A 230,686-nucleotide genomic window follows, 5' to 3' on the forward strand; every position below is an offset into this window, starting at 1 on the left:
AAGCCGCTGATACCGGCCGCAGCCTGGGTGTGCCCGAGATTATGTTTGACCGCAGACAGGAACAGGCGATGATCAGGGCCGTTACGAAAAACCTGCTCCAGCGCCCGCGCTTCGATCGGATCACCCAGTCGGGTACCGGTGCCATGTGCTTCGATGAGATCAATGGCCTCGGGGTTCAGGTTGGCATCATCCAGCGCAGCACGGATGACCTGCACCTGAGCCGGACCATTGGGCGCTGTAACACCCTGGCTACGACCATCATGGTTACTGCTGCATCCTGCGATCACACTCAGTATCGTGTCCCCATCCTCGATAGCATCATCCAGTCGTTTAAGCACTGCCACCCCACAGCCTTCTCCCCAGCCAACACCGTCCGCAGAGGCACTGAAGGGTTTACATCGACCATCCGGTGCCATGCCTTCCAAGCTGCTGAATTCCACATACATCACCGGGCTCAGGTTCAGGCTGACACCTCCTGCAAGAGCAAGGTCACACTGACCTGCCCGCAGTTTCTGGCAGGCCAGTTCAAGAGCGACCAGAGAGGAGGAACAGGCAGTATCAACCGTCAGGCTTGGTCCCTGTAGATCAAAGAAGTACGACAGTCGTCCGGAAATCAGACTCGGGGAGTTACCGCTGGCAATAGAGCCGTCCAGAGTTTCCGCACCCTGCCGGAGCAGCAAACCGTAGTCACTGGACATCAAGCCCATAAAGACTCCTGTTCGGCTGCCCCGCAAACGGGTAAGCGGGTATCCGGCTCGCTCAAATGCTTCCCAACTGGTTTCCAGCAATATTCGTTGCTGGGGATCCATCAGATCGGCTTCGTGATCAGTGAGGCCAAAGAAATCGGCATCAAATAAATCGACCTGATCAATAAACCCACCATTGCGGGTCATGGTTTTTCCGGGCGTGCCGGGGACCGGGTCATAGTAGGCATTGATATCCCAGCGGCTGGGCGGTACTTCCCGGGCGACACTTTCATCCTGCTGCAGAAATGCCCATAAGCCTTCCGGGTTCTGAATACCGCTGGGATAACGGCAACCCAAACCGATCACCGCAATTTTTCCGGATTCCTTTGGCCTTAAAGCGTTGCGGGTGGCCTGTGACTGAACCGACTTGGTCTTCGCTTCCGTATGCATCCTAGCCCTTCGGGAAGACATCCGGTCCGCAAGATGCGCGACCAGTTTATGGAGAGTGGGATAGTCAAAGGCCAGAGTCGCTGGCAGCCCACCATCCAGTACTGACGACAACTGCGTCATAAGGGTGTTACGCAATTCCACCGCCAGCAGGGAATCCAGCCCAAGAGACTGCAGGGGTTGATGCACATCGATAAAGGACTGGTCATCCGGTAATGCAAGCAAAGGCATCAGGGCCTTCTTGACCATCGTCGTCAGACTGGCAAGAAACTCGTCATCAGGCAGACTGAGCAGGTGGACAGCGTCACCGGTTGTTCCCGACACTGGTTGTTTATTATCCACAATTGGCCGCTGAAGCATTGAAGATTGCCGGAGCGTTTGCGGCTGGTAATCCATAGCAATAACCGGATCACGGTCATCAGCAGCCAATACCTGTTTCAGTAATACCAATGCCTGCTCAGAGGCCAATGGGGTAATGCCCATACTATGAAGGCGCTGGAGATCCTGCTGGCTTAACCCACCGGCCATACCGGTCGACTGCCATGGCCCCCAATGAATCACCTGACAGGCCAGCCCCTGTTGTCGGCGATAAACACCGATGGCATCGAGAAATCCGTTGGCAGCACTGTAGGCCGTTTGCCCGGGTGAACCCAGCACAGCAGCCGCTGATGAAAACAGCACAAAATACTTTAACGGCTTTGGACCGGACAGGCTGGCGATGTGCAGCCACCAGGCTCCATTAGCTTTGCCCGATAGCGCCTTCTCAAGCTGTTCAGGTTGAGTGTCGGTCAGCAATGCATCCTGTAACTCACCCGCCAGATGAAAGATTGCGGTCAGCGGATATTCCACCGGTATCGCAGCAATCTGTGCCGAGATGGCCTGCTCGTCACTGATGTCACACTGCTTGCAAATAACGGTGGCGCCCCGGCTCTCCACCCCTGCGATAACAGTTTTGGCTTCGACATTTGGTGGATGGCGCCCCAACAAGACAACACAGCTCGGTCGCAACCACTCCATCAGCTCGGGCAGTATATGTTGCGCGAGACTGCCGAAAGCACCGGTCACAAGAAGGGTTTCGCCTTCCAAAGAGACCGGAGTAGAGTTGGCCGACTCCGGTTTGACACGCAGTTCAGGTACCGCCACCCGAGCAATATCACCCTCTATCGTTATCAGGCATTCGCGAGGCAGGGTTTGCCCGGTTAACCAATGAACCTGACTGAGTAGATGCTGCCTTGCTTCCACGGTCGCCGATAAAAGCAGACAGGTTAACGGGAGCTGAGGGTGCTCCCGTTGTGCGCTCCGCGCCATGGCAAGAACGGGTGCAGATACCGGATAACAGCTTGAACTGTTGTTTTGGACGGGAAAAATCCACACATGACGCGCTGTCGTTTGCTCATCCGCTAACACTTTCAACCAGACCAGAGCCTTCTGCGTCAGCTGTTCTAACTCTTCAGGAACAAAATCCCTCTCTTCGGTTGATTCTTGCCCAGGCCAAAATACGACAGTGACGCTCTCGTTCGCATCCACTTCATCAGTGCAATCAGCCAACGCATTGCGAGTGTCAGACTTATCCAGCACCACAATCTGAATAGCGTTGTTATCACGACTTGGAGAATTCTCGGATAGAGAGTGCTCTCCGGCAGGCTGCCAGCCAACTGTCCAGAGTGCGGGGCCTGCCCCAGACGCTTTTGCTTCAGCTTCCGAATGCTGTCGCAGCAAGGTGTCACGATCGGTCTGTTTGCAGGCAAAGCCTTCTACCTCAACGACACAGTGTCCCTGTTTATCCCTCAGCGAGAAATTGGCTCTGCGGGTAGACAGGTCAGAATCGCCTTTGACAGTGTCGTTATCGGAAAGCAGCTGATAGTCGCTGAGTGCCCTGACCGGCGCAGCCCCATAAAGTGTCAGCCGTTCAATGGAAAGAGGGATATAACGGCTTGCGGCGTCCTCCTGCTCGGCCATCAGGATGGCTCCTGACGCTATCGCATTATCCAGAAGCACAGGATGAAGAGGTGCTATTCCTGCAGCGGCATCAGGCCCCTGAATCCGGTTGAGGACACGGCTCCCGGTAGCCTGCAAACCCTGCCCCCAGCACCAGAGCGGATCAAAATGGATACCGAAATATTGGTCGAGACAACGCAGCCACTCCACGACGGAGAAGTTGGGTGCGTTCTCCAATGTCGGCATCAGTACACCCGACTCGGTCTGGGACGATACTTGTGTGAATAAGGGCTCAACATATCCCTGAGCATGCTCTCTGAGCCCCCCCTGATGCTCACTGTATACACGACAGTGCATCCTGCTATCGCCAACTCCAACAGGGGTAAGCCGACAATAGAGAGTATCCCGGGAAGCCGGCAGCATCGGCTCAGTAAAGCTGATCGAGGTCAGCAGTAACTGATCCGTAGCCAGCATGTCTGAGGCAGCTGCCAACATAAAACTGATATGCACGGCGCCTGCTAAAGCCACCTCGCCATAGACCTTGTGATGATAAAGAAACGGGGTTTCGCTCTCACTGATAGTCAGCTGGTAAAGAGAATCTCCCGATTGAGAAAGGGGAATGCGCTGACCACTGAACGGATAACGCCCCGTTGCCGGTATAACCTCATCATTGGGCTGAGAGCTGCTGAAGTGAGAACGCAGACGATCACTCTGAATCCAGAAGTGTTCGCCCTGAAAGGGGTAACCGGGAAGATTCACCAACCGTGCCTGAATTCCTAAGGCGCGATATATCTCCGCCCAGTCCAACGCCCTGCCCTGGCAAAAATACTCGGCCATAAGTGGCAGGCTTTCTGTAGCCAGAGGTTGCTCTGGCAAAGGCTGAGTAGAAGGCGTGCCATTAACGTTTACAGCCTCAGAAAGGAAGCACCCCTCTCCTGCACGCCCCTCAGACAATGCCTCCAGACCGGCCTGCAGTTGCTCCACCGAAGAGCAGATAATCGCGGCTCGCCATGGGTAATGTGCACGCCCTACCGCAAGGGTATAGGCAAGACCCTGAAGACTGTCGGTCACAGAGTCTGCCTGTCGCAACTGTGCTGCCAACTGCTGAATCCTGCGCTGTAACGCCGCTTTATTTTTACCCGATAACAACACCAAAACAGGCTGTTCTTCATCATTAGCTGCTGTCGATGCCGGGGGAGCCTGTTCCATTATCAGGTGTACATTGGTGCCACTGATACCAAATGAACTTAGGCCACACCGTAAGGATTGTCTGGAATCGTTATTCAACAGAGGCCGCAGTTCACTGTTCACAACCACGGAAATATCCGACCAGTTGATACGCGTGTTCAACGGACCATCAAGGGGATGTGGCGGCAAGGCTCGCCGGTTCAGTATTGCAACCAGTTTCAGAAGTCCGGCAACCCCGGCTGCTGACTCCAGATGGCCAATATTGGCTTTAATGCTGCCTATTCGCAGAGGCTGAATCCGCCCCGGGGCCTGACCATAAACAGCCTGCAAGGCATCAACTTCAATGGGATCGCCCAGCGGTGTACCGGTGCCATGGGTTTCGACAAAATCGACACTGTCTGCCGGTACGCCGGCATTATCCAGCGCCTGACGAAGCACCTTTTGCTGGGCCAGACCATTGGGAACCGTCATACCGCTGCTGCTACCATCATGATTAACAGCACTGCCACGAATGACCGCAAGCACCGGCTCCCCACGGCGCTGAGCCTCATCCAGACGACGCAAGGCAACCATCCCGCAACCTTCCCCCCGACCATAACCATCAGCCTGATCCGAAAAGGTTTTACAGCGACCATCCGGAGCAATAGCCCGGGTCCGGGAGAGGGCAACAAAACCGGCCGGTGAAAGAAGTAACTGCACACCGCCAGCCAGCGCCAGATCACACTCTCCATTTCTTAAAGCCTGAATGGCAAGATGGATAGCTACCAAAGAAGAAGAACAGGCGGTATCGACTGCCAGACTTGGCCCCTGTAGACCCAGCCAATAGGACAGGCGGCCAGCGGCAAAGCTGGTGTGGGTTCCGGTCACATCCAAAGCATTCAGATTATCCAGACCACGGTCTTGCAGCTGTTCATACTCACTGGGGCCGATACCGACATATAGCCCAGTTTCACTGTCATGTAACTGTTCAGGGTTCAGCCCGGCATTCTCCAGTGCGGTCCAGGCCGATTCCAGCAACAACCTATGCTGGGGATCCATGCTTTCCGCTTCACGGGGGGGAATGCCAAAGAAACCGGCATCAAAGCGACCCGGTTCCTCTATAAACGCACCGCGTCGGGTATAGCTTTTACCCGTGGCATTGGGATCGGTATCAAACAGCGGATTGATATCAAAACGATCTTCAGGAATATCACACGTGGTATCACTTCCCTGTTCCAGCATCTCCCAGAGACTGGACAAATCATGGACGCCCCCAGGCAGACGACAGCCCACACCGATGATGGCAATTGGTTGCTCACTGTCGTTCACTGCCATTTTCGGAAGAGCCGCAGCTTCTGGTACAGACTCGCTGCCTACAACCTTGACCAGCTCTGCAAGAATACGATCCGCCAGCGCCTGAAGATTGGGAACCGTAACCGCCAGGGTTGCTGGCAACTCAAGACCCAGTTGTTTCTCCATCCGTTGGCCAAACGCAACCGCTTTCAACGAGTCGAGCCCCATCTCGAACAGCCCGGTAAGACTGTCACGCGCCAGAGCTTCGTGAGAGTCGGGGGCCACGCCCAGCAAATCCAGCACCTGCAGATAGAGCCAGTCCAGCAGGTGTTCCCGTCGAGCCGCTTCCTCCATACTCAGGAGCTGAGCGGTATACGCAGTCTGTTTGGCTGGCTTAACAGCCTCTGGTAATGGTTGTTCTGAAACAAGATTCTGCTGGGACAACATATGATGAAGGAAGGGCGGAACCGGCTTGCCCGTAAATCGCTGCGCCATGCCTGACCAGTTGATGGCGGCAATCACATGCACAGGTGATGGGGTTACATTCTGCTCCAGAGTTGCCAGCGCCTTCTCCATGGTGTGAAGCGCTCTTTTGGGGTTCAGCAGAGTAACGACACTCGACTCCTGACTTTCTATAGAACCAATCCGGGCACTCATACCTTCGCCTTCCCAGCCACCCCAGGCCAGACTCAGGGTGGGCAGACCGTGACTGGTTCGGTATTGAGCCAAAGCATCCAGGTAACAGTTCCCGGTCATGTAATTGGCCTGACCGATATTTCCGAAAACCGATGAAATGGAAGAGAACATTACCAGCCGGGTCTCAGGCCACTCCCGGGTCAGGCAGTGCAGATTCCATGCTCCATCTATTTTGGGGCGCAGTACCGTTTGCCATTGCTGGTCAGTCAGATTCGTTAACAGGCCATCATCCAGTACACCGGCACAATGAATAATCAGGTCCGGTAACTGCCCCTGCTGGCCAAGCTGCAGAAAAAGGCCCGATAGCTGCTCTTGATCCGCTACATCTGCCTGATAGTAATGAACATCACAGCCCGCCTGACCAATGGCATCCAGCCGCTGTTGGGCAACCTCGTCCGGCCCTGCACGACGACTGACTAATATAAGACAACCCTGTTTCTGCTGTTCAGCCAGACGCTTTCCCAGATACTCGGCCACAGCAAGACCAAGAGCCCCCAGCCCACCCGTGATCAGTATGGTTTCAGGAAGATCGATGGATAAAGGTGTGCGCTCAACCGGACAAAGAACCTGTTGCCACCACTGAACGAGCCCTGCCGGGCCGGGTCGTAATGCCTGGCACTCGAAGAGTCTCTGACTCGACAGCGGCGTACATAAGCAGTCCAACGCTTGCTGCCAAAGTTCGTCATCGGTATCAGCAGGAATATCCAGCCATCTTGAGCTAATTTCCGGATACTCAGCCTGCAGTGCCAGATGCACACCACGAAAACGGCTATTGTCTGGTATTACCGACTCGCCTTTGTGCACCTGACAGGCCTGCACGGTCAGCAACCAGACCGGCAGTTCCTTACGACCAGCTCCAAGCTGTTCCTGAACACAGTGTTGCAGTGGTTTGATCACACCCGCCAGATCCGGCCATTGGGGCGAGGCTTCCAGTGGATTATCGATATTACCCGTCAGGGATACCACCAGAATACAGTCCGGTGACCGGCCCGAATCTTCATCAGGATTAATTACCAGGGTCACATCACGATTTTTAGCCAGACGCTCAAGATTGCGGAACAGCGGTGACTGCAAGCTTTCAGCATCCCCAAAGACCTGCCAGTTCTGCGGGATTCCTTCCCGAACCGATGGCCATTCAGGCTCCAGTGGTTCCCATTCCAGTGTGTAGTGATCGTTCGATGACGTCTGTTTTGCAGGCTGTGAATCCGCAGGTTCATCGGCAAAGACTTTCCAATAGCGCTGTCTTTGGAAGGAGATAGTCGGTAGGCGAACACAGGGCGTATGTGCTTGGAATACGGGCTGCCAGTCAACCGATTCACCCTGTAGATAACGTTCAACCAGTGGCCGGATCGGCTCTGGAAAATCCTGTGCCGGAAGAGAGTTCTCATTGTTGAGGTTCAATAACCCATCACGACTCTGAACCAGCCATGCCCTACGGACCGGCAGTGGTGTTTTTGCCAGAGCCAAAGTACGGGCAATGGCCATCAGGGAAATAGCAGGGTTTTGTCGCACAAACTGTTGCAGATGCACCAATGCTAAATCCAATGCCGCTTGGGTATGAGCGGAAAGCACCAGAGGCAGGCCATGCCCGTTATCAGCCTCTTTTACCGGCTCTGGCAAAGGTGGCTCTTCAACAAGAATATGGGCATTAGTGCCACTGATACTGAAAGAACTGATACCGGCCCGGGCAGGTCGGTTTCCGATTTCCGGCCAGAATGTTGGCGTGGTAACGACTCTGAGCGGCTGGGCCTGCCAATCAAAGGCAGATGTCTTTTGATCGCAATGCAGGGACGATGGCAGGGTTTTATGCTTTATAGCCAGCAGGGTTTTTATTAAACCGGCCAGCCCAGCTGCAGCCTGAGTATGTCCGAAATTACTTTTTACCGAACCGATCATCAACGGCCGATCAGCTGTACGGCGGGTACATACCTGACCAAGTGCCTGTAACTCAATCGGATCCCCCATGGGTGTTCCGGTGCCATGGGCCTCTATATAATCAATATCATCAATAGTCAGTCCGGCACTTTCCAGGCAGGTCTCGATCACTTTTCTCTGCGCCCTGGTGTTCGGAGCCGTCAATCCCTGGCTGTGTCCATCCTGGTTCACTGCACTGGCGCGAATAACGCCATCGATAGGGTCTCCATCCCGAAGGGCATCGGATAGTCGTTTCAGAAGTACCAACCCACACCCTTCTGACCAGCTAACTCCATCCGCCTGATCACTGAACGTCTTGCAGCGTCCGTCCGGGGCCAGACCATCCAGCCGGCTGAACTCTATAAAGGAAGCCGGTGACAGATTCAGGCTAACACCACCTGCCAGAACCATATCACTCTGGCCGCTGTGCAATTGCTTAAGTGCCAGATCAATGGCCACCAGAGAGGATGAGCAGGCGGTATCAATAGTCAGGCTTGGGCCTTCCAGACCGTAGAAATACGACAGACGCCCTGAAGCCACACTGTCGGCATTGCCGGAACCAAAAAAACCATCAATGGCTTCATAATGATTGCCGTAGCGGTGCAGGTACTCATTAAACATCAGCCCAACAATCACGCCGGTCCGACTGCCCGCCAGTTTGGCCAGGGTATACCCGGCATTTTCAAAGGCCTCCCAGCTGGTCTCCAGCAGTAATCGGTGCTGGGGATCCATGGCTTCTGCTTCTTCAGCCGGAATATCAAAAAGCCCCGCATCAAACTGGTCGATGTCTTTTAAGAAGCCACCGCAACGGGTTCGCATCTTGCCGATGGCACTGGGGTCGGGATCATAGAACGCATCAATATCCCACCGCTCTGGCGGCACTTCCCGAATCGCATCACGCCCCTCACTGAGCAGCTCCCAGAATGACTGTTCATCGTTGACATCTCCCGGGAACCGAAAGCCCATACCGATCACCGCGACCGGTTCATCAAAGTTCTTCGGATGGCTGACCTCGCTTAGTCTCTGGGGCGCAGGCCGCTGTTCTGCAGGGGCGGGCTTAACACCAGCCAGCTGTTCCTGCAGCCGTTCCTGAAGATAACCAACCAACGTATTGATCGTTGGGTATTCAAACAGCAGGGTTGATGGCAAAGCTCCGGGGATAGACTTCTGCAGCCGGTTACGAATATCCAGCGCCAGCAGGGAATCCAGACCGTAACGCTGAAAACTGCGATGATTCTCCAGCTGGCTGGCATCGGGTATTTTCAGGGCATCAATAACTGCGCCCCGTACCAGCTCCATCAATACAGATGCTGATGTCGTATGATCAAGGGCTGGCTGTTTTTCTGGTGCCTGAGACGTTCCAACATCCACCTGTCTATCGTCGGACAGATATTCAACCAGATGTTTTTCCAGCCGTGATAGCCCCTCACTACCGGAGACTGACGTAAATGCCGCAGCCAGATAACAGCCCGATGGTTGAGCAAGAATGGTTTCCAGCTGCATCAGGCCGATGCCGGCCGGCATCTCCTCAAGGCCTCGATCCCGCATACGCTGGCGCATAACCGCACCCGTGCTCGCTGCCATGCCCTCATCAGCCCATGGCCCCCAGTTAATGGTATGCACCGGCAGACCATCCTTCTCACGCAGCCGGGCCAGACCATCCAGAAAACCATTCGCCGCCGCATAGGAGGCCTGACCATCAGCCCCAAACACGGAAGCCAGGGATGAGAACAGCATAAACCACTGCAGGTTTTTATCTTGGGTCAGTTGGTGGAGATGCCAGGCTCCTATGGCTTTTCCGGAGAAAACCCGAGCAAGGGACGCGTCATCCAGTTCGGCAAAGGTTTTGTCCTCATTGATACCGGCAGTATGGAAAACCGCTTTCAGTGGCCACTCCGATGGCAGGTTATCCAGCACGGCTTTCAAGGAAGAGTGGTCACTGATATCACAACAAAGATGGGTGATCTGACAGCCCTTCCCACAGGCTTCAACCAGCTGAGTGAGTTGATCCTCATCTATTGGGTGACGGGATAACAAGGTGATATGTCTGGCCCCTGTCGTATGGGCTAGCCAAGGAATCAGGGAACGCGCGATACCACCCGTGCCGCCGGTGACCAGAACACTGCTGTTCTCTGGCAGAAGAGGTGTTTGCACATCATTATCGGGACGATCAGACATGACTTCGGGGATCTTCTGGCAGTCCGGTATCCGCAGCTGCTTCTTATCCAGCCAGAGCATATGCTCACTGCCGAGTTCCTGCTCCCAGTTAATGAGACTGTGCCGAATAACAGGCCATTCCACAGAAATATCACCCACCAGAACCTTCACACAACAGCGCGGATGCTCCCGATTAAAAACCCGCACCAGAGAAAGAACCGCGACAACCAAAGGAAGATCAAGCGGGGCATGACTCATTCCAAGATACAAGAACAAAGGAGCTTCCGCAGAACGATTGGCCTTGTCGCTAATAATCAAACGCTTAAGCCAATCTCCCACCCGTTGAAGAACAACGTGGCAAATGTCCGGATCGTCCGACTCTGGCAGCTGTGTAATGATGAGTTGAATGTGATCTGTCGTGCCCTCCTGTCCTGACTCCAACTGAACAGGCTGGATAACAGGACTATCGCCATCAGCCTTGGCCTGCTCCGCAATCTGCTGACAAAACAGTTCATCACTCTCTGCGAGAGGCGAGAACTGAACATCACAACAGGTTGCTGGTGATGTGTCTTCTTCAATCGCAAGAACAGCATCAACCACCCGGAAGACCGGCCGGGAGAACAGAGTGTAAAGCTGGGAGTGAGGTATATGTCGAGAGGTAAATCCAGATATTTCCGCCAGACACTCTCCCTGCAGATCCCAGAGAGTAATATCGGCAACAACTGGTTCACCCGGGGCTGACGAATCAGAGGAACGAAGCCTGAATTCACTCCAAACCGGCCCCTGGGCAGGCTGATAGATGACAATGCTTTCTATATGAACAGGTAACAGCGGCGACTTGCTATCGTGGGTATTATTGATCAAAAGGCCGCTGGCAAAGGCATTATCAAGCAATACCGGATGCAGGGGGGCCTGCTGGTAATCTTCACTGGAGGGAGCTGCTATACGACAAACGACAGCTTCATTATAGAGATAACACTGTTGCAACCATTCCCAGTTCGTTCCCCATTGAATGGACAGCTGTCTTAATCGCTCGTAAACCGTGCTGGATTGTAGTGTCTCCGCCTGATCAGGAATACCAGAAAGGAACGGAAAAAGACGACTGTCTGATGAGCTATTCCCTTTTGAAAGAGGCTGCATCCGCAGCCGCGCCAGAATATCCCCCTGCTTGTCAGCCTTGACCGAGCACTCTTTAGCCAATTCGTTCTCAGTACAGTCTGATAATGAGAGGGTGAATGTGTTGTCAGAATAAAGAGCCTGAAGCTTGAGCAGATCAATAGCGCTCAGGCGTAATCCCAGTGTCTGCCAAAACATCGCCCCCAAAGCAGAAAGGGATGACAGCCAAACGGTCGCAGGAACCACAGGGACCTTCAAAACCCTGTGTTCACGTATATAACTATACTGGCTCTCTGAAAGATCCAGCGTACTGGTTATTGGTTTCTCCCTTGGCATCAGCACTCATTCAATAACGTTGTGAATAAGAATGTCGTTTGATCCAAAGTAGTCCGTTAAAAAACATTTGTTATTGTTTCTCTGGAAAGAAAATGAAACCACCACTGCCAGACATTCCCCATGCCTATATTCACGCGGTGGAATTTTCTTATACGGAAAATGATCGTCAATTCCTGCGATCCTGTTTACCGGCAAGTTGTCTCCCGCCAAAAGGGTGCGTGCTGAAACGGGAAATTGAATTCTATGCAGGCCGCGTCTGCGTTCAGAATTGTTATGCCGCTTTTGGGCTCTATCATGTTCTGCCAATACCAGATATCTGCACCATAAGCCGGGCACCTCAATGGCCAGAGGGTTTTACCGGTTCTATCAGCCACTGCTCCGGGCTGGCCGTTGCTATCGTGAGCCATAACACGTCCTATAGCAGTCTCGGAATTGATATTGAACAGGTGCCAACACAGGAACGTGCTGTCGATCTGGCAGATATGGTTCTCACCAACAGGGAACACACCTATCGTCCATTGGAGCTTAACTTCAGCGAATGGTTTGCTCTGGTTTTCAGCGCCAAAGAGTCGCTGTACAAAATGCTTTACCCGATAACTCGATGCCAGTTTGACTTCCTTGATGCCTCTCTTCAGAACGTCTTTATAAAAAACGACAAAAGACGTTTTTCTATAACAGTTAAAACCCGAAAAATTTTAACACCCTGTGAATTTAACGGTGTTTTTGCAATAACGGATGGATTTATCTGGACGATGATCCCATTAGAATCCAATTTGAAAATTGGCTGATCAAAAAGCTTGAAATCGGAATCATTAGTCTAGACTTGTCGTGATTTTTAAATGAGCGCAGTCACGATGCAGGAAAAATCAATATACCGGGCAATATACTTGGCGATAGATTATTTCCTTAATTTTAAACATAAGACTCTAGTACTCATTTTAATTTTCAGTGTTCCTCCAGCCATTGCAGTTATCACACCGTTTGGTGAGCTTCCTGATTCCATCTACCTCCGCGTGTATAGCAAAACCCGAGTTTCACCCTCAGCACACTTTGCGCTTTCTCAAGAAGTCGATAATGGTGATATTCAGTGGGAAATGACGATGCTTAGTCGTTACGAACAACATTTATTAAGGAAAGGCACTATCTCCTCTGAGCAGCTTTATGCTCTCCACGATGAATACAATACACAGCCGCCAATGCATATCACCCCAGAGTTGCTACCTATGGCTTTGCTAGTGCCTTACATACCAAGCCATGAAAAAACCTTTGAGAAGATCAAACCTAAAGAAATAAGTCAGGAAGAACAGGAAGAAAGAGGGCCTGCAGTTGTTCAGCTTATGGCTGGCTTTACCACGGCGTCCTCCCGTACTTGGGAAAACATTTTACTGAAGCCTGTCGACCCACAAACCTCAGAAGACTTTCGACCAGCTGAAAAGTTAATGTTTCAGGATCTTACTTCAATCCCCTTGAAACTGGCAGGCTACAGGGTAAATGAGCACAGTACAGAGCCACCTTCCAGCCAGATAACGGTCAAACTAAGACCTGAATCCGATAACGAAGAGATAAGTCTCGAAGGTGTCAATGATATTCAGGTAACCCTGTACAACGGGAAGTTCCCATTCGAGCTGAGTGCCACCGTCTGTTTTAGCGGAAGCTGTACCAACAGCTATATGATGATGTTTCCTGAGCGGGACGATATTGCTCCTCTTACGCTACCTCTGTCCGCTGCAGCCTCCGAGCCCATAACACCTATGACTTCCACTTATGTCTACCCACCACCGTCTCCACCCAGACCGCAAAGAAACAGTATCGTGCCGGCTTGTTTTTCTTGCTGTTGTGGTCGTTCAGGGCAAGCAGAGATAACGTACGGGGCCAGCGTATCGGCCAGTTCCAAAAATTAGCATGGGCTGAACACATGAAAACAACTCATGGTATGCGGAACTTTATCAAAGGCGTTGTTGTAATTTCTGCGCTGTATATCTCTCCCTCTTTTGCGATGAATGGCGGAGGTAAGTCTGGCGGCCCACCACCAGTGAAAGTCCCTCCTTTTTCACCACCAACATTCGATTCAGTACCTATAAGTTTTGCTAATCTGGCTATCAGCCCTGCTGGCTCCGAAGGCTCCCCCAGTGCCCCTTCTCCCCTTCTACGGCATAGAGAAGATGATCAACATTGGGCAGGCCTATACAAAAAAGGAGATAGAACCAGACAACACCTGTTATCAACAGGGTTTATGAAGGTAGACGAGTCTTATACTGCACCGGATCGCTCCACATGGGGTGTGGCAAAAGGCATGGCACAAACGTTATGGAAAACATTCAAACTTGTACCAACAGCCATAAAGTACAAAACCTCACAAGAGCCTGACATCACCGAGATACGTGCCAAGATTGAAGAGATCGGCATTATGGCAATAAAACTGATGCAGACTCTGTCCATGACTGGTCATATTCCAAGGGATATGCAGGACGAAATCTCTAAACTCAGCGATAGTGTCACCCCTCTACCCTTTTCTGTTATGAGACCGTCAATTGATGAGGCTCTGTCCCGACAGCATCTCACTTTTGATGAGGTCTTTAGCAGTTTTGAACAGGATCCTCTGGCTTGCGGCAGTGTTGCCCAGGTCTACAGGGCAACCCTTGCACGGAACGGAGCCTCTGTCGTAGTCAAGATTGTCAAACCTGGCGCCTATAAACAGCTCGATACAGATCTCAACGCTTTAAGGTCGCTCATTACCCTGATATCTTCCGGTGATTCCCCGATGATCGGTATAGAAGATGCGCTGTCTGAATTCTTCTACATGTACTTGAAAGAGTGCGACTTGAGTATTGAATCGGCCAATATGCAACTGGCAAGTACCCTTATCAGAGAACTCAACCTGAACTGTTATGTACCTGCTGTTTACGACGACTACAGCGACAGCAATATGTTGGTGACAGAGTATATTCCCGGCCCGAATGCAAGACAGATCTACGAGGATGGCTCCTATATAGAAGCTATGGAACTTATAAACCAGGCAGAGCTGGCATGGAATCAACTTATGCAGGCCGCAGGCTTCATGCACGGGGATACCCACCCTGGAAATATCATGAAACTTGACGACGGAAGGCCTGTCTTTGTGGATTGGGGCAATGCTATTACCCTAAGCGATTCGCAAGCAGACGCGCTTCGCAAATCGCGAATAGCCATGCGTTTACAGAATCCAGACCTATCCGAAAAACAAAAATTCATAGAACTCTGGAAAGACATCCGCTGGTTCCTGGACTACAAATCACCACCGGAAGATCAAGTTATTGATGAGCTCATCAGCGATGTTGTGACCAAGGCTAAACCCGATGCGAACAAAGATCAGCTCACTGCTGAATTGTTGAAGGAACTGAAAACAAAGTGTGATTCAAGGGTTCCCGGTGCTTTCTTTTGTGTGGCGAGGAATGAGCTGTTTTTCCAACATTCCCAAAAAAGGAGTCGCCTCAAAGAACATGACCTAAGAGAGGCACAACCATCCTACGCTGGACGACTCACTGCGGAACAGAGGACATTAGAAGGTTTAGAGGGCGAATTGCAACAACAGGAAAAACTTCATACTGCCCGCTTACGTCAGAAAACAAAATCAGAGAGAGACAGGCAAGCTAACCAACGAGAGATTGAAAGTCTTCAAGCGCTTATCGATGAAAGCAACAGAAAAATTGAGCAATCAAAAAAAGTAATCAGTGATATTCATGAAGAAATTGATAGAACAATTGACACAGATATTAATCGTAGAAAATTTGCACGCCTACAGCATACAACACTGTAAAGCGCATGCTGGACAAGACTCTTAAGCTGCACTTTACTGCAGTGTTATTTTTGCAGCAAAGTTACCCATATCAGTCTGATTTATGGACTGGGGAGACTCACCATGTTCTTGCACGAAAGTGTTAATAGCATCAGTTCCTACAATGATATTGTGGAAAAATACTCTTTTGTGATTTCTGATCAACTTCGTGATTCGCACGATGGTCTTCTATGCCCTACAACATGGCAGGAGTGTGTGCCCTATATAACAGAAGATATATACAGGCACCTATGCGACTCTGAACTTTCAGATGCGAACTCCATGCAAAAACTAAGTTTTCTTTGTATGGATATATCGGAACATATCAACAACCGTCTGGATGACCAGAAAGAAGTTGTTTATTGCACCCCAAATGACGGCGAATGGTCGAATTTTGAATACAGTCAGCTTTGCCATCTTCCGGTAAAGCAGGTTTTCAGGAAGCCACTGACTGAAATTTACTATATCAGCGAACAATGTTCCCAATGGTTTCAGGAAAGCTATCAAGACTTTCATAGCGACAGCCTTTTAACAAGAATTCAGTTTTTAATAAATAATCCTTCACTCGAAAAAAACAATAAAGAGAATAAAAAAAGCTATTCACATAAAACAATAAATCTAACCATCTCCCAAGAGACAGATGTCATTTTTGAAACAGCATTTGATTACAATGATAAAACCAACCTTCAGAATTTATTCCAAACAGAGGTCGATACACTGGCAAACCCACCCAAAATATTTAAAAACCACAAGATTCCAGAAGTTATGCTCAGGCCTATTTACTATGGGATTAATATATTACTTTCAAAACGCCAAAGCTGCTAATCAACCAGCACACTGATCACATCAGCGTACTTACACCACCCATTCCATTTGACACTTTTAATGGGTCTATAGGCAATGTTCAATCCACCTGAAGCGACACCGCCGGATGAAGGGTCAAACCCGCCATCCGCCATCGTACAACCTGTTGAAGAAGAATACCGTACAGCTCCTGACGTCGTATTACGTAGGCCACATCCAGGATCAAACTCGCCTCTGGACTCTACCGATTATGAACCCTTGACGGATCAACCAGCCTTAGGGTCATCCCGAAGAATAACAACTCGCGAAGATTCTCCTCAACAACCTCAACAATCAATGTCGCAGCGTTTCTTTACCAGCTGTGTGCATAATATAACGGGCTGCTTACAATTTTGCGTAAATCTTCCAACAAGGTTCGCTGTTGCGAACAACCCGGAACTTGTTGATGATTTTTTTCAGGAGGATCCATATGCAGATCTAGTGTTCCAGACACCAAGAGCGTCAGTATATGGTACTCCTGTTGGTAGCGTTCTAGAATTTGTCCCAGGCGATGAACCTGGCCAAGGCGAATCCCCCGGTACACTCCAAAAATTTTATTCACTCCCAAAAGATACACTTGCCAGAAACCGATCTCTTGCAAGAGATCAATCCTTTGGACAAAGAACTCTTAGAAGTATACAGGGGAATCCCCATGAACTATTTCAGCTAATGGGTTATATCGCCTATATCAGGGAACCTAAAGGATGGGATATTCCAAAACATCCATCATTACAAATGGATATCCGACTAATATCCTATTTAAAAAAATTCGATAACATTCGAGCTTTTATAGAACGATATGAGCAAGAAAAAGGTGAGCGAGATCTTACATACGCTGCAGTTTTTGCCAGAGTTCAATACAATTACTACTCCAAAGTATTGAGTGATCTTATTGATCAAAGCACAGATCTTCCATCTTTAGCAAACCCCGGCGAACTGGCAGGAAAAGAAGAGCTTTCACTAGTTTTTCTAAACACAGGATTGATGATGCCATACATAGATCTAGCTGGAAAAGTTAGTGAGGTCCATGATTTCAATCTTGACAACATAGCCCATTTAAAAATAAATTTTGCAAGCATCGAGTCCGACTTCCCAAAAAACATCTCCTTGAATTTAATGGACGATGTGAAATCTCAGAGTTGGATAGATAATTTACCGACTGATAAGTATTTCATATGCGTTATCGATAAACTGTTATCTTTTTACACTCCTGAAGAGGGCAGAGTGATACTTAATCGTCTAGCTGAAAACCCTTTATGTCTTTTTATTGTGATAGAAACTGTTAGTCCAGCACTGACTGCGAGTTATCAACCTTCGTGGTACACTATACCAGGACAAGTTATAAAGGGAGTTCGATCCAAGCTCGTCGATGAGGGTTTTCCTTTGCACACCTATTTAAGTAGCGATCAGGCTATTTCAACTTATCAGCAAATTCCAGCACAATTTAATAAGAAAAGATCTGTTCGCTATCTAGAAGGTGTAAGTACCGCCTTAAATCTCGCGATATCAAGTGGTGCATTGCCGGTTCATGCTGTTCATACATTGCAACCTTTAAGTAAACAATAAACCAATCCTCTATCCACAATTATGAAGAGACTCGCATGAAGTTTACTAGTCTCGCGGGAAACATCCCTTTTTTCCCGCGTGGGCATTTTATACGAGCACAGAAATTACGGTTCAAAACGCTCTATGCGTTCTTCCATCATCGGGTGGGTAGAGAGAAATCCAGGCATACCGTCTTCATCATCCTGACCATGGGATGCGGCCAACAGTCTCATAATATTGGCAAAGTGAACCGGCTCAAGGCCAACCTTCTGCATATGCTGCAGGGCATAATCATCAGCCTCGGTTTCCATCTCTCGAGAATAATGGCTTTCCAGCAGGAAGGCTGGAATGGCTGCAGCCAGATTGGTGGCAGAAACGATATCACCCGTCACCAGAATGAGCATGACCGACAGGCCGGAACGCTGCAGAGCCTGACGTAAGCCATGCCGATGTACAACGTGCCCGATCTCGTGGGACATCACCGCCATGATTTGCTGATCATTCTCTGCCAACTCTTCGAGCCCATCCATCAGCACCAACGTGCCGTCAGGCAGAGCAAAGGCATTGGCGCCGATCTCAGGGCTGCTGCGAAATTCCAGCCGGTATGTAAACTCTGAACCAGATGCTGCAGCCAGCTCCTGTAGCTGCTGCCTCAGTTCAGCCTTACGTTCTGCAGATAAACGACTGGGATCGAATGCAAAATCATCCAGCAGATCCAGTGTGCCCTCCCCAACGGAGACAGCAACACTGGGCGGCAGTGACATGGCAACTCTACGGGAGGCATCAGGTACGACATACACCATAAACAGATAAATAAACCCGAAGATCACCGCAGCAGAAATCAATACATGCCGTGCCTTGGATTCCAGCTTATGAATAACGCCCTCAAACCAACCGGAACCTCCGGGTGGCAGAACCTGATCAACAGCATCATTGTCTTCCGTTTCAAACAGACTGCCATCTGGAAAACGTAGTTGCCTTGGCGTTGAGCCGACCCGAGTCGAGATTTTCATCTCGGTCATGCCACAGCGGGGGATACCCAGATGTTTACTGCTAACAGCCGGGTGAATCAAACCATAGGTATCCACCATGATCTCAGCAGGTTCAGCACGGCTGCTGCCTGCGGGATAATAAATCCCCTTCAGAACCGCTGACGCCTGAGTAGTCATCAGAGCCCCGCAGCGACATCAAAGACATCACCCATCTCTTCACCCAGAGCGGACTGCTGCTCCTGCTGATGATCGGTAAAGCTGTCCAGAGAATCATCGGCGATCATAATCAGACAATCGGCACGGTGTTTGGCCATACGCACCATAGCCCAGGGTGCTCCCAGCCCCAGAGTCAGAGCAATCACCAGCAGGTTGGTGAAGTAGATCCACATAAACGGCAGTGTTTCCATGGAAGCCTCGAACTGCACACCTGCCAGCTTGCTCTTGCCATAGATCAGGTTGAACTGGCCCACAGAAATCAGAGCAATGGCACTGAGGTATAACAGCGGAGCAATCAGCACTCCGGCAACAGGAATCAGAAAGCTAAGGCCAGCCAGAATCATCAGGCCAAAAGCCTTGAGATAGAGGCTGTAGAAATCGCCGGTGGTAAATGTCGGCTCGAAAGTTTCATTACCAAACTCGTAATTTTTCACCAGATACTTTTTCTGCTCCTGGACCACCCAGGGAGCAGCAAGACCCATGGTAAAAGGTACGACAAGTGGCAGAACCATAAAGTGAAGAAATACACCGCCCATGGTCACCTTGCTGTTGAAGCGTACATTACGCCAGGCACTCATACGGGCATTAAAGGAAATACCGCGGGCAATAATCCAGGGTGTCGCAACCAGCAGAACCAGAATAAGAATGCCATACAACGCAGGGCTGAATTCAATAGAGAGAGACAACGCAATCAGAAAGGCCATGGCAATCAGACGCCCTTTCAGGATCTGAATCGGGTCTGCCAAGTAACTGAATGCAGAGCCTGCCACTTTTGTAGAACCATAAAAATAGCGATTGGTACGCACCTTGGCCCAGGCGGAATAAATGCCCAGTGTGACAATGGTCAGCAGAATATTAACAATCCAGATTTTGAAAAACTCACCGGCCTTACCAGTAAATTCAAACTGATGGTGATGCACCTGTGCCTGCGGAGCAGTCGGTTGAGAGGTTGCAGCTTCCATGACTTATTACGTCTCTTTTATATGTGTTGTTAAACCAGAACTGCACAATCTGATTATTAAGCCGTTATTATTTTTATAGAAGGCACGAGCATTCTACCGACCTAACAGGCCGGGGTTCAAATACATAACACAACTATTCAGAGAAGATATGAACGAAAAGTGTTGCTTATTATTTATCGTACCCTGCTGCCCTTCATTCCCAAAGGGCAACAGAGTCCGAAATTCTGTTAGTGCTTCACAATCAGGTTGATGTTCTTTCTGGCCTCTTCCAGATCTTCAGCCAGACTGATACTGAACTGCTTACCGGCTTCCGGATCAATGGCTTCCAACTGCTCAAAAGCCTCCAGCGCTTCCCAGTTCCGCTGCATTTGCTTGAGAGACATAAAACGTACAACCAGAGTTTCGGCATTTACTTCGCCCAACTCTTCGAGTCTTTCGATATCCGTCAGAGCACCAGCGAAATCATGCATCATCATTTTACTCTTGGCCCGATAGAGCAGACACACAGTGCTCTCTTCCAGCTCCAGCGCCCGGTTGAAATCCTCCAGAGCTTCCGCCATACGGCCACAGCTGTGCAGTGCAATACCTTTGGCCGGCAGCACCTGACCTTCAGGCATATCGCCCTTCAGGGAACGCTCAAAGTAGATGACAGCCTCTTCATGGCTGCCCATCAAAAAGGCGGTTTTGCCCGCATTGAAGTAAGCCACGGTTAACTCAGGCTCCAGCTCAATGGTTTTCTCAAAAAACTCAAGCGCCGCCTGGTACATGCCTTTACGCACATAGCAGATCGCCAGGTTAAACGGCGTACCACTGTTAGACGGGTTGAGTTTATAAGAGGACTCCAGTGCGACCTGGGCTTCATCCAGCAGGTTCTGGCTTAATTTTTCAACGCCCTGGTAAAAGAGCTGTTCCGCATTGCCGGAAGTTTCGGTTTCCGGAGAGGTAGGAGTTACTGAGGTCATAGCTACAACGGGAGAAAAGGGGATAGAGAAAGCTGACAAACCGGCAGCCAGTTCCATGATAACTGACTGCCGGCTTAGGGCACGCTGACACCAGACAATAGTGTCAGAGATTAACCATCAGAGAGTTACTTCCAGGCCAGTCGCCCGCCCAGAGTCGCCAGTACCAAACCTGGCAGCATGATGACCATCATGCTCATGGAGGCCGACTGTGGCTCTTTCTCAAGAATAGAGCTAATCGCCCAGGCTGCTGCAAACAGCATGGTTCCCATACCTGCCGCCAATACCACCAGAGAAATCCAGCTGGACTGCAGTTTCCAACGCAGCCAGACCAGCCCCTGCACACAAGCCAGACTCAGAACGCCCAGCCAGTAGAACATCACTTCAACACCGGTAAAAATCGCTAAACCTGACATATCAATAATCCTTCATCAAGCCGTTGTAGGAACGCCCTTTTGGATCCCAGAAAACTGCCGGTGCTTTCTCATCAAACATATTGCCGTAGCCATGCCACAAGTCCATTTCCGCCATCAGCTTGTGCAGCGGACCAGGCAGTACCGTGTTGACCCGGTCAATCAAACGGTGATGCCAGAAATTTGGCTTGTTATACGGACAGGTTGCCAGGCAGGTGCCGCAGGATGTACCGGACTCAATCCAATAGGCATGGCACTTCTCGCCATCAAGGTGCCACTTCCGCACCCCCGGATTAATATATGGCTTGTCCTTAACATCTTCCGCGGTATACATCGATGGACGATCATCACGGGAGATAGACTTGGATGGACAGTTATCAGCACAGTGCAGGCAGTTGGCACAGAAGCTTTCAATACCAAACGTTACCGGCTTATCGTAATACTCATCCAGTTCCAGATCGGTATAAACACGGGCCACACGCAGACGAGTACCGTAATGGTAGTTTTGCAGCATCCCCATCCGGTTGCTTTCCCCCAAACCGGCGGCCATCGCGTAAGGGACGTTCAGCCCCGTGCCATTAACAGCGGGAACAGCTTTATAACCCATATAGTTAAAGTAACGGGCCAGGTGCATGGTCACGTAAGTCAGCCCGGAGTAAGCGTTAAAGGCTGTAGCATCGGCAATCTGGCTGGGGGCTGTCGCCAGTGCTTCGTACTCCATTTCCCACCCAAGAACAACAACCGTTTTTGGTTTGAAATCCGGGTAGGCTTCATCCCATGGCAAGGTTTCGGATACGCTGTTGGGCTTAAGCACATGAGAGTAATCCCAGCGTTCATCCCGGCGGGTAATACCGACGACATTGGCACCGAAGTGGCGAGCCACACGCTTGATCTGGGCATGGGCTGTTGCCGCATCCGGAAACTTGTAAGGCGTGGGCAAACTGAGTTCATTGGGAACATAAACCGTGTCCATGCTGTAATCCGGAATACCTTGCTTCCTATGGTACAGCGTGGCAGAAGCCTTGTTCATGGCATAGTCGGAGCCGGAAAAGCCCGGGCGGCTGTCATCCCAGATGGCTTTATAGTAAGGAACACCTTCCCGGGCATGTCTATTAAACATGGTTTGGCTCTGGTCAAAGCGCTTGTAGTCCGGGCTGATGTCCTGCGGGAAATCATCATGAAATACGACACCAAAACCATCATCACGCACATTGGCAGAAGCAGACGCAGGAACAGGTACAGCACTGGCCAGAGCCGCTGCGGTACCCGCCATACCCAGTTTTAACAGACTGCGACGCCCAAGCATTGGCTCTGTCGCCGACGTGTTTTCCTCAAAGCCTTTCAAGCCGTCATCCTCGGTAAAATTCTGACCGGAGCACAAAGCCCGCTGTCGTTTTTCCGAATATTATCTGGGCGTTTGAGGAAGACTCGGCTAGTAAAATTACCAGTGAAAGCGACGACTTTCTTCCGCTTTCTGTAATGTTTTGTCTATTAGGGTCTGTTGACGTTTGCTGATCGCACTCAGCTTTTCCGAGGGCTTTCAGGGCTAGACGCAGTGATGCAGGAATAGTGGTTCTCTTTCAAATCACTGCAACGACGCCATGGAAACTCTCGGAAAAGCCCTTCGGGTGAGGCTGTAAACGGCTTCTCGCTGCGTCAGGCTTGTTTAATGTAGGGCAACTACGATTTTCACAAGCCTTCCTAACGATAAGTCGTTTACAGTTTCACTGAGTCGTATCATCAAACGTCAACAGACCCTAGACAATAACACCTTTTCTGATCAACTCCGCCATCAGGTGTCCGCGGTTTCGTGTCATCATTTTTTTACCAACATTATCGATATGATAACGAACACCAGATTCACTTAGGAAAAGCTTTTGTGCCGTCTCTTTGGTGCTGAAGCCATCGGCCAGTGACTGCGCGACTTCAATCGCGCGGCCACAAAACACTGCTCGACTGTGGAAAATATTGAAGCTCTGGCCATTTTGCTGCTGCCACTGCATAAATAGGCTATTGGCAACATACTGAACCTTGTCTCTACAGCTGAACAGTAATTCCTCCAGAATGATTTTTGAGGGTTCCGTGCAATAGAACATCACCACAAATTTATGGTTTGGATAATCCTCGTAGGTCACCGGAACGGCCATGGCAAATGTAAGGTTCAGCATTCTGGAGACAGAGCCATCGATCACGCTTCGGCAGGTATGATCATAAATAAACGGCTCACAGGTATTCAGCATCCGATGCAGGTTAGCGTCGCGACGGTTGATATACTGCCCACTCTGCTCCATAGGAAGGATCGTGGGCATATTGGTAGACAACACATCCAGCTTCATTCCATCCTGTCGGGTGAACAGACCATTCTCTATCCCTGACTGTTTAACACCGGCATAAATCGTATAATAAGCGCCCAACAACCGTGTAATTTCATCCACTGTTGCAGTGCAATGCGATCCGATAATCATCACCACTACCCTTCAATGTCTTGCTGAGAGATGCAAAACACCAACATTCTCAAATACACCTAAAACCTTTTTAGGTTAAGTTGCTGCACATCAGAAATTCCATAGATACAAATCATAGAATCTGTTGATTGACAGAAAATAACCTTGGAAGGCGTTCTGATGGAGGTAATGCGAGGGAGGCAGTATGAGCGGGCAGATAGCCATTTGTTGAAAAGCCCCTCAGTGCCAGCCGGCACTGAGGGGCGCAGATATTGGATGAAGGCTTCCCCTGCCTTATTGAGATGTTATTTCCAGGCCAGTCGTCCTCCCAGTGTCGTTAGTACTAAACCAGGGAGCATAATGACAATCATACTCATGGAAGCCGACTGTGGTTCCTTCTCCAGAATGGAGCTGATGGCCCATGCCGCTGCGAAGAGCATGGTTCCCATACCAGCAGCGAGTACCGCCAGAGACACCCAGCTGGACTGCATCTTCCAACGCAGCCAGACCAGTCCCTGCACACAAGCCAGACTCAGGACGCCCAGCCAGTAGAACATCACTTCAACACCGGTAAAAATCGCTAAACCTGACATATTAATAATCCTTCAGCAGACCGTTGTAAGAGCGTCCTTTCGGATCCCAGAACACCGCCGGTGCCTTTTCATCGAACATATTGCCGTAGCCGTGCCAGAGATCCATTTCTGCCATCACTTTATGCAGCGGACCTGGAATCATGGTATTCACCCGGTCAATCAGGCGGTGATGCCAGAAGCTCGGCTTGTTATAAGGGCAGGTTGCCAGACAGGTGCCGCAGGTGGAGCCGGACTCAATCCAATAGTCATGACACTTCTGCCCATTGAGATGCCACTTTCTTACGCCCGGATTAATAAACGGCATATCCTTTACATCTTCCGCAGTAAAGATGCTTGGACGGTCATCCCGGGAGATAGACTTGGATGGGCAGTTATCAGCACAGTGCAGACAGTTGGCACAAAAGCTCTCGATACCAAACGTCACTGGCTTGTCGTAGTACTCATCCAGTTCCAGCTCAATATGCACTTTCGCGATACGCAGACGGGTACCGTAGTGGTAGTTCTGCAGCATACCCATCCGGTTACTTTCCCCCAGACCGGCAGCAATCGCGTAAGGGACGTTCATGGCGACATCGTTAACAGAAGGAATCGCACGGTAACCCATATAAGAGAAGTAACGGGCCAGGTGCATAACGATGTAGGTCAGCTCAGAGTAAGCATTGAGCATGGTTGCGTCGGCAGTCTGGCTGGGTGCTGCGGCCAGCGCCTCGTAATCCATCTCAGTACCGACAACAATAACGGTTTTCGGGTTAAAGCCTTTGTAATGCTCTTCCCATGGCGTGACCTTTTTCTCATTGAGCGGATCCACAACATGGGAGTAATCCCAACGCTCATCGCGACGAGTAATACCCACAACATTGGCACCAAACATACGGGCTACACGTTTGATCTGTGCGTGAGCCGTCGCAGCATCCGGGAACTTGTGTGGCGTTGGCAGGCTGAACTTGCCAGGCTCGTAGATGGCGTTCATGCTCTGAGGCCCCATCCGCTTGCCCGTCTGCCACAACGTGCTGGCCGCAAGACTCATCGCATAGTCAGACCCGGTAAAGCCTGGACGATCGTTGTCCCAGATCGGTTTCATGGCCGGAATACCGCGGCGACGGTCACTCTTGAAGATGGTGTTGTACTGGTTAAAGCGCTTGTAGTCCGGGCTGACTTCCTGAGGGAAGGAATCATGGAAAACAACACCAAACCCGTCATCACGGATGATACTGGCAGAGGCTGGAACAGGTACTGCGCTGGCTAAAGCCGCTGCAGTGCCAGCCACGCCAAGCTTCAACAGGTTACGACGGTCTAGTCTGGGTTCGTCTACAGAAACCCCATCATCCAAACGTTTCAAGCGGCAATCCCCAATGGATCTCAGGATAAGATGAAGAACACATGGTTCTCTTTCTTGTCATTATCCGGCTGAGGTCGCCTTGTTCTGATGTCAAAAACGCTAGTCAAAAAGCTCAGGATGCCGTCAAAACCCAACGCTTTGTCATCAAACTTTACAAACGTCAGTGAATGACGCCTTTTCTCATCAGCTCAATCAACATATGGCTGCGATTAGTTGCAGAGAGCTTTCTGCCCAGCTGATCAAGATGGTAACGAACACCGGACTCAGTGATGCAGAGGTTGGAAGCTGTCTCTCGGGTTGAGTTGCCGTCGGCCAGAGATTGCGCAACCTGCAAGGCACGCTGGCAGAATACAGAACGGGAATGGAAGATATTAAAATCATGACCATGAGCCTGTTGCCAGTTCTGAAACAGCCCGTTGGCCAGACACTGCAAGCGGTGCCGATAGCTGACAATAAGCTCTTCCAGAATCATCCGGGTCACGCCTTTACAATAAAAGATAACCGCGTAGGTGTAGTTTGGATTGGTATCACAGGTTACAGGAATGGCCAGAGCAAACTTCAGCTGCAGCATACGGGCAGTGTTTCTGTCTTCTGAGCGTCGGCAGGAGTGGTCATAAACAAACGGCACATCGCCATTAAGCAGCCGGTTAAGGTTTCTGTCGCGTTTATTAAAATATTGACCACTGACTTCCAGCGGTAAGGCAACAGGCATACTGGTCTGCAGCACATCCAGAGTCATACCGTCTTTATGGGAAAACAGACCACTACTGACACCCTGCTGCCTCACCCCGGCATAAATGGTGTAGTAATTGCCGATGATCTGAAGAATCTCACCATGAATCGCTGTGCAATAGTTGTTCACTGCCACTATTACCTATCCAGAAACTTGATACCCTGACACCAAACAACCGGTGCCTGGCGAGCAGAATTGAGAGAGTTCTTTTTAGAGTAATGGGTTTTATTTCTGTTCTGGAATAGCGGGAAGCCGCATGAAGATGACTAGAAGTGGAATAGACATATTCAAAAAAGCCCGCAAACAAATGCGGGCTATTGATCCATTAAAGGTGAGACATCAAAAGAACCCAAGCGGATTCACATCGTAGCTGACCAGCAGGTTCTTGGTTTGCTGGTAATGTTCCAACGCCATCTTATGTGTCTCACGACCAACGCCAGACTTCTTATAACCGCCAAAGGCTGCATGCGCAGGATAAGCGTGATAACAGTTGGTCCATACCCGACCGGCTTCAATATTACGCCCCATCCGGTAGGCCAGATTGATATCCCGCGTCCAGACACCAGCTCCCAGGCCAAACTCGGTAGCATTGGCAATCTGCAGTGCTTCGGATTCATCCTTAAAGGTGGTTACACCGACAACCGGCCCGAAGATCTCCTCCTGGAACACCCGCATATCATTGGTGCCCTTCATCAGAGTCGGCTGAATATAGAAGCCATTATCAAAGTCACTGCCCAGCTTCTCAGCGCTGCCGCCGGTCAGGAACTGCACACCTTCCTTACGACCGATTTCCAGATAGCTCATGATCTTGTCGAACTGTTCACGGGACGCCTGAGCACCGACCTGTACATCAGTATCCAGAGGATTACCCCGTGTGATCTGCTGAGCACGATCGACCACCAGCGAGATAAACTCGTCGTATATGGATTCCTGAATCAAGGCTCGTGAAGGACAGGTACACACCTCCCCCTGATTAAAGAAGGCCAGAACAGTACCTTCGACGCACTTGCTCAGGTAAGCATCTTCCTGACGCATAACATCTTCAAAATAGATATTGGGAGACTTACCACCCAACTCAACAGTGGACGGAATAATATTATCCGCAGCACACTTGAGGATATGAGAGCCCACAGGCGTTGAGCCGGTAAAGGCGATCTTGGCAATACGTTTACTGGTTGCCAGCGCCTCACCAGCTTCAGGCCCATAACCATTCACAATATTAACGACACCCGGCGGCAACAGGTCAGCCACCAGTTCCATCATCACCAGAATAGAAGCCGGTGTTTGCTCCGCAGGCTTAAGCACGACACAGTTACCGGCAGCAAGAGCGGGTGCCAGTTTCCAGGCCGCCATCAGCATCGGGAAATTCCAGGGAATAATCTGACCGACGACGCCTAACGGTTCATGGAAGTGATACGACACTGTATTCGCATCAATATCTGCTGCGCCGCCATCCTGCGCCCGAATACAGCCGGCAAAGTAGCGGAAGTGATCAACCGCCAGAGGAATATCGGCCGCCAGAGTTTCCCGAACGGCTTTGCCGTTATCCCAGGTTTCCGCCACGGCCAGCTGTTCGAGGTTCTGCTCAATACGATCGGCAATGCGTAACAGGGCGTTGGAACGTTCAGCAACAGAGGTCTTGCCCCATGCAGACTTGGCGGCATGGGCAGCATCGAGCGCAAGATCAATATCTTCTACTGTGGAACGAGGGACTTCACAAATCACTTCACCGGTAACCGGTGTCGTGTTTTTAAAGTATTGCCCTTTTACCGGCGGCACCCACTCGCCACCAATAAAGTTCTCATAACGGGATTTGAAGGAAACAACGGAGCCGGACTGGCCGGGGTTGGCATAGATCATCGGATTTTCCCTTTCTTATTCTCAGGACAACAAGCCGGAAAACCTCGTGAGTCTCGCTGACGCCAGTTGTCAGGTTGTGGAAACTGCGACCTCCCCTGAAGCTATCGGTTTTCATAACAGGGTACAAGGCAGGAAAAATCAGAAAGGAATGAGAGGGATTTATTAGTTAAAAGCCGGGCGTGTACCCGGCTAAAATATCTCTATGCAAAAAGAGTGCGTTTATGACTCTCTGCCATCAGGCCCCAGCAGGATCGCAGCATCATGCCAGCGCTCAGAGGATTCCATCATAATCTTGATAAACATGGTTAACGGAACCGCCAGCAGCATACCAACCGGGCCCAGCAGCCAGCCCCAGAAGATTAACGACAGCAATACCACTAGTGGTGAAAGCCCCAAACCATGACCCATCACATTGGGTTCAATCACATTACCGATGGTGACGTTAATCGCCAGATAACCCGTCATAATCAGCATGGCATCGCCGAAGCCAAACTGCAGCAAGGCCATCAGAACACCGGGAATTGCAGCAACAATAGAACCTACGCTGGGAATAAAGTTCAGCAGGAAGGCCACCAGCCCCCACAGTACATAGAAGTTCACACCCTTTGCCCACAGCATGGTGCCAACCAGCAAACCCGTGACCAGACTGATCAGGGTTTTCAGCGCCACATAGCGGTTAAATGAACGCAGGAAGCGACGAATACTCTGCAGCTCATGATCTGGTGAAGACAGTGCCGTACGCAGCTTGCCCGGCAGCAGCGGTGTTTCCAGCAGCATAAAAACGGTGGCAATCAAAATCAGCAGAGTGAAACTCATGGTGGTACCCACCGTACCAATCATATCTGTCAGCGGACCGATCATAGCGGTCGTATCAAACGACTCTGTAGCAGAGTGCAAATCAACAGGAATGCCTTTGCTGGCCAGGTAAGCCTGGGTTTCGGCCAGGGTTCCCATCAATTGCTCAAGATAACCCGGCAGTGCCGCTGTGAACTCTTTTACGGTGCTGACAACATTCCCCAAAAAGAACATGGCGAACACTAAAAACCCGACCAGTGTGATCACAATGCCGATAATCCGGGGAACACGGAACCGGTGCAGAAAGCTGACAACAGGATTGGCCAGCAGGGTCAACAATGCCGACAGCAGCAGAGGGATAATCAGGGTACTGCCCAGTTTTATCCCGGTCATAATAATTATCAGTGCCGCAAACCCTTGTAGAGCCTGTCGCACCCCTGTCGTTTCTATGCCCGGCATCGGGTCAACCTCAGAAAGGAGAGTGAGGGGAGTGATTTCATCATAGCCGACACATATTAACTATCGACATAACTACAGATATAAGTCACACGACCACCTTTGCCTCCAAACCTCAGCCACGACCTACCTCGCACTTAAAGAGCAAATTCACAGCAAACTACAAATAAGAATGATTTGCATTTGATCTCAATCAATAATCATTCCCATTTGCGTCTGTATATTGCGAACCATTCTCACAAACACCACTCATAACCACCGTCGTATACAGGAATACCCACACATGTCTCTTCCCAAGCCTCGGAGCCTTTCTTTACTCGCTCTGGCCGTTATGTCGGCTTCAACAGCCTGGGCGGAGCAGCCTGTCCAGAACACCTCTGCGACCATGCTGAATCAGGTAACTGTTTCCGCAACCCGTACTGAAAAGCAGCTGAAAGATGTTGCTGGCGCTGTCTCTGTCATCGACAGCGCACAGATGGAAGATCAGATGGTACAGAACATTCGTGATCTGGTGCGCTATGAGCCGGGTGTTCAGGTTGGTGAAGGTTTTCGTGGTGGCATGAGTGGCTTCACTATCCGTGGTATGTCCGGCAATAACGTCAAGGTCGCTGTCGATGGCATGGATCTGCCACAAAGCTTCAGCATGGAAGGTGCCGGTAATGAATTTATCAGCGCAACCCGTAACTTTGTTGACCCGGAAGCTCTGAAAGCCGTTGAGATTGTTAAAGGCCCTGCATCCAGCCTCTACGGCAGCGATGCTATTGCCGGTATGGTCGCCTTTGAAACCAAAGATCCGGCTGACCTGCTGAAATCATCAGGTGATGACAGTCATGCCTCTGTAAAAGCCGGTTATGCCAGTGTTAACGAAGGCTTTACCGAAACCATCAGTCTGGCTAACCGTTCCGGCAAGCTGGAAACCATGATGATTCACACCCGTCGGGATAACAAAGAGACCGACACCAATGGTGGTCGCAATGTGAAAGGCAGCGATCGCGGCCAGGCCAATCCATCCGAAAGCAGCCTCAACAGCCTGTTGACCAAAGCCCAATACCAGATTAACGACGACCATCGCATTGGTTTCACCGGTGAAGTCTTTGATGCTGTCACCGATGTGGAATTCAAGACCGGCGGCATCATGGACATGATTTCCATTGATCCAACCGGTAAAGATACTGCCAAACGTTACCGTGTAGGCTTCGAGCACCAGTGGGAAGCTGATCTGGCTCTGTTTGATTCTCTGGACTGGCAGGTTGATCTGCAGCAGAGTGAAACCGAAATGGTGACCCATCAGCCACGCAGCAACGGGCACTACCGTGAGAAAGTCTACAGCTACGAAGAGAAAGGTATTCAGCTGGGTGCTCAGTTCAACAAAGCCGTGACGTTTGCAGGCCTTGAGCACAATCTGGTTTATGGTCTGAACGCCAGCCATTCCAAAGTTGATAACGACAGCTGGGAGTATCGCCCTACTGAAGGCAGCGATCCGATTGATAAGCGTTACGTGCCGGAAACAACCGCGAAAAAGCTTGGTCTGTTCCTGCAGGATGATGTGCAGCTGACTGATCGCCTGAACATTACCGCCGGTATTCGTTACGACGAGTTCTCTTTTGACCCGGATGGCACAATGTTTGACAGCTCAGCTCCGGGGCAGAAAACAGACGCAACAAAAAGTGAAGGTGACAAGGTTACCGGCCGTATTGGCACGGTCTATAAAATGACCGATACCCTGTCCGCATTTGCTCAGTTCAGCCAGGGCTTCAAGGCTCCTGATTACATGGACATGTATTACGGAACCAGCAAATCCGGCGCAGATATTAAAGCCAACCCGGACCTGAAGCCTGAAGAGAGTAACTCTTTCGAGGTTGGTCTGCGTGGAAACTACCAGATGGGTAGCTTTGAAGTCGCCACCTTCATCAACAAGTACAAAAACTTCATTCAGGAAGAAATCGTCGGTACCAACTCTGCCAACGGTAACGACATTGTCCAGAACATGAACGTCAGCAAGGTTGATATCAAAGGTATCGAACTGCGTGGTGATCTCTGGCTGGATGATGCCATCAATGCTCCGGAAGGCACCACACTGCGAGGCTCCCTGGCCTGGGCAGAAGGTGAAAACAAAGACACTGGTGAAAACCTGAATTCCGTAGCACCACTGACTGCCGTTATTGGCCTCGGCTACGACGCTCCTTCTGATATCTGGGGTGGCGAAATGGCCTGGACACTGGTGAAAGGTAAAAGCGATTCCGATGTTGAAGGTATTACCGAAGATAACCAATTCAACCCGGCCGGTTACGGTACTGTTGATATGACCGCCTATTACAACGTCAGCGAAGATCTGACCCTGCGCGCCGGTCTGTTCAATATCACCGACAAGCAGTACTGGAACCTGAACGATGTTGATGGCCTGTCCGCTACTAACAGTGGTCTGGATCGTTACGCAGAACCAGGCCGCAATGTTTCCGTCAGCATGAGTTACACCTTCTAAAATCCTTTTTTCTGAAATGTCCGGGCTTGTGTGTGAGCCTGGGCATTTCTGTTTGAGACGATGACCACTATGATTCTTGATACCGACCTGACCGGACTTCACTGCCCCGATCCTCTGCGTCATGCCTTTGCCGCCAAGACCAGCGCCCACGCCGGACGCTCCGCACTTGGCCACTTCGAGCCAGAGGATGCCCAGCGCCAGTGGAACAGCATTATGGAACAAGAGGCCAGCCCGCAAATGCGTCTGGCCTATTTTCATATTCCGTTCTGCCGTACTCACTGCTCTTACTGCGGCTTTTTCCAGAACGCCTCCAAGGTTGACGCAATCGAGAAGTATGTTGGCTATCTGGAACGTGAAATCGAGTTAACCGGCAAAGGCACTTATGTCCAGAGTCAGCCGATCAATGCCGTTTATTTTGGTGGTGGTACACCAACCGACCTGACCGCCGATCAGATTCGTCGTCTGGGCAAAGCCATCAAGGCCCATTTGAACGTGGCTGACGATGTCGAGATGACTTTCGAGAGCCGCTTTAACGGTCTGGATGATGACAAGATCGCTGCCGCTATTGAAGTTGGCTTTAACCGTGTGTCTTTGGGTCTGCAGACCTTCGATACCTTTATTCGTCGCAAGATGAGCCGGATTGATACCAAAGAGTTTCTGCTCGAACGTCTGGATCACCTGTGCGCACAGGGCAATGTATCCACTGTCGTCGATCTGATCTATGGCCTGCCTTACCAGACCGTTGACCACTGGTTGGAAGATATCAATCTGATCAGCAACCAGACTGCCTCTCACGGCGTCGATCTGTATCAGCTGGTGATGATGGGCTTTACCCGTATGGCTCAGCAGGTGGAAAAAGGTTCTATGCCTGCTCCTGGAGACACCGCTTTCAAAGCCACCCTGTTCAAGCTGGGCGTTGAGAATATGATCGCTAATGGCTGGGATCGCCTGAGCATCAGCCACTGGGGCCGTAAGAGCGCAGACGGCCGCATCCTGGAACGCAACATCTACAATCACCAGACCAAAGCGGGCAGCGAGATTATTCCGTTCGGCTGCGGTGGCGGCGGCAAGGTCAACGGCCACAGCGTTATGCTGCACCGCAACCTTGAGCCTTACTACGCCATGATCGACGCAGGCAAAAAGCCAATGATGGCTATGATGCATGTGGATCCGGAGCTTGCCACAAACCGTGCACTGGGTGCGGCATTCGATCTGGGTCGTCTGAACTTCAATACCTTTGATACTGCCGCTGGCGCAGATATCTCCCGTCACTGTATGCCGCTGTTTGAAGCCTGGCAGAAGAACGGTCTGGCGGAACTGGATGAGCACAACCTCAACCTGACTCTGGCCGGACAGTTCTGGAACGTCACTATGAACCAGGCTCTGAATAACTATCTTGACCGTTACCCTTTTGAGGATGTTGCTGCATGAATAAAGACCTGAGAGAAAAAGTCCGCGAGCTGTTTGCTGCTGCGCCAGCCCGTACTCCAGCCGATGTTGCCAATGAGCTGCTGGCCAATGAAGCGGATATTATCCGTGCCATGCCGGAAGAGATGGTCACCATTCTGGATAATGTTGATCTGGTGGATGTTTACACTCACCTGCGCGAATGGGGCGATGTCCTGATCGTTATGGATGTGGAAGGTTCCATTTTTGAAATGGTTACCCCATTCCCGAAAGGTGGCTTCAAGTTTGGCTACTACAACATGAGCGACAGCCGCACCATTCTGAAGGGCCACCTGAAGATGGACGGTATCGGTACTATTGCTCTGGTTTCCAAGCCCTTCCACGGTGTGGAAACCAAGTCTGTGCAGTTCTTCAGCCCGGCAGGCCGTCCGGTGTTTAAGGTTTACCTGCGCCGCAACAAGGACAAGAGCTTCCTGGCTGATCAGCTGGCCAAGTTTGAAGATCTCAAGCAGCTGGCACTGGCAAACGAAGAATGAGCAAAGGCAAAGTCAGCATACTCGGCTGTGGCCGCGTAGGTGTGACTCTTGGCAGGGAGCTGGCGCAAGCCGGCTTCTCTGTTATGGGCTCCACTACCAGCCAGAAACGCTTTGCCGAACTCGAAGAGGCCGGTATTACTCCGGTTGAACTATCACTATCGCCTGCATTCACCGGCAACCCGGACGACATTCGTCGCTTCCTGAACGTCGATGTTCTGGTAGTGGCCATGGCTCCAACCGGTACAGAAGTCTTTACCTATGAAGATCAGCTAAGGGCTGCCTCAGAAGCTGCCGCTGAAGCCGGCATCAAACAGGTGATCTTCACCGGTGCCACCTTTATCTACCCGTCCAACAACTGCGAAGTGCGGGAAGATGATGTTGATCCGGATAACTGTTCCTTTATGGGAACAGACTGGTTGAAGATCGAACAGGCCATTGCCTCTGGTGCACCGGAACGCACGACCATTCTGCGTCTGGCAGGGTTGATGGGTGAAGGTCACAATCCAGCCCATTACTTCTCTGGTCGGCCGATGGCTGGTGCCAATGACCCAGTCAATATGATCCATCAGGATGATGTTGCGGGTGTGATTCATGCCGTGATTGATCAAGGTATTGTCGGTGAAGTGTTTAATGTTGCGGCACCGGAACATCCGAGCCGTCGTGACTTTTACATGATGGCCAGTGAAAAAGCCGGCGTTGCGCCACCGCTTTTTGAAGAGGACGCCAGACCTTACCGCCTGGTGAACTGCGATAAGCTGAATACACGTCTGGGTTACACCTTCCGTTACCCAGATCCGCTGACAGCAGTTTAATCCCTGCGAACCAACAAGACGCCCAGCTGCTGGTGATTACGCGCGATCGACCTGCAGACTTTCCAGCAGCTGGTACGCCTTGTCGCCCCGCCCACTGGCCAGATGTTCAAGATAGATTCGGGTGAGTTTCACATACGCATCACGGTTAGTCTGGCTGGCAAAGGTTTTCACCAGCTGGTAGGCAAACCCGGTGTAGGTGTGTTGATTATTCAGTGATGCATTCGATGACGAAGTGGCGGTACGGGAACTCTGTTCAAGATTCCACAGCATACGCTTGGCCAGCCACTTCAGTTTCTCAATATTGTCGGCAAGAAAATCAAGGGATGGATCAAACATCCCCTCCAGCATCTCTTTCTCATTACACCATCCACTAGAGGCGCCTTTGCGCTTTACCAGAATCTGATTCACTGGACGAGCTACGACCGCCCCACTGATAGCCTCCCGAATAGCATCAATAGCGGAGAGTAATGCAAAAGAATCTTTGCGACTGATAGCTTCCACCAGCTTGTTCACCAGATCCCTGACCAGCTTTTCATTGTTCGCCACTGGATCAACAGGAAACAGCACTCCGGGCAGTGCCGGATGCTCCACAAAACTCCAGGCTTCCAGCGGTGCAGGAGCAATAGTCTTGCGGGCCTGATCTGGTATGCGACAGAGAAGTAATATATTTAAAGGCACATCACGTATTGTGGGATTGGGGTGATCCCACAAGTTTGCAAAGGCTTCGGCATCCTCATGAGTGCAGACCGTGGTATCGGCCGCGATGCTGGCCAGATCATCAGCCGTCAGCTCATCCATCTTTACCAGCTGATCTCCTGTAGCTGCGTCTTTTGCTCTTTTGCTGGCGCACTCTTCATGATCATCTCTTATCTCTGGTGCCGGACGTTTACGTTTTGCCCGATCATCCAGATTGCCGGAAGGCATTCCGCCGACCATTTCGTAAGCATCCGTCATATGATATTGCAGCTTGCTGAATGCATGGGAGAGCACTGTCGTTACATTGGTACGCCGGAATACTTCCGCCATGCCCGGTGGAATATCCATACCGCAGACAAACTCAATCAGTTCACTCTTCAGACGTGTGGCTTCACTGGGGCGCTGGGAAGCCTTGAGGCTGCTGTTTTTTTTGCTTATGGCGACCTGACGGTCTTGAAGCGGTTTATCTTGAGCCGCACGGGGGAAGGCTCCCGCCGTTAAAGGCAAAGTGGACAGCACAGGATGTTCGTTATGGATGCATTTATCCAGCCCGAGCCCACACCGGTCACACGTCTGAGAAGGTAAGGGTAAAGAGGGCCAGGAGTAGTTACCGGTGTTGGCAGGTCGTTGAGCGGCCATAGACATCATCCCTAATATGCTGTTCGTCCCCGATTCTGAGTCGCATTAGCGCAGGTCGTTCACCATCGCAGCTCCATTAGAAAGGATCGCCAACCTGAATGTTGACCTCTCTGACGCCCGCCTGTCCGTGGTACACTCCCGCTGACCGGGGATAAGTTGCGGCAAGATGCGCAATGCAAGACAAACAATATTTAAAACGAATTCTTTATCTGGCAGCAGGGATTCTTAGCCTGGTCGCCGGCATTATTGGCATTGTGTTGCCATTGGTGCCGACAACACCTTTTACTCTGCTGTCTGCCTGGTGCTTTGCCCGCTCCAGCAAGAGCTTCCATACCTGGCTGATTACCCATCCCCGGTTTGGCAAAATTATTTCCGATTGGGAAACCCATCGCGGTATGACGGCGGCCAATAAAAAGCGTGCCTACTTTCTGATTGTGCTGACCTTTTCCATCAGCATTGCCGTTGTTGGCCCAATCTGGCTGAAAGTCATGCTGGCAGTGATGTGTTGTGGGCTACTCTGGAACATCCATCGCATGAACACCACGCAGGAATAACCGCATTTATGGGCAATCGTGTGCAAGCCGTACTGCTGGATATGGACGGTACCCTGTTCGACTCCGAAGCCTTCTATAAACGGCTTTGGCAGGATACTGCCCGGGATTTTGGTATAGACCTGAATGATCGGGTTTATAAGCAGTTTCTGGGAGCGCCCTACTCCGTCTGCAAACAACTGATTAAAGATCTGGGCGGAGAAAGCTTTAGTCTTGATGACTTCCTGCAAGCTATGAGCAAACAGGAAAGTGGGCATATTCCTGCCCTGAAGCCCGGTGCTGAAGAACTGCTGATCTGGCTGAAACAGTTAAATATACCGCTGGCTCTGGTCACCTCCGCCGAACATATCAAAATCCATAAGAACTTTGCGCCCCACCCTCAGCTTCAGGTTTTTGATGTAATTGTGGCCTTTGAAGATGTTGATCAGGCCAAACCCCACCCCGAGCCCTATTTGCTCGCCTGTAAAAAATTGGGTGTCTCGCCGGAAAATGCGCTCGCCGTAGAAGACTCCAATGCCGGAGCTCTGTCTGCTCTGGAGGCCGGTTGCCAGACCCTGATGGTTCCCGATGTTCTGGCTGTTGATGGGCAGATTCAAAGCCAGCTGGCGGCAGTACTCGACTCTCTGCATGCCCTGCCTAACTGGCTTAGGGATCGGCTCTGAGAGCTTAGCCAGACTGACATATCTGTCAGGCACTGCTTTTCGTCCCTGTAGTCCAATGGCTTTGACCATTGCGCGGGGCGAAAGCCATGGATACCACATACTCTCCTTATCAATCTTCAAGAAGCTTTGGATCTTCAGGCTCTCGCGCAACCAGCTTTCGCGCAACAAACCAGCCGGATCGTCGTCACCGGCAGACACTGAGAAAAGACTTCTCTCAACCTCGTCATATGCCTTATGGGCGACCAGAACAGGCCTCAAGTCATCAAGAAAGGCCAAGTCACAGAGAACGAGACGTTTCATCATTAGCAGAGCAGCTGGAACAGTTCACCCTGCCAGCCACAAGTCACCAACAGAAACAGTTGCTGACGGCCATTCAGTCACCGGATACCTTTGCCCGCCTGCCTACCAACCTTCGGCTGCGAACACTGTGCACCATCTATCTGCACGCCACTGAACAGAAAGACCGGGATATGCTCGGTGCGTTTATTGACCACATTACTCCGGATGATCTGCAACGTATTTTTACCAGCCGTGGCGATGATCTTCCTTTGCAGTGCTGGGCGCTTTGGTTGAATGCCTCCATGGTACTGTTCCAGCATTCGGCACGGGATTTAATGGCGCTGCACACTGGCTACAGAGAGGTTTATAAATTGTCCGCAGCCCCCGGTGAAGAGTTGGTTCAAACTGACCATCGCTCTCGCTGCCGCACCATTAGCCTTTATCGTTCCTGCCGTCAGTTTCCGGAAGGGATAAAAGAAGTCGAATTACTTATCCAATGGATTATTGCCGCCGAGTGCTCCGATGATTATCGAAACAGTCTGATGCTGGAGTTAAAGCAGGAAGAAGCTCATCTTTATCTGGAGCTCGGTAACCCTCACCTTGCCATGCAGGCTATCCAGGCGGCAGAGCGACTGGAGAAAACCTTGAAGGTTTGCTCGGGAGTCTTGCCGGTTTTACGCTCTGAGGTGTTACGACGGGAGAGCCAAAACCCGGAGCTTTCGGATGATGAAAAACGCCAAAAGCTGCAACAAGCTCTGGAGCAGGTGCAACCGGACATCGAAACTTATGAAGGTTCCCGCACACAGGCCGCCCGTATTCTTAAAGCCCTGGGGCAGTTCAATGATGCCCTGGTCGTACTGGAGGGTGGCGGTGATAACAATGAGTTCCGGCAGCGCCTGCAAGCCATGTGTCTGGTCAAGGTGGGCCGCTATCAGGAAGCCTTTGATATTCTTGATGGGTTAATAAGAAGCAATGAAAACTTCTGCAAACTCTGGCATGAAATCGCCATCTGCTGCGAAGACTGGAGCAAGGAGAGCAGCGGAGAGTTTTCCGCTCAGAAAATGCAGAATGCGCTGACCTACTGTATTCATTCGATACGGCTCGACTCGAACTACGCCTCAACCTGGAGCACCTTAGGTCATATTCTCAAAGACCTGAAAGATTATCGGATTAACTGGCACCAGATTCGGCGCACACTTCCCGATGAGTTAAAAGACTGCCAGTCTCTGGATACAGCCGCAGAGCAGGCGTTCCGGCAGGCAGACAAACGCAAGCCTGAACGGGTGAGCAATAGCATGGGGGATTCATTGGCCAATTCCATTCACGGTTCGCTCCACGCTTCACTTAACACTTCATTCCGACGTATGAGGGATCAACAGCAATAAGTGATCCACTCTCTGTCATTTCTCAGTAAACATTGCTAAAAATGGAGCCTTGAGTACTATTTATCCTGATTCAAAAAATCATAAGTACATAGTACACGACAGGCGCTCTGTAAAAACTGCTGAACTTTTTACAGTTCTTGTTGTCGTTAGCGTAGCTAGAGATGAATTGTTTCACTGCGCCCTAGAGGGATTGAAAAGAACCATTATGACAAAAACAACGCGCTCACCTTTGACCGTCAGCCGCCCAAAACTTTTGGCTGTCGCCCTGGCAGGTATCCTGACCGTAGGCTGTTCCGCTCTTCCTTCCGCCACAACTGCAACGAATTCTGCAGTGGCCCAACAGGCTTTGCCGGAAGTACAGATTCCTTTTGAAAAATTCACTCTCGATAACGGCCTGACCGTTATCGTGAACGAAGACCGCAAGGCACCGGTTGTTGCCGTTAACGTCTGGTACAAGGTTGGCTCCAAAGACGAGAAACTTGGCCTGCGCGGTTTTGCTCACCTGTTTGAACACCTGATGTTCCAGGGTTCTGAAAACTACCAGGGTGAGTTCTTTGTGCCGTTCAAGCAGGCCGGTGCCACCGACCAGAACGGTACCACCAGCACCGATCGCACCAACTATTTCCAGACAGTTCCAAAGCCGGCACTGGATATGGCGCTGTGGATGGAATCCGACCGTATGGGTCACTTCAAAGGTGCCATCAGCCAGGAGACTCTGGACGAGCAGCGTGAAGTTGTTAAAAACGAAAAGCGTCAGGGCGAAAACCGTCCTTACGGTAAAGTCTGGTCCCGCGTGGCAGAACAAACCTTCCCGAATGGTCACCCTTATTCCTGGTCCACCATCGGTTACATGGAAGACCTGAACGCGGCCAGCCTGGATATGGTGAAAGACTGGTTTGCCAAGTACTACGGACCATCCAATGCCGTACTGGTACTGTCCGGTGATATCGATGTCGCCACCGCCAAAGAAAAAGTACAAAAGTACTTCGGCGATATTCCAGCCGGTGAACCACTGAGCAAGATGGGCTCCTGGATTGCCAAGCGCACCGAAGACAAGCGTGACTTTATGCAGGACCGTGTACCTCAGTCCCGTCTGATGAAAGTCTGGAACACCCCGGAAAGCGGCACTGTTGATGCCTCCAACCTGTCCCTGATCAGTGATGTGCTGGGCGGTGGTCGCAACAGCCGTCTGTACAAGCGTCTGGTTCTTGAAGATCAGCTGGCGACCGATGTCAGCGCCTTCTTCTACGACCGCCAGATGGCCGGTCAGCTGTTTGTTTCTGCCGATGCCAAGCCGGGCGTAACTCTCGAGCAGATCGAGAAGGCCATGGATGATGAAATGGCCATCTTCCTTGCAGAAGGTCCTACTCAAGAAGAACTGGACCGTATCCGCTTTAGTCAGGCTGCGTCGTTTGTTCGCGGCACCGAGCGTGTCGGTGGCTTCGGTGGTAAGTCCGATATCCTCGCCTGGGGTGAAGTAAACCACGATGATCCGGCTTTCTACCAGAAGAGCGGTGAAATGGTGAAAGCCGCAACGCCAGCCAGCATCCGTGAAACCGCCGACGAGTGGCTGAATAGCGGTGCCTACATTCTGGAAGTAACGCCGTTCCCTCAGTACTCCAACGCTAAAGAAGGCGCAGATCGCAGCAAGGTGCCAACCGCTGGTGATACCGTAAAGGTTGCCCTGCCCGAACTGGAGCGTGCTCAGCTGGATAACGGCTTGAAGGTTGTTCTGGCTAACCGCCCACAGACACCTATCGTAGGTATGGAGTTCCTGTTTGATGCCGGTCTGTCCGCCCGTGGTAATCAGCCTGCCCTGCCGGGTCTGACCATGGCCATGCTGGACGAAGGCACCACCAACCGCGACAATCTGCAGATTGCCGCCGAACTGGAAACCATCGGTTCCAGCATCAGCACCGGTAACGGTCTGGACTCTTCCAGCATTACTCTGGATTCCCTCACTGTCAGCCTGGATCAGTCTCTGGATATCGTTTCAGATCTGATCATGAACCCGACCTTTGAACAAGATGATCTGGAGCGTGTACGCACCAATCTGGTTGAAGGTATCCGTCAGGAGAAGTCTTCTCCGAACAAGATCATCGCCCGGGTTCTGCCTGAGTTGGTTTACGGCAAAGGCCACGCCTACGCGACCCCTTGGAGCGGCAGCGGTACTGTCGATTCTCTGGAAAAGCTGAATCAGGATGATCTACGCAGCTTCTGGAAAACCTGGCTGCGCCCGGACAACGCCACTCTGGTTGTGACCGGTGATATCACCATGGACGAGCTGCTGCCGAAGCTGAACAAGGCTCTGGCGAACTGGCAGGCTCCTGCCGAAGCTCTGCCAAAGAAAGAGATCACCGAAGGCAAGGCGGCTGAGAAGTCCAAAGTCTATCTGGTCGATTACCCGGCTTCCGGTCAGTCCATGATCATCGCCAGCCAGCTGGTTACCCCAAGCAACGATAAGGACACTCTGGCCTTCAATGCCATGAATGACATTATCGGTGGTCAATTCACCGCCCGTGTGAATATGAACCTGCGGGAAGACAAGGGCTGGACTTACGGTGCCTGGAGTTATGCCAAGAGCGCCAAAGGGCAGCGTCCTTTCCTGGTGAACACCTCGGTTCAGGCCGACAAGACCGGTGCATCCATGGCTGAAATCGCCAAGGAGTTCGATCAGTTCCTGGCCAAGAAGCCAGCTACGGCTGACGAACTGGATCTGGTAAAACAGAACCGTATCCGCAAGTTGCCTGGCAGCTACGAAACCAACAGCGCCCTGCTGGGTTCCATCAGCAACCTCGTGGAGTACAACCTGCCGGAAGAAGACCTGTACAAGTATGGTGAGAAGGTGGAGGCTCTGAACCTGAAAGAGATCCGCTCCATTGCCAACAAATACCTGACGCCGGATAACTTTGTCTGGCTGGTTGCCGGTGACATCAACGTCATCCGTCCACAGATCGAGAAGCTGGGTCTGGGTGAGATTGTTGTTCTGGACAAGGAAGGCAATCCTGTTGCCAAGTAAGCTCTAGCTTAAAAGCAACCTGCTTGAAACCAAAAGGCCGCACCGGTTAACCGATGCGGCCTTTGTTCTATTAGAGCGCCAATTTCAACGCTGGTAGTTCACATAAGGATGCAGCCGGGGATCGGCAATCTGCCCGGTTAACATTTTTTCCAGAAAATCTTTTTCCTGTTGTCCCATCGCGACACCATTATCCTTGTACATTTCCTGGATTGCCGGTATCAGTTTGCCCTCATAGTGCAGATCACTCAGTTTCTGAGCCCTGTCTTGAATCTTGGTATCACGCCATTCCTCGGCACTCACCTTTCTGTCGTATAACCCATACTCATCAGGATCAAAGGGCAGCAATACGGTATCCAGCATGCTTTTACCTATTCTCAGCTGAATAAGCGATGTCGCAATTTCTGCGTTATGCATGGAGCGGGCTTTTCCCTTCCCGGTTTCGCTCAGTTCACTGGATGTTTTCGGACTAAATATATTCTGGGGCCCCATCAATGTAACCGGCGCCTCATCCGGGTCGGCATCCGCAGGCAAATCCTTCATCAGGCTGAAATCAGTCAGTACCACATGTTGCCCATCCTGGGACAAAAGCAGATTGGCTGGCCGGATATCCTTATGCACCATCCCCATCTGTAACAGCTCTTCCGAACAATCCACCAGCTGTCTGGCAACTTCCCGGGAGGCGGCACCACCCAGACGCCGGCCAGGCATTTTATCCAGAGCAGAATCGAGGGATTGGGGGTAATACTCCATAAAGGTGGTAATGCCACCATTACCATCAGCCTCGTAATCATAAACTCTGGTCAGGTTCGGGTGTTGCGTTTCCTGCAACTTGGCCAGGCAGGCCTGAATATCCTTGTCCAGCTTGATATTGTTCTGATCCGGTACTGGCTCCAGGACATTGTCCTGAGTCTTGCTGCGTACATAATCAACCAGACTGCGCTCCTCCGTCTTGATCACAACCCAGGTTGGCTTACCGTCCTTGTCTAATCGATTGGGGTCAACCGCCAGATAGACTTCTCCCTGTGCGCCGGCGCCAAGCCTTTGCTGGATAAGGCACCCTTTGAGGTTAACGCCATAATCCGCTAATAAATCGTGATAATGGTCATTCTGACCAATACCATGAGCAAATTGCTTTCTGGGCGTAGGTACCGGAGGTGCCAGACGCTGCCCCCCTGCCAGCTGTTCATCCTGCGAGAGGGTTTCATCGATCTCGACCTGAACACCCTCCTCACCCAACCTCTCAGGTTCCCCGCCATCAAAGGCAATTCGCTGGTCTTTGGTATCTGAGTAATCTCTATAGGGAAGAGAGGCATTCGATTCAAGATTCGATTCAAGGCTCCACTCCAGCCCTTCGTCATGATCTGCGGCGGGGTCGGGGGAATCATTATCACTGGGGTAGAGGGTGTCGACCAAAAGACCGGCGGTAACAGGCACTTCTGTCCGGCAAACGGAACGGGTCAGAATGGATTTTCCGTTCCCCTCCATCCACTGACGCAGGTTTTTCGTACAGTCCAGAAAGGTTTCCCCCGGGGTAACATGCTGGATGCCGCGACGATTAAACTCATCTTCACTGACAATGTTCCCCTTAGCATCCAATCCCAGTTTTTCTGTTGGATCATACTGCGCGCAGTGCAATCGGCTCTGGACATCATGGACCGAGATATGTATGCCGCCGTTATTCATGAACTTGCCCCGGTTAAAAACTTTACAGGGCTATCGGCCAGCGCAAGTCATAAATAAATCACCTCAGTAGCTCTGCCAGTAACACCGGCGTACACTCTCAGCAAAACTACCAATAGTTGGGAAACCATTGAGCATGCAGGCACTGCGCGGCGTTATTCTGGATCGTATGACCCTGGGAGATGATCTGGATCTGTCTCCTATCCTCAACTTGGATATTGACTGGACCGTTTACGACCACACCGAGGCACAGGATGTGGTTGAGCGAATCCAGGGAGCAAATATTGTACTCTGCAATAAGTGCAACTTCTCCCGGGACGTTATCGAAGCCGCTACAAGCCTGAAGTTTATGGGCCTGTTTGCCACCGGTTACAACAATATCGATATCGAGGCTGCACGGGATAATAATATTGCCGTAACCAATATCCGCGCCTACTGCACGCCCAGCGTAACCCAGCATACCCTGTCACTGATGCTGGCCCTCTCGACCCATCTGCCCCGCTACAGCCGGATCAGCACCGATGGTACCTGGACCAACAGTCAGTTCTTCAGCATTTATGATTCACCCATCATGGAGCTGGCCGGTAAAACCCTGCTGATTGTTGGTTATGGTGAGCTGGGCCGCTCCGTTGCCCGGGTTGCCGAAAGCCTGGGGATGAATATCCTGGTGGCCCGCACACCCGGCTCATCCAACCATTCAGATGATCGTGTTGAACTGGAAGATGGCCTGAAGCAGGCGGATGTGGTTTCCCTCCACTGCCCTCTGACCGATCAAACCCGCAATATGATTGCCGCACCACAGCTGGCACTGATGAAACCCCACGCATTGCTGATCAACACAGCCCGTGGCGGCATGATCAATGAGCAGGATCTGGCGGATGCCCTGAAGCAGGGTATTGTCGGCGGTGCCGGTATTGATGTGCTGACGGAAGAACCGCCGGTGAACGGCAATCCACTGCTTGATCCGGAGATTCCAAACCTGATCCTGACTCCTCACAGCGCCTGGGCGGCTAAAGAAGCCAGAGAACGGGCAGTGCAGCAGGTGGCCAATAACCTGACCGCCTTTATGAAAGGTGAACAATTAAATCGCGTTGATCTGGGTTTATAAAACTAAACGACTGTTCCCGACTCCCATTCCGGGAGTTGGCTGCTGTAACTGCTCAGGCTGGTCTGGCTACGTTGGCTTATCAGACTGCCCTGGAATGACTGATAGGCAACACCCTGGTTCAAGGTGCACCAATTCTGGTAAGCCGTCTCGAACAGTGATCTGTTCTGGCAATACTGCAACAGTTGCTTCTCACTTCTGCTCAGCAGGAATTTGTACATCAGAGGCGTCAGGCGATTCACCACATGCTGCTGATAGAGCTCAGAGGCAATCACAGGGCCGTTTATCTGCAGGCAAGCCAGCAGTGGGGCAGTGCACTCCACTTTTAATTGCCCCATAAAGGATGTGACCAGATTCGCCTGATGACAAAAGCAATTGAATAAATCTGCCAGATTCGCCGGATAGAGGCACCCAAGAGGGGGCGCTCCATTCTGGCGACTCTCACTCACCACCCGCCAGGCAATGTTTTTGTGTTGCAGGAGATAAAGACACCAGGGGTTCTTATCACACTGCTTCCAGTAATGGCGTCCTTCTTCAATCGTCATTCGTCCATTGTTGACTGCTGCGTAAATCCAATGAAGCAACTGTGCGCCACCATTATTTTCCCTTCCCTGGTTTGGTTGCAGTAACTCCCTCAACTCAGATAAATGCCACCCCAAAAAAGACATAACCATTCTCAGAGCCTGCGGAGTGTTTTGTTTGTGGTAGGTGCTAAATCCGGGAGCCTGCTCAGAAACAAGCCTCAAAGCGCCTTGAAGAACCAGTTCCGTATCAACAGTGTTTTTACGCCTGGCTGCTGGTGTACCGGCTCGCTTCAATCTGGAATCTGACCTGACGGGCTCTTCTTGTGATTGCTCTTTTGGCTGTTCTTTTGACTCTGGCGTCTTCCCAGCCAACTGAATCGATTGCAGGGGAGTATCCAATACCAACCTTTCCCAAAAATTTTGCCCCAAAGCCTCTTGAAGAGCTTCTGTGAAAAACTGTTTCTTGACCGCTGGCGAAGGTGAGTTATTGCCCTGGCTGTGCTGCTGGTACATTTGAGACTGCAAATCTTCCAGCGTATCCCATTGAAGAATACCGCCCCTCAGAGCCGCTTCAATTCTTCTGTGCTGAGAATCTGCGGGGAAACCAATCCGCCGGTAAAACAAACTACGGTCATGACGCTCAGGCACAAATTGTCCGGAAGTGGAACGAGACAGATTGGTTTGGGCATTTTCAACAACACTGGCTCGGGCAGTACCCTTCCCATCCTTGTTAGAAGCATTACGAGTGGTCATCTCGCTAGCGGGTAAAGATTCCCCTTCCGATATCTGATACCGGCCAGAACGCCCAATGCAACAGCACAGCTTCCTGAACATGCCCAATCACTCTTTATTAGTCCGTCAGAATAGCCTTAGTGCATCGCAGAAAACTTCGGTTCATGACAGCCGCGTTATTACTAACGAATACGTCACCATTCACAAACCAAGACAAACAACCAACAACTCAGAACAAACCACACACCAACCACGCAACCATCCTTATTGTTAGCCAATAGAAACCCTGTAGCGTGTGAACTTTCCACACAAAAAAATGAAGAGAGTGAGTTATGCGCGCAATCTGGAAGGCACTTCCTCTTGCTCTGGCTGCCGGTCTGTCCGCCTCAGCGATGGCTGCTGACAGTGAATACAATGCGGCCGTCGGTATTGGTCTCGGTTATGAAGACAGCGCCTACAAGGGTATGGATAGCGAAACCAAAGTTATCCCGTTCTTCCTGTATGAGCGTGGCAACTTCTTCGTAAAAGGCTTTGAAGCCGGTTACAAGGTGATCAACAACACCTCTTTTGATATCAGCGTTCGCGCCCGTCTGGCCCAGGAAGGCTACGACGCCAGCGACAGCGATTTCCTGGAAGGCATGGAAGATCGTGATCCAGCGGCTGAGCTGGGTCTGGCTGCGACTTATGCAACCGATATGGGTAAGTGGACTGTGGCTGGCTGGGCGGATATGTCCGACAAGCACAATGGTTACGCCCTGGATATGGACTGGGAGAAATCCTTCCGTATCAACCAGAACTGGAGCATTGCGCCACAGGCCGGTATCAGCCTGCGTAACGGCCAGCTGAACGATTACTACTACGGTGTTGAAAAGCACGAAGCTAAAGGCACACGTACTGAGTACAATGCTGGCAGCGGTGCCATCTTCAAGGCGGGCCTGAGCGCAACCTACGTGATGGATCCAAACCAGATGATCCGCATCGGCACCACCTTCAAGAGCTACAGCGATGAAATCGCCGACAGCTCCATCGTAGAAGATGACACCAGCCTGCAGGCCAACCTCATCTACGTTTACGCGTTCTGATCTCATCTTGCTGCAAAATCACTGCCATGGGCATTTTCCCGCTCATGGCAGTTTGATACCGCTCCCAGCCGGCTTATAATCCGCCTTTACCCTTTCAATTAGACGATTGCTGCCAATGAGCCATACCCCTATTGTCGATCTGTTGGCCGGCCACAAGCCGAAAGACAGCGAAGTTGAACTGTGCGGCTGGATCCGTACCCGTCGTGACTCCACCGGTCTCTCCTTCCTGGCTGTTCACGATGGCAGCTGCTTTGACCCTATGCAGGTTATCGCAGAAAACACCCTCGAGAATTACACCAGCGAAGTTCTGCACCTGACCGCCGGCTGCAGCGTTCGCGTCAAGGGTATTATTGTTGAGTCTCCGGCCAAGGGGCAGGACTGGGAAGTAAAGGCGACTTCTGTTGAGGTGATCGGCTGGGTTGCCGACCCGGAAACATACCCGATGCAGCCTAAGCGCCACTCCATGGAGCACCTGCGTGAGTTCGCTCACCTGCGTCACCGTACCAACATTATCGGTGCCATCAACCGTGTGCGTCACACTGCGGCTAACAGCATCCACAACTTCTTCGACCGTGAAGGCTACTTCTGGGCCAACACCCCGATCATCACAGCTTCCGACTGTGAAGGCGCCGGTGAACTGTTCCAGGTTTCCACTCTGGATTACAACAACCTGCCACGTAACGACAAGGGCGAGGTTGATTTCTCCCAGGACTTCTTCGGCAAAGAAGCCTACCTGACCGTATCCGGCCAGCTGAATGCCGAAACCATGGCCTGTGCCATGAGCAAGGTTTACACCTTCGGCCCGACCTTCCGTGCCGAAAACTCCAACACCAGCCGTCATCTGGCTGAATTCTGGATGGTTGAGCCGGAAGTGGCTTTCGCCAACCTGAGCGACGTAGCCGACCTGGCCGAGCGGCTGCTGAAAGCTGTGTGCTCCGATATTCTGGAGAAGCGTGCCGACGATATGGCCTTCTTCAACCAGCACGTTGATAAAGGCTGCATAGAGCGTATCAAGAAGCTGTCCGAATCCAGCTTCACCCGCATGACCTACACCGAGTGCATCGACGTGCTGCTGAAGTGCGGCAAGAAGTTCGAGTACCCGGTTGAGTGGGGCATCGATATGCAGTCCGAGCACGAACGCTACCTGGCGGAAGAATACGTGAAGGGTCCGGTTGTCGTAACTGACTACCCGAAGGACATCAAAGCCTTCTACATGCGCATGAACGAAGACGGCAAGACTGTTGCCGCCATGGACGTTCTGGCTCCTGGCATTGGTGAAATCATCGGCGGCAGCCAGCGTGAAGAGCGTCTGGATGTTCTGGATGCCCGTATCATCGAAACTGGCATGAACCCTGAAGACTACAGCTGGTACCGTGACCTGCGTCGCTACGGCACCGTGCCACACGCTGGCTTCGGTCTGGGCTTCGAGCGTCTGCTGGGCTACCTGACCGGTATTCCAAATATTCGTGAACTGATCCCATTCCCGCGTACTCCGCGTAACGCTAGTTTCTAGACATCCATAAAAGTCTCAAAGCCCGCTAGAGCCTTTGTTTTAGCGGGCTTTTGTTTAGGGATTTTAACCAGACTATTCAGGTTATAATGTTCTAACTACACTTCTTGCCTCCGCAACAGCAGAGTATTTGGTCATGATCTCCCACATCATGCTTCCTGTCAGTAATTACCAAAAGTCAAAAGAGTTCTATAGCAAAGCACTGGCGCCCGTCGGTTATTCCAGCGATACGGATTATGGTGACTCCTGTGGTTTTAATGATGGCACCAGTGTTGATTTCTGGATTGCGCAGAAAGAAACCGTCGTGCCAATGCATGTGGCTTTCAAGGCTGGCAGTAAGCAAGCGGTTGAAGGCTTCTATGAAGCAGCAGTGAATGCAGGAGGAACGGATAATGGCAAACCGGGATACCGTGATTATGGCCCAGGTTATTATGCGGCGTTTGCCTTTGATCCCGACGGCCATAATATTGAGGCAAACTGGATAGATACCAGCAAGGCTGAATAAAACAGCGGCATACCATTTTTAGACTGGCATGATAACCTGCCGAAATCTCATGCCAGCCATTTGCCTTTTATCGGAACCGATCAAACCATCTCTTCCCACATTCGTTTCTGGTAATCCTTGCACCAGTCCACAATATCCGGTGGCAGCATATTACGGAATGGGTGTGGTTCATCGGAAGGAATGACATCTACCATCATATCAATCATGGACTGGGGTGGAATCTGCAGATCTGGCCCGGCCAGCAGCTTCTGGATATCCCTGATTGGACCTTCTTTCGTGAAATTTACCTTAGGATCGTACCATTCATCGACCTGCTCATAGATTCGATCGTTAAAACCTGTTCGATAGGCACCGGGATTGAATGTTGCCACACGGATGCCAAAGTCTTTCAGCTCATCCTTCATACATTGGACGATAGCTTCCATAGCATGTTTGGAGGCGTTATAAGGTGCGAGAAACGGATAGGTGGTCAAACCGGCCATGGACGACACAAAGAAAATTTTACCGCTCCCCCGCTTCACCATTGCCGGAACAAAACCCTGGGTCAGCTCCAATGGTCCAAAGATATTGGTTTCCATTACCTCTCGGCAATAATCAACAGGGATCTCTGCAATCGGCCCGGTGGCGCCAGTACCAGCCACATTAACCAGAATATCAATATCGTATTCCCAAGCCCGCTGGTGATCATATCTATCATTGACATCCAGTTTCATAACTGTGATGTCCAGCCCTTCGTCTTGAAACAATTGTTTAACAACTGTGACCTGCTGATAAATGTAGACACCGGCAATCACCTTATGGCCTTTCTTTGCAAGTCCGATCGCAGCTCCCAGACCAAAGCCTGAGCCGGCACCGGTTATCAGAATGGTTTTGGACATGATGCACTACTCCTCGATATGGGTGGTCGCATTTCTCCACATGATGCCATCGCGATCCTTGTGAGCCAGCTCTCGATATGGGGTTTCAGTGGGCGCTTATGCTCGGCCAGTGTTCACAGGAGGTAAACAGATCGGAGTCATCCCGGCTTTGCAGAAAACTGTCCGCAATGCAGCTGGTCTCAGAAAAATCTATCAGCCCGTTAAAAGTTGGCTGTTCCACCCCTGACAGACACGGTGTACGACCCAAAAACGGCTCGAAACCAGGGATTGTTTGTTTATCTGATTAATTTCCGCTATTGCTATCGGATTTGAAAATACAACTCTTGGCGTAATTGCCTGCCTCATCCGCCGTCCAGTCACCTTTTGCTTTCTTGTCCATCTCCTTGCACCAGGCTTCACTGCCCACCTTCGGGGCGCAGCCGGCCAAGCCAATTAAAACGACAGTAACCAGTGCGATACAGCCCATATAGGCTGTACGGATGACGTGTTTCATATCCGGAACCGCTCAGTACAAAGGAAGCTGAGCAGTATAGGTGATACTCAGGACTTCACTTCCCGGTAATACTTGTAGACCGAGTGCTTGGTGATATTAAGCTTGTCGGCAATGTACTTGGCTGCACCCTTGATCTGGAAGATATTGCGGTGGAACAGCTCATGTACAATCTGGCGATTCTTCTGCTTGAGCGGAATATTCATATCCGTCGCTACTTCATTGATCACCTGTTCGGTCACCGTCTCCAGCATTTCGTCCATATCATGGTTGAACTGCTCGTCCAGCACCTGAGTGCCGCTGTCCAGGCCCGGCATCATGGTGCGGATGATTTCCGGGAACGGAACATCGAGATTCATATTAATGCAGAGAAAGCCAATCAGGTTGCCTTCCGGGTTGGTGATACCACAGGAGATCGATTTGAACAGGGCGCCTTCACGGCTGGTCGGCTTGGCACTCTGGGTGAAGTAATTGCCGGTGATCAGATTACCGGTACGGCGCATCTCAACCACCTGCTTCAACCCGAGGTCAGTCATCGGGGCACCGAGCTTCCGGCGGGTGATATGGCCATTCACGATATAAACGACAGAACTTTGCACATTCTCCAGAGAATGCAGCACGACTTCACAGTGGGGACCGACAAACTCCGCGATAAAGTCCGCTATGATGCAGTAAGGTTTTAACTCGGGATCGATGACTTTCAGGGAAAGCCCGGTCTGGGAAAGTGACTCCATAATTGCCTGTCGCTCTCTAATCGTTCTTATACCACGAGCATGACGGTGGACTGTCTGACTTTGGCATGCTCCACTCATGGATGCTTATTAATTCAGCTTAACTTAAAGCGGACAGGAATCCTAACCCGTGATGGTATTCCTCGCCCCTGTTCCAGCAACGGCAGGAACTGCCAGCCGGAAACCGCCTTCAACGCCGCCCTGTCCAGTGAGGCATGACCGGAGCTTTCCAGCACCTCCAGGCTGTCTATCCGCCCCTCTCTATTCAGTCTGATCTCCAGCATCACCGTTCCTTCATGGCCCATTTTTCTGGCTCGATACGGATAGGCAGGCGGTGTCTGGCGCCCGGCAAAGCGGGGCGATTCCATAAGCCGGTATTCGCTGGACGCACCTTGAGCCTCTTCCTCAGCCTGACTGTCCACTGACGATTCAGCCTCAACCTTCGCCGCAACCATTGGTTCTGGCGGCTTGCTGACTGGAGGCTCTGCAGGTTTTTGGATTTTGGGAGGTGGTTTAGCAGGGGCAGGGCGAGGCTTGGGAGGTTCGGGTTGTTTTGGACTCTCTATAACAGGCAGGGGTGGACTGATCTTTAACTCACTCTCAGCCTGCTTGGTAATAATTTTATTATCTTTCTTTAGTGCTGGTTCAGGTGCCTTTGAAACCTCCACCTTTGGGGAATTAACCAGCCGTACAGAAACCCGTTGAGCAGCCTCTACGGATAAGGTCAGGGTTCTTTGCCAGAAATCCGGCACCAGTAAACTGGCCAGCAAATGAAAAGCCACTGACAAAACAACAGCAATAATCAGCGCCCTGTTCATAGAATCCTGTTTTTAACGATCCAGCCAGCGTTATTTATGCGGTTAGAGACATTTTGCTACATAAAAGCCTGCGGCCTGTGAAACACCTGCCACAACTTACTGATATTCTCGCCAGACTGGCCACAGCCACCTGAAAAAAGTAAATATCCGGCATAAACGCGGACTGTTTTCTCCACAGGTTCCGGTGATAATGCCTCACCTTCCCCAACACTGCTTTTCCAGAGTACCGGTAAGCATGGTAGTAATGAATAGACATACAAAAGCAGGACTTCCAGTCCTGGCTGCCTTGGTGGTGGCCTTGTTACAGTGGCCACTGATGGCCAATGCTGAGTCCGCTGGCAAACAGTCCGGAAAAAGTGCTAACCGCCCTGGAATTGCCGTTACCAGTGCAACCGTTCAGGAAAGTGTGATCCAGCAGGAACTGATTGCCCTCGGTGCTCTGAAAGCCAGCCAGTCCGTCAATATTGCTCCACGAATCAGCGGTCAGATCAGCCGCGTGAATATTCCCGATGGGCAAAACGTCCGTCAAGGCGATGTTTTAGTCGAGCTCGACAGCCGTGAACAGCAGGCCAAGGTCAAAGATGCCCAGGTGGCTCTGGCCGATGCCCGCCGTCAGCTGAAATCTATGGAAACCCTTTTTGCCCGCAATGCAGTTTCCAAGGACGAGCTGGATGCCCAACAAGCCCAGGTTGACCGTATGGCCGCGACTCTGGAAAGCCAGACCGTTAACCTCAGCTACCACACCCTGACCGCACCGTTTACCGGCACTCTGGGATTCACCGATCACAGCACCGGTGCGCTGGTATCCGGCAATGAAGTGATTACCACGCTGGATGACCTCAGCACTCTGGAATTGACCTTTGAATTGCCGGAACAGGCCCTGCGCACACTGGCTCCTAATGCCGAGGTGATTGCCTCAACGACAGTCTGGCCCGATGAGGAGTTTGTCGGCACGATCAGCGCTATCAATCCGCGTATCAGCAGCACCAATCTGACCATCACCTCCAAAGCCGTGATTGCCAACAGCGATGGTCGCCTTCGCCCAGGCATGCTGGTGCAGGTACGGGTTCTGCAGGCTCCGGAGAAAACCCTGTCTATCCCAGCCCGCAGCGTATTGTTTGATGGCAACCAGCAATATGTCTACGTGATAGACAAGGACAGCATCACCCACAAACGCCTGATCACTCCGGGTTTAATAAACGAATCTACCATCACCGTTAAAGCGGGTCTGGCCGCCGGTGAGCAGATTGTTGAACAGGGCGTTGTGAAAGTCAGTGACGGCACCAAAGTCAGCGCAACCCAGAGAGCTCTGGCCGGCAAGCCAACTCAGGCTGGAGATGCACGTTCATGATCCTGTCAGAACTGGCGGTCAAACGACCGGTGTTCGCTACGGTGATCAGCCTGCTGCTGATCACCTTTGGTATTGTTGCCTTTCAGTTTCTTCCCATTCGTGAGCTGCCTGATGTTACGGCTCCGGAAGTGAATATCCGTACAACTTACGACGGCGCTTCACCTGAAATTATTGAAACCAAGATCACTGATCCGATTGAGGACAGCCTTGGTGGTATCAACGGTATTCAGTCCATTGAGAGTACCAGCTCCAATGGTTCTTCCAGCGTAACGGTGACCTTCTCGCCGGGTACTGATATTGAAGTCGGTGCCAACGATGTCCGTGAAGCGATCTCACGGGTTTCACGACGACTGCCCGATGAAGCGGATGCCCCGATTGTCTTCAAGGACAGTGGTCGGGGAGACGCCATTCTGCGTCTCTATCTAAGCAGTGAGACTATGTCGCCTGTTGCCCTGAAAGACTACGCTGAACGGGTGCTGGAGGATCGTCTGTCCCTGGTGAAAGGTGTCAGCTCGATTGATATCTACGGTTCCAACGACTACGTCATGCGTGTCGATCTGGATCCTGCCGCCATGACGGTGCGCGGCATCACCGCCCTGGATGTGGAAAGCGCCCTGCGCCGGGAGAATATCGAAATGCCCGGCGGCAAGATTGATGGCGCCCAGCGCTCTATTCCTGTCCGGATTATGCGTGACTACGACACCGAGCAAAGCTTCCGCAAACTGGTTGTTCGCCAGAGCGGAACATCCACGGTTTATCTGGAAGATGTCGCCCATGTGTCCACCGGCCCGAAGGTAGACGACAGTCTTTCCAAAGCAGATGGTCGCAACGTTATCTCCCTGGCTGTGGTGCCCATCTCCAATGCCAACCCTCTGGAAGTGGTGCGGGATGTAAAAGCCGAAATCGCAGCCTTCCGCCCATTCCTGCCGGAAGGTGTCACTCTGGACGACAGTTACGATGCCTCGGTGTTTATCGACAGCGCCATTAACGAGGTGGAAACCACCTTGTTTATGACCATTGGCCTGGTAGTTATCGTTCTGTATATCTTCCTTGGCAATATGCGGGCCACGCTGATTCCGGCACTGACGGTTCCGGTCTCACTGATCTCGGCCTTTATCGTGATTTACGGTATGGGTTATTCGATCAATATGCTGACCCTGCTGGCACTGGTCCTGGCTATTGGTCTGGTGGTCGATGATGCCATCGTAGTTCTGGAGAATATTTACCGTCATCTGGAAATGGGCAAAACCCCACTGGTTGCTGCCTGGCACGGTTCCCGGGAAGTGGGCTTTGCCGTTGTTGCGACCACTGTCGTACTGGTCATGACGTTTGTTCCCATTGTCTTCCTTGAGGGAACAATCGGACAGCTGTTCTCGGAATACGCTTTGACTCTTGCCGGCGCGGTGATTTTTTCCAGTCTGCTGGCTCTCACGCTGTCTCCGATGATGAGTTCCAAGCTGCTCAAGCTGAACGTAAAACCATCCCGCTTTAACCGCTGGACCGAAGCCTGGCTGACCAAAATGGAAGCAGGCTATCGCAAGGTTCTGACCGGCTTTGTGAAGAGACGCTGGCTGGGTGCCTCTGTGCTGGCAGCTTCTCTTGGGGCAACAGCCATTCTCTACCCCATGATTCCACAGACCTTTGCGCCATCCGAAGACCGTGGTGTGCTGTTTATTATGGTGAGCGGTCCCGAAGGTGCGAGTTTCGATACCATGGCGGAAAGCATGGAAGAGATTGAAGCTCTTCTGCTGCCACGGGTTGGTCAGGGCGTGATTGATTCCATGTTCCTGCAGACACCTGGTTGGGGCGCGCGCGGAGCCAGCTCCGGGGTGATGATTCTCAACCTGGAGCTGTGGGAGAACCGGGATATCACTGTCGCTCAACTGGCTGGCCAGCTGCGTAAAGAACTGTCCGCTATTCCTAACGTACGAGCCTTCCCGATTATGTTCTCCAGTATCGGTGGTCGTTCTCAGGAGCCTGTGCAGTATGTGCTGAGTGGCGGTTCCTGGGAGCAGCTCAATGGTTGGGCTGAGCAGCTGGAAGAACTGGCGGAACAGAATCCGGGGCTGACAGATATCTCGCTGGACTATAACGAACGCCAGCCGCAGATGGAGATCCGCATCAACAAGGAGCGGGCTCAGCTGTTGGGAGTTTCAACCCAGTCCATTGGTTCAACACTGGAGATTATGCTGGGTGGGGTGAATGCAACGACCTTTATTGAACGTGGTCAGGAGTACGATCTGTTCCTGAAAGCAGAAGACGACACCGTGCTTTCAGCCAATGATCTGAGCAAGCTGTATGTACGTTCCCACACCACCAACGAACTGATCCGGCTGGATAACCTGGTCACCGTTGAAGAGGTGGGCAAGTCCTCGCAGCTGCGTCACTACAACCGGAACCGGGCTATTACCCTAAGCGCCAGTTTGAACGAAGGCTACTCGCTTGGCGAAGCACTGGACTATCTGGATGAGCAAGTGGTTGAAAACCTGCCAACCGAAGTCTCGGTTAATTACAAAGGTGAGTCCTACGACTATCGCTACAACCAGAGCTCGATTATGGGTGTCTTTATTCTGGCGATGGTGATTGTATTTCTGGTACTGGCGGCACAGTTCGAGAGCTTTATTCACCCTCTAGTGGTGATGCTCACCGTACCTCTGGGCCTGTCCGGCGCTCTGGGCGGACTGCTGATCAGCGGTGTCAGCCTGAATATCTACAGCCAGCTGGCGATGATTATGATGATTGGTCTGGCGACCAAGAACGGCATTCTGATCGTAGAGTTTATTAACCAGCTGCGCGATCAGGGTAAAGAGTTCAGTGAGGCTATTATCGATGCTTCGGTTATGCGTCTGCGTCCGATTCTGATGACGGCTCTGACCACTGTCGTAAGTGCCCTGCCGTTGATCTTTGCCACCGGTGCCGGTTCTGAATCCCGTATCGCCATCGGTATCGTAGTGTTCTTCGGCGTACTGGTTTCCAGTCTGCTGACCATACTGGTTATCCCATCCATGTATGGCCTTCTGGCGCGCCGGACAACCTCACCAGATGCGGTAAGCCATCAGCTGGAAGCCGAGCTGAAACTGTCAGTCTGATTTAGGGTCAGTCCTAGCCTCTAAGCGAGAACACTCCAGTATAATGCGTGCTGGAGTGTTCTCGTTTTGCACCAGCGAGGTGCATTTTCTCCTCAAAAACATGACCTGTGCCCTTGCCCGACCCGCTTCGGAAAGGCACACTGCGCGCAAAGCTATCTGTAAACTGTGACAGACCGGCATTTTATTCTGGTCATTGACAACAACGACAGATTCAGTCTTTTACAAATAAACAGCCACAAGCGGAAAATGCCCACCCCTAAGTATGAAAATATGGGCGCATTTTCATCATAAAAAAATACCAGAGACTGCTGTATGAAACCCCTGTTATTCGCGATGTTTGGTGTGCTGGCAACAGGCTTGTCTTTTTCCACCCCATCATCGGCCCAGCTAAGCGATACCCTCTCTCCCGTCGGGGCCATTCTGGCCGGCAACAAAGAAGGCACAATTCCAGCCTGGACGGGCGGCATCAAACAACCACCGGCCGGCTACAAAGTGGGGCAACAACACCCCGACCCTTACGCCGCAGACCCGATTCTTTCAACCATCACCACCGCCAACCTGGATGCTTACCGCAGCCAGCTGAGTGATGGCATTATCAAATTGATGGAGAAACATCCCTCCTTCAAGGTCAATGTCTACCCTTCACACCGCTCTGCCGCCCTGCCTGAACGTATTTATCAGAGCAGCATCCGCAATGCCCAGTCTGCAGAGCTGGCCTTCCGTGGACATGGTGTAACCGGTGCGGTCGCAGGTATTCCCTTCCCGGTACCGGAGAACGGTCAGCAGGCCATCTGGAACCATACCATGCGTTACCGCGGCGATGCGGTCGAGTACACCGCCAGCCGTACCGCAGTTCAGCCCGATGGCAGCTACGATCTCGCCAAGCTTAAGCGCCAGGTGTTTTTCAATTACGGCCGCGCCGGACTGGAAGAAAGTGACCTGAAGAACACCCTGTTCTTTTACAAACACAAAATTATCGAACCACCCCGTAGCGCCGGCACCTCACTGCTGTTGAAAGAGACCATCGACCAGGTTGTGGCGCCTCGCAAAGGCTGGCAATACTATCCGGATCAGCGCAAAGTGCGTCGCCTGCCAGGCCTGGCGTATTCCGACATCATGCCGGATACCAGTGGCATGCTGACCGCCGATACTGCGGATATGTATAACGGTGCACTGGACAAGTACGACTGGGAGCTGAAAGGCCGTCAGGAATTTATCGTGCCTTACAACAGCTACAAGCTGCATGGCAGTGATGTTCAGTACGAAGATATTATCAAGCCAGGCACCATGAACCCTGACCTGCTCCGCTATGAGCTGCATCGGGTCTGGGTGGTTGAAGCGACTCTGCGTACCGGCATCAAGCACCCTTATGCCAAGCGTCGCTTCTACATCGATGAAGACAGCTGGCAAATCCTGATGGTGGATATCTATAACGCTGAAGGTGAACTGATCCACTACCAGGAAGCTCACCCCATCAACTACTACGAAGTTCCGCTGGTACTGAGCACCGCAGAAGTGATTTACGACCTGACCGATGGCCGCTACTTTGTTGATGGCCTGAGCAATCAGGAAGATGAATACGACTTCTCCGTCCAGCTTAAGAAGCGTGATTTCACCTCTGCTGGCCTGCGCCGTGAGGGTGGGCGCTAGAGAGACAGCCAAACTTATGTCAGAAGATGAAGTCCGCTACACTAGGCGGGCTTCATCAAGAAGCTGAAATTTAATAATAAAGACGTTAGAACAATGAAAATAATTAAACTCTCAGCCTTACTGACTACGTTTCTCTTGTTAACCGGGTGTATCGCGCCCAAATCCTACGTAGATACAAAACATTCCGATATTACCTATTCCGACATCAACCCTGTCGAGAAAAAGCACGATATCAATATTGAAGTTGAGTTCCAGAGAAACGGTGAAATCTTTAGCCGGGTCAATAAAGAAGTGATGGAGCATGTCACTCATACATTCAAATCAACCGGCATTGCCGAGATTGTTTCGCAGGATTTCAACAGTACGGTAAAAGTGACTGTCAACAACGTTGCGGACCTTTCTGATGCAGCCTCTAAAGGCTTTGCAACCGGGCTGACCCTTGGCCTGGCAGGAACCACTGTCACTGACTTCTACGAAGTGACAATTGACTATATATCCAAGTCTGGATCCCAGGTATCCAAGAGCTACCAGCACGCCATCCATACGTCTATTGGTAATGCATCAGCTCCACCAATTCAGGGTGCAGAGTCGACAACACCAGCGGTGGCATTTGGCCGAGTGGTTGAGCAGGTTGTTCTTAAATTTATTAAAGAGATGCAAAGCCAGAATATTCTCTCAATGAAAGAGCAGCAAGGCACTGTTTTGGCAATCTAAAAGAATACTCCAAGGCATCTGCATAAGCAGGCAGATGCCTTATTTAAACCATAACAACAATAAGAAATTCTAAAAATGACGAGCAAATAGAAAAGATAATCCGCACGATAAGCGGATAATAATTATGACCATATATTCCAATACAATAAAAGAAATACAAGAGCTGACAAAGTCAGAAGCGTTTCTCACGGAACAGGATGTCACCATCTTCCTGAATCGCTGCTCGGAGTTTGAATCCATCGCTGCAGGGATTTATGCCGAGGTTTACAACCTGCCGGATGAGCCCGACAGAGTTGTGAAGGTCTGCACTGACAATCAGGATGGCTACTACCTCTTTGCCCGCTGGTGCATGCTGCCGGAGAACATCAGCAATCCTCATCTTCCGATTGTGCACCGGGAAGATATTATCGAGCTGCCAGAGGGTAGAGTCGTCCGTATCTATGTACTGGAGCGTCTGACCGATATCACCGATGAGGACGTTACCGCGACCTGCCCGACTCACTTCCACGATATTGATTTTGGTGCTTTGTGGGTGTCCCTGAGAAATGTGACCCTGCCTTTCTATATCCAGCAGAAGCGCTTCGCGGATGAGATCAAAAGCCTGACCGAGTTTATCGAAACGATTAAGCAACCGGTCGAACATCTCCCGACAGAGGAAGACAATTCAACCACGACAACCGTTGTGGACAGCAGCGTCATCAGCGAACACGAAGCCTTTATCCGAACTCTCTTTGATGTACTGACCTTTATCTCCCCGATTGGCATGATGGATCTCAATGGCAGCAACTGCATGTTGCGCGGAGATACTGTAGTTATCACCGATCCCATTGGTCACAAATATGCCGCTTAGCGGTATACTGCCTAAAAAAACAACATAACTACCAGAACAACAAAGAGAACAGCAATGGAACTGGAATTTTTCACCGCCTCATTTATTAATCTTGCCATCAACCTCGGCTACTCCATTGCTGCAATCATTATCAGTGTTTATGCACTGTTATGGGTTGATAAAAAGCTGCTGACCGAGATTGATATCGAGCAAGAAATCAAGAACGGCAATATCGCAGCATCCATCTTTGCTTCAGCCATTCTGGTGTTCGTGGCCATTGTTATCGCGTTCGGCTTTAAGGGATGAGCAAGCTGTTTAGTGCAGTTAAACATCTCGCAATTCTGCTGGTAATAGGGGTAGGCATTTCGTGGTTGAGCAGCCTGAAAAAGGAGAAGCCCAATCAAGAAGTGATCAATGGTATAAATTTCGCTGTTGCCACTCTCACCCAGCAGAACGTGGATCTTGAGTACGAGGAGCAGTCGCTGGAGATTCTGCGAAGCGGTCATATTCTCTCGAACCAGGATATTAACCACCTGCTGGCTGATTCCTACGGAAAGAGTGGCGCCTATATTTATGCACGCAAGGATACCGGCCCGTACACCATGTCAGCACAGGGTATCGATAAGGCCCATTACCTTGTGAACTCGTATCTGGAAGGTTATCTCCCCTTTCATGTGAATAATGTGATGATGCCACTTTACGTACTGTCAAAGCGTAAGCGTTATGTATTGGATGCCAATCAATACCAGGGACGTTCTGAAGTCTGGCAATCCAGCCGGCAGGCCTTCCTCTATCCCCGTGGAGACTGTGAGGACCATGCCATCGCGCTGGCTGACTGGTTGATTGAAATGAACCATGATGCCCGGGTTGTTGTGGGGGATATGGACGGCGGCGGCCATGCCTGGGTGATTCTCTTCAAAAACGGCAAAGAGTATCTGCTGGAAGCCACCCTGAAATCCGGCGTTAATCCTAATAAGTCCTATCCACTGGCTTCATTGCATAAGCTTTACCATCCGGAATATATGTTTAACCGTGACAACTTCTGGGTGAATACCGGAACAAAATTTACGACGGACTACTCCGGTGATCACTGGGAAAAAGCCAGCATTTATAAAGGTGTTAAGGCTCTAAATTGAAAAGCTCCTAATTGAAATTAGGAGCTTCCTTGATTCATAAACGCCAGCATCCAGCGGGTAATCTCATCGCTGTCTGCCTGCTCTGACAGAGAAGCAAGGCCTGCCTCAACTCTCTCTTCAGGAATTGCGCCTTTGCGAATCAGCATCAGATCTCTGGAATAGGGGTTGGAGAACTCCGGGTGTCCCTGAATAGTCAGAAAGCTATTCCCATACTGCAGCATATAGTTAGGGCAGAAATCACTGGCAGCCACCACTTCTGCTGAATCAGGTAGCTGAACCACCTGATCCTGATGGCTGACCAATAGATCAAAGGCTTCCCTGTCAGGCTGCATCCAGGGCTTATGAACCTGCACTGCGTTATGGGACATCCCCACACCCCAGCCTTTATCCGACAGCTCGACCTTGCCGCCCATGGCTTCGGCGATAAGCTGATGCCCAAAGCAGATACCAATCAGCTTTCGATGCTCAGAAAATAGCTGCCGGACAAATGCTTTCAGAGGTTCAATCCAGGGATGATCTTCATAAACACCATACTTGCTGCCAGTCATCAGCCAGGCATCACACTCATCAGAACTCTCGGGAAAAACACCATCCAATACCCGGTAATTCTGGAAGATCAAACGTTCATCCTGCTTATGAAACAATGCGGCAAACATTTCCGGGTAGTTGCCATGTTCTGGCAGCAACTGCTCCCGCACATCATCACACTGCAGAATGCCTATTTTCATTGCCGACACACAAATTCTCCCACTTACAGATTTCCGTACACCGCACTCTGAAAAATCTCAGCATACTGTTCCGCACTAAAAGCAATCGGATTACCTCCTGCCGAAGGATCTTCTGTTGCCATAATCCCCACCTTCTCCCGCTCACTGTCATCAATCCCGATCTCGGCCAGAGTATGGGGAATGCCAATCTCCGAGCGCAGTTCAAGAATCCAGCCAAGGAAACCTTCAAAACTGTAATCTTCCAGTTCAAGGTAATAAGCCAGACGTACAATGGAGTCCTCTATTGCCGACCGGTTGGCCAACAAAACATACGGCATAAGAATGGCATTCAGCTGCCCGTGGTGGGCGTCGTATAAAGCACCCAACGGGTGAGCAAGTGCATGCATACCGCCCAAGCCTTTCTGGAAAGCCGTTGCCCCCATACTGGATGCCACCAGCAACTGGCTGCGGGCTTCCATATCCTCACCATTGTGAACGGCACGGGTCAGGTAATCCTTCACCAATCGAATCCCTTCCAGAGCAATCCCTTGTGCCATGGGATGATAGAAAGGAGAGCAATAAGCTTCCAGATTATGGGACAGAGCATCCATCCCGGTTGCGGCCGTAAGCTTTGGCGGCAAGCCTGTCGTTAGCGCCGGATCAAGCACTACAACAGCTGGCAGCATTTTGGGATGAAAGATAATTTTCTTAACAAACAGCTCTTCATTGGTAATCACAGAAGCCCTGCCAACTTCGGACCCGGTCCCTGCTGTTGTGGGCACAGCAATTACTGGTGCCATGCCTTCCGCATTCACCCGTTCCCAGTTATCGCCCACATCTTCAAAGTCCCAGAGCGGGCGACTCTGACCCACCATCAGGGCAATGGCCTTGCCGGCATCCAGCGCAGAACCGCCACCCAGAGCAATCACTCCATCATGGTCGCCTTCCTTAAAGGCTCGAACGCCACTGGTAATATTGCTGCCATTAGGGTTGCCTTTGATGCTGGAGAAAATCTGGCAGCGTAAACCACCTTCCCGACAGGCCATCATGGCCTGCTGTACCGGTGGCAATTCCACCAGCCCGGGATCAGTGACCAACAGCGGCGCAGCCATACCCAGTTCACGACAAGTATCTGGTAATTCCCGAATACGTCCGACACCAAAGCGCACTGCGGTCGGATAATTCCAGTTCATTGAAGCCTGATCTGCTCGCATGGCACCACCTAATTCTTTTTAATATGGAAGGACTTGGGACGGGTCAGGGATTCATACCCGAGTTTCGAGAGAGTGCAGCCTCGGCCGGAGTTTTTAACACCCGTCCAGGCCAAAGCCGGGTCCAGATAATCACAGCGATTCAAAAAGAAGGTACCGGTCTCCACCTGCTGCCCTATCGCGATACCGGCTTCGATATCCTGAGTAAACACTGAAGCGGTGAGTCCGTACTCACTGTCGTTCATCAGGGCAATCGCTTCTTCATCAGACGACACTTTCTGGATGCCCACCACCGGACCAAAAGACTCTTCCGTCATAATCCTCATAGTATGATTCACATTTGTCAGAACCTGAGGTGCCAGATAGGTCGTTCCGGGTTTATCCAAAGGAAAATCTCCCAGATTAATATGTGCTACAGCGCCCTGCTCTACGGCTTCTCGAATCTGCTCCCGCACAAACTCTGCAGCCGAGGCTTTAACCACCGGTCCCAACGTGACCTCGTCATCATCCGAGCGACCAAGTTTGTAAGTTCCCACTAACGCCACAGCCTTTTCCACAAAGGCTTCATAAAGATCCTCATGGACATAGATGCGTTCAATGCCGCAGCAGGATTGCCCGGAATTAAAGAACGCACCATCGATGGTGGTTTCCACGGCATGATGAATATCCGCATCCGCTCGCACATAGGCCGGGTCTTTCCCCCCGAGTTCCAGACCTGCTCCGATAAACCGACCGGCAATCGCCTGCTCAACCATACGACCACCCGCCACAGAGCCGGTAAAAGCGACATAATCCACAACCGGACTCTGCATAACCTGTTCAGTGGCTTCATGGGAAAGATGCAGATACTGGAACACGCCTTCTGGTAAACCTGCCGCCGCAAAGGCTTCGGCAATCCGTTCGGCACACAGCGGAGTTTGTGCAGAGTGTTTCAGCACCACAGTATTGCCCGCCATAATCGCAGGCATAATGGCGTTTACGGCGGTGAGGTAGGGATAGTTCCAGGGCGCAACAACAAACACAGTACCCAGCGGTTCTCTTTGGATCCAGCGTTCAAAGTCCTGTTTCTCAGGCAGGGAAACCGGAGCCAGAGCCTCTTCGGCAATGGCGATCATATGCAAAGCCCGCTCTTCAAAACCGGCCACTTCTCCGGCGGCATAGCGAATAGGCCGCCCCATCTGCCAGCAGATCTCTTTGCCTATCTCATCACGCTTCGCCACAAAAGCTTCAACAGCCTTACGACAATAGGCCGCTCGCTCCTCTATGGAAGTGGCCTGCCATTGTTTTTGTGCTGTCTTTGCCCTTTCTAGGGTTTGTTGAATTTCGCTGCCGGAGGCAAACGCACGCTCCACATACACGGAGCCATCAATCGGTGAAATGGTTTTCAAACCGGACATAACTTTACTGACCCTGCTTAAATAATTTCAAAGTAACGATCCATTTCCCAATCGGTAATGTGTTTGCGGAACTCCCGTTCTTCCCACTCTCGGGATGCGGCATAGTGATCAACAAAATCCGAACCCAACATCTCTCGTGCAGCCTCCGAAGCTTTAAACCGCTGGGAGGCTTCCCACAACGTGCGAGGCAGAGCCAGTTCAGCAGGATGCTCCTGCTCATAAGCATTGCCCTTCACCTGAGGCAGCGGCTCCCACTTGTTCATAATCCCGTACACACCGGAAGCGAGGGCAGCGGCCAGAGCCAGGTAAGGGTTGGCATCCGCAGAACCCAGTCGGTATTCCACCCGCTGTGATTTCTCAGAGCCGGGAATCACCCGCAACGCTGTCGTGCGATTTTCCACGCCCCAGGTTGCATCAGTAGGCGCCCAGAAACCTGGAATCAGTCGTGTGTAGCTGTTCACGGTGGGGGCAAGCATGGCCAGAAACTCCGGCATCAGCCTTTGCTGACCGGCAATAAAGTGTTTTTGAATGGCGCTGATATTGTGATGCTGTGAACCATCAAAGAATGCAGATTTACCCTGCTTATCTTTGAGTGAGATATGAATATGGCCACTCTGCCCTGGATAGTCTGCCGACCACTTGGCCATAAAAGTAGCCATCATCTCATTCTTCTGGGCCAGAACTTTGATAAAGGTTTTAAACAGTGCAGCCTTGTCAGCAGCACTGGCGGCATCATCCACACTGATCGCAGCTTCAATCACACCGGGGCCGGTTTCGGTGTGAATGCCTTCGATGGGGAAGTCCATAGTCTCCGCCATTTCCAGAATCTGATGGTAAAGATCAGAATGCACGGAATTGCGGAGTATGGAATAACCAAACCAGTCCGGAGTGATCGGTTCCAGATTTTTAAAGCCTTTTTCACGAACAGATTGCGGAGTTTCATTAAACAGAAAGAATTCATACTCAAGGGCAGCATAAGGATCAAAGCCCAGGGATTGGCATTTCTCTATCACCCGTCGCAGGGTTCCCCGCGGGCAGACGGCTTCCGCCTGCTGATCAAACTCGGCCATAAACAACAGCATGCCCGGTTCGGTATGAATCTCACGACAGGATTCCGGAAGAATACGCACAGGAGCATCCGGGTAACCGGTATGCCAGCCTGTGTATTTCACATTGTCGTAAAGCTGGTCCTTAGAGTCCCAGCCCAGAATGACATCACAAAAAGCAAAGCCATTTTCCAGCGACGAATAGAACTTGGCCCGGCTCATATACTTGCCAAGCATGACTCCATCATTATCAAACAGGCCCACCTTCACATGGGTGAGGCCGCGCTCTTCAATAATCTTTTTTGCATCATCAACAGTCCGGACTTCTCTGGGGTTCATTCCTGGCTTCCATGTAGTTTTTGTTGTTCTTTATGTAGACCAATTTGCAGAACATGGATGGAGACGGCTGTCCGTTATCAGCAACAGCCGTTACCTATCCATTAAACCTGCATTGCTTTAGTTCTTTAGCTCCGCTTCGGCTTTGGCGATAGCCTCAAACTCTTCTTCCGGTGCCTGCGCCACCAGATGATGACGACTGAAGAACACAAAGTAGGCAACCATCACGCCATAGAAGACGGCGGACCAGAGTGCCGCTTCCTGACTCACCAGGAAGGTGGAAACAAACGCGATCACGGCCAGCACCAGAGCAACACCAGACGTCAGAGTACCGCCCGGAGTTTTATAAGGGCGTTCCAGATCCGGCTCTTTCACCCGCAGAATAATGTGCGACAGCATCATCAGAGCGTAAGAGATGGTTGCACCGAACACCGCCATGGTAATCATCAGATCACCTTCACCGGTCAGCGATAGCAGAAAGCCAATCACCCCGGGGATGATCAATGCCATAGCCGGCACCTTGCGTTTGTTGGTCACCGACAGGAACCGTGGCAGATACCCTGCGCGGGACAGTGCAAAGACTTGCCGGGAGTAGGCAAAGATAATCGAGAAGAAAGAAGCGATCAGACCTGCCAACCCAACAGCATTCACAAAGGTGGCCATCATGGAATCTTCACCATAGATCGCCTGCAACGCACCAACCAGAGGCGCACCATGATCCTTCATGGCATCAGCACCTGCTGCACCTGGTGCAAGAAACAGCACAACCGCACCAAAGATCAGCAGAATCACCATGGCAGTAATAATACCCTTTGGCATATCACGAGCTGGATCACTGGACTCTTCTGCCGCCAGCGGTACACCTTCCACCGCAAGGAACAGCCACATGGCAAAAGGCAGTGCGGCCCAGATGCCCATATAGCCTTCCGGCAGGAAGCTGGATGCTCCGGCAACCTCGCTATTCACCGCGATATTAAACAGATTCTCCATGGAGAAGTGCGGGATCAGCCCGACGGCAAAGACGACAATGGCCAGCGCCGCAATAATGGTAATGCCCATCATAATCTTCAGGGCTTCACCTGCGCCCCAAAGATGCAACCCCACAAACACCGCATAAAACACGGTATAAACCAGCGGCCCATCCAGCCCGACCAGAGAGTTCACATAACCGCCAATAAATACGGCAATGGCAGCCGGTGCTATCGCATACTCCAGCAGTATCGCTGTGCCGGTCAGATAGCCACCCCAGGGGCCAAGGGCACGCCGGGCATAGGAGTAACCACCACCAGCTGTAGGCAGGGAAGCCGACATCTCCGCCAGCGAGAGCACCATAAACAGGTACATAATGCCCATCGCAACAGTGGCCAGCAGCATGCCGCCAAACCCGCCCTGTTGCAGGCCAAAGTTCCAGCCGGCAAAGTCACCGGAGATCACATAAGAGACGCCAAGACTGGCAAGAAGGATCCAGCCGGCCGCTCCTTTTTTGAGCTGACGCTGGTTGAGGTAGTCTTGAGAAACGGATTCGTATTCAACGCCGCTGGGACCGGCACTGTTACGCGCCGAATCACCGGGTTCCATACTTGTATTGAGCATTATTCACTCCCGTTCGGGGAGCCGCTACTGCCTGAAAGGTCACTGGTTAATTGTGTTAACGCAACGATCGTTCCGAAACGGCACCATTATTGTTATTGGTGTTTTACGAATGTCGTACCGCTTCGGCATACAGCAAACATCATGCCTGATCTCTTGATCCTACCGTTATGCACCAAGATAAGGCAAACATTGAATCACTTGTTCACTAAGGGCTGAAGGGAGTACCAGAGCGAGACATCCTTGATGTCCTGATCGGAGAGGTTGATCACCAGACTGCGCATCACCGCGTTATCTCTTTTCCCGGATTTATACTCCAGCAGCTGCTTTTCCAGATAGTTGGCTTTCTGCCCATTCAGACTGGGGTAATTTTGCACACGCTTATAGCGCCTGTGACCACCATGACAAACCGCACAACGGGTTTCAGCCAGCTTGCGCCCTCGTTGAACAGAAGGGTCATCCGTTGTTGTTCCACCACCATAGGCCAGTACCGGGAGCAGGCCCATCCATAACAGCTGTGGTTTCATATTCATGGTGCTATCACATCTCGCGAAGGTGGTCTCTTGTCGGGTGGCAAGGGGAGGCGGCGGAAATGGTGTAAATCAATCCGCTGCTCACCATAGTAGGTAGAAAGATAATCCAGAATTGGATTCCAGGTATCAGAAAGATCCCATAAACCCTGAGTATCGATCATCCACTGGATGGTACTGCGCCAGGTTTCCCGGCTGCCGGGATTCTGGATGATCAGGCTGTTGTTATGGCAAACACCGCATTGCGCCTTAACCAGCTCCCAGCCAGGAGCCATGATCAAACCGGACTCCGGGTCCGTTGCATAGACCTCCTGCTGTGCACAGGCAAAAGGCATAATGCAGTAAAGAAGCAACAGGGAGTGGCAACGCGTCATCAAACCACCCGCACGGCAATACGGTGGCAGCCGTTAAACATATAACCTTTGGGATTCCACTGCGGCTGAACCACCGGCTGGCTGACGCCTTGATCATCGGTAGCCCGCGCCCAAATTTCGTAATAGCCCGGCAGAGGTAACTGAAGCCCTGCCTGCCAATGTTGCCAGGCGGTTTTATTCTCTGGTCGCGTTAGTTTGGCCGGGTGCCAGGTTGCCCCGTAGTCGTAACTGATATCGACCTGTGTAACATCACGCATGCCAGCCCAGGCATGACCTCGCACCGTTAATGGCTCCCCTTTTTTGTACTGCGTTCCGGTAGGAGGATAGGTGATCAGGGACTTCACAATCATCTCTTCGATAATCGCATAGTCCTCCTTGTTGACCTTTTCTCCGGGGGCTATGGGATATTTCGGCAGGTGATAAGCCGGTGCTTCCATCTTCGCGCCATCATGGATTTGATTGCGGATGCTGATCCCGGTCGCAGCTTTGGAAGAGACAGAACCAGGGCGCCCGCCAAACACAATCCGCAGCGGATAACCATGCATATAGGGAATAGGTTGACCATTCATGGTCCAGGCAATCAGGGCATCATCATTCAGCGCAGCAGCAATAGGAACACCACGGGAAAGTGCCTCGCCCTCACCACTTAAATGCTTATCTGCACTGTGGTGCCCGGTGTACACCGCATCCTCTTTAATACCACAGTGGTTGAGCACATCTTTGACCTTTACACCGGTCCACTCTGCACAAAATACCGCAGCCTGCGTCCACTGATTACCCTTGGTGCCGGGGTGAAATTCACTACGTCCGTTGCCTCCACACTCGATCGTCAGTTGCCGGGTGTGGCTGGGAAAGGTTTTCTTCAGCTCATCAATGGTAAAGGTTTGCGGCTTTTTGCAGGATTCCCCATCCACCGTAAAGGTCCAGCTCTTTGGATCAATCGCTTCAAAATCCGGCAGCTGACCATTCCAGCGTATAAATGCGATTTCGGCAGGAGTCACTAAAGGATCAAGCAGATGCTCTGCGGGCTGAGCATTAATTGGCTGGCTGCCCAGTACCTGAATATGGTTGGGCAATTCCTCTACACTCTTCCAGGTGAGGGCCGAGATATCCAAAGCCTCCAGCTCTTTGGGTTTATTGGCAGCAAACACCCAATGCGCTGGCAATAGCGAAACTGAGGATACTGCCAGAAGCCCCTGCATTAGCGAACGGCGTTTGCTATCCATCAGTTCTCACCACCGCTGGCAAAGTAGTGAGACATCCGTCGAATATCTTCTGGAGATAACAGCCGAGCGACTTTACTCATGGTTTTATCCTGACGCTCTCCTGAACGAAAAGCTTCAAGCTGCAGCACCATATACTCCGGGTTTTGCCATTTCAGGTTGGGGATATTGGGATAGGGGCTAGTGCCGTCTTGACCATGACATGCCACACACATGGCCAGAAGCTTCTGGTATCGCTTGTTTTGCTGGATAGATGCTGCATAGTTTGTTGGTTCATCTGCCAGTACAGACACACTGGCAACAAACAAAGATAGAAACCATGCAGAACTGCGTTCGCAGAGCATAAGCCGCCCCCTGTCGGAGGCGGCAAGTGTAATCGTTCCGGGGAATTCTGCCTGTGGGAATTATTTGCTGATTACTGCCCCGGCTCCTTGCGCTGCACAAACACACTGATCAGCGCCAACAGTCCAGACACCACCATTAACAGTACCGACACCGCATTGAGTACCGGTGTCGCGCCCTGACGCAACCGGTCAAACATGGTAATCGTCAACGGAGCATCACTGCCCACCAAAATCAGTGTTGTATTGAAGTTCTCGAACGACATCAGAAACGCCACAATCGCCGAGCCAACAATTGCTGGCCGCAGCCATGGCAGAGTAATAGTGCGGAACACATCAAAGCGGCTGGCTCCAAGATTTAACGCAGCCTCTTCCAATTGAATATCAAATTTTCTTAACCGCGCTGAGATCACCAGCGTGCAGATAGTGCTGATAAAGGCGAACTGCCCCAGAATCACCATCACCAGACCGGGCCGCAGGAAATCCAGATAAATACCCCAGTTATCTTCCACGTTATTGGCAATATTGCTGCCGAAAGCCAACACAGAAATACCCAGAATCACTCCGGGAATAACCAGCGGTACCAACATCAGGCTGTAAAGGAAGGACTTACCTTTAAAATCATGGCGTTCAAACAGGAAGGCATTAGAAAGCGCCAGCAAGACGGAAAGCACTGTTACACCGGTGGCCACCAGCAGGCTGGTTACCATACTTTCGAGAATGGCATCGTCATGGAACAGCCCCTGACGTTCCGGCGTATCACTAAAATACCAGTCCAGAGTGCCACCCATCCATGGCAAAGACGGGAACAAACTGTCGTTAAAAGAGAACACTGCCACTACCAGCAAAGGAGCGATCAGAAACAGAAAAAACAGCGCGATATAAGCGTTATAGGTGCCACGGAAAGCACGGCTCTGGGGAATAGAAGAAATCATACGTCAGCGCCCCATAGTTTCGGAAAACGATTGCCGGCTAAGTTTCAGTCCGAGCCAGACGATCAGGGAAGACAGTATCAACAACAGCACACCAAAGGCTGCGCCCTGCTCCCAGTTAAACCGGGTTATAAACTGGGTAAATATCTGGTCGGTAAACCAGAGGCTGTCCTTACCACCTAAGAGAATGGGCGTCAGATAATTCCCGAGGCTCAACATAAACACCACGATACAGCCGGAAACGATGCCCGGCATCGCATAAGGAATCACCACTTCCCGCAAAGCATTCCAGCCATTACCGCCAAGGTCATAAGCCGCTTCCACCAAACTGTCGTCCATGCCATCCAACGTGCTGACCAGCGGCACCACCATAAACAGCATTGACGTATACACCAGCCCCAGCATGACCGTGGCATCGTTGTAGAGCATCTCCACCGGCCCGACAGCAAGACCGGCCCACTGCAGAAGGTTGCTGATCACGCCAGTCTCCCTCAGCAGAATCATCCAGCCATAGGTACGCACCAGCTCGCTGACCCAGAATGGAATCAGGCAGGCTAAAAACAGCAAACCCTTAGTTCGCCCACGAACCACCTTAGCGATATACCAGGCCACAGGGAAAGCAACAATCAAAGTAATGGCAGTCGTCAGAATCGACATCACCGCCGTACGCAAAAAGGTTCGCCAGTAAAGCGGTTCAGTAAAAAAGGCCTCATAGTTCATCAGACTGAACTTGTAGATGCCATAGCTGACTCGCTCCCGCAGAGAGATATTCAGAATTTCCAGATGAGGTAACAGAATCAGGAAAAACAGATGCAGGGCAAAAGGTGTCAACAACAGGAAAAGCGCCAGCTTTTTCCCGGACGCCTTGGAACTGGAGAAAGCATTCATAACTTACTCCTCGACGGTCTGCATCAGGGCCGGGGTCTGACTTTGCCCACGGGCGCGGAAGATATGACTTTGGCTCGCTGCCCAGCTCAGATAAAGACGATCACCAGCTTTCACATCCCGGAACTGTGTCGTTTGGGGTTGCACAACCTGCAGCTCGGCACCGGTGGTGGCTTCACGAATTAACAGACGACTGTTACCGCCATCAAACAGGATATTGGCGACCTCACCTTCCAATGCATTTTCCGGTTTATTTTCAGGTTCAAACGAGAGATGAATCATCTCCGGACGCACAAACAGTTCAACCTCATCGCCTGCTGCAAGGTTGGTATCAATGCGTTCAATGCTATGAAAGACCTGACCGCTGGCCGTTTTCACTTCCACCACATCACCGTTGCGACCAACAACCTGACCGGAGAAGTGATTACTCTCTCCAACAAAACCGGCCACAAAAGGTGTATCAGGCTGATAGTAGAGTTCCTGCGGCGTTCCCACCTGCTCGAACCGGCCATTGTTCATCACCGCGACCTGGTCAGACATCACCATGGCTTCGGATTGATCGTGGGTGATATAAATAAAGGTGGTGCCAAAAGCCTGCTGTAGCTTCTTGAGCTCGACCTTCATATGTTCACGGAGCTTTAAATCCAGCGCGCCTAAAGGCTCATCAAGCAGAAGTACATCAGGTTCCAATACCAGACAACGGGCAATAGCGATACGTTGCTTCTGACCACCAGACAGCTGACTGATAGCACGGTCACCAACGTCTGGCAGGCCTACCCGCTCCAAAGCGTCAGCAACCTTCTTCTTAATCTCTGATGCTTTCATCTTCCGGCGACGCAGGCCGTAACCAATATTGTCTGCCACACTCATCATCGGAAACAGTGCCAGATGCTGGAACACCATATTCACCGGCCGCTTGTTGGGAGGAATACCCAGCATGGAATCACCTTTAATGGTGATACCACCGCTCTCCGGTTCAAGGAACCCTGCAATCATGCGCAGCAAGGTGGTTTTGCCACAGCCGGACGGACCGAGGATGGAGAAGAATGATCCGCGGGGAATCTGAAAACTGACATTATCGACAGCCTGATAGCTGCCAAAATTTTTATTAAGGTCTGTGCAGCTGAGATCTATATCACTGGTCATGCCGACTTCCTGAATCTGGATGCAGCTAATAGGCGAAGGACTTAAGACATTAAACAGCTACCACTGCCGCCCAACTGAACGACAGCGGTAGCAAAGAACACATTACTGAGCCGCTTTGATGCGATCCAGTACACGTCCTTCGATGGCTTCCAGACCAGCTGGAACCGGTGGGTACCACTTGATGTTATCCAGAGCGGCCTGATCAAAGCTGGCCTGATACTTCTTGCTCAGCTTCTCATCAACGAACTTCGCAGCTTCGGCAGAAGCCGTAAACTGACCGGCGGATGCAGTGATCTTGGCAGCAATCTCTGGCTGATTAACGAAGTTAATCCACTTGTAGGCGGCTTCATCATTCTGGCCACGGGCCGGCAGAACAAAGGTATCAATCCAACCCAGCGCACCGCTCTCTGGTGCTACGTAGCGAATGTTTTCCTGCTCATCACCCAGCTTCCAGCCACCGGCATCCCAGCCCATGGCCAGGGTCACTTCACCACTGCGCAGCAGGTTCAACAGGTTATCGCTGCCGCTCCAGTAGGTTTTGACATTGGATTTACAGGCGATCAGCTTTTCTTCGACCTTGCCCATAATCTGCGTGTACTTCTCAACATCGTTATAGGCAGCAAACGGGTCTTCACCCAGATCGAAGGCAAAAGCGATTAGGGTTGGACGCTTCAGACGATAAGAGACACTGCCCGCATAATCACTGCTGCACAGATCGGTGTAGCGGTAGCTGTCCTGACCTTCCGGCAGATTGGCAATAATACCGCTGGTACCCCAGACATGAGGCACGCCAAAGGCTTTGCCATTAACGGTGGTGCTGGATTGAGTCGACTTGAGCATGGACTGGATATAAGGCTTGGAATCAATTTTGCTCATATCCATGGGCTTGTAGATACGGAACTCCTGCTGGGCACTGGCTACACGGTCCTGACTGGGCTGAGCCAGATCAAAGCCGGCACCACGGGTCGCCCGCAGCTTGGAGATCATATCTTCATTATTAGACAGGGTAACTTTAACTTCGATACCGGTCTCTTTCTCGAACTGGTCGATTACTTCCTGCGGCGCGTAGCCGCCCCAGGTCAGAAGACGCAGCTCTTCGGCATTGGCAGATACGCTGAGTGCAAGACCAGCGGTCAAGGTTACGGCAGTGGTAACTTTTTTAAGCACTTCAATCCCTCCCCGGGTTGAAAGGCCCGTAATCATTACGGACATGGATAACAAGGTGTGTTTTATTTCAGCTGACTAACACCTTGTAGTTTTTTATTGTTGCGAATTTATTACAGTCAGTACTTTAAAGGGATTTCAGGGAAAAAAGGAAGCTGCCATGCATAATTTCCTTGTCATTTGTCAGGTTACTCGAGCAAAGTTGCCAATACACCTGCATGAAGTATCGCTATGAAAATTGTTATCGCCCCTGATTCATTTAAAGAATGTCTCACTGCGGCTCAGGTAGCCCAGTGTATTGAAGATGGTTTGCGTCAGACTCTTCCACCCGATTGCGAGTATATTCAGGTACCCGTCGCCGATGGTGGTGAAGGAACACTGCAGGCACTGGTGGATGCCACATCCGGCCATATTAAACAGACCGTTGTTACAGGCCCTTTGGACACTCAGGTTCATGCCCAATTTGGTTTGCTTGGCGACGGAGAAACAGCCGTTATTGAAATGGCTCAGGCTTCCGGTCTGGAACTTGTACCTGTTGATCAGCGCAACCCTTTAACCGCCACATCCTACGGCACGGGTGAATTAATTAAGGCGGCTATGGATCTTGGCATTTCCCGCTTTATCGTGGCGATTGGCGGCAGTGCTACCAATGATGGCGGCGCCGGTATGATGATGGCCCTGGGTGTTCGCTTTCTTGACCACCTTGGCAACGATCTTCCCTTTGGTGGTGAAAGTCTTTCCCGGCTCGACCGCATTGATCTATCCGGCCTTGATACACGACTGAAGCACAGTTCATTTGTTGTCGCCTGCGATGTTAATAATCCGCTGACCGGTGCGCTTGGAGCTTCCTCCGTATTCGGGCCTCAGAAGGGTGCAACACCAGATATGGTGGAAACACTGGATGCCGCTTTAAGCCAGTACGCAAACATCATCACTCGAGACATTGGCAAAAGCGTTGAGCAACTTCCGGGGGCAGGAGCTGCTGGAGGTATGGGCGCAGCACTGTTGGCGTTTATGGGTGCTGAACTCAAGCCGGGAATAGAATTGGTGATGGAAGCCACAGCTCTGGCAGAAAAGATCAAAGGCGCCAGTCTGGTGATTACCGGCGAAGGACGTATTGATGGCCAGACAGCCCAAGGCAAAACACCGGTGGGTGTAGCAAGAATCGCCAAGCAGGAAAATATACCGGTTATCGCTTTGGCCGGTGCGGTTGGTGATGGTGTTGAAGCTGTTTATGAACAGGGGATTGATGCCCTGTTCCCGGTTGTTCATGGTGCCGTTCCACTGGAACAGGCCTTGGCAAAAGGTGGCGAAAACCTGACCCGAACAGCACGTAATCTGGCAGTTACGCTTCAACTCTCATTACGTTGAGCCAGTAAGGTTAATGTGCACGGTCTGATTTGAACCACCGTTTGCCAAGCATCAACATAAAGAGGACAAGATAAATCGGCGTCATCACATTAAAGGCACTTGAGTTCAGCTGCTGACTCTTTGGCTTAGCGGTATTAAGACCATAGCTTTGGGTCTGGGTGAACTCTTTTGTACTCAGCCTGCTCATTTTACTCGTTATAGTGCTCAGGGATTTTAAACTCTCTTTCTTATGAGCGCCTTTAATCAGTTGGGAGAGTTTCTCTCCCTCTTTTAGCTTTTTATTCCAAGAGGCAACATCCCCCAGGGCATCAAAATAATTATGCTCGGGTGCCTTTTTTCCTGTTTTGCTAGTCTCGGCTATGCCTTCTTCTATAAGACTTCCTCCTGCAAGATCTGGCATAGATTCCACAAACACTTGTTCTAATTTCGATGAAATTTTCAACGCTTTATCAGTGAGATCAGCCATTGCTGCAGTCACATCATTTTCAGACTGACGCCCTCGGTAGGTATTGCCATTCACCCTACGCTGATAGGAAGCACCATTTAGCCGCTGGTTAATCGTCGCCAACACCAATTCCAGCTGTTTGATATGTCGCTCAAGTTCCTCCAGTGAACCTACAGGTTTAAAACCCTTATGCGCCTGCAACCCTGTAGCGTACTGATCAATCCTGTTCAGACATTGCTTGATAGCGTGATTATTCATTGACGATCCCTGTTCGTATGTCTTGTTTGTTCTGATGGAGGCGACTCTGCTCAAGAGTAAATGCGTTTTATGAAGCCTCGATGAAAACAGATGAAGATCACATTTAGTTCCCGATGCCCCCTTTAACACCTCCCTACCTCACGTAGAATACCAATCAGAGCAAAAGCAATAATGAAACGGATTTGACTATGTTCGCACTGCGTGTGGATCAGGATATTGAGCTTGTTCTGGCAACACCTGATTTAGCCCCTCAATACACGTCTCTGGTTGAGGCCAACAGAGATTACCTGAACGAATGGCTGCACTGGCCTCGCCTGTGTCTGACAGAAGAACACTTCACACACTTCCTCCGTGATGCTCTGCATCAGTATGCCGATGGCAAAGCGATGGTCTGCGCAATTTATTATCGTGGGGAGCTGGCCGGGAACTGCAGTTTCAACGCCATAAACCACACACTCAAACGTGCCAATATTGGCTACTGGCTGGCAGAAAACTTTCAGGGCAAAGGCATTATGACCCGCGTTTGCAGATTCCTGATTGATTACGCCTTTACCAAGCTGGATATAGAAAAAGTGGAAATTGTCGCTGCGGAAGGAAATCGGTCCAGCCGTGCAGTGGCTGAGCGTCTGGGTATGACTTTAGAGGGCACTCTCAGCCACAGAGAAAAGGTGGGCGATAGGATTCTTAGCCACGCCTATTACGCAGCGTACCAAAAGAACAACCATTAACCAGAAAAGGCAGGCCGCTGCACGGTTACAGCGTCCTGCCTTTTCTGGTGAAGCCTGAAAAAGAGAAACATTGTTCCCCTGTGTCCACCCCCCCTAATCAAAAACCTTAGAACGTCGGCTTGTAAGGCAACGTCTCAAAACGGGGAACCACCATTTTGGTTTTGTCTGGATCATCACGAATCATCGGCACGCCAATAGCCTGAAACAGTACGTTGCAGCCTTTGTCCTTCTGGAAATAGGCATTGGCTTCACGCCCGCAACGGCAGATATGGAGCCCGCCTTTACGGATAATTTGAAGATAATAATTATCCTCCGAGGGCGAGTAGCGCAGTGCCATCCGGGTATCGGATGTATGCTGAACCCGCCCCAATATCCCGGCATCATCGGGGCATCGATTGCTGCGAACGGCTTCACCGTTCAATACGCTGAAAATAAACGACACCGTCTTCTCTGAAAACATCTCGCAAAGCAGTCGTCTTCGAACATTATCCTTAAAATCCTGAATACGGAAATAGGTTTCAAAGCTGCAGAATGGAAACCCGATCAGCCCTTCATAAACATCCTGCGTGGTAATCCGAAAATCTTCCCCAAGACTGCCGGCATCCATACGATCTCTGCCGCCTTCATAGTAACGGAAAGGATAATGGCGATTAGCAAGGAAGTTCTCGATAACCGGCAGATTTTTGAGAGCCACCTGGCGATTCTTTTCACTGCAGGTTTGAGTCAGTCGTTTAACATGGGGTCTTAACTCTTCCTGCGACAATTTCCTTACCTGTTCCGGCATAATAATCTTCCGCTTGTCCCGGTAGCAGACCAGTGGTTCTTCCAGAAGAGCGATCAGCGTTCGGTACACACGGCTTGGTTCCCATGGCTGTTTCTCGTTGGCTTTCATAACCTCACGCGGTTGAAGATCAGGAGGAACAACAACCTCTGTCAGGGCGCGTAACCCCGCCCGGGTACCCATTCTGCGGAAGATTTTCCCTTTGGTTGTTTTACGGTCGGCAATATCCCGGGTGTCCTCCACAATACGCCGGTCACTGACCTCCACCAGTTTATTGATATGGGATGTCAGCTCCTTCTGCTTACCGGTATCCTCTCCGGCTTCGTTAACCTTGTTCCTGATCGTATCCAGTATTTCCTGCTGCTTATTAGGCTTCACCGGTTTGGTTTTCACCATCGCCCTGGCAGGAGCAGGCCAGGGCAGAGATTGAGGTTCAGGTTGAGTGACAGGTTTTGTCTGCGGACGTTTTTTCTGTTCCGTATCCTTCGGCAATACTGGAGCCGGTAACGGTGCTGGCTGCGGGGCCGGCTTTACAATGTCCGGCTGTACCGGCTTGAACTCATCAAGAAAATACCTGGGTTTCAAATTGCGATCTGGAACCTGCGGTCCCCTGGCAGGCTTCGGTTTCATCAATCCTTCAAGACTTGGATAAAGACTCTCCCCTGATGATGTCGGGGGGTTGGAAACCGTCGTAGGCTGAAGAGAAACCGATGGTTTGGCTTCTGGCGGTTGCGGCTGGGAAGCCGGTGGTACATGGGGCTTCAGACTGGTTGAGCTTACGGGAAGCGGGGCCGGCTGACTCCAGTTTAAAAAGAAATCCTGTGGCAGGCTGTTATTAACCGGTTCCTTTTTGTTTTCAACCTGCTCCGTTGAATCCTCAAACTGTATGCCTGACGAAGGGTTTACCGGAGTCGTATTGCCATCATCAATATTCTGCCCAATATCGGGATAAGTGATTAAGCCGACATCGGTATCATGATGAGAAGAATCGCCAACGGGTTCCACTTCACTCTCGCCGTCATCATCACTGTCCGGCGTGGATGAACCGGCCGCATCCATCAGCATATCCATATCAAGCAGAAACTCTTTATAAGCCTGGGCAGCATGAAAGGCATCCAGCAACTGCACAACTTCGCCCTCCGGACACTTCAGCTTTTGCCACTGTTTGTCCTGGCCCAGATACGCATGATTGATACAGACTTTTCTTCGTTCGGAAGGTATCTCACCAAGGGTGCTGGACAGATTCCTGACCAGGCCTCCTATGGCTGACGCGCTGATCGTTGACTCCTTTATCGACCCTGCCAGTTCATGCAACATGGTAATGTAGCCGGCAAAAAGGTCGGCGGTTTTACTCTCGTCACCTTTTAGCGAGGAGCGAATAGCGTCAGACATCCCTTTACCAAAGGCCTGCAGGTCGGCTGCGATTTTTTCCAGCTGGTTTGCTTTTCCTGCGGCTTCTTTAAACCGGAATGCCAGAAGTTCTTTATCAATTCCATGTTTACGCATTAAAGCGTGGTATCGCGTTATAGCGAGGGAGGAGAATTCAGCACTTAATAATTTTTCAAACTCCTTTTCTATACTCTGGTCAAGAAGCTCCTCCTCCAGCGCGGCTAGCTCCTCATCAAGTTCATCTTCATCAACATCTTCCGGAAGATGATACTGGTTGCCCATCATTTTGGTGCGAGCTTCACTCCACAGGGTGGTTTTTCTCTCTCCAACCCGCGTCTTTTCTATACCCTCATCTTCTTTACGCTTGGGAATCTGAGAACGAATCGACTGTTCGGCACGATTCTGGTCAGGGTCCTGATCGCGATCTCTCTGACGATGCTGCTGTGAAGTCTTTGGTTTCTTTAGAACCACCATGGCGAGCTCCTGCCGGGCTTATCTGAGCGGCTAACAGATATCAGACAGACAGTTGGCAGGATAAGATGAAAGGCTCGGTTGGTATGACTGACAAGGCGGTTATAAAAGGCAGGATATATTCAGAAAAAACGAAGGGTTTTACCGAGTCGTCTGTTTAAGGTTAAGAGTCAATGCAGAAAGTGATAAAAAGGCATACAACTTACTGGTCATTCCTGCAGAACAGAGCAAGCACAACTTGTCAGAGATTTAGATGGATACCAGCAGTGATGAAGAAGACAAAACTTACATGCACCGGCTTGCAGCCGGTGACGACAGCGCGCTTACCTTACTTATCCGTAAACACGGCTCATCCATCATGAGGTTTGCGACAAATCTGCTGGATGATGCAGATACGGCGGAAGATGTTGTCCAGCATGTATTTACTCAGGCATGGCAAAACGCTCACCGGTGGAAACCGAGAGCTCAGGTCAAAACCTGGCTCTACACCATCGCCCATAACTATTGCCTGAACATTTTGAAAAGCACCAAAAGATATATCCAGGACAGCAGCCTGTTGGATGGCATCGATGAGAGTGATCTCGCGGAAGAAAGTGCCACCCGCAGCCAAAGCAGAAAAGTGATCGACCTTGCTATGAACAGCCTGCCCAAACGGCAGAAAACAGTCTTACTACTGCGGTACGCTGAAGGTTTTTCGCAAAGTGAAGCTGCGGAAATTATGGGCGTTTCAGAGAAAGCACTGGAGTCTCTGGCCAGTAGAGGAAAGTCTGAAATGGCCAAAAAGCTCCGCCCTATCAAGGAGGCGTTGTTATGAATGATTCCGAACTGGAGAGTTTACTCGCCGAAACCTACGGACAAGACTTTCCACTTGATGATGTTCTGGTACAGAGAATAGCGTCCCGGGCAACAACACCTGTGCTGGCCTTCACCCGAAAATCCAGTTTCAAATGGCTGGCGCTCGCAGCCAGCCTGACCTGTGTAACTATTGGTGTCGGAAGTGGCATGTACGCTGCCACAACCGAAATACAAATTGTAGAAACAACAACTCAGGACCTTGAACAGATTTTCACCAATCAATACGACAGGGAGTTTTTATGAGATCCGTTCAACGCCTGCAGTGGGCGCTACTCGGATTGCTGACCATCTCTCTGGCTATCAATCTCATTATTGGCGGTTATCTTCTCGGCGAACGCTATGTTCTGGCCAACTATATTCAGGAAACCGAGACTCAGGATGAACAAAATAGAAAGCCCGCCAGAGAAGCTCACGCCTTTCGCAAAATAGCTTTTTCTCTGTCTCCTGACGGAAGAAAAATCCTTGCCGATCTGTTTCAACCGGCAAGGGAAACGCTCCAAAGTCAGCGCCGAAGAAGCTGGGAAACCAGACGCCATGCTCAGGATTTAATGCAGGCAGAAAGTTTTGATTCCGATGCCTATCTGGTCGCTGTGGCAGAAGCCGATGTTGCCCAGCGGGAATACCGTTCGCATATCAGAGGGTTGTTTTATCAAGCGCTGGTGCAGATGGAAACCCAAGATCGGCAAGTATTAGCAAGGCATGTCAAAAATATTGGTCTTAATGCCGCATCCGCGAACAGGGATCGGTAACCCATGGCATCAAGCCAACATTTTATCGCCTGGAATCGATTCGGATACGGTCCAGATCCAAGTGGACTGAATACCCTGGGCGAAGACCCTATACAGTTTTTGAGAAACCAGCTTGAGAACCCTCGCCCTCCAAGCCTGCTTGCGAGCAAGACAGGCATAAAGAAAGCAGAGAATTATCTTAATCATATAAAAGAATTCGGTGCGGGTAGCGATGAGGTCGGCAAACGCCGACTTAAGCTCGAATACGGTCGCTTCGTCAGAGATCTTAGCGAGGCCAGAATAAAGTCTGACCAGCCTCTGATTGAAAGACTCATCGCCTTTTGGAGCAACCACTTTACGGTCAGTGTCACAAATAAAACCTATCTGCTTGGCTTACTCCGTGACTATCAATACACGGCCATACGCTCTCATGTAACCGGCAATTTTGTGGATATGCTCATTGCTGTAGCCCAGCACCCGGCCATGCTGTCTTACCTTGATAACATTAACTCTTTCGGCCCTAATTCAAGAGCAGGGAAACTGACAGGCAGAGGGCTAAATGAGAATCTGGCCCGGGAGATTCTGGAGTTACACACCATGAGCGTGGATGGTGGATACAGCCAAAATGATGTTCTGGAGTTCGCTAAAATCATTACTGGCTGGTCTTTAACAACAAGACAGAAGCAGCAGATTATGGAATTTGATTTTCATAATTTTCGCCATGAACCTGGCCCAAAAAAGTTTCTTGGTAGAACAATTCAGGAAGGCGGAATTAACGAAGGCCTGACAGCGTTACGGATGCTGGCCGAACATCCGGCAACAGCACGTCATCTCGCCACGAAAATGGCAATCCACTTTGTTAGTGATGATCCTCCTGAGAGCTTGATCCGAAAACTGGAAGACGCTTACCTGCAATCTGGCGGCAACCTGAAAGCCATGACACTGGCTCTGATTGAAGCGGAAGAAAGCTGGGAAGAGCCCCTTGCCAAAGTAAAGTCCACGCCAGAGTTTGTCTTGTCGGCCTACCGGGCTACGGGATACAAACCTTCCCAAAGAGAAATCCTGTCAGCGTTCAAGGCTCTGGATTACCGCCCTTTTCGTGCGGGCTCGCCAAAAGGCTTTCCTGATCAAAGCGAGAACTGGGCAACGCCTACAACCATCATGAAACGTATGGAATGGGCTATGGAATTATCCGGTCGGCTCTCGATCACAACCAATCCCTACAATCAGGCCAAAGAACTGTTGGGTTCAACGATGGAAGATGCGACCAAATTTGTTATTCGAGGTGCTGAGAGTGGCTCACAGGGAATTGCCCTGATGCTGATGAGCCCGGAGTTTCAAAAGCGATAGGAAAAGATCAATGACAAGACCAAAAACGGGCTTATCCAGACGTCACTTTTGTCAAAACGGGCTCCAGATGGGGCTGATACTTCCCTTGGCATTCAGCGGCCTTCCCCAAATCGCATTCGCAAACGCCCCCGTCAACAAACGTCTGGTCGTCGTCTTTTTGCGGGGAGGGTTAGACGGCCTCTCGACCGTCGTCCCCTATGGCGATCCCCACTACCGCAGCATGCGCGGCAATCTGGCTCTAAAAGAAAATGATGAATCGTTAATAGCAGTATCAGACTTCTTTGCCTTCAACAGTCAACTGCGAGGACTCGCGGGCCTTTATAATCAAGGGGAAGTCGCCGTCATCCATGCAGCGGCATCACCGTTTAATACCCGCTCCCATTTTTATGCCCAGGATTTACTGGAGAACGGTACAGACAAACCCAACAGTCTGAAAACGGGATGGCTGAACCGTACGATAGGGATTCTCGGGGGCAATAACGACAATACACTTGGCATCTCTTTAGGCCCTTCCCAGCAGTTATCCATGCGCGGTGAGGCGAAAGTGACCTCCTGGTCCCCTTCCCGACTTAATCCTGTCGGTGACAACTTCCTGAATCGTGTTGCAATGATGTATAAGAACGAGCCGCTACTGGATAGCGCACTGGAAGCCGCGATTGGGAATCGGGCTATGACCGAAGGCATGAAAAGCCAGATATCCAATAACGCCGGACAATCCTTTATTGAGATGATGAAAGCCACAGCTGGCTTCCTCAAACAACCCAACGGGCCCCGAATCGCCGCAATCGACTTTCATGGCTTTGATACCCATATCCGCCAGCAGAATGGAGCATATCCAACACTCCCACGCTTACTGAAAAGTCTGGATGAAGGCATTGTCCAATATCGCCAGCAAACGCCCATTGATATATGGGAGCAAACTGTTGTCTATGTCGTGACTGAGTTTGGCCGTACGGTTAAACCCAATGGAACAGGTGGGACAGATCACGGCACAGCCAGCATGGCCATGGTGATTGGTGGAAAGATACAGGGCGGCCAGGTTGTAACCCAGTGGCCAGGGCTGGCACATAACCGCCTTTTTGAAGGACGAGATCTGGCGGCAACAACAGACCTCAGAAGCGTGTCATCCAGCCTGCTTCACAGCCACTTCGATATTCCCCGGCAGGATATTGACCAGATTATTCTTCCAGGCTCCTTCAACCTTAACTCTGTAGAAATATTTTAAATCGACCGAAGGATAATGCCTGCTACTGTGTTTAAGGGTTAGATTACCATCAGGAACAAGCACATGAAAAAGTTAGTCACCATGGCCCTGTGCGTGGCTTTTGCCGCTCCCTTTACCCTTCCCGCAGCTTATGCAGAGGAAGAAGTGGATCTTTCAGCCGCTAAAGAGAAGTTTTCTGAAGTTCGCCAGAAGCGTTATGAAAAAGCCGATGATGATCAGAAAGCCAAAATGGATGAGCGCAAAGCTAAGTGGCAAACGCTGAGCGACGAAGATAAAGAAAAAACCATCAAGAAGTTTAGAGAGAAAAGACAGGCCCGGAAGGAGAGCTAACAGCGGAAACTATCCGATACACACAGACTCCTGCACTGACACAACAGCCATTTCTGCAATGGCTGTTGTGTAGGCAAGCTCAAATTATAAAATGAGTCATGACAATGAAACCAAAGGCCATTATCTCTTCACTGCTTTTAGTACTTTGTACTGTCTTCACCGCACAAGCAGCATACTCCGCACCGGAGAGACGATTCACCTACCACGAGAGTGATGGCGTCTACATCTACTACGAAACTCAGAATAAAGACGCGTACAGGAAGCTACTGCCAAAAGAGTTTGATATGCCGGACAGACTGTATGTCTATTCCTTCATCTCTGACTTTTACAAAATGGATGCTCGTACGGATCCATACAAAGAAGCCTCTATTTTCCTGCTGGCAAAGCATAACGGCCGTGAGGTTTGGCACTGCATCTTTATGCCGGTAACCAGTGAGATTTCTCGCATAATGGGTGTAAGAAGACTAGGGCTGCCTAAGACCATGGGCGATATATCCCTGTCACGAAACGACACCAAGTATCTAGGTACAGCAACTCCTAAAGAAGGCGGCACCATGTCTCTTTCTGTCAACACTCAGGATTACAAGATGAGTTCTGACGAAGAGAACCTGATCAAAAGCCTGTCCACACTGCCGAAAGTCAATCTACTGAACGGTAAAGCGATTGAAATGAGTGGTGGCCGCACAAAGAACCTGCTTGATATCGCCAAGCGCTTTCCTAAGAAGCTGCAGCTGATACCTGGCAAAGCTGATATTACTTTCCAGGCAGCGTCTGGCAACAGTAGTAGTGCATCAGCTCATGCGTTTGATCTGACACCCTCTAAAATTCTGGGGGGGTATTACCTGCTGAATAAATTTACTTTCCAGCTTGGGAAAAAGTAATAGCCTGAACAGGGATTTAATCCATAAGCCATAAAGACTCCGGGGCGCTAATAGCGCCCCGGAATGTTTTCACTCTTACTCAGCGTATGCATCCATCGGCACACAGGCGCAGAACAGGTTCCGGTCACCGTATACGTTGTCAATACGGTTAACGGTTGGCCAGAACTTCTCACCGGCGGTAAAGGCAAACGGATAAACCGCTTCTTTACGAGTGTAAGGACGTTCCCAATCACCGAGAATATCATTCTGGGTATGAGGCGCCTGCACCAGCGGGTTGTTGTCGGCCGGCCACTCACCTTTCTCGACCTTATCAATCTCCTTGCGGATAGCGATCATCGCATCAGCAAAGCGATCCAGTTCGGCCAGCGCCTCACTTTCGGTCGGTTCAACCATCAGGGTACCGGCAACCGGGAAGCTCATGGTTGGAGCATGAAAGCCGTAGTCCATCAGACGCTTGGCAATATCTTCTTCACTGATACCGGAGGTCGCCTTGATAGGACGAATATCAATGATGCACTCATGGGCTACACGGCCATTACGACCGGTATAAAGAATCGGGTAGTGATCCTTCAGACGGTCAGCCAGGTAGTTAGCCCCCAGAATAGCGACAGCGGTTGCCTTTCTCAGACCTTCGCCGCCCATATTGCGGATGTAGGTCCAGGAGATTGGCAGGATGGATACAGAACCCCAAGGCGCTGCACTGACGGCAGAGTTCTCGGCATTCGGACCTTCCAGCTTAATCACTGCGTGGTTGGCAACGAACGGTGCCAGATGGCTCTTCACACCAATCGGGCCCATGCCTGGACCACCGCCGCCGTGAGGAATGCTGAAGGTCTTGTGCAGGTTCAGGTGACAAACATCAGCGCCGATCTCACCCGGCTGGCTGATACCGACCTGAGCGTTCATATTGGCGCCATCCATATAAACCTGACCACCCTGATTGTGGATGATGTTGCAGATCTCACGGATCTCTTCTTCATACACACCGTGGGTGGATGGGTAGGTAATCATCAGACAGGACAGCTGATCGCCAATCTCGGCGACACGCTGACGCAGCTCCTCCACGTCCACGTTACCCTTGTCATCACAACCGGTCACAACAATCTTCATACCCGCCAACATAGCGGACGCCGGGTTGGTACCGTGAGCAGAGGATGGAATCAGGCAGACATTACGGTCATGATCACCGCGGCTCTCGTGGTACTTGCGGATAGCCAGCAGGCCGGCGTATTCGCCTTGAGCACCAGAGTTTGGCTGGCTGCAGATGGCATCGAAACCGGTAATCACCTTCAGGTAATTTTCCAGCTCGGTAATCATCTCGCGAATACCTGCAGTACGCTCAACTGGGGTGAACGGGTGCAGGTTACCGATTTCCGGCCAGGAGACAGGCATCATTTCAGAGGCGGCATTCAGCTTCATGGTGCAAGAGCCCAGCGGAATCATTGCCTGGTTCAGAGCCAGATCACGATTCTCCAGACGCTTCAGGTAACGCATCATCTCGGTTTCTGAGTGATAGCTGTTAAAGACCGGATGCTCCAGTACCTTGCCTTCACGCAGCAGAGCTTCCGGCAGTGCGGAAACACCCTGCTTGTGCAGTTCGGCATCAATGGTTTCTACATTCAGGTCGTGACCTTCACCCAGAACCACATCCCACAGCAGAACAATATCTTCACGGGTGGTGGCTTCATCCAGAGAGATACCGATCAGATCAGAACCGGTTTCACGCAGACAGATACCGGCCGCCTGAGAACGCTCAATAATGGCATTCACATCCTGCGTTTTCAGGGTGATGGTATCAAACCAAGTGTCGTTCACCAGTTCCACGCCGGCACTCTTGAGGCCCTGAGCCAGAACAGAGGTAAAGCGGTGGATACGAGTGGCCATCTGCTTCAGGCCTTCTGGGCCATGATAAACAGCAAAGAAGCTGGCCATATTGGCGAGCAGAACCTGAGCAGTACAGATATTACTGTTGGCCTTTTCCCGGCGGATATGCTGTTCACGGGTCTGCATCGCCATACGCAGGGCCTGCTTGCCGCGTACATCAACAGAGACACCAATAATCCGGCCAGGGACGGAACGCTTGTAGGCATCACGGGTGGCAAAGAAAGCCGCGTGAGGACCGCCATAGCCCATAGGCACACCGAAACGTTGTGCACTGCCGAGAACCACATCAGCGCCCAGCTTGCCCGGCGCTTCCAGCAGCAACAGGCTCATAATATCGGCAACAACGGAAACAACTGCTTTCTTTTCGTGCAGGTTTTCAATCAGGGCACGAACGTCGTTTACGTCACCCCAGGTACCGGTGTATGCCAGCAGAGCACCAAACACATCGTGATTGACGACGTCTGCCGCCGGTGCCACCAGGATATCAATATCAAAGCCTTCGGCGCGGGTCTTAACTACGTCGATGGTTTGCGGGTGACAGGTTTCGTCGATAAAGAACAGGTTGGACTTCTTGTTCTTGGAGACACGACGAGCCAAAGACATAGCTTCACCGGCCGCTGTTGCTTCATCCAACAGGGAGGCACTGGCCAGATCCAGACCGGTCAGATCCAGAGTCAGCTGTTGGAAGTTCAGCAAAGCTTCCAGACGACCCTGGGCAATCTCTGGCTGATAAGGTGTGTAAGCGGTGTACCAGCCCGGATTCTCAAACACGTTGCGCTGGATAACCGGCGGTACGATGGTGTTGTGATAACCCATACCGATAAAGCTGCGGGCCGGCTTGTTCTTGGCCAGCAAGCCTTTCAGGTAAGCCAGGGTGTCGGTTTCGGTATGGCTGGGCCAGAGCAAAGGCGTCTGGTCCTGCAGAATACTGCCGGGCACGGTGCTGGCCAGCAGTGATTCCAGTGTCTGTTCTCCCAGGACATCCAGCATGGTGCGGATTTCACTCTCACCCGGGCCGATATGACGGCGGATGAAGTCGTCCCTGTTCTCAAGTTGCGTGAGCGATGCGATCTCTGACATGTTGTTCTGCCCCAGGAACTCGTTTATCCGCCAAGATCACCCTGACGGTTACTTGTCCATGGTTATTTATTGATATTCTGGGTGATAAAAGGAAGCCCCATACGGGGCTTCTCAGTGTTTCTTATTATTCGTCGTCGCAGATGGCAGCGTAAGCGTCTGCGTCCAGCAGCTCATCCAGCTGACCGGCTTCGGATGGCTTCATACGGAAGAACCAGCCTTCGTTATATGGGTCGCTGTTCACCAGCTCAGGCGCTTCTTCCAGAGCTTCGTTGATAGCAACAATCTCACCCGCGATTGGCGCGTAGATATCGGAAGCGGCCTTCACAGACTCAACCACACCGGCTTCATCTTCAGAACCCAGGTTGGAGCCTACTTCTGGCAGTTCAACAAATACCACGTCACCCAGAGCTTCCTGGGCGTGGTCGGTAACACCGATGGTCACCGTGCCATCTTCTTCAAGGCGAATCCATTCGTGGGATTTCACATAACGCAGTTCTGCCGGGATATTGCTCATTGCCAGTTCCTCACAGGCTTAATGTGTATAACTCTTTATCATGAAAATGCCCCCGCAGTTTATACAAAGGGCACTTTCTATTCATAACTGTTTAAAGCTTGAATAATCACGCAGCGTGATTATTCAAAAACTTTCTTGCCGTTGCGAACAAAAGACGGCTTGATCACGCGAACATCGACGAGTTTGCCACGCATTTCAACTTTTGCATTGTCTCCGGTACCCGCCGGAACACGCGCCATGGCAATGGAGTGGCCCAGTGTTGGCGAGAAGGTGCCACTGGTAATAACACCTTCACCAATACCATCCACAACCACTTTCTGACCATGACGAAGTACACCACGTCCTTCGAGCACCAGGCCGACCAGGCGATCCCAGCCCTTGCGCTCACGGATTTCAGACAGAGCCTTGCGGCCAATAAAGTCACGATCCGCAGGTTCCCAGGCAACACACCAGCCCATATTGGCGGACAGTGGAGTGATGGTGTCGTCCATATCCTGACCGTAAAGGTTCATACCGGCTTCAAGGCGCAGGGTATCGCGGCAGCCAAGACCGCAAGGCTGAACACCGGCTTCCGCCAGGGCGTTCCACAGAGCTTCGGCTTCATTGTTCGGGAGGGTAATTTCCAGACCATCTTCACCGGTATAACCGGTACGGGCGATCAGCCAGCCTTCGCACTCCTGACCTTCAAAGATTTTCAGATCACGAATAACGGCAGCTTTGGCAGACGACAAGGCATTGGCAGCCAGCTCACGGGCTGCCGGGCCCTGTACGGCCACCATGGCCACATCCGGTTGTTCTTCCAGAGTGACATCAAAGCCTTCGACCTGCTGATTCATCCAGGCCAGATCTTTTTCGCGGGTGGCACAGTTCACCACAACCCGGTAACCCCAGGCCATGCGATAAACAATCAGATCATCAATAACACCACCGTCGTGATTGAGCATGCCGCTGTACAGCGCCTTGCCATCAAAACCGAGGCGGTCAACATCATTTGCGAGGAGGTAACGAAGATAGTCGCGGGCCTGAGGGCCTTTGACATCGAGAGCTGTCATATGGGAAACATCAAACATACCGGCCTTCTGGCGTACGGCATGGTGTTCTTCAAGCTGGGAACCATAATGCAGTGGCATATCCCAACCACCAAAGTCCACCAACTTGCCGCCCGATGTTTCATGAACATTGAACAGAGAGGTACGGTTACCCATTCACAGCCCCCAAAAATATTTCCTAAGCGTCCTGATTATGAACGACATTAGCTTGTTGTTATTGGCGTACTCTCATTTCCCGATCTTGATCAGGAATGTACTGCTGTACGGTTAGAAATTTAGGGCCATTCTAAAGGTACACATTGGTTAACTCAAAGCACATTTCAATATTGTTTTGATATGTGCCTTGTTAACTGCTCTGAAATGAGGAATTTCAGGTCTCAATTCTGGAACGGCGGATTAACAAAATAACGGGAATCAGTCCGGCAACAATCAAACTAATTGCTGGCAGTGCCGCACGTTCCCACTCGCCTTCGGCGGTCATTTCATGGATACGCACCGCAAAGGTGTCCCACCCAAACGGTCGCATCAACAAAGTGGCCGGCATCTCTTTCAACACATCAACAAACACCAGCAGCATGGCTGTCAGCAAACCGGGCATAACCAGAGGTAGATAAACACGACGGGCGACTGAAGCAGGTTTGTGACCGAGAATACGCGCGGCTTCATGCATGGCCGGTCGTACCCGCTCAAAGGCTGCAGAAACAGGTTTCAGGGCAACAGCCAGAAAGCGAATCATATAAGCCAGCAGCAACGCAAAAAGGCTGCCCAGTAAAAGCTGCTCCGCCGGCAAACCCAGCCACTCTTTCACAGGAATGATGAGTTCATTATCCAGAAAGCCAAACAACATCATCACCGAGACTGCCAACAAAGAGCCCGGCAGGGCATAACCAATATTGCCGGCCTTTTCGACAAAGCTGGTAAACCATCCCGGCTGGAAACGTTTGCCCAGAATGATCATACAGGCCACAGCAACCGTAATCAGGGCGGCACTGCTGGACAGAGCAAGGGTATGAAACAACAACTGCCAGTAGCGAGTATCAAAGTCCTGCAGGGCATCGGTGATGACCCAGTACAACAACTGAATAACCGGCAGAACAAAAGCCAGGGCAAATATCAGACAGGAAAAGCCTGTTGCCAGCCACGCTTTCGAGCCAGACAACCTGTGCCGCTTATTAAGTCGCTGCCGTTCACTCTGGCTCAGGCCTACCTGCCCTTTGAAAGACTTTTCAAACATCAGAATCAGCACAATAAAGGCCAGCAACAATGTGGCCAGCTGCGCTGCCGCCTGCAGGTTAAAGAAACCAAACCAGGCTTTGTAGATCGCAGTGGTGAAGGTGTTGTAATTAAACACGGAAACCGTACCGAAATCGGCCAGTGTTTCCATAACTGCCAGTATCACACCACCGGCAATAGCAGGACGTGCTACTGGCAAGGTGACTCGAAAGAAGGTTCGCCAAGGGCTCATGCCCAGAAGCCGGGAGGCTTCAAACAGTGAACGACTCTGCCCCTGAAAGGCGCCACGGGCGAGCATATAAACATAGGGGTAGAAGACCAATACCAGAATAGCGATCACGCCAAAGGGCGTGCGGATATCCAGCCAGGTAAAACCTTCGATATTGTTCCGCATCCAGCCCTGCAAAGGGCTGCTGAAATCAAACAGACCAAGATAGACAAATGCCAGCACATACGCGGGCACGGCAAAAGGCAACATCAGAGCCCATTCCAGCCAACGTCGTCCGGGGAAATCACAAAGGGAAATCAGTGCCGCCAGCGAGGTGCCCAATACGGTAACGCCAACGGCTACACCGGCAACAAGAATCAGAGTGTTGCCAATCAATTCAGGCAGCTGGGTAGACAGCATATGCTGCCAGATCTCCACCTGCACATCGCGCCAGCTGAACAGCAGGCTGCCAACGGGAAAAAGTATCAGCGCAGTTATCAACAGGCCAAACAAGGTCACAGGCCAGGAATAGTTGCCCTGACCGGACAGCATCCGTCGCGGAAAAGACTGCGTTGATGGGGAACTGGGCTGCGCGTTCATCGGGTCTGGCTTACATACTGGTTATTATTTAGACGACAAAGCCGGACCATTTCTGATCCGGCTCTGCAGATAACCACGATGGTAATTACTTATAGCTGACCTTGTCCATCAGCTGAATCGCACGTGCCTGTTTGGCACCGGCAGCCGCTACGTTCAGATCGTCAGCCCGGAACTCACCCCAGCTGCCAACAACATCAGAAGGCTGGCTATCGGCTTTGGCCGGATATTCCATGTTCATATCAGCGATAATGCGCTGAGCTTCTTCGGTGCTCATCCACTCCAGGAAGGCCTGGGCACCAGCCGGGTTGCCGGCATGGCGAGTAACGCCAGCACCAGAAATGTTTACGTGAACACCGCTGCTGTTCTCACCTTCTGCAGACTGGTTGGCCCAGAAGACTTTCAGGTTGGTGTCCGGGTTCTTCTTCTGCAGACGACCGAAGTAGTAAGTATTTACAACGGTGACATCACATACGCCAGCGGCAACGGCCTGCATGGCTTTAGTGTCATTGCTGAATACTGGCGCGGCAAGGTTATTTACCCAGCCCTGTACAACCTGTTCGGTCTTCTCTTCACCCAGACGCTCGATCATGGTGGCAACCAGAGACTGGTTGTAAACCTTCTTGGAAGTACGCAGGCACAGGCGACCTTTCCAACGGCTGTCAGCCAGATCTTCATAACCTACCAGATCGCTCTCTTTCAAACGGTCAGAAGCGTATACCAGAGTACGGGCACGTACAGACAGACCGTACCAGTCTTTCTGTTCGGAACGCAGGTGAGCAGGAATATTGTTCTCCAGAACGGTGGATTCAACCGGCTGCAGCAGGTTCTTGCTGCTGGCCTGCCACAGGTTGCCGGCATCAACAGTGATCAGCATATCCGCAGGTGTGTTCTGGCCTTCGGTTTCCAGGCGGGCAATCAGAGGGCCAGCCTTATCGGTGATGTAACGGATCTGGGTACCGGTTTTGGCGGTGTACTGCTCAAACAGAGGCTTGACCAGATGTTCCTTACGAGAGGTGTAGATAACCAGTTCATCCTGCTCGCCTGACTTAACAGCCTTGCCTTCATGCTCAGAGTGAGCAGAAACATTGACTGAAAATGCAGCGACAGCAGCTGCCAGCATACCCGTTGTCCACAGAGCCAGTTTGGCTTTCATAGTGCCCCCCACAGATGCATAACTAATAAAGACCATTTATTTTGTGCAAATGCTAACTATTCTCATTAGTCTTTGCAATCAGGTAGATAGTGATTTTTTATTAGCACCAATAAAGAACCTACTTTATAGACGACACTTTTTAACTGTTTTGATTTAAAACACACAAGGATGGCAAAGGCCGCCGCATAATAACCAGATCCAAACCGACACTCTCTTCCTGATGAATAACCTTATCCTCAGCGGTCGTATTACCATCCGTATGTTGAAGTACTTTCTGGCCGTTGCGGACAATCAACATTTTGGTAAAGCGGCAGAGCAACTGAACGTCTCAAAGCCACCGCTGAGCACCAAAATCCGTGAACTGGAAGAGGTATTGGGAACAACTTTGTTTCTGCGAGATTCCCGTAACGTTCAATTAACAGCAACAGGCAAGCTGCTAAAGGAAGAGTGTGACCGCATCTTTGCGTTAATGGATTCATCCATAAACACCATTATCAAAGCGGAACGCAGCCAGAAAAATATTATTAATATCGGTTTGGTCAGCTCAGCTTTCTGGACCAACTTTCTAACCGATATTTATGACTTCCAGAAAAGTTACCCATCCTATGAATTTAACTTTATTGAGATGTCACCAATGGAACAGAAAGAGAATCTCTTAAACAATACGATCGATATAGGCATCGCCCGTCATGCGGATTGCTGGAACATTCACCCTTTGTCTTATTCTTCGATCACCAGCGAATCCATGATGGCAGCTCTCCCTGACAATCATCGTCTGAAAAGCCGCAAGCGCTTAAGCCTTGTTGAGCTGAAAGATGAAAAGATGGTGGTAATGTCGCGCAGTCAGTCCAGTCAGACACAACTGGTTATCGAATCCTGTCAGGCTGCAGGTTTTCACCCGATGATCCACCATGAAGTCAAGGAACCCCACACCATGTTGGCCTTTGTGACAGCCGGGCGTGCCATTGCCATCGTTCCGGCCTCCTTCAAATACCACAAATGGAAGCATGTTCGATTTATTCCGATAAATGAGCAGATTCCTGCCGGGCTGGTTGCGCTTTATAACAAAAGTGGCAGCTCACCGGTAACCGAACACTTTCTTGATTTCATAACCAGCCGGCAGGAATAAAATTTAGCTCGGGAAGTGATGCCCCATAAAGGCTTTAATCAGATTGATCATTTTTGGCTGGGCCAGCTTTGCACATTCCAGTGTCTGCTCATGGGACAACACAGTATCACCCAGTCCTTCTGCCATATTGGTAATGGCGCAGAAGGCCATGGCCGGCAGACCACAATGAGCGGCTGAAATAATTTCCGGCACCACCGACATGCCCACCACATCACCGCCGATAATCTGCATCATGCGTATCTCGGCAGCAGTCTCAAAGTTAGGGCCGGTGTAGGAAACAAAGACACCCGGCTCAACATCAATACCCGCTTCGCGAGCGACACCAAACGCTTCTTCACGCAGCTGTTTATCATAGGCATTGGCGAGGCTAAAGAATCGCGGGCCATATTCCTCATCATTTTTGCCGCACATTGGCGACTCTGGCATGGTGTTGATATGGTCGTGGAATATAACCACCGAGCCCACACCAATACGCTCAGGGCGCAGAGAACCTGCCGCATTGGTGGACAACATAAATTCACAACCTAACAGCTTGAAGGTTCGTACAGGCGTGGTCATGACTTTCATGGAGCGATGCTCGTAATAGTGGCCCCGCCCTTTCATGCACATCACTTCCACACCATTCATCGTGCCAAGAACCAGTGTTCCGGAGTGACCTTCAACGGTGCTGACCGGGAAGCCATCCAGTTCCTCATATGGAATCTCAACTTTATCGTCCAGCTCATCGGCCAGTACGCCAAGACCGGAGCCCAGAATAAACGCCGCTTTCGGCTGAAAGCCTGCCTTGTATTTCAGAATGGTCGCGACAGCATTTTTCGGAGCATCATTTTTGATAGCAGAGCTGCTCATAAGCGGATTACACCAAAGCGTGAGGGGGATGATTCCGGCAATCTAACCAAACATTGAAGAGAGCAGAATTTCTATTGTGGAATGGATTGTTCTGAAAAAGAGAACAGTTCAGCCAGCACTCTAATTTCTTGACTTCCAAACGCAAAAAAGGCGACTTGCGCCGCCTTTCCTGAACACTCTATGCCGTTGCGCCTTACTGACCCGGCATTGGTGGAGCCATAGGATCCATCATTCCCGGCGGCGGCATCATCCCATCCATTCCAGGCATTCCTTCCATACCTGGAGGCATGCCATCCATACCCGGCATACCCTGCATCTGTTCCATAACCTGATTGACCGATTCACGTACTGTATCAATCATGGCCTGGAAGCCATCGTTAAAGCCCCGGTAGAACACCTGAATAGATTTCGGCGTATCGGAATCCGGCTCATCAATGGCCTTCTTGGCACCTTCCTGCGGAGTCGATTCACCGCCGAACAGTGACTCCATGGAAGTTGGCAGAGTCAGTGCGATCGCACGACCGGACATATAGCCATTGATATAGGTGCCCCGCAGAACCGCATTGGCCGGAGAACCCAAGCGTGAAGAGTTGTAAGCGTTGGCAGCTTCACACCAGCGATCACGGTATTCGTTATCGGTCTCTTCGCCTTCACTGCACTCGTATTCCACGATGCCAATTGCATCCAGCACACTGACATAGCCGCTTTCGTAACCTGCGGCAGCCAGCGGTCGGGTCTGAAGGTTTTCAATCGCCGGATCACGGGCCTGCTGGGCATCAAGGGCACCCAGCTTCCAGGCATTGATAAATTCATCACGGGCAGAGGAGCCCTCATCGAAGTGTTCGCTCTGGCTCCAGGCTTTCAGGCCCAGACACCAGAAACGTTTGTCGGCGGTCATACCGGAAGAGTCATCACAGTTATAACTGGTGGTGGCGGATTCCGGCAGAATATCTTCAATCGTAACCTGCTCAACAACATCACCCTGCTGCTCTGCCGCTTTCTGGCTGGCAACAGTCTTACTTTTTTTATCCTGTTCGCTGCAACCCTGCAGCATCGTGATCGTCAGTGCTGTTGTCAGAATTGTTATAACAACGGCCTTCACCGTTTTCATCCCTGAGGCTGTATTCCTGAATAAACTCATATCAGTACCTCATATCTCTGAACTCCAGAGCGTTACGCAACCCGGCGACTCTTTAGCCATTCGCTCTGATTAGCAATTAGCTCTGAGATGGCAGGCACTGGCGCTCTCCCCCACCGCAAGCAGCCAGTTGGCGGCTGAAAGGGTATCTTGGCACCCAGTTTGGACGCGCGGGGGGAAATATAGTTCAAAGCCCGGAGGGAGCCCGGGAATCGCCAGTTGCAGTGGAAATTCCCGGATAATGAGTAGGGATATAGAGTCGATTACAAAGCGCGGCGAGAGCGGGCCAGCTCAGGGAGATCGCCCTGCATCCCCATGGCTCGGGTCACAATCTCTTCTTTCAGGAAGGGCAGTTTATCGACCAGATTCAGACCACTGTTCCGTAGCCAGCGTACCATTAAATTATCGCTATGGAACAATCGCTCCAGCCCCTCCATAACACCTGCCATGGCCAGGTTATTGCCTTCACGGCTGCGCTGGTAACGATCCAGCACACGATCAGAGGCAAAGTCTTCACTACGCTCACAGGCATGATCGATTTCATAAGCCAGAGCGGCTACATCCAACAGCCCCAGGTTAGCGCCCTGACCGGCCAGCGGATGGATAGTGTGGGCAGCATCACCCACCAGCACCACATTGTTACGGTGATACTGACGGGCATGGCGCTGCCGAAGCGGATGACAATAACGTTTGTCCGTACCGACAATAGCGCCAAATTTATATTCCATCCCGATCGCCAGCTCCCTGCAGAAAGCTTCGTCATCCAGTTCCATCACCCGCTGGGCTTCATCGGGAACCAGTGACCAGACAATGGAACAGAAGTGACGGCCATCACTGGAAGACGGTAAAGGCAGGAACGCCAGAGGGCCAGTATCGAGGAAGTTCTGCCAGGCCGTCTCCTGATGAGGCTTCTCCAGCTCCACCGTGGTCACAATGGCGTGATGCAGATAATCCCACTCACGCATAGGAATACCGGCCCAACTACGAGCTCGGGAGTTAGCGCCATCAGCAGCAATCACCAGCTTTGCCGTTAAGGCCGTTTTATCGCCCAGCAGCAGACGTACCGGTGCCCCTTGTTCTTGTCCGCTGTCGATTTCCAGCTTCTGCACATCCACGCCACTTAAACGATGGACAGATGTCTTTTTCAGCTCACTTAACAGTGCGCCACGAATAATACTGTTCTCAACAATATGCCCCAGCCAGGGCTGACCATACTCACCGGCCGAGAAGGCAATATTGCCTGTGCCATTGGCATCCCAGACTTCCATCCCCTGATAAGGGCTGGCACGCAGCTGTTCAATCAACGGCCAGGCACCCAGATTATTCAGTAAATGCCGAGAGGCTTCTGTCAGCGCGCAAACCCGCGGATCAAAGACAGTGTCCTGCACATCGGGAAGTTCCGGTTCAAGGCTGCCGCCATCCACCAGCGCAATATTTAATGTATTGCTACCGGCATTCTTTGCCAGCGCCAGAGCCATGGCCGAACCGGCGATGCCGCCACCAAGAATGACAATATCGAAATCACGCATCATTGTGCCTGCTCTCCCTGTCGGGCATGACTGCTGACGTTCTGCTGAAAGCCTGTATTCATCCCCTGACTCAAACCCATGGCCTGCCGGGCAAACCGGTTTTTAATCGGATACAACAGATCCATAGCCACCAGACCAAAATTACGGGCACCAGCCAGTGCCACATTGTTGTTTGAGAACAGTCGTACAACCTGATCACTGAAACCAATGGTCTGCTGCTGATCTTTTTCCCGCTGCTGCTGATAGCTTTTCAGTACCTCAAGACTGCCGGGATTCTTTTGTTGCTCGATAGCCTCAGCCAGTGTGCTGATCAGCGTCTGCACATCCCGCAAGGAAAGGTTAAAGCCCTGTCCGGCTACCGGATGCAGACTATGGGCCGCATTCCCGAGTACCACCAGTCCCGGGCGAACCTGTTCCCGAGCCGTTTTCAGAGCCAGCGGATACGCAAAGCGTTCACCGACCTTTTTAAAGCGCCCTACACGGTAGCCAAACCGATCCTGCAGCTCAGCCAGAAAGTCTTCATCCACCAGCTCTAAACGCTCATCGGCCAGTTGTTCCGGCATCGTCCAGACCAGTGCACAGTCACCGCCCGGACGTGGCAGAAGCGCCATAGGACCTTCATCGGTGAAACGCTCATACGCGACACCATTGTGATGCTTAGCGGGAGTAATATTGGCGACAATCGCCTTCTGGCCATATTCAGCCACATCGCTCTCGATACCCAGCTTCCTGGAGAGGCCTGAACGGCCACCATCCGCAAGGATCACCAGAGAGGCATTGAGAATTTGCTCACCACCTGGAGCATCAAGAGTAAGAGTGCTGTCGTCCACTTCGGGGAGAATCTGCTTCACACTCACCGGACACAGCAAATCAATTCCTTGAGTCGCTTTCACATCAGACAAGAGCACCTGCCCCAGCCAGCTGTTATCAGCGACATAGCCCAAAGCAGGAACACCATGCTCATGGGCATGCATACGCGCCACACCAAAGTGACCACGGTCAGAGACATGAATATCAAGAATCGGCTCAGCGGCCTGACTGATTGCATCCCACAACCCAAGGGAAGCAAAGATATCTTTGGCGCCAGCAGAGAGAGCCGAAGACCGGGCATCATAGCTAGGCTGCCAGGTTCCGGAGGATTCTTCCGGCAGATCAACCGCTTCTATAACAGCAATACTTCGGGATTCCGGCAGAGCACGGCGTAACCCCAACGCCAGCGTCGCTCCAACCATACCTCCGCCCACAATCACAATATCGTATCTGGCCTGCATACCCAGCCCGCACCCTGTGGATATTCTTTTGTTGGGCACAGTTTACTCCTGACAGTTCCACTGACCAAACCCTTAGCGCATCTGACTGTTACCCAAAGCTGACGGGGTGCTGGTGTCTATAAAGCACAACCACATGTCTGGAGCCACCATTTGGAAGCATCATGGCCAGCCGCATTTCTATTCCACAGGGCGTTAAACGCACTTTCCGCGAGCGAGAGAAGGCTATTCCTGATCAGCAAGACTGCCTGAAGAAAGCCCGGGTTCTGCCGGTTTATCCAGACTCCGGCATTCGTCACTGGAACCTGTGGCCATTGTTCAAAAAACCAGAGTTCAGCCGTCAGCTGACGGAGGCCATTGTGGAACGACTCGATGCCTCCAGGGTGCATGCCTACTTCAATAATGGTGGCGAGATTGATCATCGGGATGCTGCCGGTAACACCCCCGTGCATCTATTGGCGATACATCACGGCCATTGGCAACAAGACAAAGCACAGCTGCAAAACCTTGAAACCGTTGCCAGTGAGATGATGAGTTTTTACAACCCGCTTGAAGCTTTGGAAATCTGCCAACAAAGAAATAACCAGCAGAACACACCTTGGCATGAGCTGATGAAGTTTGGTGATCCGGGCAAACGACGCTCCCAACAGAATGAACTGTCACCAGCTGCGAAAATACTTATTAAAGTCTTTCTGCATGCTGCGGCTTCCCCTCTCTATGCTGGGAAAGCCAAAGAGCGTGATCAATGTCCGGCGATTGCACTGCTCCCAAAACTGACCGATGAGTTGGAACTGATCTCCCTGATCGTGAAATATGATCAGGATCTGAATCTCCGTTTCCAGCCCGGTGCCAATCCGGCGGTGCAGCTGCGCTATCCGAACCTGATCGTGGCCTGTATACGACTGCATTATCCTGCCGTGCTGCAGCAGCTATTGATATCCGGAGCCAGCTGGACTGAGACAGAGAATCACCCAGCTCATATTGCCATGGAAGATATCCGTTACTGGCCCCAACTGCATGACCCGCGCCAATGCGCCAGGGTTCTCTGCGACTGGGCCATTACCCTGAAAGGCTCGGAGTTATGCTTTGATCTGATCAGTGTGCTGAATTACTGGGAAAAGCAGAGACTCTCCGCAGGCCCAGAAAAGATACAGGCGCTGAGAGAGTGCATGGAACTGTTGCTGAATATGATTGAACGACATAACACCGCGATCACCTGTCGCAGTGAAGATATTCAGGATGGGGCGTACACAATCAGCGAAGGGTTGCAGCTGCTGCTCCAGAGGCGGTACACCCACCTCTGGAGCCTGTACCGAAAAACTTAACGGCTTGCGGCCATCAAAGCTTCAATCTCGGCAACTGTCTTGGGTGCTGCGCTGGTCAGATTCTCGTAGCCGTTTTCCGTGACCACAAGATTATCCTCAATACGGATACCAATACCACGCCAGCGGGCTTCAACCTTGTCGTTATCCGGAGCTATATAAAGCCCAGGCTCAACGGTCAGTGCCATACCCGGCTGGAAGGCAATCGGGTTGCCGTCAGTCTTATGCAGACCAACGTCGTGCACATCCATACCCAGCCAGTGACCAGTGCCGTGCATGTAGAAGTCTCTGAGGGCACCATCCTTAATCAGCTGCTCTGGTTCACCTTCGAGAAGTCCCAGCTCAATCAAACCTTCAACCAGCACATTACAGGCCGCTTTATGGAAACCGTCCCAAGGCTTGCCGGGGGCGATCTCGGCAAACGAGGCTTCCTGCGCTTTCAGTACCAGCTCATAGAGAGCTTTCTGCTCTGGTGAGAAACGACCACTTACCGGGAAGGTGCGGGTGATATCCGCAGCATAGTGATCCAGCTCACAGCCAGCGTCGATCAGTACCAGATCTCCGTCTTTCAGTTCACAGTCATTCTCGGTGTAGTGAAGAATGCAGGCGTTTTCACCACTACCCACAATGGTGGTATAAGCCGGGGAGCGGGCACCACTCATGGCAAACTCATGCTGGATCGAAGCTTCCAGCTGATATTCCATACCGCCTGCACGACACTCTTTCATCGCACGGGTATGAGCACGGGCGCTGATCTCACCGGCGGCACGCATCACGGCAATCTCTTCATCGGATTTGATCAGACGACGCTCATGAATCAGCGCATCACGATCCTGCATCTTTGGCGGTACAACCTTGCCCATACGTTCCGCACGACGCAGGTTGTTCATCCAGCCCCACAGGCGCTCATCAAACTCTTTGTCCTGCCCGGCTGTGTACAACACGGTTTCACGACCATCGAGCAGATCCGGCATATGCTTGTCGAGTTCATCAATCGGGAAGGCTTCATCAAAACCAAAGTTATTAACAGCGCCTTCCTGACCGGCTCTGCGACCGTGCCAGGTTTCCATCAGCGGATCACGACGACGGCAGAATAATATTGCTTCGCCTTCTTTCCGGCCGGGAACCAGAACCAGAACAGACTCAGGCTCGCCAAAACCAGTCAGATACCAGAAATCACTGCTTTGCCGGAAAGGGTATTCACAGTCACTGTTGCGCACCTTCTCGGTAGCAGACGGCAGTATCAGTACACTGCCCTCCCCCATGTTTTTTACAAGTTCATCACGTCGGGCTTTGAATGTTGTTTTCGCTATTTTCATTAATGAACCGAATGTTGTTCCTGTTGTTCTTTTTTATCCTGGCTGTCCTGAAACTCGTTAAACAGCATCAGGGCCGCCATACGCACATATTCACAGACTTCAAAGAAGTCCTTTTCAGATTCTTCACTCTCTTCCAGCTCATCAGTGGAGACCAGGGAAATCTGGGCCAGATCGGTAATCACACCGGAGGCTTCTTCCGAGAGTTTGTCACGGGCAATACCGGCCATGCCGAAACCGGAGATAAAGCCTGAACACCACTGCCCCAGAGCCTCGGCCCGCTGACCAACGGTCGTATCCGCTTCCGGCAGCATGGGCTTGAAGGAAAGATCTTCTGAGTCCAGATCAGCCAATACCACATCATAAAGATCAACCAGGCCGGAGCGCACATTCACCGGCAACTCTTCCGCACAGGACATCTGGCTGGCCGCAGCATCAAGCCAGCTCTTCTGGCTTGGGCGCAACCCGGCACACAGCTGGCCACACAGAAGACCATGAAGCTGGGAAGGGGAGGTAAAGGAGCGGGCCTCAACAAAAAGGTCGCCCAGCCGGTCAAAGCTGAAACCCACGCCCTGTGAGCTGTCCGTAGAGTCGGTGTCCTTCATAATGGGAATCTCTGCAATGTATGCCGGCAGTTTACCGCAGAATACGCAAAAATGATCGGGAGAGTGTCTGCCATCGAGTGATCTGATAGCATCCATCTGCCCGATAACAAAAACAAAGACTGCTGAACGCATCCAACACTATGCCCAACCGTAAGCTTCTTCCCTGCCTGTTCTCTCTGTTTCTTGTGATGTCTGTTGGTCTTGTACAGGCTGCCAGCAATGAACGGCCAAAGCCTCGTAACGTCATTCTTATTATTGGCGATGGTATGGACGATCATCAGATCACCCTGGCCCGCAATTATCTGGCCGGTGCACAGGGCAAGGTGACTCTGGATGAAATGGCAGTACGGGGCAGCGTGCAGGTGCTGACGGTGTCGGATAGAGACCCGAACAAAGCCGTCTATGTTGGAGATTCAGCCAATACCGCAACAGCCATCTCAACCGGTACCGCCACCAGCCGTATGCGTATCGCCACTTCTGCTCAAGCAGACAAAGACCTGACCACCATTGTTGAGCTGGCTACACAACAGGGCTTTAAAACCGGCATCGTCACTACGGATAGTGTCACCGGCGCTACCCCAGCGGCTTTTGCCAGCCATGTCAGCCTGCGGTTCTGCAAGGATCCCACCCAGATGACTGGAGCCAAGGTCTATGACCGGATTCCATTCCACTGCGAGCCGGATATGAAACGCAATGGCGGGGCAGGTTCCATCGCAGAACAGCTGGCGGCCAGTGATCTTGATGTACTGCTAGGCGGCGGACAGAAATACTTTCAGCATAAAGGCGAAGATTCCAGCCTTACGATTTTGGAACAGGCCAAAGCCAATAACTTCCATCTACTGACTAATTCCAGCGAACTGAGCAAGCCTCAGCCTGACCATAAAAAGCTGCTGGGACTGTTTCACGAGAAGGTATTCCCGGTACAGATGATGGCCGAGCATGAGCGTGCCGCTGAACAGCCTGACCCGAGCTTTCTGAATTACTTCCATCGCTATCTGGGCAGTGTTGAGTTTCCTGAGCCAGCAACCTGTGTTTCTAACCCTGCAGCCCAAGCAGTCCCGACGCTTAAGCAGATGACGACAGCGGCTCTGGACAAACTCTCCCACAACAATGACAAAGGCTTCTTTTTGATGGTGGAATCCGCTTCCATCGACAAAGAGTCCCATATCCGTAAACCCTGCGGACAGATTGGCGAACTTGAACAGTTGCTGGAAACGGTAGAGCTGGCGCGCACCTTTGCTGATACCAATCCGGAAACCCTGATACTGGTGACAGCCGACCATGGTCAGGCAGCACAGCTGGTACCCGATGGTTCCATGTACAGTGCGTTGAATGTGCCGGTCTATTCCCCCGGGCATATCGCCAGGGTTATCACGCCAGAAGGCAGTGTGATGGCAGTTAACTACGCCACCAATACCTTTGTCAGCGAAGAACACACCGGTGTAAACGTTCCTTACTTTGCCAACCGGCAATTACCGGAACCTTTGCCTACCATGCTCCGCCAAACCGAATTATTCAATGTTATGACCGGGTTTATGGGCATTCATACGCCGCAATAACACATGCCTGAATTATGCAGGTTATAAAATTTATTCCAGCTATCAGTAAAAGTCTGTCGCTTGTACATGACTGTCTGTGCAAGTGACGATATATTTACTGTTAAAGGATCAAAGACTGCCACGATTCATGGAACCCAGCGAACTTAACGAACTCAGTTGCAAGATCGAGGATCTTATAACTCTCTGTGAAAGGCTCCGCAGGGAAAACCAGCGACTACGCTCCAGCGAACAGCAATGGAAGCAGGAACGTGCCCAGCTCATCGACAAGAACGATGCGGCACGTATTCGGGTAGAGGCAATGATTGGTCGCCTTAAGGCTCTGGAGCATGAAGCATGAGTACCGACAAACTAACGACGACAGTCAACATTCTGGACAAGGATTACCTGATCAATTGTCCATCAGAAGAAGAAGCGGCCCTGCTGGAGGCTGCCCGCCATCTGGATAACCGTATGCGGGAGATTCGCAGCTCCGGCAAGGTGATTGGCATTGAGCGTATTGCTGTGATGGCCGCACTGAATATCGCCCATGAAATGCTCACCAGAGGCAGAAGGAATATTGCCCAGAACTCCGAAACCCAGGAGCAGATCAATTCCATGCTGGAACGGCTGGATGGCGCCCTCGGTGAGAACCATGAGCTGAAGTTCTGACAACACCCGTCAAGACGCTCAGATTCGGAAATCCCTTAGCCCTCATAACGATTAGTCATAAAAATGGGGTGGCTGACACCCCATTCCTGCCGATATAATCACTCGTAGTTCCCTGGCCTGTACGCCAGCTCAGTAACGTCCCTGAGGCTTTGATTACATACCCAGGTGGCTCCTAGTGGATGTCAGGCGTGCATGCCCGCCTCGAGCGGGAAGCCCAAGGCATCTCAGCAGCCACCACCTTGAAAGCAACGCTTTCAAGGGCCACGCCGGGCAGCGGCAGGGTGGGGGACTACTTCTTTTCTTTCCCGTTTTTTCTTATTTCACGACCATCGTCAGTGGTCAGTGTTTCACCAGAATTTCAGCAAAAGCCTTACGGTATTCCCGCTTACTTCTTCTGGCCTTTATAAGAAACGGCGCCAGCAGCATGTCGTCATCCAGAACATGGCGGATGAAAGCATTCTTCATATAGAACATATCACCACGGACACACTCTCCGGATTCGAGCTTCACCTGCAACTTTTGGCAAAGCCTGAAGAAATCGACGTGCTCGGCCATATGATGTTCGCTGTCTGGAAAATCCAGGATCCGCATTAAAGCATCTTCCACCAGTGCATGCTTATCAGCTTCAATCATAAACTTGTCGAAGTGTTTGAGGATCTCTTCCTGGCAGGCACTGCCGCACTCACACAAACGGTGCAGATGGTTAATTTGCATAATCAACTCTTCATGCTGCTCATCCAGAACATCAATTCCGAGTCTCATGTCTTCTGATAGGTGAAGAAGTTCTCTGACTTCCTGAACACCCGCCTCCATGGCTGGATCTTCACTCATAGCGCTTCAACTTCCCAGATGCTACAGAGGTACGCTCTCTGTCGTGCGGTGGTTAACCGGCTGAGTATCACTCCATTCGGTAAAATTACCTATGACGCCAATCAAAACTCCCATCCAACAAAAGCTAATCAATTTCTCCCTTACAAAAAAGGTGAACCAGATCACATATTAAGGTGGGTTCTCAATGAACAGTGTCAGCGCAGCTGACATCAGAGTCAGGAACCATAACGGCGCTGGAGAATCAAAAGGAGAAGCCACTCTCAGAGCCAGCAAAGGATTGCAGCATGATGGTTCAGCGTCACAGCACCGGTGAGACCAGCCCCACAACAGGGCAAAAAACCTGTTCAAACTCCTTCAAGACACCGAAAAAAGGCGCTCTTGAGCTGGTTGTTGAAGGTTATTTTAAAGATCACCCAGTTACTCTTCTGGCTCAACCTCAACAATGGCTTATTTTACGGGATGCCGGTAAAGAGATTGGCCTGTCGCAATCCCAGCGCCGTGACACCATTCACTATGCCTGCCACGAAGCACCGGTTTTAAGAAATTTGGGCAGAGGCAGCTTTGCCAACGTTCAGCAGATTCCATCACGGCAGGTATCCGGCACCACGCTCGCACTGAAAACCTCACAACGAGACGACAGCAGGCCTGTTATTTTTTGGGGATCGCTGAAAGAGGCTCGTTTGGGTATTCGTCTTGACCACCTTAACTTAGTTAAAGTTTTCGGCTATGAAGCCAATAACTCGTCGGTCAAACTGGTGATGGCCTTTTATCCACAGAGTCTGGATACCTTATTAAAAACCGGACGACTAGATGCAGATACTCGACAATCCATCGCCAGTGATACGATGGAAGGACTGCTCTTTCTTCATAGCATGAATATTCTTCATAACGACCTGAAGCCTGCCAATATTCTTATTGATCGTAATGGTGTTGCCTGTCTGGCAGATCTTGGTATGTGCTGCGCAGTGGATAAACCCGATTCCATTGCTCAGGCAATACACTATATGGCGCCGGAGCTTTCTTTTCCGAAGACAGGATCACAACAGCCCGGCGAAACCCCAGGTGCCCACAACCCGCATTCGATCACTTCTGATATCTTCGGTCTGGGCTTTGTTCTGGCCTGTGTGTACGGAAACTTCAGCTATCTGAAGGCCTGGGCAATCAATCCCTACTCAGGCGAACTGGTTATCCTTCTCCCCTTGCCGGAAGCTCTGCCAAGATCTGATCGTCAGGGGCAAGCTGTCGCCCAAAACCTGATAATTCCGGCACTGCACCCGGCCCCAAAAGCCAGACCGCAATCTGTGCTCATCATGAAGGCTGTTTTTGGGTATATCTATCCGCCTGAATCGGCAAAGAAGCAGCAGTAAACGAGGGTTTTATCCACTTACCCACAAAATCTGTGCATAACCCTGTGGAATTGTTTTACAGGCCTTGGCATTTCTGAGAGGAAGTAAAGTCAACTGCATTTTTCAAAAATCAGGACAATTCCCAACGGGTCGGTTCACAGCGAAAAGTCTCACAAACATTTACGCTGAAAACCGACAAATCATCACGACTATTTCTGACAATCAGTTCTGCAAAAGCCAGTGCATGGCGTTTTCCAGGAAGGTCTGATAGAGCGGATCATCATAAGCTTCAGCCTGATGCCCCAAGGCTGTGTAAAACACCTTGCCGCCTCCAACAGTATGGTGCCAGACCAACGGGTGATCTGCTCCCATCTTCAGCGCTTCAGGTACGTCATATTCTTCTTCATCCACACGGATCAGAATATTCGCGCCGTTGTTACGCGGGTTATCCTCAAAGCTGTACCACTCTTCATTCCAGGCAACACGCTCAGGCATATGACGGGTGGCAGGGTGCTTGCGATCTTCAACAATCAGGTGAGCATCACGAAACTGCGGGAACATCGGATGTGCCGTAAAGCGTGCCTTGATCATCTGCTCCGGGAACCAGCCCCACTTATACTCTGGATTCCCGCCAGTACCGTGAAGTCCCAGGAACTTACCACCTGCCTCCATATAACTGCGCAGCGCTTTGCGCTGATCGTCCAGCAGCACATCGCCGGTGACATTGTTCCAGACGACAATATCAAACTGCTTTAGCTGCTCAGGGTTATGCACAGCCCCGTTTTCCGTAATGAAAATATCCCACTCATTCTTCTCGGCGAAGGACTGCAGCAACTTTTCCGCAGCGGGGATAGCTTCCAGATGGCGGAAGTTATTGGTTTTGGAAAACACCAAAACCTTAACTGTGTCTTTTAACTCTGGCAGCTCCGGTGCAGCAGTTTCATAGACCGGCGTTTTAAACACCTCATAGCGCCAGAGTTCGTAAAGAACATACCCACCAACAAGCACTGCCAGCAGTGCCAGAACACCAAGACTCCATTTGATCGTTTTCATTATCATTGTTTGGTACGTCTTATTCTTAAGTTAAATAACACCAGCTTTGATTTGCTTCACCGCATAATCACAGGCTCTTGCAGTAAGAGCCATGTAAGTCAGCGAAGGATTTACACACGACGATGACGCCATACAGGCACCATCTGTCACAAACAGGTTGGGAACATCATGGGACTGGTTCCAGCCATTAAGTACCGAGGTATTCGGGTCTTTCCCCATCCGGGCCGTTCCCATTTCATGAATCGTATGTCCGGGAACACTGAGCTCTGTGTTGGTCATCATATACACGGCACCAGCCGCCCGAAAGATATCCACAGCGCTTTGCTCAATATCCCGGGCCATCCGGTGTTCGTTGTCGCCATAGGCCATATCTATATGAAGCTGGGGAATGCCAAAACGGTCAACCTTGCTTTCATGCAGGGTGACCTTGTTACGGTGATCCGGAAGAGTTTCCCCAAAGATTCCGAGATTCCAGACCCAATAAGGCGACGGCTTACGCAGACTGTCTTTCAGGCCAGCGCCAAAGCCTTTCTGGTTAAACTGGAAACGCCAGTCAGGACGCACAGCATCGGCCTGAATACCAAACCCACGCAGGTAAGACTCGCCCTTGGCACCCGGAAGATTTTTATAACGGGGAATATAAGTGCCGGTTGGCCTGAATCCTTCATAGTAGTGATCAAGACGGTCAGCAAAGATACCCACATGCTGGATCTTAATATGATCCATCAGATAATGGCCGAGTGTGCCACTGGAATTACCCAGCCCATCAGGGAAATAAGCCGATTGAGAGTTCAGCAGAATCTGGGTTGAACCTAACGTGGAAGCACAGAGAAAAACGACTCTGGCCTGAAAAGTAATAACCTCTCTGGTTTCGGCATCAATAACCCGCACCCCGGATACACGGTTGGACTTTGGATCATACTCCAGTCGTTCCACAACACTGTTGGGCCGCAAGGTCATATTTCCCGTGGCACGGGCAGCGGGGAGTGTCGAACTCTGGGAGCTGAAATAGCTCCCGGTTGAACAACCCCGGGGACAAGGCCCGCAATAATGACAGGCAGCGCGGCCATTCAGATGCTCTGTCAGAATGGCCGTCCGTCCCATAGTCATGGTCAGCTCCGGCATATTCTCCTTCAACCGGGCCTTGATCGTCTTTTCCAGCGCATACATGGGCATAGGCTTCTGGAATTCACTATCCGGCAACTCATCCAGGCCTTCCGCCTGCCCGCTGATTCCGGCAAACAGCTCCACATAGCTATACCAATCTTTCAGGTCGTCATAACGGATTGGCCAATCGGCACCATGGCCGTCTTCAGCATTAGCTTCAAAATCCTGGGCACTGAAGCGATAGCTCTGCCGTCCCCAAATTAACGACCGTCCACCAACACCATCCGCCCGAATCCAGCTGAAAGGCTTATCTTCCGGATACTGATAGGGATTCTTGTGGTCATTATTGAAAAAATGTTTGGTCGTCGCATCGAAGGCATAACATTTGCTCTGCACCGGGTATTCGGATTGATCAGAGCTACGGTCTGCCTTATCACCAAACGGCACCTTCCAGGGAGGTGTATGCTCGCCCACATAATCCAGACCATGCTGAATATCCCGGCCACGCTCCAACACCAGAACCTTAAGACCTTTTTCCGTCAGCTCTTTCGCAGCCCAACCACCGGTGATTCCGGAGCCCACGACAATGGCATCGTATTTCTTGTTTTGATCAGCAATCATCAATGGGCATCCTTACATCAGACGGATAGTGGACCAGCTGCTTTCATCCGTTCCCAAAGCCAGCTCACCATCAAAGCGGCCAGGCATTGGGTTATGCCGCAGCACATCTTTGGCCCCGGCTTCAGATGAGAAAAAGCCGAAGATAGTCAGCTCCTTGATCTGGCAGATAAACGGCGCCTGCGGCACAAAGTCCCGCACGACATTACCAAATGCATACCAGTCCGAATCCGAGGCATCACTCTCAAGCTGCTCCAGCAGATCTTCCCGTTCGCCTTGTGTTAAATCCACAAAGGATGTCTTGTGGGTTGCCTGACTCAATATCTCCAGCTGATCCAGGCCTTGAAAAAACACCGCTCGTTCATCGTCAGTCAGCCACTCTGCCACCATGTTTTCAAGAAAGGCGGGGACACCGGCATCAATAGCGCCCGGGGTATCGGTACGTGGAAGAATGGTTTCAGCTATAACGGAAACCAGCTTCCGCTGCTCAACGGTAAACGCCTCGCTCTTGAGTTCCGTGATGGCAGGACCGGACATTAAAGGAGAGGAGTCTTCAGCAAGTAAGCGGGTGACTACAGAGGTTGCAGCAACGCCACCAGAGAGAGTCAGAGCATTGATAAGAAAACGACGTCTATCCATCAGACACCTGCCGTGTTGAGTTGTTTTTTCAGAAGTCGCTGACGCCTGGAAAAGATCAATATGCCAGGCGCAATGCTGAGAGCCAGAGAAACTGGCGTGAAGTATTCCCACCGGGGCAGATACACAGCAGCCGCCTTAAATGCGGAATAGCCCCAATAAAGGAAATCAAACTTAAGCAGATGGTACAGCTCGAAGAACAGCGTACTTATTGGTGTCAGCAGAAGTTGCAGAAAGATAAAGACCCCACAACTCCAGATGAGTGCCGCCGGCAGAGGCGCTATTTTTTTCATTATTATTTTTACATCTGAGTTACGCAGGATAATGCTATCAGCTTATCCTGCGCAGTGGGAGTTACTCAGATGGAGCTACTCAGATAAAATCAGGCAACAAGCCTTAAACGTGCAGTGAAATGACGTAGGACCGGAGGCTCATAGTCGAAGGTTAATCCCTTGATCTGATCACGGCGCTGGTAAACAGCAATCAAGGCATCAGCGATATAATCCATATGGTCATTGGTATAGACCCGACGCGGGATGGTCAGGCGCAACAACTCCAGTTCAGAGGGTTTCTGCTCCCCCGTCACAGGATCACGCCCCAGCAACAATGAACCAATCTCTACCCCGCGGACACCGGCTTCCAGGTACAACTCATTAGCCAGCGCATGAGCCGGGAACTGATCACCCGGAATATGAGGCAGCATCAAGCGTGCATCCACAAACACCGCATGACCGCCGGTCGGATACTGGATCGGCACACCAGCTTCCCGCAGACGCTCGCCAAGATAAGCCACCTGACCAATCCGGTAATTCAGAAAATCTTCATCAGTTCCCTCTTCCAGACCGATAGCCAGAGCTTCCATATCACGACCAGCCAGACCGCCATAAGTCACAAATCCTTCCAGTGGAACACAGCGGGTACGGGCCTCCTGAAACAGTTCCTGATCATCCTTAAAGCACAGCAGACCTCCGATATTCACCATCGGATCTTTTTTGGCAGACATGGTCAGCATGTCGCCATAGCTGTACATTTCAAAGATGATTTCCTTGATCGATTTATCGGCATAACCGGCTTCACGCTGTTTGATAAAAAAGGCGTTTTCACAGAAACGGGCAGAATCAATAACCACAGGAATCCCATGCTGACGGGCAATGCCGCTGACAGTACGGATGTTTTCCATGGAGATAGGCTGGCCGCCAGAACTGTTGCAGGTGACCGTGATAATAATCGCGGCCACATTCTCTGCACCGTTTTCAGCAATCGTTTGTTCCAAAGCCGGAATATTAAAATTACCTTTCCAGTCATGGTAAGCCATGGTGTCCAGAGCTGCTGGAGTGAGTACATTAATAGCCTTGGCACCATTTAACTCGACATGGGCGGCGGTGGTATCAAAGTGATAGTTGGAAATAAACACCGGCTTGTCACTGCCACAGCGCTGAATCAGGCAGGGGAAAAGTACCTGTTCCGCTCCTCGCCCCTGATGCACCGGAATAGTGTGTTCATAGCCAAACAACTCCTTCACCTTATTCTCTACGTTATAGAAGTTGCGGCTACCGGCGTAGGATTCATCCCCCATCATCAAACCAGCCCACTGGCGGTCACTCATTGCGCCGGTACCGGAGTCGGTCAGCAAATCGATATAGACATCTTCACTGCGCAGAAGGAACGGATTATAGCCGGCGTCCTGCAAGGCTTTCTGTCGATCCTCAAGGGTAGTCATGCGGATCGGTTCAACCATTTTTATACGGAAAGGTTCCGGGATACGTTTCATAGCTCTCACCTGAAAATAATCAGTCAGTTAAATCAACAAATTGGTCAGGCAGTGATCACTGCCAGGCAGATCAGCATTGATTCAATGGGCAAATCAATTGCGTTCTGATTGATTCAGGAGGGCGTTAGAAATGAAGCTGAAAGGCGGAGCGGGACTCGTCAATGACAAACCAGCGCACGCTTCTGTTTTGATCAATTAATAGAGTGCACATAATCATTCCTGATTAAATTCCGATGCTGCCAGTCTTTGGCTCAACAGCAAACAGATTCTGACACAAGTAAACAGATCAACCAACGGATAACCCGGAATTATCCAGATTTCAGTGTAGAATGAGGATAATCCTTCATAACCAAGAATCGCAGGCTCATGCTATGCCCGCCTCGAAAACCAGCAAACAACAACTGAGGAAGCAGCTCAGGCACAAACGAAACAGCCTGACATCGGGCCAGCAGCACCAAGCTGCATTAGGTCTGCAAAGGATTATATCGGCACAGCCGGCATGGATACGAAGCCAGCATATCGCGGTTTATATCGCCAATGATGGAGAGATTGATCCCATGCCGCTGGTGAAGCAGGCCTGGAAAGAAGGGAAAACAGTCTACCTGCCGGTGCTGGAACCGTTGCAGTCGGGGAAGTTGCTGTTTCTGCCCTGGAGGCCGGATACGGTACTGGTCAATAACCGTTATGGAATTCCGGAGCCCACGCTGAGAAGGCCCTATCGATTCCGTTATCGCCCACGTCCGGCCTGGGCTCTTGATCTTGTTTTACTCCCACTCACCGGCTTTGACAGCTCCGGCAAACGGATGGGAATGGGAGGTGGCTTCTATGATCGCACCTTCGCTTTTATGAAAAACGCAAATGCCATCAACAAGCCATTCCTTGCCGGCCTGGCACATGAATGCCAACGGGTCAGCAGGATTCCTACCGACAGCTGGGATATCCCGCTCTCGGCGATTTATTCTGATCTCAACGTCTATCCATGACTCCCGAAAAAGACAACTCTATTTGTGGATATTCCTTATCCACCAGGCTCTACGTCATCCCAATATTTGGGCGGTCGCCGTAGTCACAACACCCAAGGCAAACACAATCATAATCAAGCTGGCGGGGTCGACTCGTAACATCTATTTCTCCAGGTTTACGTCTTCGCCTGGCTCCGTGCCTTGCTTTTTGTTCTTCCCTGTATTGAATGATCAGGAAGCGGATCTGTGCTTCCAACCTACTTACGACAGTTTACTCATACACACAAAAATAAACTGTCGTACATCAATCTCTTACTCATTCTATGCGAAACAGAGTGACATTTTTGTGATCTCCCACAAAAAACGCTCACATACTGATCAAATAAAGCACAATTCGAGTACTACTCCCCTCGATAAAAGGCATTAGCCAAGAAACAGTTTGTAAGCACTGTTTCCGCTCTCTTCCCAATAGTGATAACCGATCTCTTCCAGATACTCAGGTATCTTACCCCGCTCGTTTACCGGCACCTGAATACCCACAATTACCCGCCCATAAGCTGCACCATGGTTACGGTAATGGAACATGGAGATATTCCAGTGGGCACCGACCTTATTCAAAAAGTTCAGTAGAGCCCCCGGACGCTCAGGGAACTCAAAACGATAAACAACTTCGTCGTCCACTTCCGGCGCATGGCCGCCAACCATATAGCGAACATGCAGCTTGGCCACTTCGTTCTCGGTAAGATCTTCCACCGGGTAACCAGCTGAGCGCAGATCATCAATCAGCTGTGTCCGTGTATCTGTTTCCGGATTCACCTGAACACCAACAAAGATGCTGGCATCCCTGTTATCGAAGTAGCGATAGTTAAATTCGGTGATATTGCGCTTGCCGATCTTTTCACAGAAGTGGCGGAAACTGCCGGGGCGCTCAGGAATGGTCACAGCAAGAATGGCTTCCCGTCCCTCACCAAGCTCAGCGCGCTCGGAGACATAACGCAGACGATCAAAATTAATATTGGCCCCACTGGCAATGGTCACCAGATTCTGCCCGGAGATCTTTTCCCGCTCGACATACTTTTTCAGACCAGCCGTTGCCAGGGCGCCGGAGGTTTCTGTGACCGAGCGGGTATCATCAAACAGATCCTTCACCGCTGCACAGATTTCATCTGCTGTGACAGTGATGACTTCATCAACACAGTCCCGACAGACTTCAAAGGTCTTTTCACCAATTTGAGCAACTGCGACACCATCAGCAAACAGCCCGACCTGAGGCAGAGTCACCCGTTCACCGGCATCCATAGCCGCCTTCAGACAGGCTGACTCTTCATATTCAACACCGATTACCAGCGTATCCGGACGCAGGTACTTAATATAAGCCGCAACACCGGCGATCAAGCCACCGCCACCAACGGGAACAAAAACCGCATGAAGATCGCCGGAGTGCTGGCGCAGTATCTCCATGCCAATCGTGCCCTGCCCGGCAATGGTGTCAGGATCATCGTAGGGATGGATAAACGTCAGCCCTTCCTGGTCTACCAGACTCAGGGCATAGGCCAAAGACTCAGGGAAGCTGTCACCATGCAGAACCACTTCACCACCGTGTGAACGCACCCCTTTAACTTTGATATCCGGCGTCGTCTTGGGCATAACGATAACAGCCCGAATGCCAAGCTTTTTGGCAGAGAGCGCAACACCCTGGGCGTGATTGCCGGCGGACGCACACACCACACCTTTCTGAAGATCTTCAGGTGAAAGCTGGGCAATCTTGTTATAGGCACCACGAATTTTGAAGGAGAAGACTGGCTGCAGGTCTTCCCGTTTGACCAGTACGGTATTCTTCAGACGTTCACTGAGGAAGGGGGCGGCATGCAATGGGCTCTCAACGGCTACATCATAAACACGCGACTCGAGGATTTTCCTGATGTACTGAGTAGGCATAATCATCTGCAGTTGTTCTTATTACTGTCCGGCTGCTGTGCAATGCTTCCGATGTCTGACTTCCATTGTACGCAAGTCAGACGATCAAACCAGACAAATCTCCAACTTTATAGACCAAAACATTAAAATTTATCGCACAAAAACCAAAAGGCAGAAAAAGAATAAACAGCCTCAGTAGAAAACGCATTCCTACGAAGAATTCCGTATAATAGCTGCACGCTTTCTCACCTCCATCCTGAAAAACACCAGGACATCATAATGACCCAGGACGAACTCAAGCAGGCAGTCGCCAACGCAGCGCTGGAATACATCCTTCCGCACCTTGAACAGAATATGATCATTGGTATTGGAACGGGTTCTACCGCCAACTTCTTTATTGATGCCCTGGCCAAAGTGAAAGATCGTTTTGATGGTGCCGTGGCCAGTTCAGAAGCCAGCGCCGAGCGTCTGAAGAAGCACGGCATTCCGGTTTACGACCTGAACAGCATCAGTGAAATGCGCTTCTATATAGATGGCGCTGACGAAAGCAACGAGCACCTGCACCTGATCAAGGGCGGCGGTGCAGCCCTGACCCGCGAGAAGATTGTTGCTGCCGTAGCCCAAGAGTTCGTCTGCATTGCCGATGAGTCCAAGCTGGTTGATGTACTGGGTCAGTTCCCACTGCCGGTTGAAGTTATCCCTATGGCCCGCAGCCATGTTGCCCGCGAAATTGTGAAACTGGGCGGTGATCCGGCTTACCGTGAAGGTGTGGTGACCGATAATGGCAACGTGATTCTGGATGTCTGGAATATGTCCATCGTTGATCCAAAAGGTCTAGAAACGGCTCTGAATCAAATCACCGGTGTGGTCACCAACGGCCTGTTCGCCCTGCGTCCTGCCGATGTTTTGCTGCTGGGCACCAGTGAAGGCGTGAAAACCATCAAGGGCTGATAGCCCGCCCGGTTAAGGGCAGCGCCGGCTGCCCTTACTCTGATTTCCTCTCCCCACCTTTCTTCTTCAGCATTTCAGCTACTTTATGCTCTCTTCCGACATGGCTAATGAAGCGAGCACCCGTTGGCGCCTTCCAGAACAGGCTTTCTTATTACTGCGGCTTTTATCGGGCCCGGCACAATCACCACCGCCTCACTTGCGGGTGCAGACTGGAGTTTCGGACTGCTGTGGGCTGTTGTCGTGGCAACTCTGCTGGCTTTTGTGATGCAGGATATGTCGGCTCGGCTGGGACTTCTGACTCACACCGGCATAGCAGGCAATCTGCGAAAAGGCCTGGCAGGGACCAGCCTGAAACATATTTTGATGCCGGCTATCGCTTTGCTGATGCTGGTGAGCAGCAGTCTGTATCAGGCAGGAAATATTACCGGCGCCCAGCAGGGTTATCTGCTTCTAGCACCACAATTTACTCCTCCGGAATATAGCCTGCTTATTCCGGCCGCCATCACCCTAATCGCAGCCCAGCTTCCCCTGACAGGACATTTCTCTCGCTTCGAGAACCTTCTGACCTTTATTGTTATTGCGATGGTTCTGCTGTTTGGAGCCACGCTTGTTTATGTCGTACTCACACCAACACCCGAAGTCATCACCCCCACCTCTGCAGATCACCGCCACTCAACTCTACTGCTGGTCTCAGCTCTGATTGGTACAACCATTATTCCCTATAACCTCTTTTACCATTCCACCCTGCAGGCGGGAGCCAAGCCGGAGAATATCAGTGCCTATATCAGCCGGCTCCGGAAAGACTATCTGCTCTCCATAGGTCTCGGTGGCGCTATTACTGCAATATTACTGGCAACAGCCGCTCTGACTCTGCATGGTCGTAATGAAGCAATAGAGTTTGCAGACTTACCCAGACAGCTTTATTTGCTGATGGGCGATTTTGGCCATACCTGCTTTGCCATTGGTATTCTGGCCGCCGGCTTTTCCAGTGCCCTGATTGCACCGTTGGCAACAGCTACAGCAATTTCTGAACTGATGGGCTGGCCTGCGGGTTGTCACCAACTCACAACTCGTCTGCTGGTTCCGTTGATTTGCCTGATGGGCCTGATTATCGGCACCCTGCCGGTAAAACCCATCCTGCTGATTGTTTTTGTCCAGGCCGGCAATGCTCTGCTGCTGCCACTGATCACCCTGTTCCTGCTTTACATTATTTTCCGAAACAAGATAAACACCCACTGGCTTGAGTCCTGCTTCGGGCTCGCCACTCTGCTGTTCACACTGTTCTGGGGAGTCCAGCAATGGGTGAAAATCATCAACAACTAAAGCCACAGTTCTGGAGAGAAAAATTCAGAGCTGGCGAAACCATCAATACTACAGCCGCCCTTTGCCCTGGTTACCTACAGGCCAACCTGACAGTTCTGCCGGCTATTCTTGCCGGTGCCTTTGAAAGCTTTTGCCAGCAAAACCCCAAGGCCTGCCCTGTGCTGGAAAAACTTCCAACGGGAAGCTGGAGCCCTTCCGTTATGACTCACAATGCAGACCTGCGTTATGACTTACCCAGATACAGAGTTTATCTGCCCAGTAATGAACAAAGATGGATCGAGGAAAGATCCGTTGAGGCCTACTGGCAAAAGGATGCCGTCGCCTTTCTAACCGGTTGCAGCTTTTCCTTCGATGCTCTTCTGGCTCAGGCCGGGCTAGTACCCAGACATGTGGAGATGGGCTGCAATGTTCCGATGTTTAAAACCCAACTTTCCACGACACCGGCCGGAGATTTCAGCAGCCCTTTGGTTGTCAGTATGCGCCCTGTTTCCAACACCAAAATCCAGTTTGTCAGTGAACTGACCAGACAATATCCCCAGGCTCATGGTGAACCGTTAACAATTCAGTCACTGCAAAACCTTGGCATAAAAAACATTCACAAACCGGATTGGGGGGATCCAGTTGAAATCAAAGCCAATGAAACTCCCTTGTTCTGGCCCTGCGGTGTCACAACCCAGCTTGCAGTTCAAAGTGCTCTTCAGAAACATCCCGACCACTGGGCAATAACACATTCCCCTGGATGCATGTTTTTGTGTGATAAAAAAATCACACTTTGAGCAACACCTACCAGATAAAACACCAGACAAAAGCGACTAGCCATAAATATTCACGCTTTAGCAGAATATAAACGCCCTGTAACTGTCAGAAAAAATCCTGTATAACGTCAACAAAGCAGGGATTTTGCTTTTCAAAACCATAAAAACACAAAAATAAACCCAAGAGAGCAGAATAATGAAAATGACAATGCGTGCAGCCGTTGCCAGTGCTGCAGTTGCACTGACAGTTCTCACCGGCTGTTCCCAGCAGGAAGAACCAAAGACTGAAACAGCGGCAGCGCCTGAAGTCATTAAAATTGGCCTGGCTGGTCCGGTTACTGGCCCTGTTGCCCAGTATGGTGATATGCAGTTCACCGGCGCCAAAGCCGCAATCGAACTGATCAACAAGGAAGGCGGTGTCAACGGTCAGACTCTCGAAGCTGTCGTCTATGATGACGCCTGTGATCCGAAGCAGGCTGTGGCAGTTGCTAACAAAATTGTGAACGACGGCGTGAAGTTCGTTGTTGGCCACCTGTGCTCCTCCAGCACCCAGCCAGCGTCTGACATCTATGAAGATGAAGGCATCCTGATGATCACCGCGGCTTCCACCAGCCCGGAAATCACCACCCGCGGCCACCAGCTGATCTTCCGCACCATTGGTCTGGACAGCATGCAGGGCCCAACCGCCGCCAAATACATTCTCGGCACTATCAAGCCTGAGCGTGTTGCCATCATCCATGACAAACAGCAGTACGGTGAAGGTCTGGCGACGTCCGTACGTGATGAACTGGCCAAGGCCGGTACCGATGTTGCCCTGTTTGAAGGTGTGACTGCCGGCGACAAAGACTTCTCTGCTCTGGTTGCCAAACTGCAGCAGGAAAATGTCGACTTCGTTTACTACGGCGGCTACCACCCGGAGCTGGGCCTGATTCTGCGTCAAAGTGCTGAAAAAGGACTGGAAGCCAAGTTTATGGGTCCAGAAGGTGTAGGTAACAAGGATATCTCCGCCATCGCCGGCGCAGCGTCCGAAGGCCTGCTGGTGACTCTGCCAAAGAGCTTCGATCAGGATCCTGCCAACCAGAAGATTGTTGAATACATCTCCGGCAAAGGCGAAGACGCCACCGGCCCATTTGTATTCCCGGCTTACTCAGCCGTACAGGTTATGGTTGAAGGCATGAAGATGAACGGCACCCAGCCGGCCGACGTTGCCAAGGCTCTGCGCGCCAACTCCTTCAAGACTCCAACTGGTGATCTGGGCTTTGATACCAAAGGTGATCTGAAAGACTTCAGCTTTGTGGTCTACGAATGGCACCAGGACGGTACCAAGACTCCGCTGAACTAAAAGCTTAAAAAGCATCTGCCGGGTCAATGCAGTTACCTCTGCGTTGCCCGGCATCCCTGGCCTTGCACGAAAAGCCACAAGCTACAGATAAGAAAGCAGTATTATGCCAGACGCCGTTTACTACTTTATCCAGCAATTGCTGAACGGCCTTACGCTGGGCAGCACCTACGCGCTGATCGCCATCGGTTACACCATGGTGTACGGCATTATCGGAATGATCAATTTCGCCCACGGTGAGGTCTACATGATCGGCAGCTATGTGTCGTTCATTGTCCTGGCCGGGCTCGCCATGATGGGTATCGACAGTGTCACTTTGATGCTGGCCGCCGCCTTTATCATCAGCATTATTATTACCAGTACCTATGGCTATTCGATAGAGCGTGTCGCCTATCGACCGCTGCGGGGCAAGAACCGCCTGATCCCGCTGATCTCCGCCATCGGTATGTCTATCTTCCTGCAAAACTACGTTCGCCTCGCCCAGGGTTCCCGGGATATCGCCATGCCCAGCATGATCGAAGGCGGCTTTACCTTTGGTGCAGAGAGTGGGTTTCAGGCATCACTGTCGTATATGCAGATTATGATTTTTGCGGTCACCTTTATCAGCATGACCGTACTCACCCTGTTTATCTCCCGTTCCCGTCTGGGCCGGGCCTGTCGGGCCTGCGCGGAAGATATGGGCATGACTCGCCTGCTGGGTATCAACACCAACAATGTTATCGCTGTGACCTTTGTGATCGGTGCCGCTCTGGCTGCCGTTGCCGGTGTTCTGCTGAGCCTGCATTACGGTGTCATCAATCCATACATTGGTTTTCTGGCTGGTCTGAAAGCCTTTACCGCTGCGGTTCTCGGCGGCATTGGCAGCATTCCAGGCGCTGTACTGGGAGGCCTTCTCCTTGGTCTTGCTGAATCACTGACTTCCGGTTACTTCAGTGCGGAATATAAAGATGTTGTCGCCTTCAGCCTGTTGATTCTGGTTCTGTTGTTCCGTCCGTCTGGCATCCTTGGCAAGCCGGAGGTAGAGAAAGTATGAATGCTGTCGCCTTTCAAAACGGCTTTAAGAATGCCGCCATTACCTCAGTTGTGTTCGTTATCCTCGCCGGGATGATGATGGGTATCCAACTGATACCTTCCGGTACCGGGCTGTCTATTGAACTGGCAGAACCGGTACGTCTGGAAACTCTGGCTGGTGCAGTTTTGGCTCTGTTCCTGTTTCAACTGTTCCGCGAGCCACTGTCCGGCCTGTGGCATAACGCCAAATCAGCCCTGCCGTTACCAGAACAGGGGCTGGCAGAAGCCTTGCAGACTCAAGGAGAAAAGCACCCTCGTCTGAAGCAACTGGCTATCGCCTTTTTGCTGGCGGGTCTGATAATCTGGCCTTTCTATGCCTCCCGGGGTTCTGTGGACCTTGCCACTCTGGCACTGATCTATGTGATGCTCGGTCTTGGCCTCAATATTGTTGTGGGCCTGGCCGGTCTGCTGGATCTGGGCTATGTCGGCTTTTATGCAGTCGGAGCTTACAGCTATGCCTTGCTCAATCAGTATCTGGGGCTGGATTTCTGGAGTTGCCTGCTGATTGGTGGCCTGGTTGCAGCCTTCTTCGGGTTTATCCTGGGCTTTCCGGTACTGCGGCTGCGGGGTGATTATCTCGCTATCGTGACGCTGGGTTTTGGTGAAATCATCCGGATTCTGCTGCTGAACTGGACCTCCATCACCGGCGGCCCTAACGGTATCAGCCAGATTCCCAAGCCAACTCTGTTTGGTCTTGAGTTTTCTCGCACCGCCAAGGAAGAAGGCAATGTGCCCTTCCATGAGTTCTTCGGGATTGATTACTCCAGCGGCTATAAGGTGATCTTCCTTTACCTGCTGGCACTGCTGCTGGTTGTGGCCACTATCTGGGTGATCAATCGTCTGCTGCGTATGCCGATCGGCCGCGCCTGGGAAGCCCTGCGGGAAGACGACATTGCCTGTCAGTCTCTGGGGATGAATAAAACCGCTATCAAGCTGTCCGCCTTTACCATTGGTGCAGCCTTTGCCGGTTTTGCCGGAACCTTCTTCGCGGCACGCCAGGGCTTTATAAGCCCTGAGTCGTTTACCTTTATTGAATCCGCCATCATCCTCGCCATCGTGGTGTTGGGTGGCATGGGTTCACAGCTTGGTGTGGTACTGGCCGCCATTATCATGACCATCCTACCGGAGCTGGCCCGGGAGTTTAACGAGTACCGGATGCTGATGTTCGGCCTGCTGATGGTGCTGATGATGATCTGGCGACCATCCGGTCTGCTGCCAATGAAGCGTCCTCATATCGCTCTGAAAGAGAGCGGTAACAAGCAAACCTCCCCTGTCACGCAGCCTGCCAAGGCCGCCTGATAGAGATGTTGAAAATAAGGGGAGAATAAAACTATGAGCACAAATAACGCATACACCCTGCTGGACGTTGAAGACCTCACCATGCGCTTTGGCGGTCTGGTGGCGGTGAATAAAGTGAAGCTGGATATCCAGAGTGGGCAGATTGTTTCCATTATCGGCCCGAACGGTGCTGGTAAAACGACAGTCTTCAACTGTCTGACCGGTTTCTACAAGCCGTCCGATGGTCGCATCAGCTACAAAGGCGACAATATTACCGGCAGCAAGAACCACCAGATTTCCCGTATGGGGATTGTCCGGACCTTCCAGCATGTTCGCCTGTTTAAAAACATGACCGTGCTGGAAAACCTGCTGGTTGCCCAGCATCGCCATCTGAATACCGGGCTGCTGTCCGGTCTGTTTAAAACGCCATCCTATAAACGCAGTGAGCAGGAAGCCCTTGATCGGGCGTCCCGCTGGCTGGAACGGGTTGACCTCAAGGATATGGCCAATCGGGATGCCGGTAACCTGGCTTATGGTCAGCAACGCCGATTGGAAATCGCCCGCTGTATGGTCACCCAACCTGAGCTGCTGATGCTGGATGAACCCGCCGCAGGTTTGAACCCAAGAGAAACCGAAGAACTGGATGAGCTGATCTGCGAACTTCGAGACCATCATAATGTTTCTGTGCTGTTGATTGAGCACGATATGAAGCTGGTAATGGGTATCTCTGATCATATCTACGTGATCAACCAGGGCACGCCTCTGGCCAATGGCAAGCCGGACGAGATCAAAAACAACCCTGATGTAATCAAAGCCTATCTGGGAGAAGCGTAATGCTGTCGATTGAAAACGTTTCTGCTCACTACGGAAAGATTCAGGCGCTGGACGATATCTCGGTCGAGGTGAATCAAGGCGAGATTGTTACCCTGATCGGCGCTAACGGAGCTGGCAAAAGCACCCTGCTGATGACCCTATGTGGCGATCCTCACCCGACCACCGGCCGGATTGTGTTTGAAGGCCAGGACATTACCGGCTGGCAAACTCCGGAGATTATGAAATCCGGTATTGCCATTGTCCCGGAAGGACGCCGGGTGTTCTCCCGGCTGACCGTGGAAGAAAACCTGGATATGGGCGGCTTTTTTGAGAGCAATGAGCGCAAAGCAGAAATGCTTGAGCATGTGCTGGAGCTGTTCCCCCGCCTGAAGGAACGCTTTGATCAGCGCAGTGGCACCATGTCCGGCGGTGAGCAACAGATGCTGGCTATTGGCCGTGCCCTGATGGCCCGTCCGAAGCTGCTGCTGCTTGATGAACCATCACTGGGTCTGGCGCCTATTATTATCCAGCAGATTTTCGAGATTATTGAAAAACTGCGGGATGAGGGGATGACGATATTTCTGGTCGAGCAGAATGCCAATCAGGCCCTGCGTCTGGCGGACCGTGGCTATGTTCTGGAAAACGGTCGTATCGTTATGGCTGACACCGGTCAGAGCCTGCTGGTGAATGACGATGTCCGCAAGGCCTACCTTGGGGCCTGATTATCTGCCAAACTAACAGCCGCCAAACTGACAGCCTGCACAGCCGCCCACCTTCAGGGTTGCCCGGAAACACTGTGCAGGCTGGACTATTTCCCATCTCCGTATAGGCTTGCCGCCACTTCAGCCTCTGACAAACGGAAACCTGCCTGCTTGCCCGGAAAACCCATACAGTCTCTGCTGACCTCTGTAACGGCCTGCTTTATGGTTTTGGTCAGCCCAGCCTATGGTGCAATTACCCTTGAAAAGCTGAAAGTGAATACCCTGCGCAGCCTCACCAAAGAAACAAGCTACCTGATTCCGGCAGATATTCCCTTAAAACTCCTGACTCAGCTCTCTCCCGAATCCAGGGCACTCAATATGTTCGGCAACTATATGCGCCTGTGCAATCGCCGTCTGGGAGATTTGAAACTGTGGATTACTCCTCTTTCTGAACCTAATGGCTTCCGAATCAAATTCAAGACTGCTTCTGTAGCATTCCTGTCACCGCTCTCCGTTGGCTTCCTGCGGCAATTGGAAGATCTGCAGTTAACTCATATTGATATTTACCCGATAAAAGTCAGCCCTAAAACAATCCGCCCCGTGATTGCTTTACGCACCAGGCAAAAAAATTACTTTATTAAAATTGACCGGGATTTTCTGTTCGATTCACAACCCAATGATGAACATATCCTCCTATCATCCGTGCTCTACTCATGGGTTGATCATGAAGCTATGATGTTTATTTTTATGGCTATCAAGGAGCTCAACAGCCAGATATTGACCGATACACCAGAGTCATCATCTGAACTGGATGATAAGACTCTAATTCTCAAATGCCGCAGCAGAAAAAACTCCTTTTACCAGTACGTGCCTTACCAACGCCAATATATGGATCGCTTGTTTACCAGCCAGCCTGCCCATTATTTCGCGCTCTACACCTCAAGGAGTGAGCTTCCCGGCGCGGACAAAGGACTGTTTAGCCTGGATAATATTCCTGCCGGAAAGACAGTTGCCCTGGTATCAGGGCAGATCACCTCATCAAAACGCAAGCACCGGCTTCTGGGCAGGCACTCGGTATTTATCACTTCAACCAATGAGTCCGGCAAGAGCAGCATTACCACTATCACACCTCCCGAGGAGCTTGCCTGCCGTTGGATTAACAAGGCCTGCAATATTGAAGATGAGGCTCTTTCGCCAGAGCCCAACATAACCATGCGGACATTGGGGACTCTGGATGGAAAGATCCCGGTCACCCAGCTGGTATCACTCAAACCGATTCCCGCGCATCAGGAACTACTGTTCAGCTACGACAGTCTGCTGGACCCGAAACCACCCATTCCTGTTGAATCCACTTCAACAGTAGGCATAACGCCAAAAGCCCCTATACTCCCTCCTCTTCAATCCGTACCTGTCATCAGTAAATAGGGTTCACGTGACCATATGCCAGTACAGATATTGTCTTATTGGTTTGATGCTGAGCACGGCTGTACTGTTTGCACACCCTCTATCTGCCGGGCTCTTTGCCTATGACACCCCGATAACGTTTCAGGGCACACTGCAGGAGTGGGTCAACTTCTCTGGACTCAGTGTATTTATTAAAAACCCTGAGTCCACCCATCCCTATGGCCGGTTGATTATTACCAGAGATACCGAAAAAACAGCGCAACTGAAAAAGGGAGTCGATAAGTACGGCGAGGACTTCACCCGGTTTCGCTGGCAATCGCTCTTTCACCTGCTGGCGCTGGCTTATCAAATGCAGTTTGAAGCGTTTGATAGCCTGGAAATATCTTTCCACCCTTTGACCAATCAACATCAAGCCTACTTTCAATTTCGGCTCTCTAATGCGAGCCAATCCACAGAGATAAAAACATGGACTGTCTACCTGCCGGGACTGACTGTGGAATCCCCGCCAGAAAGCACGCTCTGGAACCGGGTACAGGTTCTGCTCAACCCAAGAACTCTGCTTGCAGCCAACCTTGCATTGCATGAAGCATTGATCACCCATAAAGAAGAGGAAACACAGCAGAGGCATATCAGCCTGCAGGCACCGTGGGTATCGCCCTATGCATTGGTTCCTTACCCACCAACATGGGACAGCGGATTCCATGTCGGCAACGTCCTCCACCCCTATGGGTTCAGACAATTCAAAAGCCAGCAACAGAGTTATTTTTTCGGTTATCACCCTTATCCCTGGCTCAAGCTGTCATATACACACAGAGGCCATACACAACAGAAAAAAACACTCATAACTGAGATCATGGCTCTACCCGATATGCTGCCAGCAGCGATCGAACCAATTGAACGTGATGAAGATGGTCTGGTTTATCAAATCAGCTACTCGGAACACTGCTTTTATGACCCGGCCAATCATCTTTTGATCTGGCATGATCGCCATGCCCCAGTCCAAAAGCCTGTTCAGCAGAAAGAGGAAGAGAAGAACGATATTGCTGAAGAGAGCGCAACTGAATCTGAACCCGATGAGCAGGCAGACCAGATCAGTGACATACTCACCGCCATGCGCAAAGGGGAGACACTGCCTGAACGTATCCAGAGTCTTTATCAGCACATTCAAACTGTCGAGCCTGATCAGCCCCATGTCTATCTAGGGTTTGCTGACTCGGAAGTGGGCCAGGAACCAACAATCAAGCAAGAGCACAAACAAAAGCGGTCATCAAGACGAACAGGCCAGACATCAACACCCCATGATTGGAAGCAGCTTGGCTGCTATGCCAAACAAAAGCTAAAGCCTAACCAGACGATTTCCATCCCGGCTCTGCTGATGCCTCAATCATCTCGGCAGAACAGAAGTAAAGTCCCCAAAGGCATGACTCCGTTTGTGACCACATTCGGAACAGAGAATTATTTATTGCCCAGTCGATTTATTTTTCTCAGACACGCTTCAGAAAAAGAACAAGCCAATGTGGCTTTGAAAGCTATCGAGTCGGCAGACGCATCAACACCACGCATAACCCTGAAACCCACCCGGACTATCACCCCCGGCAATCAGCTGATGATGAATTATCTGGAGAAGAGCCCCTGACAGGCCTGTTAGCCCACAGCACTAAGCCCGTAAAAATCAGGTCAAAAGTCTTTTCCGACTTTTCCATCGGTGCAACGCAGTGCAAAGATTCGATATCCAGGAACTCAAGGCTTTCTGCCACCCCAGCAAAACCCATGCAGATAACGCTGTGGGAATAAATCCAAACGGAACCTATAAAAGCCAGAGTGTGATCGCCTGGTATCAGAGTGGGCAACAAATTCAACAGTGCGAGCAGCTGCGACTCACATTTAATGCTTATATCTCCCGTCGTGGACAACTCACCCAGGCCACACCAATCGGTCAGGCACGGGTTGCTTCCCTGAAGCCGGATATTCTCCCCACTGCCAGTACCCTGGCGACTACGATTGAACAGCTGGAAAGTGTGGCTGCGTTACACAAACTTCATAATCTGGAGCGGGCAATGGTTAATATCATTGCCTCCCAACAAATAAACGATGAACAACGATTAACCGACCTTGGCAAGACACTGCACGAACTGTGCACTTACCTGCAAACAGCCATGGCAGGAAAGAATTTTGCACCGGCTCAGATAGAAACCTCACTGTCGATTTACCTGAACAATCTTTCCACCTACATCCAGTCACTGCCAAAAGTTAGCGGTCCTGCACAAATCGCACAGCCACAAAAGCAGTGCAAAGAACATCTGATAAAGCTGATTGAAAAACAACTTGCGGCCTCATCTGAACGATTGATCACCGCCACTTCGGAACCAACACGCAACACAGAAGGGATGAAACCAAAAGTCTGGGGAGGATCGGTTCCCACATCCATCAAGAGCCATCAACAAATTTCTCTGGATACCACTCCGGGAGCTGTGAAGACTTTTACGGTATCACCTTTACCTTCAAAGGGTGCCAGTATCACGACTCCCATCCACCAACCTGAAACCGCAGCTTTCTCTCCTACAACCAAAGAAAGCCATGGGCTCTCAGAACAAACCCGCACCGGTCGGAAGAAGCGCCGCAAACATAAAGGCCATACCGCTGAGGGTAAAGTTCACACTGGTGAGGACAAAGCTGTCTCAGGTACTGCCAGCCTGCTAAAGACCATCACTCTGGAAGATACCCGGGCACGTATTTATCAGGAAGGTGAACCCCTCAGAGCATACATTCAAAGCCTGACACCGCCATACAACCTGCCTGATGAGGTACTCAGAACATTAGGTGATGCTCGAATGGCCGAGCTGCTCTCGCTGATGGCAGAAGATCAGGTCAAAGATCCCATGCTATTGAAATGGCAGCTGATGGCCGCAGCGGCCTATATGGGCGTATTCCCTACCGGCGGCGAACGCCACTTTACGGCCATGGAAATACACACTCTGATAAGACGCGGTGTATTTGCCGGGGAGTATCTCGTGTCAGTGGAGCTGGGGCTGCACCCTACCCCAGATCATCTGGCCTATTACGCCCATCTTCTGCGGCAGTTTTTGACAACCCAGCCTCCGGCCTGAATTCAAACGGGTACAAAACCGTTAATAATCTGGCTCGGTGTCCGGATTACTGCCGAGAAGCGGAAGCATTTTCAGGGTTTTAGGCAGGGAGTGTGGTGAAACCCGATCATTCCGGAGCGTTGGCGGCTCGATTCTGAACCGCCCCTATAATTTCAGGTACGTGAGAAGTTTGTTGTACACGGAGCAGTACCCATGAATGATCCCAAGGATAGACTCACCAAGCCTGAGCTGGCTCTGCTGTTTACCTCGCTGGCTCTTCTGTTTGTCTCGATCTTCGCGCTGGTCAGCGAGGTCCAGGCATAGAGACAGCCGGCGTTACCCGCAGAACCTCTTCCACAGTGGTCATCCCGGAAGCAACCTTCTGGGCCCCACTGAGGCGCAGGGTACGCATACCTGAGCGAATAGCGGCTGCCCGCAGCTTGTCAGCATCACAGCCCGGCGCCAGAAGATCCCTCACCTCGCCTTCCAGCGGCATGATCTCATACACCCCGGCCCGTCCCCGGTAACCGGTATTCCGACAGTTCAGACACCCAACAGGCTTGGCCCCGGTGGTTGGCGTTTCCGCCACCCATGGCCGAGTCAGATTCTTCCAGTCATCAGCCTCAATTTCGGCCGGCTGTTTACAGTCCGGGCAGAGAGTCCGCACCAAACGCTGGGCCATAACTCCAAGCACTGTGGCCCGGATCAGATAATCCGGCACACCCAGCTCCAGCAAACGGGTAATGGCTGTTGGCGCATCATTGGTATGCAGGGTGGAAAGCACAAGGTGACCGGTCAGCGCGGCCTGAATCGCCATCTCTGCGGTTTCCAGATCACGAATCTCGCCCACCATAATAATGTCCGGATCCTGTCGCAGCAGGGCCCGGACTCCACTGGCAAAGGTCAGATCAATATTGTGCTGCACCTGCATTTGGTTGAAGGACGGTTCCACCATCTCGATAGGGTCTTCGATGGTGCAGACGTTTACCTCTGAGGTCGCCAGCTCTTTCAGGGTGGAGTAGAGGGTGGTGGTCTTACCGGAACCGGTCGGCCCAGTGACCAGAACTATCCCGTTGGGCTGCCCCACCATGCCATGCCAGCGGCGATCATCCTCTTTGGAGAAACCCAGATCCCGGAAACTTCTCAACAGAACATCCGGGTCAAAGATACGCATCACCATCTTTTCACCGAAAGCTGTTGGCAGAGTAGAGAGTCGCAGCTCCACTTCATTACCTTCGGTGGAACGGGTTTTCAGACGGCCATCCTGGGGCTTGCGCTTTTCGGCCACATTCATCCGGCCAAGAATCTTGATTCGGCTGTTGACCGCCGCCAGAACCTGGGCCGGCATTTCATAAACCGTGTGCAACACACCATCAATCCGGAAGCGGATATTGCCCTTATCACGCCGTGGCTCGATATGAATATCACTGGCGCGCTGGTCAAAGGCGTATTGCAGCAGCCAGTCCACGATATTAACGATATGCTCGTCGTTGGCGTCTGGTGTCTGGGCATTGCCGAGGTGCAGAAGCTGTTCGAGATTGCTGGTGTTGATGGTCTGAATACCATCTTCCCGGGTTGCCCCGGTAATAGAACGGGCCAGCTTGTAGAACTCAGCGGTATAACGGCGAAGGTCTGCGGGGTTGCAGACCACCCGTCGTACTTCCCGGCGGTTGGTATGACGCAGGTTCTCTTCCCAGCCGGTATGCCAGGGCTGGGCACTGGCGATCACAACCTCTTCCTCGTTCACCTCAACAGCCAGAATCTGGTGCCGTTCGGCATAGGCCAGCGACATAACCGGTGTGACCGCAGATACATCAATTTTCAGGGGATCGATATGAAAATAAGGCTGATCTGCCCGTTTGGCCAGCCAGTGGCTTAACGTTTCGAGATCAAGCAGCTTACCGCGGGTGGTATCGCTGATCAGTTCCAGCTCAGCCAGATATTCCAGAGGGTGCAGCTTCGCCTGGCTGGCATTACGCCGGCGAGACAGAACATCCTGCTCCTGGGCACGGCTAAGCAGACCATCAACCGCCAGACCATGCACCATCTGGGCGAGTTCGACAAAATAACCGGGGACATTGCGCCCGGCACCGCCTTTGCCGCTCGGCTCTTTAGACTTCGCTGTCGTTTCTTTTGTTATATCCACTGATGACTATTTCCACTGAGCCTTCTAAACCACGCGATCACACTGCCCGCAAACAGCTTACCATGGTCAATCAATCTAAGAGCAGGTTACTTGTCACAGTTTTCATCGGCAAGACGGTAACCCTGTTCAGCTTTGCTGATATCACAGGGCGTCAGTGGTGCCAGCGTGCCCAGTTCTTTGGCGAGGCTGAACAGTGCTTCTTCATCACCCTTTTTCAGCTCCAGTTCCAGCTCGGAGATAAATGAGGTTTTGTCTCCGGCAATCACATCCCCCAGATCCAGGGCGACTTCGATTTCCGCCCCTTCCCAGATGATATCCACCATCTGCCGACGGAAGTCGGTACGGAATACCGGCTGCAGCAGGGTTTTATCAAGATTGGCAAGGGATTCGGGCCAGACATCATTGAGCTTCTGCAGGTCCAGCTGCGGTTCGTCCAGATACCACTCCCACTCGCCCCGACGGCTTAACCCGCCAACGCTCTCACCCTTGGTTTTCAGGGTCTGAATATAATTGCCATTCTTTTCACGAATACGCAGAGCAACCCGGGCATTATTCAGGTCATGGTCTGGCGTGTCGTAGTAGGTATTGGTCAGCTGAAGGGTGACCCTGGGATGGCAGCTCAGGCAGGGAGCCGCAATAATCCGGTCATGATCATCCGGGGACAGCCGTAACTTCAGCTCAGTTTCATGACTCATGATATCCGTCCTAACTCATCGGGCTCTTGAAGCCTCAATTATTACCCGCACCAACACATTTGTAACCTGAACAATCGATTACATATTTTTCCCCACCAGCCAGCAAACGCTTTCCTATACTCACCGCTCAAAAATTCATGACTTTATGCGATGCCTCCACAGCACCTGCTTTCCAATGTTTTTGGACGCTCTCCCATTGGACCAATAAAAAAACATATTGCCAGTGCCCATGGTGCTGCCGCTCTTCTCGAACCTTTCTTTGCGGCGGTTTTGAACTGTGACTGGAACAAGGCCGAGGCCTTTCAGCATCAGATTATCGACCTAGAGGAAGAAGCGGATCAGATTAAAAAACAGGTGCGGCTCTCCCTCCCCAAAAGCCTGTTCCTGCCGGTACCCCGTACCGACCTGCTGGAGCTTGTTACCGTACAGGACAAGGTTGCCAACCGTGCCAAGGATATTGCCGGTATTGTTATTGGTCGAAAGATGGAGTTCCCGGAAGAGATCAAAACCATGCTCCGCCGCTACCTGGGCTGCTCGATAGCGACCTCCGCCCAGGCTCTGAAGGCTATCAATGAGCTGGATGACCTTCTGGAAACAGGTTTCCGCGGTCGGGAAGCGGACCATGTTGAACAGATGATCGAGGAACTGAATGCCCTCGAAAGCAATTCCGACGATCTGCAGATCCAGGTTCGGCGCATTCTGTTTACCAAGGAAAAATCGCTGCCACCGGTTGATGTGATGTTTATGTACCAGGTGATCGAATGGATCGGTGATCTGGCTGACAGGGCCTCCCGCGTTGGGGGTTACCTGCATATGTTACTGGCACGTTAACAGCTGACTTTTCAGGCGGATTCAGAACCTATGTCGATCATCGCGCAGTACGGCACAGTCTTTCTGTTCATGGCATGTATATTCGGCTTTTTTATGGCCTGGGGTGTTGGGGCCAATGATGTTGCCAATGCCATGGGCACCTCGGTGGGCTCCAAAGCCCTGACCATCAAACAGGCCATCGTGGTGGCGATTCTGCTGGAGTTCTCCGGCGCTTTTCTGGCCGGAGGGTCAGTGACTGCCACTATCCGTAAAGGAATTATTGATCCGGAAGTTTCAATACTGGTTCAGCATCCTGAGCTGCTGGTGTACGGCATGCTGGCCGCCCTGCTTTCCGCTGCGACCTGGCTGATGATTGCCACAAACTACGGCTGGCCGGTCTCGACCACCCACTCCATTGTCGGGGCGATTGTTGGCTTTGCCGTGGTCGGTGTCGGTTCCGATTCCGTCAGCTGGAGCAGTGTGATGTCGATTGTCGGCTGCTGGGTTATCTCGCCCCTGTTTTCCGGCATGTTGTCACTGCTGGTGTTTACTTCGATTCAGCGACTGATACTGAACTCGCCCTGCCCGTTTGAAAGTGCCAAACGCTTTATCCCCATATACACCTTTCTGGTCGGCTTTATGATCTCCATGGTCACCCTGATCAAAGGTTTGGATCATCTCGGCCTGAATCTCACCAGTGTGCAGGCGCTGGGCCTTGCCACCATGCTCGGTCTGTTAATGACCGGCGTTGCGACTCTGGCTTTGCGAAGAATCAAGAAAGATGAAAAAGCCGACCGGCAGTTCCACTTCACCAGCGTGGAGCGCATCTTCGGCACCATGATGATTTTTACCGCCTGCGCCATGGCTTTCGCCCATGGCTCCAATGATGTGGCCAACGCTATCGGGCCATTGGCGGCTGTGGCTCAGGTTGTCCAGTCCGGTGGTGAGATATCCAGCCGCTCTCCACTGCCCATGTGGATTCTTTTATTAGGAGCAGCAGGCATTGTTTTTGGACTGAGCACTTACGGCTACAAGGTGATGGCTACCATCGGCAACCATATCACCGAGCTGACACCCAGCCGAGGTTTTGCTGCGGAGCTGTCTGCGGCTTCAACGGTGGTGCTTGCCTCGGGAACTGGCTTTCCGGTTTCCACCACCCATGTGCTGGTCGGTGCGGTGTTTGGTGTAGGTCTGGCCCGGGGCATTGGCGCTCTTAACCTGCAGGTGATTGGCACCATATTTCTGTCCTGGCTGGTGACCCTTCCAGCAGGGGCTCTTCTGGCGATAGGTTTCTTCTACATTTTCAGGACAATTTTCGGCTAACGGGCAATTGCTTCTCCCCATTAAAGTCGGGATTATTAAGGCCATAACTATTAATCATGAAATCATGGCCGCCTGATAAAAAATGATAACGCTGACCGTCAATGGGCAAACACGCTCACTGGATATCGATGCCGATACTCCCCTGCTCTGGGTAATTCGTGATGAACTGCAACTGACCGGAACCAAGTTTGGTTGCGGTGCCGGTCTCTGTGGTGCCTGTACCGTGCACCTCAACGGCAGTCCGATTCGCTCCTGCATAACTCCGGTATCCGCTGTTGCCGGTACAGAAATCACCACCATTGAAGGACTGGGCACACCTGATAATCCTCATCCTTTGCAGGAGAGCTGGGTAGAGAACAGCGTGCCTCAGTGTGGTTACTGCCAGTCCGGCCAGTTGATGAGCGCCGCAGCTCTGCTCGCCACCAATCCCCAACCCAGTGATGACGATATCAGCATGGCGATGAGCGGTAATATCTGCCGCTGCGGAACCTATCCGCGCATCAAGGCTGCCATCCACCTTGCCGCCGATGCCATGGCAAACGACAAAGACGATAACCAGGAAAAGACCGGGGAGGCGTCTCATGTCTGAACCAACTGTTTCCAGTTCACTCTCCCGCCGGGGCTTCCTGAAAGCCTCCATGACTGCCGGTGGTGCACTCACTCTGGGCTTTACCATCCCTTCCATCAGCTCCGCTCAGGACCAGCAGGAAAGCTGGCAGGCGAATGCCTGGCTGGAGGTGGATAAAGATAACCAGCTGACTCTGATTATTGATCGGGTAGAAATGGGCCAAGGCACCATGACCGGTTTAACGACACTGGTCGCTGAAGAACTGAGCACTTCTCCAGACGCTATCCTGACCCGCTTTGCGCCAGCCGCCAAAGAGTACCGCAACCCGCTGTTTAATATGCAGATGACCGGTGGCAGCACCAGTCTGGCTGTGGCCTGGACACATCTTCGGGAAGCGGCTGCCGCTATGGGCTGGCTGCTGACCTCTTCTGCCGCCGATATCTGGCAGGTTCCCCATCGAGAGTGTGCATTGAGCCAGGGTCATGTCGTCCATCCCGCCCATGGCAAACTGCCGTGGAGCCAACTGATCGGCGTTGCCCAGCATAAAAAACTGCCCAGTGATATACCGCTCAAACCTGCCGGTGAGTTCCGCTACATCGGCAAGCGTAACCAGCGCACAGATGCCGCACCGAAATCCTTTGGACAGGCTGACTACGGCATAGACACCAAACTGCCGGGTATGGTGCATGCCGTGGTGATTCATTCCACCTATATTGGCGGCACACTGAAGTCATACTCGGCAGACAAAGCCAAAAACAGCGCCGGCGTTATCGATGTTTTCCCTATCGCTCAGGGCATTGCCGTAGTGGCAGAAAAATACTGGCAGGCCCGAAAAGCCGCCTTACTGGTAGAGGCTCAGTGGGAGCCGGGAGAGACCGGTGAAACCTCCTCTGAAGATATCTTCAACCACTACCGTCAGTTGCTGGATGAAGACGACGCCAAGGTGATTCAACGGGAAGGTTACCCAAATCGGGTTCGCAAGAATGCCTCCCAACTGATTACTGCGGAGTATCAGGTGCCCTTCTTGGCTCACGCGACTCTGGAGCCCCAGAACTGTGTCGCCCATGTCACCGATAAGGGTGTGGAAATCTGGGCCCCAACCCAGGCTCCGGATCTGGCGCAGGTTGCCGCATCCCGGGTCACCGACTTTTCACCATCAGACGTCACCGTTCATACAACCTTTCTCGGTGGAGGCTTTGGTCGCCGCCTGATTCAGGATTTTGTTGAAGAAGCAGCGGCGATTGCCCATCGCGTAAAACGGCCGGTCAAGCTGCTCTGGTCCCGTGAAGACGATACCCGCAATGATCATTTCCGTCCTGCGGCCATGCACCGGATGACCGGTTCGATTGATGGCAACGGCTACCCGGAACTCTGGCATCACAGCATTGCCTGCCCAACCCTGATGGACTGGATTGTGAAGGATGCCGCTCCTGCCATGTTCGCCGGCATGCCCAAGTGGACCTTTGGCACTCTCGCTAATGTTGGCCTTGCCGCCCAGGGAACATTAGCTCCCGATGATCATTCGCCCTGGGAAGGTGCGGACACGATCTCCTATGCACTTCCCAACCTGATGCTGGACTATACCAAGGCGGAGAACACGATACCGGTTACCTATTGGCGTTCGGTCGGTAACTCTCATACCTCCTTTGCCGTAGAAAGCTTTATCGATGAGCTGGCTCATGCCGCCAACACCTCTCCGCTGACGTTCCGCCAGAACCTTCTGACTGATGCACCGCGTGCCAAGAAGGTGTTGAACATAGCCGCAGAAAAAGCCGGATGGGGCAAGGCTCCTGCCGGACGTTACCAAGGCATCGCTTTCTTCTTCAGCTTTAACACCTGGGTGGCTCAGGTTGCCGAAGTGTCCGTATCCGGCACCACCATTAAGGTCGAAAAGGTTACCTGTGTCGTTGATTGCGGAACTGTTGTGAATCCAGAAATTGTTAAAGCCCAAATGGAAGGCGGTATTATTTTTGGGCTGACGGCCGCGCTTTATGGTGAGATCACAGTCAACAATGGTCAGGTTCAGCAAAGCAACTTCCATGACTATCCATTGCTGCGTATGAATGAAATACCAGATATTGATGTGCATATCATCGACAGCGAAGAGCCCCCAACAGGCGTTGGTGAACCGGGTCTGCCACCGATCGCGCCGGCTGTTGCCAATGCTGTCTTTGCCGCAACCGGACAGCGTCTGCGCACTCTGCCGCTAAAGCTTTCGGCCTAAGGTCAGGAATCAGAACATGCATAGCAGTAATGTTCGGGTTATTGATCAGATACACCAGTGGCTGTCAGCCGGACACCCGGTCTGGCTGGCCACGGTTCTGGAAACCTGGGGATCATCACCTCGCCCGGAGGGTTCCCTGCTTGCCTACGTTCCCGGCCTGGGAACAGTTGGTTCGCTGTCGGGTGGTTGCATTGAAGAGGATCTACTGACCAAACTGGCCAGTGAAGATAATATTCCTACCCCATCCATTCACGGTTATGGCCAAACTGATAGTCAAAACGCCCGGCTGGCCCTACCCTGTGGCGGCCAGCTGCGTATCCTGCTGGAAAGGCTGGAGCCGGAACAGGCAGGCCTCTTTCTGGAACTCTTTACCGCCCTTGAACAAGGGCAGTGTGTTAGCCGAACCGTTCATCTACGCAGCGGTGATTTGGGCTTAGCGGCTTTGGCCGGTTTGGCAAAGCCAAATAAACCCGGTCTCTATGAACAGCCAGACACTATCACTCATACCTTAGGCCCTGCTTTTCAGCTGTTACTGACCGGTGCCGGAGAGACAACCCGTTGTGTCGCGGAACTGGCCCGGGCTGTGGATTTTTCAGTCACTGTCTGCGATTTCCGGGAAGAGTTTCTGGAAGGCTGGAACATGCCGGGAGTTGAGCTGGTAAAGACGTTCCCTGATGATCTGATTCGGGAGCGCTTTAATACTCCAACATCCGCAATTATCGCGTTGGCCCATGATCCTCGCCTTGATGATATGGCTCTGCTGGAAGCACTGACCAGCAAGGCCTTTTATATTGCCGCCATGGGTTCACAAAGAACCTCTGCCAGGCGGCGAGAGCGATTGCAGGAACTGGGTTTAACAGCCGAGCAACTTGAACGGCTTTATGCTCCAGCGGGTATTCCAACCGGCAGCAAAACACCGTGGGAGATAGCGATATCTATTGTTGCCCAATTGATTGCGGTGAGAAACAAGCTGTTCAGTGATTGATATACACTGACAGAGAAAACGGTTCCTAGAAACGTGGCGGATGTTTATCATCCGAAAAACTCTTATAAAAAGGCAGTACAGGTTCTTATGTCCCAGTTACTGGTTCCAGCACTTCGGCAGCTTATTGCAGCATCATCCATCAGCAGCACCCGCCCTGAGTATGATCAGGGCAACCGTGCCGTTATCGATCTGCTGGCAAACTGGCTGAACGATATGGGCTTTGCCTGCGAAATCATTCCGCTGCCGGATGCACCTCACAAAGCCAACTTGATTGCCACGCTGGGCAAAGGCTCCGGCGGACTGGTGCTCTCCGGCCATACCGATACCGTTCCCTGTGATGACACCCTGTGGAGTCAGGATCCCTGGACACTGACGGAACGGGACAACCGTTTCTATGGCCTCGGCACCTGCGATATGAAAAGCTTTCTGGCGCTGGCGATTGAAGCTGCCCGCGGTCTGAAAGCGGAAGAGATGAAGCAGCCGCTGATTATTCTGGCGACTGCCGATGAAGAATCCACCATGGCCGGCGCCCGGGAACTCACCCGTATTCAACAGCCCAAAGCACGCTATGCCGTTGTCGGTGAGCCGACTGGCCTGACGCCTCTGAGCATGCATAAAGGCATTATGATGGAGCGCATCACCCTGACTGGTCAGTCCGGGCACTCCAGCAACCCGGCTCTGGGTCGTAATGCCATGGATGCCATGCACAAGGTGATCTCGGAGCTGATGGTGCTGCGGGAAGAGTGGAAAGAGCAGTACCAGAATCCGGGCTTCACCGTACCAACACCAACACTCAATCTCGGCTGTATCCATGGCGGCGATAATCCCAACCGCATTTGCGAAACCTGCGCGCTGGAATTTGATGTTCGTATGCTGCCGGGGATGGATTCGGAAACCATCCGGGCAGCTGTTCGCCAACGGGTAAAACCGATCACCGATGCCAACGGTATTATCTTTGAGTTCGCGCCCATCACTCCAGAAGTGGAACCCTTCGCCAGCCATGAAGGCAGCGAGCTGGTAAATGCCTGTGAGCGTTTGACCGGCCACACCAGCACCAGCGCAGCCTTTGCGACAGAGGCACCATTTTTGAATCAGCTGGGGATTGATACGATTGTGCTGGGCCCGGGAGATATCGCCCAGGCCCATCAGCCGGATGAATTCCTGGCACTGGATACCATTCAGCCAACGGTTGATCTGCTGAAGGGGCTGATTCAATCATTCTGCCTGCAGGACGCACCAGAGACCAAAGGAAATGGAGCATCCAATGGAAATGGATAAGTTTGGCGAAAATTATATTCGCTTCTTCCGCCAGTCTTCCCCCTACATCCATGCACACCGTGGGCGTACTTTCGTGATTATGCTCCCCGGCGAAGGTCTGGCCAGCGAGCACTTCTCCAATATCATCAGCGATATCGCCCTGCTCAGCAGCCTCGGCGTGCGGCTGGTTCTTGTTCATGGTGCTCGTACCCAGATCAACGAACGCCTCAAGACCCGTGAGATCTCCACCAGCTTTCACCAGGGTTACCGGATTACTGATAAAGACAGCCTGACTGCGGTGATTGATGCGGTTGCCAGCCAACGGGTCAAACTGGAAGGCCAGCTCTCCATGGGGTTGGTGAACTCCCCTATGCACGGTGCCCGCATCCGGGTGATCAGCGGCAACTTTGTCACAGCCCGTCCTTTTGGCGTAGTGGATGGAATCGACTTTCAAAATACCGGTGAAGTCCGTCGTATAGATCGCAAGGCGATTAATAATTTATTGGACGACGGCTACCTTGTGTTGCTTTCCTGCATGGGTTACTCCCCCACCGGTCAGGTTTTCAATCTGCTGGCTGAAGATGTCGCTACCCAATCTGCGATTGCGCTGGGGGCAGAAAAGCTGATTATGTTCTCGTCAGAAGTGGGTCTGAAGAACAGTGATGGCGAACTGATTCGCACCATGCGTCCTTCAGAGGTGCTGGAACATCTGCGTCAACCGCACTCGTCTGAAGAGATGCGGCTGATGAACGCCTCTCTCACCGCCTGTAATGGCGGCATACTCCGTACCCATATTGTCAGCCATCGGGAAGATGGGGCATTGCTGGCGGAACTGTTTACCCGTAAAGGTCACGGCACTCTGATAACCCAGGATGTGACTGCTTACGAGCAGATGCGCTCGGCAACCATCGAAGATGTCGGCGGCATCCTCAAGCTGATCTCGCCACTGGAAGAGAAAGGTGTATTGGTGCGTCGCTCCCGCAAGCAGCTTGAGAGGGATATCCACCTGTTTACGGTTATTGTTCGGGACGGAATGATCATTGGCTGCGCCTCACTTTATCCTTATCCGGATGAACAGTGTGCCGAGCTGGCCTGTCTGGTTGTGCACCCGGATTATCGCAGCGGGAACCGCGGAGATCGCCTGCTGGATGATATTGAAAGCCAGGCTCGCAGGCAGAAGCTGGATTCTCTGTTTGTGCTCACAACCCGAACAGCGCACTGGTTTGTTGAGCGGGGCTTTTCGGAAAGCAAAATCCGTGAGCTGCCTGCCGAGAAACAGCAGGCCTATAACCGCCCCCGCAATGCCAAGGTATTCCGCAAGTCCCTGTAACAGTTCACATCTATCCTTACCCGCATTTCGGGTAAGGGGTGAGCCTGTTGCACGCTGTCATTTCCACCTCAAAAGTTCTGCTGTTGTCGTTGAGCTGTCTATTCATCCTGAACGCTTCCGCAGAACCACCGGCTCGCCCAAAAGGTAACGGGGTGGTTCTCTTTAAATTTAACAAAACACACTGGCTTGAAATTGTTATCTCCGGCCCTCGTCACCCAACAAACGCTATAGAGATTCAGGACCAGGCCAATCAGGAAAAAAGAGAACTGGAGAATGAGAAAGACGGATCACAGCCCTTTCCCGAAGAGCTCGATTTCATCAAAGAAATTAAATTGAAGTATGTTGTGCGGTTTAAATAGAAAGTATCGGGTGTATCAGCTTTAGGCCAGGCCAAGATCCTTATCATGCACCATTTCCCGATGCAGCCACTCTCCCCGAAGTGTTTCCTGGTAGTAGGTGCCGACTGCACCGCTTAGCAGCTCCTGCACCTGATGCTCCAGATACTTTCTGCGCAAGATCAGCTCAGCCCGCTGAATCAGACGTTCATCATCAATACGATCTCGGGCAGAAGGCTTTAGCTTTTTCAAAGCCATATTCAGCTCATCATGCTCAGTACGCAACTTATGCATGATATCAGCCAGCTTCTTAACCCCTTCTACCGCTTCCCGGCGCATGGCCCGCCAATCTTCCTTGTCGAGCTTCACCAAATTACTGTCGTAGGCCTTCTCGCGCTCGTCACTATCCTGCCGGCTTTGGATAATTTTTTTGAGGCGCACCCGGTTCAAATAGTTATTGAACCGCTCCAGGGTCTGCCCGCCGATAAAGGAGACTATCCAGTAGGCACAGGCTGCCGCTGTCGGAACAGGTATCAAATCTACCTTGTTGGGCAGGATACCTTTCAGTACAAACATGGCACCGGCCTTCACAACCTTGCCGGCATTCCAGGTCAGGTTGGTGAAGACAAAGTGACCGATAACCTTCACCGAATGGAAAGCGGCAAGCTTGCTGCCTTTCATCAGCTGATTGAAAGCACTGGCCACGGCATGGCGGCGCAACTCCTTTCTTTCCAACGCCTTGAAGTTGCCAAAGGCTTCCCGCATCTGAATATCAGAAACCCGGCTACTGTCCTTTTTGCTGGTCACCAGTATCTTCAGCCACTCACGCTGATCTTCTTTTACGACTTTGTTCTTGTAACGGAACAGCACCCGGTTGGAAGCTTCATTAAAAATTTTAAAACGACGTTCCTCTGAGATAGCTGCCTTCTTTCCTCCCGAAAAAGGTCGCCAAAGCTCCTCAAACTGCTGATCAAACTCCTCTTCAAACCGGGAGATATCGGTTACGGCTTCGGTCATTAACCGACCAAAGTCGTTAAACTTGTCACCCAGTTGTGAGGAACGCAGCTGCTGCAGGACCTGCATACGACGGAACTTGATCTGATCCGCAGCAGATGTCCTGGCATTGCCTTCCAGTTTGGAAAGCCCGGACAGTTCATTCTTAAGATTAAAAAAGGCATTAAAGCCATCGGTAATGGTGCGTTCAGCTACCAGATGGCCCAGACTTTCGTATAAACATTTCCGTTTGTCCGCTGCGGAAGGCTCTCCGGACTTGTCATACTTTTTCACCTTGCGGGAATACCACCACTCCTTGGCCAACCCAAAGCCGGTATCTACGCCAATCAGCAAGGGGGCCGAGAGCAAGGCTGAGCCCAGATAAACAATTCCCCCAATGCCTCCTGTCACCGCTCCCGTGGCAGCAGCAGCTGCCAGCTTCGAGGCAATGGTGACCGAGATTTTTGTTTTGCTGCGCATGGCCTTGCGGAGGATGCTATTGGCCATATCCCGGGTCATACGCAACACCCAGCTGCGCTCCACCTGTTCATTGATCAGCCATAAATCATCATCATTGCAGGTGTAACTCACTTCCTCGGAGGGAGGCTCAAGATTGGGGCGCTGTATCACGATCAAGGGCTTTTTGCCGGAACCCTCAACCTCAAACACCTCATTACCGTTCAGCCCGGCTTCCTGCGCTGCGTTTAAGGCGGATTCCGAAGGCGGCCTATGAGTCGCCTTTAACTGGCTGACCAGCCCCAGATAATCGGTAATCAACTGGCGGGAAGAGTGGTCATGGTGCAAAGACAACAGTTCACAGATATCGCGGAACTGGCTCAGTGACAGCATCGAGCCAGGCTTGATGCCCCGGGACTCCAACGCCGCAACCACTTCTTCCCGGGATTTCTCTCGACTCTCGCCTTTACGTCGCAGTTCGCTGATCAGGTAATCCCGAATCTCCTGCCGGGGCGCCATTCCTTCCGACAGCACCTGAACGACAGTGACTTTACCTACACTGCCGGCTTTAACTGCACTGGACGGTATGCCTTTGGGGATATGAGAAACACCCTGTGTGGAGCTGACCTGACGATGATGCTGCCGATTCAGATGCTCCACACAGTTGCGCAGCTCCATCAATGCTTCAAAGGTGAGATCCTTTTCCGTCTCAAGGTGCTTTTCTTTCAGCAGGATTTGTAAGGCAGCGCTTGCGCCACGCTCTGAATAACGCCCTTCCAGCGTGAGGACATCCATATAGTGGGGAATAAGCACCCGCTGCAGATAGCCGGTTGGCAGTGACTTTTTGGCTGCAATAAATTCATAGGCCAGCCGCTGAGGCGTAAGGTTCACCAGATAATCCATCTGGCTGATCACCTGTTCATCCACCAGCGAGTTCTTGTGCTTCATGCCCGGCTGAGATTTCTGGCGGCGCTCCATCTCACAGATGCCGGCCAGATCCATGGCGGCTGCTACCCGAAAGCCCAAAGGTGTGGAAAGTTCACAGGCCTGCTCGGAAGAGTCGGTATCGTCTTTCACAGGTGAGACGGTACGATGGCTAAGGGCTTTGCCATGTTCATTCAGAAAGGTGCTGGTGTAAGCCGTATGCAGTTTACTGTCGAGATCTGCGACATGGTCGTGATGCAGAAGGGAAGCCAGCTTTCTGGCCATGCGCTTGAGGAAGTTAACCTTGTGTCCGGCCCATCGGGAAGCCGGCGAAGGCGCGACCTCAGCCTTCCAGACACCATCGGAATGGCTGATATCACGTAACTGACTGGCTCCGCCCCTTAACGGATTCTTGCCTTCGCCACTGAAGATACGGGCGAACTCAACCGGGGCGGGCTTTTGATAAAAGCGGGTTTGTGAGCCATTCCCTGGCACGCCGATAAGCTCCCTGAGCCAAACCGATAGAAAAGTTATTCCATCAGTTTAGGAGAGCTTATCGGTTTATGGTCTTATGAAAGGGAAACGCGATCGAGAACCAGATAGCTGTATTTCAAACCATCTTCAGACTCATTGTCTTCACGGGCAAACTCGGTCCACTCACTCTCGACAATCTCCGGGAAGAAGGCATCGCCCTCAAAGGCCTGCCCGACTTTGGTGAGATAGAGACGATCCGCCTTGGGCAGAGCCTGACGGTAGATCTGCTCTCCGCCAATCACCATAACCTCAGAGATACCATTGATAGTGGCGATACTCTCCGCCAGTGCCAGTGCTTCATCCAGGTTCGCTACAACCCGTACCCCTTCATGATTCCACTCAGGATCACGGGTAAGGACGATGTTGGTGCGGCCCGGCAGAGGCTTACGCAGCGACTCAAACGTCTTGCGCCCCATAATAATCGGCTTGCCCATGGTGACTGCCTTGAAATAGCGCAGATCACCCGGCAGGTACCAGGGCAGCTTGTTATCGATTCCGATGGCATTGTTCTCCGCCACCGCAGCAATCATCGCAACTTTCATTTGTATTTGTTTTTCCTGTTGTCGATTTCGTCCGGCTGATAAACACCCACATTGCTATGGCCTTCATCACGCAGATGCATGGCGTGAAGCTGGCTCATTACGCCCTTATCGCAATAGAGCAGGTAATGGCGGCTCTTATCCAGTTCCGGGAACTTGGTACGCAGTTGGTAGAACGGCATAACCACAATCTCACGGCCATCCAGCTTCAGCGGCTTGATCTCTTCTTCGGTCGGGTGACGGATATCGATGATGATATCGTCCTGCGCCAACTCGTTGGTCACTTCCACCTGCTCACGGGACAGATCATCGGCGATGATATCGGCCACAGAGACATTGCGGCGGTTCTCAATAGCAGCTTCCAGAACGGAGAAATCAAAGAAGCCCTCTTCCTTTTCCACCTTCTCAGGCTTGGCACGGGTGGTCGGATTCTTGGAGATGACCGCGCAGTATTCCGGAATGCTCTTGGCAAACTCTTCGGTACCGATCTGACGGGCAACAGAAATAATTTCCTGCTTATCCATAGTCGCCAGCGGACGGAACACCAGCCTGTCGGTCACCTTGTCGATCACCGCCAGATTCGGCAGTGTCTGGCTGGATACCTGAGCAATGGATTCACCAGTCACTATCGCGTCAATATGCATCAACTCAGCGGTCTTGCTGGCGGCGCGCAGCATCATCCGCTTGAGGATAACGCCCATATAGCTGTTATCAATCTTGGTCAGGATCTCTTCCACCACGCCTTCAAAAGGAATGGTCACAAAGCGAACCCGGTGGGATGCACCATAACGGTCCCACAGATAGTAAGCCACTTCCTTCACCGCCAACTCGTGGGCATGACCACCCAGATTGAAGAAGCAGAAGTGGGTGTTCAGGCCACGCTTCATCATCAGGAAGCTGGATACGGTAGAGTCAAAACCACCGGAAATCAGAGACAGCACCGGCTCCTGGGTGCCCATCGGGTAACCACCCAAACCAGGATGACGACGAGTGATCAGGAACCAGCGATTGTTCTTAACCTCGATCTCAACCTTCACATCCGGGTTCTTCAGACTTACGCCCGCCGCACCGGTGGTCTGGTTCAGCTCACCACCGATATAACGCTCCAGATCAGTGGAAGTGAAGTTATGGTGGCCGCCGCGCTTGGCACGCACACAGAAGGTCTTGCCTTCCAGCTGCTCGGCAAAGATAGGACGAACAATCTCCAGCATCTCATCCATGGTTCCCAGCGGATATTCCGCTACTTCCAAAATCTGGTGGATACCGGGAATGCAGCTCAGACGATCAGCAATCGCAGCTACGTCAGAAGGCTCGTCGCTGGAAGTCTGTACATCGAGCATATCCCACTTGCCGGTCACTTCGATGGACTCATCAAGAGGGCGGCAGACTGTACGGATATTGCGGCGGAGCTGTTTGACAAGTTGCTTTCTCACCGGAGAACTCTTGATCGTAATCTCCGGGAACAGCTTGATAATAAATTTCATGGACAACGAATGGGTCAAAAACTGTGAATCCGGTAATTATACAGAACCGCAGCCGCAGCGGGTACGATCCCCCCATAAAGAAGCAGGCATTGGTATAGGGAAGGTGTAAACTGTAGGCGCCGGAGGGGGCAGAAAACCTTAACGCACCACAATGGGGCACACTCAAGCCGAGAGCAACCAGGGTGACCCGTTTTGGTGCGGGAGGTTTTTGAAAAGTGCTCATTTGTTGCACCAAAACCAGGATACGCCTTCAACGGAAGTACACACTTCAGGGAAAGACAGTGTTTTGGCACACGGATTGCTATTAGAGAAACCGAGTAGAGTTGCAAGACGTGCATAAGCACAGAACCGGGCTGGTCAACTGCTCGCCATTGACCAAATCTGCCGAAGGACGCACACCCAGCACCCACTGAGAGCGGACACAATGGTGGCAGGCCCGACAGAATTGAGAAACATCAAGCCTGAGGAATGACAAGAATGTCTAACAAGACTCTTTCCCTGATCAAGGAACACGACGCCAAGTGGGTTGACCTGCGCTTCACCGACACCCGCGGCAAAGAGCAGCACGTTTCCCTGCCTATCGGCGAAATCGACAGCGAGTTCTTTGAAATCGGCAAAATGTTCGATGGCTCCTCCATCGCTGGCTGGAAAGGTATCAACGAATCCGACATGATCCTGATGCCGGACGACAGCACCGCCATTCTCGACCCGTTCACCGAAGCAACCACCGTTAACCTGCGCTGCGACATCATCGAGCCTGCCACCATGCAGGGCTACGAGCGTGACCCACGTTCTGTTGCCAAGCGCGCTGAAGAATACCTGAAGTCCACCGGTATCGGTGATACTGCCTTCTTTGGCCCAGAGCCAGAGTTCTTCGTATTTGACGACGTGAAGTGGAAGGTTGACATCTCCGGCGCGTCCTACGAAGTGAACTCCGAAGAAGCGGCCTGGGCTTCCAACGAAATGTTTGAAGGCGGCAACATCGGTCACCGTCCTGGCGTTAAAGGCGGTTACTTCCCGGTTCCTCCAGTCGATTCCCTGCACGATCTGCGTGCCGCCATGTGTGCCGCTACCGAAGCCATGGGCGTTCCTGTAGAAGTGCATCACCACGAAGTAGGCACAGCCGGTCAGTGTGAAATCGGTACCCGTTTCAACACTCTGGTACGCAAGGCTGACGAAACCCAGATCCTGAAGTATGCCGTGCACAACGTTGCTCACGCCTACGGCAAGACTGCCACCTTTATGCCTAAGCCACTGGTTGGTGATAACGGCAGCGGCATGCACGTTCACATGTCCATCAGCAAGGACGGCAACAACCTGTTCGCAGGCGACGGCTATGCCGGTCTGAGCGAAACCGCTCTGTACTACATCGGTGGTGTGATCAAACACGCTAAAGCGATCAACGCTTTCACCAACGCTTCCACCAACGCCTACAAGCGTCTGGTTCCAGGTTTTGAAGCTCCTGTTATGCTGGCTTACTCCGCCCGTAACCGTTCCGCTTCCATCCGTATTCCTTACGTGAACAGCCCTAAGGCCCGTCGTATCGAAGTACGTTTCCCTGACCCGACTGCCAACCCATACCTGGCTTTCGCAGCCCTGATGATGGCTGGTCTGGACGGCATCAAGAACCAGATTCACCCTGGCGATGCGGCTGACAAGGATCTGTACGATCTGCCACCGGAAGAAGCTTCTGAGATCCCAACTGTTGCAGCCAGCTTTGAAGAAGCTCTGTCTGCACTGGACGCAGACCGTGCCTTCCTGACCGAAGGTGGCGTATTCACCGACGACATGATCGACGGCTACCTCGAGCTGAAGCGCGAAGAGTGCATCAAAGTAAGCCAGACCACTCACCCTGTTGAGTTTGATCTGTATTACTCTTGCTAAGAGATGGTTCTGCTAAACGCGGGTCTTGCTAAGAGATGTCTGGCTCCCACGCTGAGCGTGGGAGCCAACGACTGCTTTAGCAAACACTGATATCCATCCCGGAAGGCTGCCAACAGGCAGCCTTCTTTTTTTGCCTCCAGAAAATGATATTCAGATATTCAGCAAGCGCTTGATATCCGCACGGGAAGGGATAACACCAGAAGGCAGCTTGTGTGTTTCCAGCAGATGCAGCAGCCGCTCAGCTCTTGGTCGATCAAAGTCGGCCGGCAGGCGGCAATCCGTCCAATAACCGGACATACCTGCCATCACACACAGGTAAGAAGCCACATGTTCATAAACCCGGGTTGTGGGATGAATACTGTCCCAGAAAAAATACTGTTCCGGGTGATCACAGACTTTAAATGGCTCGCCCAGATAGCTGGATTCCAGCAGCCCCCCTTGAATGGAAGGACCGCCGTCTCCACTCGGACAACCATTCACATTCACATTGGTGCAGGCTTTGCTCTTTTCGGTAAAGCCAAAACTGTCCGCATTATCGAAGAACAACCGGAACGCTGAATAGCCGTCAGCAAAGATCAGCTGGATATCCGGATTCTCCTGCTGCAGCCTGATTCTTTCGTTGTTCGCCATACGATTGTGTCGTTCAATCTGAACCTTGAACGGGTAAGTGTTTGCGCCAATAAAACAGGGTGTAATAGTGATGTCAGGCAACGTGCCCCAGGCAATATGTTTGGCGCCATGGTCAATCAACTGCTCAAGAATATCGACCTGCGCAGACACAACGGCTTCCGGTTGCCAGTAGCCATTCTGGTAATCATTGGAGCCGGAGAACAACACATACATGGTGTCCGGCTCAAGCACAGGATGCTCATCCAAATACCAGCGCACTACTTCCTGAGCGCTGGGGATAAACCATTTGCTGAACCCTTTGCTGAGATGTTCCAGCACGCCCGACACATCCCATGCCTCGTCATCCTGCAACTGATACAGGGACGACAGAAAATTCTTCCCGGACAGCGACCAGCTACCACCAAAGGCCAGATTCACAAACTGACCACCGTCTTCCGGATCCAGTCCCAGCATGGGAGCCACCAGCTCACTGGACACCGGACCATTACTGAACCGTCCCTGGTAATAATGTTTGGGCGGAATCTCACCCACAAACAACTTTAGCGGCAACCGGTTCCAACCGAAATGAAAGAGATGGTCAAAGAAGTCCGGGCGGGGAACGCCGCCTTGGAAATAACGGGTCAGGGTTCGCGTGTTTCCGGTATCCGCCAGACTGTCGCCAAAAATAACCAGCTTCTTCAACCGTATGGGCGCTTCGGCTTCTGCAGACTCCTGCCCGGCCTTTAACACAGGGTTGAATAAAAGCGTCAGGGCAAAGACAAATGAAATTAATTGCCATGGAGCTGTCATCATTGGCACGCCTCATCCGCAAGCATTATCATGGGGAGAAAGAGAATAGGAAAAACAGGGATACCATGACGGCAATTCTTCGCCAGCTCGCAATGATCGCGCTATTTATGTCTGTTATCTCCGTTCCGGTTCAGGCCGAGATTTACCGAACGGTTGATGCGGAAGGTAATGTTATCTTTACCGACCAGAAGCCGAAGAGCGGCCCTTCTGAAACGGTTGAGGTCGGCCCTGTTTTAACTGTGCCTTCGACCAAGGTTAAGCCCCTGCCGCCCAAACCGAAACAAGAGCAGCAGGCAAACCGCTACAAATCTTTGAACATCGTCTCACCTGAAAATGAACAGTCTTTCCAGAACCCTGAAAGAATCACCATCACCGCCCAGGCTCGGCCTTCAGCCCGGTCAGGGGATCGTTTTCGCCTGATATGGGATGGTTCCTCACTTCTGGAAAGTGATTCGCCAAACTTTACCGTGGAAATGCCTGATCGCGGCGCCCATTCGATCCAGATCGAGATTATGGATAAGAACGGCAAAACACTTATCAGCAGCCAGCCGCGCACTATCTATGTGCACCGTGCCAGTGTGTTCAACAACCCGCAACACAAGCCGGATGACGATATGGATGATGTCGGTGGACCAGCCGTTGCTCTCCTTAATGCTGTGACTTCCCTGTTAGTCGATAAGGCCACTGATAACTAATCAAGCTTCTTCCCATGGCAGTGCCCACAGCACTGTCATGGAACACTCTCCCCTCATACAAACCTGTGGCGCACCAATATGGTGCAATATACAATAACCTCTAAAATGTCCCTTTGCAGCTCTGCCCGCTCTTCTGGCTGGCAGCCGCACATCAAGCCCCGAATACACAGGTTTTCTGGATTGGAAACCTGCAAAAACAAAGCTGGTTTACTTCTTGCAATAACAACAGGAAGAATCACAACAGCAACAATGAAGACTATCAGGCAGAACGATTCCATGATTACGGGTACCCGGCTTACCAATACTCTGCAGCACCAGCCTGGCGATGACCTTCCGGCTTCAATGCAGAAAAGCCTGCTGGATAACCTGACCACCGCTGTACTGGTTTTTGATAGTGAGCTGAACCTTCGTTATATGAATGCTGCGGCTGAAGATGTACTCGAAGTCAGCGACCGTCGTGTGCACGGTATCAACATCCGTGAACTGTTTATTGAAGATCAATCCTCCCTGAGCAGCATGGAAAAAGCCTTGTATAACGAAGAAGGCTACAACAAGCGGGAAGCCAAACTGCAACTGCTGACCGGGCAAAGTCTGACTGCTGATTACGCCATCACTCCACTGCAGGATGCTGGAGAGGCGAACCTGTTGATGGAGCTGCAACCCCGCGATCGCCTGCTTCGTATTCGCCGGGAAGAAACCCTCAAGGCTAAACAGGAAACTGCCCGTATCCTTGTTCGCGGCTTGGCCCATGAAATTAAAAACCCGCTGGGCGGCGTACGCGGTGCAGCACAGCTACTGGAACGGGAACTGCCTAATGCCGAGCTGAAAGAGTACACCAGCGTCATTATTGAAGAAGCCGACCGGCTGCGGAATCTGGTTGACCGGATGCTTGGGCCGATCAAACCGCCCCGCTTTGATGAAACCAATATCCACGAAGTGCTGGAACGGGTCTGCAGCCTGATCAATGCCGAGACCGGCCACTCGCTGCGTATCATCCGCGATTACGACCCCAGCATTCCGGAAATGAGTATTGATGCGGAACAGATGATTCAGGCCACCCTGAATATTGTTCGCAATGCCATGCAGGCCATCACCCAGAGCATGCCCCAAAGCGATGGCTGCATCACCCTGCGCACCCGCATTCTCAGACAGTTCACCATCAGCAATGTCCGCCACCGGATTATCTGCCGGGTCGACATCGAAGATAACGGCCCGGGTATTCCCAAAGATATGCTGGAGAATATTTTTTACCCGATGATCAGTGGCCGCGCCGATGGCACCGGCCTGGGACTCTCCATCGCCCAATCCATCCTGAGCCAGCACGACGGCATTATTAATTGTGAGTCGGAGCCCGGACAAACCCGTTTTAGCCTTTTTATTCCCTTTGTCAGTCACAAGACTGAACAACAGACTCACGCAGGAGCCGGGAGAACGCCATGAGCATAGATTCAGCCATCAACAAGGAAGTGAACGGACACGTCTGGATCATTGATGATGATCGTTCTATCCGCTGGGTTCTGGAACGGGCTTTGTCTCAGGCCGGTATCAAGGTTTCCAGTTTTGAAAGTGCCGATACTGCGCTGAACAAGATTGCCAGCCAGCGGCCGGATGCCATTATCAGTGATGTGCGCATGCCTGGTACCGACGGTCTGGCCATGCTGAAAACATTGCAGACCGATTACCCGGAACTGCCGGTGATTATCATGACCGCCCACTCGGATTTGGACAGTGCTGTTGCTTCCTATCAGGGCGGTGCGTTCGAGTACCTGCCCAAGCCTTTCGATCTGGATGAAGCGGTTAATCTGGTTAAGCGTGCGCTTAGTCATGCGCAGGAACTGGCACAGGAGAAACAGGCTCAGCAACTGGAACAGCACGCCGAACCAACGCCGGAAATTATTGGCGAAGCTCCGGCTATGCAGGAAGTCTTCCGTGCCATTGGACGACTGTCACAATCTAATATCACTGTGCTGATTAACGGCGAATCCGGAACCGGTAAAGAGCTGGTTGCCCATGCCCTGCATCGTCACAGCCCACGAGCGGCAGCACCCTTTATTCCTTTGAATATGGCAGCTATCCCCAAGGACCTGATCGAATCCGAACTGTTCGGGCATGAGAAAGGCGCCTTTACCGGTGCCAATGCCACCCGCCGGGGCCGTTTTGAACAGGCCGACGGCGGTACCCTGTTTCTCGATGAAATTGGGGATATGCCGGCAGATACCCAGACCCGTCTGCTCAGGGTTCTGGCCGATGGCGAATTTTATCGTGTTGGCGGCCATACGCCGGTATCGGTCAATGTTCGTATTATTGCTGCGACCCACCAGGATCTCGAAAACCTGGTTCTGGAAGGCAAGTTCCGGGAAGACCTGTTCCACCGACTCAATGTTATCCGTGTGCATCTGCCACGACTGGCAGACCGCCGGGAAGACATTCCATTGCTGGCCCGGCACTTTCTCGACCGGGCCGCTAAAGAGCTGGATGTGGAACCCAAGATTCTACATGCCGACACCGTCGAGTTTATGTCCTGCCTGGACTGGCCCGGCAATGTACGACAGCTTGAAAATACCTGCCGCTGGCTGACGGTTATGGCATCCGGCCGGGAAGTGCTGGTCGCCGATATGCCGCCTGAGCTGATGCAGCAACAGGCTATACCGACAGCCGGAGATAACTGGGAACAGGCTCTGCGCAACTGGGCGGATCAACAGCTGACCCGTGGCGAAACCGAGCTACTAAACCATGCGGTTCCTGCTTTTGAACGCATCATGATCGAAACCGCACTCAAACATACCTTCGGCAGACGCCGGGATGCTGCTGCCTTGCTGGGCTGGGGGCGAAATACCCTGACTCGCAAGATCAAGGAGCTGGGTATGAATGATAACAAGGCTGACGAAGAAGAATCCCTGGAAGAAGCGGTTTAGAGTCGCTTAACGTCTACACTCCTTTCTGCTTTCAACAGGCAGGGGGAGTGAGCTTTGCAAAGTCTGAGAATAACAACGTCCTTTCTTTTTCTGCTTCTGGCCACTCCAATAATGGCCAGCATGAATGTCTCCCCCATCGTTATCTACTTTCGCTCCGATCAACCACCCAGACAGGATGTCACGGTCAGCAATCCGGATGCAGAAGTGCTCTATCTGGAAACTGAAATCTATCGGGTCGAGAATCCGGGTACAGAACAGGAAGAAAATGTTCGTATCACCACCCCTGCTGAGATGAAGCTGCTGGCTACGCCGAACAAGGCGGTAATTCCCTCGGGCAATCTGAAATCGATTCGCCTTCTAAGTCTGGAAACACCCTCAGTGGAAAAGGTTTACCGGGTTACCTTCAGGCCGGTTATCGGAGATATCAAAGCCAACCGCACCGCCGTAAAAATTTTGATCGCCTATCAGGCTCTGGTGTTTGTGCAACCAGAAAAGCCTTTCTGGCAGGTCAGTGCCTCTATCCAAAACCGGCAACTGCAACTCACCAACACTGGCAATATTAATGTCATTATACGCAAGCCACGATATTGCCCAGGCACCAACGATAATGACTGTATTGATCTGGAGAAAGGACGACGAATTTACAGCGGCCAGAGTTGGTCAACTCCGCTGCCAGCAGATATCCCCGTCGACAAAGGCACTATCAAATATGGTGTTTATGAAGGGAATCAGGAAACCACCAAAACCCTGAAGTTAGGCTAGAAAAATTAATTCACACTCACGGTAATAGTCAGCGTATCGCTATAGGTATCCACAGGAACCTTATAAACATCCTGACCGTAAATTTCGACCCGTAATATCGCATTGTTTTGCCCATTACAGTCCAGAGAGCGGCTTCCCTGAAACCATCTAGGCATCATGCCTGCCGCATTCAGCAACTGCCAATTACTACCTGGTGTCTGATAGCTGACTCGATAATGAAGCTGCCGCCCTGCAGCACTCTTTAGCTCGAAGCTGCCTCCTGGATTATTCGCACCATTAAAAGAAATACGATACCAGCCCCCCAGACTATCAAACACACAGAAAGTCGTTTGCTTCCAGATCCAGCTGCCTGACCACTCGGCATAAAACAGGTTTACATCTTCCAGATTGCTGATTTTTACAGTGCTTGGAATATTAATAAGAATGGATACCAATCGCTTATCAATATGAGTTGTGTTTTCAGTATCCTCACCAACCAGCATAAACGTGAATTGGTGACTGCCCTGCTGCAAACCTCCAAGAACATCACGATCAAACGTCAGTGTTAATGTTCCAGTCACCTGGCCATTTGTGTGTGTCGTCAACGCAGCGGTACTCCACTCCCCCGGGTTAAACGATGCACTTTGACCGCCCTGACTCCACTTTACCGGCCCATTAAGATACTTATTTAATACAGGTTGAGGTCCCAGGACCGGTGTTCCGTACTGATAATCGTCAAAAATAGCCAGTCGATATTCCTGTCCTATACACCCACTGGAGCACCAGCTACTGAAACCGACCGTTATCGCCACCTGTAGACTGTTATTGTTTTCAGGATTCCAGTTCAATTGACCGGTCGTCACATAATTAAAGTCAAAAAATGCTTGAGCCTCCGTATTAAACAGAGTGATAAATACCATCAGCCATAGTTTTATTATTATTGCTGGCTTGAACAGCGAATCCCTGCGCATTTCCAAAATGTTTTCCCGGGGAAAAGGGAGTATGTCACCGCAGGGTGATGAGCACATACATACAGCTCCAATGGTCGAATTGAGTGGCACTTCTGATCTTTTGGAGTTTTTTCAGACGTCTTACGATTATCAGGAACAGGTAGCTGTGACTCTTCAACTAATGTCCCTAATGAAACACCTTCATTTTTATTGATACTTCTCACAGCATTCAACTGGGTAGAACCAAGATTGACAATCGGTCTCAGAATCTCGTTTTTGTTTGTTTCTACCACATAATCAAGGTTCACAATCCCAACCACTTGCTTTCCCTGTTTGAAGGAAAGCTGTTCTTTATTGGCCGGAATTTCCAGCTGATAAATTCCAAAGTCATCAGTGACAACACAGTTATCCCCCCCACACACAGAGACTCCCGCCCATGGCTGCTCGCTTTTATCTAACAGCTGACCAAATACCAGTTTAACGGGATGAGCACTAAAGCTTTGCAGGACGACATTACCTGGATACAAAGTCACTTCTCGTTCATTGTCGTCATAATTAAATAAGCCTGTTCCAACCGCCTGCAGTCGTATCCGATAACTCTGAAAAGGTGCCAGAGGTATTATCGAAGCCAGACCTCCTCTTGCGCGACCTCGTACCTGATCATTGACAAGAACCTGAAACTCACTGCTTTTAGGGGCATCATTAACCTGTACAACCAACATACTGTTGGCAGCAAAGTCTCCTCCAAAGATAATGTGCCCATCTTTATAGCTAAGGTTGGTTACTGCTCCAACAGCCCATGATTTTGCTGCATATTCATTTGAACTTCTGGTGCTTTTTGAATAAGAAACACTGCCATTGATGCTGCCTTGCATCGACATATAGTTGAGTGTCCCACCTGTGCCCCACTGCTCTTTTTCTACACTTCCCCACCCATGCCCACTCAGCCGCCCGTCACCTGTTTTGATTTCATTAAATGAAATATCATAACTACCCTTCGCCGAGGTTTCCCGATCACTCCCTCCGGAGTCCTGACGAGAAACCTGAGCAATAAAAGCCTGCTGAAATCGATCATTACGTAAACGAAAGTTCAGCCCACCAAAAAGCCTGCGATCATCTGCAACAATCATAGCTTCTATTCGGCCTTCAAGTTGAAAGGATCGATCTTGAAGCAGTGTACGTGAATAGCTCACAGTGTGCTGTTCCGGTTGATGTTCCAGCTTTCCCGAAAGGCTGGTATTTCCTATCCGAAGATAGCGATACTGGAGCACACCATTCCATAATCTCGTATTAGCACTGGTAGAAAAGCTTTCCGTATTGCTGCCGAACAAAACTGGCTCGGGTTTGTGATGAATCGTGAGCTTTCGATAATTGGCATTAATAAAAAAGTTGGTGCCGGTAAGTTGCCCATCAATCCGGTATCCCTTATCTCCTCGGTTACTTAACAGAAATGACGGGGACAAGTTGAGGTACTGACTAACCCAGAGAATCCCTGTTTCTACCAATCCAGCTTGCTGTGTAGCAGCTGCAGCAAGAACACTGCCCCACCGATTCCCCAACCTCTGGGTATATCCTCCCCGCAATAACCAAAAATCGCTTAACTCCGGTTTAATACCTCGCTGACTCTCTTTGGTAACCCGCCCACCCTCAACAAACCAGAGCGGAAAACCAGAGGGTGGGAGACGAGCCTGATTAACAAAAAAACGCGTTTCTTCGCTAATCAGCTGATTACCTTCTCCCAAAATTTTTATCGTGATCTCATACGCGCCGGATGGGAAACGGGAGGTATTTAACGGGTGACTACCGGCATCAAGCATCCAGGCTTGCAGAAGCAAACCGTCCTTAAATATTTCCACCCGCCCACGGGACGGGAGAAAGACATCCAAAGGGGTTGAACGCATTTGTATCAAATCAAGATAAGTGTTTTCTGATGTTCCCAAATGCACGCCGATAATTGGTTGATCCGGGGTAAACGAGTAACCAAAACCGGCTGTACGTTGATAGCCACCGCGAAGATCAATCCCTTCATATTCCCGATCTATATAAAGACTGGAGAGATGAACCCCATACCCTTCAGCAACATCCCAGCTGGCCTCAATATCATCAGCACCTTTGGATAGATAAGTTTGTCCGTAAAGTACTGTATGACTACCTTCCGACCAGACACCGGACGATGACAAGCTGAGACGTTGTATAAAACCGGGCTCCATAGAAGTAGGTGGTGAAAGATAGCGCTGACGGTTAAGGGCACTCTGCTCAAGATATTCCGGAGCAACGAAGACCGTTGCCCGAAATCGTTGCTCATCAAAAATCACACCGGCAATAACAGGGTGAATCCAGCCACAGGACTGCTCTCCTGCCATCGCCGGCTGGCCATTCTGGCACACCTGCCCCGTATGAGAGTTAATACGACCGGTCAATGCAGCCGCAACAGCGACCGGATTTAATACATGGGGAACAGCTTTGGCGATGGCTGCCGGATCACTAAATTCTATTGCATCCGGGTAAATCGTTGCGTGTGCCGCAACCAGATAGCGACTGCCGTAATAAACATCCACCATCGTCTGCCAGGGTTCGGTCAGTAGCTCAAAGCCTTTTGGAGGTGATGCGGATGCTACAAATAACTCCGCACAGGCAATCACAGGCGCCAGAAGGCTCCATAAAACAATAAAAAACAGCGAGTGCTGGGAAAACAGCAACCTATGGTGAGTCTGGCATATCATTCCCTATGGGTATCAGCCATCCCCGCCCGCTGAAGTGGTACTTGTTCCCACTGTCAGTATAATAGTGTCGGAATAAATACCTGAAATTGCTGTTGCAAGAGAGCTGGAAATCGAAGCCGTAAGTTCCAGATTACCCGTTGTGCATTCCGTACTGAGTCCATTCCCGGATGCTCCACCATTTGTAAAGGTCGCAGATTGTCCGTAGGTTGTTATCGTTGTGCCAGCTCCAGTTGAACCGACAGCCTTAAAGTTCAGAGAATAATTGATTGGATCAGTTGTGACAGTGACACCTGATGCTGGTTTGTAGGATAAGATCAACTTACTGTTTGGAGTGGAACTCCCACTGACAACATCAACGGTCAGGTTATAACTACCATCGTGCTGATTGGAAAATACGCAAAAGGTTTGCACAACATTAGCGGGGGCGGTATTACCCGTTGGCGACACCGGAAATTCAATATTATTCAGCCCCCATATCCGCACACCATTCTCAATTTCCAGTCCTACACACACAGTCGCAGATGATGTAGACGCCAGTTGGCAACTATTACTTGAGCTGCTGACTTCAGAGCACGGCTCGGGAAAACCCGCACAGGCCGTCCCAGTAGACTGGGCATGTGACAACATACTGGAGAACAGCAGAACTCCCAGTAAAAGATAGCGGCTTTGAACAAGCATTATCATCACACCTAGAGAACCACAAAGCACAAAAGCGTAGCCGAGAAAATCCGTTTGAAAAGACCATACACATCATAACGGTGTCAGTAGCACGGTCAGAATGTCGGTATAAAACCCATTTGATAATCCACGAAAATTTTGAACATTCGTCATGGCTTTCAGCTTGATATTGCTTTGCCCTTCACAAGGCTCGCCCGGCTGCAGCACCTCGAAATTAAAGGCTACTGCATCCCCATTATTCAGAAACATCCAGTCCGAAGCTCCGATATGGGCAATCCATAACTGATAAGAACCACGTCCCCCGGTAGGCCCAATCAAACTCATACTGTGTTGGCTATTGACTGTGATCTGCCCTCGTCCTGTCGAACTGAAGGCACAAAACGAAATGATTGCCTGATAGACATTACCCTTCGGATGATACCCCAAATTCAGATGACTCAGTCCCCAGAGACGAGCCTCCTCATTAGGGTGTAGGGTAACAGCTATGCTTCCTGAGGATGTTGTTCCCTGCTGGCAGGTTGTAGACGTACAAATTGCAGTTGCCGCCAGACCAAACATCAGACCTGATAATAGAAGACAGACTTGCAGGATGCGCAAATGGAACATTCTGGGTATGCTCTTAACCGACCAATCGATCCACTGGCAGGAAGTTATAGCCTTTCATGTTTCATATCGCCCTTTATGAACCTCGCATTGCAGCCAATACCGGCAACCTGATCCGCCTCGTCGCCAATAACGGTTGCCATCTGCACCTGATAGAGCCTTTGGGTTTCGATCTGGAGGAGAAGAAGCTGCGCCGCGCCGGGCTGGATTACCATGACCTTGCCAGAGTGACCGTTCACCCCAATTACAATGCATTTGCCGAAGCCATGGCAGGGCGACGCATTCTGGCCTGTACCACCAAAGGCAGCCGTCCCCATGATCAGCTGGAGTATCAGGAAGGTGACGTTTTACTGTTTGGCTCTGAGACCAGTGGTCTGCCTGATGATCTTCGCAATAGCTTCCCGGAAGAACACCGTCTGCGGATTCCGATGATTCCTTCCAGTCGCAGTCTTAACCTTTCCAATGCAGTAGCCATTGTCAGTTATGAGGCCTGGCGACAACTGGGCTTTACTGGCGGTATTTGATTCCGCCTCTCCTACTCCGGCCCAATGGTTATCTGCATAATATCGCTGTAAGACCCGGCATCCAGCGGCTTCAGGTTCCGCATGGGAATCGCTGCCCGGAATCGGGCATTCGTTCCACCGTTGCAGGTTTGGCTTCTACTGGAGATAAAACTGCAGTTAATTTTACCAGGCTGGGAAGGTGTCACATCACAATACCCGTAAGGGCTTGTATCCCTGACACTGGGAAGATACTGAATGCTTTCACCCCGGCTGTTCATCAGTACAAACTTCCCTCCCGAATTGGAAGAATCCAGCGTCATGGAGTAGCGCGCTCCGCCAGTGCCGTAAACACAGAAATACATATCTTCCCAAAGCCAATTCCCCGGCTGAATATCATGTCGGTTCAAAACAATATTTCGGGTTTTTGAAATTTTATAAACCGGGATAATGCTCAGATCCAGATAAAGATGAACCTGATCATAGTAAAGCCGCCCGTGCCCCTGAGCGGTTATTTTGAAGCTGAGCCAACCCTGCCGCCTCCCTCCTAATCCGTATTCATCTATCAGGTCACTGGTCGCTACGGCCTGTAAGGTAAAGCTGTAAGCCGAACAGCTCTGATTATTATGTCCACGGGTTAACAATCTGGCAGACGAAGTGCTGTTCGGAACAAGCTCAATCTGTTTATTGCCAACAGCACTGCCCGTGCCTTTAAAAACAACATGGTCAATAAACCGCACATCATTGTGATACCCATAAACACCAGAACGCACATTGGAGAACTGCAGATCTTTCAGCACAGCCGGGTCACGGGCCAGCAGACAAAAGTCAGCCTCAAAAACCACCTCTCGCTCACCATTCCAGTATTTGTGAAACGAGCTGCCATCCAGCATATGGATACCGAAGGGAGGCTCTCGGGTCGTTGAAACCTCAGCGACTGAAGGCGTTGCTTCCAGACTGCTCTCGGCAGGACTACTTAGATCAACCCCTGACTTAAGTACACCAGCCTTGTCAGAATCATAAACACTGAAACTCAGTCCAGAGACCAACAAGAGTGCCATAGCAGCAAAACAACGCATCATATTACGACCTGAAGCAGAACAAAGGCGAACCCAGGCAGGCCACCGAATACTTAATTTACTCATGAATCACCTCCGGGTTCTGATGCTGCACACAATCGGAGGCCTTCAGGCGCAAGGTTCCCAACCGAAGAACATCCCGGGTTGATTTTCCAGTCAAAGGAATACTGCAGGTCAACCCTTCCGGAGTTTCCAGCCGTAAAGCTTTTGTATCGACAGGAATATTTATCTGAAACATGCCATTACTGGAAACGGCTGCACTGTGATCACCAGCCTCAATACGCCAGCCTGACCCGGATTTTTTATCCAGAAGCACACGCCCGAAAGCCAGCCGGACAGGTGTGGCCACCACGGTAATGGTTTCAACATTACCAGGGTAAAGAGTGACAACTTCGGTCTTCTCGTCGAATTCGTAAAGTGAGGTGCCCGCAGGGACGACTGTAATCCGGTATTCATGGTATGAGGTCAGTGGTACGACTGTCGGCTCACCAACCACGGCATAAGTCACCCGGCGCCCGTCCACCAGCACATCAAATCGATCCCCGTCACGCCCCTGAATATCAATCACCACCGCACTGTTGGCGTACTCACTCCCACCGACAGAAACAATGTTGCCGTCCGAAATCAAACTGGTGCCGTAGTTCAGGGCATAGTTGGTCACGGAATCATCCGACGTGCGAACATGGTTAACGGCGAGGCTGCCCCGCCCACGATGATCGGAATACTCGACCAGACCATTCAGACGCTTTTCATTGTTCTGACCAGCAACTGTGCCATGAACAATCAAATCACCATCCAGCTTACGACCATCTTCCCACCGTGCATCCAACGACAGGGATTCATAGGTTGTGCTGTCCCCTTCCGACTTGTTGCGGGAGGCAGATGGGCTTAACCCAAAGTCCCACTGTCCTTTCGAGTAGCGGAAATTCAAAGTCAACTGGATAACATAATCAGAACCGGATTTACTGAGCCCGATATCGGCATCAATATCCTGACCGCCGCCGCGCCACAAAACCGAACGCCAGTAAAGGTTATGAATAGTGAGAGCCTGAGCGTCTTTACGAGCACTGTAGCTGTACTTGTAGCCAACACTGCCGTTGTCTACCGGGACAATAATATAGCCGGCTATCTGCTCGAAACTTTCATTCAGCAGCTCATTACCGGAGTTAGCCTGATTCCCCGAGCCCGGTATTGGAATACCGTTGCTCCACAAACGCCGATAGTTCCCTCCCAGAGAGCGACCTGACCACTGGGAACGAAAATCAAAGCCAAGCCCCTTGTCTCCACTTCCGGATAACATGAAGAAGGGAGAAGCACTCCAGCTATTCCCGACCTTCAGAATTTCCAGTTCGACCAGCTGCTCATCATTATCCACCGCTGCACTCAGGTTCGCCGCCCAGGTTTCTCCCAAACGACGACCGACACCCCCTCGCCCCATATAGAGATGAGTCGCTCGTGGTAATGTCGTATTCGCTTCCTGATTGACGATATCGCCAGCTTCAAGAAACCAGACCCACTCATCGGGAGGAGGCATACCATACTGTTTAGCGAAGAAGCGGGTCTCGGAACGAATCAGCTGACCGGTATCATCCAGCACCCGAATGTCCAGGTTATAGGCACCATCCGGTAGGGTGGAAGTATCCACCGTGTTATTACCCGCCTCATAAAAGCCGGTATAAAGCAGACGATTATCACGACGCAGCTCAACCCGGCCTCGGGTAGGAAAGAACACATCCAGCGGCGTTGCTGAAGAGTAACGCTGATCTGTTCGGGTATTCAGAGAAGTGGCAATCCGGGCTCCCAACATACTCTGGGTATTCATAAAGCTCTGTCCGAAACCCGTATTGGATACCATACCTGCCTGCCAGGTGGTTCCCTGAAAATCCCGCTCAGCGTACAAATTGGTAAACGACAGGGCGTCGTTACTACTGTAATCCCAATTCGCCTGAATACTGTTCTCTTCCCAGGCAAACAGACTCTGGCCACTCAGGTTCCAGTCATGAATGGAGGCTACACCTTCAGAAGCAGTATTCCCGCTGGCCGCCACATAAAGGTTCTGCATAAACGAGGGGCCACTTTCTGAGGGGGGCAGGTATTTTTTTACACTTGCAGGTTTGGTCTGCAAGAATCGTGGATTGATAAACAGGTCGGCACGAAACCGGTTCTCATCAAAGATCGCACCGGCAATAGCCGGCTGAATGGTATCGCAGGGCTGGGATGCCTCAACGGAGCTTACGGAAGAACAAATAGCCCCAACATGGCTGTCGATCGCACCGGTCAGGCTTTCCGTGACCAGTGCCGGATTTTTTATATCCTCGATTTTGGCAACCAGTTCACCCGGATTTCTGAACTCGATAGTTTCTGGAGTAAATGTCACTATCTGGGAACCGAGGTAGCGTCCTCCGTAGTAAATATCGATGGAGGAACGCTGAGGGCCGCTCAAAGCCTCAAACCCAACCGGCACCTTCTCCTTAACAACAAAGCCATCCTCCGCGCCATAAGCGGCACCGCTGCTCATCAAAGCAATGGCAGCTGTATTCAACAGGGAAATAAACACCACTGCTGCGGATGACGAAGCTGAGCTCAATGTCATAGAGGCTCTATGGAGGTCTGGTCAGAAGGGGGTAAGCATGGAGCAGAATTCTCAGTCCTGCGATGTGGATTCGATCGACAGGTTGAGAGTAAACAATCGGGCTGCATCACTTCGGAAGCAACCCGATTAGCGCATCAGGTGATGTATTAGTTCGGTGTAACAACCATGGTCACGGTATCGGTATATTTACCAGCAGCAACATAAGCAGGATCTGTATTGATGGAAACCTGAATATTGCCGTTACCGCAATCCATATCAGGCGTTACTGAGGTATTGATCAGCCGAATATCCTGAGGGGCTTTGGAATCCTTGTTAAACTCAACCGATTGGCTATCGCCGTTACCTGTCGGGGTTACAGTGATTCTGTAATCAATCTTGGTACCTTTTACAGAGTTGACCAGTTCAAAGTTGGTATCCTGCAGAGTCAACTGTACAGAATCTGATACATTACTGTAGATACAGGCATTATCAGTTGCAGGCTCGCCAAGTTTGGTGATCGTGACATTATCCAAGCCCCAGATTTTGGCCTGTTCCGCCTGCTCGTAAGTGATTTTAAAGGTAGCGGAGTTATCTCCAGGCTGAGAATCTGTGGCTGCAAACGCACCGCCAGTGACACCCATGGACATAATCAGTGCCAATACTTTCAAACGCATGCTTTCATTTACTCCAAGTCTTGTAGAGCTGATTTCACAGGCAAACAAAGTGTTCACCAAATCATCAGTGACTTGTCATTTTCATGAACCAAATCCTTACGTGAAATACGCACATGACATTGCAAACTACGAGATCATCTGGTCATTTATCGAACAACACTGACTCTCATGAAAAATTATCCCGACAGGAGGTGGAGAGGTAGGTGTTTGTACCCATCATCGACTTTGGGATGATTTTTACGACTACAAAAAGATGCACTTCTTTTGATCTAAAACAAATTTAAAAAAAGCGTTTTGCAACCCGCTTCTCATTTTGAAAAGCGCGACAAACGCATACAAAAAAAGTCTTTTTATATCAGAAAGTTAGAAAATATATTCATTACCTGTCGGTGCTCAGTTTCATCTTCCAGCTCCCTGACTTCTGTTCTTCAGCACTTCCCCATACCGCCGATAGCTGCTGATAGGAACAAGAGGATTGAGTCCATGAAAAGTCTGCTGGCTGGATTACTTTTGGTCACCCTATCCCCCTTCAGCCTTGGCGCTGTTCAGGGTGCATTGGGTGCAACATCCACCGGTTCATTCTCCATCACGCTGGTTATTCCACCGAAAGTTGCTTTTACCCGAACATCTATGGAGCTGAATAGGCTTCCAAAAGACTTTTGTCTGAACGGCACCGGAATCAGTCACTACTCCACCTCAGTGATGCCCGACCGTATAACCCGTGAACTGCCGGATGTCTCCCCCGTTCTTATTAATGAAGCCGGCCAAAAGATCGCTTTGAATGATGAGCCGGTTATCGCCAACACCCGTCACTGTAACCGGCAGCTACTTATGCCAGCTGACCGTAATACTTCCAGTGACTCAGTTCAGACCCTGCTGATCGCCCCAGAGTAGTTCTCAGGTTGTGACATGCGGAAAATCCGGTTATAAAACACCGGTACTTATAAAAAGCCCCATTGTCGTCATGAAAGCATTACTACCTTCCCTCCGCCGTCTGTTCTGTGCTGCAGGGCTGGCATGCTTCTCCGCAACTGCTTTTGCCGGTGTTCAGCTTGACCGTATGATTGTCTACTTTGATGCCGATAAGCTGCCACGGCAGGATATCCTGGTCACCAATCCGGACAACGAAACCCTCTATCTGGAAACCGAAATATTCAAAGTTGAAAACCCGGGTTCAGATAAAGAGCAGCGCATCCAGATTACCGATCCGGACAAGATGCAGCTGCTGGCTACCCCAGATAAGAGCATTGTTGCTCCTGGCGGCCGCAAGACTGTCCGCCTGCTGAACCTGAATGAACCGCCAAAAGTCGAAGAGGTTTACCGTATTACCTTCCGTCCGGTTGTCGGCGAGCTGGAAGCCACCCAGACTGCGGTCAAGATCCTGATCGCTTATCAGGTGCTGGCATTTATCCGGCCGGAAAACCCGTTCTATGATGTAGCTGCCAAGGTCAATAAAGATCAAATGACTTTTACCAACAGCGGCAATATGAATGTGGTGCTGCGTAATGGCCGTTACTGCCCTAAGAGTGTTTCCAAGCTGGCCTCCCAAAGCAGTAAGAAAGAGCAGTGTACTGAGCTGACCGAAGGTAGCCGTATCTATGCCGGACAGAGCTGGAGCCTGCCTCTGACCAAAGAACAGAAAGCTCAGGGCGGGTTTATTGAATTCGGCTTGTTTGATGGTGATAAGGAAGAAGCCAAACAGTTCCCTATCTAGCCGATGATATTCTCGTTCCTACGGTTCTCCGTGGGAACGCATACCTGTCGATATCAAGTCGTTGGCGACATGAGTTACCACGCAGAGCATGGTAACCAGAGGCTAATCACTCCACCGAGACGGTGATCGTCATCTGGTCAGAATAGGTATCCTCAGTCGCCTGAGATACCCAATTCCTGTAGATAAACAATCCAAAGTCCAGTTGATTCTGCTCGCCACAGCCACTCGCACCAGAGGCATTAAGCCGAAGGCTTCTCTCGCCATTAAATCCATAACCATTAATCGTCATGTAATAGCGCACGGTATCACCCGCTCCGGAGCGGAGAAACAGCTGCTCGCCTCCCACAACATTGCGAGAGTCTGCCGTGAGTGTGTAAGTACCACGGTAGTTACTTTCCACACAGGCGGTGAAACGATCTTCGATATAACTATTAGGCGTGTTCTCAAACTGGGATTGTGAGAAATGAACATCCCTCAGCCCGCTTAGCCTGATAGCCTTTTCAAATTTGGGGTACTCCACTCTCAGACGAATATGTCGATCCGATAGATTAGCATCCCGGGAACGAATATAGAGATCAATCCAGCTGCGGGCATCGCTGTAAGAGGCAATCACGCTCTTATCAATCTCAATAATCAGATACAGAGAACAGACATCCGAAATCGTACGACACCGCCCCGTTCCCTGCAGAGAGAAATTCACAAACTGACCCGTTCGTAATGGCAGGTCATTAATATTCTGCGAGCTGTCTTTTGATGACAGCAGTACACGACTTTGCACCGGCTCCGTGCCCAACCAATAGAAATAGGCCGCCAGGTTTCTGATGTTATTGGGGTTATTAGAAGTGATGGCAATCTCTGCTCTGAGACGTACGGTTGTCTCCGTTTCTTCATAAAATCGAATCGGTTCGTCGACTGCGATCAGAGAAAAGCCGTAACTGAGCGAACTGAGACTGAGACACAAGACAGTCAAAAGAGTGTAAACAACTCCTCTCAATCTATCCCTTCTGTCAGGCTTGGCTAAAGCCACACTTCCCCCAGTCTCCATTTCTTGCTGCAGCTATTATCCACATGACCGCATAAACAAAGGGAGGGCATTCTCGTAATATTTTGTCAGCGGACATATCCAAATGCACCATCGGTCTAATCCGGAATAATGGTGACAACAACCGTATCGGTGTAGCTGCCTGGTGCGGAAGCGGAGGTATCTGCAGCCTGTACTTCCACTCTCATTAAGGCACTGGTTCCCTGGAAGCAGTCAGAGGATGGACTGGCAAAGTAAGGATGCTCACTATCGCCGGAGGCCGAGAAAATACTCCATTGGGAGTCATAATCACCCTTCAGGCTGATACGGTAGGGAATAATGGAGCCGGGAGCCCCCTCCAGATGGAAGTCATTATTAGTATTGGAGGATTGAAGGTTAACCTTGTAGGAGCCGCCACCCAGGGCAAAAACACAGAAAGGCATATCTTCGTAATACCAGCTACCGCTCAGATCCTGCTGATCCAGAATGACATCCTGCAGTTTGCTGACCTGATAAACCTTTTTCACATCAACCGAAACCTCAAAGTCTTCAGAAACGGACAGCAAACCGGAGTCTGCATGAACCGTAAAGCGTCCAGTAAACACCGCCTCATCACCAAAGGCGAGGATATCGTCTCTATCGACAGAAGCTTCAAGATTAAACTCCATCTGCCGGCAGTTAATATTGAACGCCCCAGGGTTCACATCAATGGAGCGCCCCTCCTCAATAGTCTTCTGCTCCGGATCAATAGCGTTATAGGCGGTTCGCCCTGAAATTTTCAGAGACACCGGAATCTCTTTTCTCCCCGGCCCTACCAGCATTGGCTGGCCGTCTTTGAACCGCCCTGAAAACGTCAGGGTATAAGGTTGCGCATACCTGAACGGTGATTGTGCATAAGCCAATATACAAAAGCGTCGTCCATCATTGGCGGCAGGCACTTCCGTTTCCACCACAGGTTCACCCTGCCAGACAACATCAGGCATATCATCAAGCCGTTTAAGCTTCAGCCAGTTCGTACCATCGTCAGCACAACTGGCAATATTGGACAGGCGGCAATCATTATCAGCCTGAGCCTGCCAGCTTAAACAGATCATCAATAAGGTCAGTGTACGAAGCGTTATTTTTATTATCACATCACCCTCTCGATTCCCTGTGTTACAGGAGGATGTCTACTATTCGGGAATAACCGTCACTGTCATGGTATCGCTGTAAACACCCGGCAAAGCTGTGCTGGTTGCACTATTGAGTCTGGCGGCAATAGTCAAATTTCCACAATCCCTGTTATCGATATCATCAGTGCCCTGCCAAATGGCGTCTGTATCTTTATCCTGATATTCGCTGTAAGTTTTGGATCGGCCTCCCTGACTCACATCAACGGTGTAGTTCAGACAGTTCTCAGAATCAGAACAGTTCTTGCCACTTAGCCCCAACCGGAATTCCTGCCCGGGGTTTGAAGCACTATCAAACTCAAGCCGAACCTGGCCATTGGGCCGGCTGTTATAGATACAGGCATTCATTTGATCGACTGGAGCCGTATCGGATAGAGTTAAATCCTTCAAACCAGAAATACGAGCCTGAAGCGGCATACTGATAGGTAAAGTAATCTGAACAGCATCAGCGTCTCTCGTTGTGTTTTCTATCTCTCGTCCGACAAGGTAGAAAGAAACAGATGTTGCACCATTTTCAATCTGATTGATCAATTCGCTTTTTCGTAATCTCATCGTAATGGAGCCCGTCAGATTTTCTCCATCACTTCCTTGGGTTGCTTTTCCTGACCATGCTCCTGGAAAAAACCTCCCTTGCCCACCTTGATCATCGCTGAAGTTAATCGCACCTGACATTAAAGCGGTCGTAAAATCGGCAAACCATGACTCTATGTTAGGATCAGTAATGGAATTATCAGCAAACCCCAGACTATAAGACTGCCGAGCACAGAAAATCCAAATACACCCAAAGGACTCATATTTCACTGAAAACTGGTAGTTAATGACATCCGGAGATGTGGCGGTGATCTCCAACTCATCCAGACGGATACTGCTTTGGTCAAAGTTAAACAAAGACCAGGCACTCGAACTAAACGCGGACATCAGCAAAAATAGTGTTAACCCTCTCAACATCCGAGCCCCCTACTCCGCCTTGGTTAATACCAGCTTGCCATCCAGCGCAGGCTGACAGTCGGCTTCTGATAATTTAATCGTGCCCAGACGCAAAATATCCTTTTGGGTGTCCTGTGGCAGTTCTATTCGGCAGGCCCAGCCATTATCCATCTCCAGCCGCAGCTCAGGTGTATCTGCACGCACCTCGATCTGGAACATGCCAATATCCGAAATCTGTACAGGCAAAAGCCCACCCATCAGTCGGGCGTTAAACTCGTCCTGCTCGCCCAGTGAACCATCAAACACAATACGGCCAAAGGCCAGCTGCATGGGGATGGCTTCCATATCCATACGGACGACATTGCCGGGATATAAAGTGACCCGCTCAACCTTTTCTTCAAACTGATAAATCGCCGTTCCTGCCGGCAGGACGCTAACCAGATATTCATCATAAGGCGACAGAGGAATAATGCTCGGTTGACCAACCACAGCATAGCCTCGACGCTGGCCGTTTACATTTACATGGAACCGGTCTCCGTCCCGCCCGGTAATATTAATCACCACTGCACTCTGGGCCCGCTCTTCGCCCCCGACAGAAACAATATCTCCATCGGTAATAAAGCTGGTGCCAGCATTGAGACTGTAACTGGTCGAGTGGGTATTACCGGCCCGTAGATGGGATACTGCCAGACTGCCGGAGCCCCGGTGATCGCTATAGTTCAGGTTGCCATTCAGAGTCTTCTGATCGCCTTCCAGCGCCAGACCACCATTAAAGCGCATCTCACCATCCAGCAGATCTCCATCGTTCCAACCGGCGGAGAGCTGAGTTCTTTCGGTGCGGGTGCGGTTATCAGATGATTTATCCCACTGCATGGATGGGGAAACACCGAAGTCCCAACGATCATCACTGTATTGAAGGCTTAGGGTGGCCAAAATCACTTCATTATCACCGGACTTACTCAGCCCCAGATCGAAATCCAGATCATAGTCACTGGTTCGCCACAGCTGAGCACGCCAGTTCAGACTATGGGTCTTGCTGGCCGTATTATCCCCACGCTGGTTATAGCTGTAGCGGTAGTTCAGGCTACCCAAAACAAAGGGCACACTGGCCGAGCCGGAAAACTGCTCAAAGCCATCACCAATCAGACGGTTCTCATCTCCGGGAAGCGTCGCGATATCGTTAATATCATCTTCACTCCACAACCGGCGGTAGCTGCCACTGAGCGACAGATCATATAACCGTGTTCGGCCATTTACGCCAAAACCATGGTCGCCATCCGCCGACAGCATGACCGAGGGTGAGATATCCCAGCCATTCCCGATATGAAAAAGCCCCATCTCGGTCAGGCTTTCATTATTATCTGCAGCCACCGCCAATGTACCGGACCAGTCATCTGCCAACCGATAGCCCATCCCGGCGCGAGCCAGATACTGGCCTGTTGTACGTGGTAAGGTGTTATCCGCTGTTCTATTAAGAACATCGCCCGCTTCCACAAACCATTCCCACTCACCCGGAGCCGGCATATTGCCCTGCTTGGCGAAGAAGCGGGTCTCTTCACTCACAGTATTGCCACGCTCATCAACCACCCTGATGTTCAGATCGTAAGCACCATCAGGTAGGGAAGATGTGTTCAGCTGTTGGTTGCCCGCTTCATAAAAGGCAGAGAACAGTAATCGCTCATCTCTGCGCAGCTCGACCCGGCCACGGGTTGGCAGGAAAACATCCAGAGGGATACCACCGGAATAGTCACTGTCCAGGCGGGTATTATCAGAGGTGGCGACACGAGCCCCCAGCACAGTCTGACCCGAGGTAAAGTTCAAACCAAAGCCACCACCATTCACCATACCGCCCTGCCAGGCAATACCTTTAAATTCCCTTTGGGCATAGAGTGTATCTATGGTTAGGTTGCGCTCTCTGGTGTAATCCCAGCCAGCCAGAAGACTGTTTTCACGCCAGGACAACAAACTCTGGCCGGTCAGGGTGTAATCATTATTACTGTTGCCACCTTCCGAAGCGTCATTGCCCGTGGCATTGGCAGAGAAGTTCTGCATAAAGGCCCAGCCACTTTGGGACGGTGGCAGGTATTTACGGATATCCGCCGGGCGCGCCCGCAGATAATCCCGATTAATAAACAGGTCCAGACGAAAACGACCTTCATCAAATATCACCCCGGCTACAGCCGGATTTAAACGACCGCACCCCTGTATCTGACGGGGCAGACAAATCTCATCGGCATTACTGGGCAGTTCGCCGGTTAACAGCTCGGCCACCAACACCGGACGGGTAATATCGGGAATACGTTGCACGACACTTTCCGGGTCAGACAGCTCAATGGTCTGCGCAGTAAAGGTCGCGATCTGGGAGGCTATATAGCGGTTGCCATAATAGATATCGATCAGCGAACGCTGAGGGCGGCTTAAGGCTTCAAAACCAGCTGGCACTTCTGCTTTGGCAATAAACACCGGCTCTGCCCCGAGGGCGGGGCAGAGTGCAAGGATCATTATGATCAGAGCACTTAGCCGGAGTTTGTTGGTCATTGCCTTCTAACACAATATCTTTATTGTTTTGCGTTGGGTTGACGAGTCATTACCAAACACTCTATTCACATTAGTATCAGGGACTCATTCCGGCGCAACGGTCAAGAGTACGGAATCTGTGTAAGTTCCATTACTAGCGCCAGCTTTTTGCTTGGCACTGACTGTCATTGTAATATTTCCCGAACAAGTATTGCCTAACTCACTATCCCCACCTTTAAGAGCTATAGCTGGAATTGCGGTTGCTTTATATCCATCTGAATTATTGCCAGATTCCAGCCCCCAAGTTCCCAAATCGTTACTAGCCGCACCTTTTTCTTGGAAATTAAGAGTGTAAGTTGCCCCTTCGCTGGAGGCTGAGTCCTGCAAAGAAAAGTTATTCGTAGAATCAACAACCAAACTAAAATTTGTTTGATTTGTAAAAATACAAATATCATCTTTTGCAGTGATTGGGGAGGTACTATCAGATGAGGTCAGAGTAATATCATCAAGCCCAAACACTCTGGCTTTTGCAGAATTGCTATATGTGATTTTGAAGTCACCGTAAGATGTCGCCCCAAGCTGTTCATGGTCAGGGTTTAAATCTCCAGCATCGGCAAATACCCCACCAGAAGCCCCAACCGCAATTGCCAGCGCCAGAGCCTTATACGTCATATTTTTCATAATTATTACCTGTTCTTCTTTTGCACTTTTCTTCCGGTGTCAGCACCCACTCCGACAGCCAGAAAGTGTTTTATCTTAAGAGCCCCTTAATACAACAAATGCCGTATTTCCCTCTGACTCCCATACCTTGCTTTATGTCGTTTACTTCTTGTATGTAAGGTTTTGCAAGGTTTATGCCTACTAAAACTATCACACTACAAAACTCTAAACGACAACTGATTCACAGTTTTAAAAATCTAAAAACCACCTGCCATTGACTTTTCTTGTAGCCGAATGGTGACAACCTTTGACACTCAGCGTCACACCAACTGTTACCATTTCTGAGCTTGCCGGAATCCTGGGCTATGCTGAGAGTTAACAATTTCTGATCAACTCTTGATGAAGACAAAAGCAATATGGGCATCGGACGCTTAAATTTTCTTTTTCTCGTGCCAAGTTTTCTGATTCTGCTGTCCTGGCAGGCGTGGGCAGGTATAGAAGTCGATCAATCCATTATCGAGTTCGAGCCGGATGGGGAGTACTACACAGATATAACCGTCTCCAACCGGGATGAGAAAAAGGCCTATGTCTCTGTCTCGGTCTTTGAGATCAGTAACCCTGGGCAGCCCAATGAAAAAAGAGAGCCTTTAACCGATCCAGACAAGGCCATGCTGATTGCTACCCCAACCCGTCTGGCACTGGAGCCGAACCAGTCCATTCCTGTCAGACTGTTAAATCTGGATGAAGAACAGAAGGAAGAGCGTATCTATCGGGTTCTGGTGGAGCCGGCCAGCAAGCGCATGCAAAACGAGGCTTCCGGCGTACGGTTATTGGTGGGTTATGAAATGCTGGTCATCATCCGCCCACAGAATCCACAGGTGAAAGTTCTGGCCAGCCGCTCAGGCAAAACCATGACCTTTTATAATGCCGGGAATACCAATGTCTTTATGGAAGGTGGTAAAAACTGTAACCCGGCCAAACCCTCAGAGTGCCAGGAGGTCAGCAGTCAACGCCTCTACCCTAAAGCCCGCTGGAGCACAGAGCTGCCATTTGCCGCTCCGGTCGAGTTCAGCATGAATGCCGGAGAGGAAAACACCAGCAAGCAGCGCTTTGACGGCAACGATAAGCTGCCTTAATAATCCCTTTTGCAGTGATCCCCCTGAAAGCTAAATCTACGTAGTTACAAAACCTTCATATTCGCTGAGAATGCCGGCGTACTTCTGCCTTACATCGACTCTGCCAATGCTCTTCAGGCTCCGCCTGATCTGACGTTTGCCGCTACTGCAAGACACCACCCATGCAGACTTATCTTAAAACGCTTTTGACACTGCTGATCAGTGCGTCCTTTGCCTGCACGGCGACTGCAAAGATTACCGATAACGCCGCCATGGATATCTCCTTTGTTCAGGAATCCACTGCCGCTATCTGGGGCTTGCACGATCTGACCATCACCCGCAGTGAACCGACAAATCAGATGGATATCTGTATTGCCTCCAGCAATCCCTACTTTGATGTGTCTCTTTCATCATCCAATGACTTTTTCCTGATGCCGGCCAGTCCAACAGCCTCCGGTCGGGTGATGTATACCGCCTCCGTGATTCAGAAATCCGGCGGCTACAAAGGTGACTGGGCGAATAAAGATTACGGCTATCATGCCTATGACAGCGGACAGTTTAAGGCTTTTGCCGATGTCGATGCCTGGCACTTCACCCCGGCAGAAGTGAATGGCAAGAAGTGTTCCGCTGATATGAGCAACTTCCGGATAGCCGTGGGCACCAATATTGGCTGGTACCCTATCGCCAGCGGCACCTACAGAGATGTGATTACAATTACCGTTGTTCCTCAATAAGAAGCAACGCCTTAACCGTTTATTGGTACACCATTTATCTGCAAACTATTTATTTGCAGATCCCTTATTTGCAAATCAAGGTCCCCAGCATCAGTACGCCTCGACGCTTTCGAGGCTGTTCTGGTCTGGGAACAGTGCAGGTCTGACCATTCGCTCTTTTAATCTCTAACTGTTTCACTGCCAGCTTGAGCCGAGCCTGAAAGACGCCATGGCTGTCGGTGATGGCCTGATCGTGGCTGTTTTCGATCACAGCATCGGCAAGAGCTTCTCCCTGTTTGTCCACCAGGCGTCCCAATACCGGCTCCAGAGCCGTAATCGTGAAGCCAAGTTTGGCGACATTACCCGGGTAAAGGGTTACCTCTTTTTCCCGCTCATCAAAATCCGCAAAACTATCGCCTGCCGGTTTAATGCCAATACGGTAGCTTCGATAAGGTGCCAGAATAACCGGTACAGTCTCACCCGCCTGACCTTGGGCCACACTCCGTCCATTAACAAGAATGGAGAAGGTACCAGACGAAGCCTCTGTTGCTCCCAGTTCGACCAGAATCGCACTGACACTTAACTGCCGTCCTCCCAAAGCCCACTCATCGGGATTGGCCAGTACACTGGTACTGAGATTGGCAACATAGGTGGTCACATTCTCACTATTGTCAGGCATGCTGCGGTTAACCGCAGCCCGACCCGCAGCCCAACGGCTGGCAAAACTGACATCCGCGCCAAGAGAAGCCTGCTCACGCTCTTTTTCTACAAAGCCTCCCGCAGAAAGATCCTGACCAGCCCACTGCAGATCCTGCCAGCGCGCACCGGCACGGGTCGCCAGCTCTATTTCACTCTGATTACCCTGCCGGTTTTCCTGACGATTCTGTTGCAGCGTCCATTCCCGGTTGCTGCTGCGACGGGTTAACGTGAGATTGACCAGAACCTGACTGGAACGTTCGCCATTACCAAAACTGCGGGAGGTTTCCAGGCCAAAGCGCAAGTCCAGCCAGGCATCTCGTATCAGCGACCAATCCATACGAAAATGGTCTGTTATCCGACTATTGGCGGCATTCTCATCCTTTTGCCAGTCTCGCCCAAGATCTACGGTCACTTGCCCCAGAACTGTCGCTGCGCTGACCTGACCATTGCGAAACCCGGTGCCGAGTATCTGCCCGTCAGTGCTATCTTCGCCTTGTGCAGAAAGCTCCCGATACAGTCCCTGCCATTGCACTGAGTGTTCAAACCACTCACTGCTGCCAAGCACATTGCCAAAAACACCCGATCGGTTATGTCGCGCCAGCATAACGCCAGCTGACCATTCAAACTCATCCCGGAGCTGAAGCACTTCAACCTCACCCAGAGCATCACTGTTCTCTACCGTGGCTGACACAGTTAAACCGGTAATATCATCAAGCAACCGACTGTAGCCACCACGAACGATCCAGCCTTTGCCGGTTCTCGGCCACCACTTCCCGGCAACATTATCCATAGGCCGCCCGACTTCCAGAAAATAGAGAGGGTCATCACTGCCCGGCAGGTTGTTACTTTTTACAAACAGCTGCTTCTTCTCTTCGAGCAGGCGAGCACCGTCGTAAATTTTAATGGTGAGGTTGTAGGCGCCCTGCGGAAAACCTCGGGTATCCAGCTGCTGTCGTCCGGCACTCAGAATACGGGCATCAATCAGTTTGTTGTCTTTGTAAATTTCTACCCGCCCCCGTGTTGGCAGATACACGGTAATCGGCGTGGTATTCAGGGCAAATTCGTTATTCATGGAATCCTGAGAATGGGCAATCCGAATACCTAAAAGCTGTGGGTCCGCAGAGAAGCTAAGACCAAAGCTGCTGCCATTAAATAAACCACCCACCAGTTCCTGCCCCTCCCAGTCACGCTCCACGAACAGGGACGTCACATTAAAGTGCTCGGATTTGTCATAACTCCAGTCTGAGAACAGATGACTTTCCCCCAGCGCCGCTACAGAACGTCCATACCAGGAGTAATGATCAGAAGAGTCTTTGGCCCGGGCACCGGAGAGGCTAAGGCTAAGCCCTTGAATCACAGAAACCCGATCGCTGGTCGGTTCACTGAGAAACCGTGCCTGCTCAAACGCTTTGAGCTTCAGCTGGGAAGGTGAAACAAACAGTGAGGCCCGGAAGTGCGTTGCATCGAAAATGGTGCCAATGGTCGAGGGTTCAAGAAAACCACAATCGAGACGTTCCAGCTTCTGCTTTTCGCTATGACAGATTTTCTCTTTATTGGCTGGCAACTGCTGGCTCAGAGCTTCAATAATGGCAGGCTCATCCACCAGCCCCGGAATCATCTTTGCAACCCGGGCAGGCTGTCGGAAGCGAATCCATTGAGAAGTAAACTCGGCAAGAGCCTGCCCACGCTGTCGCCCCCCATACCAGATATTGACCTGAGTGGTGCGTGGCGCATCGATATCCTCAAAGCCTTCCGGAATGTCATCATCTCCAGACGCAAGTGCACACACTACCAGCAGCAACGCGCTGATCAGCCAACTAAACACCTGAGGGTAATTATTGATTCGGCCTGACGTATCCATACGTGTTACTTGGTCTTATATTATTTTTATCGAGCCTGCACTGTGATTCTCAAACTGTCCTGATAGTGCCCACTCATGGCTTTTTGCGCCTCTTCTGCCGGCACAGTAATTTGCAGAGAAGCATTACTGCCTCCCCGGCAATCCCGGAATGATGAACCTGAATACAATCGGCTGGCCTGCCCTGGCTGCAGCGATTCTCCAATCTGACCACCTGACCGCCAGTGCACGTTATAGGGCAGCGTCTCATTATTTCCCCGGCTGCGTTTTAGAGCAAAAGAGCTGCCTTCCCCCTCGCCCTGCAGCCGTACCACATACTGCCCACCACCATTACGAAACAGGCAAAGGTCAGCCACGGCTACCGGAGATTGCTGGCCATCAAAACGAGGCAGGGTTAATTCGGAGTGGCTCAGGGAAGCTGCCACCTGATGAGCCACCCGCAACGTCACGGGAATCTCCGTCAGTACCGGGTCTAACCCCTGCACGTTCAGCTTCAGCTTGAGATTCTGTCGATAGGTTCCGCCGGGTATCAGCTCAAAAGATTTCGTCGGCAGCACACGAATCAGAAAGGCTCCCGTTTCGTTGCGGCAATGGCTGGTCAGGGCACTGCCTTCGGCCACAAGACTCTCCGGTCGCACCTCAGAGATCGGGCCACCGGTCTGTTGCTGCACCTGGAACTCAAAAGGCACATCGGTACTGCCGTGGCCGGAAGGTTTAAGCACCATTCCGCCATCAGGCATCTGCAGCTTTACACTCCACTCTCTCTCCAACTGCTCTGCCTGCTCCAGCCAGACACAGTAACGCTCAAAAACCGGGTTATCATTTTCAGCAGAAGAGAGATTGAGGGTAATGTGCTCTTCCCCGGATAACCGGATACGCGTTTCTGCCGCTGCGGTATAGGCAACGAAGAAAGACATGAACATCAAAATGAAGGTACGCAATCCTTTGCGCATAAGAACTTACAGTCCGATAAATGGAAACCTGACTGTAAGTGTAGGAGGACTGCTTGAATGCGCAGATCAGTGCGCGAAGAAAATCACCGACAGCAGAGTTTCATACTGACCACCCTTCGCTGTGGCCGTTTTCATATTGGTTGAAAACTCCAGCGAGGTGGTAGCGCTGCCCGCCGCGCACACATAACTGGGGTCTTTGGTGCTGATGGTGTAATCCTTGTCAGGCTTGACGTGTTTGGCCTTTTCCTTGCTGATTTCATCAACCATCTTCACGGTCAGTTCAAGCTTGGAGCCATCCTTATGTTTCAGGGCAAAGTGATTGGCATTGCCCTCAGCCTTAACCCGTAAGCCTGCCGTACCGGCATAGTTGGATTTCACGCAATAGCCTTTCACCTCACGGGCCTCACCATCGGCACTGTGGGCTTTCAGGATGACATCGCCCTGATCGACCTCCACAACAGAGATCTTTCTCTGCAGATCAAGAATGACCCGGACATTTTTATTAACAGAAAGCTCACCTTTATCTTCTGGGCCGAACTCAGTATATCCAGCCATAACCAGCGCACCTACGCTCAGCCCTGCCGTCAGTAGCACGACCAGCAGCCAGTTAAGAAGCTTGAAAGGGGAAGATACTCTGGAACTCATGTGAACAGCTCTCCAAGTTAGAACAGCCAGAGCCATGCAGGGCAAAGCACCAGACCTGAGATTTCTGTCCCTTGGATGCCCTTAGGGCGGTATTGTTCCCTGACGGTCAACAAAAATAACGCAGCTGTTACGACCGGTTAAACAAGATAGCAGTAGTTTCTTGAAGGCATAAAAAAACCGCCCGAAAAGGCGGTTCTTTGTTAACGCAGGGTAAGCGAAGGTAATGCTTACTGCTGAGTCTGCTGCTCAGCGGCACGCTGCAGAGCCTGAGCGTACAGGGCGTCGAAGTTAACCGGCGCCAGCATCAGGGCAGGGAAGCTGCCACGGGTTACCAGGCTGTCGATTGCTTCACGAGCGTAAGGGAACAGCAGGTTCGGGCAGAAAGCGCCCAGAGTGCGGTGCAGGTCTTCGGCTGGCAGGTTGCGAGCCAGGAAGATACCGGCCTGCTGAACTTCAGCAACGAAGGCAGTCTCTTCGCCGTGCATTACGGTCGCAGTCAGAGACAGAACCACTTCAAACATACCGTCTTCTTCCAGAGCGGTGTTAGTGGTGTTCAGGTCCAGCTTAACTTCAGGCTGCCACTGAGTCTTGAAGATCGCTGGCGCCTTTGGAGATTCAAAAGAGATATCCTTAACGTAGATACGCTGCAGTGCAAACTGTGGCTGTTGTTCCTGGGTTTGAGCTTCAGACATACTCGATTCCTTAACTAATTATTTTTTGCAGGTTACCCCTGCCGGATTTTGGAGGCTCAGAGCTGCAAGGCTCAGTGCTGTCCGGAAAGCAGCGCATCCAGCTTACCCTGGCTTTCCAGGGCATACAGGTCGTCGCAACCGCCAACGTGGGTCTTACCGATCCAGATCTGGGGTACAGAGGTTTTGCCGGCCTTTTCGGCCATCACCTTGCGTACATCAGGCTTGCCATCGACAGAAATGACCTTGGCCGGTACTTTCTTCTTGGCAAGGAGAGCGAGAGCCCGCTGACAGAAAGGGCAGTAGCTGGAGCTATAGACTACGACGTCCTGCATAACTGAATCCGTTTACTTGTTTTAATACAAATCAGCTTTTCACCAGAGGGAGGTTCTCTCCCTGCCAGGTGCTGATACCGCCACTCAACCGCACAACATTCTCAAAACCGGCATCTTTCAGTTGCTTACCGGCGGTGCCAGAGTGCTGGCCCATGGCATCCACAAGGATAATGGGGGCAGTCTTGTGCTTTTCCAACTCCCCAATGCGGCTTTGCAGACTCGCCAGTGGAATATTCAGGGAACCGGTAATGCTGCCTCGGCTGAAATCCTTCTTCTCACGCAGGTCAACTACCACGCCGTCTTCCTGGTTCATCAGACGTGTCAGCTCCTGGGTCGTTACACTCTGACCGCCTTTACGCATCTCGGTAAAGATCAGAGCCCCCAGAAGAACAGCGAAAGCGCCGGTCAGCAGCGGGTTGTTAACAATAAACTCTAAAAACTGTTCCATGTGGTTGTTCCGTATCAAACGTCAGGTCAGGCAACCGAACTGAAAATAAACTGCACGCAAGTATACAGACTGAAAAAACTATTTCATCCACCACCGTCAACAGCCCGCGACCATAAAATGATCTGCCTATTGCCATAGATCAAGGGTGAGCACAAAAATTAATCCGCTCTATTTCTGCTATAGCCCGCGTCGATGGTGTTAAAAACACTTACCCGCTAAAATTGCGCACTATGCTCCCTTACTCCCCTAGGAAATACCTCGACTCATGAGCAAGCGTAATACGACTGCCCTGATCATTCTTGATGGCTGGGGTCACCGTGAAGAAGCGGATTCTAACGCCATCCTCGCCGCCAAAACCCCTAACATGGATCGTATGTGGGCCAGCTACCCTCATGCTCTGATTTCCGGTTCCGGTGAAGATGTTGGTCTGCCTCACGGCCAGATGGGCAACAGTGAAGTCGGTCATATGAACCTCGGCGCCGGCCGTGTGGTTTACCAGGACCTGACCCGTATCGCCAAAGCGATTCGCGATGGCGAATTCCAGCAGAATCCTGAGCTGGTGAAATCTATTGATGCTGCCGTTGCCAATGGCAAGGCCGTACACCTGCTGGGCCTGCTCTCTCCGGGCGGTGTTCACTCCCACGAAGACCATATCAATGCCATGGTGGAAATGGCTGCAGCCCGCGGTGCCAAGGAAGTGTACGTTCACGCCTTCCTGGATGGCCGTGATATGCCTCCACGCAGCGCCCGTCCTTCTCTGGAAAAGACCGATGCTGTTCTGCACGATCTGGGTGTTGGCCGCATTGCTTCCATCATTGGCCGTTACTACGCCATGGACCGCGACAAGCGCTGGGACCGTGTGGAACTGGCCTGGGACCTGCTGACCGCCGGCAAGGGTGAATATGCTGCCCAGACCGCTGCCGAAGGTCTGGATGCTGCTTATGCCCGCGATGAAAACGATGAGTTCGTTAAGCCAACTATCATCGTTCCTCATGGTGGAGAGCCTGCCTACATCCGTGACGGCGACTCCGTCATCTTTATGAACTTCCGTGCTGACCGTGCTCGCCAGCTGGCAGGCGTGATCGCCAATAAAGATTTTGATGGCTTCGCCCTTAAGCAGCGGCCTGAGCTGGCTTCTTTCGTGATGCTGACCCGCTACGCGGACGATATTCCTGCGCCTAGCGCCTTCCCTCCTGCCGAGCTGGTAAACACCCTTGGCGAATATATGGAGAAGATGCAGAAGACCCAGCTGCGTATCGCCGAAACCGAGAAGTATGCGCACGTCACCTTTTTCTTCAGTGGCGGCCGTGAAGAGCCATGGACCGGTGAGCACCGTATTCTGGTGAACTCTCCAAAGGTGGCCACTTACGATCTGCAGCCAGAGATGAGCGCACCGGAAGTGACTGACAAGCTGATCTGCGCGATCGAAAGCGGCCAGTACGATCTGATCATCTGTAACTATGCCAACGGCGATATGGTTGGCCATACCGGTGATTTCGCCGCAGCCGTTCAGGCAGCAGAGTGTGTCGACACCTGCGTTGGTCGTGTGGTTGAAGCACTGCAGGCCGCTGGCGGCCAGTGCCTGATCACGGCTGACCACGGTAACGCCGAGCAGATGATGGACAACTCAACTGGTCAGGCTCATACCGCCCACACCTGTGAGCTGGTGCCTCTGATTTATGCAGGCCCACGCGACCTCAAACTGAACGATGGTGTTCTGTCTGATATCGCACCAACCCTGCTGACCCTGATGGATCTGCCACAACCTGAAGAGATGACGGGCAAGAGCCTGATTGGCTAATCCTTCTCATCCCACACTGTCTGGCTTATTTGATGAGCCAGACAGTCTTTTTCTGTCATTCTCACAACCCTGCTTTCGTCGTATAGTTCCCATTGTGAAATAAGCCGACTGACACATGCTCCAAAAGTGTCCAAACTGTTTATTTACGCATTTATTTATGGATGCCATCACGACTAACAGGGATATCATTGCCTCATATCTGCTCCACCAACCGTGTGGATGAAGAGATACAGGGCACTATGAACGCTATGCAGCAGACATTTCTCTCCCATAAACTCCGACGAACGGTGTTATCCGTCAGCACGGTCTTTGTGCTGGCACTGTCGGCAGGTTTACCGAATGCAGCCTGGTCCCAGGACGATTCGGAACGCCTGCAGAAAGTGACTAAGGATATTGAGCAACTGCAGTCTCTGTTGAATAAAATTCGCAAAGAACGCAGTGCCATTGAAACCCGGCTGGAACAGACTGAAAAAGAGATCAGTCAGGTACAGAGCAACCTCAGGAAGACGGAATCCGACCTGAAGGAGGCCAAAGCTGAAGAAAAAAAGCAGCAAGCCAGGCGCAGGGAAATAGCGCAGGAACTGGCGAACAGGCAACAGGAAGTTGCCCGGGTACTGAAAGCTGCTTATCTCGTCGGACAAAGCCCACGTCTGAAACTGGCTCTTAACCAGCAGGATCCGGCCAAAGCCAGCCGGATGATGGCTTATTACGATCACTTCTCCGATGCACAGGCGGAAAGCCTGCGTGAGCTGAATGAAGCGGATCGTAAGATGGCGCATGTCGAACAACAGCTGGCCATTATCAGTGAGCGCATCCGCGACAAACATGAGCGCTTATCCAGCCAGGCCAAAAAGCTCAAAACCACCCAGACCACCCGAACACAGACACTGGCGCAGCTGAACAATAAAGCGTCCAGTGGCAGCACACGTCTGAACCGTCTGCAGAAAGAACAGAAAGAGCTGGAGCAGCTGCTGTCTTCTATTATTGCCATTGCCGACGTGACCGAGATCGACAAACCGTTCAGCAAATCCCGTGGTCAGCTGCGCTGGCCGCTCAAAGGAAAGGTTCTGCACAAGTATGGCGACACCCGGGACAGCACTCACCTGACCTGGAATGGTATTTTTATCAAAGCCAACTCCGGTTCTGCGGTGACTGCCCCTCATCATGGCCGTGTCGTATTTTCCAACTGGATGAAGAGCTTTGGTCAGCTGCTGATCATTGATCACGGCAGCGGTTACATGACGCTGTACGCCCATAACCAGGAACTGCTGAAAGCCGAGGGTGACTGGGTATTACCGGGTGAGCGGATTGCCCTGGCCGGTAACAGTGGCGGCCAGCCTCAGACCGGACTCTATTTTGAAGTCCGCCACAAGGGTCGCCCGGCCAACCCCATGGCCTGGCTGGGACGCGGTTAACCCTTCCGGTTATTGCCAATACTGTTGGCAAGTCTGTTGGTAGCATCCCTTTCAAAGCTCGGGATATACTGGATCAATAACAAAGATTTTCGGGAATCGTTTGCAGCAGGAGCAATACATGCCCATCCGCCTTACATTTTTACCTTCCGCGCTGGTGGCCTCTTGCTCCCTGGTAACGGCTCTTGCCTTCACATTTTCCGGTTCTGTTAATGCTTCCGAGCCCAAGGCTGAACCGGCCCAAAAGCCTGCCGTCACTCAGGAAAAAGGTCGTCTGCCACTGGATGACCTGCGCGCCTTCACCGAAGTGCTGCAACGTATCAAGAGCGATTACGTTGAACCAATTGATGACAAAACCCTTCTGGAAAATGCCATCCGCGGCATGCTCGATAATCTGGATCCGCATTCTGCCTATCTGCAGAAAGAGGATTACCAGTCCCTGGAAGAGAGTACGTCAGGCGAGTTCGGTGGTCTTGGGATTGAAGTTGGTGGTGAAGATGGCCTGATCAAGGTTATCACTCCGATTGATGGCACACCGGCACAGAAAGCCGGCGTGAAAGCGGGCGACCTGATTATCAAACTCGATGACACCCCGATTCGTGGCCTTGGCTTGAAAAAGTCTGTTGAGCTGATGCGTGGTAAGACCGGCGAACCTATCACCCTGACCATTATCCGTGAAGGTGCCAGCAAGCCGCTGGAAATCACCGTGGTGCGCGACATTATCAAGGTCGATAGCGTACGCCACAAAATGCTGGATAAAGGCCTTGGCTATATCCGTATCAGCCAGTTCCAGGTGGATACAGGCAAAGAAGTGCTGGATGCCATCAACAGCATGCGCAAGGAAGAGCAGCTGAGTGGTGTGGTGCTCGACCTGCGTAACAACCCCGGCGGCGTATTGCAGGCGGCGGTAGATGTCTCCGATCTGTTCCTGAAGGATGGCCTGATTGTTTACACCAAGGGCCGTATTCCGAACTCCAATATGAGCTACAGCGCAACTGCTGCAGATCCATCAAGTGGTATTCCGCTGGTGGTATTGATCAATGGCGGTTCTGCATCCGCATCCGAGATTGTGGCTGGCGCCCTGCAAGACCATCGTCGTGCGATCGTGATTGGCACCAAGAGCTTTGGTAAGGGCTCCGTGCAAACCGTTCAGGGCCTGCGCAGTGATGGCGAACGTGGTCTGAAACTGACGACAGCGCTCTATTACACGCCAAGCGGACGCTCCATTCAGGCCGAAGGCATTATGCCGGATATCACTGTTGCCGATGCCAATGTCACCCGCACCAAAGAATCCACTGGTGGCTATCGTGAAGCGGATCTGAAAAACCATCTGGATAAAAACGCCCAGATGACTTCGGAGTCCGGCTCGGAAGGCAGCAACAACGCAGAAGCCGATGCCGCACTGGATGCCAGTGACTATCAGCTTTATCAGGCTCTGAACATTCTCAAAAGCCTGCACCTTTCCCGACAGCCGGGGTCAGGCCAGAGCATATCCCTGCCAGCCAAGAACGGCTAATCCCCTCACGCGATAACGGACAGCTCAGCTGTCCGTTTTGTTATGTATTCCCCCGCAGAAAAACGACAGGCTGCCGTCTTATTTACGGCACGTTATGGTCTGCTATCTAATTATTAATTGGAGGGGGAGAGTTCCATGTTTCCAAAAACACTATTTTCCTCTGGGAACACCCAGTCCTACTCTCTGCTTCCTCCCTGGAGTGCTGACCTAACAGCACCTGTCACACCAGCCGTGCAAACCTTGCCCAGCACGCCGGTTCGTAAGCGCAAAGTCACCCACAGTACACAAACCGTACAAACGGCAACGCACCATACCCAAACACCGCCGGAAGACCTGCCAAGCCATCCCAAGCGCATACGTGTAAAGGATAAGAAAGTACGCTTTGCCGATGAACAGGAAACGAAGCCAGTCAGTAGTCCTGAAGTAACTGAGAGCCCAAAAGCACCGGTAAAGCCCGGATTTAAAATAGGCAAGAAGCGCACCTACACCCGCGTTAGGCTGGAGCCTTTTCAGCCCTCAACAACTCCTGTAATCACTCCACAGAGTAAGGCCATTGGCATCAACACCGGTGAATTTGAGCAACAACTGCACAAGCTTATTTGTGAAGACACCGGCACTTTCTCTTTAACGGCTTACCAGTTGAAGTGTGGTCACTCGATTGCCCAGCCCCCTTTCTCATGGACGCAACCATCCAAAGGTAAAGGCCGAAAGAAAACACCTTTAGACAGCATCTCCTGCCCTCATCAGGATTGTGGTGAAAGCAGTTCTAAGTCCCAGGCTCGTAAAGGGACACTCAACAAGCAGATCAGGGCACAGGTAAGGGAGGTGTTTAATCCTCGCCCTCAACCCGGCAGCCTCTCTTCCGGTGAAGCCGATGTACTCTTTGAGGAAGTCTGCAAACGGATTGATTCATTTCTGCGCCCACGCCAATCAGGAAGTTGCAGTACTAACCGCAGGATTGCTGAGGAGCAGATCCACAGGGCAACAAAGTCCGTCAGCAGTTATCTGGAATGGTGGAACAAAGGGCAGCCTACTGTTACCCCACCATCACAAGCATCAACTTCAGCGCCTATCAGCTCTTCTCGTAAGACAACCGCTTCGGCACTTCACCCCCGAGGTATGACCCGGAGAGTCAAACGCAAAGCGCGTATTTATATGAAGTGCCCTTATGCGATCAACACCACGATAAGAAGCCACTCTCTCGGTCTTCCGGGGCCTTACAGCAAATCTGGCAGGCTGGTACTCACCCATAACGTTCCCCGTGATCAGACCTACTTCCATACAGGAATGGCAACACGCTTTGTGGAATATCTTCCCGACATCCCTAAAGGTCAGGCTCTGGCTACAGAGCTGGAAGATGCCACCCAGAAAGGTGTTCGCTTTCTGGCAACACCAGACCCGGACAAACCTGACACCCGGAAGCTAAGCTGGAACCCGGCGATTCCTGTTCACGATGATAAAGACAGGGAGTACCCGGTGGACGGACTTCGCAAGCTGGAAGCCGCGCTGGATAAAATTCTTTATGAATAGGAAAGTGCCGCTTTCCGTGCGAAGCTTCGCCTTATCCACAAAGCTAAATATCAAGAACAGGCCACAGAACAAATCATGAAAAAAATTTGTGTGTTTCTGGGCGCCAAGCCCGGCACTGATCCTGCCATCCAGCAGGCCGCTCTCGATCTGGCTGATGAGCTGGTCAAACAGAACAAGACTCTGGTTTATGGCGGCAGCAGCACCGGTTTAATGGGCGTGCTGGCCAACCGCGTACTTGAGCAGGATGGTGAAGTGATTGGCATCATTCCCGAGAAGCTGGTGCAGATGGAAGTCGCTCATCAGGGGCTGACCAAACTGATTCATGTTGAGAGCATGTCCAGCCGTAAGGATGAGCTGATGGCGGAGGCTGATGGCTTTATCGCTCTGCCCGGGGGCATGGGCACGCTGGATGAACTGTTTGAAGCCCTGACCGGTGCCCAGCTCAGGCTGCATAAAAAGCCGGTCGGTCTGCTGAATATTAACGGCTACTACGATCACCTGCTGGCCTTTCTGAAGCACGCTTCCAGCAAAGGACTGATTTCACCGGAGCATCTGGAGCTGCTGATCGTGGCTGAAACACCCGCAGACTTACTGGCCCGCATGGAGCAATAGATTCAGATCTGGCAGCTACTCTAAAAGGTATCGCCAAATTCAGGGATGAAGTGTGCGTTGCCATCGCTGCAGCAAGCCGGTTACCAGCCAGTTTGTCCGGGCCTTCGACAAGGTCTGGCATCGGGAGTGCTTTGTCTGCGCCGGCTGCAAGAAGCCCGTAGCCGGCCAGTATATCCGCCGCAAAGGTCAGCCCTGGCACACAGCCTGTTTCCGCAAAGCCTTTATCCCGGATTGTGTGGTCTGTCAGAAGCCCCTCTCAAACCAATACCTTCAGGATTACTGGGGCAATAAATACTGTATTACTCATCGCTCCTACGCTTCCTGTACCAGCTGCAGCCGTATAGTTTGCGGACCAGTCACCGGTGGCGGCATGCGCTTTCCGGACGGGCTCACCATCTGCAATCTGTGTACAGTCTCGGGTGTAAGCACGCCCGGTCGTGTGCAGCAACTGGCCTTGGAAATGCGCTCGGTATTGCGCTCTCTGGGGTTAAATCTTTATGAGGCGGAAACTCCGGTCAGGCTGGCCGACAGGGATGAACTGCACAGCAACAGCCGCCATGATAACCATGACGAACATCCCCTACTGGGGCTGGCCATCTGGAGTACAACCTATGTGGGCAAACGCATAGTCGGCCGACAGTTCAAAGAGATTCTGATACAGACCAATCTACCCGAAGAGCATTTCCGTACCGTACTTATTCATGAACTCACCCATGCCTGGTTTTTCTATAACAATCCCAAGGGTGGTGCCATCCCGCTACAGGTGGAAGAAGGCATCTGTGTGCTGGTCGAATATTTGTGGCTGAAAAGCCAGAAGACCGAAGATGCCCGTTATCGCAGAGCCATGATCGAACGCTGCAAAGATCCGATTTATGGAGAAGGCTTCCAGAAAGCTCTGAAAGCCAAACAACTGCTGAAACTCTCATCCCTGTGCCGCTATATTCTCGAGAATAAGAAATTCCCTTCCCGGCTGGCGGCTTTCTTTTACGATTAATGATGCTGCTTTTTAGGTTTGATTCTGCCAACAGGAAGAGGCTGGCCGGTTTTCCCGTCAATCACTACTTTGCCTTTGCGATCATGATTTAGCACTTCGGTTTCATAAACATACTGTCCCTGCTCTTCATCCAGTTCGATCTCGGTGACATAACGACCGAATTTACTCTCTGCCATCTTCCAGGCATCCAGCAATGTCACCAGACCGGAGAGTTCCTGCTTGGTAGCTGGCAGCTCTCTCTCAAGAGGTTTGCTCTTCTGTTTGGTCACGGTTCCAGTCGCTGCATCAACTTCAACATCCAGAACCTTTTGGGCTGAAATTTGAAGAATCTCGTAGTCGTAAAACAACTTGCCCTGATTCACCTCAGCATCAAAGCTGATCAGAAAGCCGGGGTAGTTTTTCAGCAGCTGCTCGGCAACCATTCGTCCGCTTTTCCCGGCTCCAACCATGGCGTTATAAAGTTCACCTTTATCTTCATCGCTCCAGGCGGGAACGGCACTCATGCATGCTACTGCCAACGTAACAAACAGAGCCTGTACAACAGCGAGCAGTCGGTCTTTCATGGGTATCGCCTTTTGGGTAAAAAACCGGAATACTGGAGTCTATGCCAAGGTCTGTTACCCGCAAGTTGAGCGCAACTCTCTCATGCCCTCATTTGTCCGGGGCGCCTGTGACAATAACTGATAACCAAGCAGCATCAGGAACACCAATATATGTCCAGCAGCCTGCCTTTGATTCTCTATATTCATGGTTTCAACAGCTCACCTCAGTCCCGCAAATGTCAGGAGCTTGGTGAGTATCTCAAGACCCAGAAAATCCCTTGTGATTATGTGGTTCCCGAGTTGGACCAGTGGCCCGGAGAGAATGCGCAAATGCTGTATGCACTGGCCAGCGAAGCCTTGGCCAGTCGCCCGGTTTATATTATTGGCAGCTCTCTCGGAGGGTATTACGCCACCTGGCTGATGGAGCGACTGCTGGAAGATAACCCGCACTACCCGGTCAAACTGGTGCCTATCAATCCGGCCGTTAAGCCTTACGAGCTGTTTGAAGACTATCTGGGCCCCCAGAAGAATTACTACAACGGCACAGAATACGAACTGACCCACGAACATATCGAGCAGCTCAAGCATCTTGAGGTTCCAGCCCTTCACCGCCCTGACAATATCCTGCTGCTGGCTCAGACCGGCGATGAAACTCTGGACTACCGCAAAGCGGTAGTGCGTTACCAGGACTGTCCTCAAAGAATCGATGAAGGGGGAGACCATGGTTTTCAGGGTTTTGAAGAGACGATTCCCGTTATCCTGAGCTTTTTCAGCCCGTTGCTGATACCGAAAATTTGATAGAGAGCTAGAGATACAGGCTTCGCTTCCTATACTCCCTTTAAGAAGGAGAGAAGACCAAGGGAGCAGGGAATGCCGGCTTTAACCCCCAATACACTCAACGGAATGTCTCTGAATACGGTGGTACAACATTTAGCTGCCGGTATGGAGGGGTTTTCCTATCACGATAGCCAGCTCTGTTTTATGGGCAAGCCGGTGAGTGTGTCGGAAGATGGAGCGTTACAAATTGCTAACGATCAGACTCCCCCTTCCTCTGCCGGTAAATCTCTGCTTGAACGCATGATTTCCCTCAATCCGGCAATCGGAAGTCGTATTGCCAACTCGTTCACCGAAGCCGAGCATCGTGTCGCCCATCAGATGGTTCTGGAGCTGGGCACTGGAGCCCTTGAAGCGACCAATGAATGGAGTCTGAAAAAAGCGATTTTGATGGAACTGGCAGAAACTGACCCTTTTTTCGCATCCAGGTCTCTGTGGGATTTTCAGGAGCAGGAGAAAGACGATGAGGTGAAGTTTGCCTTTGCCAGCCGCCTGCAAAAGCACCTTAATGAACATGTTCATCCTGACAGGCTTGCCTTTTCCGATCCTGATTTTGCTTTCCGCCTGCTGGAAGAAAAACTCGAAAATGCCACCTCGCACACAGGATTTATGCAACGAACCGAAAATCTGGCTGACTACGGCGTGTATGTTATGGCTGATCCTGAAAGCATGGATAATGATCGTGCCGCCTACTGTGCAAAGCTGTCAAAATGGCTGGATAAAAAAGCACCGAAATACCACGACGCCATACAGCCGCTGATTGATTCCCTCAATAAAGAGAACACCCCTGTCAGCCAGCGCGATGAGATGATGGGTTCGCGCATCATGTATCTGATTGCCGCTCTCTCGTCCGATAAAGCAACAGCGGATGTTCAAACCCTGACGCCTTTTATCAAAGCTATTTTTCATACCCGCAATCGCAAAAATCTCGATTACCTTCTTCCGGGTCTGGTGGAGCTGTCGCGCAGCCCCACCAACCTTCAACAACTCGTCAGCCAGGACAGAAAAGGCGGCGAACAATTCCTGCTCTCCGGTCTCTCTCTGCTCAGCTTCCATCCCGATATGATTAACGAAGAGCAGTTCAAAACGCTGTTCACCACCATGCATAAGGGAGGTGCCACCAAGCGCGTCCTGAAAGACGCAAAAGTCTTCACCAATTGGATGGACACCCTTGAGCGGCTTAAGCTCAACAAAGAACTTCCTCCTGCAACCAAATATGCCGTGCTGGATGCCCTGCTGACTGACCCGAAAAAACTCAACACCAACCTTTCAGCCCTTAAAGTTCTATTGGCTGGCAAGCCTGATGTGCTTAATCAGAAAGTGGAAAGCGGTGAACCCATTAACTTCAAGGCGGAGCTGGACCAGATCATCCGCGATGAGTTCGGTGATCCCGCCAATCCAGATCAATCCACACCAGAAATGGAGTGGATTCATAAAAGCAAAAACCCTCACCTTGTTCCCCTCTATCTTGTTGGGCTTCGCACCTGTGGTGATTCACAATCGGCCCGTATGGAGCAGATGTTCAGGGATTTTGTGACTGCTGCAGCCAATGGCAATTACCAGACATTTCGCCATGACGCATCAGAAAATCCCCATCTGCAAATTGTCCATCAAAGGAAACCGGAACTCGCAACGGGGGTCTGCAACAAGTTTTCGACCTTCAGCGAAAACATCACCAGCCGCCTCAAAAACGGTGAAACCATTGAGTTTACAGAAGATGCCCAGGACCTGTTCCTAAGCGGTTATGATCTTTATACCTGCCAGTCTCCTGATGGCAGCCCACGCCACAACAAAGCGCTGCTGAGTTATCTGGTCAATGGTCACAATGCGATGGTTGCCATTAAAGGTAACAACGGTCAGATCAAAGCTCGGATGATGGTCAGGGTACTGCTGGCCACACCAGCGGGCTATCAAGCCTACCGACCAGTACTGGTATGCGAGCCACCCTACCCTGTGGAAGGCTCCGAAGAATTCAAACAGCTTATGAAGGATGCCGCTCTGGAAATATCCAAACAGACCGATCTCTCTCTCATGGAAGAAGACCGTAAGTTGGGCGGAAGGTTTATGGTTTTGGTTGAAACCTATCCCGGCAAAGCCCCTTACGAATATAGTGATTTGAGAAGCGGCTTAACCGAAGCCAGAAATTCGAGATTCAACGCCAGACTGGTGAAATAAACCAAAAAGTTCACAAATTTGGATAATCATCCTTAATCTTCGTCAGTATTGTGTGCCTAAAACAGGGTTATTCCTCCCTCTCTTTTGAACAAAACCCCCAAACCGTTTTACACTTGTCCGATTCTTGAATTCGCTACGACCCAGCTTCACGAAGGGAAACATGCAGACTGAATATACTGCCGAAGCCATAGAGGTACTGTCCGGCCTCGACCCGGTGCGCAAGCGCCCGGGGATGTACACAGACACCACCCGCCCGAATCATCTGGCGCAGGAGGTTATTGATAACAGTGTCGACGAGGCACTGGCCGGGCATGCCTCCGAGGTCAAGGTTATTCTGCACCCTGACAACTCGCTGGAAGTGATTGACGATGGCCGGGGCATGCCGGTGGATATCCATCCACAGCATAAAGTCTCCGGTGTTGAGCTGATCCTCACCCGCCTGCATGCCGGTGGTAAGTTCTCCAACAAAAACTATCAGTTCTCCGGTGGTCTGCACGGGGTGGGTATTTCCGTTGTAAACGCGCTTTCTACCAAGGTGGATGTCAAGATTCGCCGTGGCGGGCAGGTTTACCACATCAGCTTCGCCGATGGTTACAAAGCCTCCGAACTGGAAGTGATTGATACCTGCGGCAAGCGTAATACCGGTACGACCGTACGTTTCTGGCCGGATGCCAAGTACTTCGACTCTGCCAAGTTCTCCGTGCCACGCATGAAGCACATTCTGCGTGCCAAGGCTGTTCTCTGCCCGGGCCTGAAGGTGACCTTCCAGGAGATCGGTGGCGAGACTGAAACCTGGCATTACGAGAATGGCCTGCAGGATTATCTCGAAGGTGCTGTTCAAGGCTACGAGCTGCTGCCTCCTAATGCCTTCACTGGCGCACTGGCCGGTGAGAAGGAAGCTGTCGACTGGGCGGTTATCTGGCTGCCAGAAGGCGGCGAACTGATTACCGAATCCTACGTTAACCTGATTCCAACAGCCCAGGGCGGCACCCATGTAAACGGTCTGCGTACTGGTCTGCTGGAAGCCATGCGTGAATTCTGTGAGTTCCGTAACCTCTTGCCTCGTGGCGTGAAGCTGGCTCCAGACGATATCTGGGAACGCTGTGCCTATGTGCTGTCTGCCAAGATGGCTGACCCGCAGTTCTCAGGCCAGACCAAGGAACGTCTCTCTTCGCGGGAGTGTGCCGCCTTTGTTTCCGGCGTCGTGAAGGATGCTTTCAGCCTGTGGCTGAACCAGCATACCGATCAGGCAGAAGCTCTGGCTGACCTGTGCATATCAACTGCCCAGCGTCGTATGCGTAAGGCGAAGAAGGTTGTCCGTAAGAAGGTCACCCAAGGCCCAGCCCTTCCCGGCAAACTGGCAGACTGTTCCAGCCAGGATCTGAATATGACCGAGATCTTCCTGGTAGAAGGTGACTCTGCCGGCGGTTCCGCCAAACAGGCTCGCGACCGTGAACATCAGGCAATCATGCCGCTGCGCGGTAAGATCCTGAACACTTGGGAAGTGGACTCTTCCGAAGTGCTGGCCTCACAGGAAATCCATGATATTTCTGTAGCTCTGGGTGTTGATCCAGGCTCCGACGACCTAAGCGGTCTGCGTTACGGTAAGGTTTGCATCCTGGCGGATGCAGACTCGGACGGTCTGCACATCGCCACTCTGCTCTGCGCTCTGTTCGTTCAGCACTTCACAACGCTGGTAAAAGAAGGCCACGTTTATGTAGCCATGCCACCACTCTACCGAATTGATATCGGTAAAGAGGTTTACTACGCACTGGATGAAGGCGAAAAAAACGGCATCCTCGATCGCATTCAGGCCGAGAAGAAAAAGGGCAAGGTCAACGTTCAGCGCTTTAAGGGTCTGGGTGAGATGAACCCACTGCAACTGCGTGAGACCACCATGGCAGCCGACACCCGCCGTCTGGTTCAGTTAACGATTGATGATGCACTGATTACTCGCCAGACGCTGGATATGATGCTGGCGAAGAAGCGGGCATCGGATCGTAAGCAGTGGTTGGAGACTAAGGGTAACCTCATCGAAATTTCTTAAGCTTAATTTTCTGATCTGTCCCTTGTGAGAGAGCCGGCTCACTAAAAGCCGGTTCTTTTATTTTAGACACATCCTTTTCGTAAAAAATCCACCCATCGAAACACCATTCCCACAACAGCCATGGTCACAACAATCGCTGCTCCGCCGGGCAAGTCATAGTGATGAGCAATTATTAACCCACTGAAAACCGCCAGCGTGCCAACCAGGTATCCACCTGCTATCGCTTTCCAGCCTCGTAAAGCGGCTACGGCAATAGCTGGCATAATCAGCATACTGAAGACCAGATAAATACCCACTAGCTGTACGCTTAGCGTAATCATCACGGCAAACAACGGATAGAAAAATGCCCCTGATAAAACAGCAGGTCTGAACATCACAACCAGAAGAAAGAGAACACTTACTAGGCATGCCCAGATCAGATCAGCCCAGGTTAGCCAGAGGATATGGCCGCCCAATGTTTTGAGAATATGTTCCGCGCCATGGGGATTATTCGCCAGCATCAAAGTAATGGCTGATGCAGCAAGAACATAGAGACAGCCAATCACTGCCTCGAGTTCTTTCTCTATAAACCTGGCCAAAAAGGCAATCAGCCCAGCCGCTCCCAGGGAGAAAGCGAACGGCATCAACATGTTCAACAACAATGACCAATCCATCATAAGATAGAGTTCCGTCATGCCGTGTTCATGATATTCGTGGGCATGATGATGCGAGCCATACCCACCATCTATCACTCCTGAAAATTGCGTAGCGACTATCGCTCCCATTGCTGCGATCTGGGCGATAGCAAGGTCCATAAAAACGATGCCACGCTTCAGAACTTGCCGCCCCAGCAAGAAGTGTGTTGAAAGAACAAGAATGCCGGCAGCGCACGCCGGCAAGAATAGTGAAATGATATCGAGATCAATCATTGTCAGCTCGATGATCCAGTCACCGTTTTCAACAGAGTTTGAATCAAACTGCCGTAAAGACCGGTCAGATCATGACTATCCTCATTACCACCAACCGACATCGGCAGCTCAACGTTCGGGACACCCAGCTTCTTACTCAGCCAATCCGCCCCTTGCGCATTTTGGTAAGAAGCATATATAACCCCATCGACCTGAAGACTTTGACTCTTTTGCAGTAATGACGCCAGATGCCTGCTGGAAGGTGGTACACCGGGTTTTGGCTCGAGGTCTCCCACCGTATTAATCCCCAACCAGTTCAGCAAATAATCAAAATTACTGTGGTAGGCAATCAGGTTAAGTCCCTTTAACGGTTCAGCCTGCTTCTCCCATGTTTCGATTTGCGCCTGCCATCTGTCAGCAAAAGCGCTCTGGTTATCTCGATAGATTTTCGCGGACGCAGGATCCAGGTTTGCCATGCGTTCAGCCAACGCTTTGGAGATATCGAGGATACGATAGGGATCCAGATGGAGATGGGGATTACCATCTTCGTGAATATCACCAGCTAATGGGCCAGTACTTTCAGCCTTGTCTATGGTCTCCACGTAATCTGCAGCAAAAAAAAGGCCTTCATCCCGACTCTGTACCTTGCGATTGCCTGACTTCTGCTGAAGAACTGGCAACCAGCCTACTTCCAGCTCAGCTCCGGAACAAACGACTAGATCAGCCTTTCTCATTTTGGAAATCAAACCAGGGCGCGGTTGAACCTGATGCGGATCCTGTTGCGCTGTTGTCGCAGAGTAAACGACAGACCTTGGTGACAACTCTTGTGCCAGAGCCGCCCATTCAGGCTCACAGGCAAAGACTCGAAGGTCCGCCTGCGCCTGAATAGAACCTGCCAGCAATACCGCTGCAAAGCCAAGGCGGGATGTCTCCCTAAAAACCCAATTAGAAGCTATGCGCATCATGGTCTCCAAGGGACATGGTAAATTGCAGAGTCAGCATGTCACCGGCGATATTCGGCAGGTCATCACCCGACTGGTGCGTGTACTGCAACTTGACGGTCATGGCATGAGAGCGAGTCCAGCCAAGAACCACATCGGTTTCCTTTAGCGTCTGTTCATGGAAATGGTCGCCATGGGCTTCGTAACCTTCCACTTCGCCGTAACGAACACCGGCAAACCATTCCGGAGACATTTGATATACACCACTCAGGTAGAAGCCTTCATGGTTTTCATCATTTTTGATGGTCTGGCTAATATTTTTTGAGATCAGGTATTCACCCGACAAGGTCAGGCTTTGGTATTTGTAGTTACCGCCGGGAGCCCATTTCCAGACAGCCTCAGCAAGGTAAGTGTCTTTACCAGTGTAGGCTGCGCCATGGGAATGGTTGTGATCATCATGGCCGGCATGTTCATGATGCCCTTCGTCTTCATGCCCATGCTCCTCATGGTCTCCATGTTCGTCATGATGCTCATGATCTTCATGCTCTTCTTCATCATGATCCAGCTCAGAGACTCCTGCACCATTGCGGTTGCGAAGATAACTCAGCCCAAGTTGCCAGCTGTTCTCTTCATCAAAGTCACCACCGATTTTGGTAAATGCTGTATACACCCCGACAGACTCAGGATCAGTAATGCCGACCGCACGCATTTTCTTACCGCGGAAGGCTTCTGCCCCAAGAACCCAATAAATATCGGTTGGCATCACGTAGCTCAGCCGTGCGCCGTCATCGTAGTAATGATCTCCCAACATACCGCGATACACTGCCGGGCGGCTGCTGAAGGAGTCAGCGTGAGCATGCTGCCCGTTTAGATAGCCAACATCAGAAAGGAAGCGGCCAGCTCTCAGGCTAAAGCCGTCCGGAAGGGCCAGAGTCTGGATGAATGCTTCTTCTGTCTCATACTCAATCTTGCTGCCATGCTCATGCAGCGTGCCCATATACTTTCCATAAAAGTAATCACCCAGTGTAGAGCTGAGGCCAAGTTCGATATGGCCTATGCCCCATCCCTTATTCCGCTCGCTTAAAGCACTTTTTTCAGTTGTGTATTGGCCATCAAGAATCAGACTGAGCTTGGGGTCGAAGAAATCGGTTGATGACGCTGTTGCCAGCATTGGCGCCGCACTACAGACGAGAGCGATCAATGATTTTCTGGGTAGAACAACTTTGGACAAAACGGGCCCCCTGAGAAACGTTACTGCCGCGTAATACCAGCCCACGTCCCGTGCTGGTAGCAGCGCTATGCAGCTCTTATTTATGTTATAAAGTAACAAAATCGCCGAGATGTTATGTTATAACGGTTCACACATCAAGATGTATGTATACATCACAACAACAGTGCGCTTGATATCTCACTCAACTTTGTGACCTGATACAGTTCAAGGGGTACCGGCATGAGGCTCAATCGGTGAAGTAAACGAGTTCGCTTGTCTATTGCATCTGGAAAAAGCGAAAAATACTTAAATATATAGAGGTCTCAATTAGAGGCCGAACAGCAGTAACAGAAACAAGAGATTACCTAATGAGTCCTGGCCATAAACGAATCAGCGCCGTTCCAACCAATATCATCACTGGATTTTTAGGGGCCGGAAAAACAACAGCGATCATGCATTTAATGCGCAACAAGCCAGAACACGAACGCTGGGCTGTTCTGGTCAATGAATTTGGCGAGATCGGTGTAGATGGCAGTTTGATGCAAGGGCAGCACGGCGAGGAGCAACGTATTTTTGTTCGTGAAGTTCCCGGCGGCTGCATGTGCTGCGCGGCGGGTCTCCCTATGCAAATCGCCTTAAATCAATTGCTGGAAACGGCAAAGCCCGATCGTTTACTTATTGAACCAACAGGGCTTGGTCATCCCAAAGAAGTGCTGCAGGTGCTCTCATCTGAGTTTTATCGAGAAGCGTTGTCACTACAGAAGACTCTCACCCTCGTAGATGCCCGTAAGCTATCGGATGAACGCTATACCCGTCATGACACCTTCAATCAGCAGATTGCCATCGCAGATATCGTTATTGGCAACAAGCAGGATTTATATCAGGACGGTGATCAGGAAAGATTAACGGCCTATGTAGAGCAACATGGCCGCCCTGATGCTCAAGTGTTGTTCACTGAGCAGGGCGCTATCGCCTCGAATCTTTTGCAGGGGACAGCTGCATCCTTATCACTACCCTCAGAACATCACCACACGCACAAAAGTCCGGTAAGAGAGCTGGCAACCAATATTCCTATCCCTGAATGTGGTTTTATCAAGGCAGAGAATGAGGGAGAAGGTTTTCGCAGTGTTGGCTGGCGCTTTGTACCCGACAAGGTTTTTAACCGGCAAAAGCTGCTGGCCTTTTTAACCGGTCTTCATGTTGAGAGAATGAAAGCCGTGTTTATATCAGATGTAGGCGTCTTGGCTTACAACCTGACACCCGATGGGTTAACCGAGATAGAGTTGGATGATTGCATGGAAAGCCGCATTGAAATGATCTCCGATCATCTCGATCCTTCCTGGGAGCAGCAGTTATTAGCGTGTTTGGTCTGATACATTGAATACATAGCAAAAGAGCGGCACCGGCCGCTCTTTTGCTTCTTAGATAAAAAGCATCAAGATCAATAAAGATCCCAATCCCTGTGCAACCAGGCTATCTCCTTCTTCATCAGCTGGTGCATAGGTGTCGCCTTCACTCTGGCTCTAGTGTTGTTTGTTAATCCCTCGCGAGAAAAATCCTTATCCCGGAAGCTGATAAATGCCTGATCATCAAAGGCCACGTCAGAGTCAGGCATCACACCTGGCCGAACACCGGCATCCTTCAGGCGGGCTTGCAGCTGCATAACGAATCCGGCTTTGGCCTTAAGCAGGTCAGGATGATCCGCCGGTGGCGTATAGAGTGTGAACTGCCCCCCTTCGGTCACTCTTTTCCCTTCAAAGTCCATTTCCATATCACGCTCTTTATGCATTCTGTACACCTTTTCAATATCGGTGACTTTGAATTCATGAAATGGATTTTCAGAGGACAGAATCAAGCTACTAACAGCATTCCAGGCTTTCTCCAGATCATCCTTGTGGACATTAAGGCGAAGATTTTTGCTTCCCTCCCATTCAGGAACATGTCTCTGGATTTCACCCCTCAAAGTAATAGTACTGTCGCGGGTGAAGTGAATAAAAGAATCATTCCACCCGGAACGTACCCTATAGTCCTTTGTTAATTCTTTCGGGGCGATACCGACTTGCTCAAACAACGCTTTATAAGAGCAGGCATCAGGCTGAGATTCTGATTTCTTGAAAAGATCTTTCGGAGTCAGGCTTTTTTCGGTCGTCTCACGAGTGGCAGGAGGCGTTTCACGCTGTCTGGCTGCCGCTCTTTCTTCCTGCTGGCGGGCATAGATTTCGTCTTGTTCTGCAAAAAAGTCGGTGAGGGATCGAACGGAAACAACATCATCTTCGTCAAAGCTTTCATCGCCGATTATGAAGTTATCAGATAAAGAATAGAGAGGTTCAATATTCTCAAGAACCGCATCATAGTCAGCGCCATAAGCTGAAAGATCGAGACCTTCTTTACCTTTAGAGGTCATACCACGAAGTAAATGATCAGCCCGACTGGCATTGTATTCAGAGAGAGGCTTGGAGGCAGGTTTATTGTCCTCGGCACGAGGAAATAAACTCATATTCATTGGCTGGTCGTCAATGCTCCAGGGGCCGTGCTTTCTGGACGCTTCTGCCTTACGTGGAACCATGAGTTTTGCCGCTAAGCCCTGAGCACCTGTGCTTAAACCATCAAGATACATAGTCATTCCTCCCTGATTGAATACCGAATCCATCCTCCCTTGAGGTTAAAAAAGTATGCCTTGGTTAAATAAATTAACCACTCAACTTTCGTCTTATAAACTTTCGTCTAATAAAAAAGCTGCAGTAGAGTGCACCTCTACCGCAGCTTTTATGTATTCAGATAAATCGTTTTATTGAATAGTGACCAGCTTGCCATCTTTGGCGTGCATGGCTGGCACCCAGGCCAGCTTATCAGCAGACATCTTTTGTCCATTTGGCATTTTGATATGGTTGACCAGCCAAACAACGCAACCTTTCTTCAAATTAAACAGAACCCTAACCTGGGAATATAAGTTGCCATCATCAAACGCTTCAGAAACAGGGAGTGCCGCACCTTCCCAGGCTCTGAGCACATCATCCAACGAGTGACAAACGGCAAGACTGATTACTTCAGGCTCAACATCTTTTACAACACGCAGTTCAACCAGTGTTGATTCACCATCCTGAGAAACAGAGATCTGATGAGGAATATTGGTGTCGTTCCATGCAAGAGTCTGCATTAGGGGCAAGCCTCCAAGTGGCAACAGGCTATTTGATAACCACTTACTTAACGGGTTTTCTTGTCGTTTTCGCTCAGCGATACCTGAGACTGCAGAAGGATATAACCGAAGCTTTTATAACCGGCAAGCAGAATACACGCCTCATGCCTGATATCTTTCACGGATATGAGATTCGTCAAAAGAGCGTTTGTTTTTATTAAAGCTCTATAGACGACAAATGATGCACATCATCACAGGAGAACGTATGCTTCCTATACAGTGCGCTCATGGAATCTAAGGATCAGATTATGAAAACAAGAAGAGGTAACTCGGTTGTTACAACAGTAACCACCCGTGAAGAAACCTTTCGCCCCGAGTTGCTCTATAAGGAACAGCATTTCTTCACAGCCCAGCACAATGCCCCGGTTGATTATGTCTGCAAGACAAAAATGGCAGGGGACAAACAACACCTGCTGGAGCAGTTTTTCCAGTTTGTATACGGCAAAGATTACAAGAATGCGGTGAACTATTACATGAAGCACCGGATCACCGGTGATTTTGTGAAAAAAGGCTACTTCAAGAAACTCCCGGCCATCTATCAGCTGACCTTTTCAGTCTGCACCCTGCGCCTGAGCATGGCGATGTGCCGAGATGCGCTAGACGATCCAAGACAACTCGCCCTGAACTTCCCGGTTCGCTGCATCGTCAATTTTGCTGCCGGTCAGTTGGGTATTCCGGGTATGACTCTTACCGAGCTGCTTGAACACCACAAAGAAGACGACCATCGGGCTATCGCCCAGGAGTTGATGTGTGACGATGCGGATATTGATCCTGACTTCGCAGGCTCACGCTTCTTTGGAATCCTTTGTTACTGGGCCAAAACAGCCTATGAGCTGCTGACAGGTTCCGAACAATCTTCAGAAAAGAGCCAGATACAGGCGGTATTGTCCTGGCACGCCATCACCTACCTGTTTAACTCACGCACACTGATAAGAGCCGGGCGAGACTTTCCGGCAATCGAGGATCTGACCTATCTCGATACCATTACTGTGTTCGAGAAAAAAGAGACAGACTACGATGGCTTCTATGAGCAGGAGTGCGTGGCGGTTCTGGAAGAGGCTTCAGTAGATGCGCCTCAAGACTCAACACAAAGTGAGATAGCTCATAGTATCCCAGAAGTGATTGCGGCAACCTTCTCCCGTATCACTGAACAGCCTGAAGCCGTATCCGAATCAACACTCGCTCTCTCAGCCCTTGAATCACTGTTTGAAGACCAGAGTTATAACCAAGCCCTTGAGCAATGGTCCGGCCTGATGACCCCGGAAGCTATTGCTCAACAAAGAGCCGAGACTACCCGCAAAGTTTTCACTCTGATTCCACTGCAACTGGCAGGCCTTGGCCAGGCTTTGCAGGATTCTGCTGACCAGTTTGAAGTAGAGAACATTGGCTTTGTGCTGCCATCCGAATTCACAACAGAAGCTCTGGATGAGCTGGATTACAACCTGATCTACCTGGCGGCAGCAGACTCACTACCAACGCTTCAGAATAAAAGCACGGCGGTTCTGGCCATTCGGAAGAGTATCGATCTGATCAATAGTCTGATCCAAAGCTACCGTGATGCCTATCAGCCTGGGCCAGAACAGATGCCACGACCATCGGTACTGCGCACGATGGGGGCTATCAGCCAGCAGATCAACGATCAGATGGAACTGTTTTCCCAGCAGTGGGAAAACATTATCGAGCAGATGCTGTCCGAGCATCGCGCTGTGCTTGCCCTCACTGAGGAGTACCAGAATATTGATCATGAACGCCGGCAGATCAGCCGACAGGCCAATATTCGACAGCGGGAAGAAATCCTCAAGCTTAAACAGCAACTGGTTGATGCCAAACGTGCCCAGGACAACTATCAGGACACCATTCAGGATCTGATGCGCAAGCTGGACACCATCACCCACGAGCGCGATGCCTTACTGGACCGTTCCAGACTGCAGGACTCGGGCGCTGCTCAACACATCATTCAGTTCCGTGATGTGGTGGAGCTCTACAAGCAGAAAGCCAGCTGTGCCGATGTATTGCGCCTGGCAGAAGATCTGTATGGCGAACAACTGGTGATTCTGGATAACGCCAAATCATCAGTACAAAGTCTGGGTGTCGATCATGCGGGTACACTGGCGCGCCAGCTTCAGCTGCTGGTCGATGAATACCTGCCAGCAATCCTCAGCGGCACGCCGGATTCCGAAGCCAGAAAATGCTTCCCGACCAATGTCTACAGCCCAAAAGAGAGTGTTTACGTCTCCCAGAATCAGCGTTGTCTGGCCGAGCGTATGTTTGTTTATAACGGTGAAGAGCACTTCTTTGAGCAGCATCTGCGGGTTGGCAAGAATATTCGTATCCACTTTATTCTTGATCAGGAGAACCAGTGCGTGGTGATTGGCCACTGTGGCTATCATCTGAATACGATGATGACGGTGAATCAGTAATGTTCAGCCTTATCAGGAAAGGCGCCTGCCTCTCCTGATAAGGACAATCAACGGTAACCTCTTGCGAAGCAATCTCATTGTTTTAAATAACCTTTTTGGATAGCATCGCGGTGTTTTAAGCTAAACCTCACTAAAAATTATGCAAACTACTGTCCATGGTGCAGGTAAGGCTTTCTTTATCTCTGAGGAAGCTGAGGTAGCATGTCAGACAGCTCAAGTATCAAACGACTACAACACTCTGTAAAAGGTGGGTTGGAGAGTCTGTTCCTGAACGAAAAAATTACTGCTTTAATTATTTTTCTGGCAGTCGTCATGGCATTCACCAACAACTTGCTGAGCCATGAAAGCATCTATTTATTCAACTGGCTTCTGACTCTTTACTTCCTTTTTGAAGCAGCTGTCAAAATCAATACTTTTACATGGCGGGGCTATATCAGCTCCCGGAAGAATGTTTTTGATTTTTCAATTCTGACAGGTAGTTTATTTCTACTGCTCTTCCCTGCCTTTCAAACATCCGGGGTAATCTTTCTTCGTATTTTCCGGATACTTGCTCTGCTTCGCATACTGCGTCTTCTTCCAAACACCGAGCATGTTTTGCGAGGACTGGCACGGGCCATCGTTGCCTCTAAGGCGATCCTTATCCTGCTGGCTGTCATGCTGATATTCTTCTCAATGCTGGGCTACTCGCTGTTCTCAAGCTACCTTCCTGAGTACTTTGGCAATCCTATGACTGCCATGAATACCATTTTTCAGATCTTCACTATCGAGAACTGGGGGGCTGTACCTGAGGCAGCAAAAGAGTTGAAAAATGATAATCTCTACTACACAGTCAACACGTTCGTGATCAGCGTTTTGATTCTGGGAGGCTTCATCGCACTCTCTCTGGCGAATGCTGTCTTTGTCGACGAAATGGTGAGTGATAACAATAACGATATAAAGCGAGAGCTGCTGGAACTGCGAGCGGAAAATCAGGAAATCAAAGAACTTCTTCGCCAAATCGTAGATAAGCAAGCAAGATAAATCTCCCTTACATCTATCCCCCATTCATCGCCACGAGCAAACCGAAACTGCTCGTGGCAATATCAATACAGCTCACAGAGAGCTATAAATCATGCCTTTAATATAATACGGTTACTGTCGTGTAGAGTGTCAGGTTATAGACTCAGATCATCTTTGTTGAAAACTTCAGCACTTACTATGAATAAAAATTCCATTAGTGTTATTTTGAACGAAAAATAGACAGCATGTTACAGACACTCTATCAACTGGCTATAACCACCCTGAGTTTTGGCGTCCTCAGCCTTGGTATGTGCATCTACCTGATCCTGCAAAATAAAAAGCTGAAAGAAGAAGTCACGCAGCATAAAGATGATGTACTGTCACGGATTTCCAATACAACTCAGGAACTCACTACTCAATTTTCACAAGCACAAACAAAAACAGACACTGACATTCAGGAATTTCAGAAAACCGTTCATAGCTCATTGGTAAAGCTTAATCAGGCAGCGAATGGGCGAAGCCAAAAACTTCTGCAGGTCATTGAGTCTAATCACGATACATGTGAACAGCTCTTCAAGGCTTCCGAAGAGTTCAGTTTATCGTTGATCCGCAACACACATCAGCAGCTATCCGACAGCCATAAAGCCCTTGGCCAATCTCTGAAAAATTTGATTACAGACCATACCCAATCTGTAAAACAGAACATATCCAGCAGCCAATCTAACCTAAGTCAGCTACTCAGCTCTTCAAACGATACAATTCGCAGCGAGGCAAACACGCATCGACTGGCACTCGTTGATTGCCTTGAGGCTATCAAGGCCGATATTGACCAAACCGGAAGTCGGGCTGAGGAAAAGCTGGAGCAATTGAAGAATGAGCAACAAATAAAGGCTGAAAAACTTCTCTCTGAATTGTCGACCGGAAATGATGTTCTTGTAAATGCCCTTAATGAGTCACAGAAAGCGCTAAACGACAGAATTTTTCTGCTTGGTCAGAAGAGCGAGAATGACGCCAAGGTTCTCCAGAGCGCCGTTATCGATCAGACATCAGCCCTGAACCAGACCATTGAAAAAAACCAGCAAAACCTCAGTGATAAATTTGGCGAACAAGCGAAAGCACTTGCCAGTCAGTCAGTCAGAATCATTCCAGTCTCAACTGAAAGAGCATCTGGTAAGCCAGCAGGCCTGTCTGAATCAAGCCATTAATGACTCTGTGGATCATATCTCCAAACAGGTCATACAAACTGAACAAAGTTTGTCCAACAGCATGTTAGAAACCAAAGCAGCCATGGGCAAACTGCAGGACATCAGCGTTAATTCCAACAATGCAATTCAGGCACAACTCTCTGACCAGCACAATCAGATGACACGGTATAACGCCGCTCAGAGTGAAGAGCTTCAGAAAGTCCTGCTGACTGAACTGCAACAGCAGCTTAAAATCTTCCATTCCAACATCACGGAAGCTCTCAGTGAAGTAGAAGCCGGGGCACTGTTTGAGCATGTGGGAAGTCTGGTTCAGGGCTTAAAAGTCGACAACCTTGTTGAGCTGATCAATTCCCTGACGGCCGGTAGAGAGCTGACTATAGAGAATGATGACTTCATCCAGCATCTGGGTGAGTGCAAAGTCAATAAAATCGAAGATAAGGCATCCGGTCAGACCACTGAGATCAGCTATAGGGATAACCTGAAAATTTCTTCCCAAACCTTTGAAGATGGCATCATGAAGTATCGGATGACATTTGATGACCAAGGCAAGATGACCAAAGGTGAAGAGTTTGATGATCAGGAAAATCTGATTTTTGAATACCATTACAACAGTGCCGGCGAGATTATCAACCGCATTGAATATTGATCTGTTCAGCAGCAGACACCGGATATATAAAGCGATTTTAAAAGGATATTTGCGATGTTCCTGAATATTTTATCCAAAGAAGAACGAAAGCACTTCCTCAATCTGGCCTACCACTTGATGGAACTGGATGGTGAACGTAAGGAAGAGGAACTCTCCATTTATGAGGCTTTTGTTCACGAGTGTGAACTGAGTGGCTACAAGCCACAGATTAGCGAAAACCAGATCAACAATTCCATCACTAAACTGGCTGCCCAGCAGTCTCCGGCCAAACGGGCTGTGATAATTGAATTATTCGGCATTATGTTCGCCGATCATGAAGCCTGCGATGCAGAACGAGCCTTTATGGATCAAATCGTAGACACGTTCGGCTTTGAGAGCTTTGAAGTCCGCAAGATTGAACGCTGGGTATTGGCTATGACCGATATGGTCTCTGAAGGTTACAGAATGGTGGAGGCGTAGGGATGTTCGGAAGGGTCTGGAGCAGTATAAAGAGTGCCGCATCATCCGTTGCCAGTACGGTTAAAAAAGTCTGTACAAAGGTAAAGGAAACAGCCAATAAGGTGTGGAACGCAGTTACCGGAAAAGACAAGATCAAGCAGGCTGAAGAGCTTCACCAGCGTACGGTTCAACGCTTTGAAGATAAGGAGCGAAAATACCAGGAAGGTGTTGCTCAGAGGGGCAAGGAAATAGAACTAAAACTTAAGCAAATTAATGGCTATAAACAGAGCATTTTCAACCAGCATTTTCCGCGTTTCGCCAAGCTCGGCAACCGCCTTCATAACGTCAGGGTCGCAGGCTCGGCCTTTGAAGAATTCTTTGATGACCAGATTCTGGAAATATCAGCCCTGAGCGGAGTTCGCTCAAAGCAGGAACTGTTCAAGATTGATTTCAATAATCTGTCTTTCAAGGAGTTTGCACTCTCTGTCCTGACGCTCGGCTTCTTCTCCCGAAAAAAAGCCAAGGAATCTCTCCAACAGGTTCAGGATGAAGCCAACCGAATTGAGGAAGAGATCACCAAGATGGATGCCCATCTTAAAAAGATTGATCAGGTTATTAGCTCAATCAGCAATGTGGCTGAGTATTTTGAGAAGCTGATCCGTAGCTATGACAAGCTACTGGATCGCTTTGAGTATGGCATTAATACTCAGCGGATTGCTCAATTAGGCATGTCTCCCGAGCTGTTTAAGAACAAGCTGGACTTCCGCCTCCTACCGGTTGCCCATATCGAGGAATTTCAGGCGCTCTTTAATCTTTCGATTGTTCTAAAACAGATGTCTCGTATGGCTTACCTGTCTCAGTCTGGTGAAATTGTTGAAGATGACACCAGAACCGCAGGTGATCTTTATCAAATGTCTCAAAGCCTGAAGGCAGCCTAAAGGAGGGGAAAACTGTTTATGTCGGATAAATTTCAGCAACCACAGTTCGATGTATCAGCCATGACTCAGGCGCTTGCAGAGGCCTCCCCTCTGCAGGCCAGCCGGCTGCTGATTGATATGGAGCTTTTTGAGCAACGTGACTCTCTGGAAGTACTCAATGGTATTTATGAGGAATTTGAGTCTGGGCAGAGGATCGTTGATGAGCTGGTAAAGCCCATCACTCTCAGCGTGCTGGATGGCATTGTCAGCCACAAACAACTAAAACTCGATAGAACAGGCCTTTCAGCCTCTCGGATCTGGGAGGAAGTGCAGAGCTTTGATTACAACAAGCCTGGTCATCGTTCTGCCGATACAGCCTTCAGCCAAAAACAGCAGCTTGAAGCGATGCGCGCTCCTCGTAAATATGATGAGGATGTGCGCAATACCATGACCAAGCAGAAAAGCCTTGAAGCCAACAAGGATGCACATTTCAAAAACAATCAGCAGAGCCATAGCTCCGTTGAGTTCAATAAGGATGGCAGCCGGGTTACGGTTTACCGGAAGCAAAAAGTAGCAACAGAAAAAGGCCACTTCTGGAAAGCTTCGGACACAGATCATGTGATACCGGTTAAACAAATCAACGACCGTTACGCTAACAACGCTTTCTTGTCAGTCGACGATATTCAGGGCATCACCGACAGTGGTGATAACCTTATAGAAATATCAAACCGCTTGAACAGGGCGAAAGGCGATAGAAACTTCTCTGAAATGTATGCTGAAAAATGTCAGCTGCAGGCTAAAAAAGACAGTGGGCAGAAGCTGACAAAACCAGAAAAAGAGAAGCTGGGGCGCCTCTCCAAACATACTGATAAAACCTACAAAGCTGCCATTGAGAAAGAGAACCAGGCTCGAGAGTCCATAGAAAAACAGGCTCAAGAAACAGCTTTAAAAAACCTCACGAAACAGCCAGGACAGATCGCTAATAAAGCCGGCAAGCAAGCCGCTGAGCAAACAGGTTACCAGGCCATAGGCCATGCCATCATTCTGTTTATAAAGCCGTTGTTCTATGAAATGAATGATGCCATTCGCAATGGGTTTGCCCAAGGCGTAAATCAATCCAGCATCATTGATGGCATCAAGTACCGGTTTAAGCGCCTTATGGCTTATGTTAAGCAGGAAATAATCCCGACTTGTGCACAAGCTGTTAAAGACCTGCTTCAAAACTTCTTCAAGATTCTGATTCAAGGTGTGCTTGATCTTGTCACTGGAATGTTCAAAAAAGTCATCCGTATTATTTCAGAAGGCTTTTCAGCCTTGGTCGGTGCGGTAAAAATTCTTGGCAAGAAAGAATCTGAAATGAGCCGGGCTCAAAAGGCCGACGCGATCGCCAAACTGTTTGCGGCCACAGCCGTGACCTTCACTATGTTTACTTTTGAAAGCTTAGTACTTGGCGTTCTTCCTGAAACTCCGGCCGTCCTGAAAGACATTGCGCTGGCAACCTTAAGCGGTGTTGCGTCATCTCTCGTTGTATACCTTTTAGATAAAGCTGACCTGTTTTCCGTCAAGGCCGAACTTCGCTCCAAGCGGGTAGCTGAGGTCTTCGATCTGCGTATTGAACAGATCAAGCTTAATACAGATGCCTTCCAGGCGGAAAGTATTCGCAAACTGGCAGAAGACCGCCTGCGCTTTAAAGCGATCAATGACGACATCATGACAGCTATCGATGATAAGAAAGATGTGAATCCCGCAATTTATGCTCTTGCTGATCACTTCAAGATCAAGCTGGATATTAGGGATACCGACGATTTTCTGAAACTACTTAAGAATACGGATGCTCTGGTTATCTAAACTATTCTTCCTATGGTTTAACACTTAAAGCCGCAGGCGTTAAACACTCTGCGGCTTTTCTTTGCTCCGGTTATTACTCCGAACGCCACCAGCGATTCACCGGTATCGATTCTCCAATCGCAAGAATCTCTCCCATCATCGGTACATTCACAGTCTGACCATCCCGTTCAGCCTCAGCCAACGCTCGCTCCATAGGTTCGTACCAAGCGTGCAGTGCCAGATCAAAGGTGCTGTTATGGATCGGAATCATAACGTTGCCTTTTAGATCACGATGAGCCTGTACGCTTTGCTCTGGCGTCATATGAATATCAGCCCAGTCCCGGTCATAGGCACCGGTTTCTATCAGAGTCAGATCAAAGGGCCCATAACGTTCACCGACTTCGGCAAAGCCTGCGAAGTAGCCGCTGTCGCCACTGAAAAATACACGACTATCCTCATTCATAATGACCCAGGAAGCCCACAGCGTACTGTTGCCGTCTGTCAGACCACGACCAGAGAAGTGCTGACCCGGCGTCGCAACAAGAGTCACTGATCCCACCTTCACACTTTGCCACCAGTCCAGCTCCGTCACCTGCCCGCTATCAACACCCCACTGAATCAGACGTTGCCCGACGCCCAATGGGGTGTAAAAACGTGTACCTGTTTTCGCCAGCGTCTGCACACTGGCCTTATCCAGATGGTCATAATGATCATGGGAGAGAATCACACCTGCCAACTCCGGCAAAGCATCTATTGCCATGGCATTCTGATGAAAACGTTTCGGTCCTATCCACTGAACAGGAGATGCCCGATCAGCAAACACAGGGTCGGTTAACCAGTATTCTCCAGACAACCGTAAGAGTACGGTTGAATGCCCTAAACGCACGACCAGATCACCACTCTGAGCTTCCAGATCGGCCAAGGTCAGAGTCTTTAGCGGGATAGGGGCAACTGGAGTCGGGTCAGTACGCTTCTCGAAAAGAAAGCGATACATGATGCGCCCTAAATTTCCGCCAGTCTTGGCATTGATATCCGAATTCCGAAAACGCCCTTTATGGAATTGCTCGGAGTCCCAGAAATTATCTCCGCGCTGAGCTCCAGTAGAAGCAGACATAACAAGTACTCCGCATAAGACAAATAACACAATAGCTTTCGCTTTGGATGTCATGGATCCATCCAGAAAAAGTAAACTGATGGGTGTAGTTTACTTTCACAAACCCAAAAGTAAACTAGCAAGTGTAAAATGTGCCACTCTGAACTTCGGATGTTTCCATGCCTTCCTCTCAAAAACTGACCCGCAGTGAACTCAAACATTCAGCCATCCTTGAAGCGGCCCGCCTGGAATTTGCAGAGCATGGCTTCCAAAACACCAGCATGGATGGAGTGAGTGCCCGAGCCGGCGTCTCTAAGCGAACTCTTTATAATCACTTTTCCAGTAAGGAAGAGTTGTTCGACAAGATTACCGAGTGCTTATGGAAGCAGGATGACTCCATCGTCTATTGCCCGAAACGCCCTCTAAAACAACAGTTGCGCCAACTTGCAGAAAAGAAACTGGAACTGATGGCATCCCCCGGGTACGTCGGTCTTGCACGGTCGGTCATGGGTGAATACATGCGCAGCCAGGAAATGGCTCAAGCAGCAATGGCGCGCTTTGAAGAAAATGAAGACGGTGTCAGCATATGGTTTCAGGCCGCCATGCAAGATAAACGTTTGCGCGAGGGTGACCCGAAAATGATTGCCCATCAGTTTTACGGTTTATTAAAAACCTTCGCACTCTGGCCTCAGCTTTTGGCTCACCAGCCAGCCCCTACAAATGAAGAAAGAGACGTTATCATCGAGCAGTCTGTGGATATGATTCTGGCTTACTACCAACAGTAATCAGTCGCTGGACATAAAACTCACAGTTAAACTGCCTGCATCAAAAGATCTCATGCCGCGCCGTGCTACTTTTCAGTGTCAACCATGAGATCTGGCATACCATGAACAACAGAAGCAAACACATCGGCCAGCTGGTGCTGGATGAGCAGAAGATTCGCGAAGGTGTCACGAAGGTCGCTCAAAAGCTGAACAGCCTTTACCAGGAAGCCGTCATTATTACGGTTGTACCGGGTGGTATTCTTTTTACTGCCGACCTCGTACGGGAGCTGACGTTTGATCTCACCATGGATTACATCTCCTGCCCGCACACACCAGGCGACAGAAACAATTCATCCTCTATCGTCTACCACCAGAATATTGATATTACCGGTAAGGATGTGATCGTAATTGATGACGCCATCGAATCTGGCGGCACCATGAAAAGATTGGTTGAGCATCTGCAGGCTAACTACCCGATCAAATCACTGGCTATCGCCACACTGTTTGTAAAACCGGGGCGCGTTGATATTCCTGTAACGCAACACTTTGCCTACGAGATGGAGAATGATGATCTGCTGGTCGGCTATGGGCTGCCTTGGCAAGACAAACTGAGAAACGTTCCCTATGTTTCCAAACTGGTGAAATAAATATTGCGCTCAAAAGCCTGTCTACGCACAATATTAAGATCGCTCAGGCAGGCTTCCCCACCAAGATACGCACAAACACCAAAAACATAGCAATTAAACCTTTGATTCATATCAAAACTTCACATTACATCTCGCAATAGCAACAGACCAGATACACAAGAGAATAAACTGCAAAAAAACACTGGTTTGCACCTATCGCTCCTTAGGAAAGCCACCAATAGAATCACGCTCTAGCCTAATAATTACGCTAGTTGCTCGCCTTCTGGTCTTTCCCATGCTGAGCGCCCGCGCTTGTATCAGGGCATCCAAAAGGATTGGTTCTCCCTCTTAAAAATATTCGCAGGACTGAATGTTTAAGAAAAGTCTTCTGTCGTTGTGTGTCGCAACACTGCTCTCTGGTTGTTTTGATGGTGGTGGCGGTAGCAGCCATGCGCCTGTTACTCCGGAGCCGCCTCCTACAGTTCCTGATAACCACGCACCCACTATTGCACCTATCAGCACACAATCTCTTAAAGCTGACTCAACACTGAGCATTCAGGTGAAAGCCTCTGATGCTGATGGCGACGATATACACTATGACATTATCAATCGTCCGCTCTGGGCTGTAATTGATGGTAATGGTTTCATTACGCTGTCGCCCAGCACCAAACATGTAGGAAATCATACCGTCACGATCCGTGCGTCTGATGATAGTCTTTCCAGCACATCTTCTTTTGACGTGACCGTAACCCCGATTGGTATGACTCCGGTGGATCCTGACACCGCCAATCATGCTCCTGTCATAGATAAAGTAGATGCTCAGACTATCAACGCCGGCTCCAGTCTGATCATTCAGATAAAAGCAACAGATAGTAATGGCGACAAGCTGGCTTATTCGTTGATCGATGGACCTGGCTGGGCATCCATTGATGAGAGCGGCAAACTGGCTCTCTCTCCGACTACGGAGGATATGAGCACGGATGCTTATGAGCTGACTGTAAAAGTTTCTGATGGCTCTCTTTCCAGCTCCATGAAAGTTTCTGTCACAGTCAACCCTCTTGCTACAGACCTGGAACCACCAACCACCGCAACCTATAAAGGAAAACTGTCCTTTAATAACAAAACGCTGATGGGCGATATTTCCTGTGAGGGGAGTCCTCTGAGCGATGCTGGTGAGTTTCCTTTTACGGTCACAAACGGCGAGAAAAGCATTTCTTGTAGTTTTGGAGAGGTCAGTGACCTGGTCACTGTTGACTTCTCATTCTCAGATCTCTTGGGCAAAGCTGGTGATCCGAGTCCTGAATACATCCGAAACTTCGACCTCAAAGCGGATGGCGATCTCGGCATCGATGCCGATGATGCTTACAAACTGCTAAACAACATCAGTACCTGCTCTACCGAGTCAGACAAAATCTGTCTTGATGAGCTGGATAGCTATGACATCCAGAACCTATATCGCTCTGGTGATAAAGAAGCAATTGAGGCTTTCCTGAACCCTGTTGTAGCAGAAGAAGGCGAGCAACCCAGTGCGCACGTGGATCCGGAACAGGCTCCCGCTGTCACTGAAGGTACCAGCAACAACCTCAACAGCAGCTTTGTTTCTGCAAATGCAGAGTCAGCCTATCAGTATGTTCCTGCCAGAGAGAGCAAACCTCTCACTAAAAGTAAGCTGACCATGCCGGACGGCACCACACCTCTGATAGGAGTCCAGTATTTCAGCCAGTCCGCCAATGGTGTGACGGATGAAAACGGTGAATTTGATTATCTTTGGGGGGAAAACCTTGTCTTTGGTATTGATACCTTCACTCTTGGTGAGGTCAAAGGCAACAAGGTCAACTACACCCTTAACGACCTAAGCAGCAATGAGCAGGTTCAACTCAACCTTCAAACCTTGGTTGATCGTTATGATATCGGCACCAGCCAAGCTTCCAGCGAAAAAGTACGGGAGGTTTTTGCTCAGTATCCCAATGTTATTAACGAACTGATTAACCTGACGCTGCCTAATGGCGCAGTGAATGAAGAATGTCTTGAGGCTAAACTTCCTCCTGAAATCTGTACAACACCAAAGGAGTTTGACAATCAGTTCACGCAAGGGTTAACCCAGCAAATTGATTTGGCACTCAAAACAACACGTACCCGCTATGCCAGCAGTCCCCGAAGTCTTTTAAGGGCAGGTTCCGGCAATTATGTAACCGAATCACTGACCGATATTTTCGCAGGTGTTGATCAGTTTCATATATTCCATGACAACTTCTCCTGGTATGCAGCGGGCTTCCCCCGCGCCATGCGTAACTTCAACCTGACCAATGAAGCGTTTCCGGTGCTTATGCCACGCAACGACAACAACCATTGGCAGAAGTATGGCGAAGAAGCCGCCTGGTCACGCGGCTCTGGCAAGGATAAGAAGGCTTATATCGTTGATGCGACAACCATCAATGCTGATTCCGATGTGATCATGCATCGCCCTCCTGAGATCTCGAAGGAAACAGCGACTTATAACTTACCAACAATTGCTGCCGGCTTAATTGGCACCAAGGGCAAGGTCGTTTTCCTTGGCAACGCAATGTACACCTCTGTACTGTCCTGCCCGGATAATTACTGGGCGAGCGGCGATCTGCATATTAATGCTGAAATTCAGGAGTGTTACTACCAGGCCAAACACAACCCAGAGGCTCAAGCCAGCGATCTGCGTAATGATCAGGGCAGCATGAAAACCTTTTTCAGCAACCTGCTGACCTGGCTTGCCCCCGAATACAACAATGGAGAGAAATCTCTAAAAATCGTCACCAATATTGAGAAGGGCCATGCTTTCCGTTTTGATGGCAGTAATGATCAGGGCCTGATCTACGACTTCTTCATCAACAAAAGCTTCAACCAGCTTGAAGTTGAGCGTATGGAACGTAGTGGATTTGTCGGTATCACACCTGAAAACGCCCCTGTTCTTCTGCTGCAGTCTTTTGAAATCAAAATACAGAACAAAGATGAAGACTACGACACTAGAGCGGTTGTTTCTGATATAAGCCAACCAAAACTGACCGAAGATGACGTTACTGCCCTCATCGAATATGTGAATGCTGGTGGCAATATCATTTTCTTCGACGCCCTTAAGGAGCAGAACCCTGCCCCGATTGCCCGACTGGCTGATGCGGCAGGTCTTTCTATTGGCGGTGCTAACCAGGCCATTCTCTCCCAGACTCGTTGCGGAAACAGCATCTGGTGCTGGACTGATACACCAAATCTCCATGCTGTCGATCAATACGACATCGTCGTTTATGAACGCTATGCCGATACCAGCAAGATTGTGATCAATCCTAACGGGACTGTTGAATGGCCCGAGGATGTGGATATGCCTTCACTTGAGATCCCGACCTATGAAGTTCTGGAAGAGGATGGCAAGACATCCGTTCATAGCGCTTTCCACGTTGTCACAAATGAAGCTGAGAAGTTCGTAAAGCTGGAAGAGCTGAAACGATTCTTCCCGGGTGTTCCACTGTGCCGGGATGAGTATCAGTATGAGGTCAACTGTATTGAAGTTCGCAAAGGCCATGGCATCCCCGTCCACAGTGATCGTCGACGTCCAGAATTCACTCGCTACGAGATGAGTCAGGATGTGGTGGGTAGCATGGTGAAGGCTGCCAATCTTGGCGAAAACATTAACCGCCTTCTTGCCCATGAAATTTACTTCCGCAGTGGTGGTAAAGAAGGTGTTCGCCTTTCCAAAGCGGAGCTCACCAGCACTTACGATAATCTGTCAGTCTGGCTGTGGAACGATACGCAGTATGAGTATGCAATAGATTCTGGTGCAGGTGACGAGCTTGGCTTCAAGCGGGCGGTAGAAATACTGAACTGTTATACCAATGGTCTGCACGGCGGTGGCAGTGCTTGTAACAATGCAACCCAAGACCTGCTTACTGCTAATGGCATGCTTGATGCCAACGGGGAGCTTAAGCCCTCATATCCGCTGAACTGGATGGAAAAGCCACTGACCCGCATCATGCTGGGTCGTTCCTTCTGGGATATGGATATTCGCGTAGATACGTCTTTCTATCCAGGGCGCCCAACAGGCGATGGTGGCAGCGAAAGCATCACTATTCATACGCAGGGTCAGGGCGTTAGTTACTCCTCCGGCAATATGCAGTCAACTGGTCTTTGGGCCCCACAACACCAAAGCGTAACCGTGTCTGGCGGTGTTCCAGCGACCATCACCATTGCACTTGTTGACGATATCACCGGCCGCAGCCAGCATGAGTTGGCACTGCGTCGTCCATCGCGAGTACAAAAGTCCTGGGCTTACAATGGATCAAGCCTGACCATTGATGAAATACCTTACGGCGGTCTTATTTATATCCAGCCTCATGAGGCTCATGAAGATGATCTGGCAACTTTCAACTTTACCAAAGTACTGAAAGCTTCCCTCTGGCAGAACGGTGAATGGGGCAACCCAATCAACGAAGATGTACCTTTGGCAGAAATCGATACTGGTCACTTTATTTACACCACCCATGTAAATAATGTGGCTAACACCGATATGCCAAAATTTGTCGCCGATCTGAACTTCTTTGCCGAAGAAGCCAGCAATTTCTATGGCCGAGATGAAAAGACCACTGACGGAATGCATCGTCGCTTTACCTATGAGGACTTAAAGGGCTTCCGTCATCGCATGGTGAACGATGTCCAGATCAGCATTGGTGCGGCACACTCGGGTTACCCGGTCATGAACACCAGTTTCGAGACTGATCGCACAACCGTGCCGACCAATCCGCTGGATGACTGGCTGATCTGGCATGAAGTCGGTCATAACCTTGCGAGCACTCCATTTAGTTTTACTGGCAGCACCGAGGTCACCAACAACATCCTTGCTCTTTATATGCAGGAGCAACGTGAGGGTGATAAGGGCTACATGGAACGTATCGAAGGCACCCTGCGTAAGGTTGAGCCATGGCTGAATCGCCATAATGGCCATGGCTGGTCAGAGGGTGATAGTGCCATGCGTCTGGCCATGTTCGGTCAGTTAAAGCTGTGGGCTGAGGATCACTTCAAAATTGAAGAGCATTACCCGAACGCGGATGAGCGCCCTGAGGTATTTGGCGCGGATCAAGGCTGGAATATGTATAAGCTGGCTCATCGCAAGGCGCGAGAAGGTGGCCTGGACAATTACTGTTCTGCTAGCAGCACCGGCTTGAGTCAAGGTGACCTGATGATGACCTGCCTCTCCTGGTTGAGTGAGTATGATTTATCCGACTACTTCAAGACATGGAACCCGTCAGAGGCAAAAGCGGATCTTCCTGACGGGGGAGCTGACTACAGTGGTGGTTTAACGGATAAAGGATTCCAGGCTGTAACCAGCATGGGATTCGACAAACCAGCTAAATCCCCACGTTCATACACATCCGTGCGTTAACGCAAATAGAAACGTCATGAACAACAGACCTCGTTATTTATAGCGAGGTCTGTCCATCCGATGTTCTAAAACCACGAATACATCACACACGTATGCGTCATTTGCATACAGAAAAACTCACCCTTGCAATAGTATATTTGCGCCTTTTTTGCCGGTGTGTAAATGCCTACAAAAGGGACGCTGTTTGCATTTCGAGCACCTCTGACAAACCTTATATTTGTCATTGAGGTCGTTCTGGTTCTGTTGTTTGCACAACAGGCGGCAAAATTTATCTGGAGTCTGGTTCCAGCACCAATCGTGGCCGCTCCCCGCTGGCAGGTAGAAAACCCTGCTCGCACATCCGGAAATACTCCCCGTTATATAGCCCTATCCGGCCTTGAAGCCTTCGGCGCCTATCTGCCTGCCCAGACCCAACAAAGTCGTCCGACTCAGCGCATCCCGACCTCCCGCATTAATGCCCGCATTACCGGTCTGATGGTCAGTTCACATCCTGAGCACTCTCTGGCGATTATCAGTGAAGGCTCACAACAGAATGCCTTCCGTATCGGGGATAAACTCAAAAGCTCCCGAGCCACTCTCGTCGCAATACAACATGACAGAGTGATCATCGATGTCAGTGGACGACAGGAAGCTCTTATCTTTGCGGGTGCCACCCGCCCAAAAGCCAAAACCAGCCGGGTCGCAGCAATCCCACAGAAACCTGCACAGCCCGTATCACCGAAACTTGCTGAGATTGTTCGCAGTGATCCCCAATCCCTGATGGAGATGATCCGAATCTCTCCGGTACGCCGGGATGGTCAGCTCATCGGTTATAGAGTCAATGCCGGCAACCGTCCGGACCTGTTCAAAGCTGCGGGGCTGCAAAATGGCGATATTGCTACAGCAATTAATGACACAGACCTGACCAATCAGGTTGAAGCGCTGGCACTCATGCAGAGCCTGCCCACTCTCCAGACAATTTCTCTCTCTGTTGAACGACAGGGGCAGAACTATCAGATTGACCTTTCGTTATAAGACTTTACGGATGATGACAACAAAACGGCCAGACACCCGGGCCTCTCGCTCACCACGCAGCTTCCGTTCTCTTATTGCGGCAAGCCTGCTGTTTACCTCAGCAGCTCTTTCAGTGCCTGCGTTCTCTGCTCCGACTGCCAACAACCTGAATGGCGAAGTTCAGTTCTCCGTCAATATGCAGGGCGTGGATATTGGCGAGTTTATTACCACCGTCAGCAGCAGCCTGAACAAAACCATCATTCTTGATCCTGCCGTTAAAGGCCGGATTACCGTTCGTTCCTATGAAGACCTGAGTGCGCAACAGTACTATCAGTTCTTCCTGAGTGTGCTGGAAGTCCATGGCTATGCGGTGATTGATGCCGGTGATGGTGTGCTCAAGGTCATTCAGGGCAAAAAGGCAAAAACCTCAGCTATCCCGGTTGTTGATTCCAACAGCCAGATCGCTGGCAGCGAAGTCGTGACCTGGGTTATGCCTCTGCACAATGTTCCGGTTCAGGAAATGTCACCACTGCTGCGCCAGTTGAATGAAACCGATGGCAGTGTCGTGCATTACGCACCCTCCAACGTTCTGTTGCTGACCGGCCGTGCTGACAATATTGAAAAGCTGGTAGAGATCGCCAGCCGTATTGATCAGGCCGGCGGACACATAACAGACATCCTCGCTCTCAAATACGCCTCGGCCACTGATATGGCCCGTATTCTGCTGACACTGGAAAATGAGAAGGGGGGCAAAAGACAAGGTCAGAGTTTGTCGGTGGTTCCCGATGAAGTGGGCAACCGCCTTATCCTCTCCGGTACCAAGGATCAGATTAGCCGCGCGCGCCACATCATCGGCCGACTGGATGCCGAGCAGCAGAACTATGGCAACACCCGGGTTTTCTACCTGAAGTACGCCAAGGCCGATGAACTCAAGCCGGTACTGGATGGTGTAGGACAAACTGTTCTGGAAGAAAAGGGCTCTGCCACCAAACCAAAATTCAGCATCAATATCCATGGTCAGACCAATGCCCTGGTGGTGACTGCGCAGCCGGATATGATGAAAGCTCTGGAGCAGGTTATCCGTCAGCTGGATATCCGCCGTGCCCAGGTTCTGGTTGAAGCCATTATCGTGGAAGTGTACGACGGTGACGGCATAACTCTGGCCACTCAGTTCGCCAGCAAGAGTGCGGGTGTCGTTCAGTTTAACAATGGCACCGCGGTTCCTATCGGTACGATTGGTGCCGGCTTGATTCAAGCGCGTGGCGAAAAGGGCAGCACCATTGTTAACAGCGATGGAACCACCACCCACAATCCGGATAAGAACGGTGACTACTCAGCTCTGGCTAGTGCCCTCTCCTCCCTGAGCGGTGGCGCATTTGCCGTATCGTCCGGCGACTGGGCCATGCTGCTGCAGGCTGTCAGCAACACCACTACCTCCAATGTTCTGGCCACGCCAAGCCTGATGACGCTGGATAACCAGGAAGCCTCGTTTATGGTCGGTGATGAAGTTCCGACTCTGACTGGCTCCACCGCCAGCTCCGATAACGACAACCCGTTCCAGACCATCGAACGTAAAGATGTGGGTATCAAACTGGAGATTCTTCCGCAGGTTAACGAAGGTGATTCGGTCAAGCTGAACATCACCCAGGAAGTCTCCAAGGTGAATGGCACCACGCCAGTTGATGTCACCTTCTCCACCCGTCAGATCAAAACCTCAGTCATGGTGGGCAGTGGCGATACCATTATTCTGGGCGGTTTGATTGATGAGGATGTACAACAGAGCGAATCCAAGGTTCCTCTGCTGGGCGACATTCCCTTTATAGGTGCGCTGTTCCGCTCAACTTCCAGCTCGACCGTCAAGCGTAACCTGATGGTATTCCTGCGTCCGACGATAGTGCGTGACGACTCGCTGCTAACCGATATCAGCGGTCAGAAGTACAGTCTGATGCGTGCCCGCCAGCTTGAAGAAAGAGCCAATGGTGTGCGCCTGATGCCCAATGCCATAACTCCGGTTCTGCCGGAAAATGCCAGCAACCAGCAACTGCTGGAAGAAGCCCGCCGCCGTATAGGCATGGAAGATCTTTCAAAGAAGAGTGGGAAGGATGACTGATTCTCTCACTCCTGTTGAACTGCCTTTTACCTTTGCTAGCCGGTTTGGTGTGCTGCTGAGCTACACGTCGGAGTCAGGCTATCACCTTTTCTACAAAGGTCTGCCTGCACCTGCGGCTCTGGTTGAAGTCCGCCGTGTGATCGAAGCTCCCTTTACCGTTGAGGAGCTGTCGGCAGAGCAGTTTGAACAACGGCTGGCTGCCGATTATCAGCAGGATTCATCCGCAGCACGGCAGCTGATGCAGTCGATTGGTAACGATGAAGGTCTGCAAAGTCTGGCGGAAGAACTGCCAGACAGTGAAGACCTGCTGGAAGCCGATGATGGCGCTCCGATCATCCGCATGATCAACGTGATGCTGGCCGAGGCGATTCGCGATGGCGCATCGGATATCCATATTGAAACCTTCGAGAATGCGCTAGTTATCCGCTTTCGGATTGATGGCGTACTGCGTGAGATCCTCCGCCCCCAGCGTCGTCTGGCAACTCTGCTGGTCTCACGCATCAAGGTTATGGCTAAGCTGGATATCGCCGAGAAGCGGGTTCCGCAGGATGGTCGTATCTCCCTGAAGCTGGGCGGTCGTGCTGTGGATGTGCGGGTATCGACCCTGCCTTCCCGTCATGGCGAGCGTGTCGTTCTGCGTCTGCTGGACCGCAACAGTGTTCAGATGGATATGACCTCTCTGGGGATGACGCCCGCTATTCGCAACAGGGTCAGTGAATTGCTGCTGAAGCCCCACGGCATACTGCTGGTCACCGGCCCTACCGGCTCTGGTAAAAGCACCACGCTCTATGCCGGCCTCAGTTCCATCAACTCAACAGATCGCAATATCCTGACCGTTGAAGACCCGATCGAATACGATCTGGAAGGTATCGGCCAGACCCAGGTTAACCCGCGTGTGGATATGACCTTTGCCCGAGGGCTGCGCGCTATTCTGCGTCAGGACCCGGACGTGGTAATGGTCGGGGAAATCCGGGATCTGGAGACCGCAGAGATTGCCGTGCAGGCATCCTTAACTGGTCACCTGGTACTCAGCACTCTCCATACCAACACAGCGATTGGTGCAGTCACCCGTCTTCGGGATATGGGTGTAGAAGCCTTTTTGCTGTCGTCTAGTCTTCTGGGAGTATTGGCCCAGCGTCTTGTACGCACACTGTGCGAAGAGTGTCGCCAGCCCCATCAGCCGGATGAAGCTGAACAGCGTCTGCTGGGCATCAATCCGGAAGACTCCACTCTGATCTGGCAGGCAGCAGGCTGCCCACACTGCAACCATACCGGTTACCGCGGCCGGACCGGCATTCATGAACTGTTTCTGGTCAGCGATACCCTGCGCACCATGATCCATAACGGAGCTTCAGAACAGGAGATCGAAAGCCTGGTTCGCCAGTCGATGCCGAGCATTCAACAGGATGGTTTCTCCAAAGTACTGGCGGGAATAACCACCATGGAAGAAGTCCTGCGGGTCACCAGGGAAGACTGATATGGCGGTCTATAACTTTGAAGCTCTGGATGCCCGTGGGCGTAAAACCAAAGGCGTGCGTGAAGCAGACAGCCCGCGTCATCTGCGTCAGTTGTTACGGAGCGATGGCCTTTCTCCTGTCACTGTTGAGCTTGGTGCAGAGAAAGCGGTTCGCAGCAAAACCTCGTTTACCCTGTTTCAGCGTCGTGCCTCTACGGCCGATATTGCACTGCTGACCCGTCAGCTGGCGACTCTGGTTGCTGCGGCGATTCCCCTGGAAGAGTGCTTGCAGGCCCTGAGCCGTCAGGTACAGAAAGCGCACCTCAAAACCATGGTCACCAATATCCGTTCGCGGGTACTGGAAGGACAAACGCTGGCTGACAGTCTGGCGGCTTATCCCCATGCCTTTGATGGTTTATATCGTTCAATGGTCGCAGCGGGGGAAAAGTCCGGGCATCTCGATACCGTTCTGGAGCGTCTGGCGGATTACAACGAACAGCGTCAGCAGATTCAAAGCAAACTGGTACAGGCTATGGTCTATCCCACCATTCTGACTCTGGTTGCCGTTGGCGTTGTGGCGGCTTTGCTGACCACTGTCGTACCAACCGTGGTCGAGCAGTTCGCCCATCTTGGGCAGGATTTGCCGGCCATGACCCAGACCCTGATTACCCTTAGCGATTTTGTGCGGGCTTACGGCCTGCACCTGCTGGTTGGCTTACTCCTGACTCTGGTCGTACGACAAAGACTGCTGACCAACCCTAAACGTCGCCTGGTTCATGACCGCTGGCTTTTGAAGCTTCCAGTATTGGCCCCGGTGCTTGCCGGCGTTGATACCTCACGTTTTGCCCGCACGCTCAGCATCCTCACCAGCAGCAATATTCCCCTGCTGGATGGCATGAAAGTGTCTGGCGAGGTAATGAGCAACAGCCATATTCGGGAGAGCATCCGTCAGTCTGCAGAACGGGTTCGCGAAGGTACCAGCCTGTGGCAGGCCCTGGAACAGACTCAACTCTTCCCCCCAATGATGCTGCATATCATCGCCAGCGGTGAGAAGTCCGGTGAGCTGGAATCCATGCTGGCACGAGCCGCTGATGCCCAGGATCGTCTGTTCGACAACCAGGTTTCCGTAGCACTGGGCATCTTTGGCCCGCTGCTGATTTTGATTATGGCCGGCATGGTGTTGTTTATCGTGATGGCGATTCTCACCCCAATGCTGGATTTGAACTCGTTAATTGCCGGCTAGCCGTGACGATTAACGAATGTACTGAATAACCTGCCAGGAATAAGAAGTTAATGCGCAAACAAACCCGTTTCCGTAATGGAAAAGCTACCCGCAAACAGCAGGGTTTTACCCTGTTGGAGATCATGGTGGTTATCGTGATTCTGGGCGTTCTGGCCAGCATGGTCGCACCCAATGTGATTGGCAATAAAGACAAGGCCGATCAGCAAAAAGCTGTCAGCGATATTATCGCGCTGGAAAATGCACTGGATATGTACCGTCTGGATAACAGCATTTATCCATCCACTGATCAGGGGCTGGAAGCGCTGGTATCCAAACCATCCGGCAACCCGGAGCCACGCAGCTACCGCAACGATGGCTATATCCGTCGTCTGCCGCAAGATCCATGGGGTAACGACTACCTGATGCAGAGCCCGGGGCAATTCGGCAGCATTGATGTGTTCTCTGCAGGCCCTGACAATCAGGCTGGCAATGACGACGATATCGGCAACTGGAACATTAATTCCTGATGCTGAAGGCTTCCCCTCGTGTCCCTAAAAACAACAGGGGCTTTACTCTGCTGGAAATTCTGCTGGTTCTGTTACTTATGGGACTGGCCGGTTCTGTTGTGGTGGGCCGGGTGATGCCGGAAAACAGTCGGGGGGAAGCCATCAAACAGGCCGAACGTTTTGCGGCACTGACAGGTTTACTGCGCGATCAGGCCCTGCAGCAAGGTAAAGAGTATGGGGTGCAGTTCGACAAGACCGGCTATCGCTTTCTGCGGCTTGCTCATAGCCAGTGGCAGACAGTAGACAATGACCGTCGGCTGAAACCACAAAGCCTGGATACAGACTTTGGCGTGGTGTTTACTCCCGGTGAGAGTGTCTGGCTGGAAAGCCTAGAACACGAAGACCTGCAAGAAGAAGACGACGACAACGAACAGCCTACAAACCTGCCAGATATCTATCTTTGGTCGTCCGGTGAGATCAGCCCCGGCGAGCTGGTGTTTCGCTCGGTTAAACCGGAATTAAAGGTCGTACTACAAGAGAGTGGTGATATCTACGTCATCGAGAACAACTCCGATGGGAAGGCATCATGACTCGCGAGCTATCCATCCGTAACAGTGCCGGCTTTACTCTGCTGGAAGTGCTGCTGGCTTTAACCATTCTGGCTCTGGTCGCTATTCCGACTCTGCAGGCTACCCGGGAAAACATTGTTAATACCCATGCTCTGAAGCAAAAGGCTGTCGCACGCTGGGTTGCAGACAATGAGATGGAACAGATTCACCTTGAAGGCCGGTGGCCCGGACTCCAATGGAGCAAGCAGACCCGCGAGTTTTCTGGTCAGGAGTGGCATGTTCGCCGCCGCAGTGTCGAAACCGCCAGTGATGACTTCCGGATGATTGAGGTGGATGTGCGCCTGTCTCCCGACACCACAGAGCCAACCCTGGCCAGTTTACAGAGTTACATGTTCAGACGATGACCAGACCAGGGATGAAATGTAACACCAGCCAGCGAGGCTTTACCCTGCTGGAGATGCTGGTCGCTATCGCCATATTTGCCATGATCAGCCTCAGCGCCTATCAGCTGATGTCGGCCATGATGGATGCTCGAACCATCACGGCATCTGTGCATCAAAGGATGCAGTCCATCAATACGGCGCTGGTCGTTTTGGAGCAGGACTTTCGTCATATTGTCGATCGAGGTCTGCGGATTGATGGGCGCATGTCGTCCCAAAGTCTTTTCTCGGATGAGAATATGCTGGAGTCCGACGATGAAGCGATCAGCTTTACCCGTTCCCAGTGGCGAAACCCTCAGTACACCCTGCCACGCTCTGAACTGCAGAAGATTTCCTACCGGCTGAAAGAGCACCGACTTGAGCGGCTTTATCACTACACGCTGGATCCGGCAGAAAATACCGAGCCTGAGATTCGACCATTGCTGGATAAGATCACCCAACTGGAATTCCGGTTCTTTATAAATGGCAGCTGGCAGGAGTCGTTTACCGAGCAGAACACCTTCCCGCAGGGCGTTATGGTTCGCCTGCAGCTGGAAGATATAGGCGAGATACTACGGGTCTTTTCGCTTCCTGAACCATGGGGAGCGAATGAATGAGACAACAAAGAGGCGTAGCGTTGCTCACCGTTCTACTCATTGTTGCCATGATGGCTTTGTTGATGAGCGAGATCACCTTTGGCTTTCGCAATCAGGTTCGTAACGCCACCACCGGTGCTGAACTTGATCAGGCTCGCTGGTATGCCCGCTCGGCAGAAGAGCTGGCTATTCAGATACTACATCAGACTTTTACTGATGATGGGGATGTTATTCATCTGGGGCAGGCCTGGGCGACAGAAGGAATGGTATTCCCGGTGGAGTATGGTGTGATCGCCGGTTCCATCATTGATGCCCAAAGCTGCTTTAACCTCAATGCACTGGATATCGAGAGTCTGGACGATGCAAAAGCCGCTCAGCCCCTGCAGATATTCACAACACTGCTTGATACTCTTGAAGTAGACAGTGGCGAGGCCGAGGATATTGCCCGCGCGACCCGCGACTGGATGAATGCCGGAGCCGACAATATCCGCTATGGCGACAGCACTTATCTTGGTCGTCCTCTGCCGTCCCTGACCGGTCGTACCCTGATGCGTGACAACAGTGAGTGGCGAACAATTGAAGGTGTGAATGCGGCTCTCGCCAGAAAAGTTATGCCTTACCTGTGTGCCCTGCCGACAAGGGAACTGCTGTTGAACGTCAACACTATCAGTGCAGAGCAGCCCGAATTACTGTCAGCCCTGTTTCAGGAGCGCCTCGCCGTTAACGAGGCAAGAGATATTCTGGAAAACCGTCCTGTAAACGGCTGGAGCTCTGTTTCTGACTTTATCGGTGATTCCCAGCTGGGCCCGGATATTGTCGGTGAAGCAACACCACACCTCACGACAGAGAGCGCTTATTTTCTGGTGAAGGCATCGGCCAGAGCCGGTGAATCCGAAACCGGCATCATCAGCCTGCTTTATCGAATGAAAAACAAAGGATTATCCGTTGTCTCCAGAAAATCTGGAGCCTTGATGTAACGGTTATGAAAGGAATACATCGCAGAATGGTTGTTATACGTTGTAAAGGTGAGTCCCGTGGATAACAACCTTATTATTTGGTTACCGGCCTCTGAGATGGAGCCGGTATTTTGGCTGACCCGCTCTGAACAAGGGCAACTGTCGGTGAGTAACCTGCTCACACAGCAGCTGGGCAAGCTGGCTGAACAGCTGCCTGGCCGAAAAGTTACAGTACTGGTTCCGGGTGAAGCCGTTACGCTTCATAGCCTGGAACAGGCAGGAAAGATTAACTCTGCCGTTTATCAGTCCCTGCGCTGGCGCCTGGAAGACGATATTGCGGAAGATGTTGAGCAATTGCATATCGCCGTGCTTGAGCAGGCTGATGGAATTGCACATTTGGCTAGTGTCAGTCAGGCCAGAATGGAGCAGTGGCAGAGTTGGCTGGCGGGTGCAGAGATTGAGAGCAACCAATGGCTTCCCGATACTCTGGCCTTGCCTTGGAATGAAGGTGAGATATCTATTTTCCATAAGGAGAAGAAGTCTCTTGTTCGTTCCGGGCAATATACAACAGCGGTATGCGAAGAGAGCTGGATGCCGCTCTATCTTCGCAGTATTGATTCCGATGAGCTTGCCCACAAAGAGCTGTCTGTGGATTCTGTGTTTGAAGTCGCCAGCCGCTCTTCACTGAATCTGCTGCAGGGCAGCTGGCAGCCCCGCTCTAAAACAATGTTGCAGGTTCGAGTCTGGCGTAGAGCCGCTGTTCTGGCGGTGCTTTCTCTAACTCTTTTTCTTGGCCAGAGCATAACGCTGAACACGCGCCTTGAAGCTCAGAATCAAACTCTTCAGCAACAGGCCAAAGACATCTACCAGCAGCTTTTTCCTGGCGAGCGTATTGTGCGCCTTGAATCCCAACTCAAGCAGAAGCTGGCCAGTCTGCAGGGCAGCAAGCAAACAGAAGTTGTGACTATGCCTCTATTGCTTGAGCAACTGGCTCCAGCGTTCACCAGCGTGCCGGCCTTTCAAACGATGGATATGGAGTACAACCTGAGTCGAGAAGAGCTACGAATCACAGCGCAAAGCGTCGATTTTGAAAGCTTTGAGCGATTCCGAGAATCCGCTCCAACATCCTTACAGGTGACGATCGAAAGCACAGAGCAACAGAACAAGCTGGTAAAAGGCACGGTTATTGTAAAAGCCTCTACCGAAGGAGCGGCATCATGAGCAATCCGTCGCCTTTCTTGGGGCTTACAGTATTCACAGAGCAATACCAGCAGCTAAGGGCTCGTTTCAGCCGTTACTGGCATGGATTATCTTTGCGGGAACGTCGTCTGTTTATGGTAATGGCACCGGTAGTCGGGGTCTGGATTATCTGGATGGGTATCGTCTATCCGATAAATAGCAAAACCCAACAACTGCAGGGACAGCTATACAGCAATGAACAAATGCTGGGCAGAGTACACTCTTTCGCCAGTGCGATTACTGCGTTAAAGGCTGAAGGCCATAGCGTTTCAACATTAACAGATCAGCCTCTGAATCGGGTGATCAATCAGTCGGCCAGCAAAGCCAAACTGACCATTAGCAGCATGCGCAGCCAGGCAGACAGTGTTCAGGTTCAATTGGCCAATGCACCGTTTACCCAGATCATGGACTGGATTGCCAACCTAGAACAAAGCAATATTGTCGCCAGCCATGTGCGATTTGAAAAAACCGACCGCCCCGGCGTGGTTTCAACAGCAAGACTGGAGTTCAAGCGTTTATGAGAGCTGGAAGAAAGACCGCTTTAGCCGGACTGGCAGTGCTGGCCTTTGCCGGTTTTATGACAGCCTATGCCCCGGCACATTTGATTCATTATGCACCACTGCCTGCCGGTCTGAGCATCAACCAGCCAGAAGGCACAATCTGGTCAGGAAAGACCAGCAGCGTGACGTATAGCTCAGTTCAGATTCCTGATGTGCAGTGGCAGGTGAACCCTGCCAGCCTGCTGACCGGACAAGTAGAGATCACCTTTCAGGCCGGAGGGCATCAGGAAGCTATCATGGCATCCGGAACGCTCTATCTCGATCAGACAACCCTGACGCTTGATAATGTTGAAGGTGAAGCTGATCTTAATTGGCTCAATCAGCAGCTGCCGAGAAGAAACCGCATCCCAGCTCAGCTGGGCGGCTATGCGTTCCTGAATCTTGAGAGTCTGGAATTAAACCAAACATCCTGCCTGGCACTGGATGGTGAATTAACGGTGAACAAAGGTCGAATTAACAGCGTATTTGGCAACCTGCCTTTGGGTAGCACAGAAGCGGATTTGAGCTGTTCCGGCAATCAGGTTAAAGCGTTGTTTAACCAGAGTTCTAAACAGCTCAATGCCAATGGACAGCTGACTCTCAGCCCGGGCCGGTACGCTTTGAGCACAACCATTCGCCCTTCCAGCCAGATGCCTAAATCCATGCAGCAGGGTCTGGCAATGCTTGGCCGGAAGTCAGCGGATGGAAGTTATGCTGTTTCCTGGAATGGACGCTGGTAATTATTACCAACCCATTTTAAGCCCTTTCACCCCTGCGCTGCGGGGGTAACCTGACTTTCCTTGATCATTCGGTAGATAGAGATACCGTTACTGACCACAAAGCTGGCTTCAATCAAACTGCCACCAATGGAACCCGCCAGCACATTATGCAGCAGCCAGCAGCAAGAGCTGGACAACAGAATCAAACGCAGTGGCACACCGGTAATGGAGAACAGCGCCCATGATGTCAGCAGGGAACCGATGACAGGCGGAATCTCATACCACTGCTCAATATTGGGAACTGCCATCATCAGGATCAGGCCGATAAACGCCAGCATCATCCATTTTGACTTGGATTTAATAGACACTAGATTGCGAATGCCATTAATAGCAACATTAACAGCCGTTCCCTGTGTTCCTAACAGAAAGAAATGCACTGCCATAACAAAGCAATAGAGCGCCATCAGGACACGAAACCGGATATCATCCTTTTGCAAGAATCCATAGATACCCACAAAGAAGGCCGCAATACCTATAAGCTGGGCAATTAACATCATTTTCCCCAAAGGTAGGATGGAACCACAGGCCATCCGCCCTACAACAAGGCCAGCTGAAATATTTTTTAGGTCACCCTCAGGACTGAGGGTAAGGACTGTCGTTTATCTATAAAACGACACTTCTCTGAAGTCACGCGACTTTACAAACTGATGCTATGCGCAAGCCATGTCTTTAGCTGCGCACAGTTCAGATTTCAGATTCGTTCAAATTACCATCACAGCGCAGCTACTGTACTTCCCAGTTCGGTGGAGACAGACTGCCCGGCATTACGTAACTGCTGAAGAATCTCCGGCATAAACTCTTCATCCAGACGGAATGTAGGAATGGAAATACTGATACCGGCAATCGGCATGTTATTCCGGTCAAAAACGGGTACAGCAAAGCAACGAACATTTAACTCATGTTCCTGATCATCCATTGCATAGCCGCGTCCTTGTATCGTGATTAACTCCTCATCCCACTGTCCCTGGCTCACGATTGTGTTTTCAGTAAAGCGGGTGAAAGGTGCAACTCCAGCCTGAATTCGCCCCTCCTCTTCCGGAAGAGCTGCAGAAATTGCTTTACCGATTGCCGTACAGTGAACCGGCGCTCTGCGTCCCACCTTAGAAACCAGCTGTAAAGCATGCCGGGATGGAATCTTGTGCAAATACACCATAGCGCCATCTTCAATAGAACCAAGGTGCACAGTTTCACCGGTTAAATCGCTGAGCTTCTGCATATACTCACCGGCAATACTGATGATATCGAGGTGATCGATAATCTGGGAACTGAGCTCAAACAGTTTCATGGTCAAGCGATACCGCTCTGTATTCGCCTGCTGTTTGACATACCCCATGCTTTCAAGGGTCTTAACAAAACGGTGGATCGTGGCTTTGGGGAGCTTGAGCCTATCGGCCAGATCTGAAATCCCGGCATCGGGATGGGTCGCCATATCTTCCAGTATGGCGAACACCCGCACTACGGCGGAAACAGTTGAGGTATTTTCCATGACGAGACAAATAATTAACCCAGTTACTGCAGAACATTTTCAGCAGCACCAGTCAAAATTCAAACCATATTTATGAGAAAACTGGCCGTTTTCAGCTCAACTGAAACCTAACCAAGCAGAGAAGTTTCGCTTATCACGGACGATGATAGTCTGCTCGATACTTAAATACATTGTCTCACAACAGTAATATCCGTCTTTTTACCTACATATAGTAGGCAAAGTCACAATCCCTTCGCGAACGTGTCACTTTATAAAGAGCAGACTGGTTTTCACCAGATATCAGGCTATACCTGTGAACCTCTACTCTTGAGGCACCCCCATGACTATTGCGTCCAATATTGGAAAGGCTCACCTTCACCCCGATCGCCTCTTCTCTGCTGATACCAATATACGTGCTGTAGCCCGAGAGATTTACAACAGTATCCAGGGGCTGCCAATCATTAGTCCCCATGGCCATACTGACCCGCGCTGGTACGCGGAAAACAAGCGCTTTGATAACCCGGCCGCATTTCTGGTTATTCCAGATCATTATGTATTCCGGATGCTCTACAGTCAGGGCATTGAGCTGGAGGAGCTGGGCATTCCCAGTGTTGATGGCACGCCGGTGGAACAGGATCCCCGCAAAATCTGGCGTTTATTTGCAAAGAATTTTCACCTTTATCGCGGCACTCCAACCAAACTCTGGATGACCCATTCCCTGAGTGAAGTCCTGGGTGTGGATGAACCCTTATGCGAAGCCTCTGCAGACAGAATTTACGACCATATCGAAGCCTGCCTGGCCTCGGACGCATTTCTTCCTCGTACTCTGTTTGAAAAATTTAATATCGAGGCGCTGGCCACTACTGAGTTCGCTGTCGACACCCTTGAGCACCATAAAACCATCAATAGTTCCGGCTGGCGAGGGCGGGTAATCACAACATTTCGGCCTGACGATATCACCAACCCACAGCATCCATTGTTTCAAACCAATATCAAAATCCTTGGCGAGCAGACCGGCGAGGAAACAAGCCGCTGGACAGGTTATCTCGAAGCAATCCGCAAGCGCCGAGCCTTCTTTAAGGAGATGGGAGCCACAGCAACCGATCATGGTTTTCCCACAGCTTTTACTACGATTCTGACGGAAACCCAGTGTCAGAACCTGTTGACCAAGGCTATTGCTGGCGTCTGCACTCCGGAAGAAGCCGAGCTGTTTCGTGGGCATATGCTGGTTGAAAATGCCCGTATGAGTTGTGATGACGGTTTGGTCATGCAGATACACGTCGGCTGCTATCGCAACCATAATCCGCTGATCTACAAACACTTCGGGCAGGACAAGGGCTGCGATATCCCAACACGTATCGATTTCGTAAATGGCTTTCGCCCGCTTCTCAATGAAGTGGGCAACAATCCCAATATGACCATCATCGCCTTCAGCCTGGATGAGAGTTCCTACAGCCGGGAAATCGCTCCCTTGGCTGGTCACTACCCTGCCTTGAAAATTGGTCCGGCCTGGTGGTTCCATGACTCACCGGAGGGGATGAAGCGCTATCGTCGTCAGATCACAGAGACAGCCGGCTTTTATAATACTGTTGGCTTCAATGACGATACCCGGGCCTTTCTTTCGATTCCCGCACGCCATGATGTTGCCCGTCGGGTAGACTCCAACTTTCTGGCTCATTACGTCTGCGAGCATCTACTGACACTGGAGGAAGCTCTCGATATCGCCCATGACCTGACCTATACACTGCCCAGAAAAGCTTACAAGCTGGACACGCAGGTAAAGACACCATGAGCATGGAGCAGACCTGGCGCTGGTACGGTCCGAATGACCCGGTCTCGTTGCGAGATATCCGCCAGACCGGAGCAACCGGTATCGTCACCGCACTCCACCATATTCCCAATGGGGATACTTGGAGCATTGCAGAAATCCGAGACCGCAAACGGCTGATTGAGTGGGATAACGAGCGTGATAGCCCAACCGGGCTGAGCTGGTCAGTCGTCGAGAGTGTTCCCGTCAGTGAAGATATCAAGAAACGTACCGGTGACTTTGCCCGGCATATTACGAATTACCAGCAAACACTTCAGAATCTGGCAGCCTGCGGCATTGATGTTGTTGTGTATAACTTTATGCCAGTGCTGGACTGGACCCGCACAGACCTGGCCTGGGAATACCATGACGGTTCAAAAGCTCTGCGCTATGACCACACGGCTTTTGCTGCTTTTGACTTGCACCTGCTTAAACGTCCCGGCGCGGAACAGGATTACGATGCTAGCACTCAAGAGAAAGCACAGGTGTACTTTGAGAGCATGAGCGATGAGGACAAGGCTCAGCTAATCAAAAATATTATTGCCGGTCTTCCCGGTGCCGAAGAGGGCTACACCCTGCAGCAATTTCAGGATGCTCTGGACAGCTACGACGAAATTGATGCGGACACACTGCGCAACCACCTTTTTCGCTTTCTGGAAGCTGTTGTGCCGGTTGCCGAAGAGTGTGGAGTACTCTTGGCGATCCATCCTGATGATCCGCCTCGTCCTATTCTCGGACTGCCCCGGATTGCCAGTACTGAAGAAGACTATCGCCAGATAATCGAAGCGGTAAACAGCCTGTCTAATGGCATCACGTTTTGTACTGGCTCTCTGGGTGCACAGCACCATATTGATCTTCCGGGTATGGTGAAACGTCTGGGTTCCCATATTCACTTTACCCACCTACGCAGCACTCAGTTTGAAGACGACGGGTACAGCTTTCACGAAGCCGACCATCTGACGGGTGACGTTAATATGTACCAAGTCATGCTGGCATTATTGGAAGAACAGCGAAGACGGGAAAAAGAAGGTCGTAAGGATCGGAGAATGCCGCTCCGCCCTGATCATGGACATCAGATGCTGGATGATTTGAACAAAAAGACCAACCCCGGATACTCCTGTATTGGCCGTATGCGTGGTCTGGCGGAATTAAGGGGCATGATGATGGCTATCGAGAACGCGCTTGAAAATCAGGAGCAAACCTCAAGTCCATGAACAAATAACCCCCGACCAGAATCCACCGGACGGGGGTTATCGTTGTATGCGACAAGATTAGAGGGTTACACCACTCTTAAAGATCGCCAGTTCACGGAAGTCATTCACCTCATTGCGAACCTGCTTACCATTTACACAGTCAACCAGATAATCAACAAACAGCTCATGCAGGTCTTCCATGGAGATATCTTCAATCAAACGACCCGCGTTAAAATCAATCCAGTTTGGTTTGTTCGCTGCCAGTTCGCTGTTGGTTGCGATCTTCATGGTTGGAACAAAACCACCGTAAGGTGTACCACGACCGGTCGTGAACAACACCATATGACAGCCAGCCGCGGCCAGAGCCGTTGTCGCCACAGCATCATTGCCCGGAGCTTCCAACAGGTTTAGGCCTGGAACCTTCAGGATCTCGCCATACTTCAGCACATCCTGCACAGGTGACTGACCCGCCTTCTGGGTGCAGCCCATGGACTTATCCTCAAGCGTGGAAATACCACCTTTTTTATTACCCGGAGACGGGTTCTCGTAAACCACCTGACCATGGCGTTCAAAGTAGTCTTTAAAGCCATTTACCATCTCGACAGTCTTATCAAAGACTTCCTGGTTACAGCAACGCTCCATCAAGAGGGTTTCGGCGCCGAACATTTCCGGTACTTCAGTCAGCACAGACGTGCCGCCATTGTGAATGAGGTAATCGGAGAATACGCCCAGCAGGGGGTTGGCAGTAATGCCGGACAGGCCATCAGAGCCACCACACTCCAGACCAACCTTCAGTTCACCAATGGAGGCTGCTTCACGACGATCATTACGCATGGATTCATAAAGGGCTTTCAGCCTCTCCACACCCGCTTCGATCTCATCCTGTTCCTGCTGACAGATCATGAAATCAACACGCAGGTTCTCGCAGTCCACACCTTCACGGAAAGCGGCAACCTGATTGTTCTCACAGCCAAGCCCAACAACCATAACGGCACCGGCATTCGGGTGACGAACCATGTTTTGCAGAATGGTCTTGGTTGTTTCATGGTCATCCCCCATCTGGGAGCAACCGTAAGGGTGAGGAAGAGCATAAACGCCGTCGATATCTTCCGGGTTTACCTCTTTTTTGAAACGCTCAACGATCTTCTGGGTAATACCATTCACGCAGCTGACCGTTGGAATCACCCACAGCTCATTCCGAATACCGATTTCACCGCTTTTTCTACGGTAAACATTAATTTTGCGTTCACGGGATGTTACGGTGAATTCAGGGAACGACGGCTCGTAACTGTACTCTTCAGCGCCTTCAAGGGAGGTCTTGATATTGTGGGTATGAACCCACTCACCCGCCTTGATGGAAGTGGTTGCATGACCGATCGGCAGCCCATATTTAATAATCGCCTGACCGGCTTCAATATTCTGCGCCGCAATCTTGTGACCACGGCCGATCTCTTCCAGAAGCGCGATCGCGTCACCAGACTGTGCGGTAATCTGCTCTCCCGCCTTCAAATCGCCGAGAGCAACAATCACATTATCAGATTTGTGAATAATGATGCTTTGTTTGGTGGTCATTACAGCTCCTTACAGCTGGAACCAAAGTCTAAAGAGCAGCCCATTTCCCGGGACACGCACTCTCCAGCCTTACACAATTGACTGATGACTTCCGGCATAAGCTCTTCATTAATCCGGAAGACAGGAATCGATATGCTGATACCGGCTACCGATTTATTGGTTTGGTCAAATACAGGTACAGCAAAACAACGGACGCTCAGCTCATGTTCCTGATCATCAATGGCATAGGAACGCGCCCTTACAGTATCAAGCTCTTGTCGCCACCCTTCCGGAGTGGTGATCGTGTGCTCGGTAAAACGCTGAAATTCAATAGCCTTAAGCAAGTCGCGCATTTGATGGTCTGACCACGACGACACTATAGCCTTGCCAATGGCTGTACAGTGCAATGGCGCTCTGCGTCCTACCCGGGAAACAAGTTGTAATGCATGGCGGGAGGGTATTTTGTGCAGATAGACTATAGATGCTTCGTCAAAGACTGCCAGATGGACTGTTTCACCGGTCAAATCCGCCAGCCCGCGCATGTAAGGGTCTGCGATACTGACCAGATCCAGACTCTCAGTTACCCTGGAGGAGAGCTCAAACAGCTTCATTGTCAGCGTGTAATGTTCGGATTCCGGAAACTGGCGAACATAGCCAAGGTTTTCCAGTGTTTTCACAAAACGGTGAACCGTTGCTTTTGGGAGTTCCAGCTCCTGAGCCAGATCACTAACACCGATTTCACCGTCATCGCTCATCTTTTCCAGAATCGAGAAAAGCCTGACCACGGCTGAAACTAACGAGGAATTATCCATATAAATGAAACTGCAAACTGGATTTATGGCGCTCCCAATACAGCCCCATACAGGCTATCAAGCATCAAAGGAGATGCCTGAAAGACAAACGGTGACTAAATAAGAGATGTCAGTATGGATTTACATCAAGAATGAAGAGCTCTGCCCAGGGTAACGATTACTACTGCCATAAAATAATGCAGCTTTAAAAAGCAGA

189 protein-coding genes and 1 other RNA gene (1 of these 190 only partly in view) are annotated in these 230,686 nt (G+C 51.1%); 104 read left to right on the forward strand and 86 right to left on the reverse strand.

Annotated elements, in window-relative coordinates:
• Positions 1–11,750, reverse strand: partial view of an SDR family NAD(P)-dependent oxidoreductase gene (locus tag EHSB41UT_RS24335; RefSeq protein ID WP_106408272.1) — the 5' portion only. Its footprint begins 217 nt before the window's first position; 11,750 of the gene's 11,967 nt are visible here — the first part of the coding sequence; the start codon lies at positions 11,748–11,750; its stop codon lies beyond the left edge, outside the window.
• 92 nt (positions 11,751–11,842) lie between these two features.
• Between EHSB41UT_RS24335 and EHSB41UT_RS04580 the strand changes: the two genes are divergently transcribed.
• The 5 genes from EHSB41UT_RS04580 (at position 11,843) to EHSB41UT_RS24430 (ending at position 17,973) form a co-directional block, all read left to right on the forward strand.
• Entirely contained in the window at positions 11,843–12,538 is a 696-nt protein-coding gene (locus tag EHSB41UT_RS04580; protein WP_087107273.1) for a 4'-phosphopantetheinyl transferase family protein, read from the forward strand.
• Between the two features lie 51 nt (positions 12,539–12,589).
• Complete coding sequence (locus tag EHSB41UT_RS24425; protein WP_133060388.1) at positions 12,590–13,651, forward strand: hypothetical protein; 1,062 nt, start codon at positions 12,590–12,592, stop codon at positions 13,649–13,651.
• Between the two features lie 14 nt (positions 13,652–13,665).
• Positions 13,666–15,546, forward strand: a complete 1,881-nt coding sequence (locus tag EHSB41UT_RS04590) for an AarF/UbiB family protein (protein ID WP_087107277.1) — start codon at positions 13,666–13,668, stop codon at positions 15,544–15,546.
• A gap of 102 nt (positions 15,547–15,648) precedes the next feature.
• Complete coding sequence (locus EHSB41UT_RS04595) at positions 15,649–16,389, forward strand: hypothetical protein (protein ID WP_087107279.1); 741 nt, start codon at positions 15,649–15,651, stop codon at positions 16,387–16,389.
• A gap of 75 nt (positions 16,390–16,464) precedes the next feature.
• On the forward strand, positions 16,465–17,973 hold the full coding sequence (locus EHSB41UT_RS24430) for a hypothetical protein (RefSeq protein ID WP_133060389.1): 1,509 nt from the start codon (positions 16,465–16,467) through the stop codon (positions 17,971–17,973).
• A gap of 104 nt (positions 17,974–18,077) precedes the next feature.
• On the opposite strand, the gene EHSB41UT_RS04605 is transcribed toward EHSB41UT_RS24430, so the two are convergent.
• The 11 genes from EHSB41UT_RS04605 to EHSB41UT_RS04655 all read right to left on the reverse strand — a co-directional run bounded on the left by EHSB41UT_RS04605 (position 18,078) and on the right by EHSB41UT_RS04655 (position 29,717).
• Positions 18,078–19,121: a M48 family metallopeptidase gene (locus EHSB41UT_RS04605; protein ID WP_087107282.1), complete on the reverse strand. Its 1,044-nt coding sequence runs from the start codon at positions 19,119–19,121 to the stop codon at positions 18,078–18,080.
• Positions 19,121–20,122: a YjgN family protein gene (locus EHSB41UT_RS04610; protein WP_087107284.1), complete on the reverse strand. Its 1,002-nt coding sequence runs from the start codon at positions 20,120–20,122 to the stop codon at positions 19,121–19,123. The genes EHSB41UT_RS04605 and EHSB41UT_RS04610 overlap by 1 nt, the downstream gene beginning before the upstream one ends.
• 227 nt (positions 20,123–20,349) lie before the next feature.
• Positions 20,350–21,141 carry a tetratricopeptide repeat protein gene (locus EHSB41UT_RS04615; protein WP_087107286.1) on the reverse strand — a complete coding sequence of 264 codons (792 nt, stop codon included), beginning with the start codon at positions 21,139–21,141 and terminating at the stop codon, positions 20,350–20,352.
• A gap of 68 nt (positions 21,142–21,209) precedes the next feature.
• Positions 21,210–21,497 carry a hypothetical protein gene (locus tag EHSB41UT_RS04620; protein WP_087107288.1) on the reverse strand — a complete coding sequence of 96 codons (288 nt, stop codon included), beginning with the start codon at positions 21,495–21,497 and terminating at the stop codon, positions 21,210–21,212.
• A 1-nt stretch (position 21,498) separates the two neighbouring features.
• Entirely contained in the window at positions 21,499–22,839 is a 1,341-nt protein-coding gene (locus EHSB41UT_RS04625) for a reductive dehalogenase (protein WP_133060390.1), read from the reverse strand.
• 412 nt (positions 22,840–23,251) lie between these two features.
• A complete protein-coding gene (locus EHSB41UT_RS04630; RefSeq protein ID WP_087107291.1) occupies positions 23,252–23,959 on the reverse strand; it encodes a helix-turn-helix domain-containing protein in 708 nt (235 codons plus the stop codon).
• A gap of 284 nt (positions 23,960–24,243) precedes the next feature.
• Positions 24,244–24,531, reverse strand: coding sequence for a hypothetical protein (locus tag EHSB41UT_RS04635; RefSeq protein WP_087107293.1), 288 nt, complete (start codon positions 24,529–24,531; stop codon positions 24,244–24,246).
• A gap of 1 nt (position 24,532) precedes the next feature.
• Entirely contained in the window at positions 24,533–25,870 is a 1,338-nt protein-coding gene (locus EHSB41UT_RS04640; RefSeq protein WP_133060391.1) for a reductive dehalogenase, read from the reverse strand.
• A gap of 160 nt (positions 25,871–26,030) precedes the next feature.
• A complete protein-coding gene (locus EHSB41UT_RS04645) occupies positions 26,031–26,738 on the reverse strand; it encodes a LuxR C-terminal-related transcriptional regulator (protein ID WP_087107297.1) in 708 nt (235 codons plus the stop codon).
• 204 nt (positions 26,739–26,942) lie between these two features.
• A complete protein-coding gene (gene exaC, locus EHSB41UT_RS04650; protein WP_087107299.1) occupies positions 26,943–28,463 on the reverse strand; it encodes an acetaldehyde dehydrogenase ExaC in 1,521 nt (506 codons plus the stop codon).
• 219 nt (positions 28,464–28,682) lie between these two features.
• Positions 28,683–29,717: an AI-2E family transporter gene (locus EHSB41UT_RS04655; RefSeq protein WP_087107301.1), complete on the reverse strand. Its 1,035-nt coding sequence runs from the start codon at positions 29,715–29,717 to the stop codon at positions 28,683–28,685.
• A 280-nt stretch (positions 29,718–29,997) separates the two neighbouring features.
• Between EHSB41UT_RS04655 and EHSB41UT_RS04660 the strand changes: the two genes are divergently transcribed.
• From EHSB41UT_RS04660 to EHSB41UT_RS04675, 4 genes are read left to right on the forward strand one after another with little or no spacing between them, the layout of a single operon-like run.
• Positions 29,998–32,196, forward strand: coding sequence for a TonB-dependent hemoglobin/transferrin/lactoferrin family receptor (locus EHSB41UT_RS04660; protein WP_087107303.1), 2,199 nt, complete (start codon positions 29,998–30,000; stop codon positions 32,194–32,196).
• Positions 32,197–32,256: 60 nt separating this feature from the next.
• Entirely contained in the window at positions 32,257–33,627 is a 1,371-nt protein-coding gene (hutW, locus tag EHSB41UT_RS04665) for a heme anaerobic degradation radical SAM methyltransferase ChuW/HutW (RefSeq protein ID WP_087107306.1), read from the forward strand.
• Positions 33,624–34,139, forward strand: a complete 516-nt coding sequence (hutX, locus tag EHSB41UT_RS04670) for a heme utilization cystosolic carrier protein HutX (protein ID WP_087107307.1) — start codon at positions 33,624–33,626, stop codon at positions 34,137–34,139. Before hutW ends, hutX begins: the two co-directional genes overlap by 4 nt.
• Positions 34,136–34,951, forward strand: coding sequence for an NAD(P)H-binding protein (locus tag EHSB41UT_RS04675; RefSeq protein ID WP_087107309.1), 816 nt, complete (start codon positions 34,136–34,138; stop codon positions 34,949–34,951). The genes hutX and EHSB41UT_RS04675 overlap by 4 nt, the downstream gene beginning before the upstream one ends.
• 36 nt (positions 34,952–34,987) lie before the next feature.
• Here EHSB41UT_RS04675 and EHSB41UT_RS04680 read toward each other — a convergent pair whose 3' ends face one another.
• Positions 34,988–36,286 (reverse strand): hypothetical protein, encoded by a 1,299-nt coding sequence (locus EHSB41UT_RS04680; protein ID WP_133060392.1) that lies wholly within the window; start codon positions 36,284–36,286, stop codon positions 34,988–34,990.
• 173 nt (positions 36,287–36,459) lie between these two features.
• Between EHSB41UT_RS04680 and EHSB41UT_RS04685 the strand changes: the two genes are divergently transcribed.
• From EHSB41UT_RS04685 to EHSB41UT_RS04700, 4 genes are all read left to right on the forward strand, one after another.
• The gene (locus EHSB41UT_RS04685; protein WP_087107313.1) at positions 36,460–36,840 is read left to right on the forward strand and encodes a YbaN family protein; all 381 of its coding nucleotides are present in this window, start codon (positions 36,460–36,462) and stop codon (positions 36,838–36,840) included.
• Positions 36,841–36,848: 8 nt separating this feature from the next.
• Positions 36,849–37,499 carry an HAD family hydrolase gene (locus tag EHSB41UT_RS04690; RefSeq protein ID WP_087107315.1) on the forward strand — a complete coding sequence of 217 codons (651 nt, stop codon included), beginning with the start codon at positions 36,849–36,851 and terminating at the stop codon, positions 37,497–37,499.
• 86 nt (positions 37,500–37,585) lie between these two features.
• Positions 37,586–39,163: a tetratricopeptide repeat protein gene (locus EHSB41UT_RS04695; protein WP_133060393.1), complete on the forward strand. Its 1,578-nt coding sequence runs from the start codon at positions 37,586–37,588 to the stop codon at positions 39,161–39,163.
• 205 nt (positions 39,164–39,368) lie between these two features.
• A complete protein-coding gene (locus tag EHSB41UT_RS04700) occupies positions 39,369–42,182 on the forward strand; it encodes a M16 family metallopeptidase (protein ID WP_087107319.1) in 2,814 nt (937 codons plus the stop codon).
• An 84-nt stretch (positions 42,183–42,266) separates the two neighbouring features.
• On the opposite strand, the gene EHSB41UT_RS04705 is transcribed toward EHSB41UT_RS04700, so the two are convergent.
• Positions 42,267–43,865 carry a protein kinase domain-containing protein gene (locus EHSB41UT_RS04705; protein ID WP_087107321.1) on the reverse strand — a complete coding sequence of 533 codons (1,599 nt, stop codon included), beginning with the start codon at positions 43,863–43,865 and terminating at the stop codon, positions 42,267–42,269.
• A 133-nt stretch (positions 43,866–43,998) separates the two neighbouring features.
• Here EHSB41UT_RS04705 and EHSB41UT_RS04710 point away from each other — a divergent pair, with 133 nt between their 5' ends.
• Complete coding sequence (locus EHSB41UT_RS04710) at positions 43,999–44,970, forward strand: D-2-hydroxyacid dehydrogenase (protein WP_087107322.1); 972 nt, start codon at positions 43,999–44,001, stop codon at positions 44,968–44,970.
• Between the two features lie 2 nt (positions 44,971–44,972).
• On the opposite strand, the gene EHSB41UT_RS04715 is transcribed toward EHSB41UT_RS04710, so the two are convergent.
• Entirely contained in the window at positions 44,973–46,244 is a 1,272-nt protein-coding gene (locus EHSB41UT_RS04715) for a hypothetical protein (RefSeq protein ID WP_133060394.1), read from the reverse strand.
• A gap of 311 nt (positions 46,245–46,555) precedes the next feature.
• Here EHSB41UT_RS04715 and EHSB41UT_RS04720 point away from each other — a divergent pair, with 311 nt between their 5' ends.
• The 3 genes from EHSB41UT_RS04720 to EHSB41UT_RS04730 all read left to right on the forward strand — a co-directional run bounded on the left by EHSB41UT_RS04720 (position 46,556) and on the right by EHSB41UT_RS04730 (position 49,320).
• Entirely contained in the window at positions 46,556–47,305 is a 750-nt protein-coding gene (locus tag EHSB41UT_RS04720; RefSeq protein WP_087107326.1) for a MipA/OmpV family protein, read from the forward strand.
• Positions 47,306–47,420: 115 nt separating this feature from the next.
• The gene (asnS, locus tag EHSB41UT_RS04725; protein WP_087107328.1) at positions 47,421–48,818 is read left to right on the forward strand and encodes an asparagine--tRNA ligase; all 1,398 of its coding nucleotides are present in this window, start codon (positions 47,421–47,423) and stop codon (positions 48,816–48,818) included.
• A 133-nt stretch (positions 48,819–48,951) separates the two neighbouring features.
• Entirely contained in the window at positions 48,952–49,320 is a 369-nt protein-coding gene (locus EHSB41UT_RS04730) for a VOC family protein (protein WP_087107330.1), read from the forward strand.
• An 80-nt stretch (positions 49,321–49,400) separates the two neighbouring features.
• On the opposite strand, the gene EHSB41UT_RS04735 is transcribed toward EHSB41UT_RS04730, so the two are convergent.
• The 4 genes from EHSB41UT_RS04735 to EHSB41UT_RS04750 form a co-directional block, all read right to left on the reverse strand.
• Entirely contained in the window at positions 49,401–50,198 is a 798-nt protein-coding gene (locus EHSB41UT_RS04735; protein ID WP_087107332.1) for an SDR family oxidoreductase, read from the reverse strand.
• Between the two features lie 283 nt (positions 50,199–50,481).
• Positions 50,482–50,691, reverse strand: coding sequence for a DUF3012 domain-containing protein (locus EHSB41UT_RS04740; protein WP_087107333.1), 210 nt, complete (start codon positions 50,689–50,691; stop codon positions 50,482–50,484).
• Between the two features lie 47 nt (positions 50,692–50,738).
• On the reverse strand, positions 50,739–51,422 hold the full coding sequence (locus EHSB41UT_RS04745) for a helix-turn-helix transcriptional regulator (protein WP_165767149.1): 684 nt from the start codon (positions 51,420–51,422) through the stop codon (positions 50,739–50,741).
• Between the two features lie 92 nt (positions 51,423–51,514).
• Complete coding sequence (locus EHSB41UT_RS04750) at positions 51,515–52,237, reverse strand: energy transducer TonB (RefSeq protein WP_087107337.1); 723 nt, start codon at positions 52,235–52,237, stop codon at positions 51,515–51,517.
• Between the two features lie 244 nt (positions 52,238–52,481).
• On the opposite strand from EHSB41UT_RS04750, the gene EHSB41UT_RS04755 reads away from it, so the two are divergent.
• The 7 genes from EHSB41UT_RS04755 (at position 52,482) to EHSB41UT_RS04785 (ending at position 61,006) form a co-directional block, all read left to right on the forward strand.
• Positions 52,482–53,588, forward strand: coding sequence for an efflux RND transporter periplasmic adaptor subunit (locus tag EHSB41UT_RS04755; RefSeq protein ID WP_165767150.1), 1,107 nt, complete (start codon positions 52,482–52,484; stop codon positions 53,586–53,588).
• The gene (locus EHSB41UT_RS04760) at positions 53,585–56,677 is read left to right on the forward strand and encodes an efflux RND transporter permease subunit (RefSeq protein ID WP_087107342.1); all 3,093 of its coding nucleotides are present in this window, start codon (positions 53,585–53,587) and stop codon (positions 56,675–56,677) included. The genes EHSB41UT_RS04755 and EHSB41UT_RS04760 overlap by 4 nt, the downstream gene beginning before the upstream one ends.
• A 312-nt stretch (positions 56,678–56,989) precedes the next feature.
• Positions 56,990–58,327 (forward strand): DUF1329 domain-containing protein, encoded by a 1,338-nt coding sequence (locus tag EHSB41UT_RS04765; RefSeq protein WP_087107345.1) that lies wholly within the window; start codon positions 56,990–56,992, stop codon positions 58,325–58,327.
• A gap of 93 nt (positions 58,328–58,420) precedes the next feature.
• The gene (locus EHSB41UT_RS04770) at positions 58,421–59,041 is read left to right on the forward strand and encodes a hypothetical protein (RefSeq protein ID WP_087107347.1); all 621 of its coding nucleotides are present in this window, start codon (positions 58,421–58,423) and stop codon (positions 59,039–59,041) included.
• Positions 59,042–59,165: 124 nt separating this feature from the next.
• The gene (locus EHSB41UT_RS04775) at positions 59,166–59,891 is read left to right on the forward strand and encodes a hypothetical protein (protein WP_087107349.1); all 726 of its coding nucleotides are present in this window, start codon (positions 59,166–59,168) and stop codon (positions 59,889–59,891) included.
• Positions 59,892–59,945: 54 nt separating this feature from the next.
• Positions 59,946–60,176 (forward strand): DUF350 domain-containing protein, encoded by a 231-nt coding sequence (locus EHSB41UT_RS04780; RefSeq protein WP_087107351.1) that lies wholly within the window; start codon positions 59,946–59,948, stop codon positions 60,174–60,176.
• Between the two features lie 65 nt (positions 60,177–60,241).
• A complete protein-coding gene (locus EHSB41UT_RS04785) occupies positions 60,242–61,006 on the forward strand; it encodes a hypothetical protein (RefSeq protein ID WP_133060395.1) in 765 nt (254 codons plus the stop codon).
• A gap of 17 nt (positions 61,007–61,023) precedes the next feature.
• Here the strand turns inward: EHSB41UT_RS04785 and EHSB41UT_RS04790 are convergent, their stop codons facing one another.
• From EHSB41UT_RS04790 to EHSB41UT_RS04850, 13 genes are all read right to left on the reverse strand, one after another.
• Positions 61,024–61,734, reverse strand: coding sequence for a glutamine amidotransferase-related protein (locus EHSB41UT_RS04790; RefSeq protein WP_087107356.1), 711 nt, complete (start codon positions 61,732–61,734; stop codon positions 61,024–61,026).
• A gap of 23 nt (positions 61,735–61,757) precedes the next feature.
• On the reverse strand, positions 61,758–62,927 hold the full coding sequence (locus EHSB41UT_RS04795) for an iron-containing alcohol dehydrogenase (RefSeq protein WP_087107358.1): 1,170 nt from the start codon (positions 62,925–62,927) through the stop codon (positions 61,758–61,760).
• Positions 62,928–62,935: 8 nt separating this feature from the next.
• Complete coding sequence (locus EHSB41UT_RS04800) at positions 62,936–64,321, reverse strand: aldehyde dehydrogenase family protein (RefSeq protein WP_087107360.1); 1,386 nt, start codon at positions 64,319–64,321, stop codon at positions 62,936–62,938.
• Between the two features lie 17 nt (positions 64,322–64,338).
• Positions 64,339–65,706 (reverse strand): glutamine synthetase family protein, encoded by a 1,368-nt coding sequence (locus EHSB41UT_RS04805; RefSeq protein ID WP_087107362.1) that lies wholly within the window; start codon positions 65,704–65,706, stop codon positions 64,339–64,341.
• A 117-nt stretch (positions 65,707–65,823) separates the two neighbouring features.
• Complete coding sequence (gene eat, locus EHSB41UT_RS04810; RefSeq protein WP_415837375.1) at positions 65,824–67,296, reverse strand: ethanolamine permease; 1,473 nt, start codon at positions 67,294–67,296, stop codon at positions 65,824–65,826.
• Positions 67,297–67,490: 194 nt separating this feature from the next.
• Complete coding sequence (locus EHSB41UT_RS04815) at positions 67,491–67,826, reverse strand: c-type cytochrome (protein WP_087107364.1); 336 nt, start codon at positions 67,824–67,826, stop codon at positions 67,491–67,493.
• Positions 67,823–68,197 carry a cytochrome C gene (locus EHSB41UT_RS04820; RefSeq protein WP_087107366.1) on the reverse strand — a complete coding sequence of 125 codons (375 nt, stop codon included), beginning with the start codon at positions 68,195–68,197 and terminating at the stop codon, positions 67,823–67,825. The genes EHSB41UT_RS04815 and EHSB41UT_RS04820 overlap by 4 nt, the downstream gene beginning before the upstream one ends.
• A complete protein-coding gene (locus EHSB41UT_RS04825; protein ID WP_087107368.1) occupies positions 68,197–69,423 on the reverse strand; it encodes a sulfite oxidase in 1,227 nt (408 codons plus the stop codon). Before EHSB41UT_RS04825 ends, EHSB41UT_RS04820 begins: the two co-directional genes overlap by 1 nt.
• Positions 69,423–69,764 carry a c-type cytochrome gene (locus tag EHSB41UT_RS24705; protein WP_207626561.1) on the reverse strand — a complete coding sequence of 114 codons (342 nt, stop codon included), beginning with the start codon at positions 69,762–69,764 and terminating at the stop codon, positions 69,423–69,425. Before EHSB41UT_RS24705 ends, EHSB41UT_RS04825 begins: the two co-directional genes overlap by 1 nt.
• A gap of 71 nt (positions 69,765–69,835) precedes the next feature.
• A complete protein-coding gene (locus EHSB41UT_RS04835) occupies positions 69,836–70,696 on the reverse strand; it encodes an ABC transporter permease (protein ID WP_087107370.1) in 861 nt (286 codons plus the stop codon).
• Positions 70,697–70,699: 3 nt separating this feature from the next.
• A complete protein-coding gene (locus tag EHSB41UT_RS04840) occupies positions 70,700–71,581 on the reverse strand; it encodes an ABC transporter permease (RefSeq protein ID WP_087107372.1) in 882 nt (293 codons plus the stop codon).
• A 3-nt stretch (positions 71,582–71,584) separates the two neighbouring features.
• Complete coding sequence (locus tag EHSB41UT_RS04845) at positions 71,585–72,724, reverse strand: ABC transporter ATP-binding protein (protein WP_087107373.1); 1,140 nt, start codon at positions 72,722–72,724, stop codon at positions 71,585–71,587.
• A 102-nt stretch (positions 72,725–72,826) separates the two neighbouring features.
• On the reverse strand, positions 72,827–73,891 hold the full coding sequence (locus tag EHSB41UT_RS04850) for an extracellular solute-binding protein (RefSeq protein ID WP_242667234.1): 1,065 nt from the start codon (positions 73,889–73,891) through the stop codon (positions 72,827–72,829).
• A gap of 228 nt (positions 73,892–74,119) precedes the next feature.
• Here EHSB41UT_RS04850 and EHSB41UT_RS04855 point away from each other — a divergent pair, with 228 nt between their 5' ends.
• Positions 74,120–75,259 carry a glycerate kinase gene (locus tag EHSB41UT_RS04855; protein WP_087107377.1) on the forward strand — a complete coding sequence of 380 codons (1,140 nt, stop codon included), beginning with the start codon at positions 74,120–74,122 and terminating at the stop codon, positions 75,257–75,259.
• 10 nt (positions 75,260–75,269) lie between these two features.
• On the opposite strand, the gene EHSB41UT_RS04860 is transcribed toward EHSB41UT_RS04855, so the two are convergent.
• Positions 75,270–75,962: a hypothetical protein gene (locus tag EHSB41UT_RS04860; RefSeq protein WP_087107379.1), complete on the reverse strand. Its 693-nt coding sequence runs from the start codon at positions 75,960–75,962 to the stop codon at positions 75,270–75,272.
• A gap of 188 nt (positions 75,963–76,150) precedes the next feature.
• Between EHSB41UT_RS04860 and EHSB41UT_RS04865 the strand changes: the two genes are divergently transcribed.
• On the forward strand, positions 76,151–76,690 hold the full coding sequence (locus tag EHSB41UT_RS04865; protein WP_087107381.1) for a GNAT family N-acetyltransferase: 540 nt from the start codon (positions 76,151–76,153) through the stop codon (positions 76,688–76,690).
• Between the two features lie 106 nt (positions 76,691–76,796).
• On the opposite strand, the gene EHSB41UT_RS04870 is transcribed toward EHSB41UT_RS04865, so the two are convergent.
• Entirely contained in the window at positions 76,797–79,334 is a 2,538-nt protein-coding gene (locus EHSB41UT_RS04870; RefSeq protein ID WP_087107384.1) for a hypothetical protein, read from the reverse strand.
• Positions 79,335–79,584: 250 nt separating this feature from the next.
• On the opposite strand from EHSB41UT_RS04870, the gene EHSB41UT_RS04875 reads away from it, so the two are divergent.
• From EHSB41UT_RS04875 to EHSB41UT_RS04905, 7 genes are all read left to right on the forward strand, one after another.
• Positions 79,585–80,145 (forward strand): RNA polymerase sigma factor, encoded by a 561-nt coding sequence (locus tag EHSB41UT_RS04875; RefSeq protein ID WP_087107386.1) that lies wholly within the window; start codon positions 79,585–79,587, stop codon positions 80,143–80,145.
• Entirely contained in the window at positions 80,142–80,429 is a 288-nt protein-coding gene (locus EHSB41UT_RS04880; protein WP_087107387.1) for a hypothetical protein, read from the forward strand. The genes EHSB41UT_RS04875 and EHSB41UT_RS04880 overlap by 4 nt, the downstream gene beginning before the upstream one ends.
• Positions 80,426–80,935, forward strand: a complete 510-nt coding sequence (locus EHSB41UT_RS04885) for a periplasmic heavy metal sensor (RefSeq protein WP_087107389.1) — start codon at positions 80,426–80,428, stop codon at positions 80,933–80,935. The genes EHSB41UT_RS04880 and EHSB41UT_RS04885 overlap by 4 nt, the downstream gene beginning before the upstream one ends.
• Before the next feature lie 3 nt (positions 80,936–80,938).
• Positions 80,939–82,264, forward strand: a complete 1,326-nt coding sequence (locus tag EHSB41UT_RS04890; protein WP_087107391.1) for a DUF1800 domain-containing protein — start codon at positions 80,939–80,941, stop codon at positions 82,262–82,264.
• A gap of 67 nt (positions 82,265–82,331) precedes the next feature.
• Complete coding sequence (locus EHSB41UT_RS04895) at positions 82,332–83,489, forward strand: DUF1501 domain-containing protein (RefSeq protein ID WP_165767151.1); 1,158 nt, start codon at positions 82,332–82,334, stop codon at positions 83,487–83,489.
• Positions 83,490–83,552: 63 nt separating this feature from the next.
• Complete coding sequence (locus EHSB41UT_RS04900) at positions 83,553–83,819, forward strand: hypothetical protein (protein WP_087107395.1); 267 nt, start codon at positions 83,553–83,555, stop codon at positions 83,817–83,819.
• 104 nt (positions 83,820–83,923) lie between these two features.
• On the forward strand, positions 83,924–84,700 hold the full coding sequence (locus EHSB41UT_RS04905) for an acetoacetate decarboxylase family protein (protein ID WP_165767152.1): 777 nt from the start codon (positions 83,924–83,926) through the stop codon (positions 84,698–84,700).
• A 75-nt stretch (positions 84,701–84,775) separates the two neighbouring features.
• On the opposite strand, the gene gcvP is transcribed toward EHSB41UT_RS04905, so the two are convergent.
• From gcvP to EHSB41UT_RS04930, 5 genes are all read right to left on the reverse strand, one after another.
• On the reverse strand, positions 84,776–87,664 hold the full coding sequence (gene gcvP / locus EHSB41UT_RS04910; protein ID WP_087107400.1) for an aminomethyl-transferring glycine dehydrogenase: 2,889 nt from the start codon (positions 87,662–87,664) through the stop codon (positions 84,776–84,778).
• A 124-nt stretch (positions 87,665–87,788) separates the two neighbouring features.
• Entirely contained in the window at positions 87,789–88,178 is a 390-nt protein-coding gene (gene gcvH / locus EHSB41UT_RS04915) for a glycine cleavage system protein GcvH (RefSeq protein ID WP_087107402.1), read from the reverse strand.
• A 119-nt stretch (positions 88,179–88,297) separates the two neighbouring features.
• Positions 88,298–89,383 (reverse strand): glycine cleavage system aminomethyltransferase GcvT, encoded by a 1,086-nt coding sequence (gene gcvT / locus EHSB41UT_RS04920; protein ID WP_087107404.1) that lies wholly within the window; start codon positions 89,381–89,383, stop codon positions 88,298–88,300.
• Between the two features lie 214 nt (positions 89,384–89,597).
• On the reverse strand, positions 89,598–91,268 hold the full coding sequence (locus EHSB41UT_RS04925; RefSeq protein WP_242667235.1) for an ABC transporter permease: 1,671 nt from the start codon (positions 91,266–91,268) through the stop codon (positions 89,598–89,600).
• An 85-nt stretch (positions 91,269–91,353) separates the two neighbouring features.
• Positions 91,354–92,421, reverse strand: a complete 1,068-nt coding sequence (locus EHSB41UT_RS04930) for an extracellular solute-binding protein (protein WP_242667236.1) — start codon at positions 92,419–92,421, stop codon at positions 91,354–91,356.
• A gap of 220 nt (positions 92,422–92,641) precedes the next feature.
• On the opposite strand from EHSB41UT_RS04930, the gene EHSB41UT_RS04935 reads away from it, so the two are divergent.
• Positions 92,642–93,550 (forward strand): LysR family transcriptional regulator, encoded by a 909-nt coding sequence (locus EHSB41UT_RS04935; protein WP_087107408.1) that lies wholly within the window; start codon positions 92,642–92,644, stop codon positions 93,548–93,550.
• Positions 93,551–93,553: 3 nt separating this feature from the next.
• Here the strand turns inward: EHSB41UT_RS04935 and xapA are convergent, their stop codons facing one another.
• The 4 genes from xapA to ubiH all read right to left on the reverse strand — a co-directional run bounded on the left by xapA (position 93,554) and on the right by ubiH (position 98,337).
• The gene (gene xapA, locus EHSB41UT_RS04940; RefSeq protein WP_087107410.1) at positions 93,554–94,399 is read right to left on the reverse strand and encodes a xanthosine phosphorylase; all 846 of its coding nucleotides are present in this window, start codon (positions 94,397–94,399) and stop codon (positions 93,554–93,556) included.
• 193 nt (positions 94,400–94,592) lie between these two features.
• Positions 94,593–95,510 carry a hypothetical protein gene (locus EHSB41UT_RS24710; RefSeq protein WP_087107412.1) on the reverse strand — a complete coding sequence of 306 codons (918 nt, stop codon included), beginning with the start codon at positions 95,508–95,510 and terminating at the stop codon, positions 94,593–94,595.
• Positions 95,511–95,800: 290 nt separating this feature from the next.
• Positions 95,801–97,069 (reverse strand): FAD-dependent monooxygenase, encoded by a 1,269-nt coding sequence (locus tag EHSB41UT_RS04950; protein WP_242667237.1) that lies wholly within the window; start codon positions 97,067–97,069, stop codon positions 95,801–95,803.
• Complete coding sequence (ubiH, locus tag EHSB41UT_RS04955; protein ID WP_087107414.1) at positions 97,066–98,337, reverse strand: 2-octaprenyl-6-methoxyphenyl hydroxylase; 1,272 nt, start codon at positions 98,335–98,337, stop codon at positions 97,066–97,068. Before ubiH ends, EHSB41UT_RS04950 begins: the two co-directional genes overlap by 4 nt.
• Before the next feature lie 161 nt (positions 98,338–98,498).
• On the opposite strand from ubiH, the gene EHSB41UT_RS04960 reads away from it, so the two are divergent.
• A complete protein-coding gene (locus EHSB41UT_RS04960; protein WP_087107415.1) occupies positions 98,499–99,659 on the forward strand; it encodes a hypothetical protein in 1,161 nt (386 codons plus the stop codon).
• Here EHSB41UT_RS04960 and pepP read toward each other — a convergent pair.
• Positions 99,656–100,975, reverse strand: a complete 1,320-nt coding sequence (gene pepP, locus EHSB41UT_RS04965; protein WP_087107417.1) for a Xaa-Pro aminopeptidase — start codon at positions 100,973–100,975, stop codon at positions 99,656–99,658. The two genes, EHSB41UT_RS04960 and pepP, sit on opposite strands and share 4 nt — an antisense overlap.
• A complete protein-coding gene (locus EHSB41UT_RS04970) occupies positions 100,975–101,577 on the reverse strand; it encodes a UPF0149 family protein (protein ID WP_165767153.1) in 603 nt (200 codons plus the stop codon). The genes pepP and EHSB41UT_RS04970 overlap by 1 nt, the downstream gene beginning before the upstream one ends.
• A 140-nt stretch (positions 101,578–101,717) precedes the next feature.
• Between EHSB41UT_RS04970 and EHSB41UT_RS04975 the strand changes: the two genes are divergently transcribed.
• The 4 genes from EHSB41UT_RS04975 to ssrS all read left to right on the forward strand — a co-directional run bounded on the left by EHSB41UT_RS04975 (position 101,718) and on the right by ssrS (position 104,076).
• Complete coding sequence (locus EHSB41UT_RS04975) at positions 101,718–103,136, forward strand: alkaline phosphatase (protein WP_087107421.1); 1,419 nt, start codon at positions 101,718–101,720, stop codon at positions 103,134–103,136.
• Between the two features lie 127 nt (positions 103,137–103,263).
• Complete coding sequence (locus EHSB41UT_RS04980; protein WP_087107423.1) at positions 103,264–103,473, forward strand: TIGR02449 family protein; 210 nt, start codon at positions 103,264–103,266, stop codon at positions 103,471–103,473.
• A complete protein-coding gene (locus EHSB41UT_RS04985) occupies positions 103,470–103,784 on the forward strand; it encodes a cell division protein ZapA (protein WP_087107425.1) in 315 nt (104 codons plus the stop codon). The genes EHSB41UT_RS04980 and EHSB41UT_RS04985 overlap by 4 nt, the downstream gene beginning before the upstream one ends.
• A gap of 106 nt (positions 103,785–103,890) precedes the next feature.
• Positions 103,891–104,076, forward strand: a non-coding RNA gene (gene ssrS / locus EHSB41UT_RS04990) — 6S RNA.
• 47 nt (positions 104,077–104,123) lie between these two features.
• Here the strand turns inward: ssrS and EHSB41UT_RS04995 are convergent.
• On the reverse strand, positions 104,124–104,615 hold the full coding sequence (locus EHSB41UT_RS04995; protein WP_087107427.1) for a bacteriohemerythrin: 492 nt from the start codon (positions 104,613–104,615) through the stop codon (positions 104,124–104,126).
• 284 nt (positions 104,616–104,899) lie between these two features.
• Here EHSB41UT_RS04995 and EHSB41UT_RS05000 point away from each other — a divergent pair, with 284 nt between their 5' ends.
• On the forward strand, positions 104,900–105,982 hold the full coding sequence (locus tag EHSB41UT_RS05000) for a protein kinase family protein (protein ID WP_087107429.1): 1,083 nt from the start codon (positions 104,900–104,902) through the stop codon (positions 105,980–105,982).
• A 201-nt stretch (positions 105,983–106,183) separates the two neighbouring features.
• On the opposite strand, the gene EHSB41UT_RS05005 is transcribed toward EHSB41UT_RS05000, so the two are convergent.
• The 4 genes from EHSB41UT_RS05005 to EHSB41UT_RS05025 all read right to left on the reverse strand — a co-directional run bounded on the left by EHSB41UT_RS05005 (position 106,184) and on the right by EHSB41UT_RS05025 (position 111,146).
• Positions 106,184–107,014, reverse strand: coding sequence for a ThuA domain-containing protein (locus EHSB41UT_RS05005; protein ID WP_165767154.1), 831 nt, complete (start codon positions 107,012–107,014; stop codon positions 106,184–106,186).
• Between the two features lie 30 nt (positions 107,015–107,044).
• Positions 107,045–108,742 carry a GMC oxidoreductase gene (locus EHSB41UT_RS05010; protein WP_087107433.1) on the reverse strand — a complete coding sequence of 566 codons (1,698 nt, stop codon included), beginning with the start codon at positions 108,740–108,742 and terminating at the stop codon, positions 107,045–107,047.
• A 12-nt stretch (positions 108,743–108,754) separates the two neighbouring features.
• The gene (locus EHSB41UT_RS05015; protein ID WP_087107435.1) at positions 108,755–109,378 is read right to left on the reverse strand and encodes a gluconate 2-dehydrogenase subunit 3 family protein; all 624 of its coding nucleotides are present in this window, start codon (positions 109,376–109,378) and stop codon (positions 108,755–108,757) included.
• A 379-nt stretch (positions 109,379–109,757) separates the two neighbouring features.
• Positions 109,758–111,146: a tryptophanase gene (locus EHSB41UT_RS05025; RefSeq protein WP_087107439.1), complete on the reverse strand. Its 1,389-nt coding sequence runs from the start codon at positions 111,144–111,146 to the stop codon at positions 109,758–109,760.
• Positions 111,147–111,517: 371 nt separating this feature from the next.
• On the opposite strand from EHSB41UT_RS05025, the gene EHSB41UT_RS05030 reads away from it, so the two are divergent.
• Positions 111,518–112,129, forward strand: coding sequence for a 5-formyltetrahydrofolate cyclo-ligase (locus tag EHSB41UT_RS05030; RefSeq protein ID WP_087107441.1), 612 nt, complete (start codon positions 111,518–111,520; stop codon positions 112,127–112,129).
• Between the two features lie 402 nt (positions 112,130–112,531).
• On the opposite strand, the gene ilvA is transcribed toward EHSB41UT_RS05030, so the two are convergent.
• On the reverse strand, positions 112,532–114,046 hold the full coding sequence (gene ilvA / locus EHSB41UT_RS05035; protein WP_087107969.1) for a threonine ammonia-lyase, biosynthetic: 1,515 nt from the start codon (positions 114,044–114,046) through the stop codon (positions 112,532–112,534).
• 258 nt (positions 114,047–114,304) lie between these two features.
• On the opposite strand from ilvA, the gene rpiA reads away from it, so the two are divergent.
• From rpiA to EHSB41UT_RS05090, 11 genes are all read left to right on the forward strand, one after another.
• A complete protein-coding gene (gene rpiA / locus EHSB41UT_RS05040) occupies positions 114,305–114,976 on the forward strand; it encodes a ribose-5-phosphate isomerase RpiA (RefSeq protein ID WP_087107442.1) in 672 nt (223 codons plus the stop codon).
• Between the two features lie 123 nt (positions 114,977–115,099).
• A complete protein-coding gene (locus EHSB41UT_RS05045; RefSeq protein WP_087107444.1) occupies positions 115,100–116,299 on the forward strand; it encodes an NRAMP family divalent metal transporter in 1,200 nt (399 codons plus the stop codon).
• Positions 116,275–117,075 (forward strand): D-glutamate cyclase family protein, encoded by an 801-nt coding sequence (locus EHSB41UT_RS05050; protein ID WP_087107446.1) that lies wholly within the window; start codon positions 116,275–116,277, stop codon positions 117,073–117,075. Before EHSB41UT_RS05045 ends, EHSB41UT_RS05050 begins: the two co-directional genes overlap by 25 nt.
• Positions 117,076–117,256: 181 nt before the next feature.
• A complete protein-coding gene (locus EHSB41UT_RS05055; RefSeq protein ID WP_415837381.1) occupies positions 117,257–118,396 on the forward strand; it encodes a branched-chain amino acid ABC transporter substrate-binding protein in 1,140 nt (379 codons plus the stop codon).
• A gap of 103 nt (positions 118,397–118,499) precedes the next feature.
• Positions 118,500–119,426: a high-affinity branched-chain amino acid ABC transporter permease LivH gene (gene livH / locus EHSB41UT_RS05060; RefSeq protein WP_087107449.1), complete on the forward strand. Its 927-nt coding sequence runs from the start codon at positions 118,500–118,502 to the stop codon at positions 119,424–119,426.
• Positions 119,423–120,763: a high-affinity branched-chain amino acid ABC transporter permease LivM gene (locus EHSB41UT_RS05065; RefSeq protein ID WP_087107451.1), complete on the forward strand. Its 1,341-nt coding sequence runs from the start codon at positions 119,423–119,425 to the stop codon at positions 120,761–120,763. Before livH ends, EHSB41UT_RS05065 begins: the two co-directional genes overlap by 4 nt.
• Before the next feature lie 33 nt (positions 120,764–120,796).
• Positions 120,797–121,576, forward strand: coding sequence for a high-affinity branched-chain amino acid ABC transporter ATP-binding protein LivG (livG, locus tag EHSB41UT_RS05070; RefSeq protein WP_087107453.1), 780 nt, complete (start codon positions 120,797–120,799; stop codon positions 121,574–121,576).
• Positions 121,576–122,277: an ABC transporter ATP-binding protein gene (locus EHSB41UT_RS05075; protein ID WP_087107455.1), complete on the forward strand. Its 702-nt coding sequence runs from the start codon at positions 121,576–121,578 to the stop codon at positions 122,275–122,277. Before livG ends, EHSB41UT_RS05075 begins: the two co-directional genes overlap by 1 nt.
• 150 nt (positions 122,278–122,427) lie before the next feature.
• The gene (locus EHSB41UT_RS05080) at positions 122,428–123,681 is read left to right on the forward strand and encodes an SET domain-containing protein (RefSeq protein WP_165767155.1); all 1,254 of its coding nucleotides are present in this window, start codon (positions 122,428–122,430) and stop codon (positions 123,679–123,681) included.
• 46 nt (positions 123,682–123,727) lie between these two features.
• A complete protein-coding gene (locus EHSB41UT_RS05085; protein WP_087107459.1) occupies positions 123,728–125,296 on the forward strand; it encodes a hypothetical protein in 1,569 nt (522 codons plus the stop codon).
• A gap of 79 nt (positions 125,297–125,375) precedes the next feature.
• Positions 125,376–126,767, forward strand: a complete 1,392-nt coding sequence (locus EHSB41UT_RS05090) for a hypothetical protein (protein ID WP_087107461.1) — start codon at positions 125,376–125,378, stop codon at positions 126,765–126,767.
• Between the two features lie 283 nt (positions 126,768–127,050).
• On the opposite strand, the gene tfpB is transcribed toward EHSB41UT_RS05090, so the two are convergent.
• Positions 127,051–128,793, reverse strand: a complete 1,743-nt coding sequence (gene tfpB, locus EHSB41UT_RS05095) for a type IV pilus assembly ATPase TfpB (RefSeq protein WP_087107971.1) — start codon at positions 128,791–128,793, stop codon at positions 127,051–127,053.
• Between the two features lie 185 nt (positions 128,794–128,978).
• Positions 128,979–129,587: a CYTH domain-containing protein gene (locus tag EHSB41UT_RS05100; protein ID WP_087107463.1), complete on the reverse strand. Its 609-nt coding sequence runs from the start codon at positions 129,585–129,587 to the stop codon at positions 128,979–128,981.
• Between the two features lie 150 nt (positions 129,588–129,737).
• On the opposite strand from EHSB41UT_RS05100, the gene EHSB41UT_RS05105 reads away from it, so the two are divergent.
• The 8 genes from EHSB41UT_RS05105 (at position 129,738) to EHSB41UT_RS05140 (ending at position 138,443) form a co-directional block, all read left to right on the forward strand.
• Positions 129,738–130,418 carry a TIGR00153 family protein gene (locus tag EHSB41UT_RS05105; protein WP_087107465.1) on the forward strand — a complete coding sequence of 227 codons (681 nt, stop codon included), beginning with the start codon at positions 129,738–129,740 and terminating at the stop codon, positions 130,416–130,418.
• A gap of 30 nt (positions 130,419–130,448) precedes the next feature.
• A complete protein-coding gene (locus EHSB41UT_RS05110) occupies positions 130,449–131,720 on the forward strand; it encodes an inorganic phosphate transporter (protein ID WP_087107467.1) in 1,272 nt (423 codons plus the stop codon).
• A gap of 82 nt (positions 131,721–131,802) precedes the next feature.
• Positions 131,803–132,309 carry a (2Fe-2S)-binding protein gene (locus EHSB41UT_RS05115; RefSeq protein WP_087107469.1) on the forward strand — a complete coding sequence of 169 codons (507 nt, stop codon included), beginning with the start codon at positions 131,803–131,805 and terminating at the stop codon, positions 132,307–132,309.
• The gene (locus EHSB41UT_RS05120) at positions 132,302–134,512 is read left to right on the forward strand and encodes a xanthine dehydrogenase family protein molybdopterin-binding subunit (protein ID WP_087107471.1); all 2,211 of its coding nucleotides are present in this window, start codon (positions 132,302–132,304) and stop codon (positions 134,510–134,512) included. The genes EHSB41UT_RS05115 and EHSB41UT_RS05120 overlap by 8 nt, the downstream gene beginning before the upstream one ends.
• Before the next feature lie 16 nt (positions 134,513–134,528).
• Complete coding sequence (locus EHSB41UT_RS05125; RefSeq protein WP_087107473.1) at positions 134,529–135,497, forward strand: XdhC family protein; 969 nt, start codon at positions 134,529–134,531, stop codon at positions 135,495–135,497.
• A gap of 87 nt (positions 135,498–135,584) precedes the next feature.
• The gene (gene argE, locus EHSB41UT_RS05130; RefSeq protein ID WP_087107973.1) at positions 135,585–136,775 is read left to right on the forward strand and encodes an acetylornithine deacetylase; all 1,191 of its coding nucleotides are present in this window, start codon (positions 135,585–135,587) and stop codon (positions 136,773–136,775) included.
• Positions 136,762–138,084, forward strand: a complete 1,323-nt coding sequence (argA, locus tag EHSB41UT_RS05135; RefSeq protein WP_242667238.1) for an amino-acid N-acetyltransferase — start codon at positions 136,762–136,764, stop codon at positions 138,082–138,084. The genes argE and argA overlap by 14 nt, the downstream gene beginning before the upstream one ends.
• Before the next feature lie 47 nt (positions 138,085–138,131).
• Positions 138,132–138,443, forward strand: a complete 312-nt coding sequence (locus EHSB41UT_RS05140; RefSeq protein ID WP_133060396.1) for a hypothetical protein — start codon at positions 138,132–138,134, stop codon at positions 138,441–138,443.
• Positions 138,444–138,464: 21 nt separating this feature from the next.
• Here EHSB41UT_RS05140 and EHSB41UT_RS05145 read toward each other — a convergent pair whose 3' ends face one another.
• The 3 genes from EHSB41UT_RS05145 to thiI all read right to left on the reverse strand — a co-directional run bounded on the left by EHSB41UT_RS05145 (position 138,465) and on the right by thiI (position 143,349).
• Positions 138,465–141,287: a hypothetical protein gene (locus tag EHSB41UT_RS05145; protein WP_087107476.1), complete on the reverse strand. Its 2,823-nt coding sequence runs from the start codon at positions 141,285–141,287 to the stop codon at positions 138,465–138,467.
• A 74-nt stretch (positions 141,288–141,361) separates the two neighbouring features.
• On the reverse strand, positions 141,362–141,868 hold the full coding sequence (locus EHSB41UT_RS05150) for a dihydrofolate reductase (RefSeq protein ID WP_087107478.1): 507 nt from the start codon (positions 141,866–141,868) through the stop codon (positions 141,362–141,364).
• Positions 141,865–143,349, reverse strand: a complete 1,485-nt coding sequence (gene thiI, locus EHSB41UT_RS05155) for a tRNA uracil 4-sulfurtransferase ThiI (RefSeq protein WP_087107481.1) — start codon at positions 143,347–143,349, stop codon at positions 141,865–141,867. Before thiI ends, EHSB41UT_RS05150 begins: the two co-directional genes overlap by 4 nt.
• A 477-nt stretch (positions 143,350–143,826) precedes the next feature.
• Between thiI and glnA the strand changes: the two genes are divergently transcribed.
• The gene (gene glnA / locus EHSB41UT_RS05160) at positions 143,827–145,233 is read left to right on the forward strand and encodes a glutamate--ammonia ligase (protein WP_087107483.1); all 1,407 of its coding nucleotides are present in this window, start codon (positions 143,827–143,829) and stop codon (positions 145,231–145,233) included.
• 150 nt (positions 145,234–145,383) lie between these two features.
• Here the strand turns inward: glnA and EHSB41UT_RS05165 are convergent, their stop codons facing one another.
• Positions 145,384–146,655, reverse strand: a complete 1,272-nt coding sequence (locus EHSB41UT_RS05165; RefSeq protein WP_133060397.1) for an SGNH/GDSL hydrolase family protein — start codon at positions 146,653–146,655, stop codon at positions 145,384–145,386.
• Between EHSB41UT_RS05165 and EHSB41UT_RS05170 the strand changes: the two genes are divergently transcribed.
• The 4 genes from EHSB41UT_RS05170 to EHSB41UT_RS05185 all read left to right on the forward strand — a co-directional run bounded on the left by EHSB41UT_RS05170 (position 146,625) and on the right by EHSB41UT_RS05185 (position 151,024).
• Entirely contained in the window at positions 146,625–147,347 is a 723-nt protein-coding gene (locus tag EHSB41UT_RS05170) for a DUF4124 domain-containing protein (RefSeq protein ID WP_087107487.1), read from the forward strand. The two genes, EHSB41UT_RS05165 and EHSB41UT_RS05170, sit on opposite strands and share 31 nt — an antisense overlap.
• A gap of 249 nt (positions 147,348–147,596) precedes the next feature.
• Positions 147,597–148,787, forward strand: coding sequence for a nitrogen regulation protein NR(II) (gene glnL / locus EHSB41UT_RS05175; protein WP_341350347.1), 1,191 nt, complete (start codon positions 147,597–147,599; stop codon positions 148,785–148,787).
• A complete protein-coding gene (gene glnG, locus EHSB41UT_RS05180; RefSeq protein ID WP_087107489.1) occupies positions 148,784–150,262 on the forward strand; it encodes a nitrogen regulation protein NR(I) in 1,479 nt (492 codons plus the stop codon). Before glnL ends, glnG begins: the two co-directional genes overlap by 4 nt.
• Before the next feature lie 111 nt (positions 150,263–150,373).
• The gene (locus EHSB41UT_RS05185) at positions 150,374–151,024 is read left to right on the forward strand and encodes a hypothetical protein (protein ID WP_087107491.1); all 651 of its coding nucleotides are present in this window, start codon (positions 150,374–150,376) and stop codon (positions 151,022–151,024) included.
• A 5-nt stretch (positions 151,025–151,029) separates the two neighbouring features.
• Here the strand turns inward: EHSB41UT_RS05185 and EHSB41UT_RS05190 are convergent, their stop codons facing one another.
• The 4 genes from EHSB41UT_RS05190 to EHSB41UT_RS24440 form a co-directional block, all read right to left on the reverse strand.
• Positions 151,030–151,974 carry a hypothetical protein gene (locus tag EHSB41UT_RS05190; protein WP_133060398.1) on the reverse strand — a complete coding sequence of 315 codons (945 nt, stop codon included), beginning with the start codon at positions 151,972–151,974 and terminating at the stop codon, positions 151,030–151,032.
• Positions 151,941–154,652 (reverse strand): TcfC E-set like domain-containing protein, encoded by a 2,712-nt coding sequence (locus EHSB41UT_RS05195; RefSeq protein ID WP_165767156.1) that lies wholly within the window; start codon positions 154,650–154,652, stop codon positions 151,941–151,943. The genes EHSB41UT_RS05190 and EHSB41UT_RS05195 overlap by 34 nt, the downstream gene beginning before the upstream one ends.
• A gap of 36 nt (positions 154,653–154,688) precedes the next feature.
• Positions 154,689–155,354 (reverse strand): hypothetical protein, encoded by a 666-nt coding sequence (locus EHSB41UT_RS24435; protein WP_133060399.1) that lies wholly within the window; start codon positions 155,352–155,354, stop codon positions 154,689–154,691.
• A 72-nt stretch (positions 155,355–155,426) separates the two neighbouring features.
• Positions 155,427–155,960 carry a hypothetical protein gene (locus EHSB41UT_RS24440; RefSeq protein ID WP_133060400.1) on the reverse strand — a complete coding sequence of 178 codons (534 nt, stop codon included), beginning with the start codon at positions 155,958–155,960 and terminating at the stop codon, positions 155,427–155,429.
• A gap of 56 nt (positions 155,961–156,016) precedes the next feature.
• Here EHSB41UT_RS24440 and EHSB41UT_RS05205 point away from each other — a divergent pair, with 56 nt between their 5' ends.
• Entirely contained in the window at positions 156,017–156,481 is a 465-nt protein-coding gene (locus EHSB41UT_RS05205; RefSeq protein ID WP_087107499.1) for a tRNA (cytidine(34)-2'-O)-methyltransferase, read from the forward strand.
• Positions 156,482–156,492: 11 nt separating this feature from the next.
• On the opposite strand, the gene EHSB41UT_RS05210 is transcribed toward EHSB41UT_RS05205, so the two are convergent.
• The 3 genes from EHSB41UT_RS05210 to EHSB41UT_RS05220 form a co-directional block, all read right to left on the reverse strand.
• Entirely contained in the window at positions 156,493–157,602 is a 1,110-nt protein-coding gene (locus EHSB41UT_RS05210; protein ID WP_133060401.1) for a hypothetical protein, read from the reverse strand.
• The gene (locus EHSB41UT_RS05215) at positions 157,595–160,129 is read right to left on the reverse strand and encodes a TcfC E-set like domain-containing protein (RefSeq protein WP_087107503.1); all 2,535 of its coding nucleotides are present in this window, start codon (positions 160,127–160,129) and stop codon (positions 157,595–157,597) included. The genes EHSB41UT_RS05210 and EHSB41UT_RS05215 overlap by 8 nt, the downstream gene beginning before the upstream one ends.
• Before the next feature lie 146 nt (positions 160,130–160,275).
• Positions 160,276–160,782, reverse strand: coding sequence for a hypothetical protein (locus tag EHSB41UT_RS05220; RefSeq protein ID WP_087107505.1), 507 nt, complete (start codon positions 160,780–160,782; stop codon positions 160,276–160,278).
• Between the two features lie 483 nt (positions 160,783–161,265).
• Between EHSB41UT_RS05220 and EHSB41UT_RS05225 the strand changes: the two genes are divergently transcribed.
• A complete protein-coding gene (locus EHSB41UT_RS05225; RefSeq protein ID WP_087107508.1) occupies positions 161,266–161,676 on the forward strand; it encodes a hypothetical protein in 411 nt (136 codons plus the stop codon).
• 70 nt (positions 161,677–161,746) lie between these two features.
• On the forward strand, positions 161,747–162,496 hold the full coding sequence (locus tag EHSB41UT_RS05230) for a fimbrial biogenesis chaperone (protein WP_087107509.1): 750 nt from the start codon (positions 161,747–161,749) through the stop codon (positions 162,494–162,496).
• Between the two features lie 106 nt (positions 162,497–162,602).
• On the opposite strand, the gene EHSB41UT_RS05235 is transcribed toward EHSB41UT_RS05230, so the two are convergent.
• From EHSB41UT_RS05235 to EHSB41UT_RS05255, 5 genes are all read right to left on the reverse strand, one after another.
• The gene (locus EHSB41UT_RS05235) at positions 162,603–163,466 is read right to left on the reverse strand and encodes a hypothetical protein (RefSeq protein WP_087107511.1); all 864 of its coding nucleotides are present in this window, start codon (positions 163,464–163,466) and stop codon (positions 162,603–162,605) included.
• 170 nt (positions 163,467–163,636) lie between these two features.
• The gene (locus EHSB41UT_RS05240) at positions 163,637–164,650 is read right to left on the reverse strand and encodes a hypothetical protein (protein WP_133060402.1); all 1,014 of its coding nucleotides are present in this window, start codon (positions 164,648–164,650) and stop codon (positions 163,637–163,639) included.
• Between the two features lie 39 nt (positions 164,651–164,689).
• On the reverse strand, positions 164,690–165,634 hold the full coding sequence (locus EHSB41UT_RS05245) for a hypothetical protein (protein WP_133060403.1): 945 nt from the start codon (positions 165,632–165,634) through the stop codon (positions 164,690–164,692).
• 9 nt (positions 165,635–165,643) lie between these two features.
• Positions 165,644–168,151 carry a TcfC E-set like domain-containing protein gene (locus EHSB41UT_RS05250; RefSeq protein WP_087107517.1) on the reverse strand — a complete coding sequence of 836 codons (2,508 nt, stop codon included), beginning with the start codon at positions 168,149–168,151 and terminating at the stop codon, positions 165,644–165,646.
• Positions 168,152–168,235: 84 nt separating this feature from the next.
• The gene (locus tag EHSB41UT_RS05255) at positions 168,236–168,811 is read right to left on the reverse strand and encodes a hypothetical protein (RefSeq protein ID WP_087107519.1); all 576 of its coding nucleotides are present in this window, start codon (positions 168,809–168,811) and stop codon (positions 168,236–168,238) included.
• A gap of 395 nt (positions 168,812–169,206) precedes the next feature.
• Here EHSB41UT_RS05255 and EHSB41UT_RS05260 point away from each other — a divergent pair, with 395 nt between their 5' ends.
• Both EHSB41UT_RS05260 and EHSB41UT_RS05265 read left to right on the forward strand, forming a co-directional pair.
• On the forward strand, positions 169,207–169,926 hold the full coding sequence (locus EHSB41UT_RS05260) for a fimbrial biogenesis chaperone (RefSeq protein WP_087107521.1): 720 nt from the start codon (positions 169,207–169,209) through the stop codon (positions 169,924–169,926).
• 161 nt (positions 169,927–170,087) lie between these two features.
• Positions 170,088–170,639, forward strand: coding sequence for a hypothetical protein (locus tag EHSB41UT_RS05265; protein WP_087107523.1), 552 nt, complete (start codon positions 170,088–170,090; stop codon positions 170,637–170,639).
• Positions 170,640–170,703: 64 nt separating this feature from the next.
• Here the strand turns inward: EHSB41UT_RS05265 and EHSB41UT_RS05270 are convergent, their stop codons facing one another.
• From EHSB41UT_RS05270 to EHSB41UT_RS05295, 6 genes are all read right to left on the reverse strand, one after another.
• The gene (locus tag EHSB41UT_RS05270; RefSeq protein WP_087107524.1) at positions 170,704–173,178 is read right to left on the reverse strand and encodes a TcfC E-set like domain-containing protein; all 2,475 of its coding nucleotides are present in this window, start codon (positions 173,176–173,178) and stop codon (positions 170,704–170,706) included.
• 26 nt (positions 173,179–173,204) lie between these two features.
• A complete protein-coding gene (locus tag EHSB41UT_RS05275) occupies positions 173,205–174,128 on the reverse strand; it encodes a hypothetical protein (protein WP_087107526.1) in 924 nt (307 codons plus the stop codon).
• A 66-nt stretch (positions 174,129–174,194) separates the two neighbouring features.
• Positions 174,195–174,773 (reverse strand): hypothetical protein, encoded by a 579-nt coding sequence (locus tag EHSB41UT_RS05280; RefSeq protein ID WP_087107528.1) that lies wholly within the window; start codon positions 174,771–174,773, stop codon positions 174,195–174,197.
• Between the two features lie 227 nt (positions 174,774–175,000).
• On the reverse strand, positions 175,001–175,465 hold the full coding sequence (secB, locus tag EHSB41UT_RS05285) for a protein-export chaperone SecB (protein ID WP_087107530.1): 465 nt from the start codon (positions 175,463–175,465) through the stop codon (positions 175,001–175,003).
• A 71-nt stretch (positions 175,466–175,536) separates the two neighbouring features.
• Positions 175,537–175,797 carry a glutaredoxin 3 gene (gene grxC / locus EHSB41UT_RS05290; RefSeq protein WP_087107532.1) on the reverse strand — a complete coding sequence of 87 codons (261 nt, stop codon included), beginning with the start codon at positions 175,795–175,797 and terminating at the stop codon, positions 175,537–175,539.
• 31 nt (positions 175,798–175,828) lie between these two features.
• Complete coding sequence (locus EHSB41UT_RS05295; RefSeq protein ID WP_087107533.1) at positions 175,829–176,245, reverse strand: rhodanese-like domain-containing protein; 417 nt, start codon at positions 176,243–176,245, stop codon at positions 175,829–175,831.
• Positions 176,246–176,510: 265 nt separating this feature from the next.
• Between EHSB41UT_RS05295 and gpmI the strand changes: the two genes are divergently transcribed.
• The 6 genes from gpmI (at position 176,511) to EHSB41UT_RS05325 (ending at position 184,110) form a co-directional block, all read left to right on the forward strand.
• Entirely contained in the window at positions 176,511–178,046 is a 1,536-nt protein-coding gene (gene gpmI, locus EHSB41UT_RS05300) for a 2,3-bisphosphoglycerate-independent phosphoglycerate mutase (protein WP_087107535.1), read from the forward strand.
• A gap of 188 nt (positions 178,047–178,234) precedes the next feature.
• Positions 178,235–179,461, forward strand: a complete 1,227-nt coding sequence (locus EHSB41UT_RS05305) for a murein hydrolase activator EnvC family protein (protein ID WP_165767157.1) — start codon at positions 178,235–178,237, stop codon at positions 179,459–179,461.
• A gap of 118 nt (positions 179,462–179,579) precedes the next feature.
• On the forward strand, positions 179,580–180,974 hold the full coding sequence (locus EHSB41UT_RS05310) for a S41 family peptidase (RefSeq protein ID WP_087107539.1): 1,395 nt from the start codon (positions 179,580–179,582) through the stop codon (positions 180,972–180,974).
• Positions 180,975–181,109: 135 nt separating this feature from the next.
• Positions 181,110–182,504 (forward strand): hypothetical protein, encoded by a 1,395-nt coding sequence (locus EHSB41UT_RS05315; protein ID WP_133060404.1) that lies wholly within the window; start codon positions 181,110–181,112, stop codon positions 182,502–182,504.
• A gap of 75 nt (positions 182,505–182,579) precedes the next feature.
• On the forward strand, positions 182,580–183,116 hold the full coding sequence (locus EHSB41UT_RS05320; RefSeq protein ID WP_087107543.1) for an LOG family protein: 537 nt from the start codon (positions 182,580–182,582) through the stop codon (positions 183,114–183,116).
• Positions 183,117–183,168: 52 nt separating this feature from the next.
• Positions 183,169–184,110 carry a protein DA1 gene (locus tag EHSB41UT_RS05325; RefSeq protein ID WP_087107545.1) on the forward strand — a complete coding sequence of 314 codons (942 nt, stop codon included), beginning with the start codon at positions 183,169–183,171 and terminating at the stop codon, positions 184,108–184,110.
• On the opposite strand, the gene EHSB41UT_RS05330 is transcribed toward EHSB41UT_RS05325, so the two are convergent.
• The gene (locus EHSB41UT_RS05330) at positions 184,107–184,673 is read right to left on the reverse strand and encodes a PepSY domain-containing protein (RefSeq protein ID WP_087107547.1); all 567 of its coding nucleotides are present in this window, start codon (positions 184,671–184,673) and stop codon (positions 184,107–184,109) included. The two genes, EHSB41UT_RS05325 and EHSB41UT_RS05330, sit on opposite strands and share 4 nt — an antisense overlap.
• A gap of 150 nt (positions 184,674–184,823) precedes the next feature.
• On the opposite strand from EHSB41UT_RS05330, the gene EHSB41UT_RS05335 reads away from it, so the two are divergent.
• From EHSB41UT_RS05335 to parE, 3 genes are all read left to right on the forward strand, one after another.
• Positions 184,824–185,450, forward strand: a complete 627-nt coding sequence (locus tag EHSB41UT_RS05335) for a YqiA/YcfP family alpha/beta fold hydrolase (protein WP_207626562.1) — start codon at positions 184,824–184,826, stop codon at positions 185,448–185,450.
• 72 nt (positions 185,451–185,522) lie between these two features.
• Positions 185,523–187,661, forward strand: coding sequence for a hypothetical protein (locus tag EHSB41UT_RS05340; RefSeq protein ID WP_133060405.1), 2,139 nt, complete (start codon positions 185,523–185,525; stop codon positions 187,659–187,661).
• A 160-nt stretch (positions 187,662–187,821) separates the two neighbouring features.
• Positions 187,822–189,708: a DNA topoisomerase IV subunit B gene (gene parE / locus EHSB41UT_RS05345; protein ID WP_087107551.1), complete on the forward strand. Its 1,887-nt coding sequence runs from the start codon at positions 187,822–187,824 to the stop codon at positions 189,706–189,708.
• A 62-nt stretch (positions 189,709–189,770) separates the two neighbouring features.
• Here the strand turns inward: parE and EHSB41UT_RS05350 are convergent, their stop codons facing one another.
• From EHSB41UT_RS05350 to EHSB41UT_RS05360, 3 genes are read right to left on the reverse strand one after another with little or no spacing between them, the layout of a single operon-like run.
• Positions 189,771–190,616 (reverse strand): metal ABC transporter permease, encoded by an 846-nt coding sequence (locus EHSB41UT_RS05350; protein ID WP_087107553.1) that lies wholly within the window; start codon positions 190,614–190,616, stop codon positions 189,771–189,773.
• A 2-nt stretch (positions 190,617–190,618) separates the two neighbouring features.
• Positions 190,619–191,560: a metal ABC transporter solute-binding protein, Zn/Mn family gene (locus EHSB41UT_RS05355; protein WP_207626563.1), complete on the reverse strand. Its 942-nt coding sequence runs from the start codon at positions 191,558–191,560 to the stop codon at positions 190,619–190,621.
• Positions 191,541–192,767: a hypothetical protein gene (locus EHSB41UT_RS05360; protein ID WP_242667240.1), complete on the reverse strand. Its 1,227-nt coding sequence runs from the start codon at positions 192,765–192,767 to the stop codon at positions 191,541–191,543. The genes EHSB41UT_RS05355 and EHSB41UT_RS05360 overlap by 20 nt, the downstream gene beginning before the upstream one ends.
• 347 nt (positions 192,768–193,114) lie before the next feature.
• On the opposite strand from EHSB41UT_RS05360, the gene EHSB41UT_RS05365 reads away from it, so the two are divergent.
• A complete protein-coding gene (locus EHSB41UT_RS05365) occupies positions 193,115–194,119 on the forward strand; it encodes a CobW family GTP-binding protein (protein ID WP_087107557.1) in 1,005 nt (334 codons plus the stop codon).
• Between the two features lie 68 nt (positions 194,120–194,187).
• On the opposite strand, the gene EHSB41UT_RS05370 is transcribed toward EHSB41UT_RS05365, so the two are convergent.
• Positions 194,188–195,369, reverse strand: a complete 1,182-nt coding sequence (locus tag EHSB41UT_RS05370) for a hypothetical protein (RefSeq protein WP_207626564.1) — start codon at positions 195,367–195,369, stop codon at positions 194,188–194,190.
• A 165-nt stretch (positions 195,370–195,534) separates the two neighbouring features.
• Complete coding sequence (locus EHSB41UT_RS05375) at positions 195,535–195,903, reverse strand: hypothetical protein (protein WP_087107561.1); 369 nt, start codon at positions 195,901–195,903, stop codon at positions 195,535–195,537.
• 287 nt (positions 195,904–196,190) lie between these two features.
• On the opposite strand from EHSB41UT_RS05375, the gene EHSB41UT_RS05380 reads away from it, so the two are divergent.
• The 7 genes from EHSB41UT_RS05380 (at position 196,191) to EHSB41UT_RS05410 (ending at position 204,415) form a co-directional block, all read left to right on the forward strand.
• A complete protein-coding gene (locus EHSB41UT_RS05380) occupies positions 196,191–198,362 on the forward strand; it encodes a hypothetical protein (RefSeq protein ID WP_133060406.1) in 2,172 nt (723 codons plus the stop codon).
• 201 nt (positions 198,363–198,563) lie between these two features.
• Complete coding sequence (locus EHSB41UT_RS05385; protein WP_087107565.1) at positions 198,564–199,382, forward strand: ion transporter; 819 nt, start codon at positions 198,564–198,566, stop codon at positions 199,380–199,382.
• A 224-nt stretch (positions 199,383–199,606) separates the two neighbouring features.
• Complete coding sequence (locus tag EHSB41UT_RS05390) at positions 199,607–200,566, forward strand: hypothetical protein (RefSeq protein WP_087107567.1); 960 nt, start codon at positions 199,607–199,609, stop codon at positions 200,564–200,566.
• A gap of 61 nt (positions 200,567–200,627) precedes the next feature.
• On the forward strand, positions 200,628–201,212 hold the full coding sequence (locus EHSB41UT_RS05395; RefSeq protein WP_133060407.1) for a hypothetical protein: 585 nt from the start codon (positions 200,628–200,630) through the stop codon (positions 201,210–201,212).
• A 54-nt stretch (positions 201,213–201,266) separates the two neighbouring features.
• Positions 201,267–201,671, forward strand: a complete 405-nt coding sequence (locus EHSB41UT_RS05400; RefSeq protein WP_087107571.1) for a TerB family tellurite resistance protein — start codon at positions 201,267–201,269, stop codon at positions 201,669–201,671.
• Between the two features lie 2 nt (positions 201,672–201,673).
• Positions 201,674–202,588: a hypothetical protein gene (locus EHSB41UT_RS05405; protein WP_207626565.1), complete on the forward strand. Its 915-nt coding sequence runs from the start codon at positions 201,674–201,676 to the stop codon at positions 202,586–202,588.
• Between the two features lie 117 nt (positions 202,589–202,705).
• Positions 202,706–204,415 carry a BAR domain-containing protein gene (locus EHSB41UT_RS05410; RefSeq protein ID WP_133060408.1) on the forward strand — a complete coding sequence of 570 codons (1,710 nt, stop codon included), beginning with the start codon at positions 202,706–202,708 and terminating at the stop codon, positions 204,413–204,415.
• Positions 204,416–204,488: 73 nt separating this feature from the next.
• Here the strand turns inward: EHSB41UT_RS05410 and EHSB41UT_RS05415 are convergent, their stop codons facing one another.
• Positions 204,489–205,508: an MBL fold metallo-hydrolase gene (locus EHSB41UT_RS05415; RefSeq protein WP_207626566.1), complete on the reverse strand. Its 1,020-nt coding sequence runs from the start codon at positions 205,506–205,508 to the stop codon at positions 204,489–204,491.
• A gap of 158 nt (positions 205,509–205,666) precedes the next feature.
• Here EHSB41UT_RS05415 and EHSB41UT_RS05420 point away from each other — a divergent pair, with 158 nt between their 5' ends.
• The 15 genes from EHSB41UT_RS05420 to EHSB41UT_RS05490 all read left to right on the forward strand — a co-directional run bounded on the left by EHSB41UT_RS05420 (position 205,667) and on the right by EHSB41UT_RS05490 (position 223,623).
• A complete protein-coding gene (locus EHSB41UT_RS05420) occupies positions 205,667–206,272 on the forward strand; it encodes a TetR/AcrR family transcriptional regulator (protein WP_087107576.1) in 606 nt (201 codons plus the stop codon).
• Between the two features lie 101 nt (positions 206,273–206,373).
• Positions 206,374–206,898: a phosphoribosyltransferase gene (locus EHSB41UT_RS05425; RefSeq protein ID WP_207626567.1), complete on the forward strand. Its 525-nt coding sequence runs from the start codon at positions 206,374–206,376 to the stop codon at positions 206,896–206,898.
• Positions 206,899–207,247: 349 nt separating this feature from the next.
• Complete coding sequence (locus EHSB41UT_RS05430; RefSeq protein ID WP_207626568.1) at positions 207,248–212,278, forward strand: SslE/AcfD family lipoprotein zinc metalloprotease; 5,031 nt, start codon at positions 207,248–207,250, stop codon at positions 212,276–212,278.
• A 162-nt stretch (positions 212,279–212,440) separates the two neighbouring features.
• The gene (gspC, locus tag EHSB41UT_RS05435; RefSeq protein ID WP_087107578.1) at positions 212,441–213,292 is read left to right on the forward strand and encodes a type II secretion system protein GspC; all 852 of its coding nucleotides are present in this window, start codon (positions 212,441–212,443) and stop codon (positions 213,290–213,292) included.
• A gap of 10 nt (positions 213,293–213,302) precedes the next feature.
• On the forward strand, positions 213,303–215,381 hold the full coding sequence (gspD, locus tag EHSB41UT_RS05440; protein WP_087107580.1) for a type II secretion system secretin GspD: 2,079 nt from the start codon (positions 213,303–213,305) through the stop codon (positions 215,379–215,381).
• Positions 215,374–216,858: a type II secretion system ATPase GspE gene (gspE, locus tag EHSB41UT_RS05445; protein ID WP_087107582.1), complete on the forward strand. Its 1,485-nt coding sequence runs from the start codon at positions 215,374–215,376 to the stop codon at positions 216,856–216,858. Before gspD ends, gspE begins: the two co-directional genes overlap by 8 nt.
• A gap of 1 nt (position 216,859) precedes the next feature.
• On the forward strand, positions 216,860–218,080 hold the full coding sequence (gene gspF / locus EHSB41UT_RS05450; RefSeq protein ID WP_087107584.1) for a type II secretion system inner membrane protein GspF: 1,221 nt from the start codon (positions 216,860–216,862) through the stop codon (positions 218,078–218,080).
• Between the two features lie 50 nt (positions 218,081–218,130).
• Positions 218,131–218,586, forward strand: coding sequence for a type II secretion system major pseudopilin GspG (gene gspG / locus EHSB41UT_RS05455; RefSeq protein WP_087107586.1), 456 nt, complete (start codon positions 218,131–218,133; stop codon positions 218,584–218,586).
• Entirely contained in the window at positions 218,586–219,155 is a 570-nt protein-coding gene (gspH, locus tag EHSB41UT_RS05460; RefSeq protein WP_087107588.1) for a type II secretion system minor pseudopilin GspH, read from the forward strand. The genes gspG and gspH overlap by 1 nt, the downstream gene beginning before the upstream one ends.
• Positions 219,152–219,538: a type II secretion system minor pseudopilin GspI gene (gene gspI / locus EHSB41UT_RS05465; RefSeq protein WP_087107590.1), complete on the forward strand. Its 387-nt coding sequence runs from the start codon at positions 219,152–219,154 to the stop codon at positions 219,536–219,538. The genes gspH and gspI overlap by 4 nt, the downstream gene beginning before the upstream one ends.
• Before the next feature lie 11 nt (positions 219,539–219,549).
• Entirely contained in the window at positions 219,550–220,170 is a 621-nt protein-coding gene (gspJ, locus tag EHSB41UT_RS05470) for a type II secretion system minor pseudopilin GspJ (protein ID WP_165767159.1), read from the forward strand.
• Positions 220,167–221,126, forward strand: coding sequence for a type II secretion system minor pseudopilin GspK (gene gspK / locus EHSB41UT_RS05475; protein WP_087107594.1), 960 nt, complete (start codon positions 220,167–220,169; stop codon positions 221,124–221,126). The genes gspJ and gspK overlap by 4 nt, the downstream gene beginning before the upstream one ends.
• A 57-nt stretch (positions 221,127–221,183) precedes the next feature.
• Entirely contained in the window at positions 221,184–222,326 is a 1,143-nt protein-coding gene (gene gspL, locus EHSB41UT_RS05480; protein WP_087107596.1) for a type II secretion system protein GspL, read from the forward strand.
• Positions 222,323–222,865, forward strand: a complete 543-nt coding sequence (gspM, locus tag EHSB41UT_RS05485) for a type II secretion system protein GspM (RefSeq protein ID WP_087107598.1) — start codon at positions 222,323–222,325, stop codon at positions 222,863–222,865. Before gspL ends, gspM begins: the two co-directional genes overlap by 4 nt.
• Positions 222,862–223,623, forward strand: a complete 762-nt coding sequence (locus EHSB41UT_RS05490) for a type II secretion system protein N (RefSeq protein WP_087107599.1) — start codon at positions 222,862–222,864, stop codon at positions 223,621–223,623. Before gspM ends, EHSB41UT_RS05490 begins: the two co-directional genes overlap by 4 nt.
• 26 nt (positions 223,624–223,649) lie before the next feature.
• Here the strand turns inward: EHSB41UT_RS05490 and EHSB41UT_RS05495 are convergent, their stop codons facing one another.
• Together EHSB41UT_RS05495 and EHSB41UT_RS05500 are read right to left on the reverse strand one after the other, a co-directional pair.
• Positions 223,650–224,159 (reverse strand): YgjV family protein, encoded by a 510-nt coding sequence (locus tag EHSB41UT_RS05495; protein WP_242667241.1) that lies wholly within the window; start codon positions 224,157–224,159, stop codon positions 223,650–223,652.
• Positions 224,160–224,374: 215 nt separating this feature from the next.
• Complete coding sequence (locus EHSB41UT_RS05500) at positions 224,375–225,148, reverse strand: IclR family transcriptional regulator (RefSeq protein ID WP_087107601.1); 774 nt, start codon at positions 225,146–225,148, stop codon at positions 224,375–224,377.
• Positions 225,149–225,467: 319 nt separating this feature from the next.
• On the opposite strand from EHSB41UT_RS05500, the gene uxaC reads away from it, so the two are divergent.
• The gene (uxaC, locus tag EHSB41UT_RS05505) at positions 225,468–226,919 is read left to right on the forward strand and encodes a glucuronate isomerase (RefSeq protein WP_087107603.1); all 1,452 of its coding nucleotides are present in this window, start codon (positions 225,468–225,470) and stop codon (positions 226,917–226,919) included.
• 2 nt (positions 226,920–226,921) lie between these two features.
• Entirely contained in the window at positions 226,922–228,148 is a 1,227-nt protein-coding gene (gene uxuA, locus EHSB41UT_RS05510) for a mannonate dehydratase (RefSeq protein WP_087107991.1), read from the forward strand.
• Between the two features lie 57 nt (positions 228,149–228,205).
• Here uxuA and EHSB41UT_RS05515 read toward each other — a convergent pair whose 3' ends face one another.
• Positions 228,206–229,699 carry a UxaA family hydrolase gene (locus tag EHSB41UT_RS05515; RefSeq protein WP_087107605.1) on the reverse strand — a complete coding sequence of 498 codons (1,494 nt, stop codon included), beginning with the start codon at positions 229,697–229,699 and terminating at the stop codon, positions 228,206–228,208.
• Entirely contained in the window at positions 229,699–230,490 is a 792-nt protein-coding gene (locus EHSB41UT_RS05520) for an IclR family transcriptional regulator domain-containing protein (RefSeq protein ID WP_087107607.1), read from the reverse strand. The genes EHSB41UT_RS05515 and EHSB41UT_RS05520 overlap by 1 nt, the downstream gene beginning before the upstream one ends.
• Between the last annotated feature and the right edge of the window lie 196 nt (positions 230,491–230,686).

Source organism: Parendozoicomonas haliclonae (assembly GCF_900174585.1).
GTDB lineage: Bacteria > Pseudomonadota > Gammaproteobacteria > Pseudomonadales > Endozoicomonadaceae > Sansalvadorimonas > Sansalvadorimonas haliclonae.

Coding starts and splice junctions, on each gene's coding strand:
- EHSB41UT_RS04760 (WP_087107342.1), top strand. CDS start 53,585: ATGATCCTGTCAGAACTGGCGGTCAAACGACCGGTGTTCGCTACGGTG.
- EHSB41UT_RS05365 (WP_087107557.1), top strand. CDS start 193,115: ATGAGTCCTGGCCATAAACGAATCAGCGCCGTTCCAACCAATATCATC.
- EHSB41UT_RS05120 (WP_087107471.1), top strand. CDS start 132,302: ATGTCTGAACCAACTGTTTCCAGTTCACTCTCCCGCCGGGGCTTCCTG.
- EHSB41UT_RS05400 (WP_087107571.1), top strand. CDS start 201,267: ATGTTCCTGAATATTTTATCCAAAGAAGAACGAAAGCACTTCCTCAAT.
- eat (WP_415837375.1), bottom strand. CDS start 67,296: ATGCTCAATACAAGTATGGAACCCGGTGATTCGGCGCGTAACAGTGCC.
- EHSB41UT_RS05190 (WP_133060398.1), bottom strand. CDS start 151,974: ATGCGCAGGGATTCGCTGTTCAAGCCAGCAATAATAATAAAACTATGG.
- EHSB41UT_RS04660 (WP_087107303.1), top strand. CDS start 29,998: ATGTCTCTTCCCAAGCCTCGGAGCCTTTCTTTACTCGCTCTGGCCGTT.
- EHSB41UT_RS05010 (WP_087107433.1), bottom strand. CDS start 108,742: ATGATTGCTGATCAAAACAAGAAATACGATGCCATTGTCGTGGGCTCC.
- gspC (WP_087107578.1), top strand. CDS start 212,441: ATGCCTACAAAAGGGACGCTGTTTGCATTTCGAGCACCTCTGACAAAC.
- xapA (WP_087107410.1), bottom strand. CDS start 94,399: ATGAGCAGCTCTGCTATCAAAAATGATGCTCCGAAAAATGCTGTCGCG.
- gspH (WP_087107588.1), top strand. CDS start 218,586: ATGCTGAAGGCTTCCCCTCGTGTCCCTAAAAACAACAGGGGCTTTACT.
- EHSB41UT_RS05075 (WP_087107455.1), top strand. CDS start 121,576: ATGCTGTCGATTGAAAACGTTTCTGCTCACTACGGAAAGATTCAGGCG.
- EHSB41UT_RS05280 (WP_087107528.1), bottom strand. CDS start 174,773: ATGAGTTCCAGAGTATCTTCCCCTTTCAAGCTTCTTAACTGGCTGCTG.
- EHSB41UT_RS05185 (WP_087107491.1), top strand. CDS start 150,374: ATGGCCAGCATGAATGTCTCCCCCATCGTTATCTACTTTCGCTCCGAT.
- EHSB41UT_RS04845 (WP_087107373.1), bottom strand. CDS start 72,724: ATGACCAGTGATATAGATCTCAGCTGCACAGACCTTAATAAAAATTTT.
- EHSB41UT_RS05110 (WP_087107467.1), top strand. CDS start 130,449: ATGTCGATCATCGCGCAGTACGGCACAGTCTTTCTGTTCATGGCATGT.
- EHSB41UT_RS04895 (WP_165767151.1), top strand. CDS start 82,332: ATGGGGCTGATACTTCCCTTGGCATTCAGCGGCCTTCCCCAAATCGCA.
- EHSB41UT_RS05205 (WP_087107499.1), top strand. CDS start 156,017: ATGTTTCATATCGCCCTTTATGAACCTCGCATTGCAGCCAATACCGGC.
- EHSB41UT_RS05085 (WP_087107459.1), top strand. CDS start 123,728: ATGCTGAGCACGGCTGTACTGTTTGCACACCCTCTATCTGCCGGGCTC.
- EHSB41UT_RS05495 (WP_242667241.1), bottom strand. CDS start 224,159: ATGATGTTAATTGCCCAGCTTATAGGTATTGCGGCCTTCTTTGTGGGT.
- EHSB41UT_RS04620 (WP_087107288.1), bottom strand. CDS start 21,497: ATGTCAGGTTTAGCGATTTTTACCGGTGTTGAAGTGATGTTCTACTGG.
- EHSB41UT_RS05320 (WP_087107543.1), top strand. CDS start 182,580: ATGAAAAAAATTTGTGTGTTTCTGGGCGCCAAGCCCGGCACTGATCCT.
- EHSB41UT_RS04820 (WP_087107366.1), bottom strand. CDS start 68,197: ATGACGCGTTGCCACTCCCTGTTGCTTCTTTACTGCATTATGCCTTTT.
- EHSB41UT_RS04980 (WP_087107423.1), top strand. CDS start 103,264: ATGGAACCCAGCGAACTTAACGAACTCAGTTGCAAGATCGAGGATCTT.
- uxaC (WP_087107603.1), top strand. CDS start 225,468: ATGACTATTGCGTCCAATATTGGAAAGGCTCACCTTCACCCCGATCGC.
- hutX (WP_087107307.1), top strand. CDS start 33,624: ATGAATAAAGACCTGAGAGAAAAAGTCCGCGAGCTGTTTGCTGCTGCG.
- argE (WP_087107973.1), top strand. CDS start 135,585: ATGTCCCAGTTACTGGTTCCAGCACTTCGGCAGCTTATTGCAGCATCA.
- EHSB41UT_RS04610 (WP_087107284.1), bottom strand. CDS start 20,122: ATGGAAGCTGCAACCTCTCAACCGACTGCTCCGCAGGCACAGGTGCAT.
- pepP (WP_087107417.1), bottom strand. CDS start 100,975: ATGAAAATAGCGAAAACAACATTCAAAGCCCGACGTGATGAACTTGTA.
- EHSB41UT_RS05430 (WP_207626568.1), top strand. CDS start 207,248: ATGTTTAAGAAAAGTCTTCTGTCGTTGTGTGTCGCAACACTGCTCTCT.
- EHSB41UT_RS04635 (WP_087107293.1), bottom strand. CDS start 24,531: ATGTCAGGTTTAGCGATTTTTACCGGTGTTGAAGTGATGTTCTACTGG.
- EHSB41UT_RS04705 (WP_087107321.1), bottom strand. CDS start 43,865: ATGAATAACGGCGGCATACATATCTCGGTCCATGATGTCCAGAGCCGA.
- EHSB41UT_RS04870 (WP_087107384.1), bottom strand. CDS start 79,334: ATGGTGGTTCTAAAGAAACCAAAGACTTCACAGCAGCATCGTCAGAGA.
- EHSB41UT_RS05275 (WP_087107526.1), bottom strand. CDS start 174,128: ATGCGCAAAGGATTGCGTACCTTCATTTTGATGTTCATGTCTTTCTTC.
- EHSB41UT_RS05370 (WP_207626564.1), bottom strand. CDS start 195,369: ATGACTATGTATCTTGATGGTTTAAGCACAGGTGCTCAGGGCTTAGCG.
- EHSB41UT_RS04865 (WP_087107381.1), top strand. CDS start 76,151: ATGTTCGCACTGCGTGTGGATCAGGATATTGAGCTTGTTCTGGCAACA.
- EHSB41UT_RS05405 (WP_207626565.1), top strand. CDS start 201,674: ATGTTCGGAAGGGTCTGGAGCAGTATAAAGAGTGCCGCATCATCCGTT.
- thiI (WP_087107481.1), bottom strand. CDS start 143,349: ATGAAATTTATTATCAAGCTGTTCCCGGAGATTACGATCAAGAGTTCT.
- grxC (WP_087107532.1), bottom strand. CDS start 175,797: ATGCAGGACGTCGTAGTCTATAGCTCCAGCTACTGCCCTTTCTGTCAG.
- EHSB41UT_RS05100 (WP_087107463.1), bottom strand. CDS start 129,587: ATGAGTCATGAAACTGAGCTGAAGTTACGGCTGTCCCCGGATGATCAT.
- EHSB41UT_RS04675 (WP_087107309.1), top strand. CDS start 34,136: ATGAGCAAAGGCAAAGTCAGCATACTCGGCTGTGGCCGCGTAGGTGTG.
- EHSB41UT_RS04765 (WP_087107345.1), top strand. CDS start 56,990: ATGAAACCCCTGTTATTCGCGATGTTTGGTGTGCTGGCAACAGGCTTG.
- EHSB41UT_RS05520 (WP_087107607.1), bottom strand. CDS start 230,490: ATGGATAATTCCTCGTTAGTTTCAGCCGTGGTCAGGCTTTTCTCGATT.
- EHSB41UT_RS04710 (WP_087107322.1), top strand. CDS start 43,999: ATGCAGGCACTGCGCGGCGTTATTCTGGATCGTATGACCCTGGGAGAT.
- EHSB41UT_RS05310 (WP_087107539.1), top strand. CDS start 179,580: ATGCCCATCCGCCTTACATTTTTACCTTCCGCGCTGGTGGCCTCTTGC.
- EHSB41UT_RS04780 (WP_087107351.1), top strand. CDS start 59,946: ATGGAACTGGAATTTTTCACCGCCTCATTTATTAATCTTGCCATCAAC.
- EHSB41UT_RS24435 (WP_133060399.1), bottom strand. CDS start 155,354: ATGCTTGTTCAAAGCCGCTATCTTTTACTGGGAGTTCTGCTGTTCTCC.
- EHSB41UT_RS05395 (WP_133060407.1), top strand. CDS start 200,628: ATGTTAGAAACCAAAGCAGCCATGGGCAAACTGCAGGACATCAGCGTT.
- EHSB41UT_RS04685 (WP_087107313.1), top strand. CDS start 36,460: ATGCAAGACAAACAATATTTAAAACGAATTCTTTATCTGGCAGCAGGG.
- EHSB41UT_RS05215 (WP_087107503.1), bottom strand. CDS start 160,129: ATGACATTGAGCTCAGCTTCGTCATCCGCAGCAGTGGTGTTTATTTCC.
- rpiA (WP_087107442.1), top strand. CDS start 114,305: ATGACCCAGGACGAACTCAAGCAGGCAGTCGCCAACGCAGCGCTGGAA.
- EHSB41UT_RS04900 (WP_087107395.1), top strand. CDS start 83,553: ATGAAAAAGTTAGTCACCATGGCCCTGTGCGTGGCTTTTGCCGCTCCC.
- EHSB41UT_RS05340 (WP_133060405.1), top strand. CDS start 185,523: ATGCCGGCTTTAACCCCCAATACACTCAACGGAATGTCTCTGAATACG.
- hutW (WP_087107306.1), top strand. CDS start 32,257: ATGACCACTATGATTCTTGATACCGACCTGACCGGACTTCACTGCCCC.
- EHSB41UT_RS04975 (WP_087107421.1), top strand. CDS start 101,718: ATGCCCAACCGTAAGCTTCTTCCCTGCCTGTTCTCTCTGTTTCTTGTG.
- EHSB41UT_RS04680 (WP_133060392.1), bottom strand. CDS start 36,286: ATGGCCGCTCAACGACCTGCCAACACCGGTAACTACTCCTGGCCCTCT.
- EHSB41UT_RS05025 (WP_087107439.1), bottom strand. CDS start 111,146: ATGAAACGTATCCCGGAACCTTTCCGTATAAAAATGGTTGAACCGATC.
- EHSB41UT_RS04890 (WP_087107391.1), top strand. CDS start 80,939: ATGGCATCAAGCCAACATTTTATCGCCTGGAATCGATTCGGATACGGT.
- gspK (WP_087107594.1), top strand. CDS start 220,167: ATGAGACAACAAAGAGGCGTAGCGTTGCTCACCGTTCTACTCATTGTT.
- EHSB41UT_RS04905 (WP_165767152.1), top strand. CDS start 83,924: ATGAAACCAAAGGCCATTATCTCTTCACTGCTTTTAGTACTTTGTACT.
- gcvP (WP_087107400.1), bottom strand. CDS start 87,664: ATGTCAGAGATCGCATCGCTCACGCAACTTGAGAACAGGGACGACTTC.
- EHSB41UT_RS04880 (WP_087107387.1), top strand. CDS start 80,142: ATGAATGATTCCGAACTGGAGAGTTTACTCGCCGAAACCTACGGACAA.
- EHSB41UT_RS05375 (WP_087107561.1), bottom strand. CDS start 195,903: ATGCAGACTCTTGCATGGAACGACACCAATATTCCTCATCAGATCTCT.
- EHSB41UT_RS04825 (WP_087107368.1), bottom strand. CDS start 69,423: ATGGATAGCAAACGCCGTTCGCTAATGCAGGGGCTTCTGGCAGTATCC.
- EHSB41UT_RS04995 (WP_087107427.1), bottom strand. CDS start 104,615: ATGAGTGAAGATCCAGCCATGGAGGCGGGTGTTCAGGAAGTCAGAGAA.
- EHSB41UT_RS04630 (WP_087107291.1), bottom strand. CDS start 23,959: ATGATTATCGGATCGCATTGCACTGCAACAGTGGATGAAATTACACGG.
- EHSB41UT_RS04795 (WP_087107358.1), bottom strand. CDS start 62,927: ATGCGAGCAGATCAGGCTTCAATGAACTGGAATTATCCGACCGCAGTG.
- exaC (WP_087107299.1), bottom strand. CDS start 28,463: ATGATCTATGCCAACCCCGGCCAGTCCGGCTCCGTTGTTTCCTTCAAA.
- EHSB41UT_RS04720 (WP_087107326.1), top strand. CDS start 46,556: ATGCGCGCAATCTGGAAGGCACTTCCTCTTGCTCTGGCTGCCGGTCTG.
- uxuA (WP_087107991.1), top strand. CDS start 226,922: ATGGAGCAGACCTGGCGCTGGTACGGTCCGAATGACCCGGTCTCGTTG.
- EHSB41UT_RS04735 (WP_087107332.1), bottom strand. CDS start 50,198: ATGTCCAAAACCATTCTGATAACCGGTGCCGGCTCAGGCTTTGGTCTG.
- gspM (WP_087107598.1), top strand. CDS start 222,323: ATGAGCAATCCGTCGCCTTTCTTGGGGCTTACAGTATTCACAGAGCAA.
- EHSB41UT_RS05250 (WP_087107517.1), bottom strand. CDS start 168,151: ATGACCAACAAACTCCGGCTAAGTGCTCTGATCATAATGATCCTTGCA.
- EHSB41UT_RS04745 (WP_165767149.1), bottom strand. CDS start 51,422: ATGGAGTCACTTTCCCAGACCGGGCTTTCCCTGAAAGTCATCGATCCC.
- EHSB41UT_RS05030 (WP_087107441.1), top strand. CDS start 111,518: ATGCCCGCCTCGAAAACCAGCAAACAACAACTGAGGAAGCAGCTCAGG.
- EHSB41UT_RS04800 (WP_087107360.1), bottom strand. CDS start 64,321: ATGTCCGGTTTGAAAACCATTTCACCGATTGATGGCTCCGTGTATGTG.
- EHSB41UT_RS05165 (WP_133060397.1), bottom strand. CDS start 146,655: ATGATGACAGCTCCATGGCAATTAATTTCATTTGTCTTTGCCCTGACG.
- EHSB41UT_RS04960 (WP_087107415.1), top strand. CDS start 98,499: ATGGCCAGCCGCATTTCTATTCCACAGGGCGTTAAACGCACTTTCCGC.
- EHSB41UT_RS05265 (WP_087107523.1), top strand. CDS start 170,088: ATGCAGACTTATCTTAAAACGCTTTTGACACTGCTGATCAGTGCGTCC.
- EHSB41UT_RS24440 (WP_133060400.1), bottom strand. CDS start 155,960: ATGTTCCATTTGCGCATCCTGCAAGTCTGTCTTCTATTATCAGGTCTG.
- parE (WP_087107551.1), top strand. CDS start 187,822: ATGCAGACTGAATATACTGCCGAAGCCATAGAGGTACTGTCCGGCCTC.
- EHSB41UT_RS04815 (WP_087107364.1), bottom strand. CDS start 67,826: ATGAATATGAAACCACAGCTGTTATGGATGGGCCTGCTCCCGGTACTG.
- EHSB41UT_RS05335 (WP_207626562.1), top strand. CDS start 184,824: ATGTCCAGCAGCCTGCCTTTGATTCTCTATATTCATGGTTTCAACAGC.
- EHSB41UT_RS04985 (WP_087107425.1), top strand. CDS start 103,470: ATGAGTACCGACAAACTAACGACGACAGTCAACATTCTGGACAAGGAT.
- EHSB41UT_RS04790 (WP_087107356.1), bottom strand. CDS start 61,734: ATGAAAATAGGCATTCTGCAGTGTGATGATGTGCGGGAGCAGTTGCTG.
- EHSB41UT_RS24425 (WP_133060388.1), top strand. CDS start 12,590: ATGAGCGCAGTCACGATGCAGGAAAAATCAATATACCGGGCAATATAC.
- EHSB41UT_RS04580 (WP_087107273.1), top strand. CDS start 11,843: ATGAAACCACCACTGCCAGACATTCCCCATGCCTATATTCACGCGGTG.
- EHSB41UT_RS04615 (WP_087107286.1), bottom strand. CDS start 21,141: ATGGAACTGGCTGCCGGTTTGTCAGCTTTCTCTATCCCCTTTTCTCCC.
- EHSB41UT_RS05150 (WP_087107478.1), bottom strand. CDS start 141,868: ATGAAAGTTGCGATGATTGCTGCGGTGGCGGAGAACAATGCCATCGGA.
- gspG (WP_087107586.1), top strand. CDS start 218,131: ATGCGCAAACAAACCCGTTTCCGTAATGGAAAAGCTACCCGCAAACAG.
- gpmI (WP_087107535.1), top strand. CDS start 176,511: ATGAGCAAGCGTAATACGACTGCCCTGATCATTCTTGATGGCTGGGGT.
- gspF (WP_087107584.1), top strand. CDS start 216,860: ATGGCGGTCTATAACTTTGAAGCTCTGGATGCCCGTGGGCGTAAAACC.
- EHSB41UT_RS05355 (WP_207626563.1), bottom strand. CDS start 191,560: ATGATGCGCATAGCTTCTAATTGGGTTTTTAGGGAGACATCCCGCCTT.
- livH (WP_087107449.1), top strand. CDS start 118,500: ATGCCAGACGCCGTTTACTACTTTATCCAGCAATTGCTGAACGGCCTT.
- EHSB41UT_RS05220 (WP_087107505.1), bottom strand. CDS start 160,782: ATGCGTTTGAAAGTATTGGCACTGATTATGTCCATGGGTGTCACTGGC.
- EHSB41UT_RS04930 (WP_242667236.1), bottom strand. CDS start 92,421: ATGAAAGCCAAACTGGCTCTGTGGACAACGGGTATGCTGGCAGCTGCT.
- EHSB41UT_RS04750 (WP_087107337.1), bottom strand. CDS start 52,237: ATGAACAGGGCGCTGATTATTGCTGTTGTTTTGTCAGTGGCTTTTCAT.
- glnL (WP_341350347.1), top strand. CDS start 147,597: ATGAAGACTATCAGGCAGAACGATTCCATGATTACGGGTACCCGGCTT.
- ilvA (WP_087107969.1), bottom strand. CDS start 114,046: ATGCCTACTCAGTACATCAGGAAAATCCTCGAGTCGCGTGTTTATGAT.
- EHSB41UT_RS05125 (WP_087107473.1), top strand. CDS start 134,529: ATGCATAGCAGTAATGTTCGGGTTATTGATCAGATACACCAGTGGCTG.
- EHSB41UT_RS05225 (WP_087107508.1), top strand. CDS start 161,266: ATGAAAAGTCTGCTGGCTGGATTACTTTTGGTCACCCTATCCCCCTTC.
- EHSB41UT_RS05210 (WP_133060401.1), bottom strand. CDS start 157,602: ATGAGTAAATTAAGTATTCGGTGGCCTGCCTGGGTTCGCCTTTGTTCT.
- EHSB41UT_RS24710 (WP_087107412.1), bottom strand. CDS start 95,510: ATGAAAACGGTGAAGGCCGTTGTTATAACAATTCTGACAACAGCACTG.
- EHSB41UT_RS05500 (WP_087107601.1), bottom strand. CDS start 225,148: ATGGAAAATACCTCAACTGTTTCCGCCGTAGTGCGGGTGTTCGCCATA.
- EHSB41UT_RS05170 (WP_087107487.1), top strand. CDS start 146,625: ATGAAATTAATTGCCATGGAGCTGTCATCATTGGCACGCCTCATCCGC.
- EHSB41UT_RS04950 (WP_242667237.1), bottom strand. CDS start 97,069: ATGATGCGTGATTTCGATATTGTCATTCTTGGTGGCGGCATCGCCGGT.
- tfpB (WP_087107971.1), bottom strand. CDS start 128,793: ATGGTGCATGGTCTGGCGGTTGATGGTCTGCTTAGCCGTGCCCAGGAG.
- EHSB41UT_RS04695 (WP_133060393.1), top strand. CDS start 37,586: ATGGATACCACATACTCTCCTTATCAATCTTCAAGAAGCTTTGGATCT.
- EHSB41UT_RS04590 (WP_087107277.1), top strand. CDS start 13,666: ATGAAAACAACTCATGGTATGCGGAACTTTATCAAAGGCGTTGTTGTA.
- EHSB41UT_RS05015 (WP_087107435.1), bottom strand. CDS start 109,378: ATGGATAGACGTCGTTTTCTTATCAATGCTCTGACTCTCTCTGGTGGC.
- EHSB41UT_RS05000 (WP_087107429.1), top strand. CDS start 104,900: ATGATGGTTCAGCGTCACAGCACCGGTGAGACCAGCCCCACAACAGGG.
- EHSB41UT_RS04755 (WP_165767150.1), top strand. CDS start 52,482: ATGAATAGACATACAAAAGCAGGACTTCCAGTCCTGGCTGCCTTGGTG.
- EHSB41UT_RS05260 (WP_087107521.1), top strand. CDS start 169,207: ATGGGCATCGGACGCTTAAATTTTCTTTTTCTCGTGCCAAGTTTTCTG.
- EHSB41UT_RS05415 (WP_207626566.1), bottom strand. CDS start 205,508: ATGTCTGCTTCTACTGGAGCTCAGCGCGGAGATAATTTCTGGGACTCC.
- EHSB41UT_RS04875 (WP_087107386.1), top strand. CDS start 79,585: ATGGATACCAGCAGTGATGAAGAAGACAAAACTTACATGCACCGGCTT.
- EHSB41UT_RS04655 (WP_087107301.1), bottom strand. CDS start 29,717: ATGCCGGGCATAGAAACGACAGGGGTGCGACAGGCTCTACAAGGGTTT.
- EHSB41UT_RS04860 (WP_087107379.1), bottom strand. CDS start 75,962: ATGAATAATCACGCTATCAAGCAATGTCTGAACAGGATTGATCAGTAC.
- EHSB41UT_RS04935 (WP_087107408.1), top strand. CDS start 92,642: ATGAATAACCTTATCCTCAGCGGTCGTATTACCATCCGTATGTTGAAG.
- gcvT (WP_087107404.1), bottom strand. CDS start 89,383: ATGGGTAACCGTACCTCTCTGTTCAATGTTCATGAAACATCGGGCGGC.
- EHSB41UT_RS04805 (WP_087107362.1), bottom strand. CDS start 65,706: ATGAACCCCAGAGAAGTCCGGACTGTTGATGATGCAAAAAAGATTATT.
- EHSB41UT_RS04595 (WP_087107279.1), top strand. CDS start 15,649: ATGTTCTTGCACGAAAGTGTTAATAGCATCAGTTCCTACAATGATATT.
- EHSB41UT_RS04690 (WP_087107315.1), top strand. CDS start 36,849: ATGGGCAATCGTGTGCAAGCCGTACTGCTGGATATGGACGGTACCCTG.
- EHSB41UT_RS05330 (WP_087107547.1), bottom strand. CDS start 184,673: ATGAAAGACCGACTGCTCGCTGTTGTACAGGCTCTGTTTGTTACGTTG.
- EHSB41UT_RS05105 (WP_087107465.1), top strand. CDS start 129,738: ATGCCTCCACAGCACCTGCTTTCCAATGTTTTTGGACGCTCTCCCATT.
- EHSB41UT_RS04970 (WP_165767153.1), bottom strand. CDS start 101,577: ATGAAGGACACCGACTCTACGGACAGCTCACAGGGCGTGGGTTTCAGC.
- EHSB41UT_RS04770 (WP_087107347.1), top strand. CDS start 58,421: ATGAAAATAATTAAACTCTCAGCCTTACTGACTACGTTTCTCTTGTTA.
- glnG (WP_087107489.1), top strand. CDS start 148,784: ATGAGCATAGATTCAGCCATCAACAAGGAAGTGAACGGACACGTCTGG.
- EHSB41UT_RS04840 (WP_087107372.1), bottom strand. CDS start 71,581: ATGAATGCTTTCTCCAGTTCCAAGGCGTCCGGGAAAAAGCTGGCGCTT.
- ubiH (WP_087107414.1), bottom strand. CDS start 98,337: ATGCAGGCCAGATACGATATTGTGATTGTGGGCGGAGGTATGGTTGGA.
- asnS (WP_087107328.1), top strand. CDS start 47,421: ATGAGCCATACCCCTATTGTCGATCTGTTGGCCGGCCACAAGCCGAAA.
- gspJ (WP_165767159.1), top strand. CDS start 219,550: ATGAAATGTAACACCAGCCAGCGAGGCTTTACCCTGCTGGAGATGCTG.
- EHSB41UT_RS05295 (WP_087107533.1), bottom strand. CDS start 176,245: ATGGAACAGTTTTTAGAGTTTATTGTTAACAACCCGCTGCTGACCGGC.
- gspD (WP_087107580.1), top strand. CDS start 213,303: ATGATGACAACAAAACGGCCAGACACCCGGGCCTCTCGCTCACCACGC.
- gspE (WP_087107582.1), top strand. CDS start 215,374: ATGACTGATTCTCTCACTCCTGTTGAACTGCCTTTTACCTTTGCTAGC.
- EHSB41UT_RS04730 (WP_087107330.1), top strand. CDS start 48,952: ATGATCTCCCACATCATGCTTCCTGTCAGTAATTACCAAAAGTCAAAA.
- EHSB41UT_RS05390 (WP_087107567.1), top strand. CDS start 199,607: ATGTTACAGACACTCTATCAACTGGCTATAACCACCCTGAGTTTTGGC.
- EHSB41UT_RS24430 (WP_133060389.1), top strand. CDS start 16,465: ATGTTCAATCCACCTGAAGCGACACCGCCGGATGAAGGGTCAAACCCG.
- EHSB41UT_RS05490 (WP_087107599.1), top strand. CDS start 222,862: ATGAGAGCTGGAAGAAAGACCGCTTTAGCCGGACTGGCAGTGCTGGCC.
- EHSB41UT_RS05245 (WP_133060403.1), bottom strand. CDS start 165,634: ATGTTGAGAGGGTTAACACTATTTTTGCTGATGTCCGCGTTTAGTTCG.
- EHSB41UT_RS04715 (WP_133060394.1), bottom strand. CDS start 46,244: ATGACCACTCGTAATGCTTCTAACAAGGATGGGAAGGGTACTGCCCGA.
- EHSB41UT_RS04885 (WP_087107389.1), top strand. CDS start 80,426: ATGAGATCCGTTCAACGCCTGCAGTGGGCGCTACTCGGATTGCTGACC.
- EHSB41UT_RS05425 (WP_207626567.1), top strand. CDS start 206,374: ATGAACAACAGAAGCAAACACATCGGCCAGCTGGTGCTGGATGAGCAG.
- EHSB41UT_RS05230 (WP_087107509.1), top strand. CDS start 161,747: ATGAAAGCATTACTACCTTCCCTCCGCCGTCTGTTCTGTGCTGCAGGG.
- EHSB41UT_RS04925 (WP_242667235.1), bottom strand. CDS start 91,268: ATGAACGCGCAGCCCAGTTCCCCATCAACGCAGTCTTTTCCGCGACGG.
- livG (WP_087107453.1), top strand. CDS start 120,797: ATGAGCACAAATAACGCATACACCCTGCTGGACGTTGAAGACCTCACC.
- EHSB41UT_RS04775 (WP_087107349.1), top strand. CDS start 59,166: ATGACCATATATTCCAATACAATAAAAGAAATACAAGAGCTGACAAAG.
- EHSB41UT_RS24705 (WP_207626561.1), bottom strand. CDS start 69,764: ATGCTCTGCGAACGCAGTTCTGCATGGTTTCTATCTTTGTTTGTTGCC.
- gcvH (WP_087107402.1), bottom strand. CDS start 88,178: ATGAGCAATATCCCGGCAGAACTGCGTTATGTGAAATCCCACGAATGG.
- gspI (WP_087107590.1), top strand. CDS start 219,152: ATGACTCGCGAGCTATCCATCCGTAACAGTGCCGGCTTTACTCTGCTG.
- EHSB41UT_RS05420 (WP_087107576.1), top strand. CDS start 205,667: ATGCCTTCCTCTCAAAAACTGACCCGCAGTGAACTCAAACATTCAGCC.
- EHSB41UT_RS04740 (WP_087107333.1), bottom strand. CDS start 50,691: ATGAAACACGTCATCCGTACAGCCTATATGGGCTGTATCGCACTGGTT.
- EHSB41UT_RS05050 (WP_087107446.1), top strand. CDS start 116,275: ATGGGTGAAAATCATCAACAACTAAAGCCACAGTTCTGGAGAGAAAAA.
- EHSB41UT_RS05385 (WP_087107565.1), top strand. CDS start 198,564: ATGTCAGACAGCTCAAGTATCAAACGACTACAACACTCTGTAAAAGGT.
- EHSB41UT_RS05315 (WP_133060404.1), top strand. CDS start 181,110: ATGTTTCCAAAAACACTATTTTCCTCTGGGAACACCCAGTCCTACTCT.
- EHSB41UT_RS05055 (WP_415837381.1), top strand. CDS start 117,257: ATGACAATGCGTGCAGCCGTTGCCAGTGCTGCAGTTGCACTGACAGTT.
- EHSB41UT_RS04835 (WP_087107370.1), bottom strand. CDS start 70,696: ATGATTTCTTCTATTCCCCAGAGCCGTGCTTTCCGTGGCACCTATAAC.
- EHSB41UT_RS04855 (WP_087107377.1), top strand. CDS start 74,120: ATGAAAATTGTTATCGCCCCTGATTCATTTAAAGAATGTCTCACTGCG.
- EHSB41UT_RS05065 (WP_087107451.1), top strand. CDS start 119,423: ATGAATGCTGTCGCCTTTCAAAACGGCTTTAAGAATGCCGCCATTACC.
- EHSB41UT_RS05115 (WP_087107469.1), top strand. CDS start 131,803: ATGATAACGCTGACCGTCAATGGGCAAACACGCTCACTGGATATCGAT.
- EHSB41UT_RS04605 (WP_087107282.1), bottom strand. CDS start 19,121: ATGACTACTCAGGCGTCAGCGGTTCTGAAGGGGATTTATTATCCCGCA.
- EHSB41UT_RS05515 (WP_087107605.1), bottom strand. CDS start 229,699: ATGACCACCAAACAAAGCATCATTATTCACAAATCTGATAATGTGATT.
- EHSB41UT_RS05255 (WP_087107519.1), bottom strand. CDS start 168,811: ATGAAAAATATGACGTATAAGGCTCTGGCGCTGGCAATTGCGGTTGGG.
- EHSB41UT_RS05380 (WP_133060406.1), top strand. CDS start 196,191: ATGAAAACAAGAAGAGGTAACTCGGTTGTTACAACAGTAACCACCCGT.
- EHSB41UT_RS05005 (WP_165767154.1), bottom strand. CDS start 107,014: ATGAAAACGATCAAATGGAGTCTTGGTGTTCTGGCACTGCTGGCAGTG.
- EHSB41UT_RS05350 (WP_087107553.1), bottom strand. CDS start 190,616: ATGATTGATCTCGATATCATTTCACTATTCTTGCCGGCGTGCGCTGCC.
- glnA (WP_087107483.1), top strand. CDS start 143,827: ATGTCTAACAAGACTCTTTCCCTGATCAAGGAACACGACGCCAAGTGG.
- argA (WP_242667238.1), top strand. CDS start 136,762: ATGGAAATGGATAAGTTTGGCGAAAATTATATTCGCTTCTTCCGCCAG.
- EHSB41UT_RS04700 (WP_087107319.1), top strand. CDS start 39,369: ATGACAAAAACAACGCGCTCACCTTTGACCGTCAGCCGCCCAAAACTT.
- secB (WP_087107530.1), bottom strand. CDS start 175,465: ATGTCTGAAGCTCAAACCCAGGAACAACAGCCACAGTTTGCACTGCAG.
- EHSB41UT_RS05270 (WP_087107524.1), bottom strand. CDS start 173,178: ATGGATACGTCAGGCCGAATCAATAATTACCCTCAGGTGTTTAGTTGG.
- EHSB41UT_RS05410 (WP_133060408.1), top strand. CDS start 202,706: ATGGAGCTTTTTGAGCAACGTGACTCTCTGGAAGTACTCAATGGTATT.